Here is a 230686-nt window from a genome sequence, read left to right as displayed (position 1 = left end):
TGCGCGGCAAGGAAATTTCGATGATTTTCCAGGACCCGATGACCTCGCTTAATCCGACTATGAAAATTGGTCGGCAAATTATGGAGGGCATTCAAAAGCACGAAAAGCTGAGCAGCAAGGAAGCTCGTGCGCGTGCGATTGAAATGCTTTCAATGGTCGGCATTCCGAATCCTGAAAGCAATATGGAGCGCTATCCGCATCAGTTTAGCGGCGGTATGCGTCAGCGCGTTATGATTGCAATTGCGCTTGCCTGCAACTCGCAGGTGCTGCTGGCGGATGAGCCGACAACTGCGCTGGACGTTACGATGCAGGCGCAAATTTTGCAGCTGATGAACGAGCTGAAGCAAACGCTTGGCACGGCAATTGTGCTGATTACGCATGATATGGGTGTTGTGGCCCATATGGCTGACCGGATCGCGGTTATGTATGGAGGCTGTATCGTAGAGAGCGGCACAGCGGAGGAAATCTTTTATGACCCTAAGCATCCGTACACATGGGGGCTGCTGCAGTCCATGCCAAGCTTGACGGGCAAATCAAGCAAGCGCTTGTCGGTAATCCCAGGCTCGCCTCCGGATATGCTGATGCCGCCAAAAGGCTGCGCATTTGCTGCGCGCTGCGGCTACTGCATGCATATTTGCCAGGAGGAGGCACCTCCAAGCTTTAACATCGTTGATCAGCATCAAGCGGCATGCTGGCTGCTTGATCCGTCAGCGCCAAAGGTTGAGCGTCCTCATTTGCAGCATATCGTTATGGACGGGGGAGTTCGCTAATGAGTAAAGAGCAGGAAGTGCTGCTTCATGTCAGTGATTTGGAGAAGGTGTTCCCGATTGGCGGCGGCAAGGTGAACAAGGTGCTCGATGGCATCAGCTTTGATATAAAACGCGGTGAAACGTTAGGCCTTGTCGGCGAATCCGGCTGCGGCAAAACGACAGTAGGGCGTACCGTGCTGCGACTGTATGAGGCTGACGGTGGCAATGTCGTGTTTAAGGGCCAGGATGTTCATCGCAGCTCGCGCAAGCAGTATAAGCAGCTGACCAAGCAAATGCAAATGATTTTTCAAGATCCGTATGCTTCGCTTAATCCGAGAATGACGGTAGGCGAAATTATTGGAGAAGGCATCGATATTCACAAGATTTACAAGGGCAAGCAGCGTATGGCACGCATTCACGAGCTGCTGGAGCTGGTCGGCTTGAATCGCGAGCATGCCAGTCGTTTTCCGCATGAGTTTTCCGGAGGTCAGCGGCAACGGATCGGAATTGCCCGCGCTTTGGCGGTTGAGCCGGAATTTATTGTATGCGACGAGGCAATTTCAGCGCTGGACGTGTCGATTCAGGCGCAGGTTATTAATCTGCTTATGGATTTGCAGGAAAAGCTGGGATTGACATATCTGTTCATTTCCCATGATCTTAGCATGGTCAAGCATATTTCGAACAATATCGCTGTAATGTACCTTGGCAATATGGTAGAGAAGGCGAGCACGGATCAGCTGTTCAGCAATCCGCTGCATCCTTATACCAAGGGACTGCTGTCTGCCATTCCGACACCAGACCCGGTCTATCAGAAGCAGAAGGAGCATGTAATTATTCGCGGAGACATTATGAGTGCAGCGATGCAGGAGAAAGGCTGCAAATTCCGCAGCCGCTGCAGCTTTGCCAGCGAGCAATGCAATGTAAAGCCGCAGCTTAGGGAGATGGGGGAAGGACATTTTGTAGCATGCCATCACGTGTAGAGGTAGAGGAAGGTTCAAAAGCACGACTTTGATGACGATGATGGGCGTTGAAGCTTAGTCGGCGGCGAATATGTCACGCTACCGAAAGCTGCGGTGCTCACGTAGCTAGTGCCTACGCTGCGCTCCTCGCTTTCTAGTATCGTGCCATCTTCTTGGTCCTGAAAGCCCTGCTTTTGAACCTTTTATTGAAAAGAGGAAGGTTCAAAATTCAGGACTTTGATGACGATGCGATTGCGTTGAAGCTTAGTCGGCGGCGAATATGTCACGCTACCGAAAGCTGCGGTGCTCACGTAGCTAGTGCCTACGCTGCGCTCCTCATTTTCTACTAGCGTCCAAGCTTCTTGGTCCTGCACTCAAAAAAGCTCCAGCGGAGGAGCAAAGCATCCGAAAAACGAAGAGGGTCGCCTTTAACATCGTAATGCAACCTTAAAAAATTTAATAAAAGTATTGCGATTTAAAAAGCGACTGTAGGATGCTTTGCTCCGGAGCGCTGATTTAAAAAGCGACTGTAGGATGCTTTGTTCCGGAGCGCTGATTTGACGAAGTGTTGCATGGCAGTTAACTCGACTTACGTATTTATTAATGACATTAATTAAATTAAGGACGGTGAGGCTATGATATCTCGCAAGCTAGCGGAAGAGGTTATCGGCGCGGCGCTGTCAACAGGCGGCGACTACGCTGAAGTATTTGTTGAGCACACGCAAAAAAATAGTATGACGATGACAAATGGCATTATGGATGCAGCAGTATCTGGTCAAGACTTCGGCGCATCTGTACGACTGCTGCGCGGAACGGAATGCGTATATGCGTATACAAATGATGTTTCTGCTGCAGCTATGCTTGAGCTTGCCAAGAAGGTTGCTCATGCTATGGAAGGTGTGGCGAAGGGCAAGCAGGTGACGCTGGTTGAGCGTTACAATGTGAACTATTGTCAAACGCTTATTGTCCCATCCTCGGTCCAGACTGCAATGAAGGTGGATTATATGAAGCGAGCTTATCATGCAGCCAGAAGTTATAGCAAGGATATTGTGCAGGCTGTCATCACATATAAGGATATGGATCAGCGTATTTTTCTGGCAACAAGCGATGGGTATTGCGGAGAGGATCGCCGCATTTATACGAGCTTTGGCGTGCGCTCGGTAGCAAGTGATGGGCTTATGAACCAGACCGGTAATCACCGTGCGGAAATTCAAGGTGGGTTTGAACTGTTCGAGCGCTATAATCCTGAGGAGATGGGCAGAGCAGCCAGCGAAACAGCTGTGACGATGCTTTACGCAGAGCCGAGCCCAACTGGCGAGCTTCCTGTTGTCATCGCAAATGGTACGGGCGGCATCTTCTTCCATGAAGCATGCGGTCATTCGCTTGAGTCCAGCTCGGTTGCTCGCGGCGGCTCCGTATTTTCTGATAAAATCGGTCAGCAAATCGCCTCCAGCAAGGTAACAGCATGGGATGATGGCACAATTGCGGGAGAATGGGGCACGATCAATGTCGATGATGAGGGGCTTCCGTCTACGAAAAATCTACTAATCGAAAACGGCATTTTGAAGGGCTATATGATCGATCGCCTCGGCGCACGCAAAATGGGCATGCAGCCGACTGGCTGCGGGCGCAAGGAATCGTATCGCTTTGCTCCAACGTCGCGCATGACCAACACGTTTATCGCACCAGGCGAAGATGAGGACAAGGATATTATTGCAAGCGTTGAGTACGGTGTGTTCGCCAAGCTGTTTGGCGGAGGAACAGCGAATCCGCAAACAAGCTCTTTTAACTTCAACGTGCAGGAAGCGTATTTGATCGAAAATGGTCAAATTACAAAGCCGATTCGCGGCGCAACGATTATGGGGATGGGCGTAGAAGCGTTAATGAATGTCGAAATGGTGGGCAAGCATCTTGCCTTTGATGGCGGCTTATGTGGTGCAGCCAGCGGCAGTTTGCCGGTGTCCAATGGGCAGCCGATGATTAAGATCTCAAAACTAGTAGTAGGCGGCCAATAGTAGAGGATGTTCAAAAAGCGGGACTTTGATGACGATGCGATTGCGTTGTAGCTTATTCGACGTCGAATCTTGAACGCTAGCGAAAATTCCGGTGCTCACGTAGCTTTTGCCTACGCTGCGCTCCTCATTTTCTACTATCGTCCAAGCTTCTTGGTCCTGAAAGCCCCACTTTTTGAACCTTTATTGGAAGTTGTCGATCAAAAAGCGGGACTTTGATGACGATGATGGGCGTTGTAGCTTAATCGACATCGAATATGAAACGCTACCGAAAGCTCCGGTGCTCACGTAGGTCTGTCTACGCTGCGCTCCTCGCTTTCTAGTATCGTTTCATCTTCTTGGTCCTGAAAGCCGAGTATTAGAACTTACATTGGAAAGGGAGTTCAAAAAGTGGAACTTTGATGACGATGCAGTTGCGTTGAAGCTTAGTCGACGGCGAATCTTGAACGCTAGCGAAAATTCCGGTGCTCACGAAGCTTTTGCCTACGCTGCGCTCCTCATTTTCTACTAGCGTCCAAGCTTCTTGGTCCTGAAAGCCCCACTTTTTGAACCTCTATTGGAAGTTGTCGATCAAAAAGCGGAACTTTGATGACGATGCGATTGCGTTGAAGCTTAGTCGACGGCGAATCTTGAACGCTAGCGAAAGATTATGCTTCCGAAGTATGTTTCCCATGGAAACATTTCAGGTGCTCACGTAGCATTTTGCCGCAGCTAGCGCTCCTCATTTTCTACTAGCGTCCAAGCTTCTTGGACTTGCACTCAAAAAAGCTATAGCGGAGGAGCAAGCATCCGAAAAACGTAGTGGGTCGCCTTTAACATCGTAATGCTACCATAAATTTAAACAAAGGAAGCACTACGATTTAAAAAGCGACTGGAGGATGCTTTGCTCCGGAGCGCTGACTGGAGGATGTTTTGCTCCGCAGCGCTGAACAGATTTAAGGGAGGGAAGCGGTTTTGAAAATTCAACAATTTAGTCAGTTATTGTTCGCTGAGGCGAAGAAGAATGGGTTTACGGACTGTCAGCTTAATTTCACTACAGGCAGCGGCATTATGATGAGCATCCCACAGGGCGAGCAGCATCATGTTAAGACAGGTGTTGTGTTTACGGGCTCGATCGGCGATTGCTCAGCATCTGCTTACTCCGAGCTGCTGTCAGAGCAGGCGATTTACTATTTAATTAATGCCGTTAAGGAAAATGTCGAGGCTATCGGCGGCAAGCCTTATCACTACTATGATGGCAAGGCGGAATATCCGCAGCTGCCGTCTGTTGACAAGTCGATTGAGGATGTTGAGGCGGTAAAGCAGCTGCATGCCGAGATTTTGGATGAGCTTGCGCTCTATCCGGAGCTTGCCAAAACTACAGGCGTGTTGCACGCAAACAGTATTACCCAGCGCATTATTAATACGCGCGGCCTTGATGTAACACATACGTCGAATCAAATTTACTGCATCCTTTATGTTGTCGCTGAGCAAAACGGCAGTTTGACCAACTCACTCATTTATCGCGGCGGCACGGCGCTTGCAGATGTTAAGGTGAAGGAGATGGTGAAGTCAGCCTATGACAAAGCGGCTAACTATTTTGGAGCGCGGCAGGTTCCGACAGGCAAGTACAGCATCGTGCTGCCAAATGACACGGCATCGCTTATGGTGCAAGGCTTCTCGGTATTTTTCTCAGCCGCTTCTGTCTTGAATAAAATTTCTAATTTGGGCGGCAAGCTTAACCAAAAAATAGCAGGAAACTGTGTTACGATTGTTGATGACCCGCATGATCCTTTGGGAGTATTTGTATGGCCGTTTGATGCAAGAGGCGTGCCTTCAAGCAAGCGTGTGCTCGTTGAGCAAGGCGTGCTGAAGAGCTATTTGCACGATATCGAGACGGCACAGCAATTCGAGCAGCCGAGTGGGGAGCCAGGCAGCTTCTGGCAGCTTGATTATAACTACGCACCAAAAATTTATCCTTCTAATTTCTATGTGCAGCCAGGCGATAAAAGCTGTGACGAGCTTATTGCACAAATGGGTGACGGCTTGTACGTGACGGATGTAACTGCGTATTTTCACGGCGCAGGCATTAATGCGATTTCTGGAGATTTTTCAATTCCGGCAACGGGCTTTGTTGTGGAAAACGGGAAAATTACAAAGCCATTTGACGGCATTACGATTGCAGGCAATTTATATGACTTTATGCAAAATATCGAAGCGGTAGGCAATGATTTGCTATTTGGCTTGCCGACAAGCTTCAGGCCGGGCGCGCCGATGGCCTATGGCTGCTACGGCTCGCCTTCGATGCTCGTGAAAAATATTACGGTGTCCGGAAGCTAGCGCTGGCTCAGCTGGCAGTCAGCTAACGACACTGAAAGCTGGGGGAAGATGATGAATAAAGAACAAGCCTTTTCTTTTCTTGATCGTTTGGCCAAAGGGATTGCCGAAACCTTTGGCAAGCAATGCGAGACGCTCATTCATGACATGACGGTTAAAGGACACCCGATTGTGGCGATTTACAATGGTGAGGTGACGGGGCGTGAGGTTGGCTCTATCGTTGATGTGCTCGGCTCTACAAGAGATGTGAATGAAGTGCTGACAGAGGTGGATTTCATCAATTACTTAGTTATTCGCCCAGACGGCAGACAAATAAAAAGCTCCACCTTCCAGCTGGCAGGTGAAGATTATAAATATGCGTTGGGCATTAATTTTGATTTTACCGATCTGGTACAAGCAAATAAAATGCTCATTAATCTAATGAATGTTGGCGGGGATTTGCAAAATGCAATCTGGCAGGCAGGAGAAGGCATGATGAGCTCCTTGTTTGAGGAAAGCCTGGCGTTGATCGGCAAGCCGATTGAGGATCTCAACAAGCAGGATCGCTTAAAGCTGATTAAGCTGCTTAAGCAAAAAAATCTGTTTGAAATGCACAAGTCTGTGCCGTATGTGTCAGAAAAGCTCAATGTATCCCGCTATACGATATATAACTATTTAAAGGAGCTTGACGAAGAGGAATAAGCTCCGCACAACTAGGAGGGTACGCATGAATATTAACCGACGAATTGAAGCTTTGGGATTGCATATCCCGCCTTCCTCTCCTCCAGGAGCGCTGTATGTGCCGGTGAAGCAGCTTGGAGGGGCATTGTACGTTTCAGGGCAAGTGCCGATGGTTGATGGCAAGCCCGTTTATACTGGCAAGGTAGGTTCAGAGCGCAGCATCGAGTATGGACAGGAGGCTGCACGCTTATGCGTCATCAACATGCTCGCTGCGCTAAAAGATTTTACAGGCGATTTGAATAAGGTGAAGGGCGTCGTCAAGCTGCTCGCTTTCGTCAACAGCGAGGTTGGCTTTTGGGAGCAGCATATTGTCGTCAATGCCGCCTCGCAGCTTTTGTTTGATGTGTTTGGCGAGGATGGCCGCCATGCGCGCTCTGCTGTCGGTACGAACCAGCTTCCGATGGATGTGACAGTGGAAATTGAAGGGATATTTGAGCTGAGGGAGCAGGAAGCGGAATGAGCAGCTATTTTGACCAGCTAGCAATGCGGGAAAGCTATGGCAATATGAAATGGATGGTGACACCGCGCGAGGTCACGATGCAGGACGGCATTACCTTTTGCGGCGCAGAGATGGATTTTCGGACAGCGCCGCCTGTCATTGAAGCGCTAGTCAAGCGTGCGCAAAACGGTCTTTATGGCTATACGCTCGCCGATGAGCATTATTTGGCGGCTGTAGTGGGCTGGATGAAGCGCCGCAGAGCGTGGGATATTCGTCAGGATTGGATCATTCCGACCAACGGTACGCTGCATTCTATCGCGACAGCAATTCGGGCCTTTACGAAGCCTGGAGATGGCGTCATTATTCATAATCCTGTATATATGCTGTACGAGAGAATGATCAGCAACAACGGCCGTACAATCGTTCGCAATGAATTGCTATACCGCAACGGCAGCTATGATATGGATTTTGCTGAGTTGGAGCGACTTATGGCAGATCCGCAGAACAAGATGTTCATTTTGTGCAATCCCCATAACCCGATTGCCAAGGTGTGGAATGACAGCTACTTAAAGGAGCTGCTGCGTCTGGCGCGAAAGCATCAGGTTATGGTCATTAGCGATGAAATTTTTGCAGAAATTGTGTTTGACGGTCATCGAACGACACCGCTGCTGCAGCACGCTGATTTGGAGGATGATGTTATTGTGCTCACCTCAATTGGCAAAAGCTTTAATTTTACTGGCTTTAGTCACGCAAATGCGATTATTGCCAAGGAAGAGCTGCGCTCGAAATTCAATGAGCAGAAGCGGATCGATCATTATGGCAGCCTGAATCCATTTATTCGCGATGCAGTCATTGCCGCTTACACGGAAGGCGATACATGGTTTGATGAGATGCTGCAATATGTTGCGGGCAACATTTCGTATGTGCAGCAGTTTTTGCAGCAGCATATGCCAAGCATTCAGATGACGAGGATGGAAGGCACATATTTGGCGTGGATGGATTGGAGCGCGCTGGACTTGTCGGAGCAGGAGCTTCAGCATTTTTTGCTGGTGGAGGCCGGGCTGGACCTTGATCAAGGCGCAAGCTTTGGCAGTATGGGCAGAGGCTTTACACGCATGAACCTGGCTACGCCGCGCAAGGAGCTCGTTTTGGCGCTTGAGCGGTTGAAGCAGGCTTTGCAGGCAAGAACAATCACATACAAGGGTGAGGCGAAATGAGAGAGAAGATAGAGCAATATTTTGCAGATCATAGAGAGCTGCTGCTAAGCAGTCTGCAGGGCTTGATCGCGATCAACAGTGTCAAGGGCGAAGCGACACCGAAGCATCCTTTTGGCGAGGGGCCAGCTGATGCGCTGCAATATACGCTGCAGCTGGCGGAAAAGCTCGGCTTGCATACCGCTAATCATGAAAACTATGTGGGTACGATTGAGCTTAATGAGCTGCCGGCCAAGCTTGGTATTTTGACGCATGTAGACATTGTTGATATTGGCTCCAACTGGAGCAAGGATCCATTTGGCGGCGAAATCGAGAACGGTAAAATGTACGGCAGAGGTGCGACTGACGATAAAGGGCCGACTATCGCAGCTCTGTTTGCGCTTGCTGCTGCCAAATCAATTGGCGTCAAGCTGAATGCGAATGCCAGATTAATCGTTGGCACAGACGAGGAAAGCGGCTGTAACGATACGAAATACTATTTTAAGAAGCAATCGCCGCCGCCATATGTATTTTCGCCGGATGGTGAATTTCCGGTTATTAATATTGAAAAGGGCGGCCTGCGCACCTCATTTGGCGCTCGCTTTGAAGGAGAAGAGGCTCCATTGCCGCGTGTCGTCAGCTTAAATGGCGGATATCGCGTCAATGTGGTGCCGCCGCAGGCTGAGTGCGTGCTTGAAGGGCTTGCCAAGGCCGATATTGAACCGGTTTTGCAGGAGGTAGCTAGCGCCGCAACCGGAGCAGCGCTCACTGTTACTGAGCATGAGGACGGTACGCTTTTACTTCAAGTAGAAGGCAAAGGCGCTCATGCCTCGCTGCCGCATATGGGCATTAATGCGATTACTGTTTTGTTAACGGCATTAAATAAACTGCCGCTTGCTGATAGCAAGCTGACACGAGCATTAAACGGCGTATCAGCTGTATTTCCACATGGCGATTATTATGCCGAGCATGCCGGACTTGCGATGGAGGATGAGCTGTCAGGCAAGCTGACGATGAATCTTGCGATTTTACGTTTTGACGGAGTAGAGCTGTATGGCTTCATCGACAGCCGCGTTCCAATATGCGCAACGGAGCAAAATACGATGCATGTACTGGCTGATGCGCTAGCCGGGTACGGAGTAGAGCTTAAGCGCGCAGGATTTTCTGAAGCGCATCATACGCCTGCTGATTCGCCATTTGTACAAACGTTGCTGCAGGCATACGAAAAATATAGCGGCAACGAAGGCTATTGCCAGGCGGTTGGCGGCGGCACCTATGTGCACGGCATACCAGGCGGTGTAGCATTTGGCTGCACGATGCCAGGCGTTGACGCACGCGTGCATGGCGCTGATGAATTTGTCATCATCGACGATCTGATCACCTCGGCTAAAATATTTACTGAGGTCATTATTTCGATGTGCGGTGAGCAGCAATGAGCATAAGCAAGCCACTGCAGCTCAAGCTGGAGCGCTATATTGAGCTGCTGCTGAAGCGAGGCGTCGCCTTGCAGCCGCAGCAGCTGCTTGTCATTACCTGCAACAGCGAAAACCTGTACTTTGCCAAAATGATTGCTGCGCAGGCCTATAAGCTTGGCGCTGGCGATGTGCAGCTGCGGCTGGAGGATGAAGAGCTGGAGCATGCCAGACTGCTGCACAGTCAGCCGGAGCATTTGCGTCAGTATTACGAGCTAAAGCAGCATCAGCAGGCTAGCTATGAGCAGCGCGGAGCTTGCTTTCTGCGCTGCCTGTCGCCCAATCCTTCCAGGCAGTATGCAGTGCCGCAGCAGCGACAAAGACTGGTTGATGAGCTGCTAGCTTCATTGGCAGAGCGAACTTTAACGCAGCAGTTTTCATTCCCCGTCAGAAGGCATGCCTCGCCTGCTGCAACAGCAAGCTGGGCACGGGTACTGTTTCCTCATTTAGACGAGCAGGAGGCTTTTGAAGCGCTGTGGCAGCATATTTTCCATATCACCTATTGCGACGACGAGGCCAATGACCCGTTATTGGGCTGGGACCAGCATATTAAGCAGCTGCTTGCAACGAAGGAGCGGCTTAATGCGCTACCGATTACGCGCCTGCATTTCCGCAATAGCTTAGGGACGGATTTGACGATTGAGCTCGCTGATGGCGCGCAATGGTACGGCGGCTCGGTAACAGGCGCGGACGGGATTACCTTTTATCCGAGCATTCCGACCGAGGAGATCTTTACGGCACCGCATCGCGCTAAAGTCGAAGGCGTAGTCTACAGCTCGATGCCGCTGCTTCATGAAGGCGGTGTTATTGACCAGTTTTATTTGCGTTTCAGCAAGGGCAAGGTCTTAGAATGGGGCGCTGAGACTGGTGCTTCATTACTTGCAGCACTGCTGGAAAAGGATGAAGGAGCTTCGCGTTTAGGAGAGGTGGCGCTCGTCCATTCCCAATCAAGAATCGCCAAGTCCAACATTTTGCATTATGAAACGTTGTGCGATGAAAATCGCACCTGCCATGTGGCGCTAGGTACGGGCTATCCGGGCTGTTTGAAGCAAAGCGAGGACGGAAGATCAATGCTCGAACGGGGGCTGAACGCTTCCGGCATTCATGTTGATTTTATGTTTGGAACCGAGGATATGACTGTGACGGCGCATTTAGCGGATGGTGCACAGCTTGAACTGATGCAGCAGGGACGCTTTGTCGGACTTTAGAAAAGCATAATCTGGCAAGTCAAGCCTAAAGATATAGAGATCAGGCTCCGAAGCTGGTTGCAGCTGGGGACTGATCTCTTTTGCTTATTATTTAACGACGCTAACTATTTCTGATTGAACCTATCTCGTAGTTGCAAATTAGCCTGTCATGTCCTGACTAGGCGCTTCCCTCACCAAGGGAGCGGAGATGCGCAGCGATTTTGTCGCCGTGGAAACGTCCGGATTCGATAAAAATTTCATTAGCATCCTCTTTGCGAGACACAACAACTCCAGCTAGATAGATGCCAGCTACATTACTTTCCATCGTTTCCTCATTGTAAGTAGGGTGTCCCGCTGGCTCAAAGGTGACGCCGGCAGCCGTCAAAAATTGATGATCAGGATGGAAGCCCGTTAAGGCAAGTACAAAATCATTGGCCAGCTCAAGCTTGCCCTCCGGCGTCGCAACTTCGATACTGCGGTTGTTAATGCGCTGTACCCGAGAGGAGAACAGCATGTTGATCAAACCATTGTTAACTTTAGATTCGATGATTGGTCTAACCCATGGCTTAATGCTTGGCGAATATTGCTCACCACGATAAACGATCGTGACGCGCGCACCGATTCGTTCCAGCTCCAGCGCAGCATCAATCGAGGAATTGCTGCCGCCGATAATAGCTACATCAAGTCCAGTGTACGGATGCGCTTCACGGAAAAAGTGGCTTACCTTCGGCAGTTCCTCTCCGGGAATGCCCAGCATATTCGGATGATCAAAATAACCAGTCGACACAATCACGTATTTTGCTTCATATTGAGTTGCCTCATTGTATTGATTAACGGCATTAACAATAAAACCATTCTGTGACTTCACGATTCCTGTAACGGTAGTAAATGGCTGTATGCGCAGCTGATGGCGCTGTGCTGCCGTGCGATAATAGTTGAGCGCTTCAAGGCGAGTCGGCTTGTCATTGGCCGTTGTAAATGGTATATCGCCGATTTCCAACCGTTCAGCCGTACTGAAAAAGGTCATATATGTAGGGTATTGCGAGATCGAATGCACAATATTGCGTTTTTCAATAATAAGCGGCTTAATGCCGATTCGTTGTAGGGATATGCCTGCTGCCAGTCCGCATGGGCCAGCTCCAATAATAATGGTATGCTCTTTAATCATGCTAGAAATTTCCTCCTATTCGTGCTAGTTCTATTGTACTCTGCTGCAGGAGATGGGGCAACCGGGCCCTGAGTGTTGCCGATATCAGCTTTCCTTCTCGCGATCAATCGCTTCAGCCATCGTTTTATCGGTCAGATGCGCGTAAATTTGCGTCGTTTCAGGTGATGCGTGTCCGAGCTGCTCCTGGGTTTTATATATATCATTGCGCAAATAGTAGTCAGTGGCAAAGGAATGTCGCAGCTTATGCACCGACAAATACGGCTTGCCGAAATGTGTTGCATACTTAATAACCATCGCTTGAATCGCTCGCTTCGTCATGCGCGAGCCTTCATTTTTACCGTTGGCAATCGCTAGAAACAGTGCTTTCTCGCGCTTTGGCGCCTTGTAGTTTATGTCACGCAGCTCTAAATAGCGCTGTAAATCCTCTGTTGCTGCTTGGCGAAAATAAACTGGCGTTTTGAAGGTCTCATCATTTTTACCTTTGCGAAACACATAGCAAAGCTTTTTCTTCATATCGATATCATCGACATTCAGGTTTACGACCTCTGAGACGCGCAGTCCAGAGTGGAGGATCAAGCTAATAATGCAGCTGTCGCGCACGACATTTAGCTGGTAGGAATAGATCGCCTGCTTGTTACGGGCCATTTGCGTTCCGTAGTCGGTACGAACATAATGCAGAAACTCCTCGATTTCATGCTCCTGCAGCAGCTTGCCTTCAAGCTTGGCTGCCGTATCCTTTGCTTTATGCGTGCGTTTGATCGCGACCTTAGCCATCACATTTCGCTTTAGCAGCGGATAGAAGTTTTCATCCTCGGCAATTTGGCTAAGATAATGAAATAGCGAGCGCAGCGAGGACAGCTTGCGAGTAATCGTCGTTCTGCTGTTGCGCGTTTCCTTGTAGGTAGACAGAAACAGCTTGAAGCCGTCAATCGCTTCCATGCGCAGCTGCTCCAGCTCGAACAGACTGACATCCTTAATATGCTGAGCTTGGGAAAGCCCCTCAGCCATTAGCCAACGAAAAAAAGTCTCATAATCGCGAATATATTCAAGCAGAGAGGATGGCGATAAGTCAGGCAGCTTATATTGAATAAATTGCTCAACATACCAAGGCATCTCAGGCAGCTTGCGATCAAGCTCCTGTCTGTCTTTCACTTTAATAATATTCATGTTTCCAGCTCCCTCAATTTTGAACAGCTTATTTCAGCGCTCAGCGCTCCGGAGCAAAGCATCCTCCAGTCGCTTTTTAAATCGTAATACTCTTATTTTAATTTTTAAGGTTGTATTACGATGTTAAAGGCGACCCACTCCGTTTTTCAGCGCTCCGGAGCAAAGCAACCTCCAGTCGCTTTTTAAATCGCAATACTCTTATTAAATTTTTTAAGGTTGCATTACGATGTTAAAGGCGACCCACTTCGTTTTTCGGATGCTTTGCTCCTCCGCTGTAGCTTTCTTGAGTGTAGAACAAAGTAGCTTGGACGCTAGTAGAAAACGAGGAGCGCAGCGTAGGCAAAAAGCTACGTGAGCACCTGAAATGTTTCCATGGGAAACATACTTCGGAAGCATAATCTTTCGCTAGCGTTCAAGATTCGCCGTCGACTAAGCTACAACGCCAATCATCGTCATCAAAGTCGGATTTTTAAGCATACGCTTCCAATAAAAGTTTAAAAATTCGGCTTTCAGGACCAAGAAGATGGCACGATACTAGAAAGCGAGGAGCGCAGCGTAGATAACCGCTACGTGAGCACCGGAGCTTTCGGTAGCGTGACATATTCGCCGTCGAGTTAACTGCAGCGAACCCGCATCGTCATCAAAGTCGGATTTTTAAACAACCTCTATAAAGGAAAAAGGTTGTTTAGTCAATATTGTACCAACACTCTCATTAAGGTACAATAATTGAGAATTAAACGAATTGAAACACTATGCGTGTACATAGTCAAGCAACAGATGAAAAAAAGGGGGTAAGGCAAAGATGAAAGTAGAAATTTGGTCCGATTTTGTATGTCCTTTCTGCTACATTGGCAAAAAGAATTATGAGCAGGCGCTTGCTCAATTTTCTCAGCAGGAGCAGATTGTGACTGAATATAAGAGCTTCGAGCTTGATCCAAATGTGAACCCTGCCGATAAGCGTTTAACGGTGGATTCTTTAGCAGAAAAATACGGCATAAGCCAGGAGCAAGCGAAGGAGATGACCAAGGGAGTTGCAAGCCGTGCTGCCGAGGTTGGCTTGACCTTCCATTTTGAAAACATGCTGGACGCGAATACGTTCGATTCGCATCGGATTATGCAGTATGCAGCTTCGTTAGGAAAGGCCAAGGAGTTGGCTGAGGTGCTGTTCCATGCTCACTTTACCGATAATAAAAACCTGTCTGACCGTGCAGTACTGACAGAGCTGGCGGCTACAGTCGGTTTGGATGTGGCGGATGTATTGGCAAATGAGCAGCAGTACAAGGCGCAGGTTAAGGCAGAGGAGTTTGAAGCACAGCAGCTTGGCGTGCGCGGCGTGCCGTTCTTCGTTATCGATCGAAAATATGCGATTAGCGGTGCTCAGCCTGTCGAGGTGTTTCTTGAGACGATGAACAAAGCTTGGTCCGAGCGCTCTGGCGGTCTGCAAGCTGTTAAAGCGCAAGATTCTGATGCTGACAGCTGCGGCCCTGACGGCTGTAAAGTATAAACGGGAGAGTGACGAAAAATGTTATTGTTTGTTGGTTCTTATGCAGAGGCTAGCGAAAGCGGCGTCGAGCTGTTTCATTTCGATGAGGCGGCAGGCAGCTTAACGAAGCAGGCGGAATATGCAGGGCTTAAAAACCCTACCTTTTTGAACGTCAATCCTGATACAAAGAGCGTGTATGCAATTGCTGAGCTAGTCCATGAGGATGGCAGCAAGTCTGGAGCAGTTGCTCATTTCCGCTATACCGAGCAAAGCCTGCAGCTTGTTAATCAGCTGCCAACTGTAGCTGGCACAACATGTCATATTCAGCGTGACCAATCGAATCAATATCTCATTGTTACGAGCTATCATGGCGGCATGATTGGCTTGATCAAGCTGCTTGAAGATGGAAGCCTTGGCGAGACAATCGACGTTGTGCAGCATTCCGGTTCTAGCGTAGATCCTGAGCGCCAGGATCGTCCGCATCCGCACTCCAGCTTTTTCAGCCCTGACGGCCGTTATTTGTATGTTCAGGATCTGGGTCTGGATAAGCTTCTCGTCTATACGCTCGATCAAGAACAAGGCAAGCTGCTTGCTGCCGGAGAGGTAAAGCTGCCTGCCGGTGCAGGACCTCGTCATTTGGCTTTTCATCCGTCGCTGCCAATTGCGTATGTCATTAATGAGCTGGACTCGACGGTATCTGTATTCCGTTATGAAGCAGCGACAGGCCAGCTTGATGAGCTTCAGCATATTTCAACGCTGCCAGAAGGCTTTAACGGTGAAAATGGAACTGCTGAAATTACAGTTTCGGCAGACGGACGCTTTGTCTATGGCTCTAACCGCGGGCATGACAGCATTGTTGTGTTTGCCGTAGATGAGCAGGGCAAGCTGAGCGTGCTTCAGCATATTTCTTCTGGCGGCGGTCATCCGAGACATTTTACATTAACACCATCCAATCGCCATTTGCTTGTTGCCAATCGTGACAACAACAACATCGTCGTATTGGAGCGTGATGCAGCGAGCGGCAAGCTTACGGCAACAGGTCAAGAGGCATTTTCAACTAAGCCGGTTTGTCTCATTCCTGTACAATAACTACTTTAATTAACTACTATATCTCGATATCAAATGTAAGTGAGGGAATCATTTTAGCGTGACTACAACAAATACACCATCAGATCTAAAACCTACTAAAATTCTTAAATGTAAAAATGCTGAATGTAAGGCGTGGGTACGGGAGGAGTTTGCACAGCCTGATCAAACCTGTCCAATTTGCAAGGGGCCGATGCTTCGCAGCATGCGTCATCTTCCCGCCGTTCAAAACAAGGTTCCGCGCCAGCCTCGTAAACCTAAAAATGAACTGGAATTCTAGCTTGTTTACATAAAAGCAGCAGTCAGTAAGCAGCATTGCACCTTGAAGAGAGGTACATTCGCAGCTGGACTGGCTGCTTTTTTGCTTTTTGAACTTCATCGTTAAGATATGTGTCTGGGCTTTCAGGACCAAGAAGATGGCACGATACTAGAAGGCGAGGAGCGCTAGCTGCGACAAAAGCTACGTGAGCACCGGAGCCATCGGTAGCGTGACATATTCACCGTCGAATAACCTCCAACGCCATCACATCGTCATCAAAGTCCAGAATTTTGAACTTCCTCCCTTTAATGCTGCCGATGTCCGTTCTGGCTAATCTATGGTATGATGAAAGTAACTACGAGATAAAGAGGCGTCAGCTCCTATGCGAACATTTAAAAAATTTTATATCGAAACAACGAGCATTTGCAACCTGAGCTGCTATTTCTGTCCACCGACAGAACGGGCAAAAGGGTTTATTTCAATTGATCAATTTACCCGTACGCTTGAGCAGATCAAGCCGTATACAAGCTATATTTATTTTCATGTAAAGGGTGAGCCGCTGCTTCATCCGAAGCTCGATCAGCTGCTTGATATTGCGCATGAAAAAGGGTTTAAAGTCAATATTACGACCAATGGCACCTTGATTCGCAAAAATCGTGAAAAGCTGCTCGGCAAGCCAGCGCTAAGACAAATGAATTTTTCGCTGCACAGCTTTGACGGCGATCCGGGCAATCGTGATTTGAAGCTGTATTTGGCCGACATTCTTGCCTTTGTTAATGAAGCAAGAGTGACAACAGATATGATTACATCGTTCCGTTTGTGGAATTTGTCTGAAAATAATGAGGAAAATGTAAAGGCTCGCCGCAATCGTGAGCTGCTGGCGATGATAGAGGAAGCGTTCGGACTTGAGTATGAAATTCAGGAAGTGTACCAGCCAGGCACTGGCTCAGGCTTGAAAATAGCGGAACGGGTATACCTCAATCAGGATCCGCAATTTCGTTGGCCTGCACTCGATGAGGAGGAAGATGACGGAGTTGGTTTCTGTCATGCGCTGCGCAATCAGGCAGGCGTGCTAATCGACGGTACCGTTATCCCATGCTGTCTGGATGGCGAAGGCATTCTTAAGCTGGGCAATATTCATGAGCAAAGCTTTGAAGACATCATTCACGGTGAAAGGGCTACGGCAATATATGAAGGCTTTTCACGCAGGCAGGCGGTTGAGGAGCTATGCCGCAAATGCGGCTATCGCCAGCGCTTTGGCAAGCAATCCAAGCGCGAGCTAGCAGTCAGCTCGGCAAATGCTTAGCAAGAGAAGAGAAAAGTACGAGTTATTAACCAACCTCTTCCAATTGAGGTTTACACGCTGGACTTTCAGGACCAAGAAGGTTGGACGCTAGTAGAAAACGAGGAGCGCAGCGTAGGCAAAAGCTACGTGAGCACCTCCAATGTTTCCGCAGGAAACATACTTCGGAAGCATAATCTTTCGTTAGCGTTCAAGATTCGCTGCCGACTAAGCTCCAGAGCAGATCATCGTCATCAAAGTCCAGTTTTTTAACCAACTTCTTAAAAGGGAAGGCACTTCTGTGCATCGCGTTCAGCTACAATCGCGGTCAGCAGAGAGTGCCTTTTTGCTATGAGTTGGAATCGCGCCGATCCTGCATATAATAGCTGGGCGGCTGGCCGAAGGTGCGCTTGAATAGGCGCTGAAAGTAACTGACATCGGCATAGCCCAAATATTCGGCAATTTCTGTTATCGAGAGCAGGGAAGCGGAGAGCATATACATGGCCGTTTTCATCCGCACAGCGTGCACGTATTCGCTGATCGTCTGGCCCGTCCCTTTCTTGAATAGAGCAGCGGCGTAGCTTGGACTTCTGCGAATGTAATCAGCAAGCACGTCCTTCGTAATTTTTTGCCGATAATGCGTTTGGATGTACTCCTTCATTCGCTCAATATGAATGAGTGAGGCTGGTGCAAGCTCTCCTCTTTCCAGCTCGCGCAGCCAAAGCGCAAGGGTATCCAGCAGAAAGGAGGCAATGCGAAGCTCCTGATAGTGCTGCTGCTCCTGAACCTCCTTCCACAGCGGACGCAGCAGCTCAATGCTGCGCTCGTAAATGCCCGCGCTGCTTTGCAGCCATTGCCCCTGCCGCAGCGGCGGCAGCATATCCAGCAGCGCAGATGTGGCAGTAAAGCGTAAGCTGTATTTCTGATGCAGATTAGCTTCAGCAGAGCGCTCTATATAGCTGCAGCTCTGCGGCGCTAATACAAAATCGCCCTTGCCAGCGGTCACGGTCCCATGTTCATGCTGAAAGCTGCAGCTCCCGTATGTCACAATGTAAAAATGAAATTGCTGCTCGCCATGTGTAACCTGCTGCTGCCAGCGTGCTCCCTGGTGGTAGTCCAGTGTCAAATTTTCAAGCATTTCTCCACCTCAGTACACTATATTTCATCCATTATACTATAATTCATGTACGTGCTGCGAGAAAAGGTCTACAATGGAGACATCAATGTTTCGTTTACTTACAAAATAGAAGTTCAATAGTTAAAAGTCAGAAGGAGATTAAAAATGAGCCACACAAAAATCGTATGTACAATGGGTCCATCAAGCAATTCTATTTCCATCCTGAAAGAAATGATGCTGGCAGGCATGAATGTTGCCCGTCTTAATATGGCGCATGGCGAGCTTGCAGACCATAGCGCACGCATCAAGCTAGTTCGCGAGGCGGCAGATGCTGCTGGCAAAATCGTTGCAACGATGATGGACATTAAAGGTCCTGAAATTCGAATCGGCACACTTGAAGAAGCAAGCTATGAGCTAAAGGCTGGCGAGGAGTTCACGCTTACAACCGAGCAGATTACTGGCAACGGCAAGCGTGTAAGTGTTAACTACGCTGATATGACAAGTGTTATTAAAGCAGGGGATGTAATTCTGATTGATGATGGTCTTATTGAATTGCATGTGAAGGATGTTGAAGGCTCGAACATGCACTGCGAGGTAATGAACGGTGGTACATTAAAGCCGCGCAAAGGGGTAAACCTGCCAGGGATCAGCACAACCCTGCCTGGTGTAACGGAGCGCGATATTATGCATATTCAGTTCGGAATCCAGGAAGGCATTGATATGATCGCGATGTCGTTCGTACGCAAGGCTGAAGATGTACTAGAGGTTCGCCAAATTTTGGAGGACAACGATGCAGCGCATATTCAAATCATTTCAAAAATTGAAAACCAGGAAGGTGTCGATAATCTGGATGCGATTATCGAGGCTTCCGATGGCATCATGGTTGCCCGCGGCGATTTGGGGGTAGAAATTCCTGCCGAGGATGTGCCAATGATTCAAAAGGTCATGATCGAGAAATGTAATAAAGCAGGCAAGCCGGTTATTGTAGCAACGCAAATGCTTGATTCGATGCAGGTTAACCCGCGTCCAACGCGCGCTGAAGTTAGTGACGTTGCCAATGCGGTATTGCAGGGCGCAGATGCGATTATGCTTTCAGGCGAATCTGCTGCAGGGAAATATCCGCTTGAATCGGTTAAAATGATGGCGATGATTGCTGAGCGCACTGAATCTACAATGGATTACAGCGAAATTTATAAAAAGCTGATGAACACTGAATCGACCTCCGTAACTGAAGTAATCTCGCAAGCGGTTGTAAACAGCTCGCTGCAAATTGGCGCAAAAGCGATTTTAACACCTACGGAAAGCGGCTTTACAGCACGCATGGTATCGAAATATCGTCCAAAAGCTCCGATCATTGCGATTACGCCAAATGAGAAAACATTGCGTCGCCTGACACTTGTACGCAGCGTTATTCCTGTCAAAGGCGAATATGTTACCACAACTGACGAAATGTTCAGCTCAGCTATTCGCAACAGCGTGCGCACTAACCATGTTGAAGCTGGGGACTATGTGGTCATTTCCGCAGGGATTCCAAGCGGACGAGCTGGTGCTACGAATTTGATTAAAATTCATCAAGTCGAGTAGCTTCGTCGTCGACTAAGCTTCGAAGCACAGCCTCGTCATCACAGTCGAGCGTTTGAACTTCCTATAAAAGAAAGCCTGCCAGAACTGAGCGACTCCCATCACCATTCGGGAACCTTCATTTGGCAGGCTTTTTTAGCGATTATGCGCTTTCATGCTTAAGCTTTCATAAGCGGCAATTGTGGATTCGGATATTCAAATTCATTGCGGTAGCAATGAGTAGACTCGTCATAAATCGATTGCGAAAGCTGATGCGAGATTTCAAATATAGGTAACGATGGCTCGATATGCAGTGTCGAGCCAAAGAAAGAGCAATTAACAAATTCGAAATCCATACAAGTAATCAAAATGACGCAGTTTGTAAACACGCAGTTTTGAAAGGCAAATCCGTCGAAGCAGATCGTTTCATTTTCGAAATGCTCATTCATAATCAAGCTTAATTCCATCCAATGGTCACCTCAAGTCATATTTTCAGATTACTTCTATCGTAGCAAAGGTTATAAACAAAGTTTGTCGCTTTCTGTATGATGTAAAGCATATACTTATCGACAAATGCCGCTTTCATAGTTTCATAGACGAACGATTTTTGTATGAATTTGCTTGAAACAGTTGAGTATGGTGCCATCTTCCGCGTATAATATAGCGAGATATGAACAAAGGATAGGGTGTTTACATGAGTATATTGAATGTAGAACGTTTAAGTCATGGCTTTGGTGATCGCGCGATTTTTAGTGATGTGTCATTCCGTTTGCTTAAGGGCGAGCATATCGGGCTAATAGGCGCGAATGGTGAAGGTAAATCTACCTTTATGAATATTATTACGGGCAAGCTGCAGCCGGATGAAGGAAAAATTGAGTGGTCTCGCCGTATGCGCGTCGGCTATCTCGACCAGCATGCAGTTTTGCAAAAAGGAATGTCGATTCGCGATGTGCTGAAGGGTGCATTTCAATATTTGTTTGATTTAGAGCAGGAAATGAATGATATGTACCTGAAAATGGGTGAGGTTTCTCCAGAGGAGCTGGAAAGACTGCTTGAAGAGGTTGGCAACATTCAGGATACGCTCACTAATCAGGATTTTTATTTGATCGATGCGAAAGTCGAAGAAACGGCGCGCGGCTTGGGCTTGACGGATATAGGCTTGGAAAAGGACGTCAATGACTTGAGCGGCGGACAGCGCACGAAGGTGCTGCTGGCCAAGCTGTTGCTGGAGAAGCCGGATATTTTGCTGCTAGACGAGCCGACCAACTATTTGGACGAGCAGCATATCGAGTGGCTGAAGCGCTATTTGCAGGAGTACGAGAACGCCTTTATTTTGATTTCGCATGATATCCCGTTTTTGAACAGCGTTGTAAACTTGATCTACCATATGGAAAATCAGAAGCTGGAGCGCTACGTTGGCGATTACGATCATTTCCTGCAGGTGCATGAAATGAAAAAGCAGCAGCTTGAGGCGGCCTATAAGCGTCAGCAGCAGGAAATTGCCGAGCTGAAGGATTTTGTCGCGCGCAACAAAGCAAGCGTGGCAACGCGCAATATGGCAATGTCGCGGCAGAAGAAGCTTGATAAGATGGAAATTATCGAGCTGGCTAAGGAAAAGCCAAAGCCGCAGTTCAATTTCAAGGAAGGCCGGACAGCCGGACGCTTTATATTTGAAACGAAGCAGCTAGTAATCGGCTATCAGGAGCCGCTTTCCCGTCCGCTTGATCTGAAGATGGAGCGCGGTCAAAAAATTGCGCTGGTGGGTGCTAACGGGATCGGTAAATCTACGCTTCTGAAGTCGATTCTCGGCTTGATACCGCCAGTAAGCGGCGAGGTAGAGCGCGGCGAAAATTTGCAAATAGGCTACTTCGAACAGGAAGCGAAAGAGGAAAACTACAATACATGTATTGAAGAAATTTGGCAGGAGTTCCCTTCCTATACGCAGTTTGAGGTGCGCGCAGCGCTTGCCAAATGCGGCTTGACGACCAAGCATATTGAAAGCAAAATTCAAGTGCTGAGCGGTGGCGAAAAAGCGAAGGTGCGCTTGTGCAAAATTATTAATCACGAATCGAATGTGCTAGTGCTCGATGAGCCGACTAACCATCTTGATGTAGACGCGAAGGATGAGCTTAAACGTGCCTTGAAAGCTTATAAAGGCTCTATATTGCTTATTTCCCATGAGCCGGAATTTTATCGTGATATCGTAACAGAGACTTGGAATTGCGAATCATGGACAACGAAGGTTTTCTAATTTGCTTTTCCTATCCATATTAAGAGACGAACTTATTGTTCGTCTCTTTTTTGTTTTAAAATCAAATAGATATTAACATTTATGTAAATTATATAAATAATTATCCATAAATATTCCTAAATTATAAATCATTTCCTAATAATTAAATGATAATATCGATTATTTTTCATTTATTTTTCAAAATAAAGAGTTATAATTTCGATAGTGAATATTTGAACACAAACTTATCTGCTATACGGAAGGAGAAAACCATATGACAATATCCAAGAAACTTACTGATAAAGAAACAAAGCTAGCTGTTGTTGGTCTTGGTTATGTTGGGCTTCCATTAGCTGTTGGACTGTCTGAGCATTTTAATGTAATTGGCTATGACCGCAATGAAAAGAAAATTGCTGAATATATAAACGGGCATGATTTAACGGGTGATATCGGTAGCGAGCGACTACTGCAAGCATCTGTCCAGTTTACGGCTGATGAAAAGCTGCTGGCTGAAGCAAGCTTTTACATTGTTTCAGTGCCGACACCGATTCGTGACGGTAAAGTGCCTGATTTGAAGTTTGTCAAATCAGCTTCAACAACAATAGGAAGCTATTTGAAGAAAGACGACTACGTTGTCTATGAATCCACCGTATACCCGGGCGTAACAGAAGAAATTTGCCAGCCGATTTTGGAGCAGAACTCAGGCCTTCGCGCTGGTGTTGATTTCAAGATCGGCTATTCACCTGAACGTATTAATCCTGGTGATCGTGAGCACACGCTGGAGAACATCGTCAAAATTGTTTCAGGCATTGATAATGAGGCTCTGGAGCAAATTTCTCATGTGTATAGCAAGGTTGTAAAGGCTGGCGTATACCACGCGCCAAGCATACGGGTAGCTGAAGCGGCCAAAGTAATCGAAAATGCTCAACGTGATGTGAACATCGCATTTATGAATGAGTTAGCCATGATTTTCTCGCAAATGAAGCTGGAAACAAATGAAGTATTAAAGGCTGCCGCTACAAAATGGAACTTCCTGCCGTTTACACCTGGCTTAGTCGGAGGGCATTGCATCGGCATTGATCCGTACTATTTAACGTTTAAGGCAGAGGATGAAGGTTATCATTCCAAAATTATTTTGAATAGCAGACATGTTAATGAAGGAATGGCAAGCTTCGTTGCCAATCAAATGGTCAAGCAGCTTATGCGGGCAAAGCAGTCAGGCGGGCCGTCAAAGGTTGCGCTGCTCGGCTTAACCTATAAGGAAAACAGCAATGATGTTCGCAATTCTAAAGTTATCGACTTGTTCCGCGAGCTGGTTGATTATGGCATACAGCCGATGATCTATGATCCGGTTGCCAATGCTGAAGAAGTGCGCGAAGAGTACGGGGTTGAAGTTTGTCAGCTTGAAGATATCAAGGATGTCAGCCTGGTTGCGATTGTCGTTCCTCACAAGCATCTGCTTGGTCTTTCCCTGCAGCAGTATGCTGCCATGTATGATAAAAACGTACAGCAAAAGCTGTTCTTTGACTTAAAGGGCATGTTTAATCGCACTCAAGTCGAAGAAAATGGCTTAGTGTATTGGAGCTTGTAATGATGAAATTATTTAGAAAAAAATCAAATTCAACGCAGGAAAGGCTGACATTGCGGCGCCAGGATCGCAGAACGCTTTCTTATGTTCCTGACCCGGAAGGAATTCGCAACCAACAGGATCGTCGCGGAGATAACGAATTTAGTGTGCGCTATATTGCTGATTTTGATGTACTGGTCAAGCAGAAAAAGCAGCCGAATAAGCCGAAGCTCAAGCTTCAGGCAAAGTCAGTTGATATATCAGCAACGGGTATTTTAGTATCCTTTCCACTTAGCAAGGTCGAGCATATAGCCTTTAATGCTGGAGACGAGTTTGAGCTGCAATTCCAGATTCCGCCTGGCTCGATGCCAGAGGGATATGAAAGCTTTGTAAAGCTGAAAGCGAAGGTAGCTCGTGTTGTTACGCACAAATACCGCTTGCCTGAGGAGCAGGAGGTACAGGTTGCCTTTAATTTTGAAAAGCGTCTGCCTGAGTATTTTAAGCGTCGCAGATGGGGATATTCTGTATATATGGCTAGTGCGATGCTGCTTGCTGCATCGTTAATTGTCATGCTAATGCGTGCTGAGAGTATTATTTATTTCAAATACAACTGGCTGCTGTACCTGTACAGCCTGATCGCCGCTACTTTTTTGCTAACGCGTTACTTTTTCGGAGCACTGCATCGGGATGTGAAGGTTGATCCCAACTTTACTCCTGGCGTATCAATTATTATTCCTTGCTTTAATGAGGAAGAGTGGATTCATCGAACAATACTAAGCTGTATCAATCAGGATTACCCAGTAGACAAGCTTCAGGTTATCGTTGTCGATGACCGCTCAACAGACCGCTCGGTTGAGCGAATGGAAGAAATAATCGATCGAATTTATCGCGAGGCGGATCGCTTTGATACGCGCAGCAGATTGCGCCTGCATGTAATGCCGCAAAACGGCGGGAAGCGTGAGGCGCTTGTCGCTGGTGTGAAAATGGCCAAGCATGATTTGGTTGTATTCGTTGATTCCGACAGCTTTCTTGATCATCGTGCGATTCGCCATCTGGTGCAGCCGTTTGTCGATCCGAAAATGGGCGGAGTTGCAGGACGTACCGATGTGGAAAATAAATATACGAACAGCTTAACGAAGCTGCAAAATGTGCGCTACTATATCGCGTTCCGTATTATGAAGGCAGCTGAATCGTTCTTCGATAGTGTAACCTGTTTGTCTGGACCATTGGCCTGCTATCGCAAGGAGCTTGTGCTAAAGCATGCGGATGCATGGCTTAATCAGAGCTTTCTTGGTCAGCCGGCAACCTTTGGCGATGACCGCGCAATGACCAACCTTATTTTGCGCACGCATCGTACAGGCTATCAGGACAGCGCGGTTTGTTCAACGATCGTGCCGTCGAAAATGAATGTTTTCTTAAAGCAGCAAATGCGCTGGAAGCGTTCATGGCTGCGCGAATCGCTTATTGCTGGTTCGTTTATATGGCGCAAGGAGCCGTTTATGGCACTATTCTTCTATGTAGGACTAATCGTGCCGATTGCAGCACCTATTATCGTGTTATACAACCTTGTTTATGTGCCGCTCATGCATGGCATTTTCCCGGGCACATTTTTAATGGGCTTAATGCTGATGGCGCTGTTGATGAGCTTTGCACATCTATTTTACAAAAGAAGCTCGCTTTGGTTCTTTGGCTTCGTGTTCTGCTTATTCTACGAGCTAGTGCTGCTATGGCAAATGCCAGTCGCTTGGGTAACCTTCTGGAAATCAACCTGGGGAACGCGGGAAACGCCGCAGGATATTGAAGCGAGAGAGAAAAAGTCCAAAAGAAAAGCAAGCTGGCGCAATCGTTTTTCTAGAAATAAACAGGCTGGTGATGAGTTGAATGTCTAGAAGAACAGCAAAGGTTAACAAGTTCGTGAAGCGCAAAAATCGGCGTAAATTGATTCGTACAATTTTGCAATTTATCGTTCTCATAGCGGTAGGCTACTGGATTGTCAACGCACTGACGACAATTAATGAATATGAGGAAGGCGATCGTGCTTCCTGGAGCAATACGAAGCAATTTATTGCAGTGTCCTACTTTGGCGTAGCCCGTTCTGCTACTTCGGATCATATGGCCAAGGCAGAGCTGGGGGCGCAGCTTAAGGCGTTGAAGGATCACGGTTATGAAACGATTTCTCAGCAGGACATTATTGATTTTTATGAAAAGGGCTCGCCATTGCCTGATAAAGCTCTTTATTTGGCCTTTGAGGATGGGCGCAATGATTCAGCGTTATTCTCTACAAAGCTGCTGGAAAAGTACAATTACAAGGCGACAATGCTGAGCTATGCAAGCAAAATGGGCAGCAAGCAAGGCAAGTTTTTGCAGCCTAAGGAGCTGCTGTCGATGACAAAGAAGGGCTTCTGGGAGCTGGGCAGCAATGGCTACCGTCTCGCTTACATTAATATATTGGACAAGGATGAGCGATATTTTCCATTGCTAACGCAGGAGGAGTTTTACAATAAGCAGGATGCCTTCTATTACACGCATTATTTGATGGATTATATTCGGGATGTGTACGATATTCCACTTGAAACGAAAACAGAGATGCAAGAGCGTATCCAATTCGACTATGACGAAATGGAGCGCATCTATACGAGCAAGCTTGGCTATGTACCGGGCACCTATATGATTATGCATGCAGACACACTTTACAATGGAATGGAATCGGCAGTTGAAGAAGTAAATGATCGCAATATCCGCGAGCTGTTCAATTTGCATTTCAACCGCGAAGGAAAGCTGCTGAACACTGCAGGCGCAGACCGTTACGATTTGACTCGTGTGCAGCCAGCTCCATATTGGCGGACCAATCATTTGTTGATGAAGCTTTCGCTCGATATAGGTGAGGATGTGAGCTTTGTATTGGGCGACGAGCAGGAAGCTGAGGCTTGGGACATTGACGGCGGCGTGGCCGAGTTTCAGCCAGAGGAAATTGCTTTAACAACTCGCCCTGGCGAGGCTGCGACGATGAAGCTTAAAGATTTGAAGCATGCTGACAATTTTTCACTCAAGCTGACGATTGGCGGGCATTCCAGCGGAGTGCAGCTGGTGAAGCTTGGAGCGGCTGCTGACGGCAGCGTCAAACTGCAGCTTCGAGTAGAGAACGAGCATGTCTATGTTGAGCAGTTGTATGCGAATGGTGAAGTGGAGCGTCTGCTCGGTGTGCGTGGTAAGGATGCGGCATTGGGCGACATTCCGGTCGAGCTGCAAATGGTCAATGGTCAAATGACAGTTGCTATTGATAATGAACTGGTTATGGAGCAGGAGCAGATCGATCCTGCTATAACGAACTGGAATATGGAACTGGAGGCATATTCGCTTCAGGAGGAAAATCGCTGGGAGGACGAAGGCGACCATATTTATGATGGAGTGTTCAAGGCGATAACATTGTCTAATCTCGACAGCAATGGCCAGGTGACTGAGCAGGTATACAGCAATAAGTTGGAGGCTTGGGACAAGCTTGTATTTACAATCAAATCGACTTACAACAGCTTGATTGATTGGGCGATTGTTACGTTCTAGGCTTGCGGCCTAACTGTTGCATAAGGAGGCAATGATGAGAAAGAGATGGTTCATAATTATCGCTAATATCGTTGCGCTGCTGCTCGTACTAACGGCAGCCTGGTGGCTAATGTTCGGCAAGGATTGGTACGAAAAAAGAATTAGCAATGAAAAGCCGGTAGGGGAGCACCCTGAGCTTAATTGGTCAGCCTGGATCGCCGATTGGGATTGGCAAACTGGCGAGGAGCATGCTTTGCAGCAAATTGAGGGCATGGGCAGCCTGCAGCTGTTCGTAGGCTACTTTGATGAGCAGGGCCAAGTCATATGGGGTGATCAGCAGCAGCAGGCGGTAGCAAGCATCAAGCAGAAAATTGCTCAGCTGAATGAGCAACGGGCAAGCAAAAAGCAAAGCGCGCTTGAGCCAAAGCTATATTTGACACTGGTAAACGATATGAGGCTTGCAGATGGTAGCTCAGTTCAAAAAAGCAGCGAGCTCGTTGGGCAAATGCTCACTTCTCAGCAGGTTCAATCCGACTATATCGAGCAATTTATTGCGCTTGTTAAAGAGCATGAGCTGGACGGGCTGGAAATGGACTTCGAAAATATAGATGAACAATTGTGGCCTGAGCTGCTTGAATTTTATCGCAAGCTATATCGCCGGATTCACGAGGAGCAGCTTGAGCTTCGCATCTTGCTTGAGCCAAAGGCTAAATTTGAAAGCTTCGAGCTGCCGGAAGGGCCGCAATATGTTGTGATGGCATACAATTTGTTTGGCCCTCACAGCGGACCAGGTCCGAAAGCGAATCTGAGCTTTATCGGCAAGCTGACAGCCAGAATGGAGCATATCCCTGGCGAGCCTGCTGTAGCGATTGCAACGGGCGGCTTTCAATGGGATCAAGCTAATAAGGTTAAGAGCTTGACAGAGCAGGAAATCGACGAGCTCATTATTACGCATGGCGTAAAGGTTGCACATGATGAGGAAAGTGGAGCGAAGCACTTTACCTATAAGCAGGACGGTCAAAGCTTCGAGGTATGGTATGCTGATGGCGAGACGCTGCAGTTTTGGGCAGAAGCGATCCAGCAGCGCGGCTTTCATCAGCTTGCGCTATGGCGTTTAGGCAACATCAGTGATCTGACATTGGAGCGGCTGCGACAGCTTTAAATAAGAAGTATTGCATAGCACAAAAAAAAGAGTGGTTGTTCAGATTGTCAGATTTACTGACTTTCTGGCAACCACTTTTAATTTCAAGTCATTAGCTATTTATAAAAAATTTACTTATAACACAGAAATAAACAATTATTTTTCAACAAAGAAATACGTAATAATTATTATGTAAACTTAATGATCTTAAATATTAAATAGTAAAACGGTAGGTCGTTGTCGCCCATTATTGCATAAGTTGTGATCGTCTGCAAATATCGTCGAAAAATGCAAATTTAACATTTGTTTTCACGATATTTTATACAGTACTATGTTTTTTTCTTTCTGCAATCAGTGTTATAATATAATTGTATATTTTAAGCAGAAAGTGGGAGCAAGATGGGTCGCAAATGGAATAATATTAAAGAAAAGAAAGCATCCAAAGATGCAAATACGAGTCGTGTATATGCCAAATTCGGCATTGAGATTTATGTTGCAGCGAAAAAAGGTGAGCCAGATCCGGAATCTAATCGTGCATTGAAGGTTGTACTGGAACGTGCTAAAACGTACAATGTGCCTAGAGCGATTATTGATCGCGCCTTGGAAAAAGCAAAGGGAAGCTCGGATGAAATTTATTCAGAGCTTCGCTACGAAGGATTTGGCCCGAACGGCTCAATGGTTATTGTCGATGCGCTGACGAATAATGTTAACCGCACTGCGCCAGAGGTTCGTTCCGCATTTAATAAAAATGGCGGCAGCATGGGCGTAAGCGGCTCTGTATCGTACATGTTCACGCAAACAGCCGTTATTGGCATATCCGGTAAAACGGAAGATGAAGTAATGGAGCTGCTAATCGAAGCGGATGTAGATGTGCGTGATATCATTGTCGAGGATGAAGATGTTATTGTTTACGCGGAGCCTGACCAGTTTCAAGCTTTGCAGGACGCATTTAAAGCCGCTGGCATTACGGAGTTCAATGTAGCTGAAATTACAATGCTTCCAAATAATGAGGTGGACTTGCCGGCAGATGCGCAAGCGCAATTCGAGAAGCTGATTGATGCGCTTGAGGATTTGGAGGATGTGCAGCAGGTGTACCACAACGTTAATCTCCAAGACTGAGAGGACGTTTAAAAAGCTGGACTTTGATGACGATGTGGTGCTTCGAAGTGAATTCGACGGCGAATATGTCACGCTACCGAAAGCTCCGGTGCTCACGTAGGTCTGTCTACGCTGCGCTCCTCGCTTTCTAGTATCGTGCCATCTTCTTGGTCCTGAAAGCCCAGCTTTTTAAACCTGATTGGAATGGGGACGTTTAAAAAGCTGGACTTTGATGACGATGTGGTGCTTCGAAATGGATTCGACGGCGAATATGTCACGCTACCGAAAGGCTTATACTTTCGAAGTATGTTTTCTGCGAAAACATTTGAGGTGCTCACGTAGGTTTGTCTACGCTGCGCTCCTCGCTTTCTAGTATCGTGCTATCTTCTTGGTCCTGAAAGCCCAGCTTTTTAAACCTGATTGGAATGAGGAAGTCTAAAAAGCTGGACTTTGATGACGAGGTAAATTACTAATGAAAATGATGGAGGATTGTCATGCATATCGAAACGATTCAGCTATGGGAAGAGTTTCCGCAGGTTACTTTGACAGCTTATATTCCATATGAAGTTGCTAATCAATATCAGCCTTATGCCAAACCTGCTTTATTGATTTTCCCTGGCGGCGGCTATATTTACACCTCTGATCGAGAGGCAGAGCCTGTAGCATTGCGATTCGCTTCGCTTGGATATCGGACCTTTGTATTGCATTACAATACATATCATGGCAAAGCGCCTGTTACGAAAGAGATGGAAGAGAATCCGAATCCGCATGTCAAATTCCCTCAGCCGCTTTATGACGCGGCGAAAGCTATTTCAACGATTCGTAAACGTGCAGCTGAATGGAATATTGATCCAGATCAAATTGCGGTTGCAGGTTTTTCGGCAGGAGGGCATCTTGCTGCAAGCATCGGTGTACACTGGAATAAAGCTTATTTGGCTGAACACCTTGGCGAATCCAATGAGCAGTTTAAGCCTAATGCGCTTGTGCTTGGTTATGCGTTAATAGACAATGTGCTGGCAATCCAGATGATGACAGAGCAGGAACGTGAGAAGTTTAAAGATTTATTCGCTATGATCAACAAAGCGATGTTTGGGGATGCGGAAGCGGATGAAGAGGAGTTGAAGAAATTGAGCCCTGTTCATGAAGTAGGACCGCATACGCCACCTTCATTCTTGTGGCATACCTCAGAGGATGATCTTGTCCTGACTGCACATTCGCTAAGCTTCGCAATGGAGCTTTGCAAGCATCGCATTCCGCATGAGATGCATATTTTTGAAAAAGGCGGGCATGGCTTATCGCTAGCTGATGCAACAACGGCCACACATGCTGACCATTTGCAGCCAGCCGCTGCCAAATGGGTCGAGCTTGCACACCAATGGTTGCAGCTGCGCTTCAAGCCACAAGCATAATATCTTTTTACACTATAAGAAAGGTCAACTCGGTTTTCCAAGCTGCACAGCTGCCAATAGCGGCAAATGATTATGATGCAGTTAGGCTAAGCTGAAGTTGGCCTTTTTTATGGCTGTTCGAGATGGGACAATGATACACAGTTAATCTCTTTAATACATTCAAGTCGTTGATCATTTGTTATAAACAAATCCGCATTAGCTACTAGAGCAGTGGCGACAATTAGTGCATCTGGCGTTTTGATACTATACTTTCCTCTAAGATAAGCTGCTCGTTCTGCAACCAAGTTATCGATCGGTAGGATAGTAAGGTGAGGAAAGTGAGATAATATTAATTTGTACTGTTTTTCCAAGGATAAATTCCCTTCACGAATAGGTTTAACCAGGATTTCCGTTAAAGAAACAGAAGAGGCGACTGCGGAGACAAAACCATTTTATACCTGTTCTAATATTGCTTTTGCCTTCTCGCCAAATTCCGAATGTTGCTCAAAAACATAAATGAATAGATTTGTGTCTAGTGCAATTTTCTTACCACCTTGGAGAAAATTTGATATTACCATTCGTTTCGCTCCTTGCGAACATAATCATCTGCCGGTTCTTGTTCCCAGATTTCTTTTCCAAGTCCCCATAATTTGTCGGAGAAAGATTTTGGTTTCTGCATTACTATGATTTCTTGCCGGACTTCATCATACTGCCAAAGCAATGAGTCACCGATATTAAGTTTTGCTTTCGTTCGTATTTCTTCGGGTATAGTAATTTGATATCTTGTGCGAATTTCACTTTCCGATTTTACTACATGCCCCATATTGATCATCTCCTCAATAAATTCTTATATAATTTGAATTTTTTCCAGCTTCATGCCGATATACAATAGTATAGAAGTACGTGTAATCAACTTTTGTTCCAGGATAGCATAGGAGGGTTTTAAATGTTATGAAGCTAAGCTATAAAGTAAGCGGCATTTGCATCGTATTACTGCTTCTGGCAAATGCTCTGTTTGTTTTTCCATCCCACGCCAAAGCGGCAAAGGAGGGCTACTATTACACATCTGGCAATCGCATTTTAGATAGCGAAGGGAACGAAGCAGTGTGGAATGGCTTGAATTGGTTTGGATTTGAAACGAGCAATTTTGCGCCGCATGGCTTATGGACTCGTAAGTTGGAGGATATGCTCGATCAGGCGAAGCAGCAGGGCTATAACCTTATTCGGCTTCCCTACAGTAATCAGATGTTTGATAAAGGCTCACAAGCAAATGGTATCGACTATTATAAAAATCCAAGCTTAAAAAACCTGACGCCAATTGAAATTATGGATTATTTTATTGAGCAGGCTGGCGAGCGCGGCTTTCATATTATATTGGATCGGCATCGTCCAAGTGCAAGCGGGCAGTCCGAGCTTTGGTACACGGATCAATACTCCGAGCAGCGCTGGATAGACGACTGGGTGATGCTGGCAAAGCGTTATAAAGGCAATCAAATTGTGATTGGCGCTGATTTGCATAATGAGCCGCATGGTGCGGCAAGCTGGGGTACGAATGATCCCAAAACCGATTGGCGGCTGGCAGCGCAGAAGGCAGGCAATGCGATCCTGAAGCAGAATAGCGACTGGCTCATCATTGTCGAAGGTGTGGAATCTAATGTAAAAGGCAAGCAAGGCAGCTATTGGTGGGGCGGTAATTTGATGGGAGTGGAAAAGTACCCGGTCAAGCTTCAGGTTGACAACCGCCTCGTTTATTCCACGCATGATTATGGCCCAGGCGTGCACCATCAATCCTGGTTCAATGAGCGCAGCTTCCCTAATAATTTGCCGGCTTTATGGGACAAATATTGGGGCTACATCAGCAAGCAGAAGCTGGCGCCTGTGCTGGTAGGCGAATTTGGCGGACGTTCCGTAGATAAAAGCTCGCTAGAGGGCAAGTGGCAGCATGCGCTTGTCCAGTATATTCAAGAGAATCAATTATATTGGACCTATTGGAGTCTCAACCCGAATAGCGGTGATACCGGCGGCTTGCTGCTTGATGATTGGAACACCTGGCATAAAGACAAACAGGCGATGCTGAAGCCAATAATGAAGCAGCTTGCGGAAAGCTCACCGGGCAAGAGTGGAGAGAAGCCACCAGGCAACGGATCGTCATCCTCAGCTTCTTCCGGGAACAGTTCAAATGCTAATGATCGCTCGAGTGTAACTGGAGCAGCAAGTAAAATGGGCCAGGTAAGCTGTTTGCTGGAGCGAGCGCCATTGGATTTGCAAGAAAAGCTTAGTACAGAAAAATCCGGCTCGTCTGCAGCTCCTCCGACTGAGCTGCAAACGCTGCAGGTGCAGGCTCAGCTAAACAGCGACGAGAGCAAAGAGCAGGACAGCAGCATTCGTATCGGCGTGCAGCTGAAAAATACTGGCGCTGAAGCTTTAGCGCTTGAACATATTACGATCAGATACTGGTATACCTCCGATACTGAGCAGCAAGTGGAGCAGCAGGCATATGTAGATTATGCCGCACTGGGCAATGAAGCTGTGCAAGCAAAAATAGTCGCTTTAGAGAAAGCACGTCAGCAGGCTGACTATTATATAGAACTAAGCTTCAACGAGCTTGCTGGCCAGTTGCTGCCTAATCAGTCGACTGGCGAGATTAAGCTGCGCTGGAATAAAGCGGACTGGTCGGCATTTACGCTGAGCAATGACTATTCGTACGCGAAGGATTTCAAGGAATATCGGGAGTGGAAGCGAATGACCGTTTATAGTCAAGGTAAGCTCATTTATGGTACTGAGCCAAAGATGAAGTAGTGGCATGCTCCAGCAGCGCCAACATAGAGAACATTACAAATGAGAAGCGCGGCAAAAGCCAAGCTTTGCAAGGAGAAGCGAATTGCGAAAAAAACTAGCCAGAATTACGAAATGGACGTTATTAACGTTGGCCCTCATACTTGTACTATTTATGTTCTTTCCCACGTGGACTCCTGCGATAAAAGGAGAAAACAGCATCAGCCTCTATAAGCAGGTGATGATCAACGGAGCTGATCATCAAATTATGATTAGAGGGGAAGACAAGCGCAATCCTGTCATTATTTTTGTGCATGGCGGACCAGGCTGCTCTGAAATCCCTTATGTTCGGAAGTACCAGAAGGAATGGGAAAAGCATTATACCATCGTGCACTACGATCAGCGCGGAAGTGGAAAGTCTTATAAGTTTAATGAAGACTATTCCCAGCTAACAACGGATGTGCTAGTGGAGGATCTGCTGGCACTGACTGACTATGTGCGGGGTGAGCTGCAGCAATCCAAGGTGCTGCTGATCGGACATTCGTTTGGCACGTATATTGGGACCAAGGCTGCGGCAAAAGCCCCTGACAAATTTCATGCCTATGTAGGAATTGGTCAAGTTGCGGATTCGGTAGCTAGTGAAATGGATGGTTTGAGCTATACGCTTTCCCAGGCTGCGGCAGCAGGCAATGAGAAGGATGTGCAAAGGCTGGAGCAGCTTCGTGAAAGCATTGAGAATGGAGAAAGCTATACGCCGCGTGATTTGGTTCGCAAATATGGCGGAGCAGCAAGGCTGATCGATGATAATAAGGACTACTATGTAGGTTTTTTAACGAGTCCCGAATATAACGGGCTTGATGTGATTCGATATTTGCTGGGTGTAGGCGCAACACAGGAGCTTTTGCTGCGCGAGGAGGCTGAACACCATCTGCCAGCACTTGTAGATCAGCTGGAGCTGCCGACATATTTTGTAATGGGGCAGTATGACTATATGACCTCTGCAAAAGCTGCACAGCAGTTCTTTGATGAATTGCAGGCGCCAGTGAAGGAATTTGTTTTATTTGAGCATTCCGCACATTATCCACAGTTTGAGGAAAAGGATGCATTTTTAGATTGGCTCAATGAGACATTTAGCGAGCTTCATTAAGGTGGCTTTATGAAGGCTCCCTCTACGCCTTTTGGTGTGGGGGAGCTATTTTTGTGCAAATGAACGTTTTTAATGAGCTGGAATATCGGTCCAACAACATGCTATAATAAGTACGCAAAATCTATATTTTGCGCACTTTTGATTTTAAGCGATTTTTTTCTGAAGGATGGACACTTATGCGTCAATTTTTCGTTTGCTGATTTACCAGTATACACCATTTTTTAGCTGAATCATAACAAGGAGCTGCATCAATATGCTGAATGAGCAATACAAGGATTCTGTTACAGCCTTTCAACTGTGGATGAAGCAGGCTGGCTATTCTGATACAACGAAAAAGGAGTATTTGCGAGAGGCACAAAATTTTCTTGCTTATTTGGATGGCATAGAGCTGGATCGAATCAAGAAGCTGACGATTGTCAGCTACCTCGTGCAGGAGAAGCAGCATGTTTCCGATCATGCGCGCAATCGAAGCCTGGCAGCACTGCGTAGCTTTTTCAAGGCAATGCTCGATTTTGAGCTGATGAGCAGCAATCCCGCTCAAGAGGTTAAAAAGTCGAAAACCGAACGCAACCGCAAGCCAATTTATTTGGAGCAAGACCAGCTATCGCAAACTCTGAACTATGTTCACGGCAAATATCGTGACCGCAATATTGCGATTTTGCTGCTGATGGCTTATTCGGGCTTGCGAGTCGGCGAGGTGCATCGCTTGAATCTCTCACACTACGATGAGGAGAAAGGGCTCATAACCGTGCTGGGCAAAGGACGCAAATGGAATGACATTCCGCTCGCACCAGAGGTCAATGCCTATATGAAACGGGTAAAGGTAGAGCGGCTGCAGCCATATCGCAAGCAGGACGATGCTTTTTTCATTTCGCAAAAGGGGAGAAGGCTGTCGATACGGCAAATTCAAAAAATAATTGGTGAAATGTTTAAGCAGATGAAAGCTGAGCAAGCTGAATTACAAGGGCTAAAGCTAAGCTGCCACAAGCTGCGTCATTCCTTTGCCACATTAATGCTGCGAAACCAGATCGATATTCGAATCGTAAAAGAATTGATGGGACATACCTCAATCGAAACGACGATGCTCTATACGCATGTGCATGATGAAGAGAAAAAGCAGGCTGTCGCTTCTATTAATCTGCCGCCGGTGCTTAATCCAAATAACGGGCTCTAATCTCGGGCGTTGGCAGCAGGCACGCTTGCTGCTTGCCGAACCATTGATAGCGATGCTTGGCTACATAGCGATAAATTGGATCGCGGATAAAGGCTGGAATGAGTAGCAGCAACTGAACTAGCGGCCATGCTCGACGCAAATATTTTGCTGCTTTAATTGCGGCCGCAGAATAGACATAAGCTTTGCCGCGATCGACCAACACAAGTGAATCGATTTCGTCGGAAATGCCATATTGTTTTCTTAATGCTTGGCCAAGCTCGCCTTGCTGAGCGGCAAAATAGATATGATGATGCGGGTCCCGTGGAATAATCCATTGCACAGCACCGTTGCAAAATGAGCATTCCCCGTCATAAAGCAGAATCGTTTTATTGGCATGCTGGGCTGTATTCATGCAAATCCCTCATTTCAATAAAATGCTTGCACAAGGCTGTGCACAAACAAAATCGGCAGGAAAGGATGTTTTACAACTCGTGATATTCGCCGTTATTATGATGCTAATCGTATACGCACTATTAGTTTTTTACGTAGGCTGGAGTGGCTATCGTGGTTTAGGAATAAAAGGGAATCGTATTTTTCTTATTGCCTATAGCGCAATTCTATTGCTGCTGTCCGTATCGTTCATATTAGGACGATTTGGTGGAGGATCGGCTGTACTAACGATTATCGGCAACTATTGGCTGGCCTTGTTCAGCCTATCGCTCATGATCTTGCCTGTGATTCACCTTATTATGCTCATTTTACGCTTTACAAGGCTGGACCGCAACAAAATAAGGGTAGCTGCCACGACATTGACACTAGTTCTGTTGCTTGGAACGCTTTTGTATGGCAGCTACATGGCCTATACGCCTAAAGTGAATAGCTACTCGATTAAAATTGACAAAAGCTATAAGCAGGACCTGAACGTCGTCATGTTTTCCGATACGCATTTTGGCTATTTGTCTGGTGCTAACCATGCCAAACGTCTCGTAAAGGAAGTTAATGCGCTCCAGCCTGATTTAATCATTATTCCAGGAGATATTATTGACGATGATCTTGAAATCGTTGAGAAAAAGCAAATTTTCTCAATTCTGTCGCAGCTCGAGGCACCGCTTGGCGTATATGGCTCGCTAGGCAATCACGATAAGTTCCGTGGGAAGATGGATGAGCTGATCACCGCGATTGAAACGTCAAATATTAATATTTTATATGATGAGACGATCATCATTGACGATGGAATTGCCATTATTGGCCGCAAGGATTATTCCGAGGGCGAGCGTGCAACAACGGCTCAGTTAGCAGCCGAGCTTGACCAGCAAATGCCGATTATTTTGCTCGACCACCAGCCTTACGAGTTTGCAGAGGCGGAGCAGGCGGGAGTTGACTTGCTAGTAGCCGGTCATACACATAGAGGACAAATCATGCCGGGAAACTTGATTACACAGCGATTATTTGAAAATGATTGGGGCTATCTGCAAAAAGGCTCACTGCATACAATAGTCTCCTCCGGCTACGGCTTCTGGGGACCGCCAATTCGCATTGGCACACAATCCGAAATCGTGCAAATTCATATCGATTTCAATAATTAACGGCATTAACCAATTCGGTTTCAGCATTCTCCCAAACCAAGCATTGCTTAAAATTGTAGAATATCCCGACAAATTCGCACCAGATTAGCGAACAAGCTGGCGATTGACACTTAACCTGCTGCTTGGTACGCTATTATAGGATTGACCCAGTAATTAATGGCATTAAATAAACATCGAAGTTTAAAAAGCTGGGCTTTCAGGACCAAGAAGATGGCACGATACTAGAAGGCGAGGAGCGCAGCGTAGGTAAAATGCTACGTGAGCACCGGAGCCTTCGGTAGCGTGACATATTCGACGTCGAATAAACTCCAACGGAATCACATCGTCATCAAAGTCCAGCTTTTTAAACCACATCTAAAGGGTGAGCTTTTTTATGCATTGTAAGTCATGCCATACCCCTCTCACTGCCGGCGCAAGCCAATGTCCGCAATGCGGCATTACGAATCCTCAGTCGCTGAGCAAGACGAAGAAAAAATGGCTGTTTATCGCTGCTTTGGCGGCTGTATTGTTGATCGTCGTCATCCCGATGGTCGCGTCGCTGCTCTGGATGCAGCGCAACTAGCAGAGAAGCCTAAAAACGCGAGCTGGACTTTTTAGTCTGGCTCGCGTTTTTTAGACATCAAAGCGAATACGGTGTATTGTACAAAGCGACTGAATTAGAACTGAAAGTATATCCAAAGACAATTTGCATGATTCTGGTTCTACAGCTGCAAACCAAACTCAATCAATCTATATGAAGCACGACTTTGCCTGAGTATTTCCGTTCCAGCAAATTACGAGCTATGGTGCCAATTTGGGTCCAAGGCGCCTCTACTTCAATTCTCGGGATTAACCGCTTTTCTGTGGCCAGTTGGGCCAGCAGCCTCAGATCGTCTGCAGCTGAATGACGAGTGAGTTCCTCACCAAGAAAGAAGCTGTACAATGTTCTTCCTCCGCTGGTCACCAAATTCATCATATCGATCGTTGCCGTATTGGAAGAAGAAAATCCTACTGCAACACAAACTCCTTGGGGTGCTAACTGTGGCAGCAACGCCGCAAGTGTATTGCCGCCAACTGAATCGATGATCAGATCATACGGTCCAAATTGGCTGGCTGATGAAACAGCGGAATATCCAATGATCACTTCGTCGGCTCCAGCTTCCTTAACAAGCTTGGACTTTTCTTCCGTGCTTGCCATACCTACAACGAATGCGCCGGATTGGGCTGCAAGCTGATGGGCGAACAACCCAACCCCACCGCTAGAACCTGTAATGAAAACACGTTTGCCTAGCAGCATGCCGCCTTTGCGGAGTGCATAAAGAGCCGTGAGCCCTGCTACGGGCAGGGTAGCCGCTTCCGTAAAAGTGAGCTTGTCTGGAATTTCGACCAGCATCGATACGGGGGCGGCAACTTGCTCGCTCCAGGCTCCCATCGGCAGCAAACCAACAACTCTGGCCCCTTTTTGCGGACCTTGACCGCTTTGGGCAGGCTCGATAACGATTCCTGCAAAATCCCATCCGGGGCGGCTGGATGCTTCCTGATCCATAGCATCTTTCACTTCACCGCGATTGAGGGAGACGGTTTTAACCTGTACAAGCGCTTCCCAAGGCATGGCCTGCGGGACATCAACTTCCTTGAATGCCAAATGTGACGGGGAAAGCGGATCAGTTACAATGGTACGAATCATATGATTTCTCCTCCTTATATAATTGTGTGTCGATTGATGACTTCCAATTTCAATTAGGAGTATACTTAAAATAATGGTTTGGCCCAAGTGCAGAATTACACTTCAATAAGAGAAGGGGAGAGTAGATGGATATAGATATAGCAGAATCCAGTCTAAGAATCGTAATGGGAGAAATTGAAGCGCTTCGGGTGAAACGCCAGCAAGAGCTTGCTAACCGACCACATCCGTCCTTGAAGCGATTTACCCAACAAGAGCTAAACGACGAGGCTTTTCCTTCGTATAAAAATTTGCTGGTTGGACGAACCCGCCGCATACCGGATCGTCAGACGATTATAAATATTGCAGAATATCTTGAGTGTACATCCGATGAGCGTAATGATTTGCTTATTGCAGCCGGTTATCTTCCGATTTTAACAGAATTGGAGGGAAGATCGTTGGAGCTTGCATTGGATTGGGCTCAGCAAACAATGAGGGACATTGCTTTTCCCGCCATGATCGTCACTCATACACAGGACATCAAGGGGATTAACGAGCCGTTTCGAAGGTTGTTCGATTTCCCTTACGAACGTTCATATGAAGGTTTAATGAATAGGGTCGATCTACATTTTAATCCTGATTTACCAATCCGGTCCCGCTCTACTTTCGACAAATCTTCGTTTGAACAGTGGGAGCAGCACGCGAAAAACGGGATTCTCGCCTTTAAGAGAGCGCATATGCTCTCACGTCACGATGCGTGGTATCAAAAATTGTTTGATAGAGCTCATAAGTATAACGTGGATGAATATTTGAATGTATCGGATACGGGAGCAGTGGGCGATCATATACAAACCATACTGGCCAGAACGGAAAGCTCTGGCGAGCTTGTTCCTGTTCGCTACAGGCAGATTACGATTTCCGAAGGCAGTCGCTTATATCCGCAAATTGTAGTTTTTCTGCCGGTAGATTCTGCCGCCCGCACAGTTTTCGAGAACCTGGGTTGTCCAACTGATTGTTCAATTGTCAACGAAACTGGCAGTGTTAGTTGAATAATAGCAGCGGCAGTCTAACACTTGATTTATCAAGTCATGGCCTGCCGCTGCTTCGTTCATTTCCGCTCAGGCTTTTCATCGGTATTGCCGAAAGCCCCCCAAAAAATAAGCAGGCCAATTGAAATAACAATGACAAGCAAGGGACAGACCAGCACTAAAAACTTATCGAGGTTCATAGCCATGCCTTCCTTTCACATAATCCGTATTGAATAAAAATAATCGAAGCAGCAAATAAAGTGACGGAAGCAACAGCGCCAAGCCTAGAATAAAGGCAATGACGAGCGCCAGCGCCATATTTGGATTCGTAAAATTGTTATAAATGGTCACATACGGATATAAAATGTACGGCAAATGAGCTGCGCCATAGCCATAGAAGGCGAAGCCGAACTGTGCCATGACGAACACGAAGGACCAGCCCAAATGCTTGCTCGTATAGACGCAATAAACTGCAACTGTAAAGCAGACGAGCGACAAGGCAAACATCCACCACAGCTCCAGCATATTGTTGAAATGCTCGCGATTATGAAAATAGATCGCCATAAAGACGAGCAGGCTGCTCAGCAAGGTAGGCAAACTCCAAATAAGCGCGTAATTGCGCACCACACGATAAGCTCCGGCATCGGACGCTTTATGCGCATAATAGCTGAGAAACATCGCGGATATATAAAGCACGCTCACCAGCGCGAGCAGCACCACACTCCAGGAATAGCTGCTCGTAAACAGCTTTTTGGCAAGAAACAGCACCTGTCCCGTATCTGTTACAGTAATATAGCCGCCTTCGGAAATCGTTAACACCGTGGACAATGCCGCAGGAATGAACAAGCCGCTTGCGCCATAAAGCAAATTGTATAGTGGACTGGAGGCTTTTCCGTAAAACGTAAAGGCGTAATAGGAGCCGCGAATCGCTAGCAAAACAATCGCGATACTGCCCGGGATAAGCAGCGCAGTGCCTAAATAAAAGCCGATATCCGGAAAAAAGCCGATAATCCCGACGAAGAAGAAGACGAGAAACACATTCGTCACTTCCCATACTGGCGACAAATAGCGCTCAATCATTTGATGGATCAAATGCCTAGTGCCGCTAATGGTGCTGTAGTACATAAAAAATCCAGCTCCGAAATCAATCGAAGCAACAATCAAATAGCCAAAGAGAAAGGTCCAAAGTACGGTAATGCCCAGCAATTCATAATTCATAGCGTACACCTCTACTGTTTATATAGCGCCAGCTCATCCTCAACCTTGTTCCTCTTGAACATGCGCATGAGAACCCGTGCCGCAGAAACGCCCAATATGAGATAGAGCAGGAAGAACAGCACCAGCATGAGATCGACATGATCGGAGCGCGTTGCTCCTTCCGCCGTTTTCATAATGCCGCGCAATATCCACGGCTGGCGGCCAACCTCGGAAAAAATCCAGCCATGCTCAATTGTCAGCATTGCGATCGGCGCGGCGGCGACTACAAGCGCGAGCAGCCAGCGGCGATAAATATTGCCTCGTTTTCTTGCCAGCTCAACAATAAACGTGAAGGTAATGAGCACAAGCATTGCGACCAGTCCCATTTTCATATCAAATATGTAATGCACCCATAGCGGAGCCCAGTGCTCCTCGGGAAATTGATCAAGTCCTACAACCTCAGCCGCAGGATTGCTGAAGGCGAGAATGCTTAAGCCGTACGGAATTTCCAGCGCATATTTGACGGTATGATCCTCCTGCAGCACTCCGCCTAAAATAAGCGGTGCATGTGTGGACGTCTCAAAATGCCATTCCGTTGCCGCCAGCTTTTCCGGCTGGTAAAGCGCCAAATATTTGCCCGACAAATCGCCAATAATTGCCGTCGCAATCATAAAAACGAAGGAGCATACCATCGTAAATTTTAACGCTTTGCGATGATAGGTGTTATGTTGTCCTTTCAGCAAGGCAAAGGCTGCAATTGCCGCCAGCACGAGACCGCAAGTTAAATAGGCGGAGTCCAGCACATGAGCAACCTTGCTCGGCATCGCCGGACTTAGCATCGCATGAATCGGATTGACATCGGTAATGAGCCCATTTTCATAAGTGAAGCCAACCGGGTAGTTCATAAACGCATTTACGATCGTGATGAACAGGGCAGAGGCGCCTGAGCCAATAACGACCGGGATTAGCAGCAATAGATGAACCTTTGCATTTTTGAAACGATCCCATGTATAGATGTAAATGCCAAGGAATATCGCCTCAAAAAAGAACGCAAATGTCTCCATAAACAGCGGCAGTGCTATCGAATGTCCAGCTACCTGCATAAAGCTCGGCCAGAGCAGGCTAAGCTGAAGCCCGATGGCGGTACCGGTAACAACGCCGACCGCGACGGTGATGACATAGCCGCGCGCCCAACGCCTGGCCAGCAAGATGTAGTGGAAGTCCTTCTTGCGAATGCCGATCCATTCCGCTAGGCCAATATACAACGGAACGCCTACGCCAATGGTGGCAAAAATAATATGAAAAGCTAAAGTTAATGACGTTAACAATCTACTGAATATAACAGGATCATAGGTGTAGAGCAGGCTCATTCTTAGCGCTCCTTATAAATAATGTCGCAGCAGAGCAGTCAGCATAACGCCGCCAACTACGAAGCAGGTCATAATTAGACGCCGCTCCTGCCGCTTAATTTTTTGCTGATTTTGCTGCTCATTATGCTCTTTCATAAACATGTCACTCCTGTCAAATGATGTCGTTCTTATGATGCCAATCCGTACCAAATCTATGCATGCAGCCGCCGTTCAAGGAAATTCACTGCATTAAGCCTTGCAGCTTATGATAAGATACAACTATGCTACATAATAGAGGTGAAGGGATTGCAATCTTATGTTTGGGTAGCTCTAGGGGGAGCGGCAGGCACCGTTTTGCGCGCCATAATTAGTCAAGCCTATCCGCTGCAGCATAACTTTCATATAGTATGGATCAATATTTTAGGCAGCCTGCTGCTTGCCGTTATTTTTACCAGCTTTTCGACTGACAGTGAAGCGCATATGCGAATGAAATGGCTGCTCGGCACAGGGATGATGGGCGGCTTCACGACAATGTCCACCTTTTCGCTAGATGTCGTCAAGCTGCTCGAGGCTGGCCACTATGCAATCGCTGGGCTATATGTGCTTGGAAGCGTAGTTGGGGGAGGGGTAGCAGCTGTAATAGGGATTCTGCTAACAACACTCTTAAAGAGGTAGTTCAAGAATTCGACTTTGATGACGATGTAACTTCTCTGTAGCGTATTCGACGGCGAATATGTCACGCTACCGAAGGCTTCGGTGCTCACGTAGCTTTTGCCTACGCTGCGCTCCTCGCCTTCTAGTATCGTGCCATCTTCTTGGTCCTGAAAGCCGAATTTTTGAACTTTCATTGGAAGTGGTAGTTCAAAAAGTTCGACTTTGATGACGATGCGATCACTTCGTAGCATACTCAACAAGAAATAAGCTACAGCGGAGGAGCAAAGCATCCGAAAAACGAAAGTGGGTCGCCTTTAACATCGTAATGCTACCATAAAAAAATACATAAGGAGCATTACGATTTAAAAAGCGACTGGAGAGATGCTTTGCTCCAGAGCGCTGACTAACTTCTTGAAGCTTGATCGACAACGAAGCTTGAACATGTTAAAGGGGGAGAGGAGCTTGCTTTTGTTGGGAATAGCTGCAATGGGCGCGATCGGCGCATGCTTAAGATTTTATTTCGGCCAGCGGATTCGTTGGAACGCAGCCAAGGATTTTCCGTTTGCCACGCTTGTTATTAATGTGACAGGCTCGGCGCTGCTTGGCATGTTGTGGAGCATGTACGAGCTCAATGCTATTGGCGAGCTGCTATGGCAGCTGCTGGGGACCGGCTTATTGGGCGCCTATACGACGTTTTCTACGTTCAGCTATGAGCTCTTCTCGCTGCTGCAAAAAAAGCGGATCATCGCAGCCAGCCTGTATTTGCTTGCTACGGTTGTGCTTGGCATAGTGGCGGCTGCTAGCGCACGTGTAATCGTTCATATGGTTGCTTTGAATTAAAGCTAATCAAAATGCCCTCGTTTTGAAAAGAAGCTTGATCAAAACGAGGGCATTTCCCGGCTATCTGCCTGTGCAGCTCTCACATTATAACTCTTTTAGCATTGTATATTTTCGGTAGGCTTTATAGAAACTGTTAGCAAAGAATACGCCCATAATGATAGGAAGCAACCTCAGAAGGGCAAATGGGGTTTCAAATATAAATGCTTTCCAAAATAATGACCCTTCCATGCTCCAGAGACCTTCAGTTAAATATAAAGCTGAATCCTTGTAAATCATAAAAGAAAAAGTTAAAAATATGATAGTAAAGCCAGAAGAATAACCCATCCACCTTTTATAGTAATTTCGCTTTGATTGACGATCCGAGAAAATTTCAATTTGATCATCAGCTTCTTTTTGCCAGTATTGTATGCCACCAAGCGAGGAGCCGTTTATATAGTTCCAGCCGAAATCTTCGTATAACCCTTTGTAATCGTTAAACTTTTTCGCTGATAAATAATCCTGATAATCCAGCCGCATCACATATTTTTTGTCTGTTTTTTCGAAAGTGTATATACCTAATTTGCTTATATTCGTACAGCGATAGCCTTTTTGTAATTGCTCATTGAGCCATTGCTCCTCTTTTTCAATATCAAAAAACATCTTAAATTTCTTCATCCGTTTCACTTCCTTCGTACAGGGATAAAATATGCATTAACCTGCTTTGCTCCATTTTCAAAATCGCTTTTCCTTCCGCAGTGATCATATAAACCTTTCTTCGACCTGACTCTCCAACAGGCTCAATCCAGCCATGCTTATCCAGGTTTTCAAGCGCGCCGTATAATGTGCCCGCTGCTAAAATAACCGTGCCGTTGCTAATCTGTTCGATTTTTTGCATAGCGGCATAGCCATGGAGCGGCTCGCGCAGAGCTAATAAAATATAATGCATGGTTTCAGACAACGGTAATAATTTATGCTTCATAAAACTCACCTCTATTCAGTCCAACTATATAGTTCAACTTAATAATAAGATAATTCAGTTCAACTGAATAGTCAACCACTTCTTCAAATTATATTGTCAAACTTATTTGCCACTGATTTGCGATTATCTATTGACAACGCTACCATTTTAGGCAATAATGAACGCGTGTACATCATTAGTGCACGGTCGAATGAAAATGAATAGAGGAGAGAGTGTCATGTCCAATCAAGCAAAGCCTAACCAACCATTAGTTACTCATATTTATACAGCAGATCCTTCTGCACACGTGTTTAATGGCAAGATATACATTTACCCATCTCATGATCTCGATCATGACGGACCAGACAATGACAATGGCGATCAATATAAGATGGAGGATTATCATGTGTTCTCCATGGATGATGTCGATGGGCCAGTAGTCGACCATGGCGAGGTGCTGCATGTTCGCGATGTGAAGTGGGCAAGCAAGCAGATGTGGGCGCCGGATGCCGCTTTAAAAAATGATACGTATTACTTGTATTTCCCTGCACGCGATCATGACGGAATTTTCCGCATTGGCGTAGCAACAAGCAAAAACCCTGAAGGCCCGTTTACACCTGAGGACAACTATATTGAAGGCAGCTTCTCGATCGATCCGGCTGTTTTTGTTGACGAGGATGATCGCGCGTACATGTATTTTGGCGGCCTATGGGGCGGCCAGCTGGAAAAATGGCAAACAGGAGAATTTGTAGCCGATGCTCCAGACCCAGATGTAAACGGACCTGCGCTTGGACCAATGGTGGCGGAATTGAACGATGATATGCTTGGCTTCAAGTCAGCGCCGCAAGAAATCAGCATTGTAGACGAGGACGGAAATCCGCTGCTTGCTGGTGACGAGGAAAGACGCTACTTTGAAGGGCCTTGGATGCATAAGTATAACGGCAAATACTATTTAAGCTATTCTACAGGCTCAACACATTACCTTGTATACGCTATAAGTGATTCGCCTACAGGCCCATTCGTTTACAAAGGCAGAATTCTTGAGCCGGTCATCGGCTGGACAACGCATCATTCGATCGTGGAGTTCAAGGATAAATGGTACTTATTCTATCATGACAGCTCATTATCAGAAGGCGTTAACCATAAGCGCTGTATTAAATTTACTGAGCTTAAATACAACGAAGACGGAACGATCGTGACAATTAAGCCGTATGGCGATCAGGAATAGTCGAAGAAACAATTATCGCATATAGGGGCTTCCTAATAGAAATAAGACGGAAAATTGCTTTCCGTCTTATTTTCATTACAGGGCATAATGGACCGTTTTGATTTACTAACTATGCAAGGGGGAGCATTCTACGCCACCTGAACAAGCCTTAACGGATCGTTTTAAGCGCCTTGCTCCAGCTTAGCAATTGATCGAGCATGCCATTGAGATTTGTCAAATGCAGCTCCTGCGGCTTGAACTCTGTACCATTTACGAAATCTGTAAACAAAGAAAGGGCCGGATGAACGCGTACGTCAGCTATTTGCAGCTCGCCTAAAATGCCGCGCAAATGCTCGGCAGCGCGCGCTCCGCCAACTGAGCCGTAGCTGACAATGCCTGCAGCCTTGTTATGCCAAGCTTCACGCGCATAATCAAGCGCATTTTTCAAAGCGCCGCTAATGCTATGGTTGTACTCGGATACGATAAATACAAAGCCATCCAGCTCAGACAGCTTCGCATTCCAGCGTCCAGCCTGGTCGGATGCATCAGCCTCGCCCAGCAGAGGCAGGCGATAATCCTTAATGTCGACAATTTCATATTGCGCGTCGCCGCGTTGATCTGCAATTGATTTCACCCAGTCGCCAACCTGCGGGCTTACTCGTCCTTCACGGGTACTGCCTAAAATAATCCCTATTTTTAAATCTGACATCCTGTACCTCCAACTAAGCTGTTTTATTTTTAGTATGGTGGAAAAGGAGGGAGAATATACAAATAGAGAATGTTAAGCTTCCTAGTTTCGATATCGTGCAGCAGGGTGCTGCTCTGGCAGCCTTGTTTTTCCTTTGCCGAATAAGCGCTCGCGTAACGTTTGCTCTGCATATTCAGTACGATAAAGCCCTCTCGCCTGCAGCTCAGGCACGACCAATTCAACGAAATCAGCTACCGTACCGGGCATAATGTAGCGCTCAAGATTAAAGCCGTCAATGCCAGTTTCCAACATCCAGCTTTCCATTTCATCGGCAATCTGCTGTGCTGTTCCTGCAATTCGAATTCCGCGAAATTCCTTAGCTGCAAAATCGTCGATTACCTGCTGCACAGTAAGCACATGCTCGGCATGTCTCGTATAGCGTTCGGTATGAGACTTTCCTTTTTCTGAGTTGACAGCCTGGAAAGGCGCATTCGGATCAAGCTCCTTCAGGTCTATGCCAGTCGAAGAGTAGTAGGTGAGCAGGGCGGCATCTCTGCTGCTGTAGGCTTGATAGTGCGCCAGCTTTTCTTTGGCTGCCTGTTCAGTATCGGCCACAATAGCGGAAAGACCAGAAAAAATTTTAATATCCTCCGGCTGGCGCCCATGCTTAATAGCTCTCGCTCGAATATCATCGACCTGCTTCTTTAAAGCTACCTTTGTAGGAGCCTTCAAAAAAATTCCTTCCGCATGCTTTGCTGCAAAATCGCGGCCTCGTTCGGAGCTGCCAGCTTGGAAAATGACCGGCGTGCGCTGAACAGAGGGCTCACAAGCATGAGCAGCCGTCATTTTAAAGTACTTGCCATGATGCTGAATCTCATGAATTTTGGCTGCATCGGCATAAAAGCGCTTCGCTTTATTGACAGTTACCGCTTCATTCTCCCAGCTTGCTTCAAACAGCCTGTAGCTCACATCTAGAAACTCTTCAGCCTGCTCATAACGATCTTCATGGGATAGAGCTTCTTCTCTGCCAAATGCCTTGGCTCCGCTCGCAGCGCCTGTCGCCACAACATTCCAGCCAATTCTTCCGTTTGTCAAATGATCCAGCGTCGTAAAGCGGCGTGCATGGGCAAATGGCTGCTCGTAGGTTGGCGAAGCTGTAGATACAAATGCTAGATGCTTCGTTGCAGCAGCCAGGGCGCTAATCGCCAGCATAGGATCGTTGGAGGGCGTATAAACCGCCTCACGATAAGCAAGCTCTCGTTGCAAGTCCGGGTATCCATATGAATCGGCAAAAAAGATAAAATCGAACTTTCCTTTCTCCAGAAGCTGCACGAGTTCAATCCAATACTGCAGCTCCTTATAGCGATAGCTTTGATTATCCGGATGTGCCCATAGTCCTTGCGTCATTTGGTTAGGCGTATGAATATCGAATAAACCCAAATGCAATTGTTTTTTGTCTGGCATGATTACGTTCAATCCTTCCAAAATATATTTTTCCTATCGGAATAGACGTTTTTAATAGCATAGCGAATCATGCGCAGGCTGTACAATTGAAAAATATAAAGGACGAATTTAAAAATATTAAATGCTGCTGGCTGTTCAAGCCTCATACGTTGCTGCATACCGTTTGATTTCCTCTATCAATTCCTCAGTAATTTTATTTTTAGGAGCTTTGCGGGTCATGATGCTAAGCTGCGGACCTTCTATCAGACCGTTGATCGGTTTTGCCACTACGCCTCGCAAGCCGTCTGTCACCATGACCTTGGGAGCAAGCGAAATTCCCATGCCAGCTTGAACAAAATGCTTGAGCACTGTAATTCCGTCCACGACAATCGGACTGCGCTGCAGCTCGCCAATTTTATTGCTAATTATTTCTTCAATCTTCATTCGAAAGTAGCATGTTCCAGGCGTCAGCAAAAAGGTCTCGCCGCTGAGCTCCTTCAAGCTGACATTCTCTTGCTTGCTAAGCAAATGATCTTCAGGCAGCAGCAGTACAAACGTCTCCTTCAATAGAGGAATGTAAGTCAAATCTATATGACTATCATTATGATTGCAAACTGCGATATCGATTTCGTCCTCTAGCAGCATGCGGATCAATTCCTTCGTCGTCTGAATTCTGACCTGAACCTGCACATTCGGCTTTTTTTCGGTGAAGGACCGTAATATGGCAGGCAGTCTGCTGCTGGCAGTCGGCTCCGAGGCGCCAATTCTTACAAAGCCGGCATCTCCATTTATATAGTCATGTAGTACAACATTAAGCTCATCATATTCCTTTAGCAGCTTGCGTGTGCGCTCATGGAACAAGCGACCAGCATTCGTTAATGAAATGGTTTTGCCGCGTTCAAATAGCTTGAAGCCCAGTTCATCCTCAAGCTTTTTTATTTGAAAGGTAACCGTAGGCTGGGAATACTGCAGCACTTCTGCAGCTCGTTGAAAATTCCCATATTTTACGATGGCATCAAACGTTTTAATTAAGCGGATTTCCATGCTGTTGCTTCCTCTCTTAAAGATTATTAAATTCAGAATTTAAATTTTTCAATTATACAACTCAAAGATTTTTCATTATTATATCAAATATATCCTATTAAAACACTAGGAATACACAAGATTCAAAAGTCTATCATTCATATTGGAGGGTTATTACATGTCAAACAGTCTTTATACGAGAAAATCACCCAGCTTTTCCGCAAAGCTTGTTGAGCTGGCACCAGAATCATTCCAAGCTTTTGGCGAGTTTAACAAGCATGCCTTGGGCGCAGGAGCACTATCAGTTAAAACGAAGGAGCTGATCGCAGTTGCTGCCGCACATATCACAGGCTGCCCTTATTGCATAGAAGCGCATGTTGGCAAAGCGAAAGGAGAAAATGCGGAATTCCAGGAGCTGCTTGAAGCGATTATTGTTGCAACAGCTGTCAGCGCCCATTCTACCTTCTATAATGCAAGCAATGCTTGGAATGCTTACGCTGGAAGCGCAGGGGACGAGCTTTATCCACGCAGCAATCTGCAGCTCATTGAAAAGCTGGAGGAGACGAATGAGGAGCAATACACTTTGTTTGCAGCGTATGTCAATACTGCACTGAAGCCCAAGCTCGTTTCTGCCAAGGAAAAGCTGCTGATTGCTGTAGGCTCAGCTCATATTACAGGCAATCCATACAGCCTTGAGCTTTTTACACAGAAGGCGAAAGAGGAAGGCATTACTCTTCAAGAAATAACGGAAACGATTTTAGTTGCGACTGCACTAAAAGCAGGATCGGCATTGGCCCATCGCGTGAACGCCTTGGAGGCATATGAACGATCCTGAACGGAAACCAGATTGCAAGAAAGAAAGGAAGTGGCTTGTATGAACAAGCTGTCAGCAGCACTGACACAATTGCCGACATGGGTGAAAAGCGAGGTAGTGGCATGGAGAAGACAGCTGCACCAATACCCTGAATTAAGCTTCGAGGAGCACCGTACAGCCCAGTTTATAAGGGAAACATTAGCAAGCTTCAACGGCTTTGAAATCAGCTCGCCAACCGCTACTAGTGTGGTGGCGAAGCTTAAAGGAGCGCATCCCGGCCGGAAAATCGCCTTCCGCGCCGATATTGATGCGTTGCCAATCAAGGAGGAAACGGAGCTGCCATATGCCTCGCAGCATGAAGGCGTAATGCACGCTTGCGGCCACGATGGTCATACTGCAATACTGCTCGCGGCCGCAAAAGCATTGAGCGAAAGCAAGCATCTGCTGCATGGAGAAATTGTGTTCATATTCCAGCATGCAGAAGAGCTGCCTCCAGGCGGGGCGGAACAGCTAGTTGCAGCAAACGTGCTTGATGGGGTAGAGCTTATAATCGGGCTGCATCTGGCGAGCCAACTGCCAGTTGGGAAGATCGGCATCGTATATGGAGAAATGGCGGCTTCACCCGACAACTTTACAATAACCGTGCATGGCGCTGGCGGGCATGCTGGCTTTCCTCATACTGCGATTGACCCGATTACGACCGGGGCGCAAATTGTAACAGGCTTGCAGCATATCGTATCGCGCATGACAAATCCACTGGAGAAACTTGTCGTGTCGATTACACAATTTACGGCTGGAGCATCTCACAACGTAATCCCGGATAAAGCGACCATTAAAGGGACCGTGCGCAGCTTCAGCAGCGCGGTGCGCGAACAGGCTCCAAAGCAAATCCAAGCCTTGATTGACGGGATCGCCAGCGCACATGGCGCTAAAGCCGAGTTGCATTATGTGTACGGCTATCATCCTGTCGTAAATGATGATCAGGTAACAGCGCTAGTCGAAAGCACCGCCGGCGAGCTGCTTGGGGAGGAAGCGATCCAACACAGTCCTCCTGGCATGAGCGGCGAGGATTTTTCAGCTTACCAGCAGATCGTGCCTGGCGCTTTTTTCAATGTTGGCGCTGGCAACCTGCAGTCAGGCATTCACTATCCGCATCATCACTCCAAATTCAACATAGATGAACAAGCTTTAGAAATCGGCACGCTGCTGTTTATTGAGCTAGGACGCAAGCTACTGCACAAGCAAGAGCACTGATGCGAAGCCTTATGCAAAAGTCAAGATATACAAACGACAACAATTAGGATATATTAACTTTAATTCTTATTATTTTCATTGGAATAGTATGATTACAGGAGGGTACTAACATGAACCATCATTCCAGCAAATGGACTATTGCATTTTTAATATTCGTTCTGCTGCTGACAGGCTGCTCGAGCAATGCAGCCAACGGCACAAATAACAGCAACATCTCAAGCCCTGGTCCGACAGATGCAGCATCAGCCGATGCTAATGTGGTCGATGCCAATGAAGGGAAGGAGCTTGCAACCGAATTGAAATTCCCGTTGGATCAATCCATTCCGACACTCGATCCTCATCTATCGCTGGGAGGAAGCAATTCGACAGTGGTACTAAATGTGTTTGAAGGCTTGTTTTCATTCAATTCCAGCTACGAGCCAGTGCCAAGTCTGGCGGAAAGCTACGAAGTAAGCGAGGACGGCAAAAATTATGTTTTTCATTTGCGTCAAGGCATAACTTTCCATAATGGCAAGGAGCTGAAGGCAGAGGATGCTGCTGCTTCCTTGAACCGATGGAAGGAGCTTGCCCCGCGCGCCAAAAGCTCCTTTGGCGAATCAGAATTCGAGGCGCAAGATGATTACACCGTTGTCCTGAATCTGAACGAGCCAAAAAATGATACGCTGGCACAGCTTAGCCATGTGTTGAATTTTGCGGCGATTATGCCCAAAGAAGTTGTTGAGTCGGCAGGCCCGGACGGTGTGAAGGAATATATCGGCACAGGCCCGTTCAAGCTTGTCGAATGGAAAGCAGATCAATATATTCATGTCTCCAAATTTGAAAACTATCAATCTCCTGATGGTGAGTCTGACGGCTTTGCAGGCAAGCGCGAAGCGCTAGTGAACGATATTTACTTCACGCTGGCACTCGATAATGCAACGCGTTTCTCTTCTTTCCTCGCGGGAGACTTTGACTATGTAGATGTTAGCATTGACAACTTGCCGCTTGTAGAAAATGACGACAGCATTGAGCTGGTTAAGGATCTTTCTACTGATTTCAATTTGATTTTCAATAAAAAATCGCCGCTGTTCTCAGATATAGCCTATCGCCAGGCGGTGGCCGCGCTAGTTAATGCAGAGGAAATCCTGCTTGGTATTACTTCAACGCCTGACTTGTATCGCTTGAACCCGAGCTATATGTATGAAGAAAATGCAAAATGGTACAGTGAGGCAGGCAGTGAAGCTTACAACCAAAGCAATCCGGAGGAAGCAAAGCGTTTGCTGGCGGAAGCAGGCTATAACGGTGAGGTTGTGAGACTGCTGACAACGAAGGACACGGGGAGCTTTTATAACGCTAGCCTGATGCTGCAAGCACAGTTGGAAGCGATCGGCGTAAAAACGCAGCTGGATATTTATGATTATGCGACAATGCTGACCAAGCGTGCCGATGCAACAGCTTGGGATATCTATCTTGGTCCGTTCATCGTCCCTTCAACACCTTCACAGCTGCTTTACTTGAACCCTTCCTATGGCTTTGCGGAGGACGCTAAGCTGGCTGAGCTGCTGAAAAAAGCAACCGCTGCTCTAACAGATGAGGAGATTAAAGAAGCCAACGATGAGCTGCAAGCATATGTTTGGGAGTATTTAGGCAATGTGAAGATCGGAGATACCTATAGATACAAAGCAATCCGCAGCAATTTGCAAGGCGTCACCACGTTATATGGCATTCCGAACCTGTCCAACACAAAGGTATATAAGAAAAGCTGATCATAGCCTTAATAGTCTTATTTGATATAAAGATAAACAATTGACGAGCCAAGCGTCATAGGAAGGAGAGGAATCGATGGCCATCTATGTGTTGAAGCGGTTGCTGGCATTAGTGCCTACCCTGTTCATTATGTCAGTCATTGTCTTTATCATTATCTATCTTATTCCTGGCGATCCTGCGCGGGTCATGCTGGGAGACGGCGCAGATGAAGCGACAATTCAGCAGGTTCGCGAGCAAATGGGACTGAATCAGCCAGTCTTACCACAATACATCAACTGGATATCAGGCGCTTTGCAAGGGAATTTTGGCGAGTCCTATTTCCTTGGAAAAAGTGTGATGGCCGCAATCGGCGAGCATGCAGGGCCAACCTTTTCTCTGGCTGTTTTAGCGCTGCTGCTCAGCCTGTGCACAGCAATTCCGCTAGGCATTGCTGCGGCAAAGCACCAAGGGGGGCTGGCGGACAAGCTTCTGACAGCCTTTTCCTTGCTTGGCATGGCAATCCCTGGCTTTTTACTCAGCTTATTTCTTGTTTTGCTGTTTGCCGTCAAACTAAAGTGGCTGCCTGTATCAGGCTATGCAAGTCTGCAGGATGGAGTATGGAGTTATCTTAAGCATCTCATTTTGCCCGCCGTCTCTTTAAGCCCGCTTATGGGCGCCATCATTGCACGCATGGTGCGCTCCTCCATGCTGGAGGTCATGAATCAGTCTTATGTAAAAACAGCACGCGCAAAGGGCGTCAGCGAGCATCGCGTCATTTACAAGCATGTTTTGCGCAATGCGTTAATTCCGATCATTACCGTAACAGGCGGCGCATTTGGGACGTTGCTGGCAGGGGCAGCGGTAATCGAAACAGTGTTCAACATTCCAGGACTAGGCCAACTGCTCGTCCATTCTGTTGCGCGCAGAGATTACGCTGTTATTCAAGGCATTGTACTGTTTATTGCATTTCTATACGTGGCTGTCAATTTAATCGTCGATCTGCTGTACGTAGTCGCCGATCCAAGAGTGAGACTGGAATAAAAGGAGATGAATTCATGGTGAAACGACAACAAGCAGAAGCGATCAATTTATACAAGCTTGCACGCAGGGAGCAATTGCTCCAGCAGGCATTCACCAATACGAGACTGCTATGGGGCAGCCTTCTTGCCATTCTCCTGCTGGTCGTTGCTCTGTTCGCACCCTGGCTATCGACGTACAAGCCGCTTGAAGTAGATATTGTCAACCGTTTGGCAGGGCCAAGCACGCAGCATCTGTTCGGGACAGATAATTTTGGGCGCGATGTATTTTCAAGAGTGCTGCATGGGCTTAGAAACTCTGTACAGGTTGGATTTATTGCCTCATTGCTCGCCTCGGCCATCGGGCTGGTCGTAGGCCTGTACGCTGCTATGTATAGATGGCTGGATCAGCTGCTAATGAGAATTATGGATGCGCTGTTTGCCTTTCCTGCGATTTTGCTGGCTATCGCTATAATGGCCGCTCTGGGAGCAAGCATGCTTAATTTAATGATGTGTCTTGCAATTGTGTTTATTCCCTCTGTCGCGAGAATTGTTCGTTCTTCAGCGGTTGTTGCCAAGCAGCAAGCCTACATTGAAGCACAACGAGCAATCGGCTCAAGCGATACAAGAATGATATGGCAGCATATTATGCCTAACACGCTGCCAGCGCTTATTGTACAAGGCAGCTTCGTATTTGCCGAGTCTATCATTGTCGAGGCGGCACTCAGCTTTTTAGGGGCAGGCATTCCTGCGCCAACGCCAAGTCTGGGGAATCAGCTTTCGGAAGGCAAGATGTTCATCTTTCAGTCCTGGTGGATGACGCTATTCCCAGGCATTGCGCTCATTGTTGCCGTACTAGCTGTTTATTTGCTAGGTGACGGCTTTCGCGATCTGCTCGATCCGCATACAGCCAAAAAGGGACATGCAAAGGCTTTGTACAAGCGGCTTTCAGGTCTTAATCAGGCTGGAAAGGAGGGAACGGCGTCATGACAAAACCGATATTGGAAATTAAAGAGCTAAAAACGAGCTTTAAAGCCTACAATGGCCTGCTGCCTGCTGTTGACGGCGTGTCGCTCACAGTTAACGAAGGAGAAATCGTTGGAGTGGTGGGAGAATCCGGCTGCGGCAAAAGCGTTACAGCCCAATCAATATTGCGGCTGTTTGATGAAAGGAAAGAGGTGAAGTACGAAGGAGAAATATCGTATGGCGGAGTGAATTTACTCTCATTAAAAGCCAAGCAAATGAGCAGTATTCGCGGCAACGATATTTCAATGATCTTCCAGGATCCGCTTACTTCATTGAACCCGGTATATCCAATTGGCGAACAAATTGTCGAAGCGATGCTTGCCCACCAGCGCATCAGCAAGAAGCAAGCAATGCAGCGCGCGATTGAGCTGCTTCAATTAACCGGGATACCTTCACCGCAGGAGCGGTATCACCAATACCCGCATCAGCTTTCAGGCGGGATGCGCCAGCGAGTGATGATTGCTATCGCGCTCGCTTGCCGCCCTAAACTGCTAATTGCCGATGAGCCAACGACAGCGCTTGATGTAACGATACAAGCACAAATTATGAGTCTGCTTGCCCGGCTTAATAAGCAGCTCAATATGAGCATTTTGCTGATTACGCATGATCTTGGCATTGTTGCTGAAACTTGCCATAAGGTCGTTGTTATGTATTTGGGACAGGTTGTGGAAACAGCATCGGTGCAGGAGTTGTTCCAATCACCTCGTCATCCGTATACGCAAGCGCTGCTGCAAGCTATGCCGCGCATCGATTCCGAGCGTGGCAAACCTTTAACTGTCATCGAGGGATCTTTGCCCACGTTAAATCAGCTGCCGCAAGGCTGCCGCTTTGTTTCCCGTTGCAGCTACGCAACCGAAAAATGTCATAGCGCATCTCCTATTTTGAAGCCGGTTGAAGGGGTGCAGGCGCTTGTACGCTGCTGGAATGCCGATTTGATCAAGATCGAGAGCCGGAGCCAGGGCCAGCAAGCGAGGTCAGGAGGTGAGGACCATGTTATTCAATCCGTCCAATCGTAGAAAACCGCTGCTGCAGGTAGAAAATTTGCACAAAAGCTACTGGAGCAAAGCAAAAAACAGCTTTAAAAAAGCGAGAGTAAGAGCGATTCGCGATGTCAGCTTTACCATTTTTGCAGGAGAGACCTATGGACTTGTAGGGGAATCAGGCTGCGGCAAAAGCACGCTTGGTAAAACACTGCTGCGGCTTACAGAGCAAGACAGCGGTTCAATTTTGTACGAAGGCAACGATCTGGCAAAGCTGAGCAGCAAGCAGCTCAGGCACTATCGTAAGGAACTGCAAATGGTGTTTCAGGATCCCTATTCTTCATTGAATCCGAGAATTGTAGTTGGAGAAGCGCTTGAAGAGCCTTTGCATGTCCATCGCATTGGTACGCCACAAGAAAGAACGGAACGAGCGATGGACATGCTCGCTGCAGTTGGGCTGAAAAGAGAGCATTATTACAGCCTGCCGCATCAATTGTCGGGCGGGCAGCGTCAACGAATCGGACTAGCAAGAGCGCTGATCGTTCATCCCAAGCTTGTCGTTTGTGATGAGCCTGTATCCGCTCTGGATGTCATCATACAAGCTCAAATTATTCAATTACTTAAGCGGCTGCAGCACGACATGAATTTGACCTATCTGTTTATTTCGCATGATATTAGCGTCGTCAGACATATTTCAGACCGGATCGGTGTCATGTATTTGGGGAGGCTTGTGGAGGAGGGGGATACAGAAAGTCTGTTTCAGCAGCCTACTCATCCTTACACGAAGCTGCTCCTCTCAGCCGTGCCTGTTCCTGATCCTTTCGCAGTGAAAAAGGAATGGCAGCAAGAGGGCGAGCTTCCTTCACCTCTAGAGAAAATTGCAGGCTGCAGCTTTCATACACGCTGCCCGTATGCTACAGAACGTTGCCGCCTGGAGGAACCAGAGCCTAAGAGAGTTAACGAAGAGCACTGGGCAGCCTGCCATTATGCATAACGAATTTTAAATCGAAGTGAGGAGCAGTAATTATGAAAAAAATCCATCTTGGCGTATTTGAGGTTAATTCGATTAATCATTTAACGCAGGGCATATGGGCACATCCCGAGCAAAACCGGGTCAATTACAACAGCTTGCAGTATTGGATACAGATTGCACAGCTCTTGGAGCGAGGCAAATTCGATTTTATGTTTTTTGCCGATACGTACGGCTACCCTAAAGGAAACAAAGAGCTTGCGTTAAAAGAAGCTACCAGCATTCCCGGCAATGATCCGATGCTGCTTATTCCCGCATTGGCGGCAGCAACAGAGCATTTGTCTTTTACGATGACGACTTCGACAACTTTTGAAGCGCCATATGCCAACGCCAGACGCTTCGCGACGCTTGATCATCTGACAGCTGGTCGAATTGGCTGGAATGTAGTAACGACAAGCAACGCAACAGCGGGCGATTTGTTTGGAAAGGAGGATTTTATTCCGCATGATGAGCGGTACGATCGGGCGGATGAATATATGGAGGTAAGCTATAAATATTTAGAGGGCTGCTGGGAGCAGGATGCCATCAAGCTTGATCGCGCTAATCGCGTTTATGCGGACCCGGCCAAGGTTCACATGGTAGAGCATGAGGGCGTCTATTTCAAATCGAAAGGCTATTTGTCTTCATCGCCGTCACCGCAGCGCACACCTGTTATTTTTCAGGCCGGCAGCTCCGACAGAGGAAGAGCATTCGCTGCAAAGCATGCGGAAGGCATCTTCTTGAAGGCACCAACGCTGGAGGTGCTGCGCGAGCAAATTAAGGACATTAGGCAGCGAGCTGAAGCATATGGTCGCGATCCGCAAAGTGTTAAAATTTTTACAGGATTAAGCGTCGTCGTTGCACCAACTAAAGAGGAAGCGCTGCGCAAGCACGAAGCTTACTTGCGTTTTCAAAGCAAAGAAGCTACCTTGGCCAGCTACACCTCAGTTACCGGTATTGATTTGACTGCGCTCGATCCTGCTGCATACTTTGAAAATATTGAGACAGAAATGGGACAAACGCATCGAGATCGTTTTACAAAATATAGTAAAACGAAAAAAACAGTGCAGGAGGTTATCGATGACTTCTTGCAAAAAGGCTTTCGCGGGCTTACCGTTATTGGCACCCCAGACGAAGTGGCAGACAGCATCCAGCATTGGGTAGAGGAAACCGGGCTGGATGGCTTTAACTTAGAGCCGTATGTCCTTCCGCAATCGTATGTCGATTTTATTGAGCTAGTCGTACCAGTCCTGCAAAAACGGGGAATCTTCAAGCAGGACTACGAGCAAGGCAGCTTTAGAGAGAAGCTGTTTGGCAACGGACAAGCCCAGCTTCCGAGCCACCATCCCGGGGCAGCCTTTCGTCCAACCCTGGCTTCATATTAATAACATCATCAACGAAAGGGGACTAAACAATGGCAGAGTGTGATCATTTGCTGTACGCGGCAGAACATTACCAGTATAGTGCGGAGCAACTGGAGCTCCTGCAGCGCACAAGGGATATTGGCCAGTCAGTCGTGGTGGCTCATGCAAGCGAGGTTGATATCGAAGGACACTACCCTGCTGAAGCGATTGAGGCACTCGCCCATGCCGGATTAACGACCATCGCCGTTCCCAAGTCGTTTAACGGCTTTGGAGGCGGGTGGAATGGAGATGTTGTGATCCTGCCTCTAATTTTGATGGAGCTCGCCTCATGGTGCTCCTCTACATCGCAGGTGCTGGCTCTCCATAATACTGGCGTCCAGCTGGTTCATGCGCTAGGCTCTGCCCAGCAGCAGCAATTTTTCTTTCAGGAGGCAATTAAAGGAGAGATGTTCGCCAGCTTTGGCAGCGAGCCAGGCCGTGACCGCTTTAAGCTAACCAGCACATTGCAGCAGGTTGAAAATGGTTTTGTACTCAATGGCAGAAAAATATTTGCTACCGGCTCTCCACGCGCAAAGTGGGCAATTTGGCGGGCCGTTGCTGCCGAGGAAACTGGCGAGCAGAAGCTGCTGATGCCGCTTGTGCATTTAGCGAGTGAAGGCATTACTGTAATCGATGATTGGAACGGGATCGGTCAACGTGGTACGGGTAGCGGACAAGTGCTTGCTAATCAGGTATTTGTCCCACAAGGTCATGTATTAGGCGATGCTGGGCATTATGCGCGGTTTGATGACTTTTTCTCTGCACAATTCAATATCCATTTTGCTGCGCAATTTGTTGGTATTGGTCTTGGGGCGCTGCGGGAAGCGACGCAATATATTCGAGAAAAGGCGCGCTCCTGGTCAGCAAGCGGCGAGGGGCAAGCTTTTGACAGCATCATACAGCTGAGACTTGGAGAATGGTCGGCCCAGCTAGCCTCAGCCAAGTCGCTAGTTATGCACGCAGCGTTTCTGTTGCAGCAATTTACTATTCACAAAGAACTTAACGATGTTGTAAAGCTGGCAGCGTCTCAGGCAAAAGTGATTGCAACTAAAGCCGTTTTGGAAGCAACAAGCTCCTTGTTTCAAGTGATGGGGGCAAGCGCTGCCACACAAGCCTGCAACTTTGACCGCTATTATCGGAATGCAAGAACGTTGACGCTGCATGACCCTGTTGATCGACATGCTGCTTTAATTGGGCAATATGAGCTTGGCTTAAAGCCAGATAAAACGTTGTAAATATGACAGCTTTCCATTCAAATGCGCCAAGCCTGGCAACAAATTGCCACGGCTTGGCGCATTTTTAGGCTGCGAAGCTCTTACAATCTCGAACAAAATCTATTAAAATGATAGTTAATTATCATTTATTCCAGCTATAGGAAAAGAAATGCTGGTAATGGACTTAATGATTATGATTTTGTGGATAAGGAGAGTGGAGCGTGCAGGAGTTTATATTTTTATTAAGTATGTGGCTTATTGGGATTTCGGTATGTGCGATCATAATCTATTGGATGACATCAAGCGCAATTGAATCCTCCAAGCTTGCCAGAGAAGTGCAAGAGATGAAGCAAATGATGCAGCAACTGCTTAATGACAAACATAATCCTGTCTATATTGATGCAAGCGAAAGCGAACCTCGAGGCGTAGCGTATTGCCCTTCATGCTCTTCTGAAATTCCTTCAATGAATCGACAATGTCCAGTATGCAATTATCCGCAAAGCAATTTATTTCAAACAAAAGGAGTCTAAAGCGATGAATTCTACCATTATCCATTCCGTCGTCTTCACCTTAAAGCATGAAAAGGACTCGGAGCAAGCAAAACAATTTTTACAGGATGGCCAAGCTCTGCTCAGTTCCATCCCAAGCGTGAAAAACTTCCAAGTGTTTTACGAGGTCAGCCCGAAAAACAACTATCAATACGGCTTTTCGATGGAGTTTGACTCGCAAGCTGATTACGATGCCTACAACGAGCATCCTGTACATACTGCATTTGTGCAGCAGCGCTGGGAAGTAGAGGTCGAGCAGTTTATGGAGATCGATTACAAGCGATACCTGTAGCATAAAAGAGACTGAAGATTAGGACTGTCTTGCATAAGAAGAAGGAGTGTTCAAACCGTCAGGTTTCACTGACTTATGGGCACTTCATTTTTTTTGCTAGTAATAGCATCAAGTATTAGTATCTGGTACTAATTTGTGATATGATGAGTATGGTCTTATATGAGGGGATGCTTTCGATGCTACTTTTCGCTGCAGGGAAGCCAATTCAATGATCTTACGAAAAGCTAAGTTTATGCTTCCGATGCAGCTTTTCGTGCAAGGAAAGTAATTCAATGATCTTACGAAAAGCTTGGATTATGCTTTCGATGCTGCTTTTCGCTGCTGGGAAGCCAATTCAATGATCTTACGAAAAGCTTTAGGAGGGGTGCTTAATGATTCAATCAAGGGCAAAAATTTCGGCTATTGGCTCCTATGTACCAGACACTATCATGACGAATGAGCAGTTTACGAAAATAGTTGATACTAGTGATGAATGGATTGTATCGCGTACAGGCATTAAAGAAAGGCGCTACGCTGCCGAGCATGAATATACAAGTGATCTCGGCTGCAAGGCCGTGCAGGATCTCGTAGAGCGCTACGGCAAAAGCATTGACGATGTTGATCTCATCATTTGCTGTACCTTCAGTCCCGATGCGGCTACGCCTAGCTCAGCTGCTATTATTCAGGCAAAGCTGGGATTAGAGCATGCAGGTGCAATTGATCTTAACGCGGCATGTGCCGGCTTTACTTATGGGCTGCATATTGCCAACAGCTTGGTTACGACTGGACTTCATAAAAAAATATTAGTGATTGGCTCCGAAACATTGAGCAAGCTTACTGATTTTACAGACCGGACTACCTGCATTTTATTCGGCGATGGTGCAGGGGCCGTGCTCGTTGAGTATGATGAAGATAACCCGAGCTTTCATGCCTATCATATGGGAACAGAAGGGGAAAAGAGCAAGCATTTGTACTGCAGCGGCATTTCCTCGCAGTTGTTTAACGAGCCGATCGCAGATACGAGAAAAATTGTGCAAAATGGGCGAGAGGTATATCGCTGGGCCGTCACGACTGTTCCTGAAGGCGTGCGTACACTGCTCGATAAAGCTGGGCGTTCACTTGAGGAAATCGATTGGTTCGTGCCGCACAGCGCCAATTTGCGCATGATCGAGTCGATGTGCGAGCGGATGTCGCTCAGCTTGGATAAGACACTCTACAGCCTTGAATATTACGGCAACACTTCATCTGCTTCAATCCCCTTGGCGCTTGACTTGGCGGTTCGCGATGGACGAGTGCAAAAGGGCGATCAGCTGCTGCTGTACGGCTTTGGCGGAGGACTTACCCATGCCGGCCTGCTTATAACCTGGCAAATTTAAGTCAAATGAAGCCGGTTTGACGCGAACAAGATACTTAACGGAATCCCAAATGTTCTCCGAGTATTTTGGACAGGAGGGTATTTGGGATTGTCTTTTCATGAATTATAGCCGGGAACTTTTTTGAGGTGATGCTATGAATTGGTTAGAAGAAGTGTCTAGAGACTTTGTTATCAACAGGTTTCGATCAAATGACCATGCTGTTAGTGAGATTACTAAACTAAATATCGAGGACGTGCAATTACCTCAAGAACTATCGCCCTTAAGCCAGTTCTTTCTTGGAGCGGCCTTATTAGGCCCTGATCATATATACAGTACGATTCCGTTAGCAGATGAAAGTTCTCTTCAAGTATTAAAGAATGATGTTTGCGTTCATTATGAAGTAAATCAGAAACTACAATCCCCAAATGGAGTCGAAATAACGATGCATAAAGCAAAAACGACTTCAATCCAAAAGCTTTTAGAAATGAATACTTTGAACACAATTGACCCTGTTGTTAAGGATTTATTTTTGCGAAAACCAACAGATAAGCAAAGAGAGTATGGAACAGTGTACTATAAAATAGATAAAAATGCTATTTCTGATGTGTCTGTACCAGGATTCGATTTGGCATGGATGTTTATTTCATCGAGTTATAAATTAAACGGCGGCTTTAGTTTAAGTCCAATTGGCTGGACGCTTTCTCGTGAATTGTCTAATTCAATAGCTATAGCCTATATCAGTCACAGATGTAATGATCTTGTATTGGCAGTAGATAAAAATGAAGACGTGATTAGTTTGGAAATTTTATTTTAAGTCCAAAGTTGTCAGGCAAAACATAATATGATACAATGCACGTAACTAATTGAATGGAGTTGATCGGTGTAATGGATATTTCTTGCTAATGGTAAAGATAAAACTTTAAAACGATTCCGTGCTGTTTCGTTGACAGTTTTATTTTCCTGTGCAAGAAAGTTACATTACAGACTCCATTCCCATATCCTTATCCAGTTCTATGTTCAGCATGGAACTGGATTGCTAGTTCTATTTGGGCTGTGAGAAATGTAACTTTCTTGCGGCTCTTTTTTATTGATCGAAATGATCTGGCAAGGAGGATGTTAGCATGTCTTTAATTCAAGTGTCGAATTTAACCTTTGCCTATGAAGGCAGCTACGACAATATTTTTGAAAATGTCAGCTTCCAAATCGATTCCAACTGGAAGCTTGGCTTTACCGGCAGAAATGGACGCGGCAAAACGACATTTCTGCAGCTGCTGCTCGGAAAATATGAATACAGCGGCACAATTTCCAGCAACGTTGAATTTGAATATTTCCCTTATCCGATTAAGGATGCCAGCAAGCAGACGATTGATATCGTTGACGAGTTGTTTCCGGATTATGAATACTGGCAGCTTTCCAGAGAGCTTTCACTGCTCCAGGTAGGCGAGGAGCTGCTTTACCGGCCCTTTGCCTCTCTTTCCGGCGGCGAGCAATGCAAAATAATGCTGGCAACGTTATTTCTGAAGGAGCATCAGTTTTTGTTGATCGATGAACCGACCAACCATCTTGATGTGGAAGGAAGGGAGATCGTCAGCCAATATTTGAAGCGAAAAAAGGGATTCATTCTTGTATCGCATGACCGTGCCTTTCTCGATGAATGCGTCGATCATATTCTGTCGATCAATAAGACGAATATTGAGGTGAGACGCGGCAATTTCTCGAGTTGGTGGGAAGACAAGCAGCGACAGGACCAGTTCGAGCTGGCGGAAAATGAAAAGCTGAAAAAAGACATTAAGCGACTGGATGAAGCGTCCAAGCGTACGAGCCAATGGTCGCATGAGGTGGAGAAAACGAAGAACGCCGGCAAGCAAGCTTCCGGCTTGAAGCCCGACAAAGGCTATGTCGGCCATAAGGCAGCAAAAATGATGAAGCGCTCCAAGGTGCTGGAGCAGCGCCAGCATAGCGCGATTGAGGAAAAATCCAAGCTGCTTAAAAACATTGAGTCGAATGTGCCGATCAAAATGACGCCGCTTGATTACTATAAGGCCCAGCTTGCGGAGCTGCGCGGGCTGTCGATCTACATCGATGATCGGCAAATTTGCAGCGACGTCAGCTTCACAATTGAGCAGGGGGATCGGATCGCAATAACCGGGAAAAACGGTTCGGGTAAATCGACACTGCTGCGGCTTTTATGCGGCGAGCAGTTCAGCTATACTGGCACATTTCTGCTGGGCAGTCAGCTGGAAATTTCGTATGTATCGCAGCTAACCTCGCATTTAAGCGGAAATTTGAAGGACTACGCGAGAGAGCAGGGAATCGACGAAGCGTTGTTCAAGTCGCTGCTGCGCAAGCTCGACTTTTCGCGTGAGCAATTTGAGAAGGACATTTCCGCCTTTAGCGGCGGGCAGAAGAAAAAGGTGCTCATTGCCAAGAGCATTTGCGAGCCTGCCCATCTCTATATATGGGATGAGCCGCTTAACTTTATTGATGTAATCTCGCGCATGCAGATAGAAGAGCTGCTGCTTGAATATGAGCCGACAATCATCTTTGTCGAGCATGATCGCATGTTCGCTGAAAAAATCGCCACCAAAATGGTCAGCCTGTAACATTTAGCAAGCCAGAGTTATAACTTGCCGCTCCATTTAAGGCGAGTGCAACAACAGCAGCCGTCTAAACAAAGCCGCTTATCGGATAACGCGCCCTTTGTCACAAGGACAAGGCAGTGCGCATTTCTGATAAGCGGCTTGTTTGTATGCTATGCCTAAAATCGCGCTGGCCCGATGCAGCAATTTTGTGAGCGGCTTATAAATCGTCGCGGACTAGATGAACCGACCAAAAAAAGCTGATATAATCTGAACGATGCTGTCTAATTGTGAAAGTAATCAGGATACTTTTGCTTCAGAATCGGAATTTCACTCTCAAGCTTGCCCAAATGCTGCTTCAGCATAGTGGCAATTGCCGCTTCATCGCCAGCCTTTAAGGCCTGCAGCAGCTCAATATGCTCCTGAACTGCTGCCTTCGTCGAAGCGAAGTCATTCATCGCCAAATAACGAAAGCGGTTCAAGTAACCGCGCATATGATAGACGACCTCCAGCAATGTGTCATTGCCGGCAAGCTGCAAAATATTGCGATGAAACAGTTCATCCAGCGTAAGAAACTGCTGTACATGATGCTGCTCGGCCGCTTCCATTTGCTGCTGAAGCAGCGCCGACAGCTCCTTGTCTGCCTTCTGGAAGCGAGCGTCGCCGCTGCTCCATTGCCGGGCGACGAGCTGAAACGCGCTTTGCTCAAGGCTTAAGCGAACAAAGGCGCTTTCCTTAACCTTTATCTCGGAAATGCGGGAAACGATTTTCGTTCGCTGCGGCAGCACCTGGACAAGCTGCTCGGCGATTAGCATTTGCATCGCTTCACGCACGGGCGTACGGCTAATTTGCAGCAGCTCGGCAAGCTCGACTTCCATAACGGATTGGCCAGGCTTAAGCTGCAGGGTGATGATGGCATCGCGTATTGCCTCATAGGCTTGAAAGCCTAAGCTTCTTGAGCTTGCTTGCGGCTGTAAAAAAATCATGGATTGTTCCACCTCAATATGATATGCTAAATCTGTTTTTGAGTATACATGTATACATGTATGCAAGTCAATGAAAGAATATCGTTTTGGATATGCAGGTAAAGGAAAGGGAGAGGCATTAGATGAGAAAGAAGCTAAGCAAAGCGTTGGTTGGCAGTCTCGCCGCATTGATTATCCTCGCAGGCTGCTCCGAATCCAGGGGCAGTCTGGACAATGCTGCGCGCAGCACGACTGAAACCGCAGAGCAAAAACAGCATTTGATTCTGGCAATTGGCGGGGAGCCCGATGAAGGCTTTGATCCGACAACAGGCTGGGGACGCTACGGCTCTCCGCTATTTCAAAGCACATTGCTGACGCGAAATAGTGAGCTGGAAATCGAGGAGGATCTGGCGACAAGCTATAGTGTTAGCAAGGACGGCTTGATCTGGACCGTGACGCTGCGCGAGGATGTCAAGTTCAGTGATGGCGAGCCGCTGACAGCCAATGATGTAGTGTTTACATTTGAAACAGCTAAAGGAAGTCAATCGGTTATTGACTTGACGAATCTGCTTGCTGTAACAGCGCAAGGAGATTATACCGTGATGTTCGAGCTGCAAGCTGCACAATCTACCTTTGTTGATGTTTTAACGACGCTCGGGATTGTACCGCAGCATGCGTATTCAGCAAATTATGCCAAGCAGCCTATTGGCTCTGGTCCATATAAGCTCGTGCAGTGGGACAAGGGACAGCAGCTGCTGGTTGAACAAAATGAACTCTATTACGGCGATAAATCACCCTTTACGCAGCTAACGTTTCTGTTTCTCGCTGAGGACGCTGCATTTGCCGCTGCCAAGGCTGGGACGGTGGATGTCGCTGCTATTCCGTCCTCGTTCAGCACACAGCAGGTAAGCGGAATGCGGCTTGAGGCGCTGCAAACCGTTGACAATCGCGGCATTATGTTCCCGTATGTGCCAGCTGGCTCAACGACGGAGCAGGGATATCCAATCGGCAACGATGTGACAAGTGATCCGGCGATTCGTAAAGCTATTAACATTGCCATCGATCGCCAGCTGCTAGTGGACGGTATTCTTGAAGGCCATGGCACTCCGGCGTATTCAATCAGTGATCAGCTGCCGTGGTGGAATGAAGCTACAGTGGTTGAGGATGGCAATTCCGAGGCAGCCAAGCAGCTGCTGGCAGAGGCCGGCTGGAGCGATAGTGATGGCGACGGCATCCTTGATAAAAATGGGCTGGCAGCACAGTTCAATCTGCTATATCCGGCAGGAGACGCACTGCGCCAGTCACTGGCAATCGCTGTTGCAGATATGATCAAGCCAATCGGCATCGATATCGCAGTACTCGGCAAAAGCTGGAGCGAGATCGAGCCGCTTATGCACGCCAATGCAGTCATGCTGGGCTGGGGCAGCCTTGATCCGCTGGAAATGTACCATGTCTACGGCAGCCAATTTGCCGGGGTCGGGTATTACAATCCAGGCCATTATACGAATGAGACAGTCGATCAATATATGAAGCAGGCTTTGGCAGCTACAGACGAAGAGCAGGCTATGGAGCTATGGCAAAAAGCACAATGGGACGGCAGCACGGGACTAAGCGCCAAGGGCGATGCGCCTTGGGCATGGCTGGTCAACATCGATCATTTGTATCTTGTCAATGAAAAGCTTGATATCGGGCAGCAGCTCATTCATCCGCATGGACATGGCTGGCCCATTACGAGCAATATTGAGCAGTGGAAGTGGATGGAGTAGCAGATGCGTGCAACCCGAATGCTAATGTTTCAGCTTATACGGCTTGTGCTGCTGCTTGCTGCTGTCAGCATCATTACCTTTGCCTTAATAAGCGTTTCACCAATTGATCCCGTTCAAGCTTATATTGGAGCGGACATGCTCCGGGTTGGGGAGGAGCAGCGAGCGGCGATAGCCGCCTATTGGGGATTGGATCAACCGCCGATCGAAAGGTTTTTGCACTGGCTTAAAGCGATTGTGCAGGGCGACATGGGCACCTCAATGATCTATCGCGAGCCAGTGCTTGAGGTCATTAAGGACCGCTTCGCACATTCCTTCGTTCTGCTGCTTGCCGCGTGGCTGTTGTCTGGCGTGATCGGCTTCGCCGCTGGATCGTTGGCAGCCATGAAGCAGGGGACATGGATCGACCGCGTCATCCAATGGTACTGCTATGCGTTGTCCTCGACGCCTGCCTTTTGGGCTGGACTGCTGCTGCTCATTGTCTTTACGGTATGGCTGCCGATTTTCCCGGTTGGCCTGGCTGTTCCGGCAGGCGTAAGCGCCGAGCAGGTAACATGGCTCGATCGGCTGTACCATATGGTGCTGCCCGCGATTACTTTAAGCCTCGTTGGCATCTCCAATATTGCGCTGCATACAAGAGAGAAGCTGCTTGAGGTGCTTGGCAGCGATTATGTACGGTTTGCCAGAGCGCGAGGGGAGCAAGGCTTTTTGCTGTGGCGCCGTCACGGCGCGCGCAACATTATGCTGCCAGCAATTACGCTGCAGTTCGCCTCGTTCAGCGAGCTGTTCGGCGGGGCAGTACTGATCGAGCAGGTCTTTTCCTATCCTGGACTGGGACAGGCTACCGTTGAAGCAAGCACAAGAGGCGATGTTCCGCTATTGATGGGGATCGTCTTGTTCAGCACGCTGTTTGTTTTTGTCGGCAATGCCATCGCAGAATGGATCTATCGCCTCGTTGATCCGCGGATTAAGGAGGGATACCGACATGAGACGTAGCGTCTATATTCGCATATGCGTTGCAGCTGTGCTGCTGCTTCTGCCACTGCTGCTTGCCGCTTTGCTGAGCAGCGACAGGCTGGCAACTCAGCTTGATCAGCGCAATCTCGCACCTGGCCTTGAGCATCTGTTTGGCACCGATTGGCTCGGCCGAGATATGTTTACCCGTACAATGAAAGGTCTTGCGCTTAGCATCGGCGTCGGTTTTCTGGCTGCTGTTGCGAGCGGGCTTATTGCCGGCAGCCTCGGGCTAATGGCTGCTACGCTAGGCAAAACCGTCGATCGCATCATTACATGGCTAATTGATCTATGCCTTAGCGTGCCGCATCTTGTATTGCTGCTGCTTATTTCATTTGTACTGGGCGGCGGCGTTAAAGGGGTAGTCGTCGCGGTGGCGCTATCCCATTGGCCAAGCCTGGCGAGATTAATGCGCGCAGAAATTTTGGCGTTGAAGGCAAGCGAATATGTGCTTGTTGCCAAGCAAATGGGACGCTCCGCGTGGTGGATTGCGACACGGCATATGCTGCCTCATTTGCTGCCGCAGTTTATCGTCGGCACGCTGCTGCTGTTCCCGCATGCGATTTTGCATGAGGCCGCAATAACTTTTCTCGGGATGGGCTTGTCGCCGCATCAGCCGGCAATAGGCATCATTTTGTCGGAGTCGATGAAATATTTATCGACCGGCATGTGGTGGCTCGCTTTTTTCCCCGGACTTTGCTTGTTTGTCGTTGTCCGGGCGTTCGACATGCTGGCCAGAAGCCTGTATCAATTTGTTGATCCAGCTCGCTTCCAGCGTTAAAGGAGGTGCGTGAAGCATGACATTATTGGACATTCGCGATTTGTCCATCTCATTTGCAATGTACGATCGCTGGCTGCGCCAAACGACTCAGCCGGTGATCCAAAGCCTGTCGCTCTCACTTGAGGCTGGTGAAATCGTTGCTGTTGTGGGAGCAAGCGGCTCTGGCAAAAGCCTGCTAGCCCATGCGATACTCGGCTTGCTGCCGCAAAATGCGAGTGTTGCTGGCGAAATAATGTTTGAAGGGAAGCCGTTGACTGCTGCTGCGCTGAGCAAGCTGCGGGGCAGCAAAATCGCCCTCATTCCGCAGTCGGTGCAATATTTGGATCCATTAATGACGGTAGGCAAGCAGGTCGAGCAGGCAGCTCGCATCGGTCAGCCGAAAGCGCTACGGCAGAGCATCTTCCGCAGCTTTCGCCTGCCGGAAGGGGCAGCCAAGCTGTACCCCTTCCAGCTATCGGGCGGGATGGCAAGACGCGTGCTTGTCTCTACTGCGGCCGTAAGTGGCGCAAGGCTGATCATTGCCGACGAGCCGACGCCGGGGCTGGATGAAGCAGTTATACAGGAAACACTGCGCATCTTTCAGGACTTGTCTGCATCTGGAGCAGCTATCCTCTTTATTACGCATGACCTCGCTGCGGCAGCGCAAATTGCCGATCGGGTAGCTGTGCTGCGCGAAGGAAGGCTGGTAGATATTTCTCCAGCCTCAAGCTTCGCAGGCATGGGCGAAGCGCTGAGCCATCCTTATACACGTGCACTGTGGCAAGCGCTGCCTCAGCACCAATTTATCGAAGCGGTGGGGTGGAACGATGAGGCTTGAAGCGAAGCAAATCGGCAGGCGGCAAAATAAGCAGGAGTGGCTGTTTCGCGGAATCGATTTGACGCTGGAAAGCGGAGAAATCGTCGGTTTGCAGGGTGCGAGCGGCTGCGGCAAATCCACGCTGTGCCGAATTTTGGCCGGGATGGAGCGAGCGGAGGAAGGCGAAGTGCTGCTGGATGGGAAGCGCTATGCTGCTAAAGGCTATAAGCCTGTGCAGCTTGTATTTCAGCATCCAGAGAAGGCGGTTAATCCGCGCTGGAAGGCGAAGCGCATATTGCAGGAGGGCTGGGAGCCCGATCAAGCGCTGCTCGATGATCTGCAAATTGACGCAGCATGGCTGGAGCGCTATCCGTCCGAGCTGTCCGGCGGTCAGCTGCAGCGAATTTGCATTGCACGTGCGCTAAGCCCGCAAACGAAATTTTTGCTCGCCGATGAAATGACCACGATGCTTGATGCGATTACCCAGGCGCAAATTTGGCGAACAATGCTTAAGGTAATGGAGCAGCGGCAAATGGGCATGCTCGTTGTTAGTCATGATGGGGAGTTGCTAAGACGAATATGTCATCGCATCCTAGAGCTTCCCTAAAAGAGGTAGTTCAAAAACTCAACTTTGATGACGAGGCGATTGTGTTGTAGCGTAGTCGACGGCGAATATGGCACGCTACCAAAGGCTCCGGTGCTCACGTAGCTTGTGCCTACGCTGCGCTCCTCGCCTTCTAGTATCGTGCCATCTTCTTGGTCCTGAAAGCCGAGTTTTTGAACCTTTATTGGAATAGGTAGGTCAAAAAGCACGACTTTGATGACGATGTGATTGCGTTGTAGCGTAGTCGACGGCGAATCTTGAGCCCTAGCGAAAACTGCGGTGCTCACGTAGCTCTGCTCTACGCTGCGCTCCTCGTTTTCTACTAGCGCTCCTCGCCTTCTAGTAGTGTTCAGTATAATTTCAAAAGCCCTTTGTTCCGCGGCATTTCACTGTCGAGAGAGCAAAGGGCTTTTTGTTTAAGAATTCTGTTAAAATTGACACATGATTGCTCTTTCCATTGCCTATGCAAGCAAAGTGCTAGCTGCGTGGCGCCCAGAGCATAATGGCTACACCAGCCATACAGACAGCGGCGCCAAGCCAGTCGTATAAATCTGGCGTTTTCTTATCGACCAGCCAACCCCACAGTACGGCAAGAAAAATAAAAATGCCGCCATAGGCTGCGTAGACTCTTCCAAAGTTAGGAAAGCTTTGCAGCGTTGGCAGTATGCCATACAGCACTAGAATTGCGCCGCCTGTTATACCATACCAAAGCGGCTTCGATTCTCTTAGCCAAAGCCACATTAAATAGCCACCGCCGATTTCTGCCAAGCCAGCAGCGATAAATATTAATATTGTAAGTAACATAGGAGCCTCCTTCTTTATGCGAATGAGCATTCGCCTCACTATATAGCATTATAGCAGCAATAGATGGACAATCGTTTGGTTATAGTTTAAAACTATCAAGTAAATAGGTTTTATATATTTCTAATATAAATGATTCTGTGGCACAATGAATGCCATAAAGAGGAAAGGAGCAATGAGAATGGATAAACAGCAGCAAGTATGGAACAGTGAACGCTATGACCTTAAGCTTGGCTTTGTGTCGGAGTATGGGAAGGATGTTTTGCAGCTGCTGCAGCCAGCGAGCGGCGAACGCATTTTGGATTTGGGCTGTGGTACGGGGGATCTCACTTATTTGATCCAGCAAAGCGGTGCGCATGTAACCGGACTTGACCTGTCTGCTGAAATGATTGAGCAGGCCAAAGCGAAATACCCCGCGCTAAACCTTATTGTTGGCAACGGAGAGCATTTTCAACTGGGGGAGCAATTTGACGCTGTATTTTCCAATGCTGCACTGCACTGGATGAAGCAGCCTATCCCGGTTATCGATACAGTTTGGCGACATCTAAAGTCGCAGGGACGCTTTGTGGCAGAGTTTGGCGGCAAAGGAAATGTAGAGCGTGTTGTTCAAGCCATTCGCGAAGTATTGCAGGAGCTTTATGGATGGAATGCGGACGAGCTGAATCCGTGGTATTTTCCTAGCATTGGGCAATATAGCAGTCTGCTCGAGGAACGGGGCTTCAGAGTCGTATACGCTGCACATTTTGATCGCCCGACGCGCATGGAGGATGAAGAACGAGGCTTGCGTCTATGGCTCGACAGCTTCGCTCAACCATTTCTAAGCGGACTTTCCAAACAAGAGGCGGATAATGCCTGCGAGTGGATCGCGCAAAAGGTTAAGCCTGACTTGTTTTACGATGGTGCTTGGCATATCGACTACAAGCGGCTGCGCATCGTTGCCATTAAACACGATTAGCTGCACAGAAAGTATTTAATGTCGTTAATTAGGGCGTGTCTGAGAATTCCGAGGTCACGACCGAAATAGGAGAGGATAAGGATGTCATATTTTGTTTCGAATCAATGGCTGCTGCAGCAAATAGAGAAGGGGAGTGAGCAGCAGGGAGAGCTAGTCATCGTCGACACCCGCTATGACTTGATGGATACGGAAGCAGGAGAGCTCGCCTATCGCGAGGGGCATATACCTGGCGCGCATTATGCCAATCTTAGCCGTGATTTATCCAGTCCCAAGCGACCCGATGGCGCGGGTGGGCGACATCCGCTGCCTGAGCCGGAAGCGGTTGCTGCTTTTTTGGCCTCACTTGGCATTCGTTCAAGCTCAACCGTTGTCGCTTATGATGATCAAGGCGGCGTGATGGCTTCAAGGCTGCGCTGGCTGCTGCAATGGATCGGTTTTGACGGCGAGGCGTACGTGCTTGACGGAGGCTACAAGGGCTGGGTAAAGGAGCAGCTGCCTGTATCGGCTGACATCCCGGCGAAAATAACGGGGGCAACGATTCCCGTGAAGCTGAAGCCCGAAATGGTCGCCAGCTATGAGCAGGTAAAGCAAGCGATCGGTCAAGCCGATACCGTTATTATTGACTCGCGCGATGGAGCCCGCTATCGCGGCGAGCACGAAACCATCGATCCGATCGCAGGCCATATCCCGACTGCTATCAATCATTTTTGGCAGGAGGGAAGAGGAGCCGACGGCACATGGAAATCGCCGCAGCAGCAAGCAGAACGCTTTGCCGACATCGACAAAAACGCCACGATTATTGTGTATTGCGGCTCAGGCGTATCAGCCACGCCAAATGTATTTGCCTTGCAGGAGGCTGGTTTTAAGCATGTACGTCTGTACGCTGGCTCGTGGAGTGAATGGATAACGTACGGAAACAATCCGATTGCAACAGGAGAGGAATAAAAACCGAGCTCATGCGGCAGTCGAGCTTCAATAAAGGCTACCGAGCTATGGTAGCCTTTATTGAAATAGTAGCCTCTTGTCGAATTGTTGATTGGCAAGATTCATCATGAGCTCGGGGCATCGCAAAAGGGTGAAGTACCCAGCAGCCATCTATTAGTCATTGACCTGATAGAATTGTAGCGCGGCTGCTGTTCATCATACTTCTAACCGTAAGCGAGCACAGCGAATATAGCTACTATCAAAAATGAAATCTGCGCTTCATTTCTTGGCGGAATCCCTTGTCTGCAATGAGGCACATCCCGCCGAACGTCAGCAAGGCGTACACCGCCGCTGCAACGGCTGTCCACAATACGTTCGACATGCCAACGGCATACAACAATAAAGGGACGATACCAAGAAGGTTCAGTGTTAATAAGTAGCCTGAGAACTCCCGCCAGCCCATTTTTCGCGAACAGCATATAACGGTAATGAGCAAGGTTGCCGCCATCATCAGGAACGGAATGACATAGCCGGTTGACCAGTAAGTCGTTCCGTTCGCCACGTTGATCCACAGCAGCATAGCGGACAGACCGAGCAACTGAACGATAATTTTGCTGCCGAGATGCGCCCTTGACATCAGCGTATGCCTGACGGACAACCACGCGTACAGCACGCAGGGAATGAGCGTTAAACTCCACCATGCTTCGCGATTCCCAAGCAGGTTAATCAGGACGGCTATCCCCATGACGGATACCGCAAGAAAGGTAAGCCACTTGGATATAAGACTGCTGCTCGCAGGCTGCTCCTCCGCAGCTTCATAGACGGGGTACCATGAATGACTTGTGAGGTGCTCGCCATCTTTACCCTGCACATTTCTTCGGCATAAGGGACACGCTTTATGCGCCGGATCTACAGAAACGCCACAGCTTTCGCATCTCATGCGCCCATCCCCCAATCATTGCTAACAATCATAATGTCCAATTCGCTTAGGTTGGCAAGCTGGCGAAAAAAGCGCATAATCACATCGCTTTCGACGATATTCCGCGCAAACGTGATCGTGAGCTGATCGTTGATCGAGCTGACAGCACAGTTAATGGGACTTTTGGCTGTGGGATACATCGTGGTTTCCATAGCCTTGATATGTGATGCCATACTCGCTGGAATGTCGACGCGTCCCAGGTTGGTAAGCGTTAGCGTTTTGGCATCTTCCCCGTAATGGTCAAAGCCGAAACGGATTGCCAGATCCTTTAATTTCAGCGGCGTGAAGCGAGAAAACAAATTTTTTTCATACTTCATGCTGCCGGCCATCGTTTGACTTAAATAAGACTTGGTCGTTTTCTCTTTCATCTGCGCATGAACGATTTCAAGCACCTGCTCGAATGTCATGCCTTCCTTTAGCTGCACGCCAATGTTGATGACCGCAAAAAAATTGCGGAGGCTGCTGGAAGGAAAAATTTTTCGCAGGTTCACCGGCATACTGATCACGATCGGCCGGTTCTCATTATTGAAGGGCAGGGTAGTTTCGTAAACCGCCATAATCATAATTGCCGTCAAGTAAGCGGTAAGGGTTACTCCCTTTTGTTTGGCTACAGCATTCAGCCGCGATGCGTGAACCATCCCGTGTATGACGTTGTGTCCATAAGGCGAGAACCGGGTGCCCGGAATTTGAAGCGCATCCGGCATCCTGGCCTCGGGAGTGGTAGAAGTATAATGGGCTTGAAAGCTGTCCTGAGCTTCAGCATAACGGGCAAATGAAGCAGGCGGCAGAATCAGGCCTTCCTTATCCTCCACGTCCTCGCCGAGTAGAGATAAATATTGGAACACCAGAGTTTTGAGGAACTCCAATGCCCCGCCACCGTCCGTTAAGGCATGGAAAATTTCCACGCTGATTTTGTTGCCGTAATACAGCACCCTTACCAAGCTTCCGCTCTCGTGTGAGAAGTTGACGGGGGAGCAGGGATAGGCGGCTTCCGGCTCCACTATCAAGCGTGTCTCCTTCTCACGGAGAAATTTCCAGAACAGCCCATTTCTTAGCTCTACATTCAATAGAGGGAATCTCTTCATTACGCTATCGAGCGCATCCTGCAAAACCGATGGTTTCACCTGGCTTGTCAGCATCATCGACAACCGATAGGTGGATGAATTCTCCTTCCCCGCGACCGCAGGAAACAGCTTCCCTGCGTGGTCAAGTTTATACCATTCTTCCATATATGTGCTCTCCATTTCTTCATATTTTCCCGTTCCCAACAGCATCCCGTTTACTATAAGCAGCGTAATACCGATCAATGCGTCAATCTAGCTGAGCTCAAGACTAGCTTTTATAAGCACCGCTAATCTGCTGCATTGGTTTTGATGAAAATTACTATCATTAAATAGTCAGGAAAAACCTCGTTACTCACATCTTAATAGAGAACGGCGCAGGTTCACACCGCCTCAGGTATAAAGTTTTACTCGGTCTCAAGGCGGAGACCCTATTAAAACCGCACATGTTGAGTTCATATCTCACTCGATAAGTTAGCAATAAAATAACCGAAGGCTAGCTTCTGCTTCGCTTTTCTGCAAAGCGAGTAGAAGCTAGCCTTCAAGGAATTAAACTGTAAAAGCTCAAGCGGTGCTTATTTTTCAAGCCTTGCAATGGGATGGCCTGAAGGTAATACAGCGTCTCTAAGCGCCAATAATTGTTTCTTCATCCCAAAATTGTTGAATCTCATCCAATATTTGAGTGGCAGGTGTAATCGTTGCCTCAGCGATCGATTTGCCTGTTTTCTTCAAGTAAGTTTGAATTAAATAATAGCCGCAGGCGTAGCCAGCAGCATACGGCATGCCGACCGGGTTGAAGCGATGTAGCTTGGCTATTTCGTCACCATACAGATACGGCGCGATGTTATGAAAGCCTGTAAGCTGCAGCTGCTGCTTAAGCGCGGGTTTAATGAACGAGTTCAGCGTCTGCGCATCCGTCTTTGCAACCCAAGGTCCAAGCAACTCCTCGCCATAAAGAGAAGTGGCGAAGCTTTCTGCCAACCCTTCACTAACAATCAGTTCTCCTAACGTAACAGTATGATCCCACTGAATAAATTGGTAGCGCACATTATGATTGCACTCATGCGCTAACGCAGACTTTAGACGAGGCAGCGTAAATGCATTCGGCGCCAAAATACAAATGATATAGCCAGGAATTCCGCCATCGCCACTATAGCCTTCATTCAGCTTTAACGCTGGGCTATCAGGATTCCCTAGCCAAATTGTAAACAAATAATCAGCTTGGCGCAGCTTTATGCCATGCTCGTCAAATAGCTGGAGACTTTTTTTCACAGCGTCTTCACACTCGTTCCAAAAGGAGTCGGTAGAAATCAAGTCAAGCTCGGCTGCCAGCTCATTCGTAATCTGCTCTGGCGGGTAGCTCATCATATTACTCATCGCGATGACGTCGAAGCCGCCTGGCTGCTCAGCTTTAAATGGAATATGCTGAATTTCCCATTTTTTCATAAATGGAGCCATCATTTCTTGTCTGAATAGTTCAAGCTTTTCCTCTTGCAGTGCCTGCATCACCTTTCGATAAATGTTGTCTGAACGTAATGTTTGAATATTCATGTTTTCACCCCTTAGGTTGATATGTGCCTAGTATGGGGGATAACGTAACGTGAAGGTCAAGCGGCAGTTCATACACAATTTTTAATGTCGAAAATAATCCTAAGTGCGCATAATAGGATGCTTGCTGCTTGCTCGATAGGCGCGAGGCGTCATGCCAGTATGCTTTTTGAACACCTTGACAAAGTACGTTTCATCGTAAAAGTTCAGCTTTGTGCTTATCACCGCTATCTTATCGTTGGTATGACGCAGCAGGCGCTTCGATTCTTCAATTTTTTCGCGCTGAATATAGCTGGCAAGCGGTAGCCCGGTTTCCTTTTTGAACAGCTGCGACAAGTATGCGGCATTTAGCTGTACCAGCTCGGCCAGTTTATCCGGCGCAAGCGGCTCGTACAAATGATTGTAGATATATTCCTGACACAGCCGCACTGGCTTGGAAATGCCCTGCTTCTTAATGGTGCCAACGCGCTCGGTAAAATCGAGCAGAGCGGCAATTGTTGCGGATTCGACCGCCTTAACATCGTTTAGCTCTTCAATATGCTGAATATGCAAATCGCTAAGCGTAAACGCCAGCTCCTCATATAGTCCGCCAGACATTGCAGCGCGAGTGGCAAATGCGATGCTAATAATCGCAAAGTTTTTGCGATTGCGAAGCTGGCTCCGCTTGGACAATACGCCAACCTCCTCATAGGGCAGATCGATCATCCCTTTCATCAGCTCATCCTTGTTCCCGCTGGCGATCAGCTCGAAGAAGCGCTTTTCAGCCTCGAGCTCCATATGAAACATTGCCGATTCGCGCTGGTTCGCCACAATTACCTCCACATTTTCCTGAAGCGGTTGTTTGACACTGTATTGCATATAGCTTTGCAGCACATCGGTAATGTCCAATTGGACGCCGTTCATTAGCCTGTAAGCAAGGACGCCAGCATATAACATACGCGTCGTATGCGCATGAGGCAGCTGCTGCAAATAGCTGCTCCACTGAGCGCGTCTGCTATGAGGAATGCGATGATCATTCATTAGATTCGAGATAATTTCTGCTGAAGGCTTTTCCGAGCTGCAAGGGCCGATCACAACTGCGGAGCGCCCGCCAACAGCCTCCTTGACAGGCACGACCATAAACTGCTCGAGAAATGGCGAGGCAAGCAGTGTAGGAAGGGCAATGTCCATTTCTTGCTCAAGCAAGCTGTGCAGCTGCTCAAGCGTTGTTGAAAACAGCGGGTTAACCGTTTGTTCCTGCTGCTGACCGCCAAACGCTTCACTTTGCTTGGCGTCCGCTGCGAGATAATAGAGAGGGAGCTGCAAGCTTTCCTGCAGCAGTCTGCACAGCGCCAGCAGCTCGCTATGCTCATTTACGGTATCCATAAAAATCACCTTCGAATTATACTATTTATATATGGATTATACCATTTTCAAGCAAGGAATCATGCCATAATGAAATGGAAAAGCTCAAATGATTACAAATGGAACAAGCACCATCATAACAAATGCAGTGTAGGAGGGTATTCATGAAACGAGATCTGAAAGCATTAGTGGCGCAAATGACACTGGAAGAAAAAGCAGGCATGTGCTCCGGTCTGGATTTTTGGCGGTTAAAGGGAGTGGAGCGGCTCGGCATTCCTTCGATCATGGTAACAGACGGACCGCATGGCTTGCGCAAGCAGCAAGGAAATAGCGATCATTTAGGATTGTTTGAAAGCGTTCCCGCAACGTGCTTTCCGTCAGCAGCCGGCATGGCCAGCTCCTGGGATCGCGAGCTGCTGCAGCAGGTAGGCAAGGCGCTCGGCGAGGAATGCCAGGCTGAAGATGTAGCTGTATTGCTAGGTCCTGGGGCGAATATTAAGCGATCACCGCTATGCGGACGAAACTTTGAATACTTTTCGGAGGATCCTTACCTGTCCTCTGAAATGGCAGCAAGCCATATTCAAGGGGTGCAGAGCGAAGGTGTCGGCACTAGCTTAAAGCATTTCGCTGTAAATAACCAGGAGCATCGCCGCATGACCGTCGATGCGATTGTTGATGAGCGCACGCTGCGAGAAATCTATCTGGCAAGCTTTGAAGGCGCTGTGAAAAAGGCGCAGCCATGGACGGTTATGAGCTCTTACAACAAAATTAATGGAGCCTACGCCTCTGAAAACGAATGGCTGCTTACTAATATTTTGAAGGAAGAATGGGGGCATGAAGGGATCGTCGTCACCGATTGGGGCGCGAACAATGAGCGTGTCGCAGGACTAACTGCCGGAAATGAGCTGGAAATGCCAGGCAACGGTGGAGTTGGCGACAAGCAAATTATCGAGGCTGTACAGAGCGGCAAGCTTTCCGAGGAAGCGCTGGATCGCGCTGTTGAGCGCTTGCTGCGCATTATTTTTATGAGCGTCGATTCCAAAAAGCCGAATGCCAGCTATAATCAGGCTGAGCATCATCAGCTTGCTCGCAAGGTTGCTGCTGAAAGCATGGTGCTGCTGAAAAACGAAGCCGGGCTATTGCCGCTTGGCAAGCAGCGCAAGCTGGCGGTCATTGGCGCCTTTGCCGAGAAGCCTAGATATCAAGGCGGCGGCAGCTCGCATATTCGTCCAACTCAAATTGATCAGCCGCTCGCTGAGCTGCGCAAGCTGGCTGGCGACAGCACAGAAATTGTATATGCACAAGGCTATGCGATCGACAGCGATGAAAATGATCCAGCGTTGCTGGATGAAGCGAAGCAAGCTGCCGGCGCGGCAGAAGCGGTTATTATATTTGCCGGATTGCCGGACCGTTACGAGTCCGAAGGGTATGACCGCACACATTTGCGTATGCCAGCTAATCAGGAGCAGCTAATTGAAGCAATTGCTGAAGTGCAAAGCAATGTGATCGTCGTGCTTATGAACGGCTCTCCGATTGAAATGCCATGGATAGAACGAGCGCAAGCAGTGCTTGAAGCGTATCTCGGCGGACAAGCAGTTGGCGGAGCCATTGCTGACCTGCTGTTTGGCAAGTCGAATCCGAGCGGCAAGCTGGCGGAAACCTTCCCGCAGAAGCTGAGCGACAATCCTTCGTTCCTTAATTTCCCAGGGGAAGGGGATCGTGTTGAGTACCGTGAAGGCATTTTTGTCGGCTACCGCTACTACGATACGAAGCAGGTTGAACCGCTGTTCCCGTTTGGGCATGGTCTTAGCTACACAAGCTTTGACTATTCTGATGTGAAGCTGAGCAGCAAGCAAATTCGTGATAACGAAGAGCTGGAGGTGCAGGTTACCGTTACCAATACAGGAGAGCGTGCCGGCAAGGAAACCGTACAGCTGTATGTGCGCGATGTGGAAAGCAGCGTCAATCGTCCAAGCAAGGAACTGAAGGGATTTGCCAAGGTGGCATTGGAGCCGGGACAGTCTGAAACTGTAACGATCAAGCTCGACAAGCGCGCCTTTGCCTACTACAACGTTCAGCTTGGAGATTGGCATGTAGAAACTGGCGATTTCGAGCTATTAATCGGCCGTTCATCTGCCGATATTGTACTGACTGAAACGGTTCATGTCACTTCGACAACAGTCGTACCGCTCATCGTTCATCGCAACACTACGATCGGCGATCTGCTGAACGATCCGCGTAAGGCAGAAATCGCTCAAACACTGCTTAAACAGTTCGAGCAAGGACTCGGCATGTCTGCCGAAGCAGCTAGCTCGGAGGATGGTATGGGCGATATGTTTGCCGCAATGATGAAATTTATGCCGCTGCGCAATTTGACTGCCTTCAGTCAAGGCAAATTTTCTGAGGAGATGTTAGACTCTCTGATCACCCAACTTAACACCACAAACTGAGAGGTAGTTCAAAATATCCGACTTTGATGACGATGTAGTTTCGTTGTAGCTTAGTCGACGGCGAATATGGCACGCTACCGAAGGCTCCGGTGCTCACGTAGCTTGTGCCTACGCTGCGCTCCTCGCCTTCTAGTATCGTGCCATCTTCTTGGTCCTGAAAGCCGAACATTTGAAAGCCGAACATTTTGAACTTTCATTGGAAGGGGTAGTTCAAAACGCATGACTTTGATGACGATGTGATTGCGTTGTAGCTTAGTCGACGGCGAATATGGCACGCTACCGAAGGCTGCGGTGCTCACGTAGCTTTTGCCTACGCTGCGCTCCTCGCCTTCTAGTATCGTGCCATCTTCTTGGTCCTGAAAGCCGAACATTTTGAACTTTCATTGGAAGGGGTAATTCAAAACGCATGACTTTGATGACGATGTAGTTTCGTTGTAGCTTAGTCGATGGCGAATATGGCACGCTACCGAAGGCTCCGGTGCTCACGTAGCTTTTTGCCGCAGCTAGCGCTCCTCGTTTTCTACTAGCGTCCAAGCTTCTTGGTTCTGCACCCAAAAAAAAGCACCAGCGGAGGAGCAAAGCATCCGAAAAACGAGAGTGGGTCGCCTTTAACATCGTAATGCCTCCTTAAAAAATTTAATAAAATAGCATTACGATTTAAAAAGTGACTGGAGGATGCTTTGCTCCGGAGCGCTGAAATACAGCTAATTTCAAAAAGGTAATTGACATACTGTTTGTTCACAGATATTATAGATACATAAAGTCTTTGATTGGAGGGATAAGATGAAATATTCAAAAGCAACCAGCTACGCACTGCACACTATGATGTATTTGATTGCTTATGCATCTGAGTCTCCAGTTGGCGTGCAATTGCTTGCTGATAAGCAACATGTATCGCCAACTTATCTTTCCAAAATATTGACCAAGCTTGTCAAGGCTAATTTAATTGAGTCTGCTTCAGGTGCGGGAGGCGGCTATCGGCTCAAGCGCAACAAGGAGGACATTAGCTTTCTCGATGTCATTCATGCTGTGGAAGGAACGGCTTCTCTGTTTGAATGCTGCGGCAATGGCAATTCAGGATGCTTAATTCACGGAGTTATGCTTGAAGCAGAAGAGCAAATGGAGCAGCATTTGCGTGCAAAGAAGCTGACCGAGCTAGCGCTGCAGGTTAGAGGCCATTTGGTCGATGCATAACGCTGCGCTGCGCCGGTGCAATAACTGGCATAGAGGAATGCGAGGAGTAAAGAGGCTGCAAACAAGCCATTATAAATTGCATACACGATATTATCGAGCTATTAGTGATCTTGGCACCTGCAAGGCAGCCGATCATTAGCAGCTCATTAATATAAATGATTACGGATATAATATATCTGTAATATCTTTTGAAGTAGGAGGCGTGGAATATATGGAGAAAAATGTGATGAAATACGATTGTGCAATTGTTGGTGGAGGTCCGGCAGGGCTGAATGCAGCGCTCGTGCTTGGCAGAGCCAAAAGAACGGTCGCTCTGCTGGACAGCGGCAAGCCAAGAAACCGGATTGCCCATGAATCACACGGCTATTTAACGCGAGACAGAATTAAGCCTGGCGAATTCAGAAAAATTGCATATGAGGAGGTATTGTACTACCCATCTGTGCAGCACTGGCAGGATGAGGTCGTCGATATTGCCAGAACGGAGGATGGCTTTAGCATTCAGCTTGCTTCTGGGGAAAGTGTGCAGGCGCGCAAGCTACTGCTAGCGACAGGCTTGCGCGAGGAGCTGCCGGAAATTGAGGGGCTGGAGAAATTTTACGGAAAAACAGTGTTCAACTGCCCGTTTTGCGATGGCTGGGAAAATCGCGATCGCCCGCTGGCGGTTATATCCAGCAGTCCGCACATTTTTCACACGGTAAAGCTGCTGTATAACTGGAGCAAGGAGCTGTATGTATGCACCAATGGCAAACAAAGTCTCGATTCCGAGCAAATCGAGGAGTTTAAAGCAAGAGGAATACAAGTATTTGAAGCAGCCGTTACCAAGCTTACAGGTCAGGATGGGCAGCTGGAGCAGGTGCATTTTGCCGATGGGACGCAGATCAGCTGTCGCGGTGGTTTGATTGGGCCTGAATTAATTAACAATTCAAGCAGCTTTGCACAGTCGCTTGGCTTAGAAACGACTGAAGCCGGCGGCATCGAAACGAGTCCATTTGGTAAAACAACAGTAGAAGGCGTGTTCGCAGCTGGCGATTCCGCTTACTTTATGCCTGCTCAGCTCATTCATGCCGCTTCCTCTGGCAGCAAGGCAGCAGCTTCGATTCTCGCCGACTTGGTTGAAGAGGAATGGGAGGCAGCCGCTCGAAACTAGACGGGGCTTTCGCAAAAACATGCTGCTGAACATACCTGCCGTAAACTCCCGCTAATGGTGAATGAGATGCTTTCAAATAGGCAATCTTATGATGGAATGTTCCGATTAGAGGATGAGCAGGAGGTAGGTATAGCGATGACAGAATCAAGCTTAAAGAATAAGGTAGCGCTAATTACAGGGGCGGCTTCAGGCATTGGTCAGGCAACAGCGATCCAATTGGCAAAGGCTGGAGCTAAAATTGTACTGGTCGATCTGAACGATCGTCGTGCTGAGACGACTGAGGAGCAGATTAAGCAATTGGGCGGAGAATGCATCTTTGTGGATACCGATGTGGCCGATCCGCAGCGTGTTGAGCAAGCTGTGCAAAAGGCTGTCGAAGCCTTCAACACAATTGATATTGTATTTGCCAATGCTGGCATTAATGGAACGGTAGCGCCTATTGAGGACTTAACACCTGAACAATGGGATGAAACACTGACAACCAATCTGAAGAGCACCTTTCTCACTGTGAAATATGCGATTCCGCACATGAAGCAAAACGGCGGCAGCATTATTATTACAAGCTCGATTAACGGCAGCAGAAAATTTTCCGGATTCGGCATGTCAGCGTATAGCTCCTCCAAGGCAGGTCAGGTCGCATTTGCCAAAATGGCTGCGCTGGAGCTGGCGCAGTATAAAATTCGGGTAAATGTCATTTGCCCGGGTGCAATTGAAACTAATATTGGTGAAAATACATTTCGCCAGCCTGAAGTCGAAAAAATCCAAATCCCTGTCGTCTATCCAGAAGGGAGCCAGCCGCTGGAGCATGGGCCAGGAAAGCCGGAGCAGGTTGCTGATCTCGTCATGTTTTTAGCTTCCTCAAGCTCCAGCCATATTTCAGGGACTGAGATCTTTATAGACGGAGCAGAAACCTTGCTTTAGCTAGTCGAAAAGCTGGCCGGGACAAGCTAGATTATTTATATGATGTTGAATAAGCCTGAATGATGCGTTTTAATGACGCGTCGTTCGGGTTTTCTATTTAAAGAATCTAAGAAAAGGCATGACACCCCTCACATCAAACTTATGACATTCATCAGCTATGGTTTGAGTAGGCGGCTTGTTATAATAGTAGTAAATGATGACAGCACGTATTGCAGCAGACTGGAGGGAAAGACATGCTGAACACTAGCTTGAATATTGGTGTATTTGGAGATTCAATTGGCAAGGGCATCCTGCTCAAGCCCGAGTCCAATCGCTACAGCACACTAAAAATCGATCTACATAAGCTGATCGGCGCCAGTCAGCAGCGGCTGCGCATTGAAAACTTTTGTATGATGGGAAGCACAATTACGAAAGGGCTGTCGATTTTGGAGCGCCATATGGACAAAGTGAAGCAATATCAAAGCGTGCTTTTGGAATTTGGCGGCAATGATTGCGACTATAACTGGCAGCAAATCTCGGAACGACCAGACGCGGCACATGAATACAACACGCCGATCCCTCTGTTTCTGAAAAAGTACAGCGAAATGATAGAGAAAATACGCGCGCGCCAAGGCAATCCTATCATGCTCACACTGCCTCCTCTAGTGCCCGACAAATACTTTGACTGGGTTTCACGCAACCTCAACAAAGACCATATTCTTGCATGGCTGGACGGAGATGTGAATGCGATTTATCGCTGGCAGGAGCTGTATAATGCGAAGGTAACGTCGCTGGCCGCCAAGCTTTCTGTCCCGCTAATCGATATTCGCTCAGCCTTTCTCTCCAAGCCTCGCTACCAGCAGCTTATTTGCGAGGATGGCATTCATCCGAACGAAGCTGGCTACAAATTAATTTATAAAACAATACTAAGGCAATATCGTCAAGCTGTTTATCAATAACCAGCTCTTGACGAATGATTGTTGATCGGATAAAGTAATTGAAAATGAATATTCAAATGCGCTGAGCAAGGCCGTTGCTTCAAGCATTCTTAGTACAGAGAAGAAGTCCACAGGCTGAAAGACTTCTCGAAAGGATCGAAGCAAATTCCTACCTTGTGAGCAGTAGCGACCGCTTTGGCTGTCGCTATCGGAATGCATTCCGTTATCGTAATGAAGGATTGAAGCGCAGCTTCAATCGAATTAGGGTGGTTGCACGGTATATTCGTCCCTAGCGAATATACCGTTTTTTTTATAGGTAAAGGTAGTTCAAAAGTCCGACTTTGATGACGATGTAGTTTCGTTGGAGCATATTCGACGGCGAATCTTGAACGCTAGCGAAAACTGCGGTGCTCACGTAGCTTTTGCCTACGCTGCGCTCCTCATTTTCTACTAGCGTCCAAGCTTCTTGGTCCTGAAAGCCGAACTTTTGTACTTCGATTGAAGAGAGGTAGTTCAAAAACAAGACCTTGATGACGATGTGGGGCGTTGTAGCTTAGTTGACGGCGAATATGGCACGCTAGCGAAAGTTCCGGTGCTCACGTAGCTTTTGCCTACGCTGCGCTCCTCACTTTCTAGTAGCGAGCCATCTTCTTGGTCCTGAAAGCCGAACTTTTGTACTTCGATTGAAGTGGTAGTTCAAAAAACAGGACTTTGATGACGATGTGGTTGCGTTGTCGCGTATTCGACGGCGTATCTTGAATGCTAATTTTTTTGAATTTTCACTTAATTGTATTGGGAGGTTTTATTATGTATCAAAGCAGGTTGTTTTTGTCGACGTTGCGTGAGTCTCCTGCGGATGCTGAGATTGCCAGTCATCAATTGATGCTCAAAGCCGGTTTCATAAGGCAGCTCGCCTCTGGGGTCTATAGCTATATGCCGCTTGGCTTGCGCGTGCTGCGCAAAATCGAGCATATTGTACGCGAGGAGATGGATAGGGCGGGCGCGCAGGAAATGCTGATGCCAGTTATACAGCCTGCGGAGCTGTGGAAGGAATCGGGGCGTTACGATGTATATGGGCCAGAATTGATCCGCTTTACTGATCGGCATCAGCGGGAGTTTGCACTAGGACCAACGCATGAAGAGGTGATTACCTCCATTGCACGCCATGAAATTAACTCCTATCGCAAGCTGCCAGTTATCCTCTACCAAATTCAAACAAAGTTTCGCGATGAGCGAAGGCCTCGCTTTGGCTTATTGCGTACAAGAGAGTTTTTAATGAAGGATGCTTATTCCTTCGACCAGGATTGGGAAGGGCTGGATGTAGCCTACCGTGCAATGTATGATGCCTATCATGCGATTTTTACACGTCTCGAGCTCGATTACCGTGCAGTAGAAGCTGATGGAGGAGCTATAGGTGGAGAAGGCGGTACGCATGAATTTATGGCTTTGGCAGAAATTGGCGAGGATACGATTGCAGCGTGCAACCACTGTCAATATGCTGCTAATTTGGAGAAGGCTGAAGCTGTTACCGAGCAAGCTGGCGTCGACAGCGAGCAAGTACCGCCAAGCCCAGCCATCGAAAGGATTTATACACCGGATGTATGCACAATTGCGCAATTGCAGCAATTTCTCCATATTGAAGCCAAGCAAATCATTAAAACAATGCTGTTTATGGTTGATGGTCGCCCTGTTGCGGTGGCGGTTCGCGGGGATTATGAGCTCAATGAACTGAAGATTAAAAATTATTTAACAGCATTAAATATTGAATTGGCAGATGGTTCAGCTATTGCAGCTAACGCTTCTGCAGCCGGATATATCGGGCCAATCGGCTTAACGATCCCGCTGCTTGTCGATTACAGCGTGCTAGCCGTTACTGACGGCGTTGCCGGGGCAAACGAGCAAAATCATCACTTCAAGCATATACATGCTATGCGCGACCTCGATTTAACGCATGTCGCAGATTTCCGCAATGTGATAGAAGATGATCTTTGTCCGCGCTGCCAGACTGGCAAATTAACGTTTCATCGCGGAATAGAGCTGGGGCATATTTTTAAGCTCGGCACGAAATATAGCGAAAGCCTGTCTGCAGCATTTCTCGACCAATCAGGTAAAGCAAAAAGCATCATTATGGGCTGCTATGGCATCGGGATTTCCCGTATACTGGCCGCGATTGTCGAGCAGCGCCATAGTGAGCAGGGTGTTGTATGGCCGAAAGAAATTACGCCGTATCAGGTCCACATTATTGTCATTTCTTATGATGATGAGCTGCAAAAACAGCTTGTGCAAGGACTTCATCAGCGGCTGCTGCAGTTGGACATTGAAGTGCTTATTGATGATCGCGCTGAAAGAGCAGGCGTCAAATTCAAGGATGCTGATCTGATAGGGATCCCTTACCGCCTGATCGTTGGCAAGGATGCGGCTGACGGCAAGGTAGAATGGTTTGACCGTACAACTAACAGCAAGGAAGTGCTCGCTACAGAGGCGGTGCTGGAACAGCTTAAGCGCATCTATTGCCCGTAAAGCATAGGTGGGCCACTTAAACCGAGCCGACATACCAGTCGTTAGCTCGGTTTTTATGTTTTACAAAATTAGCGATTGCTTTTTTCAGACTACAAGTGTAATATCAATTTATAGATTACATCTGTAGTCAACCTGAAGCATTGCCGCAGCATATCGCGGTGGAAGCATATCATTGTAGTATCACTGTACAGTAAATCGCAGTGGCGCAGGCTGGCTTTACGCGAGGACACGAACATTTAGGAGGACAGAACAATGTCACAAAGCATCCCGAAAATTTCTGAGGCTGAATGGGAGGTTATGAAGATTGTTTGGGGAAGCTCCAAGCTAACTGCGAACGAGATCATTGAAGCCTTGGAGCATAAGCAATGGAGTCCGAAAACGATACGTACCCTTATTAAAAGATTAGTTGAGAAGCAGGCGCTTGACTATGAACAGGATGGAAAGCTGTACACCTATTTTGCACTCGTTAATGAGGAGGAATGTGTGAAATCGGAAACGCAAAGCTTTATGAAGCGCATCTACGGCGGTGCGCTGCAGCCGATGCTGGTCCATTTTCTAAAAACTGAACAGCTCTCCAAGAAAGAGATCGAGGAATTAAAAAGCATTCTGGAGCAAAGAGAGGAATAGCCCATGAACTTCATGCTTGCAAGTTTATTCGAGTGGGTGTTCACGGCTTCTATTATGGGAAGTGTGCTTGTACTAATCATATTCGCGACAAAAAAGGTGCTGCAGAATAGGCTAAGTCCGAAGTGGACATATCTGCTGTGGATGCTGCTAGTTCTCCGCCTGCTTTTGCCGTGGACACCGGAAAGCTCGGTTAGTGTGTTCAATCTGATTTCGGTTGATCGTCTTCCAGCCTTTGAAGCGGAGCAGCAGCAGGAAGCGAAGCAAGCAAGCTCGAGTGCATCTCCAGTACTCACTATGCCGGCTGCTCCAAGCAACGAGCCGACCTTACAGGTGGCACCGCAGCCAACTGAAGCAAGCAGGCTCACATCAGCCGACTATACAGGCAGCCAGCAGGGCGGCATTAGCAGCATATCACTAATGGACGTTCTACCTTACATCTGGTTGGCTGGAATGGCAGCTGTGCTGGCGATTGTCGCCTATGTCAATCTTCGTTTTTCCTTCAGCATAAGAAAGGAGCACGCCTCAACAGACCAGCGTCTGCAGCTATTGCTCCAGACATGCAAGGAAAAGCTCGAAATTAAGCGGCCTGTTGCTTTAGTTTGCACCAATCGAGTAACCATTGCCACCTTAAGCGGCATCATCTCGCCAAAGCTATTGCTGCCTCCTGCGCTTGTCGACAAGCTTACGGACGATGAACTGGAGCATTTGTTTCTGCATGAATTGTCCCATATTAAACGCGGCGACATTGCTCTCAACGGCCTAATGAATGTGCTGCTTGCCGTACATTGGTTCAATCCATTGCTTTGGTACGCCTATCACAGCATGCGGGAGGATCAGGAATTGGCATGTGATGCGATGGCCTTAACGCGCATTCCTGCGGAAAAAACGGAAGCCTATGGCTACACGCTGATCAAGCTGCTGGAAATCGCACCCAGAAGAGCTGCTCTATCAAGTACAGTAAATATGACAGGCAGTAAAAAGGCGATTTATAAGCGAATCGTTATGATAAAAGCCTTTAAAAGGCAAACCTATAAATCAACACTGCTCGGCCTTGCAGTCATCCTCGTGCTAAGCGGCTGCGCGCTGACAAGCTCGAAGGTAAATGTGCTCGAATCGCCAGAGCCTGTTGAAGCCAACCAGAATGAACAGGATGACAATCAGGAACAGCATGAACAAGTAGGGCAGGAGGAAGCGGAGCAGGAGCTTGCTGAACAAATCAAGCAGCTCGCAACCGTATGGGCCGAGGCGTTAAAAACACGTGACGGCAAGCCTCGCTATGAGATGATGTCAGAGCAGGCGAAGCAAAAATTTGAAGCAGAGCAAATTGCCAGAAGCGGTGAGGACTGGAATTTCAACATCGGTTCTTCAAGCCCGTGGGTAGTCGATTATGATATTGTGCTTGACGGGATGACGGTCACGATCACCTACTTGACGCAAACGAGCCAACCAGCCACTTACAATTCACAGGAAACGGTCAGCTTCAAGCTGGAACATGATGAGCTCGTCGTCGACGATTACACAACCGCATTTGAAGGCCGAGCAGTAGAGCAGGTGCCAGAGCAAAATGAACCGGATGAAACAGGAAAAATCAGTATATTTGGCACTACTCCAATAGCTGCCTATAATGAAGCTGATGTAGTTACGCTTTCATTGAACAATCAAAGCTATGAAACAGCATTTCATAAGGCCAAATTTGAGCCATTTGGCTTCTATCTGCCTGCCAATATGGAGGAGCGATCATTAGAAGATGGCAATGAGTGGGGCTATGATTTAAGCCGCCATCATGTCACGATTGGCTTGTATGACACTGTTGTCGAAGATGCGGAGCTAATCAACGAGCAGCTTGCGATTTATAAGGAGTATGCAGGTTCAGAACAACGAGATCAGACGATCATGGACTATTTTGTATTTCAGCATAAAGGTACAAACTACTTAATTCGCTTCCTTTACTGGGAAGAGGAGCAAGCCAATGCGCTTCCTCTATTTCTAAAATTCGTTGAAACGATGAGATACGTTGAGCAGTAAACATGCCAAGAAATACGACAGTGTACGTTCGAAAAAGTAAGTAAACTTTAATTATAAGAGTCTGTAAAATAAACTGTGTAGAGTGACCTTGCCTGGCCGCTCTACACAAAATTATTGACAGCCTCATTAGTCAAAATGGCTGCCCAGTTCCTTCGGCAGCCATTTTTGTGCTTGCTGGCAGCCGCTCTTAAAACCCTTCTACAACAATTTTTCCAATTGCTTTGCCGGTCTCAAGCAGTGAATGCGCCTTGCGCAACGTCTCGGCATTGATAGGGGCCAGACGTTGATTCAAGGTCGTTTTAATGCTTCCATCATCCAACCACTCCGCTACCTCGTTTAGAAGCTTATGCTGTTCGATCATATCCTCGGTCTGAAACATAGAACGTGTAAACATAAACTCCCAAACAAAGGTGGCGCTTTTATTTTTCAATCGTGTTAATGGGAGCGGTACCTCCGTTTCAACTATGGAGCAAATTTTACCTTGAGGAGCAATCGCTTGCGCCATATTTTCCCAATGCTTTTCCGTTGCATTAAGGCATAGAATGTAATCCACGCTTTCGAAGCCTAGCTGCTGTAATTGTGGAACGAATTCCTCATAATGATTAAGCGTATGATCTGCTCCCAGCTCTTTGGCCCACTCGATCGATTCAGGTCTGGAGGCGGTGCCGATAACGGTTAAGCCGACTTTTTTTGCTAATTGAATCGCAATCGAGCCAACCCCGCCAGCCGCTCCAATGATCAATAGCGTTCTATTTTCATTAACCTCATGCTCACGGCTAATACCCATACGATCAAATAGCGCTTCATAGGCTGTGATCGTCGTTAAGGGCAGTGCAGCAGCTTGAGCGAAATTCAGGCTTGCAGGCTTTTTGCCAACGATTCTTTCGTCTACAAGGTGAAATTCGCTATTGCCGCCTGAACGCGTAATGTCGCCAGCGTAATAGACCTCATCTCCCGGTTGGAACAGCGTGCAATCCGCTCCAACTTGTTCAACAACGCCTGCCACATCCCAGCCTAAAATTTTTGGTGCATGCTCAACCTTTTCCTTAGGCGACCGAACCTTATAATCGACTGGATTGACGCCGACAGCCTTTACGCGAACTAGCAAGTCCCGACCCGTCACACGCGGCTTTTCCAGCTGTAGATCCAACAGGCTTTCAGGATGGTCAATCGGTAAATAACGATACAAGCCTACTGCTTTCATTGTTGACATATTTTTCCATCCTCTCGCAAAGTGCTTAAATTACAAATTTGATTGAACGTGCTCGTTGTTTATGCCGTTACATTTGATATAATAATCCAAACAATATATTTTCGTAAGTACGCACAATTTTGTTGTGTAGTATCAATTTTTATACTATTGCAGGTGGAGGCATAGGAATGAACAACGATCACAATCGATACTCGGCTTGTCCGAATCCTTACGGATGCCCTGTGGAAGCAACGCTGGAGGTTATCGGCGGAAAGTGGAAGGGCGTTATTTTATATCACCTATTGAACGGAACAAAGCGCTTTAATGAATTTCGCAGGCTAATGCCTGACATTACCCAAAGGATGCTGACTCTTCAGCTGCGCGAATTAGAAAAGGATGGAGTCGTGCATAGAGAAATTTACAGAGAGGTTCCCCCCAAAGTGGAGTATTCGCTAACCGAGTTCGGTTTTACGTTACAACCCATCATTATGCTGATGAGAGACTGGGGGGAAAAATATAACGAAGAAATCGCCGCAAAAAGATCGTGAGCACCATTAAGCAGCGAACAGAGCAAACAGAGCGAATAGAGCGAACAGAGCGAACAGAGCGAACAGAAAAGCGTGTCCAAAGGGCAGCAATCAAACTGCCAGAGGACACGCTTTGTTCATTCAAAAGCCGTCTTGATTAACATATAACAGGGTAAGCTGGACGTGAACCTTATCATTAACCTGGACGTTAAACTAGTCGAAACCTAGTGATGGGCTTGCTTTGACAAGTCAAATGATTTTGGTATTAACAGAAATACAACGATTGAGACAGCAACCAGTATGACGCCGCCGATAAGTCCAGTTGATACGAGCGAATTGCTAAAGGCAGCAGTAGCTCGCTCTGCCAGGCCTGCAATTCCAGTTTGAGCGGACACCTCTAGTGCGCCAACGACCGACTCATTGGCGAATTCCGCTAACGCATCGGTGACACCTTCCCCTGAAAATGAGCCAATGTTCAAGTAATGACGGTAGAACAGAGCCGAGATGCTTCCTAAAATTGAAATGCCGAGCACATTGCCAAGATCGTACATCGATTCTTCAATCGCAGCGGCATTGCCAGCTTTGTCGCTTGACGTGCTGGACATAATGATTGCAGAAGCGATTGCCAGAGAGCCTGTCCCGGCGCCGATCATCACTAAGGCCAGCACAATGCGGCTGTACGTTAACGGGTCTCCTAGCATATACATGCTGAGAAAGCCTAGCCCTGCAACAGCAAGCCCGCCTGCCACTACAATTCGTGCGCCTAAGCGATGGGCGATAGATGGAGCCATTAACGAAATGATCAAGGAGCCAAAGGCCATCGGCAGCATATAGATGCCTGCCTGCAGCGGCGACAGCTTTTGCACAACCTGCAGCCACTGCGTAATTAACAAAATTAAAGCGGCCATAGCAAACATGGAAATAAGCGCCGCAATGGTTCCACCTGTAAACGATCTGTTTTTGAACAGCCTTAAATCCAGCAACGGCTGCTCGCTCTTTAGGCAGCGCATAATAAATGCGGCAAGCAATATAATTGCGGCTGCAAGAATAAGCCATGCTTGCACATCGCCCAAACCGTGCTTGGCGAAGCTTTTTATGCTCCATACTAGTGCAACCATGCCCGGCACTGACAGTATAGCGGCAACATTATCCCAGCGCGCCGGATTTTTGTCGCGCGACTCAGGCAATAAGAAAATCCCTGCTGCAATAGACAGTGCCGCAAACGGCACATTTACTAAAAATGTCGATTGCCAAGGGAAATACTCCAGCAACGCACCCCCGACAATCGGCCCAATAATCGCTCCGACGGCAGATACAGCCGACCATACCGCAAGCGCGGTTGCACGCTGCTTCGCATCAACAAAGATCGTGCGAATCATCGACAGCGTGGTTGGCATAATCATTGCGCCCGCCGCTCCTAAAATCGCGCGCAGAAGGATGACATAGTTGGCACTCTCGGCAAAAACAACGAGCAGTGAAATAATGCCGAAGATCGCAAAGCCTGTTAGCAACGTTCGCTTGCGCCCCCAGCGATCAGCAACAGCGCTCATTGTAATAATTAGCCCCGCCAAAATAAGCGAGTAAATATCGACGATCCAAAGCTGCTGCGTTGAAGTGGCTCCCAGATCCTTTACAAGCTCCGGCAGAGCCATGATGAGAATCGTCATGTCCATCATAATGACAAACAAGCTGACAGACAGAACGATCAGTGCCGTCCACCGCTGCTTATTAGTCATTGTTTTTTCTGTAAATGTTTGTGCCATAATTTCCTCCTGAAGATGTACATCGAATGAATTTAGTATTACTATAGGGTATATGGTAACCATATAGTCAAGAGGTGTGAAAGATGGAAAATGATAAGTTTTTGTCAACAGGAGATTTCGCCAAAATATGCAATGTGACGAAGCAAACACTGTTCCACTATGACCAGATCGGCTTGCTGGAGCCGCACCATAAAGCGGAGAATGGCTACCGTTATTATTCCTATCAACAATTTGACATCATGTATATGATTGAGTCATTAAAGGAAATTGGCATGTCGCTTGCAGAAATCAAGCAATTTATGAGCATCACTACACCCGAAATTATGGTAGAAACGTTTAAGGAGAAGTCTAACAGGCTGGCAGAAAAAATTGAAAGCCTGCAGCGCGTGCAGAAGGCGATTGCGAAAAAAATTGCGATTACGGAGCAAGCCATCCAGGAGGATTTCTCCAGCATTTATCTCGAACAAGTAGAGGAGCACTATTTATACTTAAGCGATCTTGTATTAAATTGCAGTAATCAGCAATATACACAGGCTGTCAGCAAGCTGTATAGTACATGCGTGGACCATAAACTTAATGAAGGCGATCCGATTGGCGTTATGATCCATAAGGAGCAGCTATTGCAAGGGGATGCGACGAATCTCTCCTATTTGTTCGTCAAGGTTCCTTATACGGACAAAGTGCCGCTGTACAAAATAGCGAAGGGAAAGCAGGTAGTCGGCTATCATATTGGGCATTATGAGCAGGCTGGAGAAACCTATAATAAGCTGCTCGGCTTTATACAGCAGCATGGACTCAGCATAATTGATTTCAGCTTCGAGGAATATATTTTGGATGGAATGGCTGTGCAAGGAATCGAGCAATTTGTAACGAAAATTATGATCCCCGTAGCCTAGGGCGTGTATATTGCTGATAAGATAATATACAAGGAGGCATTCTCGCAAGTATGACGCTGATTGAGAGGGAGGAAAAATAATGGAAATGGAATATGTAAAACTCGGAAATACCGGCCTCGATGTATCCCGCATTTGTCTTGGCTGCATGAGCTTTGGTGAAGCTGGAAAATGGACACACCCTTGGGTACTCAATGAACAGGACAGTCGGCCGATCATTAAAAAAGCGCTGGAGCTGGGAATTAACTTTTTCGACACCGCCAACATATATTCGCATGGAACAAGCGAGGAGTTTGTTGGACGTGCCTTAAAGGATTATGCCAAGCGCGATGAAGTAGTCATCGCAACCAAAGTATTTTTCCGCATGCATGAGGGACCGAATGGAGCCGGCCTTTCCCGCAAGGCGATTATGAGTGAAATCGATAATAGTCTGCTGCGGCTTGGCACGGACTACGTCGATCTGTATCAAATTCACCGCTGGGATTACCATACACCGATAGAAGAGACTATGGAAGCCTTGCATGATGTAGTGAAGGCCGGGAAGGCAAGATATATCGGCGCCTCTGCGATGTATGCCTGGCAGTTTCTTAAAGCGCTGCATACAGCGGACAAGCATGGCTGGACGCGATTCGTATCAATGCAAAACCATTTGAATCTAATCTATCGTGAGGAAGAACGGGAAATGATGCCGCTTTGCAAGGAGGAAAAAATCGGTGTCATTCCATATAGCCCGCTTGCCTCAGGCAGATTGGCGCGAGCTTGGTCGGAAACAACCTATCGCTCACAAACCGATCAGGCGCAAAAAATGAAATACGATGCCACAGCAGAAGCGGACCGATTAATCGCAGACCGTGTTACAGCAATAGCGGAAAGCCGTGGCGTGCCTCGTGCGCAAATCTCCCTTGCCTGGCTGCTGCAGAAGGAGGCTGTAACAGCTCCAATTATCGGCGCAACCAACATCAAGCAGTTGGAGGAAGCGGCAGGCTCTGTTGCCATTAAGCTGAGCGAGGAAGAGATCGCTTCGCTGGAGGAGCTGTACGTTCCGCATAAAGTAGTTGGAGCACTGTAAGACTAGAGGAGAGGAGCATTAAGCCGCTCTTTGCTTCTCGTTAATAAAAATAACCATCGAGTTAACAGGCTGCCGCCTCGTTCGGTGGCCTGTTGTTTATTTAATCGAACATTTATAAAACCAAATGACGCCTCAATCGTATGTAGTATAGAGATTTTCCAGAGGAAGATTCTATTGCGGATAAAAATTGGCTACGCTAATAAAGAAGCCTATAATAAGAATCAGGAGGGGAGGATTCAAATTCGTAATGCGTGTACATGCTGATCATATGAAACGGATAAAGGAGTCTAAGGCACTTGATTAAATTAAATCGCGCTATTCAAATCGCTTTACTGGTAACATTGCTGTTTGTTATTGTATTTCTTTACTCTAAAGTGAGTCATTTATTCACTTCATTTTTCTCTTTAATTCAAATTATTTTTGTGCCAATTTTGCTAGCGGCATTTTTCTTCTATTTGCTGCGGCCAGTAATCGGCTTTATGATGAAGTATAGAATAAAGCGAATCGTTTCCATTTTGCTTGTATTTTTAGTGTTTTCCGCGATTGTCGTATGGTTCGTGCTAGCGATGCTGCCTATGCTGCAAAGACAGTTTATTAGCTTAATTGAAAATGCGCCGCACTTTTTTGACACGATTGGCAAGCAAATTAACGAGCTGCTGGAAAATGAAACGATTAAATCAATCTTCCCTGCAGCCGATTTTGACTGGTCCACAGTCTCGAACTACATAAATAAAGGACTTTCCAGTGTAAATGCATACATCGGAAGTCTGGTAAGCTTCGTCTCCAATTTCACGATTGTGCTGTTCATTACCCCGATTATCCTGTTCTTCCTGCTTAAAGAAGGGGAAAAGCTGCCAGCACGGATCGTAAATGGTACGCCCAACCGCTTCAAAGATGATGTAAAAGAGATGCTGGGCGATTTTGACAAGGTGCTTAGCAATTTCATTGTCGGCAGAGTGCTGGTCAATCTGGCATTAGGCGTGCTGATGTATATTGGCTTTGTCATCATTGACTTGCCATATGCGTTATTGCTGACAACGATCGCGGTATTTGCGAATTTTATTCCGTTTGTCGGGGCGATATTATCCTCGGTGCCGATTGTAATCGTCGCACTAGTCGATTCACCATCCAAAGCGATATGGTCGCTCGTTATTATATTAGCAGCGCAGCAAATTCAGGATAATTTAATTGCACCGTACATTTTCGGCAAACAGCTTAATATTCATCCGCTGACAACGATTATCCTTGTACTTGGCGCAGGAAAAATGGGCGGGATTATCGCGATGATCATCGTGATTCCGGCGTACCTGATTCTTAAGGTGATTGCGATTAAAGTGTATCAGCTCTTTATGAAGGAAAAGTGGGAAAAGCTGTAGCATATCTCCATTATAATTGGCTTCGATCAAAGGCCTGCTTGCGGGCTCTGATCGAAGCCATTTTTTTGAACTCTTACCACTATCTCAGCTTGATCTCCATTGGCGAGGCGTCATACCGGTCTCCTTCTTAAACAGATGCGAAAAATAAGAAGTATCCTCGAAGCCGCACTGCCCTGCAATATGCTCGATAGGATCTGAGCTTTCCTTCAAAAGCCGCTTTGCTTCCTTCAAACGCAGCTCCTGCAAAAATTGGCTTAATGTTTTGCCCGTTTCTTTTTTGAACTGACGCGAAAGATGAACAGGATGAACGTCCAATTCGTTTGCCAGTTCAGCAAGCTCAAACGATTCTGTAAAATGCACATGCAAAAATCGAATAGCCTTTTTAATGAGCATCGAGTAAGGTTTAAGCTGATTATCAAGCACAGCTTGGCAGTATTCAACTCCCATCGATTCATTTAATTTTTCAAGCGCTTGAAGCGTAGTAAGCTGCTCAATCGCAAGCGCAAATTTTTCTGAAATCCGGTGCAGCAAAACAGGAGGCACGCCGCCGCGCTCAGCCGCCAGTCGAAGTATTGTGTTGAGAATGATTAAGTTGTTTTTTAATGCCCGCAGCGGTTTATTGGGAAACCGGCTGGCAGAATCAAACACTCCGCCTGCTTGCTGCCGGTTTTTTTTCAGAGCGGCCATATTGCCAGTTTCCACCGCATGCATCATCTCATTACTTAATCGGTAGCGCAAATTAATAATGGAGGCATCCGTTTCCTCATCACGATAGATTTTAGCAGCTGCTGCAGGCCCTGATGCATGGAGAGAGACAGTTTCAACCTGAGCTATATTGGATAAATGGATTAATAAATTTGCTGCGCTTAGCTGGACCGATTTGCTGAAGATCGGGATATTTTGCAAAATATGCACGTCAAGGGAGGGAGCATGCTTCTGGGAAAATGAGGATTGATTGATAAATGGACCTGCGATAATAATCGTCGATTGATCAAACATTCCACCCATATAGGAGAGAGCACCGTCATGCCAAAAAACGCATTTCTTAGGCTCATTCGCTGCTGCCGATATGATTGCGGAAAAAGCCCCTTCATTCAAGCCATCGGGGATCTGCAAAGGAGCATGCATCGTCAGGATTGCTCCAGATAAATTCAAAGCAAATACATTTAGCCGAGTTAACTGATAAAAGTTCATAACGGCATTGGACAACTCGAACGAGCCGCTCATAATTTTCCCCTCTCCATGTTAAATGACTTATAGAAATGCTAATAGTTTTATTTTTAATTCGTAGTATACGGATTATAATTGCGAATGTAAACACTTACATCGTAAAAGAGGTGCTAATCAATGCTTTATCCAATTGTAACCGATACACGCGCAGTTATTGATTTGAACGGAATATGGAAATTCAAGCTTGATCAAGGGGAAGGGTTTGCGAACAACTGGCAGCTAGGGCTGAGCGATACGGTCAGCATGTCTGTTCCAGCTTCTTATAATGATATTGGCATTACCGCGGAAATTCGCAACCACGTGGGCTGGGTATGGTATGAGCGTGAATTTTCCATGCCGGCGGCTTTGGCTTCCGAACGGGTTGTTCTGCGCTTTGGCTCGGCAACACATGCAGCAAAGGTTTATGTAAACGGCGAGCTGGCAGTCGAGCATAAAGGTGGCTTTACTCCATTTGAAGCGGAAATTAATCACTTGCTGCGAAAGGGAAGCAACCGCTTGACGGTTGCTGTTAACAACATCGTTGATGGAACGACGCTTCCAGTAGGAACCTATCTGGAAACCGAGGTGGAAGGCATTGGAAAAGTCGCCAAAAACGGCGCCAATTTTGATTTCTTCAATTATGCAGGACTGCATCGGCCTGTTAAGCTATATACGACACCGAAAACGTTTATTCGCGATATTACGGTCGTAACTGCGCTTGATGGCTCCGTTCAATATCAAGTAGAGACAGCAGCAGCAGATGTAGCTGTCTCCGTTATCGATGAAGCCGGCGCTATAGTCGCTCAATCAACAGGCGTACAAGGAACGGTCGTCATACCAAATGTTTCGTTATGGGAGCCGCTGCATGCTTACTTATATACGCTGCGCGTAGAGCTGTCAGCTGAAGGCGAAGCAATAGATAGATATGACCAGCCGTTCGGCGTACGTACAGTAGAAGTAAAGGACGGCAAGTTCCTCATTAACAATAAGCCGTTTTATTTCAAAGGCTTTGGCAAGCATGAGGATACGTATATTCATGGCCGCGGCTTTAATGAAGCTGCCAATGTACTGGATTTCAATCTGATGAAATGGATTGGCGCCAATTCCTTCCGCACCGCACATTACCCGTATTCGGAGGAAATGATGCGCCTTGCTGATCGTGAAGGCATTGTCGTTATTGATGAGACACCGGCTGTAGGCCTGCACTTAAACTTCGGCGCAACTCTTTCCGGCCTGGGTGGCGGCGTACGCAATACTTGGGAAAATACGGATACGAAGCAAGCGCATGAGCAGGTGCTTCGCGAGCTGATTGCCCGCGATAAAAACCACCCATCTGTAGTAATGTGGTCTGTTGCCAACGAGCCAGCATCAGAAGAGGAAGGGGCACTTGAATATTTTGCGCCACTCGTCAACCTGACAAGAGAGCTAGATCCGCAAAAACGTCCTGTCACCATTGTTACGCATATGCGTTCCTTGCCTGAAAACGACAAGATCGCAGAGATCATTGACGTGCTGGCGTTAAACCGCTATTACGGCTGGTATATAAATGGGGGAGATTGGGAAGCCGCTCGCCGCAATATTCGCAAGGAGCTTGACAGCTGGAGAGAGCGCTGCCCAGGCAAACCAATTATGTTCACGGAATATGGAGCAGACACGATTGCCGGCCTGCACGATATTGATCCGGTCATGTTTACGGAGGAATATCAAGTGGAATTTTACCGTGCAAACCATGAAGTATTTGATGAATATGAGGAATTTATTGGCGAGCAGGTTTGGAACTTTGCAGATTTTGCTACAAGTCAAAGCCTGATGCGTATTCAAGGCAATAAAAAAGGGATCTTTACACGCGAGCGAAAACCTAAAGCGATTGCGCACGAATTGCGCAAACGGTGGAGTGCTATTCCGGATTTTGGTTATAAGCACAGCTAATACGCGCGAATTCATTTGAAGGGAAGGAAAAGGCTGTCCGGATCAGTCACACAACGAACAGATGCTACGCATACAGACATGGCCTTCCGGACAGCCTCTTTGCCACGCGTCATCTTTCCTTTACCAGATATGAAAGCGTTTTAACGACAAGGAGGAACGAAAATGTCAAACACAGCAACGCTAAACGGACAACACTACCATTCAGCAAAAATGTGGGAAATTGCTTTATTCACTTTAAATAATACATCTACCAATCTTCATATGTTAATTTTAGGCCTCGTCACATATTATGCGACTGGAATTGCCGGATTGGCCGTAATGGTCATCAGCACCATCTTAATGGCTGCGAGAATATTTGATGGGGTGATCGATCCCGCGATTGGATACGTCATTGATAAGACAGAGTCAAGGTTTGGCAAATTTTCGCCGCTTATTTTATTAGGCAATCTTATTTCAGGCATATCCATTGCTTGCATTTTTAGCATGACGCATTTGCTGCCGCAATCGATGCAGTTTATATTTTTTGTAGCCATGCTGATCATTAACAAGATCGGCTACTCCTTTCAAACAAGTGTAACGAAAGCGGCTCAAACCGTTTTAACAAATAATCCAAAGCAGCGTCCGCTATATGCCATATTCGATGGTGTGTTTAACGCTTTTTTCTTAACCGGCGGCGGCTTCGTCATTTCTAACTTCCTGGTTCCAAAGCACGGCGGCTTCACACTTTCCTTTTTTAACGAGCTCAATATTTACGGACTAATGGTTTCTGCATTGTTTGCAATTATGGCCATTATAGGCATTCGCTCAAAAGATAAAAAAGAGTACTATGGATTGGCAGAGGAGACTGTATCAACGAGCTTGCGCGAATATTGGGGCGTCGTTAAAAGCAACAGGCCGCTGCAAATGCTTTCCTTGTCCGCATCCTTCGATAAGCTGGCAACAAGCATAGCCAGCTACTCGGTCGTTACTGTTATGCTGTACGGTATTTTGCTAGGAAATTATGCGCTGAGCGGGCAAATCGGGCTCATTACGCTAATTCCATCACTAGCTATTACAGTTCTAGCTGTCGGTATTGCCAGAAAAACAGGCTTGAAAAAAGCGTATGTCGTTTCAGCATGGGTTGGCATGCTGTCCTTCCTAGCGTTGATTGCACTATTTTTAATCGTTGAACCATCAGCGGTTTCGCTTCAAAGCATCGGGCTGCCGACTATTCTATTCCTGTTGCTGCTTGCTATAGCCAACGGTTTCTCAAGAATACCGACAACGCTTGTTGTACCTATGATCGCAGATGTTTCCGACTATGAAACCCATAAATCCGGCCGTTTCGTTCCCGGGATGATGGGCACTATCTTTTCCTTTATCGACCAGCTGTTTTCATCATTAGCACCTACGATCGTTGGGGCGGTGGTCGGCATAATCGGCTATACCTCAACTTTTCCAGAGATTGGAGAAGCATTAACAACACCACTATTTATCGTAACCTTAGTGTTGGCCTTTGGCTTGCCGGCACTTTGCCTGCTGCTGTCCATCACGTTCATGAAGTTTTACAAGCTCGACAAGCAGAAAATGGAGAGCATTCAACAGACAATCTCTGAAATGAAGGAGAAAGGCTATAAGGACGTGGCTGCAACGCAAAAATAAAATGCTTCTCGTTCCTTGATGGGTGGGTTTGGCTTATAAAGCGCTTCAGTGCTTGAAGCAGAGCATTTCTCCGGGTCGCTTTTAAAATTCTGATGCTTCTACTTATTAGGAGCTGGATCAGAATTTAAATGCGACCATCTTTTTTCAGAGCTGCTTTACTAATTGCTTGAAAAATGAGCGAATTCGCTTTAATATATAAGCATATTCTTATATAGTGATATAGGAGGGGCAATGGATATAAAATTTATAGAGAAGCAGCTAAAAGCGGTAGCTGACGTTAACCGTTTGTCGTTGTTAAGCTGTCTTAAATCTGGCGAGGTATGCGTCTGTGACCTTGTAGATGCGCTGGGCATTTCTCAGCCAGCTGTAAGCCAGCAGCTGAAAAAGCTGGAGGATGCAGGCATCGTTACATCCCGGAAGGTTGGTACCTGGAAGCACTACAGGCTGTGTGACGAGCAGACGCCAATTGTACAGACGCTATTGACTCAAATTCCACAAAGCAATTCGTGCAATTGCTCAACGGATTGCAGGGGGTAATATGAAAAAGCTAACGAAGCAGCTTTCATTATTGGATCGATACTTGACTCTTTGGATTTTTGCCGCAATGGGAGCAGGCGTTGGCATCAGCCTTCTTTTTCCAAACTTTAAGGAGCTGTTGGATGCTGCTAGTGTCGGCTCAACGAGCATTCCAATCGCAATTGGCTTAATTGTGATGATGTACCCGCCATTAGCTAAAGTAAAGTACGAGAAAATGGGGCATGTGTTCAAGAATGTCAAGCTATTAATGCTGTCGCTCATACAAAATTGGGTGCTTGGACCGCTGCTTATGTTCGTCCTCGCGTTGTTGTTTTTGCGCGACTACCCAGAGTACATGGCAGGCTTGATTATGATCGGACTAGCTAGATGCATAGCGATGGTTATCGTCTGGAATGATCTAGCCAAAGGAGATCGTGAATATGCTGCCGGGCTGGTAGCCTTTAATTCGCTATTCCAAGTTTTCGCGTATCCGTTGTTTGCTTGGCTATTTCTCCACGTTATGCCAGGCTGGTTCGGCCAGGAAACCTTCAATGTGACGATTTCGATCAACGAGGTTGCAGCGAGCGTGTTCATTTATCTTGGAATTCCTTTTATCCTCGGCATTTTAACTCGCTTAATAGGCGTTAAGCTTATGGGGGAGGAGGCATATACTGAAAAACTGCTGCCCAAGTTATCTCCTTTAACGTTAATCGCTTTATTGTTTACAATTATTATGATGTTTTCACTCAAAGGAGATAAAATCGTCGAGCTGCCGCTTGATGCTTTGCGGATCGCCGTTCCATTGTTTATTTATTTTGTCATTATGTTCGTGCTGTCGTTCTTTAGCGCCAAAAAAGCAGGAGCGAGTTACCCGGTTACTACAGCTTTATCCTTTACCGCCGCCAGCAACAATTTTGAACTGGCTATTGCTGTGGCGATAAGTGTGTTCGGACTGCATTCCGGAGCAGCGTTTGCCGCAATTATTGGTCCCTTAGTTGAGGTTCCCGTGTTAATTTCCCTTGTAGGAGTTGCGTTGTTCTGGAAGAAAAAATACTTTAAACCATCTGCTTAAGGAGCTTGGATATGGAGAAAATCATCTATTTTTTATGCACTGGAAACTCATGTCGTTCACAAATGGCAGAAGGCTGGGCCAAGCGCCTGCTGCCCGGCAATTGGAAGGTGTACAGTGCAGGCATAGAAGTGCATGGCTTAAATCCTAACGCTGTTAAAGCAATGCACGAGATAGGGATCGATATATCGAAACAAACCTCGGATATTATAAATGAGCAGCTATTAAATCGTGCAACGCTTGTCGTTACGCTATGCGGCGATGCTGCAGATAAATGTCCTGTTACGCCTCCACATGTGCGGCGCGAGCATTGGGGCTTCGATGACCCTGCCAAAGCTGAAGGGACGGAGCAAGAAAAATGGAAGGTGTTTCAAGAGGTTAGAGATTTAATCGGCAAACGAATCGAGCAATTTGTAGAGGAAGATTTAAGCAAAGCCGATTAAGACAGTTACTCATTGCTTATATCATGCAACAAAAACAGGCAAAAGCCAGGAAATATCCTTATGCTTTTGCCTATTTTTGTGCCTCCTTTTGCGGTCTACATTACTGACCGGCTATTCCTTAGGACTGTTTTCACTAAATATTTTTCTTTGCTGTTCAAATTCGGCAATTTCCTCGCCGCCGTTAAAAATAAAGTTCGTATCGTTATCGCTAATGTTGAACTCTTCCTTGCCTTCTTTATGAAGCGGCGCCAATTGGCCCTTCTGCTCGTTTTCGTTATGCTGATCTTGATGCGTCATATGCTTTACCTCCTTGGCAAATAAGTCATTTCAGCTTTATTCTTTGAAATATCTGTCTCAAATATGTACCATGTGATAAAAATGGAAGCAATCGGGCAAGCTAGGTTTAAATTACTTCTGTGAGGTGAACAGATATGGAAAACAACAAGCAAAATCAAACAGAGCAGCAATTGCCTGTAAATAAAGTGGAAGATGTAGAGTTTGCTATGGAAAATGCGGATCAGGAGGACTTGGAGGCTCTTGCACGAGCTGAGCAAGCTGACCAAAGGCAGGAATCATAAGAAGAAGGAAGGCTGAGCAACTTGGAGAAAAATATATTGGCATTTTTCAAAAGTCCGGAGGAAGCGCAAAAAGCAGCGGATCAATTGGAAGCTCTTGGCACAATTGATATGAGCATTGATCGTTTCTCCAAATATCCAGGCGGCAGTCTGAATAGCATAGGCAATCCTGTGACCGGAGAGATTTCGAGCCTGGCAAGCCTGTCGCTCAACGCTGATATTTCTGGCAGGGACGATGGCATTTTGCTGGCTGCTGGCACAGATGCGAGCGGCTATAGCGATGGAGGCCAAGGCGGCCCAACAGGACGCGATATTTTATTAACCGTAGTCGTCGATGAAAGTGTGCATCAGCAAGCCTTGCAAATTTGCGAGCAGGCAGGCGGCCTGGTGTAGCGATTAAATCAAGTTAATCAGAGTTGTAAAAGAAGAAATGCACCCATTAGAAAAGACGTTAACCAGTCAAATTCTAACGGGTGCATTTTTGCGTCTCCGCATTGCTTGCTGTAAATACAAACGATTTAGCTACATATAGCCTCACTCCATTTGTTTCGTCGCAGTTTGAAACTAGCGATTGAATAAGTATGAATGAAAATGTATAATTATTCATATATGTGAATGAATATACAATGTGAGGAGTAAGAGAATGACGTACAGCGTATTTATCGACGGACAGGAAGGCACAACCGGCTTAAGAATTTATGAGGACTTGTCAAAGCACGCGGACATTAACCTTCTGCAGATCGACTCCGATAAACGAAAGCATACTGAAGAACGCAGCAAATTTCTTAATGAAGCTGATCTTGTCTTTCTTTGCCTGCCTGATGCGGCTGCTACAGAAGCGGTTGCACTAATTAAAAATGAAAAGACGCGAATCATTAACGCCAGCACTGCATTTAGAACAGATCCAGATTGGGTATACGGCTTGCCGGAGCTGAAGCAGCAGAGGGAGCAGATCCGTTCTGCTGCAAAAGTTTCCGTTCCTGGCTGTCATGCGACGGGATTGATCCTTGCAATACGGCCGCTGATCGAGGCAGGCATTGTGCAACAGGATTACCCTGTTACGTGCTACTCTATAACAGGCTACTCCGGGGCCGGAAAAAGTGGGATAGCGGAATATGAAAATCCAGCGATATTCGCGGCGAAAAATCTGAACGCGCCAAGGCATTATGCGCTGCAGCTCAATCATAAGCATTTGCCTGAAATGATGATGTTCGCGGGCCTGCAATACGCGCCACTATTTACACCGATTAAAGCCAGCTTCGCACAAGGCATCGCCATGTCAGTGCCTTTAGTTAACAGAATGCTGCCTAAGCGCGCCTCGGCTAAGGATGTGCATGTAGCATTAGCTGCATATTATGAAGGCGAACGATTTGTTCATGTTATGCCGTATGATTCAGAAGCCTATCTCGATGAAGGGGAATTTCTAATTACCGCCTGCAATCACACAAATAGGCTGGAGATTTTCGTATTCGGTAATGACGATCAAATCAATATTATTGCAAGGTACGATAATTTAGGCAAAGGCGCGTCAGGCGCCGCGATTCAAAATATGAACCTGATGCTTGGTTTTGAAGAAGGCAATAGTTTGGTTGGGTGAGTATTGGTTTATTCTTGTTATTTATTAAATTCTTAAATATTATAATAAATGGGTCACTTCCATTTAATAAATAGGGGGATTATTGTGAGAATATTTATTATTGGGCTATCTATTACTTTTTTGTTGCTAGCTGGTTGCAGTAACGGACAACGTAATGAAGCTCCAAATGTAAGCGAATCAGTAAATTCAAGCCATGAAGAAGTAGAGAAAGAAGAAGTAGGCTTGTCTGAAAATGAAGAAGTAGACTTGCCTGCGAACGAAGAAGTTCAGAATGAGGAAACTAGTGAAGCGTTGCAAGACAAAACTATGGATAAAGAATTCATTAGTCAGTTTTTTGGCGAGTGGAGAAATAAGGATGAACGAGACATTTTGCTTACTCTTGAAGAGGGTTCAGAGCTGCTTGGTGTTGAAGATGGCCAACTATTATCAAGCTCTGAATTTTCAGTAACTGAAGTGAATAAGGATGAACAGTATATAATTATTCAAGGGTTGCGAGAGGATATTGAATACGATGAAGAGAACCCAAAAGTAGATTTTTCAAGTAAACTTATACTAAATCATGATGGAAAAGAATTGACCTACATTTATGATTACTTAAATGAAAAACAAGAAAGTCGCTGGGTAAAATAATATTTTGTACTATATTTTGAAATTCTGCTATTTGCCCAGAAAACAATACGCCCATGAGCTGATCACGGGCGTATTGTTACTCTTGTACCGACTGAAACGATTGAAGAGAGCTGTAAAACATCCTCATTATACATTCGGATACATCCATGAGATACTTCATGGCCAATCGAGGCAGGATTGTTTGTACCATGAATACCATAGTGCGGCTTCGATAATCCCATCCAGAATGCACCAAAGGGTCCGCCTGGATTGCGCTGCTTGTTTATAATCGTATATTCACCAACCGGTGTTTGAGTAACCATTTTGCCAATACCTACTGGATAGCCTCGTACAACAACCTCTGAATCCAATAGATAGAGCATTTTATCAGAAAGATCGACAATAATTCTGTAATTTGGCATCCGCATCAGCCTCCTTATTTCCTAATTAGCGTATGAGATCATAGGGCGGATTGACTGGGCTATCCAACTATTAGCCTAAAAATCTAACAACAGCCCATAACCTTTCACAGCTATTTAAGGGAACGATCAATAGCTTCACCCAATTTTTGTGAGCTTTGTACCTTTCGCCCACGGTCTGTTCCGTTATATTCTAAAGTGATAGCAGCTTATGATGTAGACTCTATGTTTTACTTTAGAAGGAGAAGGTGAACGATGGACTGGTTGGATAAAGAAATTGCAGAGCAGTGGCGGGCTGAAGGTAAGCGTTACGCCTCTGAAATTAATGAATATGTTCGTATTGGCACAGAAACAGACTGGTCAGAGGACATTCACGAACCCGAGGAGGACCAGCGCCGAACTATTGCCTCTCAGGTTGTTGCCATGATTCGCGCAGCCAACTCGGCAGGCGAGTATGCAAAGCTGAGGGAACAGCTGCCGCCTGCATCATGGCCGATTACGTCTGAGTTTAAGGAGCAGCTTCAAGGTGTTAAGCCGCTAGCTTATTTGACAGATGGCAGCCTGCTCGTGCAGGCAGGCGGTTTGCATGGCAAAAGCACCGTATACATACTGCATGACGACACATTGACTGTTGTTTCCGATGCATCATACGCAGGCGGCTCAGCTGACGGCAGCTATGTCGCTCTTGTAGATGAGCAGGGAATACGCGTTGTTAAAGGAAAGACCGCTACTGCAGCAGGTGAACAGACCGCTGCTTACCGATGGAAGGATGTGCAAATGACGCTTAAAGCAGCCCTTACGGACGTGGCATCGCTAGCCGATGAGGAGCATCCTGATCGTATTATCGAGGAAGTTATCCCTTTTGAAGGCGGTAAAAGAGTTCTGCTCGTCAGCAGCTACGGCATTTATTTGCTCAGCGATGAAGGTGAAGCAGAGCTGCTCCATCCCGAGCTGTCAGACCTGCAGGAATATGAGGCAGAAGACACATACATCGATATGGCTCATGGCGATGTATCTCCGGATGGAAGATGGCTGGCATATGGTGCGCAGAGCAGTACACATATGCTGCGGGATATGCAGTGCGGGAAGGTTTATGAATTTGAGCCGATTTCCAGCTATCCGCATTTCGCGCGCTTTTCCAAGGACGGGGAAGAGGTGTGGTACAACTCCTGTCATTTTTATAATGGGGGAACGTTCAAGGTGCTGCTTGAGCAAGCGGAGCAAGGAAAGCTTGACAGCAGTTCCGAGGATGGTCCAACGATGAATGAAGAGATGCGCGTTTATGCAGCTGCTGCACTAGAGAACGGGCATATTTTAGGTGATGCATACGGCTATTTGAAGCTGATTGACAAGGAAGGTCGAGAAATTTGGCGTTACTTTGTAGGCAGCACCATTTCCGGGATGAAGGCTGCAGCAGACGGCTCGATGCTGGCTGTCGGAACATATGGAGGCATGCTTCATCTGCTGAAGCTGGATAGCGGCGAAAAGAGCGAATATAGCATCGGCACAGCCGACATTTTGGAAATTGACCGCTGGATTCTGTGGCAAAAGCAAGAGCCGCTGCGCTGGTAGCACGACTTGCGGGCAAATCATAATCATGAACATGATGGAGGGATCATATGAACGAAGACAATATTACAACTGGCTGGGACGCTATCGAGGCGCAAATGGTCAGGCTTTATGGTACACAGGAGCCGAAGCATTACGGAACGATGATTCCTTATATGCTGGGCGGTAATGATCCGTTGGATGGCCTTAGTGCCTACAAGGCAGATAAACCGCTGCCGCACTGGCATATCGTAACCTTCGGTTTTTCTGAGCTGTATGAAAAGGAATCTAAAAACGCCGATTACAGTGGCTTCGGTTTCGAGCTTACCTTTCGGCTTGCGCGTGAGGAGCATGAAGAGGAGCCGCCTATGTGGGCGCTGAATCTGCTGCAAAATATGGCGCGCTACGTGTTCAACAGCGGCAACGTCTTTGTTTCAGGCGATCATTTGGATGCCAACGGTCCGATCTGTCTTGGAGCAGATACGAAAATAACCGCGCTTGCCTTTATCGAGGATGCGGAGCTGCCTGCTGTGGACACAGAGAATGGGCGAGTCGAATTTATCCAAATGGTTGGCATTACCGAGGATGAGCTGGAGGCAATGAAAACATGGAGTACACTCAACATGCTGGAAGCGTGCCAAAAGCAAATGCCAGGCTATATTACCAGCTTGTCGAGAGAATCTGTGCTGCAGGATCCCGCAGTTTACGATGCTGTACAGAAAGGCATCGAGCGAGACGGCTCGAGTACCGGCTTCCTGTTTGTCGATCAGTTATTATGGGAGTCTGGCCAAAGCAGCCAATCTGGAAAAAATTCTGCCGTGCTTACCTTGGGAGCCAAGCAAGCCGCTGCGGTTAGTACACTGCTGCGCGGGCGACTCCTGAAGCAAAGAGATTTGATATTATCAGGTCAAAATTTGCAGGTCGTGCTGCTCCTCGGCGATAAATCCGAGTATGAAATAACGGAAAACAACGTTCTCTTGATTTTGGACACAGCGACAATTACCGAACTTTCACAAGTTCTGGGACCGAAGGAAGCGGAGATACGGCTGTCTGCTTTTGATGATCTGATCATTCGGGTCGTGAAAACCAATATTAAGGATCAGGACGGAAATATTGTATCCACTATAGGGTAACCATCACAGCGCTAAATTGAAGAACAGGAGAACCTGTATGGATAAGCAATCTTATGCCAAGTATTTGTTTCAGCTTATGGGTGAGGAAGTTGAAGATGATGAGCTCATAGAAGAAATGCTGTATGGGTATTTTCAGATGTATATGCCTAGCGGCAAAGGGGTGGAGGCTACCTTTAAACCGCTGGAGGATGGCGATGCCTATTTGCAGCGCATTAATAGAATCTATGAAATACTCGATCATTCGGATTTTGCTGGTGAAACCGTGCCGGGTTATTTCAATAGTAAAGCTAAAGATGTTCCTCCGACGGTGCTGAAGCAGCATGGCGAGCAGTTTATTCTGGCATTAAAGCAATTGTTGGTTGAGTACGTTACAGACGAACGGGATAGCGTAAATGAGGCGGTCGCATATTTGTCGGGAATCGAAGAGATCCTTATTGTTCCGCATGGGCAACTGGACAGCATCCGCCAATCCCATGATTCAGCGCTGTATGAGACAATTTTTGATGTTGTAAGCGAGCATAAAAATTACGACGAGCCGATTGAAGTTTTAAATGAAGCGTATTATTCAATTGCCTGTGATTATTGGCTTTCCTATTATTTGCAGTGGCATCGCTACAAGCTAAAGGGCGATCCGTTTGCACCTTATTTCGAGCTGTTTGCGCTTGGATATTCGGCAGTTTTCTCAGACAATAAGCTATATATCGGCTCGTGACCTATTCGACGTCGAATCCACTACGAAGCAACACCTCGCCATCAAAGTCGGGCTAGTTGAACTTCCCCTTATAGTACGTGTTTCAAATAGCTCGGCTTTCAGGACCAAGAAGATGGCTCGATACTAGAAAGCGAGGAGCGCAGCGTAGGCAAAAAGCTACGTGAGCACCGCAGCTTTCGGTAGCGTGACATATTCGCCGTCGACTACGCTACAACGCAATCACATCGTCATCAAAGTCGGGCTAGTTGAACTTCCCTTCCAATAAAGGTTCAAATAGCTCGGCTTTCAGGACCAAGAAGATGGCTCGATACTAGAAAGCGAGGAGCGCAGCGTAGGCCAATAGCTACGTGAGCACCGGAGCTTTCGGTAGCGTGACATATTCGACGTCGAATACGCTAAAAAGAAACTGCATCGTCATCAAAGTCGGGCTATTTGAACTTCCTCTCATAGTGGCTTAAGGCTAGTAGCGAATAAATATACCGATAACTATGATAATGAACATAAAAATTGCCTGGCAGGCCTGCTCCAGTAGGATATACGGTCTGCCAGCTTTGTTCAGCATGAAACGCGATTAAACGTTCTATTCCTTTGTTAATCGCACTAGTCGGTTTATCATTTACGGCGATTAACGCATCCAAAGCCCAAGCGGTTTGCGACGGTGTGCTGCTATGCAGCGGAGTATACCGCATTAGTCGGTCGCTGTCGCAGGACTCGCCCCAGCCGCCATCTTCATTCTGGATTGACAGCAGCCAATGCGCTGCTTTTTGCACCGCCTTATCATTTGCAGGCAGGCCCACAGCCATTAAGCCTGTCAACGCGGCCCATGTGCCATATAGATAGCAAATTCCCCACTTGCCATACCATGAACCATCCGCCTCCTGATTGTTCAACAGCCATTTTACGCCGCGCCGAATATGTGGACTTTGCCGATCAAGCGTGGTGTAGTTCCCCAAATATTCCAATGTCCTACCCGTTAAGTCCGCAGTAGATGGGTCAATCGCGGCCGCTTTGGCGCCATCAAGTGCAAGCCAGGTAAGCATTTTATTATCTACACTTTTCTCGAAGGCTGGCCAGCCGCCATCCTTATTTTGCATCGACAGTACCCAATCAAGCCCCAAATTTGTTGACACCCGATAGGCATTATCCAGCTGAGAGGCTGGATAGATGGCGCGAAGCGCTGCTGTCGTATCATCGAGATCAGGGTTAATTGTATTCGTCTCGGAAAATCCCCAGCCGCCAGGAGCTGCATGTGCGTTATGGATGCTCCAGTCTCCTTTTTTATGCTGCTGTTGTGTTAGCAGGTATGCATTCGCTCGCCGAATGGCAGGGTGATCCATTGGCACATTTGCTTGCTGCAGGGCATAGCTGATCAGTGCTGTGTCCCAAATCGTAGAAGGCGAGTTTTGTATCGTAATGTCGCCGTTCGAGCTGCGGCCGCGCATTGCAAGCAGACCTTCAACCGCCTTGACAATTCGCGGATGCTGTGCATCGTAGCCTAAAGCGAGCAGCGAGAAGACCATCAAGATCGTACAGCTGGCATAACTGTAAAGCGTTCCGTCCTCCTCAATTCTATCCAGCATAAACTGCTCTGCCTTTTCTTGAGCTATTTCGTGCAGTGCGGACCCAATCAATCGGCTGCGTCCCGCTTCAATGCTGTCCAGCATCTGGTGAAATTCAGCAGTCCAATGGTCGTCAATATGACGATTGGCGCTTTCTACGATCAGATCATGCAGTTGGACTGGCGATTGAATATGAAAGCTGTGTTTAGCCATAATCAGCATCGGAATAAGATGAACTCTGGAGTAGCCGGAAAAGTCAAAGAGATTGATAGGGGAGAAGGAAGGGAGCAGCATAAATTGTAGCGGAATGGAAGAGATCGAGTCAGGCCATGGAATTTGTCCAGTAATTGCCAGTATGGTTTTACTTAACAGCCCTTTCGTATTTGTAATTCCGCCATGTGTGAGGATATACTGCTTGGACCTTTGGATATGCTCATCCTCTGCTTGACTATAGCCGGAGAAGAGCAGAGCAAGCACATTGTCAATCGTCGCTGCAAGATTGCCATTTTCCTCATCTTGATATAATGCCCAGTACCCGTCCTGATGCTGTTCATTTACGATTCGTTGGTGCAGCTGCCGAATAATCGATTCATCTGGATAGCGGACGGCCCGCAGAAGAATAATCATATAGGCATCAATAATTGTCCCATTTTCAAAGCAAAAGCGCCACGTTCCGTCCGATTGCTGCTGTTCAATAAGAAATTCGCTTAGCTGATTTATTGCAGCTTGAACTTGAAGCTGATCTACTCGCGTTTCCATGAATGACTGCGACCTCCTGTTTGCCGTTTTTTACATATATATTGAGATAGCAGCGCAATCATGTTAAATAGATGGACTCAACAGCAAACATAGACAGCTTCGCCTGAAGCAGTTTTCATAGAGGATAGAAAGAGTGAATACAATAACAATTTAATCTTAATTGATAATTATTTATTGTAAAACGATAAATTCTATGATACATTCTAGTTACAATAATTCAGTGAGGTGTATGTATGACACGAGGAACAACCCTTTTTCTAAAGTCGGCGTTAATTCTGATTGGACTTCCAGTTCTTGCGCTATGCATCTTTTTCGTACCATGGATCGCGAACTATGCCGTAAAGCTGTACCCTGATATGGCCTATCTAAAATATCTCGTCCTACTCGATTTGTATGCAGCGGCAATTCCTTTCTACGCTGCACTTTATCAAGCGTTTAAGCTTTTAGGCTACATTGACAAAAATCAAGCCTTTTCCGAGCTGTCTGTTGCTGCTTTGAAAAAGATTAAACTGTGCGCGATCTCAATTAGTGCGCTGTATGCGGTTGGCTTGCCGCTTTTATACCTTATCGCAGAGGCGGATGACGCTCCAGGACTTATTTTAATCGGCCTGGTTATCATCTTTGCTTCTCTTGTCATTGCCGTGTTTGCCGCTGTACTTCAAAGGCTGTTAAAAGAGGCGATCGATATAAAATCAGAAAATGACTTGACGGTCTGAGGTGAATGAGATGGCGATTATAATCAATATTGATGTCATGCTGGCTAAACGTAAAATGAGCGTCACAGAGCTGTCGGAGAAGGTTGGAATTACAATGGCCAACCTCTCCATACTGAAAAATGGAAAGGCTAAAGCGATACGCATTTCCACGCTGGAAGCGATTTGCAAGGCATTGGATTGTCAGCCGGGCGATATTTTGGAGTACCGAAGCGATGAAGAGACTTCAGACTAGCGAAGGGGTGGGGAGGAGCAGCCTATGAATCTAACAATTGAAAACCGTTCCGAGAAGAAAACATGGCAGGCAAAGGCGTTGCACGCATGGCTGCAGCTCGTTCGTTTTGGCTGGGAGCAAGCGCTGTCCTGCCTGTTTCCTGTCGTTATTTTTGCCTCGTTGGCATTAACGCAAATTATTCCGCTTCCTTTGCTGCCGCGCTATGACTGGCTGCTTATCATCTGTCTGCTGATGCAGTGGTGGATGGTGCGATCAGGGCTTGAAACACGCGATGAGCTAAAAGTTATTACCGTGTTCCATCTGATCGGGCTTGCTTTGGAGCTGTTCAAGGTACATATGGGCTCATGGTCGTACCCGGGAGAAGGGTATTCCAAATTATTCGGAGTACCGTTGTACAGCGGCTTTATGTATGCAAGTGTAGCCAGCTATCTTTGCCAGGCGTGGCGCAGACTGAAGGTCGAGCTCATTAGATGGCCATCGTTTTGGCTCGTCGTATGCTTGGCTGCCGCGATCTATTTAAACTTTTTCACCCATCATTACTGGATTGACGTTCGCTGGTGGTTATCCGGCCTTGTCATTATTGTTTTTTGGCGCACATGGGTCATCTATGAGGTGAATGGAACACGCTACCGCATGCCGCTTGCGCTATCCTTTGTGCTTATCGGATTTTTCATCTGGGTTGCTGAAAATATCGCCACCTTCTTCGGCGCATGGCAATATCCTAACCAGACAGAAGCATGGAACCTCGTTCACCTAAGTAAAGTGAGCTCATGGCTCCTGCTAGTGATTGTTAGTTTTTTGATTGTGGCATCTTTAAAGCTAGTAAAAGAAAAGCAAACTTTAGAGGATGTTTAAAAAGTCCGAAGTTGATTACGAAGCACAGCGTTGCAGCTAATTCAGCATCGAATATGACAGGCTACCGGAAGCTGTGGTGCTCACGCAGCTTGTGCTTACGCTGTGTGCTTCTCGCTTTCTAGTATCCAGCCATCTTCTTTTCACTGGGAGCATTATTCCAAGCTCAAAGCATTTGGCGCTAAGCATGATCAGGAGCATCCCGCAGCAGGAGATGGTTGCTGTTGCCGAGCTTGGCTCGGGTACAGGCGCGATTACGCGGTACATCGCTCAAGTCGATGCGAAGCAGGTATTATTGTTCGAGCAGAATTCGCGCATGCGACAGCGGCTTGAACAAGCTTATCCGGCATTTCAATGTCATCATAATGCACTGCAATTGCGAGAGGTGCTCGATCAATCGGGAATTAGTCAGTTGGATTGCATTTGGAGCGGCCTGCCTTTTTTCAACTTTGCTCAATCAGTTCGCACCGCGCTGCTGGAGCAAATCCTGCTAAGCTTAAAGCCTGGCGGCTGGTTCAAGGAAGCGGAGGGCTATGGACTAGCCCTGCCATTAAAAATTCATATCAATCATTGACAGGACACCATTTGGTGTCCTATTATTTATATGTCACCAAATGGTGTCCTTTAGCAAGCCTTTCTTGTGGACGCAACGTCCAGACTGTATAGTAAAAGGTGGAGAGAAGAGCGGCTGTCCCTTGGCAATAATAGTAAGGAGATGGTGCTGTGAGTGAGAATAATCAATCGCGGGATGTTTTTGCTGCGATTGCAGATCCAACAAGGCGCCGGCTGATTCAGCTGTTGGCGGAGGCCGACGAGCTGCCCCTTCACGAGCTAACCGTGCATTTTGATATGGGGCGAACAGCTGTTTCCAAGCATTTAACAATTCTTAAAGAAGCCGGGCTGGTATTAGACCGAAAAGTTGGCAGAGAGACACGATTCAGGCTAAATGCCTCTCCCCTAAAAGAAATACAGGATTGGGTGGCTTTCTATAGCAAATTTTGGAGAACAAATATGCTGCGCTTAAACCAGCTATTAGAGGAGGAAAATGAATGAGTTTAAAGCTGGAATTGGATTTTCAGTACACGACCACAATCGAGAAGCTTTGGAAGGCGCTAACGGATGCTGACAAGCTGGCCCAATGGGTTCTGCCAAATGATTTTAAGCCAATCGTAGGACATCGTTTTCAGTTTCGTTCTGAACCAAACGAATGGTGGGACGGCATTATTGAAGGAGAAGTACTAGTCATAGAAGAGCCTACTCGTTTGTCCTATTCCTGGGGCACTGGCGATGAAACGCATACTGTCGTTTGGACGCTGCAGGATTTAGGAGACGGAAAGGTGAATCTTCATCTGGAACAAACGGGCTTCTCCAATATTCACGGACTAAACGGAGCCAAGCATGGCTGGAGCGCATGGTGCAGCGAATTGGATAAGGTGCTGGGCTAATCAACTCGATCGGAAGGATGTTAGTCATGAACGAAGCGAATCAGGAATATATCGTCATCTCAGCCGCAAGAGAAAACAATCTAAAAAACGTATCGCTGCGTATCCCGAAACGGAAGATCACCATTTTTACCGGAGTATCCGGATCAGGCAAGTCATCCATCGTATTCGATACGATTGCTGCGGAATCGTCGCGCTTGCTGAATGAAAACTTCAGCATGTTTGTACGCACCTTTTTGCCGCGCTATCCGCAGCCGGATGCCGACGCGATTGAAAATTTGAGCATGGCCGTAATTGTTGATCAGAAGCGGCTGGGCGGGGGCTCCCATTCTACGATGGGGACGATTACCGATATTTCTCCGATTCTCCGCTTGCTCTTTTCTCGCATAGGCCAGCCCTATGTAGGCGAAGCGCATATGTTCTCATTTAACGATCCGCATGGCATGTGTCCCGAATGCAATGGAATTGGCCGCAAGCTTGGCGTTATGATGAGCAAGGCGATCGATATGTCCAAGTCGTTGAACGAAGGGGCCATTATGCTGCCGGATTATGCGGTGGACGGCTGGGAATGGAACATGATTATGCAGTCTGGCAGCTTTGATCCCGATAAAAAGCTGAGCGATTATTCGGCTGAGGAGCTGGAGCTGCTGCTATATGGCAAGGCACGCAAGGTAAAGATGGATTTCGCTGGAAAGGCAACAAATATTACAGTGGAAGGCGTCATTGAGAAGTTTACGAACAAATATATTAAGCAGGATGTTAAGACGAAATCCGAGCGTACGCAGAAAGCGGTCGCGCCGTTCATCTCCGAAGGACCATGCCCTGGCTGCCACGGTGCACGACTAAATCAAGCGGCGCTAGGCTGCAAAATCAATGGACTGAACATAGCGGAGATGTCAGCGATGGAGGTTGGCCAGTTGATTCGTGTAATCCGCGAAATTGACGATGCGATGGCTGCACCTGTCGTTAAATCACTAATCGAGCGGCTGCAGCATTTGGTCGATATTGGGCTGGATTACTTGACACTGGATCGCGAGACGGACACGCTGTCAGGCGGCGAGTCGCAGCGCGTCAAAATGGTCAAGCATTTAAGCGGCAGCCTGGTGGACGTTACCTATATATTCGACGAGCCAAGCGTTGGCTTGCATCCACGCGATGTACACCGCTTGAATGAACTGCTGCAAAAGCTGCGCGACAAGGGCAATACCGTTATCGTTGTCGAGCATGATCCGGATGTTATCAAGGTAGCCGATCATATCGTCGATGTTGGCCCACACGCTGGCAGCCGCGGCGGTACAATTGTTTATGAGGGCAGCTACCAGGGGCTGCTTGAGTCTAATACATTAACTGGCACTCATATGAAGCGGCCGCTCCAGCTAAAGCAAGCATGCAGACAGCCGTCCGGCAAGCTGTCGATCAAGGATGCCACCCTGCATAATTTGCAAAACGTAAGCGTCGATATCCCTGCTGGCGTACTGACAGTCGTTACTGGTGTCGCCGGCTCTGGCAAAAGCACCTTAATTAACGAAGTATTTCTAAGCCAGCATCCCGATGCGATCGTCATTGACCAATCGGCGATTGGCGTCTCAACGCGCTCGAACCCTGCCACCTATACCGGCATTATGGATGATGTGCGCAAAGCATTTGCCACTGCGAACAAGGTTAACCAAGGCTTGTTCAGCTTCAACTCGAAGGGTGCATGCGAGAACTGCCAGGGTTTGGGCGTTGTATATGTTGATCTATCCTTCTTCGAAAGCGTTAAGCTGCCTTGCGAAGTATGCGGCGGCAAACGGTTTAAACAAGAAGTGCTCGACTACAAGCTGAACGGCAAATCGATTGCGGATGTGCTGGAAATGACGGTAGAACAAGCTTTGGAGTTCTTCCAGCTGAAGGAGGTTGTACGCAAGCTGCAGGCAATGAGTGATGTCGGCTTGAACTATATTACGCTCGGTCAGCCGCTCAGCACGCTGTCGGGCGGGGAATGCCAGCGCATCAAGCTGGCAAGCGAGCTGCATAAGCAAGGCAGCATTTATGTAATGGATGAACCAACGACTGGCTTGCACATGTCAGATATTGGCCACCTGCTGGCGATTATGAATCGTCTGGTCGATGCCGGCAATACCGTAATCGTAATCGAGCATAATATCGACGTCATCAGCCAGGCAGACTGGATCATCGACATGGGGCCGGACGGAGGCAGCAGAGGCGGCCAGGTCGTATTCGAGGGAACGCCTGCGCAGATTGTCAAGGCGGCGCAATCGATTACGGGAAAATATTTGCAGGGGTAAATGACGGTAAGGGAGCTGATAAAATGGGTTTCTTTCAAGATATGATCGCGGTATTCAAAAAGAAGGAGCTATTATTTCTGGAAAGCTTCAAAGAATCAGACGATGTGTACAGCTTTCTATTTGAAAAACCGCAGCATTTGACATGGAACGCCGGACAATACGGCTTGTTCAGCATTGCGCATAAGACGATAAAAAATAATACGCGCCCTTTCAGCATCGCTTCTGCTCCTGCAGAAAATGTTGTTCGAATTACGACGCGCATCAGCAGCAATCCGAGCGATTTTAAAAAGGCGCTGCTGGAATTGAAGCAGGGCATGAGCATCAAAATGGGGGGGCCTGTAGGAGCGTTTGCTTTGGATGACAACAGTCCGTCTCTGCTAGTCGCAGGCGGTATTGGCATCACACCAATTCGATCAATCCTGAAGCAATTGGAAGCAGAAAAAAGAGGAGACGAGCGCCCAATCCATCTGCTCTATATGGATAGCAATCAATCCTATCTATTTAAGGATGAGCTTGATCGAATTGCTGCTCATACATTAGTTGAGGTCACTTATTTGAATCGAAGAGAGGACGTACAACAAGAGATTGATAAGTTTATCGCCTTGCATAAGGACAATGGCAACTACTTTGTTGCAGGATCGAAGTCAATGGTCGACTCTGTTGCTGCCCATGTGCAAAGCCGTAATATTCCAAAGCGAAATATTAAAAAGGATGTCTTCTTCGGCTATTAGCAAATCGCTATCCGCATCTTGGCTTAAGCGTTGAACATAGGATAGAGCTTATGGTATTATTATCCTTGGATTTGAAAAACAATATCTATTTTTGATTGAATATATTATTTCACACTATAAGGAAGGGGAGTATTCAGAGCATGAAGAAGAACAAACTTCAATTTTTACCTGTCGGCTATGGATACTCTACTGCTGTTTTCTTCTAAAATATTCAGAAATTGGTGAAGTCTGTCTATTTGCCGAGAAAATAAGCAGAAACTATTATAGTGAGTGAGGTAATATTATGCAAAACATTATTAGAAAAAATCCTGAGTTTATGCCAAAGCCAGTAGGCAACTACAGCCATATCACTAGAGTGCCAAAGGGTGCGGGCTTGATTGTTACATCCGGCCAAGTTGGAACCGATATGAATGGTCATATTCCTTCAAGCTTAAATGAGCAAATCACAAATACTTTCGCAAACATGAAAAGGGTCCTAGAATCAGAAGGGCTGAATGAGGATAATGTTATTAAGGTAAATATATGGGCAACAGAGGAGATAGATTGGGAGCATTTCTACGCGCTATGGGATGAGTTGTTTAGAACCGCATACCCGTCTATGACTGTTGCGTATATTTCTGCATTAGGCTGGCCAGAATTGAAAATTGAAATTGAGCTTTGGTGTGCTGAAGTTTAATGAATTAGCAGGGGTGTCTAGAAAAGTCAGTGGAAACTGACACTAGCCGCCCCTTTTTATTGAATGCTGGAAAACAATAATTTGAGGCGAGGACGATATATGAGAAGTCGTTAACAAAGCTTGCTGGATACAGCGCTTACATTATTTATCGAGCTTGGCTATGAAAACACATCGATTCAAATGATTCTCGATCAGTCAGGCGTATCGAAAGGGACTTTCTAGGATGGAAATCGCGGAATAACGCCTATCGAAGAAGACGAATGGCCCGCGTTGAAGGCGATGTTGCGTTTACGACACTGTTAAATCGATTGCTTGAGCTTAAGCTGGCCATCCCTGAGGAAGAAGTAAACTGGCATTTTTCATTATTTTCACAAGGCTAATCGGCGCTGCCAGTAAAATTCTAACCGCATATACAGACTTCTCGCAGTAAAAAAGGCTTGTTCGGAAAGTCAGTGACGCTGACAATCCGAACAAGCCTTCTTCATGCAGGTGTCATTAACTGGCGGTTCACTTTCTCTGTGCTTAACCACATAAAGAGCAAACATACGAGCACAACATAAGGGAATAATTGCACGCTGATCTGTGCGGCCGCAAACCCGAACAAAGGAGGAAGCAGCGTTGTTCCTGTATAGGCAACCGCCATTTGGTAGCCCATAAGCTTCGCGGAATGTGCTTTGCCGAATCTGGCTGGAGTTTCATGCAGCAATCCTGGATAAATAGGCGCAAGACCAAGGCCAACCAATACAAAACCAACGAGCGACAACGATGCCGGCAGCGGAAGCAGCAGTACAATTCCGCCGACAATTGCAATGAGCTGGCCGAAGCGAATTAACAGGCGATTGGAAATCTTCATCGTAATAAATCCAGTAATCATCCGTCCGACTGTAATTCCGCCATAATAAAAGGAGACCCACATCGCCGCTGTACCCGCTGCAATGTTCTTCGCTCCAACCAAATAGCTGGCTCCCCACAGCCCTACTGTCGACTCAACTCCACAGTAGAACAAAAAGGCTATTAGCGTCGGTTTTACCCCTTTTATCCTTAAAATACCGGACTTAGCTGCTGGCTGATGCTGCAGCTTGTCGGCAGTATCATTTTCTTCTTCAAGTTGTGGTGGCTGCTCCGGTACGCGTAAAGCAGAGACACGCTTCCACATAGGAAGTGTAACCAATAAAATAAGGACAAGCGCAAACTGAATGATCGCAACTGTTGTATAGCCGCTTCTCCAGGAGTGCTGATCGGCAACATAATAGGACATAATAATCGGCCCCATTGTTGCGCCCACGCCCCAAAAGCAGTGCAACCAGTTCATATGATGCGCTTTATAATTTTCCGCAACATAATGATTCAAAGCCGCATCAACTGCACCTGCACCCAGCCCAAGCGGGATCGCCAGCATGACAAGCCAGACCATCGAAGGTGCGATCGAGAAACCGAGCAAAGCTCCTGCAGTAAGAAGGCAGCTAAGCAGCGTAATTTTACCTGTGCCCAAGCGTTGGATCAAAGAGCCGCTGACCAAGCTTGAAACGATCGTGCCTCCCGCAATAATCATTGAAATCAGTCCCGCAGAGCCGATCGATGCTCCAATTTCAGGCCACATGACTGGCCATGCTGATCCTAGCAAGGAGTCGGGAAGTCCCAAGCTAATAAACGCCAAATAAATGATAAGACTGCTTAATGTGAAAAAAGTAGGGCAGGCTCTAGCTCCTTTAAGGTTAGCGAGCGCATGCCCGCTTCAAAGTCCTGTTGAAAGGTTTGCTTTAGTACAACCTCCGGATCGGATGGCATTGGATGATGACGGCGATAAGCTTCCCACGCCGCCATCAAGCTGTCAGCATCAAGCCGATACTGATAGATGACGATTTTGTCTGGAGCGAGCACGACATTCACGGTATGGATAATTTGACAGACAGCTTGCACGAACCTTTCCTTCGTCATTTCTAGCGTCCAATCGAGGCTGAGAGGGAGAAATTTAATTTCTCCAGACATGCCATTTTTCCCCTTAATAATCTCTCCATTAAGATAAATGCCCATGCCAGGTGGGTATTTCATCGGGAAGTAAATGCCAAGGATACATTGCTCTGCTTCCAGTTCGTGTTTCATTGCATAGCCGAAGATGGCAGCATTTACATCGTTTTCGATCATAACAGGCAACCCAAAACGTGATTCGATCTCTTCAATCATACGAAAACCGGTCAGCTCATGATGGCTGCTTACTGTAATTTCACCATTAACAGCCTGACCGGGAATACCAATGCCGATCACCTTGATTGAGGGATATAGCGTTATAAAGTGTTCAATTATTGCAAAGAGTCGCTGCCGATCGAAAGTAGGCATCACGAATTGTTCATTTGCCAACAAATCATTTTTCAAGTTGATGATGGCTGCTGAAATCAGCTCCTGACCGTCGTTTTCCTTTAAATAGAGGATAAGCCCGAGGCTGAAATTATAATTGTATTTGTAGGTTAATGCAGGCCTTCCTCCGTTGGAAGGCACCGTTTCGTCTTCAAACAGTTCACCAAGCATATACAGCTCCTTGATCAAGGAATTTACCGTAACTACGCTTAACTTGGTTAAAGAGGCGAGCTGAGGCTTGGTAGCTGTTTCTACACGCTTCATAACTTGACGTACATTATTTAAATTAATTTCCTTCATTAAATTAGCACTTGCTTTTTTCATAAGTCCCACCTTAAATGCGACAATGATAAAATAAAAAAACTTGGCTGGATCAGCCAAGATGTATAAAAAAACATTGAACACAAAAAGAACGCTATGATATAATGGGTAGCGCATTGCGAAAAATCAATATTTAACTGGATGATACATTTTAATTTCTTTTCCTAAATTAATTGTACACCAGTGACCTTTGATTTGTCAATGCTCTTTTATCCAAATTTTAAATGGCGAAGGAGTGTTCACTATTATGGAAGAGAAGGAATGGCGCAAGGAACAAGAGCGGCTGGACTACGTTAGTGAAAAACTGAAGGCGAGAATTGCCGAATTGGAACCGCTCGTTTCCGAGCTGCACAATCAGGCGTCTGACATTCGCAGAAGATTTTGGGAGGACGTTACTGTTAATACGAGCTCAGAGGAAGAATTTGAAGAAACCTTTTATGCGATCAAGCAGCAAGCGGCGTTGCTATCCGAGCGTGAGCGCGGCCACAAGCTGCTTAAGCAGCAATGGAAGAGCCTGAATCGGCTGCTGCCTTCTCCTTATTTCGGACGAATTGATTTTGTTGAAGATGGACAAACCGCAATCGAGCAAATTTATATTGGGGTTTCCTCCTTCGTCGACGAGGATGAATTAAGCTTCCTCATTTATGATTGGCGTACGCCGATAGCAAGTCTGTACTATGACCATTCCCTCGGAGCTGCCTATTACGACACGCCGATTGGTCGCATTACAGGCACAATGGAGCTGAAGCGGCAATATCAAATTCACAATGGACAGCTGCGCAATATGTTCGATGCAAGCGTCACAATCGGCGATGAATTGCTTCAGCAAGCGCTGGCTAAAGGTGCAGATTCGCAAATGAAAAGTATTGTTTCGACGATCCAGAAGGAGCAAAACGCGATTATCCGAGATGATCATAGCCGGCTGCTTATTGTGCAAGGGGCGGCTGGCAGCGGAAAGACATCGGCAGCTCTGCAGCGCGTAGCGTATTTGCTGTACAAAAACCGTGATACGCTCAAGGCTGACCAAATCGTGCTGTTCTCGCCCAATCCGATTTTCAACAGCTATGTATCTACCGTCCTTCCCGAGCTGGGCGAGGAAAACATGCAGCAGACTACGCTGCAGGAATTTCTCGAATACTGGCTTGGCTCGTCGCTGTCTCTGGAGGACCCATTTGATCAAATCGAATATGTGTTGACGGCGCAATCGACTGCCAATTATGAGGCGCGGCTGCAAGGGATCAAGTACAAGGCGTCCGAAGCTTTTTTGCAAGCTCTGCAAAACTATGCACAGTGGCTGGAACGAGAAGGCATGCTTTTCAAGGGCATTACGTTTCGCGATCGCGAGCTGATTAGCGGCGAGCAAATAAGAACGCAATTTTACAGCTACGACTCCTCATTGCGCGTGTCCAATCGGATTGAGCTGCTGCAGCGTTGGCTGATGCAGGAGCTGAAGCAGCTGGAACGCAAGGAATGCAACGCGTCTTGGGTGGAAGAGGAGATCAATTATCTCGACAACGAGCAGTATGCAGAGGTGTTCAGCAAGCTGCATAAAGAAAGGGAAGTTCTTGATCTGGCTGAGCATTACGCGATTGGCAGCGAGATCATATTCAATAAGCGCCGGGAGGATGAAGGCGACTTTAACTTCGCCGAGCGCGAGGAAGAATTGCTCAAGCAAATGATCGTCAAAAGCAGCTTTAAGCCGTTAAGGCAAGGCGTGAAGAAATTAGCATTTATCGATATCCATGCTCTGTACACGCAATTGTTTGACGATACAGCAGCCTATCGTGAGAAGACGGGCGAGAGCGAGCTCCCGGAGCTATGGCCGGAAATTTGCCAGCAGACGAAGCAAAAGCTGGATCGGCACGAGCTTTATTATGAGGATGCGACACCGTATTTATATTTAAAGGAACTGATTGAGGGGGTGCGAACGAATAAGGAAATTCGCCATGTCTTTGTTGATGAAGGGCAGGATTACTCGCCGTTTCAATATGAGTACCTCAAAAAGCTGTTTCCTCGTGCCCGCATGACCGTGCTTGGTGATTTTGGCCAGGCGATTTATATGCAGTCTACCAACTTGCAGCACGCCAATTCGCCGCTGCTGCGGCTTTATGGCGAAGCGGAAACAAGCTTGATCCGGCTAACGCGCAGCTACCGCTCCACGCGAGAAATTGTGGAATTTACGAAAATGCTGCTTACGGATGCGTCAGATATCGTACCCTTCGACAGAAGCGGAGCAAAGCCGCTGCTTGTCAAGTTGGCAGGGGAAGAGCAGCGGGAGCAGCGGATGCTAAGCGATATCGCAGCTCTTCAAGCAGATGGCTTCGAATCTATTGCGATCATTACGAAAACGGCTGCCGAAAGTCGCGCTGCCTATGAAGCATTGCAGCAGCAGGGAAGCGAGGCTGTGCAGCTTATTACGAAGGAAACGGCCACCTTCCAGAAAGGCGTCATGGTTATTCCTGTTTATCTCGCCAAAGGAGTGGAGTTTGATGCCGTTCTTATCTATGAAGCATCGGCTCAAGCCTACAACCATGAAAATGAGCGCAAGCTTCTCTACACGGCCTGTACGCGGGCAATGCACCAGCTGCTGCTTTACTCAACTGGAGAATGGTCGCCGTTGCTGCAAGGCATCCATCCAGACCTGTACGAGCTTACAAGCTAGAAATGTGTCTGATACGCTGAGGAGAACAGCCTAATTATGGGCAATATAAATTTAATCGCTGCTGTAAATGATCCAGCAGCTGCTCAGGCATTTCTCTGACCTTCACATCTTCACCCAGGAATAGCAGCCAGTTTGCCATTTCGCTTAATTCCTCAGGTAGATGAACATGAATAAAGGCTCTCAGGATGGCGGTCGTTTGAAACGGATTCGTATAGGAGACGGAAAACTTCACAGGATGATATTTTTTAAACTGGGCAACCGCCTTTGGACCAAGCTCCAGAACGAGGTTGTAGGCTTCCTCCTGCTTGTTGGCCATTTCGATAATCTTTTTCCTGCTTACTCTTTTTTTCACCGGATATGGTTGAACATCAGTAAGATTGTCGACAGGAAAAATCCGTCTTCTTTGCTGCTCCAACTCAAAGCCTTCAATAAGCCAGACGCTTTTTTCGCGATAGATATGGAGAAGATAAATAGGATACGACTTTATTTGCTTTTCTTCCGCTATGGACAACATTAAATAACTGTCCTGCAAAAGAATTTGAATCAGCTTTTCCAGCATCGGATGGGGCAGGTCTGATAGATCCAGCAAGTCGGGATTGTTAGGATTGGTCCCTTCGAAGAGCAAAATTTGGTTCAACAGCACAAGGTCATCCTGCTGGTTTTCCGAGATTAGGCCCAGTAATTTTTCAGCTAAAGATTGGCGGCTCTGCAAATAAGGAAGCTGCAGGTTTCTTGTAGCCATAAAGGCAATAAACAGCGCTTTAATTTCGTTGTCAGTGAAGCGAACTGTGGGCAGAACAGAATTGTTCATGACAAAATAGCCGCCGTCGCGCCCGGTTTCTGCGACCAGCGGCATTCCCATCGCTTCAATTTCTCTTATATCTCGAATTGCAGTCGAGCGTGAAATGTTAAATTCCTGCATAATTTCTGAAATGGTAAAGTGGGCACGGTTGTTTATATACCGCATGATGATATTAATCCGTTCTACTTTTTTCATCGGGCCCTCCTAAACAGTATCATTTTTTGACATGATTTAACGCTATTATATACCTATCAAGTGAAAAGACAAATCATTTGAAAAAAAATTAAACAAAGGATGGATTTGAACATGGCAAATTATACGCTTGCGGAAAAAGACAGCTTTACTGTATTGGGGATTGGCATTGAGCTTAAGAGCGACTATACAGATTATGCGGGCATTAACAAAGAGAAGGCTGATTTCTGGACGACTATTCAACAAGATGGAACGCTTGACACTTTAAAGAAGATTGCCGCTAACGAATATATTTTTGCAGTTAATGAAGCCGTCAACAACAAGATGATGTACTACGCTGGTGTGTTGACAGAGGACACGCTGCCTGAAGCAACGAGAATGATCCAATTTCCGAAAGGGGAATACTTAGTTGTTCAAGGGGAAGCGGAAACTGCTGAGCAGCTTGGCAATATGCTGACAGGCATTGCCTTCGGTCAAGTTTTGCCGGAAGCGAAAGATTTCGCTTATGTCGGCGGGCCAAATACAACAGTCGAAATGGGGCAGCGCAACGGCTTAGTATTTGGCGAGGTGTGGATTCCGGTTATTAGAAAATAAGAGGTGGATTGAACATGTCCTATATCGTTGACTTTAAAAACGTGTCTACACTTGGCTTGGAATCATCGCCGGTAGCAGAAGCACTTGCCGGCTTGCGAGCAAACGAGGCTCGTTACTTTATGACCAAATATAAGCATCCATTTACGGTTGTGCCAGCTAGCGAAAGCCAGGAGACGATTGATTATGTGAAACGGATTTTGAAGCAAGAGCGCAATATTGAATTTGCAGCCAAGCCGTTAGAAACATCGAGCTTGCAAGTGGAAAATATTAAATGGACCCACGTTTTTTATGAGGATGGTCTCGCGGTTAACGTCTTATATACGCTTGATGATCCTAAGAAGCGGGCTGTAGGCTTTAAGCTTGCTGAAGGAATGGAAGTGCCAAAGGAGCTGGAGGGTAAATTCAAGTTTGCCAGACAGAAATCCAAACTGGCTGGAACGATTCGCGGCTCTTTCTTTGTCATCAAAGGGGAATACTAAGGTAATGGTAGGTTGGATTGTCGTTGGTTTTTTAATTTTGCACCTTGTCATGGCAGCTATTATGGCGGTTTTCCCTAGAGATGAGAGCATGAGGAACACGATCGGACTGCAGGCTTACACTCCTAAGCCACAGTCAGCAGGGGACTATATTTTTAACGGGCTCGTTTTTCTAATTGCAGGCGGGGCGTTTTATATGGAGCGCATAAATGAGCGGATTGCGCCTAAAAAATGGTTTGTTCGTATTGGCATAAGAATAGCGGTGCTAGCCAGCGCTGTGCTTGTAGTATTCATACTCGCCATTATAATGGAGCTTATTGATGAGGCTGTGTAAATTAAATAATCCAAGAAAAAAACGAGCTGCTGCTTTTATGCAGAGCTCGTTTTTTCTTGGAAAAATTTTATATTGCATAGAAACAGACAGAGTGATACAATCGAATCACTACTGATCCCATCATATTTGGACATAGTTAGTTCATCTTACAATTTAATTGTAGCATGCAGCTAAAGCTCTTGTCAACTGTTTTTTCAATTTACTGGTTAGGGGAGATTTGAATGAGTTCTTTCGTATTAGGTTTGCATGAAATGGAAAGCAGACAGCTTTCGCTAGTTGGCGGGAAAGGATTGAATTTAGGGGTATTAGCAAAGCTCGAAGGAATCCAAGTACCTGAAGGCTTCTGTGTTACAACCGAGGCCTATCAAACTGTGATCGGGCAAAACACGATCTTCAATGCGCTGCTGGATCAGCTAGCCGAGCTAAAAGCAGAAGATCTAGCTCAAATTAGTGAAGTTAGTAGCAGAATCAGACAAATTATTGTCGAAGCAGAAATCCCCGCCGATGTTGTGAACGCTGTAACTCATTATCTCTCTCAATTAGGCAATGAGCACGCATATGCCGTACGTTCCAGCGCAACGGCTGAGGATTTGCCTTATGCCTCCTTTGCCGGGCAGCAGGACACCTATTTAAATATTATCGGTATCGAAGCCATCTTGCAGCATATAAGCAAATGCTGGGCTTCTCTATTTACAGATCGCGCGGTCATTTATCGCATGCAAAACGGGTTTGACCATCGCCAGGTTTATTTATCTGTAATCGTTCAAAGGATGGTGTTTCCACAAGCGTCAGGAATTTTATTTACTGCTGATCCAGTGACGTCCAACCGAAAGCTGCTATCCATCGATGCCAGCTATGGACTTGGAGAAGCGCTCGTTTCCGGTTTAGTCTCAGCGGATTGCTATAAAGTGCTGGAGGAAAAAATCGTTGACAAGCGGATCGGCACAAAAAAATTGGCGATCTTCGGGCGAACAGAAGGCGGTACTGAGACCAGGCAGCTTGATCCTGAACAGCAAACGGCCCAAACCTTGACGGACCAGCAAATTTTGCAGCTGGCACGCCTCGGCAGACGACTCGAGGCTCATTTCGGCCAGCCCCAAGATATCGAATGGTGCTTGGAGAGCGATACCTTTTATGTTGTACAAAGCAGGCCAATTACAACATTATATCCAATCCCTGAAGCTAATGATCAGGAAAATCGCGTTTATATCTCCGTCGGTCACCAGCAAATGATGACTGCCCCGATAAAGCCGCTCGGACTGTCTTTTTATTTGTTAACGACTCCCGCACCTATGCGCAGAGCTGGGGGAAGATTATATGTTGATGTTACGGCCATGCTCGCTTCTCCTGCAGGCAGAGCTGCTTTGTTAAATACGATAGGGCAATCCGAGCCGCTCGTGAAAGACGCGCTTATGACTATAATAAAGCGGGACGATTTTATTAAGCCGCTGCCGATGAACAATAACGAGCAAGCGAACGAGCAAGCGAATGAGCAAGCTAGCGCCAAGAGCAATAAAGCTAAGGCGCCTGCTGGCATTGAAGCTCCATTCGAGCATGATCCGAGCATCGTTTCCGCTTTGATAAAGCGCAGTGAAGCATCGATAGAAGAGCTGAAGCAGCGGATTCAGACCAAGTCAGGCTCGGCTTTGCTGGACTTCATATTGGAGGATATGCAGCAATTAAAGAGCATTTTATTCGACCCGCAAAGCTCCGCAGCAATTAAAGCAGCGATGGATGCTTCTGCTTGGATTAATGAAAACATGTACAACTGGTTAGGCGAGAAAAGCGCCGCAGATACGCTTTCTCAGTCTGTACCAAACAATATTACGTCAGAAATGGGGCGGGAGCTGCTCGAGGTCGCAGATATAATCCGTCCATATCCGCAGGTGATCGAATATTTGCAGCATGTTGCCGATGACAATTTTGGCGATGGACTGGTCAAGCTGGAGGGTGGAAAGCAAGCCCGTGACGCGATCAATGCTTATTTGAACAAATACGGCATGCGCTGCACTGGCGAAATCGATATTACAAGGCCGCGATGGAGCGAAAAACCAGCTACTCTAATCCCACTGCTGCTAGGGAACATCAAAAGCTTTGAGCATAACGCCAGCAAGCGAATGTTTGAGCAAGGCCGATTGGAAGCATTGCTTAAGGAACAAGAGCTATTGCAACGATTGCAGCAGCTGCCGGATGGCGAACAAAAAGCAACTGAAACGAAACGAATGATCGACATCATTCGCAACTTAAGTGGATATCGAGAATATCCCAAATACAGCATGATTAGCCGCTACTTCATCTACAAGCAAGCCCTGCTAAAAGAAGCCGAGCAGCTCGTGCAAGCCGGCGTCATCGCTAATAAGGAAGACATCTATTATCTTACCTTTGCAGAGCTTCATGAGGTCGTGCGTACCAATAAACTGGATGAGCAGCTCATCAGCAAACGCAAGGACGACTATAGATGGTACGACAAATTAACCCCGCCGCGTGTTATTACATCCGACGGAGAAATCATTACAGGGGCGCACAAGCGAGAAAACCTTCCTGCCGGAGCAATTGCAGGCTTGCCGGTTTCTTCGGGCGTAATAGAAGGGAGAGCGCGTGTCATTTTGAACATGGAGGATGCCGAGCTGGAGGAAGGCGATATATTAGTTACCGCCTTTACTGATCCAAGCTGGACGCCGCTGTTCGTATCGATAAAAGGGCTGGTCACCGAAGCGGGCGGACTCATGACCCATGGAGCCGTAATTGCGCGTGAGTATGGCTTGCCGGCCGTTGTCTGTGTAGAAAATGCCACCACCTTAATTAAAGATGGGCAGCGAATTCGTGTGCACGGAACAGAAGGGTATATCGAAATCTTGCAGTAAACGATAATGAGAAAGGGCGATCGATTCGGTCGCCCTTTTTTTGTCATAAGAAGTAGCTGCGGACGGATCGGAAATGAATAAAACGACCAAGCAATTATTACACGAGCTCCATATGATACATATAAGCCTGCAAAATGGAAAGGAGGAACGGCAGCATGTTTCACTCCAAAAAGTCTGTCATCCGCTACAGCGGAGAAAAAGAAGGGCTTTCTGCTGTCTCGTCCATGTTAATTCAAAACAAGATTGATTTTATTTATCATAAAGAGAATGGAGGGTATATAAGAACGATAGATATGGTGGATAATAAGCAGATGATAGCCATGAACAAGGAGCTTGCTGAGCAGCATCCATCCTTAGAAATTAAAATATGGTGAGGGAAAGGCAAAGCAGCCAGCATATGAGCCGGCTGCTTTTTTGTTGTGTCAAAAAAGCCGGGCTGTAAGAATTTCGTAAGAAAATCCGCATAGAAAAATTAGATTACTGTGATAAGCAGCGAATAAATCGTAGCGTTGGTCTCGGTAAGATGGTATTAGCGAACAAGCTGAAATGAATCCAGAACAACTTACATGGACATGCACGGGAGGAATTACGATGAGCCAGTCGCGCTTCAAAATATACAGCCATACAGCGATAGAACCTGACACCTGGGCCGAAATTGATTTGATGCAAATTCGCGAGAACCTTCTGGCTATCCGCAATTATTTGCCCGCTTCGACCAAGCTGATGGCGGTTGTAAAAGCAAATGCGTACGGTCATGGCGATGTGCAAACGGCAAAGGAGGCAGCTCTGGCTGGAGCAGATTATTTGGCGGTTGCCTTTATCGAGGAAGCGATCCGGTTAAGACATGCCGGCTTGACGCTGCCCATTCTTATATTAACGCCGATTCGCCCGGAGCTCACTCCACTGGCACTGGAGTACGATTTAATGCTTACCGTCACACAAGCCTCCTGGTTTCAGGAAATGCGAGCCTACAAGCCCGTTCACACCAAGCATAAACTGCAGGTTCATCTCAAAATGGATACGGGCCTTGGGCGCATCGGAATTCGCACCAGACAGGATTGGCAAGAGCTCGTTCCGTGGCTGCTTGCGCCAGATATCGTTGTGGACGGATTTTATACACATTTTGCCACGGCCGGTCATGCAGATACCAGCTATCTAGAGCAGCAAATTCAACGTTTTCAGGACATGAAACGATGGAGCAGCGAGCTCCCTATGCCGATCAACCATTATCATTGTGCGGGAAGCGTAGCAGCACTTCGTTTCCCTGAGCTGTCTATGGACATGGTGCGCATCGGAGCTGCGATGCATGGCTTTTATCCGAAGCAGCATATACAAAGTCTCGAGCTAAAGCCGGCAATGAGTCTGCATAGTCGGTTGCTCCAGACGAAAAGGGTAAACAAAGGGGACTATATTGGCTACGACAACGCCTATCAGGCGCAAACAGAGCAATGGATTGGTACGGTGCCGATCGGTTACGCCGATGGCTGGACACAAAGAATGCAGCTTACCGACGTGCTCGTTGGGGGCTGCCGCGCCAAGGTGATCGGGAAAATTTCGATGGATCAGTTAATGGTGCAGCTGCCGGCATATGTGCCGCCAGGGGAGAAGGTTACGCTAATTGGCGGTGCGGGAGAGGAAAGCATCTCCATACAAGAATTGGCCGAACATATCGGCAGCGTGCCGCAGGAAATCTCGAGCTCCATTACTAACCGCGTTACAAGAACATATAAAAGAAGTGGAGGAAAAACAAATGAACGCATCCCAAGTAAAGCAAGCGCATTATAGCATTCAAGTAAGCAATGATGAACAATTCAACGGGCATTTAGTGTTGGTCAACCAACAGCATCCTGTTAGAAAAAAAGCGAAGCAGCTTATCGCTGTTGACACCTTTCCTTCCATAAAGCAAATCGATAAAGGCATGAAGCTGGAAAAAACATGTCTTGAGCAATTGCATTTGCTGCTGCAGGCTTGCGGAGGGATCGACGACATTGTTGCCGTCAGCGGCTATCGCACCAAGAAGGAGCAAACGCAAATTTATAATGATTCGCTTATTGAACGAGGGGCAGCCTATACGTCCAAATATGTCGCGTGGCCCGGTCACAGTGAGCATCAAACGGGTCTTGCGATCGACGTTGGCAGATTGAAAGCAACGCTCGATTTTATCGCACCAGCATTTCCGGATACGGGAATATACAAGTCCTTCAGGCAGCATGCCGCAGATTACGGCTTTATTCTCCGCTATAAGCGGGAAAAACAGTCGATTACTCGTATTGCCTATGAACCATGGCATTTTCGTTACGTAGGCTATCCTCATGCAAAATTGATGGAGCAGCATGATCTTTGTCTGGAGGAGTATATCGACTTTGTGCAACATTATCGCTATGACGGAGAGCAGCTTGTGGTGCAAGAAAAGCATGCTACAACGAGCATTTATTATGTGCCGGCAGAGGAAGGGAGTCATACCGAGATTCCTATCCTGCAAAGCGACGTTTACCGCGTCTCCGGAAACAATCGTGACGGCTTTATCGTAACTGTGATGACCAAGCATCAGGAAAAACTGCCAGGCGTAAGGGGGAATATGTGATGAATAAACAAACCATTGCCATTTTGTTCGGCGGCCGCTCTGGTGAGTACGACGTATCTTTAAACTCTGCTGCTGCGGTAATCGAGCATTTGGACACAGCTAAGTATGAGCTTGTTTTAATTGGAATTACCCGGGAAGGAAATTGGCTGCGCTATGGCGGAAGCATCGAGGACATTCGTCTTGATCGCTGGCATGAGCATCCGAGCTGTACACCGTCCTTTTTCTCGCCAAGCAGGGACGTTAAGGGCTTGGTGGAGCTTGCAGGAACAGAGTTTCGCATTACGCCGGTCGATGTTGTATTCCCGGTGCTGCATGGCAAATATGGTGAGGATGGAACCTTGCAGGGGCTGCTTGAGCTTGCAGGAATCCCGTTCGTAGGCTGCGGCATGCTGTGCTCTGCGCTGTGCATGGACAAGGAGCTGGCGCATAAGCTGGTGCAGACAGCGGGCATTGAAACGCCGCGCTCACTTACCCTTTATAAGGGCGAGAGCATGGAGGAGAGCCTGTCAGTCGCACAGCAGCTGGGCTTTCCGCTGTTCGTCAAGCCGGCAAGATCCGGTTCATCGCTCGGCATTGCCAAGGTGTACAGCATGGAGCAGCTCGCTGCCGGCATCGAAAACGCCTTTGCTCATGACAGCAAGGTCGTTGTTGAGCAAAATATCGAAGGATTTGAGGTAGGGTGCGCAGTGCTCGGCAATTCCGATCCGATGATCGGCGTAATTGACGAAATCGAGCTGCAGGCAGATTTTTTCGATTACGCTGAAAAGTATACGTTGGCCCATTCCACGATCCACCTGCCAGCTCGCATTGACGACCATACAGCAAGCAAAGTAAAAGAGACGGCGCGAGCGATTTATGAAGTATTGGGCTGCAAAGGCTTTGCACGTGTCGATATGTTTATCACTGCTGATGGACGTATTGTATTCAACGAAGTAAATACGATACCGGGCTTCACCGCAAGCTCCCGCTATCCTAACATGCTGCGGGCAAGCGGGCTTGCCTATGGACAAATTCTCGACAGGCTGATTGAGCTCGCCGCCGAGGAGTGGGCTGGCGCATGACCATTATGCATATTTGCGAAGGGGAAGGGCGGCTGCCTGAATGACATCGAAAACAAGCTACGGGGCGGTTGATTACTTCAGAATCATTGCGGCGGTCCTCGTTATTATGATCCATACGCGTCCCTTGGCAACCTATACCGAATATGGAGACTTTCTGCTTACCGGCATCATTGCGCGGCTGGCTGTACCGTTCTTTTTCATGGCCGCTGGCTTCTTTCTGTTTTGCAAGTCGGATGAAGCTGGTCGTTTGAGCTGGTCCGTGGTCAATCGGTATGTGTCCCGAATTGCACTTCTTTATCTGCTGTCGATCATTTTATATGTGCCGATCAACGTGTACGCCGGTGATTTTAAAGAGCTTGGCTTGCTCGGGCTGCTGCAAGATATTGTGTTCGACGGCACGTTGTATCATCTATGGTATTTTCCGGCGTTGATTTTGGGCATTTATATTACGGTATTTTTGTACAAGAAGCTTTCCTTTTCGCTGCTGCTAATGATCAGCAGCTTGCTGTACATGATTGGGCTGCTTGGCGACAGCTACTTCGGATTAGCTCAGATGAGCTCTCCGCTGCATGCGCTCTATGAGCAAATGTTTTTGCTGTTCGACTATACGAGAAATGGGCTGTTTTTTGCGCCGATCTTTCTCGCACTAGGCGCGAGTCTTGCGCTGCGATCGAAGGCACTGGAAGCAAAGAAAGTGAAACTCTCGCAGCAGAGCCAAAGCGCGATCGGCTTTGCCGTCTGTCTGGGCTTGATGCTTACCGAAGGCATGCTGCTTGAGCATTTAGGTTGGCCGAGACATGACAGCATGTATATCTTCCTAGTTCCAGCTGTTTATTGCCTGTTCCAATGGCTGCTGGCACTGCAGGGCAAGAGCAATCGGCATTTACGACAAATCAGCACATGGCTTTATATCATTCATCCGCTCATGATCGTGCTTGTGCGCGGCATCGGCAAGGCTACTGATCTTAGCTGGCTGCTGCAAACGAACAGCATCGGTCACTTTATATCCGTTCTGCTGCTGTCCACTATTGCCTCGGTCATCATAGTCAGGCTCGATACCAGAAGGCGAGGAGCACAGCGTAGATAGACCTACGTGAGCACCGCAGCCTTCGATAGCGTGACATATTCGCCGTCGAACCCACTACAACGCCACACATCGTCATCAAAGCCGTGCTTTTTGAACTTCCGCTTTCAATGTAGGTTCAAAAAGCAGGGCTTTCAGGACCAAGAAGATGGCTCGATACCAGAAGGCGAGGAGCACAGCGTAGATACACCTACGTGAGCACCGGAGCCTTCGGTAGCGTGACATATTCGCCGTCGAATCCACTACAGCGCCAACACATCGTCATCAAAGTCGTGCTTTTTGAACTTCTGCTTAAAGAAGATGGCATGAGCCATTCCCTTGGTGTATAATGATCGCATCAACGGTAGATCATTAGAAATACTGTGCAAATAGAGGATGAAGGATTGTGACAGCGCAAGTGAATGTTAACATTTTAGTGGTCGAGGATGAGCAAAATATAGCGGATCTATTAGAGGTCTATTTGAAAAATGACGGATATACCGTGCATAAATTCGATAATGGAACTGAGGCATTGAAGAAAATCGAGCAAATGGAATTCGACTTGGCGATTCTTGATGTGATGCTTCCCGATATCGACGGCTTCAAGCTATGCGGTAAAATTCGCGAGCGATATTTTTACCCGATTATTATGCTAACCGCAAAAATCGAGGATATGGATAAAATAACTGGACTAACGATCGGGGCCGACGATTATATTACGAAGCCGTTCAACCCTATGGAGGTAATGGCGAGAGTAAAAACGCAGCTGCGCAGGTATAAAAATTATAACGAGAAAAGTCAGACGACCGCCAAAGAACGCACCGAGCACGATATTCGCGGGCTTGTCATTAATAAGGAGACGCATACCTGCACCTTATACGGTGAAGAACTGACGCTCACACCTATCGAATTTTCGATTCTATGGTATTTATGTGAAAATCAGGGCAAGGTCGTATCGTCGGAGCAGCTGTTTGAGGAAGTGTGGGGCGAGAAATTTTTAGATAATAACAATACGGTTATGGCGCATATCGCAAGATTGCGGGAAAAGCTGAAGGAACCCGTAAGAAAGCCGAAATTCGTCAAAACGGTATGGGGAGTCGGGTACAAAATTGAATGAGAGACGGATTAAACAACATATTCTGAAGCAAATGCTGCTCCGATTTTTAATAATGATATCGATCGGGGTTGCGCTCATTGTAGGCGGTACTTTCGCCTTGCTGCTGATCAACAGCTACTTGCCGCTCGATCGATTTTATATTCTTTACAGAGGCGTAGCTTGGCTGAGCAACCGAATCGAGTCTGTAGCTGTCTTCGCGATCGTCGCGTTTCCTGTTCTAATTCTGATCGTGCAATGGAGACAGCTGATCTCTTATTTGTCTGCGCTTGCCGCCAGAGTAGAAACCATCGAGCTTTCGAGCAACGAAAAGGTCGCGCTGCCCGCCATTTTAAAGGATACGGAAGTTCATATTGACCTGATGAAATCGAGGCTGAAGGAAAAAGAGCTGCTAGCTAAACAAGCCGAGCAGCGAAAAAATGATTTGGTCGTTTATCTGGCCCATGACCTGAAAACACCGATTTCCTCGATTATAGGCTATTTGACGCTGCTGCGCGATGAAAAGCAAATTTCGCAGGAGCTGCATGATCGTTATGTACAGGTGGCGCTAAATAATGCTGAGCGTCTTGATGATTTGATCAACGAATTTTTCGAAATTACGCGCTTTAATTTGGCGCATGTCTCGCTGCAATATAGCACGGTTCCGTTGAATCGAATGCTGGAGCAAATGCTGTTTGAGCTGCATCCGCTGCTTGCCGACAAGCAGCTCAGCTATCGCCTGGAGCTGCCGGATGAGCTGGAATTGACATGCGACGTTGATAAGATGCAGCGCGTATTCGATAACCTGCTGCGCAATGCGGTCTATTACAGCTTTGAAGCTAGTGAAATTACGATTACTGCGGAAGCCTCAGATTCAACGCTGAAGCTTCATTTTCAAAATAGCGGGTTTACGATCCCCCCTGAAAAGCTGGAACGTATATTCGAGCAGTTTTATCGTCTGGACTCTTCGCGCTCAACGCAATATGGAGGAGCAGGGCTGGGCCTTGCGATCGCCAAGCAAATCGTAGAATTGCATCATGGCCGCATAACGGCTGTCAGCTCCGACAATCAAATTCGCTTTACGATTGAGCTGCCGCGCTTGCGCAAGGAGAAAGTCGCTGCTCAATAGGCACCAGGCAAGGCGCAAGATGAAGCAAGAGCAGGAAGTAGCAAGTAGCGAAAGCAGAAGTCGGAGCGGGAAGTCAAAGCTCGCGCAATCTGCGCAGGCGATAAGCATTCATCGCAAATTCGCGCAAGTCCTCAAGAATGGTGTAGTTCGCCCATGCTCCTGCTACAGCGCCGATCCCGGGCACCATTTGCAGCATTTTCCGGAAGTCAATGGCGTCGCGATATTCGATTTGAAATTTCTCCCAGTTCATATTGCGCGAGTAATCAGCATCGGAGTGCCAACGCTCCTTTTCAATATGCCAATTCTTGATGGAATCCAGCAGCATGGCGCGGCTTTCTGACCCGGCAAATGTCATCTGGAATACTTTTAGGATGAAAACCCGCTCGGAAAAATGCTTCGTGTCATAGCCGTAAACATGCGCCAGCTCAAACAAAAATTTCATCTTAATGCCAATTAACGCCGGAAAGTCTACCATGCTAAGCATAATGCCGCCAGCTCCCGTACCAGCGCCTTCAGCAACCGCGATCTTTTGGTACAGGGCAAACAACTCCTGCGCTTCCTGATCGGCTGATTCCAGCTTCAACGTATGCTGTACCGGGCGGCTAGGCGTATATTCCGCGCCGAACAGCGCCGTCCGTACAATCGAACGAATGGTAGTCGTAATGATATTATGCACCTTCGGGGGAATCAACTGATTAATTCGGCTGCCAATTGTTTTCGAGGTTTTTTCCAGAAATCCAGGCTGCTTGAACATTTTTTGCTCCCAATTGAAAAGCTCCGCTTGAATCTTCTGCTCATATATCATGTTCAATCGCTCCTTATAAAGACTTAGCTTTAATTATAATGAATATCTCCACGTTTTCATACAGACCTCGGCAGGTAACGAGCCTCGACTAAAGTAGGTGTTTTCTTTCTGCGAAAAACTGGTAGAATAAAATCATCTTAGAGGAGTGGTGACTTTTATGCAAATAAGGGAGTTTTGCAGCGGAATCCAGCTAGCAGACGAAGCTAGCCGGATCGTTATTGATTACCAAATGAAAGAGAGCGAATACATAGCGTTAAAACGGCAGTTTAAAGCGGATCGCCAAGCATTTTTTCAGCTTATTACGGGTGCTGAGCGATACAGACAAAAGCTGCTCTACCTTTTCACGAGATTTGCCATTGACGCTTATGAGGAGTACCAGGTCAGGAACATCCCCGATCATGTTTATTTTGATACATTTTCGGATATTCGAATTTGGAGCGAGGTTTGTTACCGGGATTATGGCGAGTATGGTATTGAGGAATACAACTGGCTGCAGGAGCATGTCCAGCTCCGTTTGTTTCGGCTTGGAAGGCTGCAATTTCAGCCGATCGCTGTTGAAGACGAGCTAAAGGCAGGAGATTGGACAGTGATGAAGCATCAGCTTGTGCTGAATGTTCATATTCCAGAAGGGGAAGCGCTCACTCCGCAAGCGGCAGCTTATTCTTTTTCGCTAGCGCGCGCATTTTTCAGAGGCATCCCGCCGATTTTTGTTTGTCACTCCTGGCTGCTGTACCCTGGTCTTAAACAAATTTTAAAGCCTGATTCAAACATTTTGCATTTTCAGCAGCTGTTCCATATTTACGAAATTGATGAAGCATCTAAGGAAGCTGAACAGCGGATTTTCAATCGAGTTGCAGCAGATCCATCCGAATATGGAGAGGAAACAAGCTTGCGACGTGCTGCTAAAGCGCACTTGCAAGCGGGAGGCAGGCTTGGTAGAGGCAGTGGTATTTATGTGCCAGAAAGCTACCTATAATAGCGCCGTATGTCTGGACAAGAGGTAAAGGGACACCCTTTGCCTCTTTTTTATATGGCCAAGGGGCACATAGACGATCATTTAGAAGCCTGGCGAAAATTTTGCATAGCGCCTGATAGAAATTGGCTCAGTCAAACGAATTAAAGAGTAGTACGACTTAGTCATGAGGGGGTGAGAGAAGCTTGGAAGAATTAGATCTGGCCACTGAATTGCGAAAACGCAACGAAAAGGCACTGTACCAGCTGATTGATCTATATGGAGGGCTTATAAAAAGCATCATTCGAAAGCATGCTCAGCCGCCTGACGCCTATGACGAATGCATGGATGACATATTGCTCTCTATTTGGAATAATATCGACCAATTCAATGGTGAGAAAAATTCCTTCAAAAATTGGGTGGCGGCTACTGCCAAGTACAAAGCCATTGATTATCAGCGAAAGCATTACCGTGCGCTCAAGCGATATGCATTTGAGGGTAGCAGCACCCTGGAGCTTATAGAGACACCGAGCGGCAACGATCAAGACATCAGCTACGAGATGGAACAATTGCTGGCACATTTAAGTCAAAACGATCAGCAGCTGCTCGTCAAGCATTATGTCAAGGAATGCACTGTTCATGAAATCGCCCATGACATGGGTGTAAAGCCTTCCAGAATATATAACCGCTTGTCAAGGGCACGACGAAAGCTAAGAGCGATTTTGAATGAGTTCAAGCTCGACTGATACGAGGTGAGGTGATGAAATGCAAAGTGAATTTGAACGATTAAATGATGTAGTCATTGATCTATCCGACTATGAGAACAGCGAGCAGTTGAATTATTTTGAACGAGCTCGCATTAAGAAAAGGATAAAATCGAAGCTGGGCAACAAAAAATCGTTTCCGGTAAAAAGTGCAGTGGTCGTTGCTGTAACTGCTTCTGTTCTGCTTTACACAGGAACACAGACAAATATTAAAGCTGCCTTTAATGATTTTGCTTCCAACATCCCGATCGTCCGCGGCTTGCTCGACTTATTTGTCGGTCAGCCGGATCAGCAAATAGCCGAGTATAAAACCGCGATCGGACAAACGACGACGAGCAACGGAGTTGATGTTCGTCTCGATGAGGTGCTTATCGACACTGGTCGATTAATTATTAGCAGCACCTTTCATTCGAATACAGTAGATCTGGGCAATATCTCACGACCGTTTCCTTCAGTCTTCATCAATGACAGGGATGTGTTCGAACATGGTGGTGGCGGAAGTACAAGCGTCAACAAAATTGACGAGCAGACGTATTCCTTTATTTCCGCGGTTGATTTAAGAGATACCTCAATTGAAGGCGAGCTGCAAATAAAAATCATATATGACAATTTGCGCGATCTTCAGGATGATGAGATTTATAAGGGCAACTGGGGCTTCTCCTTCGAAACCTCTGCAGAACAGCTGTTGGGCGACATGCGAACCATTTCAATTAATAGATCGTTAATTTTAGACAATGGACAGGAAATACAAATTGAAAATTTGGAGCTAAGCCCTATTTCTACAAGGTTAAATTACAAAATGATTAATGGAACGGAGTTTGACGTTCATTTTGAAGTGCATGACTCTGACGGTACAATATTAAAGCCTGTATCGGCAACCACTGCCTCCGAGAACAGTCATATTCGCTTCCCTAAATTGGATGAAGGAACTCGCACACTGACCATAATCCCTTATCTACTCTCAGGAAAAGAGGGAGGAAGCGCTGCGGAAAGATCAAAGGAAAAGACATATCTCTATGAAGAGCGTTTTGAAATTGATATTAATCACTAGCTCTTGATTAATATCACTCAGATGCAACACGTGGAGCAAAGTTAACGAACAGAACGTACGTTCTTATACGCTTTGCTCCAGGCGCTGCAGAATCTTAACTAGAAGAAGGGGAGGTGAATCGGATGTTGCTGTACGCAATTCCGCTTAATATAATAATCACCCCTAACCACTGAGGCCAGCCTATCGCTTCTCCCAGCACGAAAGCAGACATAATCACAACAACCGGCAGTTCGGATGATGTAAGAATCGTGCCCAAGCCCGAACCGACATGCGGCATGCCAATGGAATACAGAAGTGGGGGAAGCAGACTGCCGAATATGCCCAAAGCTAATCCATAAGGAAGAATCCCTGTTAATACGTCCAGGTCGAATAAAAACGTTGGCGGAAATACGATAAATACAGTCAAGGCGCCTCCTGTGGAAAGTAGTGCGCTTTTTAATATTGAAGGGATTTCCTTTCCAACCGAGCTGCTCAAAAAAATGAAGGTGGAGAAGGAGGTTGCAGCAAGCATGCCCCACAGACTTCCCTGCCACGATAACGTAATCGATTGTTGGTACAAAATATCTGCTGCTAGCACGGAACCAAGCAAAAGCAACGCAATGGAAACGAGCTTCTTTCCGGACGGTTTTTTCTTATGGAATGCCCACTCCAGCAAAGCCCCGATCCATACAAATTGGAACAAAAATACGATCGCAAGAGATGCGTTTAACGTTTGCAGCGCTTGATAATAAAATATTCCCGTTAACCCGAAGAAAGGAATGCCAGACAGCACAAGCTTCACGCCTTGAATTCGAGTCAGCCTTTTCTTTTGCGTAAATAATACTGCAAGCCAGGCAAGCACAACGCCAAAGAGATACTGCCCTCCGGTTACCGCTGACACGGTGAAGCCTGCTGCATAAGCTAATTTAACAAAAGTAGACAACACCCCGTAGCTGCAGCCGCCTAGAAAAACGATCAGTGCATAATGCCATAATTTCATCTAGTCATTTCCTCCTTTATTAAACGCAAAAAACCACACAAATGACCAAACGGCCTTTGTGTGGCGAAAATAGAGATTACTCTCTAGAAAAGTCCACAGCTTTCCCAAACAGGTTTTAGGTAAGTGATTCAATTCCATTAACAGTATATGAGCAATCTTTACATAATGTCAATGACTAAATAAGTTTTCGCGCCTATTTGCACAGCATCATTCAAATATATATTTGAATATTCATAATGTTATATTACAATAATCAAAATGCGTATTTGAATGAGGTGATAAGGATGGCGCAGGATACTTGCGAGGTTTACTGTAATAACGAAGAAAAGGTGAAGCGGGTCAAGGAACAGCTAGCTGCAGCCTCTACTGAGCCAGCAGCAAGCATTTTCAAGGCTTTGGCTGATGACACCCGGGTAAAAGTGGCATTTGCACTATGCCAAGAAGACGAATTATGTGTATGTGATGTGGCGAATATCGTTGGATCGACGATTGCAACGGTATCGCACCATCTTCGTCTCCTCCGTAATATGGGACTTGCAAGGAGTCGCAAGGAAGGGAAACTGGTTTTTTATTCAATTGACGACACTCATGTGAAGCAGCTCATTTTGCTTGCTTTGGAGCGTGGGAAGGAGCAAAAAGTAAGGCATAAGTAAATCATGTTAAAGTGAAGGTGAGCTTATGATATACGATGTAATTGTGATAGGGGGCGGCCAAGCAGGATTGGCCGCTGGTTACTATCTAAAGCAAAAGAAGAAAAATTTTTTGATTCTGGATGAAAGGCAAAAAACAGGGGATTCATGGTACCACCGCTACGATTCACTAGTGTTGTTTACACCCAAGTCATACAGTTCACTGCCTGGACTTGATTTAACCGGGAATCTGCAGGAATACCCAACAAAAAATGAAATTGCCCAATATCTTCATAATTATGCCGTACATTTTGCACTTCCAATCTTGCACAACCTGAAAGTAAAGCAGTTATCTAAAGATAAAGAAGATAAAGGCTTTATTATTCAAACGCAAATAGGCGAAACGTACCGAGCCAATCAAGTAATAGTCGCCACTGGAGGATTTCATAACCCTTATACGCCGCCAATTACCGATGCGATCAGCAATGACGTATTTCAAATACATGCAGTGGATTATCGAAGACCGTCACAAATTCCGTCCGGAAAAGTATTAGTAGTTGGAGCCGGCAATACCGGGGTTCAAATTGCTTCCGAATTGATCGAAACACACCACGTAATACTGTCTAGCGGCAAAAAAATTAAGGCTCTACCTCAAACCATTTTAGGAAATGATTTGTTTTGGTGGCTCGATCGGTTTGGTGTATTGGATGTAAAAATTACATCTAAGCTAGGGCAATGGATCAAACAACGTGATCCAATTATTGGGGGAGACATTCAAAAAGTAAGGAAAAAAGCGTCAATCAGGGGAAGGCTTAAATCCGTCAATCAAAGGACTGCCCAGTTTGAGAATGGGACTGAAGCAGAAGTACAGTCTATTATATGGGCGACCGGATATCGCAATCATTATAGTTGGATCACCATCAATGGAGTACTCGACCGCAATGGTCAGCCTATTCACCAAAGGGGGATAACGAACGCTCAGGGGCTATTCTTCGTTGGGCTAAGCTGGCAATATAAACGAGGCTCGGCACTCATTTATGGCGTTGGAGAGGACGCCAGGTTTGTCGTTGACAGCATTGGCAAATAAGGGATAAAAAATGCCCCTTTGGCAGAGGGGCTAACTACTCATGCAGCATAAGGCCAACCCCTCTGCCAAAGGGGGAAATTCCATCACTAGAACGATAGCTTGTTCATTTCAGGGAGTTATTTGATACGGAAGGTACGTGTACCATGCTTTCTAACGAGAGCAAGAGCAAGCAATAAATAAATCGGTACAGCAACAAGTACGATAGAAGTAAAAATATCTGCAGGCGCTCTTACAATAAGACATACTCCGCTAATCGCCGAAATGATCATGTTTATCACATGATACATCGGGTTTTTCATATTAAATTCCGTCGAATAAGGCTGGAAAATATAATACATAAATAAATGATGAACGGAAAAAAAGACTGACAGCAAGAGAATCGATCCCCATAGCATTAGCAGTTCTATAGTCCACCAACTGTGTCCAGCAACGAGCAGTATAGCCGTTAATCCTGCGGCTAATGCAATTGCGATGATTAGATTGAGCCCGATTATTTTAATTAATCGGTTGCGAAAATGCTCGAAGGCCGAAGCGCGATAAAAACTGTACCGCAGCAGACTCAAATCACAATTATAAAACATAGCTCTACTTATTTTTTCTCCTACGGACAAGAAGTACATGACTGCAAATAAAATCGGATAAATCGTGCCGAGCGCGGTTGTCATTAAATTTCTCTGCTCAGGAACGATCAAAGCTATAGCTAACCCTACTGCAGTGAGTGCACCAATGATCGCAATTCTTGTAAATATTGGTTTTCGTATTAAGCTGCTATGCCGCGAGAAGAAAAGACTGTTCAAATAATTGTAGCCTTGCCTGGAGCTGAACATTTGCTGCTTTTCATTTATTTCATAATCACTTGCCTTTGACTCAACGCTTGTTTTTTGCGCTTCAGACATCATGCGGCCAATATCTAATAAAGGATCATCCTTCTTGGTTGCTGCATCAACTATCGCTCTGTAATCAGAATAGCGTACAAGCTTAACAGCAGCGAAAATACCGACTGCGATAAAAAGGATGTAGGCAGGCACGCTTAGAATGAAAGAAGCGGTAAAAGGCTGCCAATCAAGCAGGAGCGGTAAATAAGCTGCTGCAAAGCCAATTCCGATGGTCATCCATACGATCACCGTTTTTTTGATTAAAATTGCACCCGTCCTAACAAAAAGCTTTAGATGGAGATACTCTGTTACAATCCGCCAAAGCGTTAGAGCCAAGGTCAGAATGAAGGCCTCTATAATAGAAACCTCTAACATTGACGTGAATACGATCATTGCTGGCAATAAGAAAATGAAAAACGTAATATAACGGTACCCTAATGTAGCCAGCATATATGTTTTGGAGGATAATCTCATCAGCTTTATTGCTACATATTTCTCACGCTTCGGCTCCAATATGGTGGCATTGCCAACACCCGCGATAATAAAGCTAAGCAAGAAAAAAATATGAATAAAATGTTGAAGCTGATCTGCCGCCGAGAGTGTCTTGCCTAATATAATGACAGGCAGGAAGAGGATTAATCCTACATAGGCAAATCTAAGTAAAAAGCTCCACAGCACACTTACAATAAATGCGATTACCGCAACAATCTTCTTCATATCTAAATTCGAGTAAACCCGATCCGATACATGTTTACCTACGAGTGGCAGCTTCTGTATGTAATATATAAACAGATTAGCCAAGGTTGAAGTACGAATGGCAAACAGCGTTTTAAGAGTGGTCAACATGATTCTCATCCTTCAACAAATTAATGATGCTTTGCTCGAACTCAGCACTATGCAGCAAATCAATCGGAACAGAGGATAATTTGCCATTGTTCAATACGACTAACTCGTCACATAAATCTGAGGCAAGCTGCAAAATGTGAGTAGAGAAAATTAAAATATGCTCGCTTTTCATCTCTCTCAGCATATTTTTCATTTCGAGAGCAACGATCACATCAAAGGAAGTAAGCGGCTCATCCAGTAAAATGATCGGCGGCTTTGTTATTAAAAACAGCAGCATTTGAATTTTATTCTTCATGCCATGCGAATACCCTTTTATGAGCCGATGTCTATCCTCACCTGTTATCGTCATCAGGTCAAAGTAATCATCAATATTTCGATCCATCTGCACTTTATCTTTATTAATATCGATAAAAAACTTAATAAACTCATAGCCCGTCAAAAACTCAGGCAAAATCGGAAGGGAGTATACATAACCGATATCCTCGTGCTTTAATTCTCTCACCACACCATTCTCATCAAGCAGCGCCCGTCCTCCATCCAAAGACATTTCCCCGCTCAGGCAGTTAAACAGTGTCGTTTTACCAACACCATTACGCCCAAGCAGTCCGTAAATTTTCCCTTTTTCAAATGTAAAGCTGGCCCCCTGGAGAACCTTTTTTTCGTCAAATTGTTTGACGATATCTTCTACAACTAAACGCAACTACAACTCCTCCGTTCATTGAAAATACTAGTTGCTGTTGTTTACGTAATGAGTAAACAAACGTTTCATTTTTGTTTTCCATAAAGTAGATCCGTGCAAATCAGCTTGTCTACTGAAAGCTCATATCCTAACCAGATTGGCGTTAATTTGTTATAATAGGATTGCGTCGACTAACTAAACACCACTAATGGAGTGCAAAATGAAAAAATGGATCGCTATATTAATAGGCTTCCTTCTGCTATTTTCAACAGGTTGCAGCACTACGCACCGTGTAGCGACCGATTCTACGAAACAATTAACTCAAGACTTGGAGGACCTTTCTCCGTCGATTGAAAGCGTCCACTTTACGTTTACTCGGCCCAATCTTTTATGCAGAATAGAGATGAACAAGGAGCCGGATAAAGAAGAATTGGAGTCGATTCTTACGGAAATTGAGAATTTTGCAACAATTGATAACATCAATGAAATTGCTCGCAGTGTTAAATGGGGATTAGAAATATCAGCTATTTATCTTCATATTAATACCGACAGCGATAAAAAAACAATTGAACATTCGTACTATGCAAGGTATTTCAAAACATTCGACGCCAGTGACCATTCTGAGGAAAACATTGAAGGCTACAAAATTTGGAGGGATAATAATGTCCAATAAGTTAGTAGGAGCAGCCGCAGTAATATTAGATTCTGAAGGAAAAATTCTTTTAGTGAAACATAACTACGGAAAGTACAATTGGGAGCTTCCAGGCGGGCTTTCAGAGCAAAAAGAATCCGCAGAGGAGACTGCGAAGAGAGAAGTATTCGAGGAAACAGGACTTGAGGTTACGGTGGGACGACTAACTGGTGTTTACTATGAACTTGAACATGATATGCATCACTTCGCCTTCATATGTACTATTAATGAAACCCAACAGCCACAGCCAGACTCTAAAGAAGTAACTGAGTGTAAATATTTCAGTGTAGAAAACTTGCCTCGACCAATTAGTGATTTTACGATCAAGAGAATACAGGAAGCTTTAGACTATAATAACAATCAATTATTCCATTACATAGGACCTAGACAGTGGTTAGATTAATTAAGAAGCATGCGTAGCATGGCCTTTTTATTTAACTATAGGCTTACGTTTGATGAATATAAACTCGTTTGATGCAGTTACGGCAGCGGGACAGCAATACATTTCGCTCTGTATCACTATTGTTATATACAAATTAAAACCCTGTTTTGCGACAGTTTTCCTGTAAAAGCAAAGAATATCAGTTGTAATTACCATTCTGTTATATACATATTATTATCTGTATCATATCATATAGTTAAGGAGAGAATTGAAATCAAAAGGGATTGATAAACCTGCCGTTGCGGAAAGGGTGATGTAAACTGACCTTATTAAAACTGGATAATGTTTTTATTGAAAAAACAATTGTATCTCTTGGCGAGCTGCTGCTCGATCATTACACCTTCCCAGAAACTGCTGAAATCATAAACTCCTCGCTGCTTGAAAGGGTATCTGCAGGCGATTATTACAAAAATGAAACCGGCTTTTCTTTAGCAGAGAAGATTACGAAGGAGCTACAAAAAATAAGCAGCGATAAACATCTAGCCGTTTTTTATAGTGAATCCATTGTACCGCTTCAACAATACGATCCGATCAACGATGAAAATGCATTAGCACGCCTAAAGCTAAATAATTATGGCTTTGAACGAGTAGAGAGACTGCCGGGCAATATAGGATACCTTATCATTAACGAGTTCGCCTATCCAGAACATGCAGGCAAAACAGCAGCTCATGCGTTGAGTTTTATTGCGGAAACTGACGGGTTAATCATTGATCTCAGAAAAAACTACGGTGGTTCCTCATTAATGAGTGCATTTATAGCAAGTTACTTGTTAAATGGCTCCCCGCCAGTACTTTTAAATGATATTTATTGGCGGCAATACAACATGATTCAGTCAATTTGGAGTTTGCCTTTTGTGCCTGGAGAACGATTTGGTGCAAATAAGCCTGTTTATATTCTAACGAGTCAAAATACCGGATCCTGTGCTGAAGAGTTCTCATATAGCTTACAGGCCATTCAAAGAGTAAAAATTGTCGGCGAAAAGACGGCTGGCAAAGCTAATGCTGGCAGTGTTCATCGCATAAATGATCATTTTCAAGCTTTTATTCCGAATGCTTATCCGATTAACCCAGTAACAAAAGTTAGTTGGAATGAGACAGGGGTTTTACCCGATATTGAGTGTAATAGTAGTGAATCCTTTGAAAAGGCCTATCATTTACTTCTCAAACAGCTGCTAGAGCAGTTTAGTGAGTCTATGGAGCCTGGACGAGATCATTTAATGACTGAGATAAAAAATATTATTGATATTTGAAATTGAGAGGATGATTATATGAATCAACAGCCGGTTAAGCTCCAGCTTGACCATGTATCTTTTGAGCTTCAGGAGCAGCACGATTTCACATGGCTGCAATCTATAGGTACCGTTTTTTGCGTGTTTGATCAGCAAGATTCTGGCAACATCAGCTTCGGAATCGAAAAGAACGGAAAAAAGCTTTTTGTTAAATATGCGGGCTGCAGACCGATGGAGTTTTCCGGCAACGCTAGAGATGCCATTTCCAGATTAAAGGCTGCCGTACCGCTGTACAAGATGTTAGAGCATCCCAATCTCATTCGTCTTATTGATCATTTTGCAACGAAAGAGGGGTATGCTGCTATATTTGAATGGTTTAATGGCGAATGTCTGCATTCCCATTGGTTGTTTGCCGTTCAACCAAAGCATAGCCATCCAGACTCGCCTTTTTACAGATTCAAACAGTTATCCATAGAGAAGAGATTGCAGTCCCTTAATGCCATATATGAATTCCATAAATATGTGGAGTCCAGAGGGTACGTTGCGGTTGATTTTTATGATGGCAGCATCCTGTATGATTTTTCAAAGGATATAACGATGATCTGTGACATCGACTTTTACAGGTTGGCTCCTTCCATCAATGACATGGGAGAGAGCTTCTGGGGAGCAACGCGTTCGAAATCTCCGGAAGAGTTTATATTAGGTGCGCCTATTGATGCAAGAACGAATGTTTTCACGATGGGAGCTATCGCTTTTGGATTGCTTGGCGGTGAAATGGATCATTCGTTTTCAAAGTGGGAAGCAAGCAAATCGCTTTACGAAGTCGCTTTACGGGCAGTTAGCGAGCAGCGTGAAGATCGATTTGAAACTGTTAATGATTTTGTGAATGCTTGGAATTCGGCTAAATATTAAACTTATAAGCGTACTCTGTTATAATTGCAGATAGCAGCCATCTATTTTTATGGAGGTGAGACTATTGAAAACAATAGGGGTAGGATTCTTACATGCATGGCTCTATGCAAAGCCGGTGAAGGATAAGGCAATGCTTTGCATAGAGATTAGGAACAATCACGTTGCCAGCAACGAATCGTAATATTCTTCAAACTGGCTTTGCACCTTATTGATTTATTAAATAAGGAGTGAGGCTCGTGAAATATTCAAATGCTGAGTTTATTTTTCCGGAAGAACTGCTTCGCATCATTCAAGAATACGTTCAAGGCGAACTGGTATATATCCCTAAACCTAAAGAGGCACACTTAAAGTGGGGCGAGAAAACACGCAGCAAAAGTATGGTCTCTGCTCGAAACGCCGAGATCCAATCCCTATTCCGCAATGGAGTCAGCATTGGGGAGTTGGCGGATCGATATTTCTTGTCCTGCGAAAGCATAAAGAAAATTGTTTATAAAAAGAACTAGTGAAATCCGCTAAATCGTCATGTCGATGGTTTAGCGGATTTTGTGCAAAGATGAATTAAATCAACTTATACATAGCAACCGCACCTCTAAATCGATAGACTCTAGTTGAGGCTGTTGGAGGAAGAACGGCCAACTCATATGAAGGGGTGTACCGAATGAATGAAATCATAAAGAAGAAGCTGCTGGACAAAAATGAACTGCTGATTAACATGGTGATCGAACGTGCAAGAAGAGACTTTCTAGACGATATCGCAATTATTGGGCTTACTGGTTCGTTTAGCACCGGAGACTTTCACGATAAGAGCGATCTTGATTTAATTATTATAAATAATACAGAAAGGGGCTGGGGTATATCCGATTGCTTCATCTTAGATGATGTTGGCTATGACATCTATTGCACACCATGGGATACAAGAATATACGAACAATCCATCTTAGAAAGACCCGACGTAGCGTGCCTAATCGACCTCAAAGTTCTCTATTATGCAAAGCCTGAGGATTTGGAGAAATTAAACGACTTTAGGCAAAAAGCTCTTGATGCGCTTGCGGAGCCGATAGGAGAAGCATGTCTTAATCGAGCAAAAAAATGGATCGACCTAGCTAAGCAAGCATACTGTGATACGATGCTAGGCGATAATATCGGTTCAGTGAGATATGCATCTGCCGATGTTCTGTACCATCTGGTCAATGCCTTGGTCAGCATGAATAACACGTACATCAAACGAGGAATCAAGCGATATTTAGAAGAAATATGCTCGTATCGCTATGTTCCAGACGATCTCGAATCCTTATACATGTCAATTATCGAAGCTCATACCATTGAAGATATTCGCAGCGCTTCTTTTAATATGTTGAACAGCGTTACGAGGCTGCATAGCAAGATGTGTGATAACTTCATTGTTAAACCTGCTCCGACCTTTAATAATCTGAGGGGAACTTACGAAGAATTGTGGTGCAACTACCGCAATAAAATCTTAAACAGTGTTACAACGAACGATGCCTCCTATGCCTTTCTTTCGGCCTTTGGAGCGCAAGGATATCTTGATGAAATGACTGCGCAGAAAGGAACCAGAAAATTTGATCTCATGCAGTACTTTGATGCAAGTGATTTACCAGTAGTGAAAGAGAAGTTCCTTGAAATGATGGAGGAATATGTAGACGAATATAATAAGGTCGGCAGAGAAGTCGAACATTTTAAAACCTTCGAGCAATTATATGCCCATTATATCAATCCATTAAAATAGGATTTTTCCAGAACCGTGTAGAATTAGTTTCTACACGGTCTAGTCCGTTTGGGGGATCTATTAGTTACACTTACAGCATGTAATACCCAAAATAGTAGCTATACAGCACCCGACGGAAACGTATATAAATATAAATTAGAATTAACAGGTACATTGCCTAACGCTTCAAAAGAATCAACATATATTATTTTGACAATTTAAGCGTATATGATAAATAAATGGTGGGTTCGGGTTATTAACATTAGTACACATCTGCAAAAAATACTGGACTTATCGTTCCGGAAAAGTATATACTGTACCTACAGAAACGGAGGGAGAAACATGGGGCGCAACAAAGAATTTGATAAAGAAGCGGTGCTTCATAAAGCGATGCTCGTTTTTTGGAAGAAGGGCTATGAAGCGGCAAGCATTCCCGATTTGCTGGAAGCTATGGATCTAAGCAGATCAAGTCTGTATGAAACGTTCGGGGATAAACAAACGCTTTATATCGAGGCGATCAACTGGTACAAGAAATGGAAGCAAGCCAAAAGGGACATCCTCGTCAATGCGACATCTGCAAAAGCAGGAATCCGGAAGTACTTCGAGGTACACATCGATTCCGCCCTGGACAGCGAGTCACCGAAGGGCTGTCTCATTACTAATGCAGCAGTCGGAATGGATTCGCCAGATGAGCAACTGAATGCGTTGATCAGAGAGCGGTTTGAGGAGTTAGAGAAATCCTTCTACGAGCTGCTGTGCAAAGGTCAGGAGACGGGAGAAATCATGCCCGAGAAAGATATCAAGACTTTATCTCATCTGCTCTTAAACCTGAACCATGGTATAAATATCGTTGCGAAGGTGCAGGGTGACCGCAGCAAGATGCAGCAGATGATAGACACAGTGATGGAAATGCTATAACATATTTTTTTTACACATTCCGGAACGATTGTTCCAAAAAAACTTGTAAGCAAAGGAGACTTTCTATGCATGCAGCTTCCGTTCCAACAGAAAAATCGGTTTCGCCAGCGCTGATTTTTATCCTGGCAGCCGCTTGTGGTATTATAGCGGCAAATCTTTATTATGCTCAACCATTGATAGGCTCGATCGGTTCGACCATCGGGCTCTCCTCCGGGGCTACCGCACTTATCGTGACGTTGACTCAAATCGGCTATGGGATTGGCTTATTATTTATCGTACCGCTCGGAGACATCCTGGAAAATCGTAAGCTGATCCTTTCATTATTGCTCATTACAGCTGTTGTTTTGACAATTGCTGCTGTAATCAAAAGCGCAATCCTGTTCCTCACTGCTTCGCTCGTAATCGGAGTAGGTTCCGTAGCAGCACAAATCCTTGTACCGTATGCGGCTCATCTTTCACCTGAAGCCGTGCGCGGTCGCAATGTAGGCAACGTCATGAGCGGGCTGCTTCTCGGGATTATGCTTGCCCGTCCTATTTCAAGCTTGGTGGCGGAGTATATGGGCTGGCGCGCCATATATTTTATCTCTGCAGCATTGATGTTCGTGCTGGCTCTAGTATTGGCAAAGGCACTACCTTCAAGGAAGCCTTCGATCGCTACAGCTTACCCGGCGCTGCTGCACTCCATGCTGCATCTACTGAAGACGACAGCGGCATTGCGCCGGAGGGCAATTTATCATGCTTGTGTATTCGGAACGTTCAGTTTGTTTTGGACTACAGTTCCGTTGGTATTGACAAGTACGCCGTTCCATTTCACTCAGAAGGAGGTCGCTCTGTTCGCATTAGTCGGGGTAATGGGAGCAATAGTGGCGCCAGCTGCTGGCCGTATGGCAGACCGTGGATGGGTTCGTCCGGCTACGGGATGGGCATTGGCCATCGTCATCTTTTCCATGCTGCTTCCTTTACTGGTTCCATCAAGTTCTGTACTCGCAGTCCCCATCCTCGTAGCTGCGGCGATTTTACTTGACATGGGAGTTTCCGCCAACATGGTTCTCGGGCAGCGAGTGATTTTCTCTTTAGGAGCGGAATTTCGCAGCAGGCTTAACGGTTTATATATGGCGATTTTCTTTTTAGGAGGCGCTATCGGCTCTGCGGCAGGGGGCTGGGCTTACGCAATAGGCGGCTGGGAGGCGGCACTTCTGATCGGAATCGCTTTACCGGCTATCGCCATGGCGTATTATGCGACAGAGTTATCGAGAAAGAAAAGGGCAGATTAATGAATTTCTGTCCATTTCAGAATTACTTAAATACAATTAGAAGATCAAGAAATCTTATAATGAATCGAGTAATATGTAATGCGGAGAAAATACCTGCGACCTGATGATGTCATGAAAGCATTTATAATTCACTAAAGTAGGGTAGGGGCTAACCACAAAGCCGGCTCATAGGGGCCGGCTTTGTGGTCAGCCCCTATCAATATGCACGAGCACGATCTACTAAGGAAAATGATAACCATCTACTGGTTCCTCAATGTGCACCATAACCCGAACAAGATAATCCTCTGCATGTTGCAATACGATCTCATCCTGCATGTAATCCTCGTAAGCATCGCCCTTAATGACGTACTGTTTCTTCTTGATATATTCAAAGATTTGTGTATAGATCTTCTCGGTATCCCCGTAATCTGCTCTGGCATAAGACACAAGATAGAAACCCTCCGGCATATAGGCCTGTTTGTGATGCGTTGTCGTCATAAAGCTGTACATATGGGAGATCATGTCGCCATCCGCCTTCAGCAGATCATCCTTGGGAATGATGACCCCACTAGGGTATCCAAGTGGCGCATGCTCCTTGTTCAGCCGCGCCCGAAAATCCTCCCAGAGCTCCTCTGAGAACTCCTTTTTGGATGAGTAGATGCGGCGGCTCAGAAGCAAGGGGGTTTTAGGCTGCCAGATGACATGCATTTGGTTGGTGTCCAGATGCATGGATTGCTCTATATTTTCCGCACGCTGTATAATCATTTGTTTCGCCCGAGTCAGTTTAGTGATCTGCAGCTGCAGATTTTCCTCCTGTTTACGCAGCAAATTAAGGGTAGTTTCCGGAGAACGCTCACCGAGATGCTGCTGAATTTCCTCCAGGGACATGCCCAGCTCTTTGAAAATATGAATAACGCTGATCGTTTCAAACTGGCTGTGGCTATAATAGCGATAACCATTATCCGCCACAAAGGCAGGTTTGAACAGACCGATGCGGTCGTAGTAAATGAGGGTTTTACGCGAAACCTCGGACAGCTTGGAAAAAGCACTAATGGATAACATTTCATTTGGATGCATAAGTACCCCCAAATCAAAAAAAGTAGATTGACTGTATAGTTACTATACAGTTTATAATACATCTGTTCTGATAGCCAGTCTACTTTTAGATCGCAGATCAGTGTGTTTATTTCTTGATGAGGAGAATGCTTATGGTAAGGAAAATACTGCAAAGTGTACGGGAATATAAGAAAGATACGTGGCTGACGCCTTTGTTTTTACTTGGTGAAGTGGCCATGGAAGTCATAATCCCGCTGTTTATGGCAGAATTAATTGATCAGGGGATCACGGGGGGGCAGATGAATCAGGTGGTGAAGTACGGCTTGATTCTGGTGTTGTTTGCTCTTGTGTCCCTGGTATTTGGGGCGCTGGCGGGCAAGCATTCTGCGATTGCCATGTCTGGGTTTGGTAAAAATTTGCGTTACGACCTGTTCCGTCATGTGCAGCAGTTGTCGTATTCCAATATGGATAAATTCTCGACCTCAGGTATCGTCACCAGACTGACTACGGATATTACGCATGTGCAAAATGCATTTCTGATGATTATCCGGATTGCCTTTCGCAGTCCGGTAATGATGATCTTTGCGACGATTATGACGTATCGCATCAGTCCGTCTATTGCTTCTTGGTTCATGATTGTTATCCCTGTGCTGGCCATTGGCATGATCATCATCATGAAGTATTCTTTCCCGATTTTTGAGCGTGCTTTTGGCAGTTATGATGATCTGAATAAAGTTGTCCAGGAAAATGTACGCGGCATTCGAGTCGTAAAATCTTATGTGCGAGAAGAGCGTGAGATATCCAAGTTTCAGGCCGTATCCCAGCGGATATTGGCACAGATGGTTAAGGCAGAACGCATTCTGTCGTACGAACTTCCACTGATGCAAATTGTGCTGTATGCCGTGATGCTGATCATCTCATGGATTGGAGCCAAACTGGTTGTGGGTGGAAGCATGACTACCGGCGAGCTTACGAGTGTATTCGCGTATTCCATGCAAATTCTAATGAGCTTGATGACCCTGGGCATCGTAGTTATTATGGTTGCTATTGCTCGCGCTTCGGCGGGACGGATTAATGACCTGTTAAGTGAACAGTCCGACATTACCAGTCCCGATTCGCCAGTTACAGAGCTGCACAGTGGAGAGATTGAATTCCGTAAGGTGTCCTTCCGTTACTCCGACAAAGCCGAGAATTATGCCCTGTCTGGTATTAATCTGCGAATTGCTTCGGGACAGACGATCGGTATTATTGGAGCTGCGGGCAGTGCAAAGTCCACCTTGGTGCAACTGATTCCGCGTCTATATGATGCCAGCGAGGGTGAAGTCCTTGTTAGTGGAGTCAATGTGAAGGAATATGATCTAAGTGTGCTTCGCAGCCAGGTCGCGATGGTATTGCAAAAAAATGTCCTGTTTGAAGGCACGATTAAGGAGAACCTGCGTTGGGGCAATGAAAATGCGACCGATGAAGAGCTGATTGAAGCATGCAAAGCGGCGCAGGCACATGAGTTTATTTCCATGTTCCCGGATGGATATGACACTCACTTGGCACAAGGCGGTACTAACGTTTCGGGAGGTCAGAAGCAGAGACTGTGTATTGCCAGAGCTTTGCTCAAAAAACCGAAGATTCTGATTCTGGATGATTCCACCAGCGCTGTAGATACACGGACAGACGCGTTAATCCGCAACGTTTTCAAGGAAAGCATACCGGATACAACCAAAATTATTATTGCCCAGCGTATTGCATCTGTTGAAGATGCTGATCAGATTGTCGTAATGGATGAAGGCAAGATGGTGGATATCGGAACCCATGAGGAACTGCTGGGCAGAAACACAATATATCAAGAGGCTTATTATACACAGAAGAAAGGCGGGGAAGCACTGGATGGATAACATGAATTACGGTCAGACGATAAAACGTTTGCTATCCTATTTTAAATATTACAAATTCAGAACGGCATTGGCGCTGATTCTGGTTCTGGTTAGTTCCGCCGTCTCTGTCGCTTCAGCGGCCTTTCTGCGATTGCTGATCGACGACTTTATTACGCCGTTGCTCGGAAATCACAATCCAGTGTTTGACGCCTTATTACAGGCTTTAATCATCCTGGCTGTAATCTACGCTGCTGGAGTCATTAGTACGTTTGTCTCGAAACGGCTGATGATTACCGTCTCACAGCAGATTATGAAAAGGATTCGTGACCGCTTATTCGAACACATGCAGAAGCTGCCTATTAAATATTTTGACCGTAAAGCCCACGGGGATATTATGAGTCATTACACGAACGATGTGGACACGCTGAACATGATGCTGACGGATGGATTGCCCCAGCTGTTGTCCACTGCGGTGACAGTGTTGGTCGTTCTCGGTACGATGTTATATCTGGATGTGCCGTTAACGATCGTGGTTGTGCTAGGTGCACTTGCCATGCTCTGGATTACCAAAACCGTGGGTACTAAGGCAACCCAGCACTTTTTCCGGCAGCAGGAATCGATCGGTGTGGTGGATGGATATATTGAGGAGATCATTCATGGGCAAAAAGTGGTGCAGGTGTTCGGTCGCGAACAAAAAGCGATGGAACAATTTGCCCGCCTGAATGACGAATTATTTGACAACTCGGTAACAGCTAACAAATATTCGAATATCCTCATGCCAATCAATGCAAATCTTGCCACATTAATCTACGTGCTTGTGGCTATTGCGGGCGGAGCTATGGCGATATCGGGCTGGAATGCCGGGCTGACTCTTGGAAGTATCGCAGCTTTTCTGAGCTTGTCCCGTAATTTTACGATGCCGATTGCCGAAATCTCCTCGCAGGTCAACATGTTTGTCGTGGCTCTTGCAGGGGCACAGCGGATCTTTAACTTGATGGATGAACAGCCTGAAGCAGATGAAGGCCGTGTAACCTTGGAGAAAAATCAGGATCAGACCGGATGGGTCTGGAAACTGGAGGATGGAACAAGCGTTGTTCTGAAAGGCAAAGTGGAGTTTAAAGACGTCAGCTTTACGTATGATGGAAAGAAACAAGTGCTTCAGAATATTACGTTATATGCCATGCCTGGACAGAAACTCGCGTTCGTAGGTGCAACGGGTGCGGGCAAGACTACCGTAGCCAATCTGTTGAATCGTTTTTACGATATAACAGAAGGCGAGATCATCTACGATGGCATTAATATTCAGCGTATTCGAAAAGCAGATTTGCGGCATTCTCTGGGAATTGTACTGCAGGATACCCATCTGTTCTCCGGTACGATAGCTGAGAACATTCGATACGGAAGACTGGAGGCCAGTGACGATGAGGTGATCCATGCTGCGAAGCTGTCGTATGCGGCGAGTTTTATTGAACGTTTGCCTGACGGGTATGAGACACGGCTTGATGGCAGCGGCAATGGACTGTCACAGGGACAGTGTCAACTGCTGGCGATTGCCAGAGCGGCGATTGCTAATCCGCCCGTCATGATTCTGGATGAAGCAACATCATCCATCGATACTCGAACAGAAGCGCTGATCCAGAAGGGTATGGATAATCTGATGAAGGGTCGAACCGTGTTTGTGATCGCCCACCGGTTATCTACCGTACGAAATTCCGATGCCATTATGGTTCTTGAAAAAGGCCAAATCAAGGAACGCGGGGATCACGAGCAGCTGCTGGCGGCTAAAGGAAACTATTATCAATTGTACACAGGTGCCTTTGAGTGGGATTAACGGAAACATTCAAGCAGCAACTAATGTATCAATTCATCAACGCATCAATGCAACGATAAAGAGATTGGTAAAAAGTTTAAAGTTAGAATTTTAGTTTACAAAAAAGGGAATGATTTGATATTATTAAGCCATAATCAAACGCGATGACGAGAAGAGTAAGGGAAAATGTCCTTGCACAGAGAGCTCCGGTAGCTGAAAAGGAGTCAAGAACTTTTCCAAGAAGCAAGCCTCTGAGCAGCATGTCGGAACCGTATCTGGGGATGGCATGACGGGAGCTCCCGTTACAGAGCTAGAGTATAAGCATTGGATGCAATGCCGTACTTGAAGAGGTTAATATGGCGACATATTAATGAAGCTGGGGTGGCACCACGAAAATTTCGTCCCCAAGACATAAGGTCTTGGAGGTGAAATTTTTTTTATTTTTCCATATCCAGTTCATTAGGAGGAGTCGACATGGTTAACGATAAGGAACACCATACTGAAAATTTTATGTTTAGATGGATTAAGGAAGAGCTTGACCAGAATCCTTTTGGCAGAAATATGTGCACGCGCTTTCCACCCGAGCCTAATGGTTACCTTCACATTGGAAGCGCCTATGCCATACACACGAACTATTCGGTAGCTCAAACATTTAATGGGACATTTCATTTGCGTTTTGATGATACCAACCCCCTTAAAGAGGATATCGAGTACGTTAACGCGATCGTTGAGGACATAAAGTGGTTAGGATACGATCCGGGTAAACATATCTACTTTGGATCGGACTACTCACACGAAATCTATCATGCCGCGGTTAAATTGATCAAGAAGGGGAAGGCATACGTCTGTGATTTGTCACCGAACGAAGTGACAGAGTATCGAGGAACTTTGACTGAGCCAGGTAAAAACAGCCCTTATAGATATCGTTCAGTTGAGGAAAATCTGGAGCTGTTTGAAAAAATGAAAGATGGAAAATTCTCGGCTGCTTCTAAGGTTGTTCGCGCCAAAATTGATATGGCTTCGCCCAATATAAATATGCGAGATCCTATTATTTATCGAATTATTTTTTCTGAGCATTACAGAACAGGAAGTGAATGGTGCATCTATCCTATGTACGATTTTGCTCATCCGATCCAGGACGCAATTGAAGGAATCACTTACTCCTTATGCTCAGTTGAATTTAAAGATCACCGTCCCTTGTACGAATGGGTATTAAAAGAGCTTGATATCTCTGATCCTCCGCGGCAAAGGGAGTTTGGGCGGCTAAATTTAACAGGCGTTGTCACAAGCAAACGTTTTTTAAGGCAAATGGTAGAAGGCGGTTACGTTGACGGGTGGGATGATCCAAGACTTCCAACGATTCAAGGGCTTAGAAGAAGAGGTTTCACGCCGGAAAGCATCCGTAGCTTCATCGAGACAATTGGCGGAATTCGAACGGAAAGTATGGTGGACATATCGCTCTTAGATCATTGCCTCAGACAGGAGTTAAAAGGAAAATCGATTAACGTAATGGCGGTATTGCACCCTTTGAAAGTCGTCCTTACAAACTATCCTGAAGATGACGTAGAGATGCTAATGATTGAAAACAATAGTGAAAACGAGGCGATGGGGAAGAGAGAAGTTCCTTTTTCCAAAACGATTTATATCGAGCGTAATGATTTTTTGGAGCAGCCGCCAAAGGGTTTTCACAGGCTAAGTCCAAATGCAGAAGTCAGGCTGAAAGGAGCTTATTTCATCAGGTGTGAAGAAGTGATCAAGGACCGTGAAACAGGAGAAATCACAGAACTTCACTGCACCTATGACCCGCTTACGAAGAGTGGCACTGGGTTTACAGGACGAAAGGTGAAGGGGACAATTCATTGGGTTCCAGCGGACCAGGCTGTTAAGATTGATGTTAATCTCTATGAAAAAATGCTGCTTGATGAAGAAACTTCGATGGAAGGTGGCAAGGAGTGGACTGAAAAGATAAATCCTAACTCATTGGTTACCATACAGGACGTACTTATTGAGCCTTCTATTAAAGATTTCCCTCTGGAAGAGAAATTCCAATTCATCCGACATGGCTACTTTTGCGTTGATAGTAAGTATAGAACCCATGATCAGCTGATATTTAACCGAATAGTTCCGCTAAAGGATAGTTGGAGCAATAAATAGTGTACTACGATGGCCCACATAGAAATCCATCGGGGATAGTAGCTCTATGACATGACGGCAGTTGGCCAACGGCTGCCGTTTTTCAACTAACGTTTGAAGCATGATCGCCAACCACAAGCAAACCTTACACTAAGGTATAATCCAAGTCTCTAGGATAAAAGAAGCTATCGAGGAAGCCTTAAACACGGTTATAAACAATAAACTTGCTCTTCCTTGGCGTAAACGTGGAGTACCACGAGGGAGCACATATTTGTATAGCCGTACGCCTGGGCAGAGGTAAGGGGTTCTAATCCCTTACCTCTTTATGTTTAGAAAGGGCTGGTTAAAAAGAATATGGAAAAATTAATTCTAGACGGGAATCGAGTGGCAGACAGCATCAAGGGAAATTTGATTGATCGAATAACGGAGCTTTCTAAGAAGGGAATAGTACCTTGCCTAGCAACGATATTAGTTGGTGATAATCCTTCATCGAAGACATATGTACGTATGAAGGGGAATGCATGCAAAAGGCTAGGGATGCAATCGATCCGAATAGATCTCCCTGCGGACATTACTACGGACGAATTAATATCGCAAATTAATAAGCTAAACCATGATCCAGATGTGCATGGGATATTGTTGCAACATCCAGTGCCACATCATATAGACGAGCGGGCAGCGTTTGATGCTATTAGCATCGAGAAGGATGTCGACGGAGTAACTACTCTTGGATATGCACTCAATGCTTTTGGTGCTGCTACATTTCCATCTTGCACCCCAGCTGCTATCATGGCTATTCTTGAATATTACAACTTACAAGTTGAGGGCAAACACGCAGTAGTTATCGGCAGAAGCCCAATCCTCGGAAAGCCAGTATCTGCAATGCTTTTAAATAAAAACGCGACCGTTACAACATGCCACTCCAGAACAATAAATTTAGAAGATATTGTTCGACTCGGGGATGTAGTAGTTGCGGCTGTAGGAAAACCGAATTTTGTTCGAGGGGATTGGATAAAGCCGGGGGCCATTGTCCTGGACGCTGGTTACAACGAAGGAAATGTCGGAGATGTAGACTTTAATGAATGTCTGGAAAATGCCTATGCAATTACTCCAGTTCCTGCTGGAGTCGGACCAGTGACAATTGCCACCTTGTTGAAGCACACTGTGGACGCAGCCGAAAAGTCGTTGTTGCGCTAACGGAAACGTTAGTTCAACAACACAGCGGTAGCCTATAACTTTATTTTCTCATTCATTACAGTGCGAAGATAAATGATCGTTAAAAACAAAACCCTTCACATACACAAAGTGGAGGGTTTTTACTAGATAATCTAACAAATAAAAATAGAAGTATATAGTTCAGTGAACCATAGAAAATATCAGTATCAAGGGATCTAACGATATTTATACATATGTACAAAATACTACGTAATATTAATATATAAGTTTTGTTGACGAGGCTTTGATACTGCTGTATTTTCATATAGTGTTACACATCATATGTGGACATCCATTTCATAGGAACGGAAATGTCCTTTTTTGTGTAAAAGATAGGTGGAGGTAATGGAGGTAATGGCTTCATTTTTTCATGCATATTGTCCTGAAGGAGTGAACAGCAAATACCGTCTCATTGTTTTTGACGATAAGAAGGAGGCGTTCATTCCTCTTACAGAGTTTTATCATGATCAGTTCAACAGGATCAGTGAGAGTTCCGTAATCGCATATTTAAACACCTTAGAGCCATTCTTTTATTGGTTAAAGTACAAAAGCTACTACAAAGCCAGAAAGGTTTCTTGGGATGATGATCCAGAGGCTGTTAAGGAAGCTGTAAGGCAATATTTAATAGAACAGATGAATTGTAAGATTCGTGGCAGAGACGGACATGAAGGCGTGTACTTAACGAGTAAAAGCTCCAAAACTGTTCAACTGTATCTGTCCGCTATTAAAGGTTTTTATAAGACCATGATTCGCTTAAAGAAGTATACACAGGCCAATCCACTTATCGATTTAGAATATAAAGATAGTGTTTCTGAACAACCAGGGGAAAGGGGGAACAGACCAAGGATGCCCAAAGCGGCAGGTACCGAGGAACCGCTATCTTTCAGAAAACAAACAGATTCTTATTTTAAGATCATCAATGAAGAATGGGTACCTGAGATCATTGGAGATTGGGATCTGCCATACCGCATTTACCAGGCTGGGGATACTCAGGGTTGGCGACTAAGGGATGAAGTAATAACCAGATTTATGTTTGAAACAGGGGCGAGAATATCTGAGATATTAGAGCTTACTGTTGGGGATTACAGAAAACGTTCGGATATCCATGAACTAGCTGCTACGAATAAAGGCAGCTTTAAGCGACGAATCAAGTTCATTCGGATATCCCCTGAAACATTAAAGTTATTAATAAAATACGTGAACTCAGAGCGACGTCATTTCGCAAGCACACAAGTAAAATTCAACGACTTGCCTGATGGCGAACCATTATTTTTATCAACCAGGGGTACTCCATACACATACTCAGCTTTTTATTCAAATTGGTCTACCATCACCAAAAATGCCGGGATCAAACTAAATCCACATAAAGCAAGGCATTGGTTTGTGACTTCCATGTTGCGCGGCATTTATGAGCAATCTGAAACAGCTGCCCAAATCGAAGACAAGAAGAAGCAGCTTATTGAATATATGAAATGGCGAGACCCAGAGACATTAAGCGTGTATGAGCATTATTACGATGAACAGAAATTCCGAGATTTACATGAGAAGCTTCAGGAGAGCTACATGCAACGCGAGAAAGAGTACTTCAAATCAGCTAAGAAGCGCTCAGTGGTCAAATCACCTGAAATACTTATGGCTTTTGAGCTTAAGAGCTCCGATGAGAAACAAGACTGGTTAAATGAATTTTTTGAAGGGATGGAACCGTAGTGTCTACAGCAGTGCAATTACAAGAGGAAATCCAAGACAAAACCTGGGGAGCCCTTCTTAGCGGTAAAATATCGGAGGAACTGTTACTTTTGTCTGATCCAAACGGAGATTACTACTGGGATAAAGTTGAGGAGAAAAATATCAAATATTTTGTTCGGCAATGTGCAGCTCATCCGTGGGCAAACCATTTTGCATTAGCGCTTATATGTTTGTCCGATCGAAATTTAACACCACAATCGATTATGAATATCACGAGTTCTCTGAATGCTCGATTTCGGGATTTGTTCAATCATTTTAAGCTGTCGGCCATGGAGGAGTTTTTGCCAACACACATAGAGCAGTACGTAACAGGTCAAATTCTGCCTGGTCATTCTGATCGACAGCGGCAATCGATTTTGACAGGCTACAACACCTTTATGTTTAATCTGAAAAAATGGTTGGGTACGAAGTTTAACGATGAAAAGCAGACTGCTCTTTCCGCGTATCTGCTTCCTAATCTTCCTTATGATAATAGAGATTTTAGCGTTCGTACAAAGGCCATTACTAATGCAAAAACCAAGCGAAAAGAAGACACTTCGGCTGTAACACCTTTATTGCCTGAAATAAGGGCAGAGGGGCATCTTAGATGGAATCAAGTGAGCCGGCTGCGTGAAGCCTACCGTAAGGCCATTATGAACGTTAGAGAGCAGCGATTGGCACTTCCAATAGAATTTCATTACGATGAATCAGAATATGTAGGTGAACGATGGCATTTTATTCTTAGAGATCTTAAAGGCTTTGGCCAGTCCCAAGGTGAGAATAAGCGTTACAGAGATTTTAAAGACGAGGACTGTATTCTTGAATTTGTTAAAGCGGAAAAGTTAGAGGACGGGTCTGAAGGTGAGGGGCTGTGGTTTTTAGAGCTTCTAAGGCTAAGGCTGTTGGGTAACTGGGCCCCTGAGCAAGTCTCGGATGAACGAAGAGAAAAAATAGTTGATTATCTTAATCATTGGGGGTACGAGATAGAAGATGGTGGGAAAATACCCTCCCCATTTTCTACCAGGAACCCAGGCCTGCTGGTTCAAGGATTTGACGTAACACGAACTGCCAAGATTACGAATAAACTCCTAATTAACATCGAGCCAATCTATGTGGCATGTACGTTCGCAAGATTTGCACTCGATATTATAACATCATCTGGTGCCAGAATTAATGAACTGCTGCAAATTAGTTATGATAAAGACTGCTGTGTGGTGACGGTAGATAAAAGTGTTAGTCCGCCAAGAAAAAACTACATTTTCCGGTTGATCCCTAAAGGAAGGGAAGAGCCAGAGAATTATTATTTGCCAGAAGAAGTCTTTAAGTTTATGTCAGAAATTCTGAAAATGCTTAAGGAATCCTATAAGTCCGATTCCATTCCAGAGGTCGAGTATGATGTTGATAGCAGGAAACATCTATTGCCGCCGAAAAGATATATTTTTCAGTACCAGTCGAGACACGTTAACGTTATAACACTTAATGCGATCCTTCGTTTTCTTTTACACGGTATTGTGATTCAATCAGCAGAAGGCAATCAAGTTGTTTTGAAAGCTCATCTGTTGAGACATGCATTTGCGACACATGCGGTTCAAACGGAAAAAATACCGGTCGACATTGTGAAAACGTTGCTCCATCAAAAGGATATTGAGGTGACTTCATACTATTCTGCACCTACAGCTCAACAGGTTTCCGAATCAATAAACTCGCTTCACGAAAACTGGATTTCATATGTCGATATCCAAAAGGGTATTCTTAGGGGACCGGAAGAGCTTAAAGAGCTTTATGAAGATTATCGAGAAAAGGTAGGAACCATGTCAAAGGTAGTTGGAGGCATCTGTACCATTGACTCGGTATGCCCGACTAAAATGGCTTGTGTCGGATGTGGAGCGAAAGTTCCACGACCGGAGTTTAAAGAAGAAATAGCTGCCTTTTATAATTGGGCGGACGAGAGTGAAAAACGATTTGAACAGTTGGGGTTACTCCTTGAAGCAAAGAAGATGAAAATAGCTAAAAATAGAGCTAAAAATGAACTTAAGGAGATCCAACTGATAGAGAAATCTCAAAAGGATGAGACATATGCACCGGAAATTCGTATCTCCTCAAACAAATGAACTGGAATGGCTTCAAGCATCTTACGACAAGAGGAAGAACCGTTCACTTGAACTTGGTGTAAAAGCGATCGATACACTTATCAAAGAGGGTAAAACGGTTTCATACAGAACTGTATCGGACAAATCTAAAGAAATAGATCCAGACGGATTAGGAATACATCAAAATACAATCCGAAAGAATCAAGAGCTTCATAATCATTTTCTTCAGCACAGTACTACTAAGGCTTATAGGCCTCGCAAAAGGTCACACAAGACCTTAGACAATGATTTAGATGCATTCAAGCACATTAAACAGGATCGTGACATAGATCGAGTTCGACAGCGCTATATGCAGCTCACTAAGCCGGAGTTGGTCGAATTACTGATACGGATGGAACAGTATATTGCGTATCAGAATCAGTATTGGCTGAAAAGTGAATTTGAAAAGTATATAAATGAGTAAACCTAACTTTGGTTTGTTAAATCGAACGGTACTGCCCGGCAATCAATCGGCAGCCTTGTTGTGCGGCGCCACAAAACAGCTTAAATAAAATGATCGAAAACAGTATATCTTTAAATGTAATTAAGCAGACTTATGTCGTTTTTGTGAGACACATGTCTGCTTAATTAATGACCACGCCGAAACAACTATGCTTGAATAAAGGTCATAGGCTGGGTGGGGCGTTAGGCTATAGGGCAGATTACGTCAACAAAAAAATAAAACCGGCACAATTATATGCCGATTAACCATTAGCCAATATGCAAAAAGGGTAGCCTAAAAAAGTCATGGATACATAATAGTATATAAAAAAATTCAACATAAGTCTATTATTTTTTTGGTGTAAATTGTATGTTATTTATGCGACCGCGGCGCAAAACGATAAGGGATGAAGGGAGAAGTCCCGCATAATTACGCTCAGAAAAATTACATTGGAAAACCGACGCTCTATATTTAACTTGGAAGAACCAAAAGAACAACGGCGCTTCGTTGCGTCCCAGAAGCGAAAGGAAGGGTAACTATGATAATGACACAAAAAGAAATGCTGTTCATTGTGCAATCACAACTTGCTATTGACCTGAATTGCTCTGTCGATGACCTGAACGGCGAAAAGGATAGCATTATTTTTGTTGAAGCTAAAGAAAATCCTGGATGCAGACCATTTCCGAGGAAGGCACGTTATTTCGAAATCTTGTCTATGGGAAAATCAATTGTAGTATCGGCTACACCCGAACGGTTGTTAATTGCCAAAACACAGATGCAGGGTAAAAACAGGGATACCGTATTCTCCTTACCATTTATCAGAGGTCTTTACTTGCATTTTCTGCCTGATGTAAAAAGAATTAAGCCAATGTCACCGCCGAAATTTTTTTCATTTGATCTGATTCAGCGAGAAGAAGTGGTCAGTTTATTTGATGTTACAAAATTCAATGAAGCTATTATATATGATACGAATCTTCCCTGGCAGACTGATCTAGCTGTGCTTGCAAAGCAAGATGGGGAAATTGTTGGTGTGGCAGGAGCAAGCAAAACCTGTACAAAACTGTGGCAAATTGGCATAGAAGTATTACCCAAATATCGTAATTTGGGATTGGCTAGTTATCTTGTAAGCAGGTTAACTTTTGAAATATTGGAACGTGGAGAGATACCGAGTTATGACGTAATCGCAAGTAACATTGCTTCACAAAGAGTAGCTCACCGATTAGGGTATTTTCCCGCGTGGGTGTCTGATTGGCGATGCAATTTTGAAGGACTTGAACAGTAGTAAATTTGTAAAAACACGAGACAAATCTTCAAGTTTTGTCTCGTGTTTTAGTTGTACAGTTTTGTGTTAAAACTTGTTTTAGTTGTACAGTTTTGTGTTAAAACACAACTTATTATTTTGCATCTGAAAAAACGGGGAATATAATGTATGACACTAAATAAGGATCTATATAAAACAAGGCATTTAATCGATTTACATACATATGTACAAAATACGAGTTTTATGAAGTAGTAATAGGAAGATTTATAAAGGGCTTTGCGACTTCATTTTTTTCTGTCCGTTCACCCGTTGCATTAATTGATTTTCTTGTAGGTAAGACTTTTAGGAAGTCTTCTTTGACTAAACTCTTTTGCTGCTAAAAGCTTCAGTCTCATCTCCGCTTGCCAATCCATACTTAGTGCAAACATTAGTAAAAACAACCGGAATGTCGTATGCCTTTTCCTCAGTAGCACTTGCACTATGCCATCGTTGAAGCGATATCTTTTTTCAGTAATATCATGATGATAGATATTAATCTCTCAATCCTATCCATCAGATCCATAAGTTCCCCCTCTTTTTTTCTTCAGCATGAAACAGTGACATACATCTGTCACCTCTTATAAATTATACTACATACAGATCAGTTACTTGATAACGCAATATCCAACAAACAGTAACTCATTCTGAAAAGTGGTCTTCCAACTGAAGGCCACTTTTTAATATAACGATGGAGGCTCGCTTTATGAAAAATAGCTATTCTACTCTTATCTTTTTTCTGGCTTTAGGTATATTTGGCATTATAACGACTGAAATGGGGATGATCGGAGTTCTTCCCCTAGTCACTCAAAAGTTTCACATAGCGCCCTCGGAGGCCGGGTATCTGGTGAGTGCATTTGCTTTAATCGTTGCCATTTCAGGCCCATTCCTAACATTACTCGCTTCGGGCATGAATCGAAAAGCGATCTTACTATCCGCTATCCTGATGTTCGCCATCTCTAATTGGGTGTATGCTTATACTACCAGTTTCGAAGTTATGCTGGCATTCCGGATTGTTCCTGCATTTTTTCATCCTGTCTTTTTTTCGATTGCGCTTGCGACCGCTGTCAGTCTTGTTCCTCCGGAAAAGAGCGGCAAAGCGGTCACCCAGGTTATGGCCGGAGTAACCGTTGGATTCGCTTTTGGCGTACCTATTACATCCTATCTCTCTACAAAAATTTCGTTGGAAGCTGCTTTTCTGTTTGGAGCTATTGTGAGCGTCATTGCATTTATAGGCATACTGGTCTGGTTGCCTTCAACGCCTGTCAAGGGAAGAATGTCTTTCGGCAAGCAGCTTGGCATATTGCGCAAACCTCAATTGTGGTTAACGATCTTGATCGTGGTGATGATCTTTTCAGGAATGAGTTCAGTTTATAGCTACTTTGCAGAATATCTCGGAGAAATCACCCATATGAACGGTACCTGGATCAGCGTGATGTTGATGATCTTTGGCGTCACCATGATTGCAGGGAACTTCTTGTTCGGGTTCTTTCTGAACAAAAGCATGACAAAAACGGTTATCCTGTTTCCTCTCGTATATGCGGTTATTTACTTATTTACTTATTATTGGGGCTCTCATTTTTGGCCAATGGCGGTCATCGTATTTGTGTGGGGTGCTGTGCATTCAGGGGGGCTTATTCTAAGTCAAGTCTTGTTGATGACTGATGCCAAGGAAGCACCCGAATTCGGCAACAGCTTATTTGTTTCCTTTTCTAATGTTGGCATCACTGTAGGGACATGGATCGGCGGCTTGTTTATTTCCCGGTTGGGCGCGCATCAGCTTATGTGGAGCGGTATTGTGCTTTTGTCACTTGCTTTCATATTGATCATAATAAAGATAGCCATTTCCAATGAAAAAAGCTTCGTTTACCACTGATTTTATCCAGCGTTAAATCGTGTAAGCGAACTGAACAGAATTCGAAAGGCGGAACATCCATGAAATTAAACCGTTCAAATACTCAAAAGGGAGTTAAAAGAAGGTTATTACCTAAGCTTTCTCTTCCAAGAGTCCCTCCCCTTGACTCAAGTTGGAAGGGAGCTGTAATCACTTTATCTCTCGTCACGTTATCCATTGTATTCGTGCAAGCGTACTATTATCTTGGATCTCGGGGCATTACGGACTACTTCTTAGGTACATTACTATCCCTGGCTGCAATCCTGCTTGTTGCGGGCATCATTGCCGGGCTGTTACATTGGGCGAAAAAAATACCTTCCCGTTATATATGGTTTATGACTGCTTCGTTTTGTTTGCTGCTGATCAGCTTTTTAGGGCCCATGCCTCTAACGTTGCTTGTTCTTTTTTCCATCATCCTTTCCTCTTCCCTGCTTGGCGCCTTGCTTTATCGCTTAATGAAGGGAGCATATCGCGATGCCGCAAGATGGGTGAAAGTAACGGCAGGCGGGGGCGCAGCTGCGGTCTTTGTTTTGATCTGCGTGCTGGGATACTGGCTCACGAGCGATGGCTACGCTAAGCTTCAAGTTCCCTACCCACTGCAAACCGTCAAAACATCAGAGCAATACCAGACAACAATGGCTGATCCGGCGGAACCCGGAGCATTTCGCGTAAAATCCATAACCTATACTAGTGATCCAACGTACCGCAAGGATCTTGACGTCGAAGGGCGACTGACGACTGAATCCGTCGACGGTTCGGCCTTTGTGGGCAACTGGAGTTCCCGGCGCACCAACACTTTTGGCTTTGGTCCGGAAGCCATGCCGTTAAACGGAACGGTCTGGTATCCTGATGGCGATGGCCCCTTCCCACTAGTGTTAATTGTTCACGGGAACCATCTAGCGACCGACTTTTCCGATCCGGGCTATGCCTATTTGGGCAATTTGCTAGCAAGTCGTGGATATATTTTGGCTTCGATTGATGAGAACTTTCTGAATATTTCCCCGTACGACGATCTGTTTATTCTTGATGGACTGAAGGACGAAAATCGCGCTAGAGGTTGGTTGTTACTGGAGCATTTGAAGACATGGGATGAGTGGAACTCCGTTGAAGGTAATCCGTTCTATGGCAAAGTCGACATGCAACATATCGCGCTGATGGGACATTCTCGGGGAGGCGAAGCCATCGCAATAGCTGCAGCTTATAATGACTTGACGACATATCCCGAGGACGCAAGCATCAAGTTCGACTACCATTTCAACATTCGTTCCCTTATTTCAATTGCTGGTACCGACATGCAATACAAACCGAGCGGTCAACCCATTGAACTCCAGGACGTTAACTATTTAGCCCTGCACGGCTCCAACGATATGGACGTTAACTCTTTTGTTGGAGCGAATCAATATTACCGTACTCAATTCTCAGATAACAACGAATTCTTCAAAGCTTATGTTTACATTTATGGCGCGAATCATGGACAGTTCAACACTGCATGGGGAAGACACGATGCTGTAGGCGTTGGAAACATGCTGTTTAACAACGCCGAACTTCTCCCTGGCGAACAACAGTTTCGCGCGGCGGAAGTGCTGATCTCATCCTTTTTAGAGGCCACACTCAAGGAAAATGAGCAATACCGAACGGTGTTTAAAGATCTGGGATACGCCAGGGAATGGCTCCCCGAAACGATGTATATTAGCAATTATTGGGATGGGAACACCACTATGATCAGCAGCTTTGAAGAGGATTATGATCCTGGGACAACGACGTTGCCCGGTGGACGCTTGGAGGGAGAGTCACTTAAAGCCTGGAAGGAAGACAAAGTGAAAATGGAACTTACGGATGACCAATACAGCGCGGTTTCCTTGGAGTGGGATAACAAGGCTGCACGATCCACTCCTGCCTATACAGTCATTCTGCCCGATTCTGGTATCGAAATGTCTGATGAAAGCACCATTGTATTTTCGATAGCAAACAATGATGCAGATCGTAAGACCGGTGAACCGGACGCGTTAGTCGATTTGACGGTATCTGTGGAAGATAAAAATGGCAACGTCAGCCGCTTGCTGTTAAGCCACGTGTCTCCCCTACTTCCCATGTTTGAAGGAGTTCTCGCAAAACGGCCGCTTGGATTCCTTCAGACAATCAAGGAGCCGATCTTTCAAAACTTTTCCTTTGATGTATCTGACTTGATCGAAGCCAACTCCAACTTGATGCCGCAGGACATCAGAAAAATCAGCTTTGTTTTTGACCAAACCGCGAAAGGTAACATTTTGATTAAGGACATCGGCATTAGAAACAACAAACACTAGCAGAAAATGACCTAATTAATGATAGCGCGCATATATTATAAATATCCCATCTTGAACTGCGTACATTACGTCAGTTTCAAGATGGTTTTTATTTTCAACACTCGCCGTGTCCCATATGATTTAAGGACACGACGTTTAATAACAACACAACACGCTGGCAATGCTTAGATCAATTCCCCACGCTTTTTTAAATACCAATACAAAATGCAGCCGCAAACGGCACATAGAAGAGCGCATAACCCAATAAAGCCATAGCCTGCCTGTAGTCCGCGCAGCAAGCCAACGGAGTCTCCTTCACCGTAAAGCTTTTTAACCATTTCTATAATAAAACCGATCACATAGTTGCCGATAACGCTGCCAAGTCCCATTAGTGTAACAGTAAAGGTGATCGCCGTATCGCTTCCACGCGGATACCGTTTGGCAATAAAGGCCATAACAGTTGGATAAATCATTGCAATCCCAATACCTGCTGCTGCAAAAAGAAAAGACCACTGCTCCCCTCCAACAATAGCAACAAACGTACATATTGCTGAAAAGCCCGAAAAAATAATGAGAGAAAAAGTAAATCCAATTCGATCTGTCACAGGACCCAACAGTAGTCTAGCAATCGCAAATAGAAGAAAAAATATAGACAACATGCCGGAAGCTTTAACTGTGCTCCAGTGGTAAGCTTTTTCCAGAAAATTTACTAGCCAGCCTCCTACAGCCAATTCAGATACAACTCCGAATGAGAGAATCAGCACCATCCACCATAAAGCAGGGTCTCGCACCAATTCTTTAAAAGGAAGCCTGCTTTCACTCGGAAGATCATCCCCAGGAAATGAACTGCGCAAGGCAGTCAAAATCGGTAACAAGGCTAAAGCAAGCATGACTAGGTACATGCCGCGCCAATCAAGCGTTAGTCCAAACAGCTGAACAGACATGACTCCCGTTGCAACTAGAGGTGCGACCGTTGAACTTAAGCCGTAAAAAGCATGGGATAAATTCATCATTGTTCCCGTATTTTTGACAAAGATTCTGGCTCCCAATATCGCCAGTGCAATCTCCAGCATCCCATTTCCGATATACATCAAAAAATAAGAAGCAGCAAAGAGCGAATAAGTATGCGATACAAATATAAACACACCAGAAATCAACATGGAGGCAAAAGCTAAAATACTCGCTGCTTTAATCCCCCATTTTCGTACTAGAACAGCAGTAAACGAGCAAGCAATTAAATATCCTAAGGCATTCAAGGATAACAAACTGCCCAATTGTTCTTCATTTAAATTAAAATCAAACTGAATCCTTGGAATCGCAGGGCCTTTAATATTCTCTGAGATGCCGAAAACAATAAAACCTAAAAAGATAGTAGCAAGCTGCCAGGCATATACCTTGTTAAATTTGTTAGTTCGCTGCATTAATTCTGAATGCCTCCTAAATCAATTCACCCTATAATTTACAGTCATCTTGCAATAGCTTTACAGTACAGGTAGTATTATATCATCGAACAAACACCGTTCAAGCCACTTTATTCTCATAAAGTATAACTATTTTCCCAGAAAGGATGATTTCGATGAGGATCGATGCCATGCCGCTAGATAAAACGTTTTTTGAAAATACTCAGCATGGTCAGCTCGACTTCCCCATTCAGTTTTATGTGGATGAATTGCATAAATTCCTTAATCGTAGAGTGCCTCTCCATTGGCACTTTGAGCCGGAGTTCTTTGTTGCCCGCGGAGGGACAGTATTGGTTCAAGTGGGTCATCACCGTATTGAATTAGAAGCTAATGATGGCATCTTCATCAGTAGTAATACCTTGCACTGCTTTGAACAAAAAAGCGAATATGATGTTTGTGAATGCCCTAACATCGTATTTTCTGCCGAGTTGATCGCTCCGCATACCAGTATCCTATATAAAAAATATATAATGCCAATTCTTGGCGATAAAAATTTGCCTTATGTCGTTTTACATGCCCAAGAAGCTTGGCATAACGAAATTCTAAAAAAGCTGGAAAAGATTTTTGCTTTGCTTCAGCAATACGGCGCTGAGAGCAGCTATGGTTCATTTCCTTTTCTCGATTTTAGTGTTGATTCGATCTCAGAAGTTGGCTTCGAAATGCAGGTACAATGCCTGCTCAATCAGATATGGTTATCATTTGTTGAACACCGGGATCAGCTTCCTCCCGTTACTACTGATAAACGAGAACTGCAATATCAGGTGAGGCTTCAGAACATGCTTTCATATATTCAAAAAAATTACATGAGCGCTGTGACTCTCCAGAATATTTCGAACGCTGCAAATATTAGTAAAAGTGAGGCGTCACGGTGCTTTCATTCCTATATGAAATGTTCGCCTGGAGAATATTTATTGCAATACCGGATTGAAGCTGCGAAACGTCTTTTACACAGCACTACCCGTTCTATCCAGGAAATCTGTTCGGAGTGTGGTTTTAATTCTCCCAGCTACTTTATTAGAATGTTTAGAAAAAAAGTCGGAATAACACCTGGAGCGTATAGAAAGGAAAACTCCATTTAATTGATTGCTCTGTCCAACAAAAAAAGCCGCTATTAGCGGCTAAAATGGATTTCCTTTAATTAAATTCTGTTTAATGCGTCCCCCTGCTCGCCCCTATGGTACATATCTGTTCCGTGATAACCGATCTCGTCCACAATTAGCTCTTTATCCGTCTCGCTATAGGGTCTGTAGCTTGAGGCGGATTAGATTCATAAATCGGCGTTACACTAAAATATTGTGGGAATCATCCCTCCGTCCATACGAATCGGCGAGCCTCTAAACGCAGCGGCATATGGACTACTTACAAATGCAGCCAGTCTTCCGATCTCAGCAGGCCTAATAAATCGCTGAATTTCGGATTGAGGCAAATTTGTATCCATAAAGAGCTTCTCTTTTTGCGCAAATGTTAATGTCTCATCCTGGTATACACTGTCAATAATTTGATGCACATTCTCGGAAAGTGTAGGTCCTGGCATGATCGTATTTACGGTTATTTCTGTACCAGCAGTTAACTTCGATAAGCTCTTTGCTAAAGACAATAGCATCGTTTTAGTCATGCAATACTGCGGCATCTGTCCTGATGGCATCAATGCTTCTTCGCTCGCTATAAAAAGAATGCGGCCAAAGCCGCTTTCCAGCATCTTAGGCATATAAAATTTACACAATCCATTGGCGGCAAGCACATTGGTGCGGAAATAGGTTTCCCATATCTCATCGTCGATATCTTCGTATTGCATAATTTCATAAATTCCTATATTGTTTATTAAAATATCTATACTAGGAAATTTTTCAAACAAAGCTTCCCTTTGTTGAAGATTTACAAGATCTGCCGCAGCATTTTGCGGATTAGTTTCAGGAAATTTGGACTTGATTTCCTCAACCGTTCGTTCTACTTCCTCTTTGCTTCGCCCATTAACGAGTACATGAACCCCTTCTCTCGCCAATTCAAGTGCGATGGCTTTGCCAATCCCTTTCGTCGATCCTGTAACTAGTGCTGTTTTATTGCGTAATCCCATATCCATTATCCATATCTCCTTAACATTGTAATTTTCGTAACGGGTTATGGTTATAGTACAGGATTGAGCGAGTTCATAAACTAGCACATAACGCCAACCTTCATGCTTCACGCGCCATATGTTTAATGATCTCATGTTATATCATATGTTCAGCACGCCATGTTAACGGAGTCTCGCCTTCCCATTGGCGAAAGGCGCGATAGAACGAGTTCTGGTCCCTATAGCCTAATAAATAGGCTACTTCTTTTATAGGAAGTGAAGGATTTGTCAAATATGCTCGAGCCTGCTCCTGCTTCCCTTCAGTCATCAGCTGCTTAAAGCTTGTATTTTCGTCGGCAAGGCGCCGCTGCAAGGAACGCTCACTCATTCCAAGCTCCTTCGCAATAACATGAATGCTTGCCTTCCCTTCGGCGAGGCTCTGTTTTACTAGCTGTTTAACCGTTTCGGCGAAGGAGCTGCTGCTTAGTTGTTCCTCCAAAGTCTTATCCAGAACAGGAGTCAGAATTTCCATCAATTCTTCGTTATTTGAAACAAAGATGCGATCCAAATCTCTTCGATGCAGCACCATCCGATTCGTGGAACTACTCGTCCGAACACGGCAACCGAAATATTCTTCCAGCACCTGTACATCTCCCATGGATTGAGTAAACTCAATGGAACGAGCCGACAATGGTCTCCCTGTTCCTCGACGTCCAAGCTCAAGAAGAAATGCCAGCGTGATGCCGGTCAAAATCGCCGGACCAACTTGCTCTGGCTGACCCCACCCCAAATCAATGGTGCACAGCTCGCCTTCTTCTGCTATTCGCATCGAAGCGGGAGGACACATTTGCTTATAACGAGCCATGAAGCTTAGCGCTTCCCGGTAGCTGCCTGCATGGTAGGTCGCCAGGACAGGCGGCGGGAATTTCGCGGTTTCAAAGGCCGACGCAAGGCTCACGATGCCTTTAGCTATGTCGCCAACCAGATCAGAATATGCCTGCCAAATTGCAAAATATTGGGCAACCGTAACTGCTTGTTGTGTCATAAGCGTGTTAGGAAGCCGACCTTTTCGAATGATATCTTGAGCATCTATCCCCAAATGACCTAAACTAGTCCAAAAACCAGCCGGGAACGGAATAAGCGTGTTATACATTTCAACTGTGGCCTCCTTGTGTCAAATTTCTTATAGCTAGCTTCAAGCCACTTTCTCATTATAATGAACTTTGGGGTAATTGACCACCAAACGGTTTTCTATCGCTCCTTTTATCAGTATGTTGCCGATGATCAGCTTTGTTCCAATCATAATGATAAAGCACTTGATCCTCAAACGACTCGCCATTCAGCGCATCGTAATACGAATAATCACCAGCGATAATATTTTATCCATACAAAAAGCCTCCTTCCGAGTTAACAGACAGGAGGCAGCACAAAGATATAAGATAGACTGCTGCTTAGAGGCAGCAGCACCTCATGACAATCTATAAAAGCAGCACATTACTTGAATCACTTTTCCACATTTAGACACTATAGCTTTGCCGTAAATATTGCGCAGTCGAGGTTTGGCTGCCCGCCATCATCTCAGCCGGCGTTCCTTCAAACACGATTTGGCCGCCTTGGTTGCCTCCTTCAGGACCAAGATCAATAATCCAGTCCGCTGCTGCGATCACCTGTTGGTTGTGCTCGACGATGATCACGGTGTTGCCTTCATCGACAATGCGGTTGAGCAAGACGATAAAGTTGTCGACATCAACAGGATGCAGGCCAGTCGTTGGCTCATCCATCAAGTACAGGCTGCGTTTGCCCTTGTTGCTGATCAGCTCCTTGGCCAGCTTCAAGCGCTGTCCTTCCCCGCCAGACAAGGTCGTTAACGTTTGACCAAGCTGAACATAATCCAGCCCAACCTCGTGCAGCAGCTGTAAAATGCGTTGGATTTTACTGTGCTTGCAAAACACCTGCAGCGCATCCTCGACCGATAATTGCAGCACATCTCTAATCGACAAGTCTTCATATTTGACCGAAAGCACCTCTTCATTGAATTGATGCCCTTGGCAAACCGGACATTTCACCTCAATGTCCTTAAAGAACAGCATATTGCTCGTAACAAAGCCGAGCCCCTGACAGTTTTCACAGCGTCCGCCTGGTGTGTTGAAGGAAAAATGCTTAGCCGTGAGCCCCTTTTCCTTAGCTTCCCCCACCCCTGCAAACAGCTTTCTTATTTCGGTGTACACCTCAGAATAGGTCGCAACATTGGAGCGCTTCATTTTGCTAATCGCCGCTTGCTCGATTGTAATCTGCTGGTCGAATAGCTCTTTGCCCAGTACAACGTTCTCTTGCTGCCTGGAGCTTGATTGTGCGGCAGCCTCTGCCAGGACATCGAACACAAGTGTTGATTTTCCTGATCCCGACACGCCCGTAACCGCAATAAGGCTGTCAAGCGGAAAGCGCACATGGACATTTTGCAAATTATGAGCCGTTGCATGCTTGATTTCGAGATATTCGCCTGAGCCTTTGCGGTTGCTGCTCTTAGGAGAGTCATTTCGCTGCAAATACGCTCCTGTTACCGAGCCTTCCTGCTCCATAAGCTGCTGCAGCGTGCCCTCGCCAATAATTTGACCGCCATGCTTGCCTGAGCCCGGCCCAATATCGATAATATAGTCCGCCTGCTGCATTACATCCGGATCATGCTCAATGACGAGCACAGAGTTGCCTTTGTCTCTCAGCCTTTTTAGCTCCTCGATAATGCCCTGCGTATCCTTGGCATGCAGCCCAATCGTCGGTTCATCCAAAATATAAATGAGCCCTGTCAAATCCGAGTCGAGCGCTGCCGCCAGCTTAATGCGCTGCAGCTCGCCGCCAGATAGCGTAATCGTTGCACGATCGAGCGAAAGATAGCCCAAGCCGACATTGAGCAAGCGCTGCACCTTCGTTTTAATATCGAGTAAATACACCTGCACCAGCTCATCGCTGTCGGCGCTCAAGCTTTGCTCAAGCGCTACAATCCATTCCAGCAGCTGCTCCAGCGATTTGACCGTAAGTTCAGGCAGTCGCACATCTGCAACCGTTGCATGGCGGCTTAAATGTGCCAGTCGTTCGCCGTTGCAGTCCGGGCAAACCGCCGATTCAAAAAATACGCTTAGCCGATTGTCCTCTCCGCCTTTTTCAGACAGCCGCCTCCAAAGCGTTGTATAAATGCCTTCAAATTTGCCTCCGCTCACCGTTTTCGGCGGCGCAATGTCTGGGAAACGCTTTTTAACCTCGTCAGCGTCTACACCATAATACAGCAGTTCTTTTTGCGCTTCGCTATAGGCCGCTACTGGAGTTCCTGGAGCAACGGGAACGCCGTAATGCTCGAATGCGCTGTACAGTACAGCAATCTGGTAATCCTTGTAGGCGCCATGATCCCAGTAGTGAACGGCTCCATCCTCCAGCGACAATTGCTCCTGAATGATGGCCGGCTTGTTCAAGGTCATAACTTTACCGAGCCCTTCACATTTTGAGCATGCACCTTCCATCGTATTATAGGAAAAATGCGATCGCGTCAGCTTGTCCATTTTATAGCCGCAGGCGCTGCAAGCCATATATACTTTAAAATCGCCTTCTACCTTCTCGGTTTCCTCCTTGCAGGCAGCGGCTGAAATAAGGGTGTGGCAGCTTGGACAAGCTCTAACGGCCAGCTTTTCATAAACCATGCGCAAATCTGTGTAAATATTGGTGAGCGTGCCAACAGTGGAACGTGGATTTTTATTCGTTTGGTGCTGGGAGATCATAATAGCGGGGGACACATTCGTAATCGAGTCAATTTGCGGTTTTTGTATCCCCTGCAGCCCGATCGCCTCCAAATATTGCCGCTGACACTCCTGAAAAATAACATCGACAGCCAACGTAGACTTGCCCGAACCAGATAACCCGGTTAATACAACTAGCTGATCGCGCGGAATATCCAAACTAATGTTTTTCAAATTCCCTTCCTTCGCTCCTCTAACCTTAATACTAGACATACGCATTGCCTCCATTCGATTCAAAGTTTGTAGAAAGTGATTACGCAACTATCATATAACATTGATGCAATCTTTCGGATTGCAAAAATAATCGCTATGAATTACAATAAACTTCCCCTTCAAATGTTAACGTAGCAGTTTAAGGTTAAACTTTAAGGATTGGAGATGTAGGATTGATGAGCTCACTCTATACACCGAAGCAAATCGCCAGCATGCTTCTCGTTAGTACAACAACATTGCGAAAGTACGAAGAGCTGGATTTGATCCCTGATGTACCAAGAACGAAAAGCAATCGCAGAAGCTATACCTCCATCCATTTGCAGGCCTTCACTACGATTCGCGCATTATTGCAGGCATATAGCGTTAACGTTGCCTATGACATTATGAGAAAGGTGAAGCAAGGGCATAAGGATGAAGCGCTCTGGCTAATCAATAAGCAGCAGTACAACATACAGCTGGAGAAAATGAGAGTAGAAAGCATTGTCAGCATGCTGCAAGCGTCCGACTTCTCTTCATTAAAAGGGCGACAGCTAAAGGAACAGATGAGCATCGGCGAGGCGGCTGCCGCAGCCGGAGTTAATGCTTCTGCGATCAGGCACTGGGAAAAGGAAGGGTTAATTCAGTCTGAACGAAATCCAGACAATGGATATCGCGTATTCTCGCCGTATGAAATACGGAAAATTTTGATCATTAGCAGCTTGAGGAAAACCATTTATTTTATTGGTCAGATGAAGCAGCTCCTAAATGATCTCGACAACCAGCAGATCGAAAGCGTTGAAAAGTCCTTTCAGTCCGCATTTCAAAATATGCATAAAAAATTAAACGAACAGTATCAGGCTGCCGCGCAGCTGGTGGCCTACCTCAATGCATTAGAGCTTGAAGCAAGCGAGCAGTAGCTTGCTTGCTGGAGTGGTTGAATGAAACTGGATAACGTTAAATGATCAGACTCGATCCTTATGGCGCTCTGATGATTATTTATTAACTGTAAATAGCGTTATCCAGTTTCATGAATAGCTGCGCAATTATCATTAACAGTTCTTAATCAGTCTGTGTCAGCCTCCGCTTTTTACCATAATAAGCTTTTCACCAAAATTTGTTTACATAATTATTTTTATGTATGATTGGGCGTGAAATCCTTCACCCAACCTTCAAATTTTATTTTTCCTCTGAATTTAATTGTGAAAGCGATATTTTGTACAGCTTGTCATCGCCCTGCTGTGGCGTACCACGGCCATCGGTATTATTCGTAATCATATACATATCATCGCCGTCAATCCATATATCGCGCACTCTGCCCACATCTGTAATGACTTCATGGTAGCTGTTGGCAGCAAGATCAAACTCCAGCACTGCAGTGCCTCGTAACGCCGCGACATATAATTTATTCTCATACACATCCATGCCTGACGGCGCCCAGGTCGTCCCGTCACCAGAGGTGAATATTGGCGAAATCAAGCCCTCCTGCCGCTCCTTGCCTTCAATAATCGGCCAGCCATAGTTTTGCCCAGCCTCAATGAGATTGATTTCATCATTTGCGCGATTGCCATGCTCACTTGCATAGAGCTTGCCATCAGATGTCCAGGCCAAGCCTTGCGGGTTGCGATGCCCAGCGCTGTAAACGTAGGAGTCAGGCACGGGATTATCGTCAGGTATAGAACCATCAAGATTAAGGCGCAAAATTTTGCCGCCCAATGAGCCGGGCTCCTGCGCTATATCCGCAGCAGAAGCATCGCCTGCTGTTGCATACAGCTTCCCATCGGGTCCGATTTTTATTCTACCGCCATGGTGAAATGAACCACTTGGAATTTGATCGAGCAGCAATTGCTCCTCTCGCCAAAGGCCATCCTCCAATCGCATTGTTACGATGCGATTATATTGTCCTGATCCGTCTTCGTACGTATAGTAAGCATACGCGATGCCTGTTTCCGCAAAATCGGGAGCCAGTACAAAACCAAGCAAGCCAGCCTCTGAAGCTGTCGCCAGCTCCTTTTCCAGCTGTACCTGCTGTCGTTCCATCTCTCCGTCTTCGATTTTCACAATGCTGCCTCCCCTTTCAGTCACGTAAAAGGTTTGTTCCGCCTTTGCAATAGACCAGGGAGACGCAAGATTTTCTGCAATTACCTCTCGCAGCGTGTTTTCCTGCACATTAGTCGTTTCTGGCTGCTCTATAACCGGGTCTGTTTGTTGATTTTCGGAGCAGCCTGCGACTAACAACACGCTCACCAATCCGCATACGAGTAAAGCTTTTTTCACACTCCTTCACCTCCACCATTTCTAACCATTATTTTACCACGCTTCAAGCGCATATAAAAAACAGCTGGTTGAGACTCGCTCAACCAGCTGATCTATATCATCCTCATTGATTGGATTACCGCCAACATTTTAGCGAAAAGCTGGAAACTTATTTCCGTAAAATGCGTATACAAATCAAGCTGAAAACAATTTATAAGAGGTATGCTGTATGAAAAATGAAGCCCCAGCTTTAAAAATGCTAGAAAAGAAAAAAACAATGAGCCGATATGGCATCGGCTTTCTATTGGCCCTAAGCATAAGTATTATTATATTGTTTGCTTATATGCTGGACAATAGCAACGCAGCTCTGTATTATCAAGCGTTGCTCTATCTCACAGGCATTCTGTCGATCCCGATTATTTTATTAATGTTGTTACTTTATCCTCACGCAAAGGAACCTTTAATTTTTAATGAACAGACGATTAACGAAATGAATCAAACTCTATTTAAAAACTGCCTGTGCTATGGGAATGGCTTTCTCTTATACAAAAAATTTAAGATAAGTAAAATAAACTGCAGCCACATTAACAGCATCAGGTTTTATGAGAAAAAGGTCGGGGTACACACCATATACTACCTTATCTTTTGTTTGCCGCAAAAAGAAATTTCATTTTCATTCTCTAGCAATACCTTCATATTTGATGATCTTAATCGTCTAAAAAAGCTAGTTCAAACGATCCAGTACAATCATCCTCATATTATTGTAACGCAGCTCAGCTCTAGCCGAAGAAATAGCTAATGTAGATCATCACAAGCAGTCCAATAATAAAGGAATAGGTGGCTGGACGCTCAAAGCCGTGCCCATGCGTCTCAGGAATCAATTCCTTATATACGATAAACAGCATAGCGCCGGCGGCAAAGGCCAAGCCAAAGCCAATCAGCATCGAAATATAAGAAGCTGCAAAAAAGCCGATAACCGCCGACACAACCTCAACCAAACCAGTTACAGCAACAATCAACAGCGAACGCAGCTTGCTTACCTGGGACTGGATAAGAAAAACAGCCAGTATTAAGCCTTCAGGAATATTTTGCGCCCCGATCGCAATCGCGATCATCGGGCCCAGACCTTCATTGGCACTGGCATAGCTGAAGCCGGTGCTAAGACCTTCAGGAATGTTATGAATAAACAAGGCAATAATGACAAGTAGCGACTTTGTATCGAACTGTTTGATTCCTTTATAGCGCTCAACATCAATATGCGGCACATTTTTCTCAATCAAATCCAATACAAGAATGCCGATAAGCAAGCCAACCGTTAAAATCCAAAGCTTCGACTCCTCCAATGCCTGCGGAATCAAGCCAAAGGTAGTCGCACTAACCATAATCCCCGCCGTAAATGCGACGAGCACGTCCTTCCATTTCTCAGAAAGCTTCTTAACAAACAGCAGCGGCAAAGCTCCGAGAACCGTTGCCATAGCAGATATAAAACTTCCGATCATTGCACTTACCATATGTTAGCTCCTTCGTTCTGGTTTTCCCTGATGTTTCTATACTTGCATATAGCAGAGATTAAGCTGCGCAAGTACCTGCTTTCATAACTATGCCCAATGCCATAGCCAATATGTGCTGTGTGGCAGACGAATATATCGGTTTTGCAAGCTTTTCCAGTTTCGCACACCCTTATTCATTTTACTATGGTTCCTACCAATGACCAAGACTTAATTTTAGCTTACATGCACAATTGCCGAACATAAATATCGTATGAAGATTGCCTATTTCGTGTTACCAAATAAAAACTCAAGCGCTGCAAAGGAAATGAATGCTGACTGGCAGCGATCACCCTTCTACAAGAGCTTGAGTTTTTTTGAATATAGTTTACATAATTATTTTTATGGTATTCGGTTAATGTGATCGCTGCTAGGTTTCCTAGTCCAGTCTATGCCAGCTGTGTCGGATTCGGAAATGTATCATTAAACTGACTCCAGTCCAGCGACATCTCTTCATCAGTCAACAAGCATTCATCTAACTCGGCTGTAATCGCCTGCTTATCCATTTCAATGCCAATCAGAACGAGCTTGTTCAGCCTGTCTCCAAATTGCGGATGCCAGCCTTGCGCCAGCTCTGGCTCATCGTCGAGTATCCTTTTCTGGATAGCTTGCGGCAATGCTGCGACCCATTGCCCTGCTGGACCAAATGAAATTGACGGCCCCGCCTGGCTTAAGCTCTGCGCCATATCATTACGGGAAGCGAGCCAGACAATGCCTTTGGCTCGTACGATTTGCTCATGCCATTCGCCCATCCAGTTCATTAAGCGCTCTGGATGGAATGGCCGCTTGCGCTCAAAGACAAAGGAAGAGATGCCATACTCCTCAGTTTCTGGCGTATGCTCATTGTTCAATTCGTACAGCCAGCCCGCCGATTGGCTTGCCTCCTCAAAATTAAAGCGCCCGGTATTCAATATCTCCTGCGGAGCCACCTTGCCGTGCGAAGACCTAATGATTTTCGCTCTTGGCTGCAGCTTGGCGATAATGCCTTCAAGCTTATTCAGCTCTTCCTCTGAAACCAGGTCGCATTTATTCAATATGAGTACATCACAAAATTCAATTTGATCAATAAGCAGATCCACAACCTCACGCTCGTCCTGTTCATCGATCGCCTGCTTGCGATCCAGCAGCGATTCGCCCGAGGAGAAATTATGCCAGAAAGAATAAGCATCAACTACAGTAACCATCGTATCAAGACGGCAAAGCTGAGACAGATCAATGCCTAAATCCTCATCCACATAAGTAAAGGTTTGCGCCACAGGAATAGGCTCGCCTATGCCAGTTGACTCGATCAATATGTAATCGAGCTCATAATCACTCGCCAGCCGCTGCACCTCCTGCAGCAAATCCTCACGCAGCGTGCAGCATATGCAGCCATTAGACATTTCGACCAGCTTCTCTTCAGTGCGCGACAATCCGCCTCCCTGCTTAATAATTCCACCGTCAATATTAACCTCACTCAAATCATTAACAATAACAGCAACCTTTAACCCTTCGCGATTATGCAGCACATGGTTTAAAATCGTCGTTTTGCCTGCTCCTAAATATCCACTCAATACCGTAACGGGAATGCGTTTGTTCATAGCTCTCTCCTTAATCGTAATTATTACTTTTTAATAATTGTAATTGTTACGATTAATATCGTCAAGCTTTTTAAATATAAAAAGCCGCAAGCAAGAAAAGTCGCCCTTTCCTGCCTGCAGCCTTATCTATTGGAACTAGCTTACGCCTTGCGAAATGCTTCCAGCACCATTTCATAGTCAAGCGCGCCGCCAAATATTGAAAGCGCACTGCCGATTGTCAGGCCGAGCTTGCCGCCGCTTAGCTGGCGGAACAGTTCTATGTCGTCCAGGGAGCGAGCGCCGCCTGCATAGGTTGTCGGGATCGACGTCCACTCCGCCAAATCCCGTACCAAATCCTGCTGAATGCCGGACTGCTTCCCTTCTACATCAACTGCGTGCACCAGCAGCTCATCGCAATACTGCTCCAGCTCCGCAATGTTCGCAGCATTCACTTCAAAATCGCTGAACTGCTTCCATTGGTTCGTTACGACGTACCAGCGGCCGTCACGCGATTTGCAGCTTAAATCAATGACCAGCCGCTGCTTGCCAACCTGCTCGACGATCGCATGCAAATTGTCCCAGTTCAATTTGCCATCCTTAAATATATAGGAGGTGACGATCACATGCGAGGCGCCTTCATCAAGATACTGCTGGGCGTTTTGCGCATGAATGCCTCCGCCAACCTGCAGACCGCCTGGATAAGCGCTTAGCGCTCGCTTGGCTGCCTCCTCGTTGTTCGGTCCCAGCATGATGACATGACCGCCGCGCAGCCCGTCACGCTTGAACAGCTCGGCATAATAGGTTGAATCATGCTGCGAGACAAAATTTTCAACCAGCTCTGTGTTTAACGTTTCCCCAACAATTTGCTTCACTTTTCCATCATGCAAATCAATACAAGGTCTGAACTCCACCGAACATTCTCCTATCCATCAACATTTATTCACTTCTTGCAATTTACTCCAGCCTCTATCTCACATCATACCTGCGGCAAGTCGATCGTTCAACCGACTATGCTCGATTATTTTTGCTTGGCCGCAATCGCTGCCTTGCCGTCAAAGACTGAGCTGTACTCGCCCTTCTCGGTCCAGGCAATCCACACCATATAAATGCTTAAAAGTATCGAAAGCACCCCAATCATCATAAATATGGTGTGCAAGCTTTCATGCAGATGCAATGAATACTGCGTATTTTCCGTATCGCTGTAAAGGAATAAGCCGAAAATAACGAGCCCGACCGCTTGTCCCAATGTACGGAATAGCTGCACTGCCGACATGCTGGCACCGCGAATTTTTTGCGAGGCAACCATAGTCGACAGGATCATTAATGCCGTTAACAATATTCCAAATGAAAAGCCGGAGCAAGCAATATACAGCATCACAAGCACATAGGAGGTGCTCATTGAAATGCTCGCCATTCCGATACTGCCTGCGCACAAAAAGATACAGCCGAGCACAATCATTCGCTTAATGCCCAGCTTAACCGTCACATTTCCCGCTACAATAGAGCCGATCGGCCATAAAATCGACAGCGGAATCATAATACTGCCCGACATCGTCGCTGAGGCATGGTTAACATGCTGCATCCACAATGGAATATAAAAAATAATGGCTACATTAATAATACTGACGACAAGACCGCTTATTAAAATAAATAGAAACTGGCGGCTGCGGAAAATTTCCATCGGCATAAACGCTTCCTGCTTTCTATTCTCCACATTGCGGAACAGAACGAGCAGTCCCGCTCCCACCACCATCACCACTAAATAAAGAATTCGAATCGGCATGCTCGCTTCACTTTCGGCAAATTGATTAAGCCCGAACAGCAGCAGCAAAATACCGCTGGAAAACGTAAATATGCCCGCGTAATCGATCGTCGTTTGCTTGCGCTCCGCCTGACCAGGCAAAAATTTGTACAATAGCGCCAAGGCGACAAAGGCAAACGGAACATTCAAATAAAAAACCGAGCGCCAGGACACATAGTCTACAAGCATCCCGCCGACCAACGGACCGAGAATACCCGCTACTCCCCAAATGCTCGACAGCCAGCCTTGAATTTTCGAGCGCTGCTCAAGCTCGTATAAATCCGTTATAATAATCATCGGCAAGGTCATCAGCGAGGCTGCGCCCAAGCCTTGAATGGCGCGGAAGAAAATGAGCGAATACATGCTCCATGCTATGCCGGACAGCGCCGAACCTAGCAAAAAGATAATCGTGCCCAGCATGATTAGCCGCTTTCTGCCATATATATCAGACAGCTTGCCAAATAGCGGTGTGGCTACGACCATCGCGAGCAAATAAATCGTATTTACCCAGCTGTATAAATGCGCGCCCTTCAGCTCTGATGTAATAATCGGCATCGCCGTGGAAACGATCGTTCCTTCTATGGCTGCGAGAAACGTCGCCAAATATAAGGCAATGACAACATTTCTTTTTGGATCTTTAAACAATGACGACACCCTTTCTTCACGATTGAAACCTTTTCTATCGTTTTTTCGTATAATAGCTAGAGTCTGCCAAAAACAGGATACATATTTTAAAATTAGGAGAATGTACGTGGGCTACGATTTGCTTTTGGAAATTATTGAATATATCGGTCCATTTGCTTTATTTTTAGTGCTGTGCCTTGGACTGATTGGTCTGCCGATTCCTAATGAAGCTGTTGCACTTACTGGCGGTGCACTGGCTGAAAACGACATTCTGCACGGATCATTCGCGTACATTATGCTCTCCTTGGGCATGTGCTCGGCGATGTCCTTTAACTACAGCTTAGGCAGATTTACAAGCAGCAAGCTTGGAAAGTGGTTTACAGACAAGCAAAAGCTGGGGGCAATTTACGATAAGTCGCAGCGGCTTGTCGAGAAGCATGGCATCTATGCAATCCCGATTAGCGTATTCTTTCCATTTTTGCGCCATGCCACCCCTTATATTATGGGCGTAAATCGCTTGCGTTTTTTCCGCTTTGCGATGATTGGCTTCCCTGCAGCGATGGCTTGGTCGGCAATCTACTATTTAATCGGACATTATGTAGGCGACAACATTCCGGAAATTATAGCAGCGATCAGTCGCTATGAATCCATATTTTATATTATTCTTGTAGCTGCGGTGCTCATTCTGGCCTTCATCGTTTGGCGCAAGCTGCGCAGCAAGCGCTCAAATTCATCCGCTCTTGAACAGGACGGAAAATAAGCAGCCGTATCAATGCCAGCTTTGATACGGCTATTTTTATGCATATAAATAAGCTTGCGAGCGGCAAGCAAGCAGCCTGCCTCTTACCAGCCACCAGCCTTGCTAACATATGAGCTGCCCCCAGGCTATTTGTCCAGTGCAGCCATTCCTGCCTCAATCAATGACTCAAAAAGCTCGTCATTCTCCTCGATTTCATCCTCAACCTGAAGCAATTGCTCCTCGTTGCCAGAGCCCGCCAGGAAAAACAAGCCGTAGCCCCAATCCGCGCCCTTTTTGCTTTGCAATGCCATTTCGTAGGCCTGCTGATGTCCTTCTACTTCAAAGTGCACGCTGCCGACATAGCCATCCTGCTTGGTGTATGTCATTTGAGCATGTATGATCGTTACGTTCATGTTCCTTCCTCCCGTTATCCCATATCAGACATCATATGTAACATAGCATGTCTACTTTATGAATGCAAGCTGCAATCGTATTAACGCATAGCCGAGCGTCTGCATACACTATGCATACACCTAGCTTCCGGTGCAAACTATGCGAAAGAAGGTCGAAATCTATGGTCTTCGAATTAACCGCAATTCATTTTGTTTATTTGTTTTTCGTGATTGCTATTATTGCATTTATGATATTCCGCAAAGATACTACCTTGATCTGTATTGCCGCTATCGTCGCGCTTGGAGCGCTGGCAACGCTTACGATGCAGGGCTCGATCAGCGGTGTATTCAACAGCTTCATTTATGCGATCAAGGAGCTGCTTGGCACGATTCTCATTATTTCGATCATTGTGGCACTTAGCCGGATTTTAATGAAAACAGGCATTAATGAACTCATGATCAAGCCATTTACCCCGCTTATGAAAACTCCTGCGCTAGCCTTCTGGGGAATCGGCATTATAATGATGGTCGTTTCCTGGTTTTTCTGGCCTTCTCCTGCTGTCGCGCTTATTGGCGCCGTCCTGCTTCCGGTTGCAACACGAGTTGGTCTGCCAGCGCTCGGGGCTGCTGTCGCCATGAATTTGTTCGGGCATGGTATAGCGCTATCCAGCGATTATATTATTCAGGGCGCACCCAAGCTGACTGCTGATGCGGCAGGCATTCCAGTCCATGAGGTAATGCAGGCCAGCATCCCGCTTGTCATTACAATGGGATTGGTTACGACGATTAGCGCCTATTGGATGATGAAACGGGATATGCGCAGAGGGACTTGGCGTGACGGAATCGTAGAATCGACCTCCAGGCTGAGCTCAGAGCTTGATGATTCCAAGGATCATTTAAGCCAGACAGCGAAGCGCTGGCTAGCTATAATCGTACCCGTCTGCTTTGCGCTTGATGTTGCAGCCATGTTTATGCTTGATTTGCAGGGCGGAGATGCAACCGCGCTCGTTGGCGGAACGGCGATTTTGCTCATGGTTATCATTACAATGCTCTCGCACCGGGGAGAAGGCTTGGATAAAGCAACGGCCTATTTAATTGACGGCTTTCTATTCGGCTTTAAAGTGTTTGGACCCGTCATTCCGATAGCGGCCTTCTTCTATTTGGGAGATAGTGGATTTTTTGCGATGTTTGGCGAGAAGCTGCCCGAAGCATCAATGGGCATTGTCAATGACTTGGGCTTGGCGCTCGCACACTATGTCCCCGTTAATGAGACGGTGTCAGGCATTACCCTTGCCGTAGTTGGCGCCATTACGGGGCTGGACGGCTCGGGCTTTTCCGGCATATCGCTGGTCGGCTCAATTGCGCTGCTGTTTGGCAATGCGCTGGGCTCAGGCATAGCCACCTTAACCGCCTTGGGACAAATTGCCGGCATATGGGTGGGTGGCGGCACGATTATACCGTGGGCGCTCATCCCTGCCGCTGCGATTTGCGGCGTCAGCCCCTTCGAGCTGGCCCGCCGCAACATTAAGCCCGTGCTGCTTGGCTTAGCAGTAACGACCATTGTCGCTATTATTATCATTATGGTCTTTTAAACGCTTAACGTCTTCTGCGCATCAACAGCATGACGACAGCAGCAACGAGCAGCAAGCCACCAACAGCGGCGAACACAAGCAGCAGCTGTGATTTGCGAGTATCCAGCTGCTGCTGCAGCTCCTCTTCGGATACATTCAGCTTGATTTGCTCCGGACTGAGCGGGTCGCTCTCCTCTGGCGGCGAAGACAGCAGCTCGCCATTCATATGATCACGGTCAACAGCAAGCTCCTTGGGCTGGCCCAGCTCCTCGAAAATAGGCGAGTCATCGAACAGCTCGCTTGTCGCACTGCAGAGCGATACATGCAGCTCACCATCGTACGCATTGGCAAATACCGCGTATCGCTTGCCCGCTTCAAAATGATAGCCGCAGGATGCCGAATTCGAGGCGGTGACGACTTGCATCTCATGCTCTGCCTCCCCCTTCCATACGGCCGCAACGGATAAGGTAACATCAAGCTCCTGCTGATTTTTCTCCTTAACCGCGACAACCGTTGCATCCAGTACATGGCTGCTCGTTTCAAGCGCATCTGCATAGCCTTCAAACATCGCGCATGAGCAGGCATACGCTTTTTCAGAGCCAAATGCACCAAGCGCGCCAAGCCCGATTACTGTCAGAAGCGCAGCGATTAGCACAAGCGGCATGCTTTTATTATTTCTCAAACGGCAATCCCCCTTTCTAGTCTCTACCATTACAACGCGAAAAGGGGACGAAAGGTTCCAGACACCTGCTACATCTGCTTAAACGACTCCTGCTTTCGCTCTGCCTGCGTCTGTTGCTTGCTTGGCCAGAACGCCCATTTGCCGCAAACCTGTGTAATCGCAGGCACGAGGAATGGTCGCACAATAAATGTGTCGAGCAGCACGCCAATTCCGGTAATGACCCCAAACTGCACGAGGATGGTAAGCGGCATTTGGCAGAGAACAAAGAAGGTTCCTGCAAGAATAAGTCCTGCACTGCTAATGACCTCGCCGGTTTGCCCTACTCCTTCCTTGATCGCCTGCTTCAACGGCATCGTTTTCGCTTTTTTCCAAATGCTTGAGATCATAAAAATATTATAGTCCTCGCCAAGCGCAATCAGGAATACGAAGGCATACAGAGGAATCGCAGCCTGAATCGCGTCATAGCCCAACAAGTTATGCAGAATGATCCAGCCCAGCCCCAGTGAAGCAGCAAAGGATAGAAGCACCGTGACAACGAGGTAGAACGTTGCAATAATCGAGCGCAAATAAGCGAGCAGCAGCAATACGATAAGCGCTATGACGACCGGCATAATGACCATGTTGTCTCGCGTCTGCACCTGCTGCGCATCGTATTGCTGAGCAGTTTGGCCTGCGATCCAGTAATTGCCCGCTCCAGCCTCCTGCTCTAATTGCTTATCCAGCACAGCGATAACGTCCATCGCTTCATTCGAGTAAGGATCAATGTTCAATATTAGCTCAAAGCTGCTGTAACGAGCATCCACCTCGCTTGCAGTAATATCCGAGGCATGATGAATCAGCTCATGCTCGCTTAGCATCTCTCTTATAGTAGCTGCATCGGCTGTAGTTGCCACCGTAATAGGCGCCAGCTCGCCCTCGCTGAATTTCTCGCCAATGATCGCAAAGCCTTGACGCGATTCCAGGTCATCCGGGAACGATGACAGCAAATCGTACTTGTACTCGGTCTGCAGCGCCGCCAAGCCTAAAGCGAATAAAATAACGATGCTGCTTACGATAACGGTCCATGGCTTCTCCGTTACAAATGCGCCAATTCTTTTCCAGCGGCGATGCTGCTCCTTGCGCGGCTGCACAGGCTTGCTGCGCTTGGCAGCACGCTCCTGCTCCATCTCGTCAGTGCGCGGCACAAATGGATAGAAGGAAGCGCGCCCGAAAATAGCAAGGATAGCTGGCACAAGCGTCAGGCTGGCCAAGCCCATAATGAGAATAGACAATGAAAATGGTATCGCAAAGCGATGACTTGAGCCATATTGCGCAAGCAGCAACACCAGCAGTGCAATTACAACAGTGAAGCCGCTCATCGCAATTGCTCCGGATGCGCCTTTAAAGGCTTGCATAAGCGCGGCTGTTGTGCTCCGCTCGTGCATCAGCTCATCGCGATAGCGAGTAATAAGGAACAGGCAATAATCGGTTCCCGCTCCGAATAGCAGCACGGTCATAATACTGATCGACTGGGAATCAATCGCAATCATGCCCTGGCTGGCCATCCAGCCAAGAATCGGGCTCGTGACCAAATAAGCGAAGCCCACACCGATTAATGGTATAATAGCTAACAGCGGTGAGCGATAAATGAAAAGCAGCAGTACGAGCACAAGCAGCACAGTCGCAATAAGCAGCGCGATGTCCGCATCCAAAAACAAATCCGCTGCGTCCACCGAGATGCCAACCGGCCCTGTAAAGCGAGCAATGAGCCCTTGATCGACTTGAGCGGCAAAAACATCTGTCTGCGCCAGCTCATTTACATTTTGCTTGATGGCGAGCAGATTTTCCTTCAATATTTCCGTCTCTGTTTCCTGGGTAAAGCTGATCGGCAGAATGAGCGTGCTGCCATCCTCTGAGGTCATTGCCTGCAAGGCAGCTGGTGGCAGCATATGCAAAGGAAGGATTGCTTCCAGCGCTGGCAGCGGCTCATTGGTCAACTGCTCAGCCAAGCTTTGCATCACTCGGAAATCGTCCTCCTCAAGTCCGCCCTCTCGCTGCCAGACAAGCAGCGCGGGAACGCCCGAGGAGTTCGGGAAATACTGCTCAAGCACAGCAGCGGCAGCGATCGACTGTGCGGAATCAGCAAGATTGTCGGCGTTATTTTGTACCTTGTCGCTTGCAGCTGGTAATGTTAAGGTTAATAGAACAGCAGCAGCGATCCAGACAGCAAGCGTGACCCACCTGCTTATTTTGCCAGTAAAGCAGGCAGCTATTTTTTGAAGCATGAATACTCCTCCATTTGCAATAATATTTTTATATACCATTCAGTTAATTAATTATATGTATGCAGTGTTGGAATAATCAATCTTTAAATCAAGCAAATAGATGAAATTTATGTGAAAGGACAGCTCGTTATGAACAGTCAACAGCCCGCGAAGCGAAAACCAGGCAGACCAAAGCTGCAGCATTCTGAGACGAAGGAGAATATATTGCGCACAGCCGCTTTTCTATTTATGGAAATCGGCTATGATAGCGTATCGCTTGAGCTGGCAGCCAAGCGCTGCGGTGTGACGAAGGCCAGCGTCTATTATTACTATAGCAATAAAGCGACATTGTTTACGGAATGCCTGAGCTATGTGCTCGATATCGCCTATCAATCGACAAAAACGATTTTGCAGGAGCCGCTGCCATTAAAGGCTCAGCTCAAAAAAATCGCATTTAAGCAAATGAGCAACGCTCATCTCGATTTTGAGTCGTTAATGCGTGACGCCTCCAAGGAGCTGAGTGAGCAGCAAAGCAAGCAAATCCGCGATGCCGAAGCAAGGCTGCAGGAGGTGCTGACTGATGCCTTTCAGCAAGCGATCGAGCGCGGCGAAGTATCTGCAGCTCATCGTCCGCTAATTTTGGCACATCTTTTTATCTCATTATTGACGATGAAAAACCATCTGAATTTGCAAACTATGCCGCTTGAGGAAATCGTCGAGCAGGCGATCGAGCTATTTTGGCAGGGTGCCAGGCATTCAGCCGCTAAAGATTAAAAAAACAGCAGCTTGAATTAATCAAGCTGCTGCCTTCATTTTAATCGACATTATTAAAATAAAATAAAGAAAAAGACTGCCGCAAGCGCAAAGCGATAATAAGCGAACCAGGAAAGCTTCAGTTTTTTCATCAGGTTAACGAAGGTAACGACTGCGAGCATGCCGACGACAAAGGAAGCGCACAAGCCGATAAGGAATAGCGGCAAATCCGAGCCTGTCAGCCCAGCTCGATTTTCGATAAGATCCAGCAGGCTGGCAGCTCCCATAATCGGCACCGATACGATAAAGGTGAATTCCGCAGCGGCCTTTTGGCTAGTTCCTGTCAGCATGCCGCCTGAAATCGTCGAGCCGGAGCGCGAGAAGCCAGGCCAGAGCGCTAAAATTTGAAAGCAGCCGATATAAAAGGCCTGCTTGTACGATATGTCGTCAATCGTCTCCGCCGTAACCGTTCGCTTGCTGCGATCAGCAACGATCATTAAAATCGCGCCAAGCACAAGTCCAATCAGCACCGTCTGCGGACCAAACAAATACTGCTTAATAAAGGAATGAGCAAGCAATCCAACTACACTTGCCGGCATCATCGCCAGCAATATATGCAGGAAATTGACGCCATTGCCAAGCTTGAAGGTAAGTATTTTCGTAAACGTCTTAAAGTAAAGCACCAGCACAGCAAGCACGGCGCCGAATTGAATGACAACCTCAAAGGTTTTGGCTCGTTCCCCTTCAAAGCCTAATAAATGTGCCGTAAGAATAAGATGTCCTGTTGATGAAACCGGCAAAAACTCCGTTAATCCTTCAACGACCCCCATAATAATCGCAGAAATAATATCAAACACAACGGTCTCCCCCAACCTTTTCCAAAGTGAAAGCGACAAGCAGCAGATACCGCTTGTACCCTTTCTATTCTATGCATGACCCAGGCCAGACATATCCTCTTCATTCGATTCAACGATAATTTCAATACTGCGAATCCGATTTTCATCCCGTTCGCGAATAATAAAGGTTGCTGAATCGTATTGCCATTCCTTATCCTCCTGCAAATCCGGCTGCAGCTGATACAGCCAGCCGCCAATCGTATGAGTTTCTCCTCCTTCAAGCTCGAGCCCGGTCATATCATTGACATCCTCGATTAAAGCACGGCCCTCCACCAGAAAGCGCCACTCATTAATGCGATCGATTTCCATCTTTTCATCCGTATCGAATTCATCGCGAATTTCACCGACAATTTCCTCTAAAATATCCTCGATCGTAATAAGACCCGAAGTGCCGCCATATTCGTCAAGCAAGATAACCATATGGATTCGCTCTCTTTGCATAATCGTAAGCAGCTTGCGAATCGGGATTGTATCCGGCACTGACATGGCAGTCTGCATCATGCTGCGCACATCTCTTTCCTCCAGCTCATTGCTCATCGCATGGAACAAAAAGACCTTTGTATTCAGAATCCCGATAATATTGTCCTTATCGCCCTGTGCGACCGGGAAACGGGTGTAGCGCTCATTCATAATCGTTGCAATGTTTTCATCCTTCGTATTTTCCACATAAATGCATATCATATCGGTGCGCGGCACCATAATATCGCGTGCCAGCCTTGTATCAAACTCGAAAATGCGGCTCATAAAGTCAAATTCACTTTCGTTGATTTTGCCGCTTTCGTAGCTGTCGTTAAGGATAAGCTTGATTTCCTCCTCGCTGTGCGACTCAGATTCGCTGACATTGCGATAGCCCATTGCCCGCACAAGCGCATTGGCCGAGCCGTTAAGCAGCCAAATAAACGGGAATGCGATTTTATGAAACCATATAATCGGCGGTGAAAGCTTGAGCGCCACAGCTTCAGCCTTAACAATCGCAACTGTTTTAGGGGCGAGCTCGCCAAGCACGACATGCAAATAAGTGACAAATATAAAGGCAATCAAAAACGATACAAGATGACTAATTTCATTCGTTAAAGGTAGCAGCTCAATGACTGGCTGAAGCAGCTTGGCCACCGTTGGCTCGCCTAGCCAGCCGAGACCAAGCGCGGTGATTGTAATTCCAAGCTGGCAAGCCGACAGATAGCCGTCGAGATTGGTCGTTACAATTTTTAGCGCCTTGGCGTTCTTGACGCCTTCATCCTGCAATTGCTGCACGCGGCTTGGCCGCACGCGAATGATCGAAAACTCGGTCGCAACAAAAAATGCCGTCATGATGAGCAGCAGTATAAAGAGCAGAATATTCACGTACATATGAAGACCACCTCTTTTGTCAATATACCGACTTAGCGTTCCTCATCGCTGGTGAATTATTCATTCGTTATGCACGTCCAAAAGAGATGCTACCATGGCGGAGCATCATCATCTCCACCCTGCTCAGCTGCATTTTGCGTATAAGCGCTGCGATCATGGCCTGCAGCAGCAGAACCGCTTTCGTATATACGATCATGGTCATGCTCCGCTGCAGCAGCTGCTTCAGCAGCAGTCCCGATAATCGGTATAATATCCTCCAGCTCCGGCGGTGCAAGCAGCTCGATCGGGGACATCCCTTTTTCGAATTGAATGCCGTCTCCCTCAATAACGACTACATACTTTCCGTTATGCTTGGCGAGATGGACGGTGCCGCCGAAATCAGACAGCAGCCCTTTTACGGTGACATTTCCGAGCTTAAAGCTCATTGTCAAATCTTCCTTTTGCTGAATCAGGCTGGCATTTGCTTCGATCACCTGCTCCGGACTCCACCACTCCTGCAGCTCGCGCTTTTCGCTGGCAGCCCAAAGCTCGACAGCCTGCTCCTCCTGCGCCCGTTCGACGCTTTCCGTATCCTGCCATTTCGTATCAATAAATTGATGCACCATTTCCACTACCTGCTCGCTCATCACTTCAGGAATCGGCTTCTCGTAGCTGACATATTTGAGAAAATCCTCAAAATAACGAGCATGCGAGGCTTGATGAATTTTCAGCTCCCAGCGCTCCAACAATCCATCCTGCTCCATATGCGGATACTGAATGCTTTTAATGCTGCGCGCGCTAATCGCCATTTCCACTTCGGAAATCAACTGGCGCTCGTCGGCAATGCGCGCGATTTTAGGCTCAAAATCACATTTTAATATAAACAAAAACGGCTCGTCAAAAAATGTATTAAGTGTAGACAGTGCGACAATAAAAGCACCGCCGCGCACTGCGGAGGTGTCCATATAAATGCGGATCAGCTCATCGCTCAAGCTATGAAAGCGTTCCTTCGAGTCAGCCTCGCGGATGCGCTGAAACAAATTATAATTGGGATTGCTGCCAAGCTCATAGCCAGGCTCAACGATAAACATGCCAACTTTGGTTGGCGGATTGGGCGCGTTCGGATGGCGCTCCGCTTTGCGCTTCACAATTTTAATAAATTCCTCGTCTAAAAATTGCTTGAGCGCACTATCCTCATATTCATCGCCGTCCATCGTCTGATAATGCTTAAAAGCTTTAAAGCTGCCTGAAGTGCCTTTTTCAGATTCCGATTGAATGACGAAAAAGGATAAAAATTGCATGCGCAAATCCATTACATTAGCACTCCTACGATTAAAATAACGATTGCAATATGTACAGCAATCATAATCGGCAAGCCGATTTTAAAGCTGCGATGCTGTGTTTTGTGACGGTGCGCCTGCATGCCAAGATATGCGCCTGTCGCTCCGCCCAGCGCGCTGAACAGAAAAAAATGCCGCTCTGGAATACGCGGCTGATTCTTTTTGGCTGCAGCCTTATCCTTGCCCATTAGCCAGTATAAGTACACATTAAGAAATAGCACATAACCAGCGACCCACATTAACGTTTCCAACTCAATTTCCTCCTAATCCGTTTACGACACTATCAATCTAAATCGCGCCTGTCACCTATTTAATATAAGAGGATGTTCAAAAAGCCCAACTTTGATGACGATGTAGTCACAAGTCGCTTTTTCGGCGTCCTGAAAACCGTGCTTTTTGAACTCTCACTATAAGGTAAATATATTTTACTACAAGCTTCGGTCAAAGAGTAGTCCAGTTGTGCAGGTTGACAGCAGGCCTGACATGCAAAAAAGCCGGCAGGCGCCAGCTTTCTGCAATATTTCTATCGGTTCTTTTATTTTGTTTGTTTACGACTAGTCCAGCCAAGCTGCTCGTTTATCCAATGGGTACAGTACAAGCATAATCGGCAGTGAGGAGCCGGCAGGCGGCATAAACTGAAGGGTGAGCTGCTTATCATCCGGCTTGGTAGTGGCAAGCGTGACAAAGCCTTCAAATGCATTCAGCATGCCTGAGGAGGGCACGCGTACGAATTGTTCGTTCACCTTGAATGCGCCTTTGAATGAGCCGCCTCGCGCCATAAGCAGAATCGCCATTCTGCCGGGCTTATGAATCGTAATATTGTAGACAGCTCCGTAGTTGCCGTACAATGGTGCAACGCTGTCCCGCTGCGGATCAAAGCCTTGAATAAACGGATCGCTGCTGCCATCCGCGATCATCAGCCGTTGAACCCGCTTCCTGCCTTGCTTGCTCGGATACACATCCCATACAATTTCGGAGCGATTAAAGCTGCCTCGCACATGCCCATTGTAAGAAAGCTTGGGCAAATCAAGCAGCTCGCTGACAGGCCCGGTAGCGATTGCGTCTAACGGAGCATTGTCATGCAGGTAGGCGTGATCCGCTTGATTTACTGTTTCTGTTTCTGCTTCTGTTTGCCCTGCTGGATCAGCGCCCATTTGCCCCATAACCGAGCGATCTGAGCTCGATTTTTCATCCTCATCCATACGATCCTCAATCGCGACAAAGGAGATAAGCAGCTCGCCAGATGCCTCTACATCATAAATGGCATTCACGCCATACTTTGGCGCTAAAGCTGGAAAGTGCCGATAAACGGCGGTCTCGCCAGGCGCGATCGTCAGCAGTTCGTCGCCAGAATTGCCACTCGCTCGATCACTCTCCACATCGCTAGATTCATCGCTTAAAAAGTCAATTGCCGCTTCGCTGCCAACGATCATTGCGAACTGCGATGGTTGTGACGCACCCTGCCGCGTCGTTTTGAGCGTCACAGGATGTTCCGTATCGTTCGTCGCGAGAATCGCCAATGTAACTCCGCGGTCCATCTCATTAACATGGTTGGCATACAGTCTCGCTTTTCCTTCAATATGGTCCTGGTACAGAATACCAGCCTCTTTTATATTTTCAGGACTGTCGCTGACAAGCAGCTTGCGCGCTTCAACAGAGCGTACCTTTTTGCTTGCTTCCGGCAGCGTCAGCAGCTGATCGTTAAATCGCTGATCGTTTGCTTCAATGTAGCTGCCCGGCTTGCCGCTATATACGCCATACTCAAACGCTGAAAACATAAATTGCTCGGTCACGGTGATCTTTTTCGTATAAGGCTCGCTGCGATTGCCGTTTTGATCAATCGCTACCAGCGTCACCTCATGCTCACCGGCGGTAAAGAAGGCATCTTCCCTGCCAGTCCATGACAGTGACACAGCATCCGCATCGGGATCATAACTCAAATTGGTATATGTAATCGTTTCTCCAATCGCATAAGCCTGCTTGTCTACGGCGAATTTGGCAACAGGCTTGGCGTTGGCTGGTTTTTGCGCCAGGCTTGAATGCTCGTAGCGAACGACGATCTTACTCTCCTGCGGCACATACAGATAATCTGCTCCAAGCTGCTCGCTAAGCCAGGCAAGCTGCACCATAATGCGATCATTTTGTACAATGGCGATATGCTGACTCTCCAGCTGGCTGCCATTGACCGTAACAAGACCTTTGCCGGGATCAAACTGGAAAGAGCGTTGCTGATCTGCAAGTCGCGCTGTTTTCGACGCTGCATCGTAGCTGACGCTCAGCTCAAAGAAATTTCCAAGAAATTTGACCGGCAAATACACGTTGTCGTCAATAACTGCTGCAGGCGGGTCGAGATCAATACGTTCGCCATTGCGATAGGCTTCTGCTTCAGTTAAATGATAGACGAGCTCATCTGTTATAGGCGCAGCTGCTTCCGCTTTTGCTTGCGGCTGCAAGGGCAGCAGCAAGATCAGTGCTGTAATGATGCCGCCAGCACTAACTGCAAAGATTTTCATCCATTGCTTCATATGACATGATCTCCTTGCTAACCTCCAATTTTAACCATGGTTTAAAATAGTGTTGACTAATACTGCCTGACTCATTCTCCCACCACCCATATAAAAATATTTATTCGTATTAAATTTCGTTGGCTGCCTCCACTTGCTGCTGCGCCAATACATGCTTCAGCTCCTGCAGCAGCCTTTCATTGCTGGCGCGCTCCTTGATTGCCAGACGAATATATGAAGCATCCAGGCCGCGAAATTTGCCTGCATCGCGAATCAGGATGCCGCGCTGCCCCATTAGCTGCTGCAACTGCCCGCTAGTCAGCTTGCATTCCATCGGCAGCCTTGCCAGCATATAGTTCGTTACTGACGGATATACTTGCAGTTTAAGCTGCCGCAGCTGAGCCGACAACCAGGCATTTTCCTCTGCCAGCCACCGCTTTGTTTGCTCGGCAAAGCTATCCTGCTGCAGCGCAGCCACTCCAAGCTGCTGCGCCAAGGAATTGACGCTCCAGGGCACCTGCAGCTGCTTTAAGGCGGTAATATGCTTTGCTGCTGCAAGCATATAGCCAAGCCGGATGCCAGGCATCGAGTAAAACTTCGTCATCGAGCGAATGACAAACAGCTTTTCATAACGCGGCAGCTTGCTAATTGCCGTAAGCCGCTCCTCCTCGAGATGAAAATCTAGAAATGCTTCATCCACAACAACATAGATGCCAGAGTCCAGCAAATAGTCGAGCTGCTCACTTGGCATAAGCGCTCCAGTCGGGTTGTTGGGATAGCCCAGCATCACAAGCTGCGGCCGCTCCTTTTCGATTAAATGCTGAAGCTGAACCATTGTCGGATTAAACTGCTGCTGCTCCTCTGTTGCAATGTAGACACATTCACATTTTGCCTTGGCAATTGCCTGCTCATATTCAACGAACGAAGGCAAAAATACTGCTGCTTTCACGGGATTGATATAGCGTACAACGAGGTCAATCAGCTCTGCAGCGCCATTACCGGCAATAATCGAGGCAGGCTCAACCTGATGCCTGTGTGCAATCGCTTCCAGCAAATCTCGTTGCGCCGGGTCAGGATACGCGGCAATAAACTGCCAATATTGTTCAATAATCGCCTGAAATGCAGGCGGTGGTCCAAGCGGATTCATGTTTGAGCTGTAATCGAGCAGCTCCTCTTCCTTTCTGCCGTAAAGCTCAGCAGCCGAACGCAAATCACCGCCATGCCCATAGCGCTCAAGCATCTTCAACTCACTCCTTTATCGCCTTACTGCTAATTTTGTGCACAAAAAATGTGCCGGGCTTCCCCCCGCACATTTAACTAGTTTCTAGCCATGCAAGACTCGATAAATAAAAATAACGACCAGCATAATATTCAGTGCCTCTACAACTTCATTCATAGCGCCATATGTATCGCCGGTCAAGCCGCCCAGCTTTCGCTTCAGCCATTTGGCGATCAACCAGCCAACTATTGCGGTACAGATCGGAATAAGCAAAGAAAGCCATACATAGTACAAATTGCCGCCCGTCGTAATTACATACAGCATAAGTGCAATCAAGTAAATGAATAAAGCAATTGCGGTCATGCTACTCACATATTGAAGCTTAATGCCATTAAATAATTCCGCCAAACCGCCAGCTCGCGCAGGCTTCCAGCTGGAAATGCTGATCACCATCCACCAACGGCTCCACATCATCGCCGCTGTAATCGCCAGCAGCAGCCAGGATATGCTCAAGCCATTTGCTGCTTGCTGCTCGAACAAAAAGTACAATCCGGCAAATTTAAGCAGCATGATGAAAACTGCCGCCAGCACACCAAATGAGCCAACCCGGCTATCCTTCATAATGTCGAGCATTTGCTCTCTGCTTCGTCCACTGAATACGCCGTCTGCGGTATCCATTAAGCCGTCCAGATGCAAGCCACCTGTTGCTGCAATCCATAAGCCAAGCACAAGCACCGCAGAGATAACCGGAGGGGCGATCAAGCTTAACAAAGCTGCCGCGCCGCTTATGAGCAATCCGAGTATGACGCCAACAATCGGGAAAAAAATAACACTGCGATGCAAGGTTTTCTTGTCAAATGGTACCTCCATCGGTATCGGAATACGGGTTAGAAATTGAAAGGCCGCAACACATGCGTATACGTATTGCTTTACTTGATCACGCTCGATGTCAGCCATGCCAGCATCACTCCCAACCATATCAAAATAGAAACACTATAAAGTATTATAACACTTTTTTTAATATGCTTGGCAGTCAGCTTTTCACGCTCCCAGCCCATCACTGCCCTAGTTTCCCATTTTCCGAAATAACGATTGCGACCACCCAATTGCACACCTAGCGTGCCGGCGACGGCCGCTTCCGGTATGCCGCTGTTGGGACTCGGATGCTTGGAGGCAAATCTGGCGATTGCTGCTGCCGCTTGCCTGGCGCTGCAAAACGGCAAAACAAAGGCAACTGCAACAATAAGCCAGCCTGTCACACGAGCTGGGATATAATTCAACACATCATCCAGTCGCGCCGCGCATTTGCCGAAATACTCATAGCGCTCATTGCGGTAGCCAACCATAGAGTCGAGCGTATTAGCCGCGCGATAACCCATCGCCATAGGCGCTCCGCCGATTAAAGCCCAAAACAACGGGGAAATAAAGGCGTCCACTATATTTTCCGAAACCGTCTCTACCGCTGCTCTCGTAATTTCCGGCTCTCCCATAACCTCCTGATCGCGACTGACAATATAGCCGATATAGGTTCGAGCTTGAGCAAGGTCTCCTTCAAGCAGCGGATAGTAAACAAGCATTGCCGCATCCTTTAGCCCTTTTACAGCAATTGTCGTAGAAATAAACCATGTGCTGACCGCATAGCCGAGCCATGGATGCAGCCAGTCGCTAAAGCAGACGATTGCCAGCATAAGCGCTCCGCTCAGCAGCAATACGGCTGCCGTAAGCAGCGCGCCTCTTGCCAGCAAACTGCGCTCGCTGTATGTACGGCTCTTATTATAAAGTCGAGCTTCAAGCGCTTTAGTAAGACGCCCGATATAGATAACGGGATGGGTCGGGTATTTCGGATCGCCAATTATCCAATCGATTACGATAGCTGCCGCGATCATTAAACATATTTCCTGCAAGCTGTAGAGAATCATTGCTCCTCCCAGCGATAAGCGATTCGTTTTAGATCGACAGGAATGCCCGCCGTCACTAAAAACACCTGCTCGCAATGCTCGGCAATCGCTTGGTTCAAGCGACCTGCTTCGTCGCGATAGCTGCGGCTTAAAGCATCTGCCGGCACGATTCCGTCACCAAGCTCATTGCTGACGATAATGAGCGGATATGGATAGTTCCGAACCTGCTCGGCAAGCGCTAGTACGACCGCATGCAGCTTGCTGCTGCCTTGATGCTCAACATCCAGCATGAAAAACCAATTGCTCAGCCAAAGCGTCAGGCAATCTACGAGCACCACCGTCTGCTCCATGTCAGTCTGCTGTCCGGTGGCGAGCTTGTGCAGCGCTTCAGACAAATGCAACGGCTCCTCAAGCGTTTGCCAGCTAAACCCGGATTGTGCTCGTTCCGCTTGATGCTTCGCTATTCGATCAGCCATCTCTTGATCAAGCGCTTCCGAGGTTGCGATATAAATGCCGCGTTTATAGCGATGCGCTGCAAGCTGCTCGGCAAAGCGGCTCTTGCCGCTGCGTGCTCCACCCGTAATTAAAACTGCCACGACGTCCATCCCTTTCTGTACTTGTAAATGTTGCAAGCAGCAGCTTTAAACGATAGGCTGCTATTGATCGGCATGCTTGCCATCGACGCCGGCACTGGCGAAGGTAGCCATCTCCTGCATCAGCTTTAAAGCCGCATCGATAAAGTGAAAGCATAGTACCGCGCCAGTTCCTTCTCCAACTCGCAAATCAAGCTGAATGCATGGGGCCAGCCCCAGAGCAGCGAGCGCATGTACGTGACCTTGCTCTTGCGATTGATGAGAGGCAATGATATAAGGCTTGCAGCTTGGCGCAAGCGCTGCTGCGATCAAAGCAGCAGCGGTGGAAATATAGCCATCGATCACGACCGGGCAGTGCAGCTTGGCAGCTGCAATAATAACCCCGACAAGCCCGGCGATTTCCAGACCGCCCAGCTTGCCCAGCACATCAAGCGGATCATCCACTCGCGGTGCATTGACCGCAATAGCCCGCTTAATGACGGCTGCCTTATGCTCCAGCATCGTATCGCTAATCCCTGTACCGCGCCCGGCAGCCTGCTGCGCTGAAATGCCTGTCATAACTGATACAATAGCTGCACTGGCTGTCGTATTGCCGATCCCCATTTCTCCCGTAGCAAACATGCGGCTGCCTTGAGCAAAAAGCGATTCAACGACCTCGATGCCAACAGCAATCGCTTGTACCGCCTGCATGCGCGACATTGCTGCGCCTTTGGCCATATTATGCGTGCCATGCATAATTTTGCGGCTAATAAGCCGTTCATGCTCCAGCTCGGCAGCAACACCGACGTCAACACAGGCAACATTGGCGCCTGCGGCTCTGGCAAGTACATTGACCGCAGCGCCGCCCTGCAGGAAATTGTACACCATTTGCGGCGTTACCGACTGGGGAAACGCACTTATCCCTTCCTCGCATACGCCATGATCGCCAGCCATAATGACCACCGTGCGCTGCGATAGATCAGGCCACAGCCTTCCCGTTATACCGGCAAGCTGGGCTGCTACTGCCTCCAGCTTGCCAAGACTGCCCGGAGGCTTGGTCAATTGATCGCTGTGAGCTTGCGCCACCTGCGCCAGCTTCGCGTCTGGCAGCTCGATTTGGCCAATATATTCGAGCAATCGAGTTTCCGTCCATTGTTCATTCATCATCAATTCTCCTTATCCAGATCAAGCCGCAATAAAAGCTGCGGCACATTTTGCTGCGGATGGTTGACCATTAATGCTTCAACCTCGTACAGACTGGCGATATGCTCTGGTATTAACACTTGCTCCGCAGTACCGGCAGCTATAATAGAGCCGCCCCGCAAGGCAAGAAGCTGATCGCAATACAGCGCTGCAATGTTAAGGTCGTGCATGACGGCAATGACGAGCAGCTGCTGCTTGCGCTGCCACTGCTTGACCAGCTCCATAATCATTTGCTGATAGCCGATGTCGAGATAGGTAGTCGGCTCATCCAGCAACAGGATATCGGGCTGCTGGACAAATACTTTGGCCAGCGCTGCGCGCTGCCGCTCGCCGCCGCTCAGTTGCTCAAGCGTACGGTTCGCCAAATGTGTCAGCCCCGTCGCTTCAATAGCCTCATCAATGAGCGCCGTTGCATCAGCTCTTTCCGAGCCGAGCCAATTTTGATAAGGAAACCGTCCCATTGCCACAACTTCCTTGACCGTAAAGCCCAGCGTCGGCAAGCCCCCCTGCTGCAGCACCGCTATACGCTGCGCAAGCTGTCTGCGCGGAAGCTCGCCAATTGGTCTCTGCTCGAGCAGCACTTGACCAGAGCTTGGCTTGCGAACGCCGGCAATTAACTGCAGCAGCGTTGACTTGCCCGCGCCATTCGGCCCGATAATGCCATAAATCGCATTACCGGCAAAGGTGTAGTCTAATCGATCGACTATGCTGCGCGCTCCATATTGAAAGGTTAGCTGCTGTAATTGAATCATAACGATCCTACCCCGCCTTCCTGCCGATTGCGCTTCACCAGCAAATAAGTAAAGATCGGCGCGCCAATAAGAGCGGTTACTACGCCAAGCGGCAGCTCCTTCGGACTAAGCGCAAGTCTGGCAACGGTATCAGCCGCAATCATATAGATTGCTCCGCCAAACGCTGACAGCGGCACGAGCAGACGATAATCCGGCCCTACAATTAAGCGCAGCAGATGCGGCACAACGAGCCCGACAAAGCCGATGACTCCGGAAACCGAAACGGCTGCCGCAGTCAGCAGCGTGCAGACAATTAATACGATCAGCTTGCTGCGCTCTACCTCTACGCCGAGATAAGCCGCTTCCCGCTCGCCCAGCGCCAACAGGTTAAGCACGCGGCCATAAAAGATTAAAATCGGCAGCGCGACAAGAACGAACGGCACCAGCAAATAAACATGCTCCCAGCTTTTCATCGCAATCGAGCCCATAATCCAAAACAAAATTTCATTTACAACGCCTTCAGACATAGAAACCATTAATGAGACAAACGAGCCAAGGAAGGATTGAATAATGACACCAGCGAGCACTAATGTCTGAATTTGCATCGAGCCCTTATAATGCGCCAGCCCAATAACACCAAGCAGCGTAATGATCCCTGTTGCGAATGCAACAATCGGAATCGTCCACAGGCCTAGCAGCAGCTGATAGCCCATCAAAATAATAAAAGCAGCGCCCACAGAGCTGCCGGACGCTACGCCAAGTGTATACGGGTCTGCGAGCGGGTTGCGCAGCACGCCTTGAAAGCCAACGCCAGCCAGCGCAAGGCAGGCGCCTACCAGTGCGCCAAGCAGCACGCGCGACAAGCGAATTTGCAATACAATCGCCACCTGCCCCGTACTGTATTGAGAGGCCGCTCCTTCATTAAACGGCAGGCTTAGCCATAAAATATGCCATACATCGCCAAACGACAAGCCAGACGAGCCGAGAGAAAGCGCCGTTACAATCGTTAATAAAAGAAGGAGCATCGCTGCTCCTCCATACATTAGCATCAATCTGTTCATCTCTTACTGAAACAGCTCAGGGTGAATTGCTGCAGCGATATCCTGCAAGCCCTCTACCAATCTTGGGCCTACGCGAACAAGCGGATCATTGGCTACCATGACCAGTCTGTCATTTTTCACTGCATCAATCGCATCCCAGCCAGGACGACTCATAATCCCGGCCAAAATTGAGCTTTGCTCCTCTCCAAAATCAGGATAAATAATTACTTCTGGATTTTGCTCGACAACCGCTTCGCTGTCCACCTCATACCAGCCCGGCTGACCAGCTGCAATATTAATACCGCCGGCAGTTGTTACAAGATCATCCAGGAAGGTACCGCTGCCAACTGTATAGCCTGGAGAAAACTCTAGATATGCTTTGCGCTTTTCGACACCTTCCAGCTTAGTAACAATATCCTGCTTCACCTGCTTCATGTTATCGATCACGTCTTGCGCTTCAGCCTTCGTATTTAATAATACTGCGACTTGCTCAATATGAGCAACTGTATCATCGTAAGTAAGCGGATCGGAAGCATAAACAGTAAGTCCAAGCTCGCGCAGCTTCGTGATCGCTTCTCCGTTCATCGAGGAGCTTGCCAGTACCAAATCCGGCTCCAAAGCAGTGACTGCCTCAATATTCGTCGTCATATCGCCAACCTTTGCAATCGAAGCCACTTGCTCAGGATAGTTGCTGTAGTCATCAACTCCAACTACGCGCTCGCCGCCGCCAACTGCAAAGGCAATTTCCGTTTCACTTGGCACTAGCGTAACAATCGCTTCCGGCTGCTGCTCAAGCATAACCTCCGTGCCTGTAGCATCAGTTACCGTTAGTGGATAGGTCGTAGCAGCTGCACTTGAATCAGCATCTCCCTCTGCTTGCTCGTTGCCTTGATTAGTAGCCTGTCCATTCGTTTCGCCTTGCTGGGCAGCATTGTTCCCACCGCTGCTGCTGTTATTGGTGTTGCCAGTTGCATTGCCGCATGCTGCCAATGTCAGCATCATCGCAGCCAGCATCACAACTACAAGTTGTTTCATCCATTGCTTGCTTGAAAGTTTCATTTTCTTTTCTCTTCCCCTTATCCTTTTATCTTATAACCATGCTTGCCAGTTTGCTTGAGCGTCGAGCAAACAAACAGACAAAAAAAGCGCCTGCCAATGTTGGAGACGCGACAAAGAATCATGCCGTTCATGATCCTGCTTCCAACACCTCCTAAATCCACGTAGGATATGTTTGCATAAGCCCAGGCAGGTCTCCTGACTTCGATGATCAGCGCTGCCGTCTTCCCGGTAAATTGCTTTTACCAGTGACGCTTGGCAGCACCTTGATGCTTTCGCATCCATCGTTACAGTGGCGGGTCCGTGCTGGAATTGCACCAGCTTCCCTTTTCATCTATGCCATGCATGCTGACGCTTGCCAGCTTGTCCACGCATAGAACCTAAGCTCCACAATATGCAGTTGTACAGTAATACTATACACATTTCAAGATTGGCTGTCTATATAAGTCCTGTTCCTTGCTCCATGTCATGCACTCTCTTCTTCTCTCACCTTATGACCTATCGTCGCTGCACTCTCTGCCCGAGATCCTGCAGGCTCTGATGCGGCAGACGCCGTTCCCCGCTCAGCAGAACGCATATTGCTCGGAAGCCGGCCAAACAGAACCGATGTCCACCCTCCCGTACGGCTGATGCCATAGACGAGCAAGCTTGAGATTCCGATAGCACACACTAACCCTCCCGCATACCAAGCGAGCTGAATCCATGAGTGATCTGACATAGCAGGAAACTTCCGATATACAAACAGCACAAGCGGATGCACGAGATAAATCCCAAACGAATAAGCACCAAGCCAGCGAAGCCCTTTTAGCAGCGGGTTATGGACGCCGCTAAGCCACAGGGCTGACTGTACGATCACTAGCGCGGTAGCCAAAGTGTGGACATTCCAGAACGCATCAAGCAGCAGCGGATGATAATCTACTCCATGCAGACGTTCCTGATAACGGAACGCTGCATGTGTTGCTCCGGCTCCAATCCATACGATCCAAAGCGCACCCCAGCCGAGCCTTTGCAGCCAGGGACGGGACGCATGCCGTGCACGCATAAGCCACTGTTTAACGCTGTCAAAGTAAATTCCCAGCCATGCGCCGAGGAAATAGTATGACAGAAATGATAGCGACCAGCTGTTGCGATACGTTACATCCCACCACGCATCATTGCCTGTGTAGAACAGCCACTGCAGCGTTATGCCGATCAGCGGGCTCCATGCCGCAGCCCACCGATAGCGCCTTAGCAAGACGAGCACGAGCGGAAAGAGCAGATAGAACTGACAATTGATGAAAATGAAATACAAATGGGTATATGCTTTGCCAATCAGCAGTTTAGGCCAAAACTCCTGAAACATAACGGCAAGCTCCCATTCCCGCCCCTTGTCCGCCCACGATAAAGTGAAGAACAACACTGAAAACAACAAATACGGCAGTAAAATGTACGTTAATCTATTCCGATAAAACCGGATAAAAAGCTCTTTGCCAAGCGGACGACGGAAATAGTTATAAAACAGCACAAAACTGCTGAGAAAAATAAACGTAGTAGTGCCAAACTTTGAAAAAATGTTTATAAAGTTATACAGAGCAAAAAAACGGTCTTCTCGCAAATAAACCGTGGCAAAAGAGGTGGCATGCACCAGCATGACCCCCATAATGGCCAGGCCGCGAACTAAATCAAGCTCATCCATTTTCGCGGGTTTCTCCATGATGTCTCCTCAGCTATATTGATTATGAAATACGTATTGTAGTACGGAAGAATATCGAACATGCTGCTGCTCATATACCAGTAAGAAGAGAACTTGTGAAAGAGGAGGCATGCACACCCTATGGACAGACGACGCTCGTCCCTGCTGCTCATCCTGCTCGCTTTGCTGCTGGCAGCTGCCTGCCTGATCGTAATGCTGACTTCCCGCTCCTCCCTGCAAAGCCTGGAGCTGCCGAGCAGTATTGAAACAGAGCATTATACAATAGAACTAAGCTCTCCAAGCAAAACGCATCAAGCGCTGGCATACAGTGAATTCGAGCTGAACATAACCGGCAGCGACGAACAGCAGATTGAGCTGCTCAAGCCCGTCATTACGCTGGAAATGCTGCATATGGACTGCGGCACAGTGTCTGCCGAGCTATTGTCCAGCTCCACTACGCGCTACAGCGCACAAGCTGCTCCATTAATGAAAGGCGTCTGGGTTGCAACAGCTACCTTTCAGCTTGCCAATACCGACAGCGATACGATTACATTGCATTATCAGTTTGAAGTAATATAATCGCTTAGCGAGATTGAATTTTAGCAGCTTGCACTTCTGTTAACAACCCGGCATTCAGCTAACGCGTTCCGCGATCAATCATCCACTCGAACCATTTCCAGGGCAGCAGCGCCTTGCCCAATATAGCAATGCGTGCGCCGCGGCCGAGCAGATAGCGTAGCTTGGGAGCGCGTGATTCGACCAGCATGCCGATCGTATCTGCAACCTGCTGCGGATCAGGTGCAGCCTCTGCCGTTTTACGCGAATAGCGTACAATCGCATTAAGCCGTTCCGCATAGGGCGAATGAGCCGAGCTCGTTAATTGCGCCAGCCCCTTGTCCCAAATCGGCGTGCGATACGCCCCTGGCTCCACCAGCACCACCTTCACACCGAACGGAGCCAGCTCATGCCGCAAACTTTCACTGAAGCCTTCAACGGCAAATTTGGAGGAGGCATACGGTGCATAGCCAGGAAAACCGACTCTGCCGCTAACGCTGCTAATGTTTATGATCATGCCGCTGCGCTGGGTTCTCATAATCGGAATGACGCTTTTGCTCACCGCGATTAGCCCGAAAAAATTCGTTTCCATCTGCTGCCGCCACTCTTCCATCGGCACTTCCTCCACGAAGCCGCCCATTGCAAAGCCCGCATTGTTAACTAGTACATCAATTTGCCGGTGCACGCGAACAATTTCAGCCACAACCTGTTTAATTGCTGCATGATCCGTAACATCCAGCTGGTGAAGCTCAATCCGACTCATTAATCCTTCGCGCTCGGCACGCTGCTGCAGCTCAATCGCAGCCTCCAAATTGCGCATTGTAGCGATTACACGAAACCGCTTTCGCGCAAGCTCCAGCACTGTCAGCATGCCAAAGCCGCTCGACGTGCCTGTTACGAGGGCAACACGCTCCGGTGCTGCTGCACCCGCTTGCTCATTCGGTAATGGTGACATAGCAAAACTCCCTTCCCACCATGCTTGTTCGTTCCTATACCATTACATATTAAAAGTGAAGAACAACGATTACACAAAAAAAGAGCTGTCAGATTGTCTGTTTTCACTGACTTTCTGGACAGCCCTGGTAAGATTCTTTAGGTTTTAATGATGATCGTAATGCTTATGCTATTGCGCTAAGGTAACGGTTTTGGTAGCTGAATCCCAGCCTATAAACAGACCAAGCGCATTGCTTACCTCACGCAGCGGATAAAGCGCAGGCTGATCTCCTTTTGCTTCAATAATTTTGCTGAATGATACAAGCTTGCCATTCAACAGCATTGCATTGTCATTCAATTCAACAGGCTCAGGCTTAAGTCCTGCAAGCAGCTCTTCGGCTGTTTTGTCGGAGCGTCCGCCATTGATGCGGAAACCAAGCGCATCCTCAGACGTATTAATTCCCGGCTTTACGGTAAAGGATGTTTTAATATCCAGTTCGTCAAGAATACCAAGCAGACGTTCATTATAGGCGCCATACGGGAAGGCAATTGCACGAATCGTATTGCCCAGCTCCTCCTCCAGGCGCTGCTCTGCCTTGCTCAAATCTTCTGTTACACGCGCAATATACTCCTCGTCTGTCTCAACTCTTTTCTCGTCAGGCAAATAAAGATTGCTGATCGCAGCTGGCTGCTCGATTCCTTCAGCATTCACAGCACCATAAACATGCATATCGAACGTATGATTATGGAAAGCTATATTATGCTCCTTCATTTCGCGCATCTGATCCCAGGAAAGCTTTTTGATGCCAGGGATAGATGGATCGTCAACGCCCGATACGATAACAAAGTTGACCGCTGGATAGTTGAATTCCTTCAGTGCAGGATAAGCATAGGTATAGAAGTTTTCATAGCCATCATCAAATGTAATTAGCACCGCGTTATCCGGTACTTCGCCGCCTTCATGAATAAACGCAACATACTGCTCCATGCTGATCGGATTAAAGCCTTCATCCTTTAGCCACTGCAAATGATCTCTGAATTGCTCAGGAGCAATAATGCTTCCATCGGTAGGGTCCTCCATAACAGCGTGGTACATCAGCACCCCGACTTTATTCGTATAATAAACGCCCTCTGCTAGCTCCTCGCTGCCAGCTTCTACATCGCCTTCTTCAGGAGTTTCAAAGGTCGCGCCAAGCGTATCGGTAATAAATGATGCCGGGATGTACATCGCATCGTCCTTTTGTACGAGTCCCGAATTCTCAATCTTCTCGCCATTGAGCGTAATGGAAGGTGCAGCCGATTTAGAACCTAAATCGGTCGAACAAGCCATAATTAGAGAAAGCATAGTAATTAGTGTCAATAATTTCAGTACATAATGTTGTGATTTCAAATATAACGCCTCCATACTTGTGTTGTTTACCCGTTCATTATATCGGCAAAAGCTTAATAATAGAGTATTCTAATTCTTAACAAACTCTTAAAAATTTTAATAGACTTTCTTTCTAATCTCTCATCATTATACTAGAGGGCAGGCAGATTGCGACTGGTAATAGAAGTCAGCCTGCAATCTATTAAGCTAGCAAATTTTGCAGCGAGCTAGCAAATTTCAGCAACGGTCATGCCAAAAAAGCTAGCTTCATAGCCTTTGCATCTGCACGCTAAAAAGATGGCTTCGATTCGTACAGAAGCCATCCTTCGCAGCTCTTGCAAAATCACCTATTGCGTCGTTTTCTGCTTATGTTCATGCAGCAGTGGCAGGCTCAGTATAAAAGCGGTTCGCTGCGTGTCGCTTTCCGCTCGGATCGTGCCTCGATGCTTCTCAATAATGCTTCGGGAAATTGCCAGACCAAGCCCTGTGCCGCCCGTTTCCAATGAACGCGACTTATCGATCCGATAAAACCGATCAAAGATAAACGGCAGGTCGCTCGCCGGAATCGGATTTCCGTAATTGGCAATCGATACAACGGCATGCTCTTTTTCCTGCTGCAGCGTTACATCGATATATTTCCCTTCCTTGCCATATTGCATCGCATTTTGAATAATGTTGGCGAAGGCCCGCACCAGCAGCTCTCCGTCTGCAGAAATGAACACCCGATGCTGCTCCAGCGTCAAACGTCCCGTAATGCCCGCTTCATGCATAATCGGCACATATTCATCCATCAGCTGCTGCAAAAAGTCATCTAGCGCCATCAGCTTGCTGTCGAGCGGCATACCGTTGTTCATGCGCGTATATTCAAACAAATCATCAATGAGCAATTTAAGACGCTCGGCTTTGCTATAAGCAATGTCGACATAATGCCTCAACTCTACCTCATCGCGATAGCGATCTTGCTTGATAACCCCCAAAAACCCGAGTATCGATGTTAATGGCGTTCGCAAATCATGAGAAACACCTGTTATGAGGTCATTTTTACTTTGCTCTGCCTTCCTTTCCTCCTGCATCAAGTGATTCAGTTGGCGGGCCATTTGGTTAATGCTGTCGGCTACCTCGCCCAGCTTATGATTTTCTTTGACCGGGATGGAATGCTGCAGCTGTCCTTCGGCAATCAGCTTTAAGCCTTGAATCATTTCGTCCAGATATCGATTCAAATCTGCCGCCAAATCATGCACATAGCGCGAGGTGGCTTCAATCTCATCATAAGATTGGACGAGCACATCGGGCTGAAAGTTGCCTTCTCCGATCTGTTTTAACGCTTCCTGCACGCGCAGCAAATTGCGAATAACCGGGCGGCTTAGCAAAATATAGCTAATTATAAATAAAGGAACGCCAACCAAAATGAGAATACGGATAGATCCAAGATTGTTAATTCCCCATTTGATCAAAACGCTGAATGGCTCCGTTTCGATGAGAAATGTTGCCAGAGAATGCATGACGAACAATATAATAGCGGTAATGGCTGCGCTCAGCAGCATAGCAAGCAGCAGCTTCCAGCGGATCGACACTACCCAGAGCCTATTCATTGGCGTTCACCTGTCCGTGGTTTTCCAGCTTGTAGCCAATTCCCCACACTGTTTTAATAAAATATGGCTTTTGCGGATCATCCTCCAGCTTTTCCCTCAGCTTGCGAATGTGAACCATCACCGTATTTTTCGACTCCATAAATGGCTCCTGCCACACATGCTCATAAATTTGATCCATACTAAGCACCTTTCCGGCATGATTGGCAAGCAGCAGCAAAATCGCAAATTCGCGCGGAGTCAGCTTGACGATCTTATCATCAAGCGTCACAACATGGGATGCGCTGTTGATCACCAGATTATCAATCCGAATTTCATGGTCATTCGCTTTTCTGACCGAATGAAATTGGTTGACGCGCCGCAGCTGCGCCTTAATTCTGGCGATCAGCTCCAACGGGCTGAACGGCTTGGTTACATAATCATCTGCTCCAACGCTCAATCCAGAAATTTTGTCCATGTCCTGGCTCTTCGCCGACAGCATAATGATCGGGATATGATTTTTTTCTCTAATTTTCATACAAGCCTCAATCCCGTCCATCGAAGGCATCATCACATCGAGCACAATCAGATCCACCTGATGCTTTTCCAGCAGCTCCAGCGCCTCGATGCCATTGCCAGCCTTAAGCATCGTATAGTTTTCATTCTTAAAATAAATTTCCATAAGCTTAATAATTTCGTATTCATCATCCACCATCAATATTGTGGCGACACTCATTGCAAATTACCCCGTTTCTTCACTAATAGTAATAGTGTATATTTTTTGCGACTGTCTGGCAAATCCTGTACGCTTTTGCAGCGCTGCACCAGCAATTTCGCCTTGTTAAATCAAGCAAGCATCGACTTCGATTACATAGCAAAGCCTTGGCTGAGCTGTTCAGCCAAGGCTTTGCATTGCCTAACATTAAGCAGACGGATGCTGCAAGACAGGCATTTTTCTTGTTGCAATCGCGATCCGATTCCACGCATTAATTGTTACGATCGCCATTATAATTTCTGCGGTTGCAGCCTCGTCAAAATGGCTGCGCACTTCCTCATACACCTCATCCGGCACATGCCCTTCTGTAACGAGTGTTACCGCCTCAGTCAATGCCAGTACAGCTCGTTCGCTTGGCGTAAAGAACGGCGTTTCTCGCCATGCGTTTAAAGCATAAATGCGCTGCTCGGTCTCCCCATACTTGCGGGCGTCCTTTGTATGCATGTCAATGCAGAATGCACAGCCATTTACTTGCGAAGCGCGAATTTTAATTAATTCCTTCAGCCTTGGATCGAGGCTAGAGTTAGCCACGCTCTTCTCCAAACCAGCCATCGCGGCATAGCCTTGCGGATTTACCTTCTCCATTAAAAATCTTGTTTTCATAGTATTGCCTCCTCAATGATTTTTCAGCTTACATGGATATAACAAGATACATTCCGCTTTTGTGACAGCTCTACCTTGAATTAATCATTTATAGTTGGATATGCGCGAGCTTTTCTGGATTAGACAGCATAAAAACACGGTTAATGCGCTGCTGCTGATCCCAGCCAAAGCAAACAACGAGCACCGGCTTATTTTCCCGAACAAGCAGCATGCCGATACGGCCATTGGCTTGAATGGCACGCAAATGACCTGCAAAATATCCTTTTGGCGCAATTCCTTGCAGCAGCGCCTCGATTCGCTGCTGACCGATAATAGGACGCAGCGCAGCGCGAACAATTCCACCGCCATCCATAACGAGTACGGCATCCTCCGCCAGCATTTGAATAAAGCGGTCGAAGCTGCCTGTTTGCGAGGCTTGTACAAAAATTTGAGCCAGCTCATTCTCTTGAGCACGATCGATTGAAGCACTGGGCAACTCAGACTGCAGCTTTTTTTGCGCGCGACTATAAATTTTACGGCAATTTGCTACTGATTTATGCACCGTTTCAGCAATTTCTTCATAGCTGTAGCCCAGCACTTCGCGCAGGACATATACGGCTCTTTCTACTGCGCTTAACCGCTCTAGCAGCACGAGAATCGCATAAGACAGCGTCTCCTGCTTTACAATCAGCTCCAGCGGATTGTCTTCGGAAGAAGTGATCTGAGGCTCCGGCAGCCAAGGTCCGACATAAACCTCTCTTCTTTTATGAGCGGCCTTCAGCAGGTTAATGCAGCGATTCGTTACCGCTCGCGCCAAATATGCCTTTATATTTTCTATATGCTTGATGTCATGCTGCTGCAATTCCAGAAATAGCTGCTGCACAATATCCTCCGCATCAACAATAGCTCCAAGCATTTGATAGGCAATCGAGATTAGATAAGCAGAATATTCTCTATACAGCTCTTCCAAATCTATATGCATATGTGCTACTCCTCTCTCCATCCATTTATTTAAAATACATAGCCGTGTTCATAAAGTCAAAGCTGTCTCAGTACGCAATCACGATAGCTGCCTGCTACCACCGACCATCGTGCTTTCCCCTCCCCCACCCTTCCCTTTTCTTGCGGAAATGGTAAAATGATAGGAGGGAAGGGGGCAATTATGACGACAGACGTGAATGAAAACAAGGATAAAAAACGGGAAGAGGAAACGAAAAAGCTGATTGCAGCGCTTTATTCCCGTTCTTTACAAATGCTGCAGGCGGAATTTGACCATTACGAGATCAAGGGACAAATTATTAATCATTCCAGCTTTGGTCCTTTGTTCGCCTATCAACTGCAGGAAAATAACAGTGAAAACAAATATGCATGCGGCTTTTTTATTAATGAGCTGCTTGAAAAGCATAAGGATGCTGCGAGGGCACAGCAATGGCTCGCTTCCTTCTTTATCGATATGCTCGATGAGCAAGTAAGCAAGCCGCTGCCGAAGCCGCCTCAATCCCAGGATGAAAGCAAAAAGCTGATCGACGAGCACGTTATCCCTCACTGCATCCAATCGGTTCGTGCAGAATTCGCTTTGGAGAAGGTTTATGTTAATCTTGCCATGCATGAAAAAGCGGGACCCGTGCTGGAAGCAGGCTTTCCTGCGATTAAAGAAGGCAATAATGTATGCGCAATGCCGATTCCGTATTTACTGACGCTTTATTTATTAAATCGCGATCCGGCAGAGCCGCTAGTGAATGGGCTATACAACATTCGTGAGCAGCATGGACTCGCCTAGCGGGACAAGCTGTTAAAAGCAGGCGCGCGATTGGGCAGGCTGCTAGTTGCAATAGCAGCTCCAGCCTCAACATCATGATCAAAAAAACGCAAGCTTCAGCAACGCTCTGGATTAACCAGGCTGCTAAAGCTTGCGTTTTTATTCGTCATTTTGCAGTTAGTTATTGATACTTCGGCAGCCAGCTTCCGTGCGCTTCAATTAAATCGTCGCACAGCGCCACAATATCATCCATCGACAGCTCCGCTGCGGTATGCGGATCGAGCAGCGCTGCGTGATAAATATGCTCCTTTTTCAGCGTCATTGCCGCTTCAATAGTTAGCAGCTGCGTATTAATGTTCGTACGGTTCAACGCTGCCAGCTGCGGTGGCAAGTCGCCTACATAGGTTGGGTGAATGCCGTTCGCATCAACGAGACATGGCACCTCGACACAGGCTTCCTTCGGCAAATTTGTAATTAATCCACTGTTCATCACGTTGCCGCCAATTTTAAATGGCGCATCATTTTCGATTGCATCAAAAATATAGGAAGCGTATTCATGAGTACGCGCATGCTCCAGGCTGGCGGATGCCATTATTTCATCGCGCTTGCGCTGCCAATCCTCAATTTGCGCGACGCAGCGGCGAGGGTACTCATCAAGCGGAATGTTAAAGCGATCGATCAGCTCCGGATAGGCGGATTTAATAAAGTATGGATGGTATTCCGCATTATGCTCGCTCGATTCCGTCACATAGTAGCCAAACTTGTCCATCAGCTCGAAGCGCACCATATCATAATGCTTTTCCTGCTGCTTCTCCTTCGCCAGCCGTTTGATCGTTGGATATAAATCCTCGCCATCCTTCGTAATTTCCAGCAGCCATGCCATATGATTGATCCCAGCAATTTTGGATTTAACGCCTTTATTTTCAATGCCCAGATGGTTTAGCAAATCTTTTACGCATACTTGAACGCTATGGCAAAGCCCTACCGTATTGACGCCGCCATACGTATTCATAACATTCGTAAGCACAGCCATCGGATTGGTATAGTTGAGGAACAGCGCATCCGGGCAAACCTCTTGAATATCTTTAGCGAACTCGAGCATAACAGGAATCGTTCGCAAATTGCGAAAAATACCGCCAATTCCTACCGTATCCGCAATCGTTTGACGCAGGCCGTATTTTTTCGGCACTTCAAAATCGGTTATCGTACAAGGATCGTAGCCGCCAACCTGAATTGCATTAACAATATATTTTGCCCCTCGCAGCGCCTGCTTGCGATCGGAATAAGCAACAATTTGGCAGCTGCTTCCAACCGTTTGCTTGACACTATTAAGAATAAGCTCAGACTCCTTTAACCGTATCGGATCAATATCATATAATGCGAGCTCGAAGTGTTGCAGCGATGGAACAAGCATGCAGTCACCCAGTACATTTTTTGCAAATATTGTGCTGCCTGCACCTAGAAAAGTGATTTTGGACATTCGTCATCTCTCCTTCTTCAATCCTTGAAATGCTTGAATTCATTAAGACCGAACACTTATAATATACCTGCTGCCTATTCGTTCGCCTATAGATTTTTCCATCCAAGTTCATGGACAAATGTTGCAATTTGAAGGAGAGTCATCATGACTGAAAAATTAGAGCAGTTCGCCTTTCACCCTTCCTTTGACCCGCAGGTGGATGAGCTGTTATTTGCAGGACAATCGCAAACGGATCCGCTGCATTATATGGGACCGCTCATTCATGCTCATTACATTGTGCATTATGTCATTTCCGGCAAGGGCAGTGTGACAATGCGAGGCGCAACCTATCAGCTCGCCGCAGGAGACAGCTTTTTTATTTTTCCTGAGGAATCTGTTCGCTATGAGGCGAATCAGCATGAGCCTTGGCGCTACTGCTGGATCGGCTTTAAGGGCAATCGCTTTAAGCATTTGTTGCAGGCCAGTCGCATTACACCCGAGCAGCCGATTGTACGCAGCATTCCACAGGAGGATGTCATCGATCACTATCAAGCGGTGCGGGATCAGCTGGCAAAGGGCAGCCTTCCAGCTTCAATGCTGGCTGTTGGCTATTTTCAGCTCATTCTGGCCCGCTACAGCGCGGAGCGAGAGCTGCAGCAGCCTCGCAGAACGTACAAAACTCCCGCACAGCTGGCAATTGACGAGGTGATCGCCTATATTGACTTTAATTATCCGCTGCCTATTACGATTGCTGAGCTGGCGGATCGGGCAGGTTATCATCGCAGCCATCTTACGAAGCTTTTTAAGCAGATGCATGGCATGTCGCCGCTTGCCTACCTGATTAAAGTAAGACTGGAGCAAGCGCAGCTGCTGCTGGCCCAGCACATTCCTGTACATCAAGCGGCGCAAGCAGTCGGCTTTCATGACGCCTTATATTTCTCCAAATTGTTCAAGCGCCATGTCGGGATGACGCCATCCCATTATCAAGCGGCGTATGGGCATCAGACACTTGATGTTACCATAACCAATGATGAAGTGAAGGAATAAGCCCATTGGCAGCCAGCCCTCTCATAATCGACAGCAGTCCAATCAAGATCGCTGCAGCATTGCCCAGCTTATACATGAGTCTTCGCCAGCGCTTGGAGGCAATCGCGGAGATGCTTGCCGTCAGTGCCAGCGCCGGCAGTGTGCCGAGCGAGAAGACAAGCATTGTAAGACCGCCCGCATACCAGGAGCCGGTAGCAGCCGCCTGCATGCCCATCGCATAGGTTAAGCCGCACGGAATAAAGCCGAAGGCGATGCCCGTCATAAGCAAATAAAAGCGGTCTCCGCCACGAAAATATTTAACGACCTTAATTAATCGCGCATGTAAATGAGCCGATACATGCTCCATATGCGGAATTTGAATTTTTCTCCACACCCATAGCAGCAGCAGGCAGCCGCCGACAATCGAGGCGGTGCCCTTCATCCCGCTCCACGCCGCGGCGACATCGACAAAGCTGCCAACGAGACCAAGCGCAATGCCAAACACCGTATAGGAGCAGCCGCGGCCGATATGATACAGCAAATTGCTGAGCAAGGCCGAGCGCTTCGACTGCAGCGTTACAGCAGTTATAATTCCGCCGCACATGCCCATGCAATGCGCCGCACTCATCAAGCCGGTCGTAAACACGAGCAAAAGGCTACTGAGCATCGTTCATGCTCACCTCCACCTTGTTCAAGCGAACATGCAGCAGCAATGCATTCATAACGACGCAAAGCGAGCTTAGCGACATCGCAATGCCAGCCATCCACGGCTTCAGCATGCCTAATGCGGCAAACGGCAGCATCAGGCAATTGTACACGAGCGCGAAGCCAAGATTTTGCTTAATATTTGCTACCGTCAGCTTGCTCATCGCAATAGACAGCGGAATGCTTGTCAGCTGCGAGTAAAGCAACGTCATATGCCCGGCATGCAGCGCGGCCTCGGTGCTGTTGCTCATCGCAATCCCGACAGGTGCGCTTGCCAAAGCAGGCGCATCATTCCAGCCATCGCCAACCATCGCCACCACCTTCTTGCCTGCAAGCTTCTGCTTGACTAGCTCCAGCTTTTGCTGCGGCAGCAAATCCGCATGCATGCTGGCAATTCCAACCTGCCGTCCAACCCGATTAGCAGTACCAACATGATCGCCTGTAGCCATACTGACTGCAATGTTCATGCGCTGCAAAGCCGATATGGCAGGAGCACTAGAGCTTTTAATGCGATCATGCAGGCTGACCAGACCGATGCAGCGATCATCCATATATATGTAAACGAGCGTTTCACCTTGCTGCTTGCGCTGCTCAGCGAGCAGCTGCACATATGGCGGCAGCAGCTTGTGCTCGGCCATCAGCATTCGGTCATTGCCAACAATAAAGCGATGCCTGCCAATGGTGCCGATTACGCCATAGCCCAATCTATGCTCGGCATGCTCTACCGCATGCGCTTCTACGGCCAGCTCCTCGCTATAGCTGCGAATCGCTTGGGCAATCGGATGCTGCGCATATTGCTCCAGCGCGGCTGCATAGGCGATCATTTTCTGCTTGGCGACGAAGAAGCTGTGCACGAAGCTGACGCTTAGCTTTCCTTCCGTCAACGTGCCTGTTTTGTCAAACATAATTTCATCCACATGATGCAAGCGCTCGATCACCGCGGCATCCTTGACGATTACGCCATGCTTGACCAAGCGGCTGCTTGTAATCGCAAGCGAGATTGGCGCAGCAAGGCCAAGCGCACATGGACATGCAACGAGCATAACCGCCAAAGCGCTAAGCACGGCATGCGAGCGTTCTCCACCCAGCAGCAGCCAGGCTGCTCCGGTAGCAAGTGCCAATAGGACAATGAGCGGCACAAACCAGCGAACGACTGCATCCACTTGACGCTGGATGCTCGTCTTGGAGCGCTGCCCCTGCTTGACCAGCTCGCGAATCCGATTAAGCATCGTTTCCTTGCCCGCTGCTGTTGTCTCGATTAACAGCGTGCCTTGCGTCAAATGAGTGCCAGCCCATACACGATCGCCTTTCGTCTTGTAAATAAACTGCTGCTCGCCCGTTAGCAGCGCTTCATCGACATAAGCTCCGCCTTGCTTGACTACACCATCGACGCCGATCAGCTCCCCTTCATGCTGATGGACAAGGTCGCCAGCCTTGACAAATTCAACGCGCAGCGGAAAGCGAATACCGTCTCGCTCAACCAGCACCTCCTGAATATTGAGCTCGGCAAACGGCTCATGCTGCTCCTGCAAGCGCAGCGATGCGGTCAGCTCAATATATTTGCCTAGCAGCACTACCGTAATGACAACCGCCGATGTCTCAAAATATAAGCGCGGCTGATCAAAGCTCCCATAGCGCAGCAAACCGTCGAGCCCATTGGCAAACACCTCATAATGGCTATATAAGTAAGCGGCCGTCGTCCCGATCACAACGAGTACGTCCATATTGGCCAGCTTCTCGCGAACCGCATGATAGGCGCTAATATAGAACGGGATGCCGACAAAAAATTGCACGCATGTCGCCAAAATCAACTGCAGCCACGGCGCAAATATCCATTGCGGCAAAAGTGACAGCAGCGGATGGAGCAGCGGAATATGCTCAGCCATCGAGCATAGCAGCGGCACTGTAAATGCAATAGCCCACAGCAGCCGTTTGCGAAGCTGACGCTTCTCCTGCTTCATATCCTCCAGCGTTGAAGAGTAAGGATGGGCTTTAAACCCTAGCGCATTAATTTTGGCAATGATGCTGGCAATGTCCAGCTTGCTTGCTTCTCCCTTAATCCAGGCAGTGCGCATCGGATAGCTGACCGCCACATGCTCGACCTGCTCCAGCTTCGACAGGCTCCGTTCAATTCTTGTCGCGCATGCGGAACAGCTCATGCCCAGCACGGACAGCACGAGCTCATCATCATTCTCAGCATCTTGCTTCTGCTTCTGCATCATCGCTCCCCCTCTCAACCGATTGATAACCTACCTTATCTCTTTACCTATATGCTTTGTCCATCACTTCCATGCTTGCACGTTTGGCGGACTGTGAAAAGATCGCTTCCTCGGATGATTTTCATGAGTTGGCAGAGATGCTCTACGGCTGCAGCTATAATAAATTTCTATACAGCTGTGATAAATTTCTGGTCAGTTAAGAAAAACGGTTGTCCAGAGATGCTCTAAACGTATACTGAGAGTAGGCTAAGAACGGAACAGGAAGAGGAGAATGAAATGAAAAATGCAATGAACATCGTCATTGTTATTCTGTCATTGCTATGTCTATTGCTTGTAATACTAGTCGATCTTTTTACGTTTGAATTAAAGCCAGATAAGGGCATCTCAGGCAATGGAAATCCTGGCGTAATTTTTTTCGTTCTGTTCATCCTGCTCTATGCAGCTCTTATCATGTCCATTTATATGAAATTTCTAAAGGCGTCTGGCCGTCGCTACGCATATGCATTTGCTGGTTTTGGAGGTGCCGGTACAATATTGTTTTCAATTTTATTAATAAAATATGTCGTTTCCCAATATGAGGAGTTTGCAGGTCGATTAGAAGGCTTCGGGGTGTTAAATCAATATACGAACACGGTATTTGTAAACTTTTACTCCTTTGTGCTTGGCCTTTCCGTTGTGTTCACAACTATTGGCTTGGTTCATATCGTGCGAAGGCGCATAAAAAAATCGACCCGCTAAGCTGGTCGATTTTTGCTGTTTGTATAGAACTAATCCCGTTCATATATGGAGCCGCTGCGGCTGGCAAACAGCTCTGTATATACCTTTTCCGCATAATGGTCGGTCATCCCTGCTATGTAGTCGGCAATCAAGCGGTACCACGGATAGTGCTGCTTATGCTGATCATAGGCCTCAATCCAGTCCGACGGCAAAATTAGCCGGCCAGCCGCTTCATCCTCCATGCTTTCCCACAGCTTGCGCAGCATATTTTCACTGCGCGTCTGCAGCCGCTGCACGCGAAAGTCCTTGATCATCGTTACCCATGCCAGCTTCTTCAAAATTTCCATCGTTCTGAGCGTATCATCATCCTCTACGCCATCCTTGACAAAGGTGATTTTTTTCCAGGATGGCAGATGCGGATCGTCGATTATCCCGATCCGAGTAGCAAAATGATTGACCCATTGCGCCTTCATTTCACGGCGCGAGCGGGAAATATCGCGGCCAAACGTATCGAATATTGTTTTCCACTGCTTATAGTAGTTTTCCAGCACCTCTGTCACCAGCTGCTTAATATTGAGGTTCGCCCAATGCAAGGCGCTCATGCTGGCCGGGTCCTCTGTAATTTCTTTAACAACATTATCAATCAGTCGTGATTCCAGCAAAAAGTCTTCGGTCAGCTGAATTTTCCCGGCACGAATGCCATCCTCGATATCATGCGTGGAATAGGCGATATCATCACATAAATCCATCAATTGCGCCTCCAGCGTGCGGCAGCCTGCAGGCATATTCCACAAATCTCTTAAAAATGCGATCGCTTCCCATTCCGTCTCATATACCCCTTTCTGCTGTCCGTCCTTGCCTAGCAGAAAAGGATATTTATTTACTGCCAATAGCGAAGCAGCAGTCAGGTCCAAGCCGCGATCACTGCCGGCGCGCTTCTCTAGAAACATTAAAATGCGATAGTTTTGCGCATTTCCTTCATAATGCGCGCCATACTTGGTCTGCAAAATTTGATTGAGCACCTCTTCGCCGCGATGCCCGTAAGGCGGATGACCAAGATCATGGGCCAGCGCCGCGATTTCCACTACCTCAGGAACAAGCTTGAGCCCAGGGTGTACGTCCTGATTGAGAAAAGCATACTGCTTGCCAAGCTTGCGCGCCATTTCTCTGGCGATTTGCGACACTTCAATCGAATGCGTCAATCGTGTGCGGTAATAGTCGCCGGAGCCAGCGCCAAACACCTGCGACTTTCCTTGCAGCCTGCGAAACGCTGGCGATTGAATTAGCCGCGCATAGTCCTTCTCATATTCCTCGCGATCCTCGCTCGATTTTATATGATCAATATCATTAAGTCGGTATTTTCGAATGCTCTTCATCATGCTTACTCCTCTCTACCTTGCTGCTTGCTGCCTATAGCATGTTGTGCTGCACCCACTGCAGCAGCTTGGCCTCATAATCGCTCATAAATTGAGCCTTGGCGGGCTGCTCCAGAAAAATAGCGCTCGCTGCATTCCGTTGCAGCTGAACAATCGCTTGATCTGACAAGCCGCATCGCTCCTGCAGCGTCATCAGCTCCTTCGTCAACGAGGTTTGCGATACTGTCAAATTATCGGTATTCACCGTTATATGAATGCCCTGCTCCATATAGGAAACGATCGGATAGAGCGACCATTCGGCTACAGCCTTTGTTTGTAAATTGCTGATCGGGCAAAACTCCAGCGGGATGTGCTTGTCTGCAATTTCCTGCAAAATTTGCGGATTCTCCTGCAGCCTCACCCCATGTCCAATACGCTGAGCGCCTAATTGGCTAACAGCAATCGCAATGTTCTCCGCGCCTCCCGCTTCTCCCGCATGAATTGTAACGGGAATGCCAAGCTGCTGGGCACGCTTGAACATCGCTGCATACAGCTCTGGCGGATAAAGCGCCTCCGCGCCCGCCAAATCAACTGCAACTAGTCCGCGCTGAAGAAACGGCGCTGCTGCTTCGACAACCTCCATATTTTGCTCATCCTGATGACCGCGCAAACATATGCCGATGCAGCGCGCCATGACGCCGAACTGCTGCTCGGCGCGGCGCAAGCCGCTAATGACCGCCTCATAGGTCTCCGCCACGGTAAGCCCCTGCTGACGATGGAGCTGAGGAGCGAAGCGCACCTCTACGTATTGCACCTGATCATCCGCGCATTGCTGAACAAGCTCATAGGCTACTCGTTCCAGCGCCTCATAGCTTTGCAAATAAGGCAGCACAAAATCAAAGGTGCGCAAATACTCATTCAAGCTCTGGCACGATTCTGGCGCGCTCATATAAGCCGACAGCTCGTCTGGATCAGCAACAGGCAGCTCTCCGCCTTGCTGCTGCGCCAGCTCGATTAGCGTTTGCGGCAAAACACTTCCATCCAAATGAACATGCAATTCTATTTTAGGCAAAGCCGATATTTGTTCGATTGTTAATGCCATTAACGATCACTCGCTTTCCAGGGCGTGTCGCCCTAATTTTTTCACTTTTATTCCGTCAACCACAGATTTTGTTAGCTAATATAACATGAAATTAAAAAGAACGCCAGCGACATACAAAAAAAGACTGCTTATCTCAAGCAGTCTGCGTCACCTTTATTTCGGGTAATAGGAAAATACGGGAAATTTGACAACTGGTGATTTTTCCTTCCTTAACGCATGGAGCAGCTCTTCGCCAATATGTAAATTGCCTTGAAGCAGCTCTGCTGGCGTTAAAGCCATCCATTGATTAAGCGACACATCCTGGAAGCGGTCGCTTTTAAATATTTCAAGGTACCATAACGAATTTGTACCTGTGTTCTGAATATAATGCCCGTACGCAAATGGAACATATCCAACATCGCCAGCCTGATAATCAAAGGTTCTTGCCGTGCCGTTCCCGGCGAAAACGGTCATACGCCCTTGCCCCGTCAAGTAATACTGCCATTCGTCCTGGTTGGGATGCCAGTGCAGCTCGCGCATCGCCCCCGGCTCAATCTCAACAAGTGCTGCAGCGATCGTTTTGGAAATCGGGAAATTTGTTGAATCAACAATCCGAACACTGCCGCCAGCTGTTTTAATTGGAGGCTGAGCCAGCAGGCTATGCTTGAAAATTTGCGGCACAGTCCCGTAAGGGGAATGAACCTTTTGCGTATCAATCGGCCCTGGCACATCATCTTGATAAATATAAACTTGCTCGCTCGGGATCTGTTGAAACGCCTCCATCGGTACACCAAAGTTCGCTGAAAGCACATCTTTAGGCGTATGGGCAAACCAGTCTGATATAGACAATGTATTGAGGTCAGAAAAATGTCCATCGTCAAAAACGAGCAAAAATTCACAGCCATCCTCCAGCCCTTGAATGGAATGAGGGATGCCTGGAGGGAAGTACCATAAATCACCTGGGCCAACATCAGCAATAAAATTTCTTCCAAGCTGATCGACAGCCGTAATTCTCGCTTGCCCGAGCAGCATATATGACCATTCAGCTTGCTGATGCCAATGCAGCTCGCGCACGCCTCCGGGCGTCAAGCTCATATTCACGCCTGCTAAAGTGGTTGCGATCGGCAGCTCGCGCACAGTAACCTCTCTTGACCATCCCCCCTTCTTCAAAACCATATGTGTATCTGAAAAGGAAAACCGGCAATTAGGGATTAGCCCTGCATCTGTAACAGGAGGAACTAGCAGGTCTGGATTTTCAAGGTCGCGCATTATATTTCTCGGACCTCTATCCACATTGCCGGCTCCATCGCTGCGAATCGGCTGCGGGATATGCTGCGGCGGGACTGTTCCATTATAAGTTGACTCGTCCATACGTTCACCTCGCTTTATAAAATGAACCTACAGCAAATGTATATGTGTCAGCAAAGCATTTATATGAACGAAAAAACCATCTGAAAGAGAAGGCTGCGGCTTATGATCGATAAGCCTTAGCCTGTTTCCAACAGATGGTCGATTACTGCAACTTATTTACCGGATACAACTGGCCCGTGCCAGCCAAGATTGCCATCGCTGACATTGGTTACTTCAAAGCCTTGTCTTGCCAAATATTCGCATACTCGCCCACTGCGTGCGCCGCTGCGGCAAATAAAAACAACGTCTCCGTCAACATCATGCACCTCGTGCTGGCGTGCGTCAAATTCAGAAAGCGGGATCAATCTTGCTTGAGCGATATGCCCTTGCTCCCATTCATCCGGCTCGCGCACATCAATCAGGTTAATCGCTTCGCCCGCCTCAAGACGCTGCTGCAGCTCGTCGGCAGTAATTTCTTTATACATCGCTTAACATCCTCTCTTCTCAAGCATCCTCGTTCAAATTTTACAAAAACTATTGGAGAATGTCTAGTTGAGCTTTTTGAATGCCCATTTAGAGCGTCACTGCTTTCTGCGGTTTTTGGCAGCCAGCAGACGATTCATCGTATCATTCGCAGCCTGGTCTTTGCCGCCCGCTTCCTGCTTGTTAGCTCCACTTAATGGCTTTTGCAAATGCGCTTGCTGCTGCTCGCTGCTGTTGTGCTGCTGTTCGCTACCGCTGTGCTGCTGTTCGCTACCGCTGTGCTGCCGCTCGCTGCCTTTGTGCTTCTGCTCACTGCCGCTGTACTGCTGGCTCGTAGAAGCTCTGCCTGCCGCTCTCGAGGCCTCAGTGGCACGATCATTGGCAGTTCGTGCATCTGCACCGGATCGCGCATGTTCTTCTGCTTTCAAAGGCTGCGACCAGCTTTCTTCCTGCCGCAGGCGCTGTACGCGCTCTGCCATATGCTGCTTGCGCTGCTTTAACCGCTGCAAAGCTTCGCCGCTTGTTGCCGCAGGCGAAGCGACCGTCTGCTGCGCCTTGCTTGCTGGCGACAGCTTGGCAAGCCAGCTGCGCCAAGGCAGCGATAAGCGTCGATTGGCAATATCGAGCAGCCATAGCGCCAATAGCAGCATCAGCAGCCATCTTGACCAATCATAGCTTTTCTTCTGCATAGCAGGAGCAAATTGATAGACTGAATCAACAGCCTCCGTAGTCAGCACGCTTCCTCCAGTCAGCTCAGCAAGCGCTGCAAGCTTTTGAATTGCCTGCTGCTGATCAGCATTAAGCTGATATTCGGCCGAGTAAGGCACAATAAAGCCTGTTGTGATGCCGTTCTGCACGCCTGTACCGGCGCCTGCAGCACCGTTTCCTTCGTCATTGCCTGCACTAGCGCCTGCATTGCCACCCGCTTCCGCTGAGCTCTGCTCGCCAATTTGCGTAAAGTAAACACCGCTTTCAAGCTGACTGGCATCCGCTTCATACTGCCCATTGCCAGTCGGTACAAGCGGAAGCACTTCAGTCTGTCCGCCAGCTTCAACCGTCATCGCTAAATTAGAATAGGTTGCCGAATCATTGCTGGAAACGATTAGCTTGCCTTCACTATTCTGCTCGATGCTGTAAGGCGTCTGCACAAACTGCGGATAGGTCCATCTTACCCACTCCGTAAACACCTCCGGGAATTTGGCCCACGCGATCCAGTCCGAGCTCCATTTGCCGTTTACATCCGACGTAAAGGCGACGCTTTTTCCTGCACCAACATTCCAGCGCGCCAGCAGCGGGTCTTCTTGCGGCGACCAGAGTGCGATTTCAGCCGTCGATTTTGGACTTGTCGCTACATAAGCATCTAAATGGGGCAGTCCGTCCCGCCACAGCTGGGACCAGGAGCCGGCATAGCCCTCCTGCGGCACAATTCGTTCCTCAACGATATAAGCGCGTGACATTAGAGTCGCTTCGCGTGAAAAGATTGCTGGCAGCGTCGACTCATCCTCGGTATAGTAGGACCTTCCTCCGCCGTTCTCGGCTAGCGAGCTTAAAAAGTTAATATCCGAATCCTGCCCTACAGCGACAGTGGAAAGCGTAATATTGTTGCTTTTCATATCAGCCAGCAAGGTTTCGTAGGCTGGCGTATAGGGCGATATGCCGTCCGTCAGCAATATAACATGCTTTCTTGCCGGAGCATCAAGCTCAAAGCCATCATAAGCCCTGGCAAGTGCTGGATAAATATCAGTTCCGCCGTCAGGCTGGATCGACATAATGCTGCTAATCACGGACTCCTTGTCCGTCAGCTTGACTGGCGAGACGATCCATTTCGCCATTGTATCGAAAGCAATGACGCCTACGGTATCGACTGGACGCATCAGCTCGACAGTTCGAGCCGCCGCTTCCTTGGCAAGCTCCATTTTATTGCCCATCATACTGCCTGAATGATCTATTACAAGCATAAGCTGCAGGTCTGGAATTTTCTTTTTGCCTGACAGCTGCATATTTACTGGCAAAATCCGTTCAACCGGCGTATCAAAATATCCGCCAACACCATAGCTGTCACTGCCCCCCAGCATAACAAAGCCAACACCGTAGTTGCGCACAGCCGATTCAATATGCTCCATTTTAATTTGCGGCAAATCGACCGCGCTGACATTGTTGAATATGATCGCGTCATACTGAACATATTGCGCCAGTTCATAGCTCAGCTCGACTGGAGAGATGGTGCGATAAGCGATATAAGAGGAAGCGAGCGCAGCCTCAATATTTTGCGAGCTGCCCTTTTCACCCTCTACGATAAGCACGCCGGCAGGACCATCAACGCGGCTGAAGGCATAGCCCGTATTGTTTTTCGTCTCGGAATCGTCTGCCATCTGAATGACGGCACGATACTGTCTCATGCCCGGACTTGTCGCCACCGCATCAAGCAAATACGTATTGGAGCCTTCGATCAGCTCTACCGCTTGCTTGGCAATTAACGCATCATCCTCATAAACAAGCAGCTCCGCTGTCGCTTGATTGGTGCTTTCTACGGTAACGCTAAGCTGATATTTTTCCCCTTCCTTCAGCTGTGCCGGCACTTTAAATCTTGAAATCGCGGCATCCTTGCTCACCTTGCCTGGAAGCTGCACCACATCAACGATAACGTTCATTGCTTCAAGCAGCTGCGCTTCCTTTACAAGGCTGCCCGCTGTTTCATGCCCGTCTGTCAGCAGCACAATTTTGCCGCCGCCGGACTGATTGAGCAAACCGCCTGCTTGCCGCAATGCAGCAGCAATATTGGTAGCCTCCTCATTGACCACCGTATGGAACGCTTGAAGCGGCTGCCAATCCTTTAGCGGCTGCAGTGCGCGATCAATCATAATGTTCTTGGCAAAAGACATAATTGCCAATTGATTTTTCTCATCCTGCTCGTCAAATGCCTCAATAAAAGACAGCGCCTGCTGCAATCCGCCAGCAGATGCCGAGCGGTCCACAACTGCAACGACATTGCGCTGCTCGCTGCTCGTGTAAGGCTGAAGCCCTGCAATTAAGCATATAATGAGCAGCAAAATAACGGAGCGCAGCGCAATCGCGATATGCTTGCGCGTGCCGGTTATACGTGACGTGAAGCGATATTGATACCAAATATAGCAAGGTATAAGCAGCAGCAACAGCAATGCCCAAGGTAAAGCAGCATTAAAGCCCACGACGATACACCTCCCATTCACCAAGCAACAGCAGCAGCAATAGGGCTGCTAGCCATGGTGTCAGCAGGCTAAGCCCGCTCGTCGCCGGCTGCGCCTGCTCTCCAGCTGGCGCGCTCTGGGCTTGCTCAAGCGCCGTTGCAATTCTGCCTGCTGTAAATTCAGTCGTATCCGCAGTGACGATGGCCGTGCGCTGCTGAATCGCTTTGCCTTGCTCATCCTGCTCTACCAGCTCATATACGCCCGGCAGAGACGGCGCAATAATGCGATCAGCATGCGGAATTGCAATCGGCTCCGACTGCTGCTTAGGTTGCTGTCCATCTAGCAGCTGCCAATAGCTGCTGCTTGTGCCTGCAAGCAGCGACAAGGTCGGCTCCGATTGCACCAGCATATAGCCAAGCTGCTGACTTGAGCCTGCTGCCATATATTCAATGCTCTGCATCATTAATATCGGGAAAGGAGCCCGCAGCGGCAAGTCGCTGTCCTGCAGTGCAAATCCATAACGCAGGAATGGCTTTTGCTGTTTCACTCCCGCAATAATTGCAGGTGCTCCTCCATATTCCACAAGAACATCATAGTCTGACAGCTCGCTCATATCCAGCTGCTTGATAGCGGCTATATACGTATCCTCCATTGAAAAATATTGCGTAACCGGATGCTCATGCACCACTGCTTCCTTCTGTACAAGCTTGACTGCTTCCTGTTCAGTCGGGTGATCGATAATCCACAGCGGATAGCTGTCCAGCACCGCCTTCCACTCCTCCTGCTCAGCAAGACGTTCATAGTTTCCATCTACGATGATGAACTGAATCGCTTCAAGCGCTTCGCGGCTCGGCACTCCAGACGCAGACGTATTGTCAAGCTTGGTCACAGCGACATTAAGCAGCTGCAGCGCTTTTTCCAAAAACAAATTGCCTTCAGTGATTAGCAGTGCCTGATAGGAGGCTTGCTCAGAAAGCAGCCCGTATTGCTTATTGTTGTAGCTGTTCGGATCTCCTTGCCGCTGCTTGAGCTCTACCATATAATAGTGAGCCTTTGGCAAGCCCTCTATCTGAAAAGTCGTTATTCCTTCGGGCTGGGCGCGTCTTTTAGCTGTTTCCCGATGCTGCTCCTGCCCCTTTTCATTATAGGCGACAAGGTTGATTTCCAGTTCCTCCTCCTGGGCAGCATGCAGTACTGTAACGAAGGCGCGCGCTGTCTGATCAGTCGCTGTCAGCGTAAAGCTGCGAATTCGATCGTCATGCTGCGCTGCGGTTGCGGCGTACATATGCCATTGCTCCTGCCACGCCGCAGCTTGCTGCAGCGACTGCGGCGCCGTTTTAAAGCGCTCATCAATAAAGTAATGAATGACCGCTGCCTCATTTTGATCCACTAGCGCTCTTGCCAAGCTTAGCGCGGTTTCATCATCCGATATGCCATAGT

At 46.9% G+C, this 230686-nt stretch carries 207 protein-coding genes, 2 pseudogenes, 1 riboswitch and 1 other annotated feature (2 of these 211 cut by a window edge); of the genes and pseudogenes, 130 read left to right on the top strand and 79 right to left on the bottom strand.

Translation table 11 applies throughout. The features are described from left to right. The 9 genes from KJS52_RS02460 to KJS52_RS02420 all read left to right on the top strand — a co-directional run. Positions 1 to 770, top strand: partial view of an ABC transporter ATP-binding protein gene (locus KJS52_RS02460; protein ID WP_213513041.1) — the 3' portion only. Its footprint begins 262 nt before the window's first position; only the last 770 of its 1032 coding nucleotides appear in the window; the start codon falls outside the window, past its left edge; its stop codon occupies positions 768 to 770. After that, positions 770 to 1729 (top strand): ABC transporter ATP-binding protein, encoded by a 960-nt coding sequence (locus KJS52_RS02455; RefSeq protein ID WP_213513040.1) that lies wholly within the window; start codon positions 770 to 772, stop codon positions 1727 to 1729. Before KJS52_RS02460 ends, KJS52_RS02455 begins: the two co-directional genes overlap by 1 nt. Before the next feature lie 614 nt (positions 1730 to 2343). Next, complete coding sequence (locus KJS52_RS02450) at positions 2344 to 3723, top strand: TldD/PmbA family protein (protein ID WP_213513039.1); 1380 nt, start codon at positions 2344 to 2346, stop codon at positions 3721 to 3723. A gap of 951 nt (positions 3724 to 4674) precedes the next feature. Beyond that, positions 4675 to 6039, top strand: coding sequence for a TldD/PmbA family protein (locus tag KJS52_RS02445; protein ID WP_213513038.1), 1365 nt, complete (start codon positions 4675 to 4677; stop codon positions 6037 to 6039). Between the two features lie 51 nt (positions 6040 to 6090). Then, positions 6091 to 6717: a helix-turn-helix transcriptional regulator gene (locus tag KJS52_RS02440; RefSeq protein WP_213513037.1), complete on the top strand. Its 627-nt coding sequence runs from the start codon at positions 6091 to 6093 to the stop codon at positions 6715 to 6717. A 25-nt stretch (positions 6718 to 6742) separates the two neighbouring features. Further along, positions 6743 to 7216 carry a RidA family protein gene (locus KJS52_RS02435; protein ID WP_213513036.1) on the top strand — a complete coding sequence of 158 codons (474 nt, stop codon included), beginning with the start codon at positions 6743 to 6745 and terminating at the stop codon, positions 7214 to 7216. Then, a complete protein-coding gene (locus tag KJS52_RS02430) occupies positions 7213 to 8412 on the top strand; it encodes a MalY/PatB family protein (protein ID WP_213513035.1) in 1200 nt (399 codons plus the stop codon). Before KJS52_RS02435 ends, KJS52_RS02430 begins: the two co-directional genes overlap by 4 nt. Beyond that, positions 8409 to 9824, top strand: a complete 1416-nt coding sequence (locus KJS52_RS02425; RefSeq protein ID WP_213513034.1) for a Sapep family Mn(2+)-dependent dipeptidase — start codon at positions 8409 to 8411, stop codon at positions 9822 to 9824. Before KJS52_RS02430 ends, KJS52_RS02425 begins: the two co-directional genes overlap by 4 nt. Next, positions 9821 to 11068 carry an aminopeptidase gene (locus tag KJS52_RS02420; protein ID WP_213513033.1) on the top strand — a complete coding sequence of 416 codons (1248 nt, stop codon included), beginning with the start codon at positions 9821 to 9823 and terminating at the stop codon, positions 11066 to 11068. Before KJS52_RS02425 ends, KJS52_RS02420 begins: the two co-directional genes overlap by 4 nt. 157 nt (positions 11069 to 11225) lie before the next feature. Here KJS52_RS02420 and KJS52_RS02415 read toward each other — a convergent pair whose 3' ends face one another. Both KJS52_RS02415 and xerS read right to left on the bottom strand, forming a co-directional pair. Then, positions 11226 to 12215, bottom strand: a complete 990-nt coding sequence (locus tag KJS52_RS02415) for a YpdA family putative bacillithiol disulfide reductase (RefSeq protein WP_213513032.1) — start codon at positions 12213 to 12215, stop codon at positions 11226 to 11228. A gap of 84 nt (positions 12216 to 12299) precedes the next feature. After that, complete coding sequence (gene xerS, locus KJS52_RS02410; RefSeq protein WP_213513031.1) at positions 12300 to 13382, bottom strand: tyrosine recombinase XerS; 1083 nt, start codon at positions 13380 to 13382, stop codon at positions 12300 to 12302. Positions 13383 to 14184: 802 nt separating this feature from the next. Here xerS and KJS52_RS02405 point away from each other — a divergent pair. The 4 genes from KJS52_RS02405 (at position 14185) to KJS52_RS02390 (ending at position 17516) form a co-directional block, all read left to right on the top strand. Beyond that, positions 14185 to 14886, top strand: a complete 702-nt coding sequence (locus KJS52_RS02405; RefSeq protein ID WP_213513030.1) for a DsbA family oxidoreductase — start codon at positions 14185 to 14187, stop codon at positions 14884 to 14886. Positions 14887 to 14904: 18 nt separating this feature from the next. Next, positions 14905 to 15954, top strand: coding sequence for a lactonase family protein (locus tag KJS52_RS02400; RefSeq protein ID WP_213513029.1), 1050 nt, complete (start codon positions 14905 to 14907; stop codon positions 15952 to 15954). A 58-nt stretch (positions 15955 to 16012) separates the two neighbouring features. After that, complete coding sequence (locus tag KJS52_RS02395) at positions 16013 to 16231, top strand: cold-inducible protein YdjO-related protein (protein ID WP_213513028.1); 219 nt, start codon at positions 16013 to 16015, stop codon at positions 16229 to 16231. Between the two features lie 361 nt (positions 16232 to 16592). Then, positions 16593 to 17516 (top strand): radical SAM/SPASM domain-containing protein, encoded by a 924-nt coding sequence (locus KJS52_RS02390; protein WP_213513027.1) that lies wholly within the window; start codon positions 16593 to 16595, stop codon positions 17514 to 17516. Positions 17517 to 17841: 325 nt separating this feature from the next. Here the strand turns inward: KJS52_RS02390 and KJS52_RS02385 are convergent, their stop codons facing one another. Further along, positions 17842 to 18630 carry a helix-turn-helix domain-containing protein gene (locus tag KJS52_RS02385; RefSeq protein ID WP_213513026.1) on the bottom strand — a complete coding sequence of 263 codons (789 nt, stop codon included), beginning with the start codon at positions 18628 to 18630 and terminating at the stop codon, positions 17842 to 17844. Between the two features lie 144 nt (positions 18631 to 18774). Between KJS52_RS02385 and pyk the strand changes: the two genes are divergently transcribed. Further along, entirely contained in the window at positions 18775 to 20193 is a 1419-nt protein-coding gene (pyk, locus tag KJS52_RS02380; protein ID WP_213513025.1) for a pyruvate kinase, read from the top strand. 155 nt (positions 20194 to 20348) lie between these two features. Here pyk and KJS52_RS02375 read toward each other — a convergent pair whose 3' ends face one another. Further along, the gene (locus KJS52_RS02375) at positions 20349 to 20636 is read right to left on the bottom strand and encodes a hypothetical protein (RefSeq protein WP_213513024.1); all 288 of its coding nucleotides are present in this window, start codon (positions 20634 to 20636) and stop codon (positions 20349 to 20351) included. A gap of 227 nt (positions 20637 to 20863) precedes the next feature. Between KJS52_RS02375 and KJS52_RS02370 the strand changes: the two genes are divergently transcribed. The 7 genes from KJS52_RS02370 to KJS52_RS02340 all read left to right on the top strand — a co-directional run bounded on the left by KJS52_RS02370 (position 20864) and on the right by KJS52_RS02340 (position 31154). Next, positions 20864 to 22420 carry an ABC-F family ATP-binding cassette domain-containing protein gene (locus tag KJS52_RS02370; protein WP_213513023.1) on the top strand — a complete coding sequence of 519 codons (1557 nt, stop codon included), beginning with the start codon at positions 20864 to 20866 and terminating at the stop codon, positions 22418 to 22420. Between the two features lie 253 nt (positions 22421 to 22673). Next, positions 22674 to 23990, top strand: a complete 1317-nt coding sequence (locus KJS52_RS02365) for a nucleotide sugar dehydrogenase (RefSeq protein WP_213513022.1) — start codon at positions 22674 to 22676, stop codon at positions 23988 to 23990. 2 nt (positions 23991 to 23992) lie between these two features. Continuing rightward, positions 23993 to 25855, top strand: coding sequence for a glycosyltransferase family 2 protein (locus KJS52_RS02360; RefSeq protein ID WP_373871323.1), 1863 nt, complete (start codon positions 23993 to 23995; stop codon positions 25853 to 25855). After that, the gene (locus KJS52_RS02355; RefSeq protein ID WP_213513020.1) at positions 25848 to 27527 is read left to right on the top strand and encodes a polysaccharide deacetylase family protein; all 1680 of its coding nucleotides are present in this window, start codon (positions 25848 to 25850) and stop codon (positions 27525 to 27527) included. The genes KJS52_RS02360 and KJS52_RS02355 overlap by 8 nt, the downstream gene beginning before the upstream one ends. Before the next feature lie 34 nt (positions 27528 to 27561). After that, a complete protein-coding gene (locus KJS52_RS02350) occupies positions 27562 to 28668 on the top strand; it encodes a glycosyl hydrolase family 18 protein (RefSeq protein WP_213513019.1) in 1107 nt (368 codons plus the stop codon). A 378-nt stretch (positions 28669 to 29046) separates the two neighbouring features. Beyond that, positions 29047 to 29766, top strand: a complete 720-nt coding sequence (locus KJS52_RS02345; RefSeq protein ID WP_213513018.1) for a YebC/PmpR family DNA-binding transcriptional regulator — start codon at positions 29047 to 29049, stop codon at positions 29764 to 29766. A gap of 473 nt (positions 29767 to 30239) precedes the next feature. Continuing rightward, on the top strand, positions 30240 to 31154 hold the full coding sequence (locus tag KJS52_RS02340; protein ID WP_213513017.1) for an alpha/beta hydrolase: 915 nt from the start codon (positions 30240 to 30242) through the stop codon (positions 31152 to 31154). Positions 31155 to 31261: 107 nt separating this feature from the next. Here the strand turns inward: KJS52_RS02340 and KJS52_RS27865 are convergent. Together KJS52_RS27865 and KJS52_RS02330 are read right to left on the bottom strand one after the other, a co-directional pair. Continuing rightward, positions 31262 to 31555: pseudogene (locus tag KJS52_RS27865) on the bottom strand (type II toxin-antitoxin system VapC family toxin); the annotation flags it as partial. Positions 31556 to 31704: 149 nt separating this feature from the next. Beyond that, on the bottom strand, positions 31705 to 31956 hold the full coding sequence (locus KJS52_RS02330) for an AbrB/MazE/SpoVT family DNA-binding domain-containing protein (protein ID WP_213513016.1): 252 nt from the start codon (positions 31954 to 31956) through the stop codon (positions 31705 to 31707). Positions 31957 to 32084: 128 nt separating this feature from the next. Here KJS52_RS02330 and KJS52_RS02325 point away from each other — a divergent pair, with 128 nt between their 5' ends. The 3 genes from KJS52_RS02325 to KJS52_RS02315 all read left to right on the top strand — a co-directional run bounded on the left by KJS52_RS02325 (position 32085) and on the right by KJS52_RS02315 (position 36229). Next, positions 32085 to 33932: a cellulase family glycosylhydrolase gene (locus tag KJS52_RS02325; RefSeq protein ID WP_213513015.1), complete on the top strand. Its 1848-nt coding sequence runs from the start codon at positions 32085 to 32087 to the stop codon at positions 33930 to 33932. 82 nt (positions 33933 to 34014) lie between these two features. Continuing rightward, positions 34015 to 35055 (top strand): alpha/beta fold hydrolase, encoded by a 1041-nt coding sequence (locus KJS52_RS02320; RefSeq protein ID WP_246563065.1) that lies wholly within the window; start codon positions 34015 to 34017, stop codon positions 35053 to 35055. A 253-nt stretch (positions 35056 to 35308) separates the two neighbouring features. After that, complete coding sequence (locus KJS52_RS02315; RefSeq protein ID WP_213513014.1) at positions 35309 to 36229, top strand: tyrosine-type recombinase/integrase; 921 nt, start codon at positions 35309 to 35311, stop codon at positions 36227 to 36229. Here the strand turns inward: KJS52_RS02315 and KJS52_RS02310 are convergent. Further along, a complete protein-coding gene (locus KJS52_RS02310) occupies positions 36207 to 36620 on the bottom strand; it encodes a thiol-disulfide oxidoreductase DCC family protein (RefSeq protein WP_213513013.1) in 414 nt (137 codons plus the stop codon). The genes KJS52_RS02315 and KJS52_RS02310 overlap by 23 nt on opposite strands. A gap of 79 nt (positions 36621 to 36699) precedes the next feature. On the opposite strand from KJS52_RS02310, the gene KJS52_RS02305 reads away from it, so the two are divergent. Both KJS52_RS02305 and KJS52_RS02300 read left to right on the top strand, forming a co-directional pair. Beyond that, a complete protein-coding gene (locus KJS52_RS02305) occupies positions 36700 to 37794 on the top strand; it encodes a metallophosphoesterase (protein ID WP_246563063.1) in 1095 nt (364 codons plus the stop codon). A gap of 373 nt (positions 37795 to 38167) precedes the next feature. Then, positions 38168 to 38356 carry a hypothetical protein gene (locus KJS52_RS02300; protein ID WP_213513012.1) on the top strand — a complete coding sequence of 63 codons (189 nt, stop codon included), beginning with the start codon at positions 38168 to 38170 and terminating at the stop codon, positions 38354 to 38356. A 162-nt stretch (positions 38357 to 38518) separates the two neighbouring features. Here the strand turns inward: KJS52_RS02300 and KJS52_RS02295 are convergent, their stop codons facing one another. Then, on the bottom strand, positions 38519 to 39460 hold the full coding sequence (locus tag KJS52_RS02295) for a zinc-binding dehydrogenase (RefSeq protein ID WP_213513011.1): 942 nt from the start codon (positions 39458 to 39460) through the stop codon (positions 38519 to 38521). A 125-nt stretch (positions 39461 to 39585) separates the two neighbouring features. Here KJS52_RS02295 and KJS52_RS02290 point away from each other — a divergent pair, with 125 nt between their 5' ends. Further along, the gene (locus KJS52_RS02290; protein WP_213513010.1) at positions 39586 to 40485 is read left to right on the top strand and encodes a hypothetical protein; all 900 of its coding nucleotides are present in this window, start codon (positions 39586 to 39588) and stop codon (positions 40483 to 40485) included. A 59-nt stretch (positions 40486 to 40544) separates the two neighbouring features. Here the strand turns inward: KJS52_RS02290 and cydS are convergent, their stop codons facing one another. From cydS to KJS52_RS27615, 4 genes are read right to left on the bottom strand one after another with little or no spacing between them, the layout of a single operon-like run. After that, positions 40545 to 40664: a cytochrome bd oxidase small subunit CydS family protein gene (cydS, locus tag KJS52_RS27960; protein WP_444980910.1), complete on the bottom strand. Its 120-nt coding sequence runs from the start codon at positions 40662 to 40664 to the stop codon at positions 40545 to 40547. Further along, a complete protein-coding gene (locus KJS52_RS02285) occupies positions 40651 to 41682 on the bottom strand; it encodes a cytochrome d ubiquinol oxidase subunit II (RefSeq protein ID WP_213513009.1) in 1032 nt (343 codons plus the stop codon). The genes cydS and KJS52_RS02285 overlap by 14 nt, the downstream gene beginning before the upstream one ends. Before the next feature lie 11 nt (positions 41683 to 41693). Next, on the bottom strand, positions 41694 to 43031 hold the full coding sequence (locus KJS52_RS02280; protein WP_213513008.1) for a cytochrome ubiquinol oxidase subunit I: 1338 nt from the start codon (positions 43029 to 43031) through the stop codon (positions 41694 to 41696). Between the two features lie 12 nt (positions 43032 to 43043). Continuing rightward, positions 43044 to 43166: a hypothetical protein gene (locus tag KJS52_RS27615; RefSeq protein ID WP_281425536.1), complete on the bottom strand. Its 123-nt coding sequence runs from the start codon at positions 43164 to 43166 to the stop codon at positions 43044 to 43046. A 141-nt stretch (positions 43167 to 43307) separates the two neighbouring features. On the opposite strand from KJS52_RS27615, the gene KJS52_RS02275 reads away from it, so the two are divergent. Further along, positions 43308 to 43685 carry a fluoride efflux transporter FluC gene (locus tag KJS52_RS02275; protein WP_213513007.1) on the top strand — a complete coding sequence of 126 codons (378 nt, stop codon included), beginning with the start codon at positions 43308 to 43310 and terminating at the stop codon, positions 43683 to 43685. Between the two features lie 441 nt (positions 43686 to 44126). Continuing rightward, entirely contained in the window at positions 44127 to 44504 is a 378-nt protein-coding gene (gene crcB, locus KJS52_RS02270; RefSeq protein ID WP_213513006.1) for a fluoride efflux transporter CrcB, read from the top strand. A gap of 84 nt (positions 44505 to 44588) precedes the next feature. On the opposite strand, the gene KJS52_RS02265 is transcribed toward crcB, so the two are convergent. Further along, a complete protein-coding gene (locus tag KJS52_RS02265; protein WP_213513005.1) occupies positions 44589 to 45158 on the bottom strand; it encodes a DUF2812 domain-containing protein in 570 nt (189 codons plus the stop codon). Further along, positions 45145 to 45462 carry a PadR family transcriptional regulator gene (locus tag KJS52_RS02260; RefSeq protein ID WP_213513004.1) on the bottom strand — a complete coding sequence of 106 codons (318 nt, stop codon included), beginning with the start codon at positions 45460 to 45462 and terminating at the stop codon, positions 45145 to 45147. The genes KJS52_RS02265 and KJS52_RS02260 overlap by 14 nt, the downstream gene beginning before the upstream one ends. 217 nt (positions 45463 to 45679) lie before the next feature. On the opposite strand from KJS52_RS02260, the gene KJS52_RS02255 reads away from it, so the two are divergent. After that, positions 45680 to 46669 carry a glycoside hydrolase family 43 protein gene (locus KJS52_RS02255; RefSeq protein ID WP_213513003.1) on the top strand — a complete coding sequence of 330 codons (990 nt, stop codon included), beginning with the start codon at positions 45680 to 45682 and terminating at the stop codon, positions 46667 to 46669. A 148-nt stretch (positions 46670 to 46817) separates the two neighbouring features. Here the strand turns inward: KJS52_RS02255 and KJS52_RS02250 are convergent, their stop codons facing one another. From KJS52_RS02250 to KJS52_RS02240, 3 genes are all read right to left on the bottom strand, one after another. Next, complete coding sequence (locus KJS52_RS02250; RefSeq protein ID WP_213513002.1) at positions 46818 to 47357, bottom strand: NADPH-dependent FMN reductase; 540 nt, start codon at positions 47355 to 47357, stop codon at positions 46818 to 46820. 81 nt (positions 47358 to 47438) lie between these two features. Beyond that, positions 47439 to 48800 carry an LLM class flavin-dependent oxidoreductase gene (locus tag KJS52_RS02245; protein WP_213513001.1) on the bottom strand — a complete coding sequence of 454 codons (1362 nt, stop codon included), beginning with the start codon at positions 48798 to 48800 and terminating at the stop codon, positions 47439 to 47441. A gap of 135 nt (positions 48801 to 48935) precedes the next feature. Next, positions 48936 to 49823: a LysR family transcriptional regulator gene (locus KJS52_RS02240; RefSeq protein WP_213513000.1), complete on the bottom strand. Its 888-nt coding sequence runs from the start codon at positions 49821 to 49823 to the stop codon at positions 48936 to 48938. A gap of 157 nt (positions 49824 to 49980) precedes the next feature. Between KJS52_RS02240 and KJS52_RS02235 the strand changes: the two genes are divergently transcribed. From KJS52_RS02235 to KJS52_RS02175, 14 genes are all read left to right on the top strand, one after another. Then, positions 49981 to 50637, top strand: a complete 657-nt coding sequence (locus tag KJS52_RS02235; protein ID WP_213512999.1) for a carboxymuconolactone decarboxylase family protein — start codon at positions 49981 to 49983, stop codon at positions 50635 to 50637. A 39-nt stretch (positions 50638 to 50676) separates the two neighbouring features. Beyond that, positions 50677 to 51870 (top strand): amidohydrolase, encoded by a 1194-nt coding sequence (locus KJS52_RS02230; protein ID WP_213512998.1) that lies wholly within the window; start codon positions 50677 to 50679, stop codon positions 51868 to 51870. 110 nt (positions 51871 to 51980) lie between these two features. Next, positions 51981 to 53615, top strand: a complete 1635-nt coding sequence (locus KJS52_RS02225; RefSeq protein WP_213512997.1) for an ABC transporter substrate-binding protein — start codon at positions 51981 to 51983, stop codon at positions 53613 to 53615. A gap of 76 nt (positions 53616 to 53691) precedes the next feature. Then, on the top strand, positions 53692 to 54636 hold the full coding sequence (locus KJS52_RS02220) for an ABC transporter permease (protein WP_213512996.1): 945 nt from the start codon (positions 53692 to 53694) through the stop codon (positions 54634 to 54636). 14 nt (positions 54637 to 54650) lie between these two features. Next, positions 54651 to 55601: an ABC transporter permease gene (locus KJS52_RS02215; RefSeq protein ID WP_213512995.1), complete on the top strand. Its 951-nt coding sequence runs from the start codon at positions 54651 to 54653 to the stop codon at positions 55599 to 55601. After that, positions 55598 to 56653, top strand: a complete 1056-nt coding sequence (locus KJS52_RS02210; protein ID WP_213512994.1) for an ABC transporter ATP-binding protein — start codon at positions 55598 to 55600, stop codon at positions 56651 to 56653. The genes KJS52_RS02215 and KJS52_RS02210 overlap by 4 nt, the downstream gene beginning before the upstream one ends. Then, positions 56628 to 57611, top strand: coding sequence for an ABC transporter ATP-binding protein (locus KJS52_RS02205; RefSeq protein ID WP_213512993.1), 984 nt, complete (start codon positions 56628 to 56630; stop codon positions 57609 to 57611). Before KJS52_RS02210 ends, KJS52_RS02205 begins: the two co-directional genes overlap by 26 nt. Before the next feature lie 32 nt (positions 57612 to 57643). Next, entirely contained in the window at positions 57644 to 59011 is a 1368-nt protein-coding gene (locus KJS52_RS02200; RefSeq protein ID WP_246563060.1) for an LLM class flavin-dependent oxidoreductase, read from the top strand. 29 nt (positions 59012 to 59040) lie between these two features. Further along, positions 59041 to 60264: an acyl-CoA dehydrogenase family protein gene (locus KJS52_RS02195; RefSeq protein ID WP_213512992.1), complete on the top strand. Its 1224-nt coding sequence runs from the start codon at positions 59041 to 59043 to the stop codon at positions 60262 to 60264. Between the two features lie 157 nt (positions 60265 to 60421). Then, the gene (locus tag KJS52_RS27610; protein WP_281425535.1) at positions 60422 to 60556 is read left to right on the top strand and encodes a hypothetical protein; all 135 of its coding nucleotides are present in this window, start codon (positions 60422 to 60424) and stop codon (positions 60554 to 60556) included. A gap of 221 nt (positions 60557 to 60777) precedes the next feature. Continuing rightward, the gene (locus tag KJS52_RS02190; protein ID WP_213512991.1) at positions 60778 to 61083 is read left to right on the top strand and encodes a Dabb family protein; all 306 of its coding nucleotides are present in this window, start codon (positions 60778 to 60780) and stop codon (positions 61081 to 61083) included. Positions 61084 to 61454: 371 nt separating this feature from the next. Next, positions 61455 to 62438 (top strand): ketoacyl-ACP synthase III, encoded by a 984-nt coding sequence (locus KJS52_RS02185; protein WP_213512990.1) that lies wholly within the window; start codon positions 61455 to 61457, stop codon positions 62436 to 62438. 133 nt (positions 62439 to 62571) lie between these two features. After that, on the top strand, positions 62572 to 63231 hold the full coding sequence (locus KJS52_RS02180; protein WP_213512989.1) for a hypothetical protein: 660 nt from the start codon (positions 62572 to 62574) through the stop codon (positions 63229 to 63231). A 307-nt stretch (positions 63232 to 63538) separates the two neighbouring features. Then, on the top strand, positions 63539 to 65020 hold the full coding sequence (locus KJS52_RS02175) for an Lsa family ABC-F type ribosomal protection protein (RefSeq protein WP_213512988.1): 1482 nt from the start codon (positions 63539 to 63541) through the stop codon (positions 65018 to 65020). Positions 65021 to 65280: 260 nt separating this feature from the next. On the opposite strand, the gene KJS52_RS02170 is transcribed toward KJS52_RS02175, so the two are convergent. Continuing rightward, positions 65281 to 65982, bottom strand: a complete 702-nt coding sequence (locus KJS52_RS02170; RefSeq protein WP_213512987.1) for a GntR family transcriptional regulator — start codon at positions 65980 to 65982, stop codon at positions 65281 to 65283. Between the two features lie 122 nt (positions 65983 to 66104). On the opposite strand from KJS52_RS02170, the gene KJS52_RS02165 reads away from it, so the two are divergent. The 5 genes from KJS52_RS02165 to KJS52_RS02145 are packed head-to-tail and all read left to right on the top strand — an operon-like array spanning position 66105 to position 70922. Further along, a complete protein-coding gene (locus KJS52_RS02165; protein ID WP_213512986.1) occupies positions 66105 to 67727 on the top strand; it encodes an ABC transporter substrate-binding protein in 1623 nt (540 codons plus the stop codon). Positions 67728 to 67751: 24 nt separating this feature from the next. Further along, a complete protein-coding gene (locus KJS52_RS02160; protein WP_246563058.1) occupies positions 67752 to 68720 on the top strand; it encodes an ABC transporter permease in 969 nt (322 codons plus the stop codon). Continuing rightward, a complete protein-coding gene (locus tag KJS52_RS02155; RefSeq protein ID WP_246563056.1) occupies positions 68710 to 69519 on the top strand; it encodes an ABC transporter permease in 810 nt (269 codons plus the stop codon). Before KJS52_RS02160 ends, KJS52_RS02155 begins: the two co-directional genes overlap by 11 nt. 16 nt (positions 69520 to 69535) lie before the next feature. Next, positions 69536 to 70336: an ATP-binding cassette domain-containing protein gene (locus KJS52_RS02150; RefSeq protein ID WP_213512983.1), complete on the top strand. Its 801-nt coding sequence runs from the start codon at positions 69536 to 69538 to the stop codon at positions 70334 to 70336. Beyond that, on the top strand, positions 70326 to 70922 hold the full coding sequence (locus KJS52_RS02145) for an ABC transporter ATP-binding protein (protein WP_213512982.1): 597 nt from the start codon (positions 70326 to 70328) through the stop codon (positions 70920 to 70922). The genes KJS52_RS02150 and KJS52_RS02145 overlap by 11 nt, the downstream gene beginning before the upstream one ends. A 474-nt stretch (positions 70923 to 71396) precedes the next feature. Here KJS52_RS02145 and KJS52_RS02140 read toward each other — a convergent pair whose 3' ends face one another. Continuing rightward, positions 71397 to 71723 carry a YnfA family protein gene (locus tag KJS52_RS02140; RefSeq protein ID WP_213512981.1) on the bottom strand — a complete coding sequence of 109 codons (327 nt, stop codon included), beginning with the start codon at positions 71721 to 71723 and terminating at the stop codon, positions 71397 to 71399. A 178-nt stretch (positions 71724 to 71901) separates the two neighbouring features. On the opposite strand from KJS52_RS02140, the gene KJS52_RS02135 reads away from it, so the two are divergent. Then, positions 71902 to 72675: a class I SAM-dependent methyltransferase gene (locus KJS52_RS02135; protein ID WP_213512980.1), complete on the top strand. Its 774-nt coding sequence runs from the start codon at positions 71902 to 71904 to the stop codon at positions 72673 to 72675. A gap of 81 nt (positions 72676 to 72756) precedes the next feature. Then, entirely contained in the window at positions 72757 to 73620 is an 864-nt protein-coding gene (locus tag KJS52_RS02130; RefSeq protein WP_213512979.1) for a sulfurtransferase, read from the top strand. Between the two features lie 238 nt (positions 73621 to 73858). Here the strand turns inward: KJS52_RS02130 and KJS52_RS02125 are convergent, their stop codons facing one another. The 4 genes from KJS52_RS02125 to KJS52_RS02110 all read right to left on the bottom strand — a co-directional run bounded on the left by KJS52_RS02125 (position 73859) and on the right by KJS52_RS02110 (position 78552). Beyond that, a complete protein-coding gene (locus KJS52_RS02125) occupies positions 73859 to 74470 on the bottom strand; it encodes a DUF6320 domain-containing protein (RefSeq protein ID WP_246563054.1) in 612 nt (203 codons plus the stop codon). Positions 74471 to 74535: 65 nt separating this feature from the next. Next, positions 74536 to 75885, bottom strand: coding sequence for an alcohol acetyltransferase (locus KJS52_RS02120; RefSeq protein ID WP_246563052.1), 1350 nt, complete (start codon positions 75883 to 75885; stop codon positions 74536 to 74538). Between the two features lie 378 nt (positions 75886 to 76263). Beyond that, a complete protein-coding gene (locus tag KJS52_RS02115; RefSeq protein ID WP_213512977.1) occupies positions 76264 to 77190 on the bottom strand; it encodes a DUF2268 domain-containing putative Zn-dependent protease in 927 nt (308 codons plus the stop codon). A gap of 99 nt (positions 77191 to 77289) precedes the next feature. Next, positions 77290 to 78552: a helix-turn-helix domain-containing protein gene (locus KJS52_RS02110; RefSeq protein ID WP_213512976.1), complete on the bottom strand. Its 1263-nt coding sequence runs from the start codon at positions 78550 to 78552 to the stop codon at positions 77290 to 77292. A gap of 143 nt (positions 78553 to 78695) precedes the next feature. Here KJS52_RS02110 and KJS52_RS02105 point away from each other — a divergent pair, with 143 nt between their 5' ends. The 8 genes from KJS52_RS02105 to KJS52_RS02070 all read left to right on the top strand — a co-directional run bounded on the left by KJS52_RS02105 (position 78696) and on the right by KJS52_RS02070 (position 90332). Beyond that, on the top strand, positions 78696 to 80981 hold the full coding sequence (locus KJS52_RS02105) for a beta-glucosidase (RefSeq protein WP_213512975.1): 2286 nt from the start codon (positions 78696 to 78698) through the stop codon (positions 80979 to 80981). 783 nt (positions 80982 to 81764) lie between these two features. After that, entirely contained in the window at positions 81765 to 82175 is a 411-nt protein-coding gene (locus KJS52_RS02100) for an RrF2 family transcriptional regulator (RefSeq protein WP_213512974.1), read from the top strand. Positions 82176 to 82401: 226 nt separating this feature from the next. Then, on the top strand, positions 82402 to 83322 hold the full coding sequence (locus KJS52_RS02095; protein WP_213513773.1) for an NAD(P)/FAD-dependent oxidoreductase: 921 nt from the start codon (positions 82402 to 82404) through the stop codon (positions 83320 to 83322). A gap of 96 nt (positions 83323 to 83418) precedes the next feature. Beyond that, a complete protein-coding gene (locus tag KJS52_RS02090; RefSeq protein ID WP_246563050.1) occupies positions 83419 to 84243 on the top strand; it encodes an SDR family oxidoreductase in 825 nt (274 codons plus the stop codon). Between the two features lie 233 nt (positions 84244 to 84476). After that, on the top strand, positions 84477 to 85181 hold the full coding sequence (locus KJS52_RS02085) for an SGNH/GDSL hydrolase family protein (RefSeq protein ID WP_213512973.1): 705 nt from the start codon (positions 84477 to 84479) through the stop codon (positions 85179 to 85181). A gap of 786 nt (positions 85182 to 85967) precedes the next feature. Further along, positions 85968 to 87680 (top strand): proline--tRNA ligase, encoded by a 1713-nt coding sequence (locus KJS52_RS02080; protein WP_213512972.1) that lies wholly within the window; start codon positions 85968 to 85970, stop codon positions 87678 to 87680. Between the two features lie 252 nt (positions 87681 to 87932). After that, complete coding sequence (locus KJS52_RS02075) at positions 87933 to 88307, top strand: BlaI/MecI/CopY family transcriptional regulator (protein WP_213512971.1); 375 nt, start codon at positions 87933 to 87935, stop codon at positions 88305 to 88307. Positions 88308 to 88310: 3 nt separating this feature from the next. Then, positions 88311 to 90332, top strand: a complete 2022-nt coding sequence (locus KJS52_RS02070) for a M56 family metallopeptidase (RefSeq protein WP_213512970.1) — start codon at positions 88311 to 88313, stop codon at positions 90330 to 90332. A gap of 187 nt (positions 90333 to 90519) precedes the next feature. On the opposite strand, the gene KJS52_RS02065 is transcribed toward KJS52_RS02070, so the two are convergent. Continuing rightward, the gene (locus tag KJS52_RS02065) at positions 90520 to 91545 is read right to left on the bottom strand and encodes a zinc-binding alcohol dehydrogenase family protein (protein ID WP_246563047.1); all 1026 of its coding nucleotides are present in this window, start codon (positions 91543 to 91545) and stop codon (positions 90520 to 90522) included. 167 nt (positions 91546 to 91712) lie between these two features. Between KJS52_RS02065 and KJS52_RS02060 the strand changes: the two genes are divergently transcribed. Then, a complete protein-coding gene (locus KJS52_RS02060) occupies positions 91713 to 92072 on the top strand; it encodes a winged helix-turn-helix transcriptional regulator (RefSeq protein WP_213512969.1) in 360 nt (119 codons plus the stop codon). Between the two features lie 203 nt (positions 92073 to 92275). Here KJS52_RS02060 and KJS52_RS02055 read toward each other — a convergent pair whose 3' ends face one another. Then, the gene (locus KJS52_RS02055; RefSeq protein WP_213512968.1) at positions 92276 to 93814 is read right to left on the bottom strand and encodes an MFS transporter; all 1539 of its coding nucleotides are present in this window, start codon (positions 93812 to 93814) and stop codon (positions 92276 to 92278) included. Between the two features lie 83 nt (positions 93815 to 93897). On the opposite strand from KJS52_RS02055, the gene KJS52_RS02050 reads away from it, so the two are divergent. The 3 genes from KJS52_RS02050 to KJS52_RS02040 all read left to right on the top strand — a co-directional run bounded on the left by KJS52_RS02050 (position 93898) and on the right by KJS52_RS02040 (position 97152). Then, a complete protein-coding gene (locus KJS52_RS02050) occupies positions 93898 to 94710 on the top strand; it encodes a MerR family transcriptional regulator (RefSeq protein WP_213512967.1) in 813 nt (270 codons plus the stop codon). 85 nt (positions 94711 to 94795) lie between these two features. Further along, on the top strand, positions 94796 to 95776 hold the full coding sequence (locus tag KJS52_RS02045; protein WP_213513770.1) for an aldo/keto reductase: 981 nt from the start codon (positions 94796 to 94798) through the stop codon (positions 95774 to 95776). 296 nt (positions 95777 to 96072) lie between these two features. Beyond that, on the top strand, positions 96073 to 97152 hold the full coding sequence (locus tag KJS52_RS02040) for an AI-2E family transporter (protein WP_213512966.1): 1080 nt from the start codon (positions 96073 to 96075) through the stop codon (positions 97150 to 97152). An 84-nt stretch (positions 97153 to 97236) separates the two neighbouring features. Here the strand turns inward: KJS52_RS02040 and KJS52_RS02035 are convergent, their stop codons facing one another. Continuing rightward, positions 97237 to 98379 carry an AraC family transcriptional regulator gene (locus tag KJS52_RS02035; RefSeq protein WP_213512965.1) on the bottom strand — a complete coding sequence of 381 codons (1143 nt, stop codon included), beginning with the start codon at positions 98377 to 98379 and terminating at the stop codon, positions 97237 to 97239. 120 nt (positions 98380 to 98499) lie between these two features. Between KJS52_RS02035 and uidA the strand changes: the two genes are divergently transcribed. The 5 genes from uidA (at position 98500) to arsC (ending at position 103959) form a co-directional block, all read left to right on the top strand. Beyond that, a complete protein-coding gene (uidA, locus tag KJS52_RS02030) occupies positions 98500 to 100290 on the top strand; it encodes a beta-glucuronidase (RefSeq protein ID WP_213512964.1) in 1791 nt (596 codons plus the stop codon). Positions 100291 to 100452: 162 nt separating this feature from the next. Then, a complete protein-coding gene (locus KJS52_RS02025; protein ID WP_213512963.1) occupies positions 100453 to 101931 on the top strand; it encodes an MFS transporter in 1479 nt (492 codons plus the stop codon). Between the two features lie 231 nt (positions 101932 to 102162). After that, the gene (locus KJS52_RS02020) at positions 102163 to 102468 is read left to right on the top strand and encodes an ArsR/SmtB family transcription factor (RefSeq protein ID WP_213512962.1); all 306 of its coding nucleotides are present in this window, start codon (positions 102163 to 102165) and stop codon (positions 102466 to 102468) included. Position 102469: 1 nt separating this feature from the next. Next, positions 102470 to 103519, top strand: a complete 1050-nt coding sequence (gene arsB, locus KJS52_RS02015) for an ACR3 family arsenite efflux transporter (protein ID WP_213512961.1) — start codon at positions 102470 to 102472, stop codon at positions 103517 to 103519. Between the two features lie 11 nt (positions 103520 to 103530). Further along, entirely contained in the window at positions 103531 to 103959 is a 429-nt protein-coding gene (gene arsC, locus KJS52_RS02010; protein WP_213512960.1) for an arsenate reductase (thioredoxin), read from the top strand. A gap of 111 nt (positions 103960 to 104070) precedes the next feature. Here the strand turns inward: arsC and KJS52_RS02005 are convergent, their stop codons facing one another. Then, positions 104071 to 104256: a hypothetical protein gene (locus tag KJS52_RS02005; protein ID WP_213512959.1), complete on the bottom strand. Its 186-nt coding sequence runs from the start codon at positions 104254 to 104256 to the stop codon at positions 104071 to 104073. A gap of 134 nt (positions 104257 to 104390) precedes the next feature. Here KJS52_RS02005 and KJS52_RS02000 point away from each other — a divergent pair, with 134 nt between their 5' ends. The 4 genes from KJS52_RS02000 to KJS52_RS01985 all read left to right on the top strand — a co-directional run bounded on the left by KJS52_RS02000 (position 104391) and on the right by KJS52_RS01985 (position 106761). Further along, entirely contained in the window at positions 104391 to 104537 is a 147-nt protein-coding gene (locus tag KJS52_RS02000; protein WP_213512958.1) for a YfhD family protein, read from the top strand. Between the two features lie 21 nt (positions 104538 to 104558). Continuing rightward, on the top strand, positions 104559 to 104927 hold the full coding sequence (locus KJS52_RS01995; RefSeq protein WP_373871320.1) for a hypothetical protein: 369 nt from the start codon (positions 104559 to 104561) through the stop codon (positions 104925 to 104927). Positions 104928 to 105177: 250 nt separating this feature from the next. After that, complete coding sequence (argC, locus tag KJS52_RS01990) at positions 105178 to 106131, top strand: N-acetyl-gamma-glutamyl-phosphate reductase (RefSeq protein WP_213512957.1); 954 nt, start codon at positions 105178 to 105180, stop codon at positions 106129 to 106131. Positions 106132 to 106215: 84 nt separating this feature from the next. Continuing rightward, positions 106216 to 106761, top strand: coding sequence for a hypothetical protein (locus KJS52_RS01985; RefSeq protein ID WP_213512956.1), 546 nt, complete (start codon positions 106216 to 106218; stop codon positions 106759 to 106761). Positions 106762 to 106823: 62 nt separating this feature from the next. On the opposite strand, the gene KJS52_RS01980 is transcribed toward KJS52_RS01985, so the two are convergent. Then, positions 106824 to 107162, bottom strand: coding sequence for a L,D-transpeptidase (locus KJS52_RS01980; RefSeq protein ID WP_213512955.1), 339 nt, complete (start codon positions 107160 to 107162; stop codon positions 106824 to 106826). Between the two features lie 252 nt (positions 107163 to 107414). On the opposite strand from KJS52_RS01980, the gene KJS52_RS01975 reads away from it, so the two are divergent. The 3 genes from KJS52_RS01975 to KJS52_RS01965 are packed head-to-tail and all read left to right on the top strand — an operon-like array spanning position 107415 to position 110552. Further along, complete coding sequence (locus KJS52_RS01975; protein ID WP_213512954.1) at positions 107415 to 108731, top strand: WD40 repeat domain-containing protein; 1317 nt, start codon at positions 107415 to 107417, stop codon at positions 108729 to 108731. Positions 108732 to 108778: 47 nt separating this feature from the next. Then, on the top strand, positions 108779 to 109840 hold the full coding sequence (locus tag KJS52_RS01970) for a suppressor of fused domain protein (protein WP_213512953.1): 1062 nt from the start codon (positions 108779 to 108781) through the stop codon (positions 109838 to 109840). Between the two features lie 37 nt (positions 109841 to 109877). After that, positions 109878 to 110552: a hypothetical protein gene (locus tag KJS52_RS01965; RefSeq protein ID WP_213512952.1), complete on the top strand. Its 675-nt coding sequence runs from the start codon at positions 109878 to 109880 to the stop codon at positions 110550 to 110552. Between the two features lie 428 nt (positions 110553 to 110980). On the opposite strand, the gene shc is transcribed toward KJS52_RS01965, so the two are convergent. Further along, positions 110981 to 112870 (bottom strand): squalene--hopene cyclase, encoded by a 1890-nt coding sequence (shc, locus tag KJS52_RS01960; RefSeq protein ID WP_213512951.1) that lies wholly within the window; start codon positions 112868 to 112870, stop codon positions 110981 to 110983. A gap of 233 nt (positions 112871 to 113103) precedes the next feature. Here shc and KJS52_RS01955 point away from each other — a divergent pair, with 233 nt between their 5' ends. The 10 genes from KJS52_RS01955 (at position 113104) to KJS52_RS27605 (ending at position 120029) form a co-directional block, all read left to right on the top strand. Next, positions 113104 to 113586, top strand: a complete 483-nt coding sequence (locus KJS52_RS01955; RefSeq protein ID WP_213512950.1) for a DUF2975 domain-containing protein — start codon at positions 113104 to 113106, stop codon at positions 113584 to 113586. Positions 113587 to 113596: 10 nt separating this feature from the next. Further along, positions 113597 to 113818: a helix-turn-helix domain-containing protein gene (locus KJS52_RS01950; RefSeq protein WP_213512949.1), complete on the top strand. Its 222-nt coding sequence runs from the start codon at positions 113597 to 113599 to the stop codon at positions 113816 to 113818. A 78-nt stretch (positions 113819 to 113896) separates the two neighbouring features. Then, complete coding sequence (locus KJS52_RS01945; protein ID WP_213513768.1) at positions 113897 to 114673, top strand: DUF817 domain-containing protein; 777 nt, start codon at positions 113897 to 113899, stop codon at positions 114671 to 114673. 184 nt (positions 114674 to 114857) lie between these two features. Further along, positions 114858 to 115244, top strand: a complete 387-nt coding sequence (locus KJS52_RS01940; RefSeq protein ID WP_213512948.1) for a methyltransferase domain-containing protein — start codon at positions 114858 to 114860, stop codon at positions 115242 to 115244. Positions 115245 to 115393: 149 nt separating this feature from the next. Next, positions 115394 to 115723 carry an ArsR/SmtB family transcription factor gene (locus KJS52_RS01935; protein WP_213512947.1) on the top strand — a complete coding sequence of 110 codons (330 nt, stop codon included), beginning with the start codon at positions 115394 to 115396 and terminating at the stop codon, positions 115721 to 115723. Next, entirely contained in the window at positions 115720 to 116115 is a 396-nt protein-coding gene (locus KJS52_RS01930; protein WP_213512946.1) for an SRPBCC family protein, read from the top strand. Before KJS52_RS01935 ends, KJS52_RS01930 begins: the two co-directional genes overlap by 4 nt. 26 nt (positions 116116 to 116141) lie before the next feature. Next, positions 116142 to 118400 carry an ATP-binding cassette domain-containing protein gene (locus KJS52_RS01925; RefSeq protein WP_213512945.1) on the top strand — a complete coding sequence of 753 codons (2259 nt, stop codon included), beginning with the start codon at positions 116142 to 116144 and terminating at the stop codon, positions 118398 to 118400. A 23-nt stretch (positions 118401 to 118423) separates the two neighbouring features. Then, the gene (locus KJS52_RS01920; protein WP_213512944.1) at positions 118424 to 119131 is read left to right on the top strand and encodes an FAD-dependent oxidoreductase; all 708 of its coding nucleotides are present in this window, start codon (positions 118424 to 118426) and stop codon (positions 119129 to 119131) included. 283 nt (positions 119132 to 119414) lie between these two features. Further along, on the top strand, positions 119415 to 119807 hold the full coding sequence (locus tag KJS52_RS01915; protein ID WP_213512943.1) for a RidA family protein: 393 nt from the start codon (positions 119415 to 119417) through the stop codon (positions 119805 to 119807). Positions 119808 to 119927: 120 nt separating this feature from the next. Next, positions 119928 to 120029 carry a TetR/AcrR family transcriptional regulator gene (locus KJS52_RS27605; RefSeq protein WP_281425534.1) on the top strand — a complete coding sequence of 34 codons (102 nt, stop codon included), beginning with the start codon at positions 119928 to 119930 and terminating at the stop codon, positions 120027 to 120029. Positions 120030 to 120288: 259 nt separating this feature from the next. On the opposite strand, the gene KJS52_RS01905 is transcribed toward KJS52_RS27605, so the two are convergent. Together KJS52_RS01905 and KJS52_RS01900 are read right to left on the bottom strand one after the other, a co-directional pair. Further along, positions 120289 to 121473 carry an MFS transporter gene (locus tag KJS52_RS01905; RefSeq protein ID WP_213513767.1) on the bottom strand — a complete coding sequence of 395 codons (1185 nt, stop codon included), beginning with the start codon at positions 121471 to 121473 and terminating at the stop codon, positions 120289 to 120291. 8 nt (positions 121474 to 121481) lie between these two features. Continuing rightward, positions 121482 to 122486, bottom strand: coding sequence for an ROK family protein (locus tag KJS52_RS01900; protein ID WP_213512942.1), 1005 nt, complete (start codon positions 122484 to 122486; stop codon positions 121482 to 121484). A gap of 244 nt (positions 122487 to 122730) precedes the next feature. Here KJS52_RS01900 and helD point away from each other — a divergent pair, with 244 nt between their 5' ends. Then, the gene (gene helD / locus KJS52_RS01895) at positions 122731 to 125145 is read left to right on the top strand and encodes an RNA polymerase recycling motor HelD (RefSeq protein WP_213512941.1); all 2415 of its coding nucleotides are present in this window, start codon (positions 122731 to 122733) and stop codon (positions 125143 to 125145) included. Positions 125146 to 125179: 34 nt separating this feature from the next. Here helD and KJS52_RS01890 read toward each other — a convergent pair whose 3' ends face one another. Beyond that, complete coding sequence (locus KJS52_RS01890) at positions 125180 to 126142, bottom strand: helix-turn-helix transcriptional regulator (RefSeq protein WP_213512940.1); 963 nt, start codon at positions 126140 to 126142, stop codon at positions 125180 to 125182. Positions 126143 to 126253: 111 nt separating this feature from the next. Here KJS52_RS01890 and KJS52_RS01885 point away from each other — a divergent pair, with 111 nt between their 5' ends. The 11 genes from KJS52_RS01885 to KJS52_RS01835 all read left to right on the top strand — a co-directional run bounded on the left by KJS52_RS01885 (position 126254) and on the right by KJS52_RS01835 (position 137337). Further along, a complete protein-coding gene (locus tag KJS52_RS01885) occupies positions 126254 to 126733 on the top strand; it encodes a GyrI-like domain-containing protein (protein WP_213512939.1) in 480 nt (159 codons plus the stop codon). Positions 126734 to 126747: 14 nt separating this feature from the next. Continuing rightward, positions 126748 to 127212, top strand: a complete 465-nt coding sequence (locus KJS52_RS01880) for a DUF8821 family protein (protein ID WP_213512938.1) — start codon at positions 126748 to 126750, stop codon at positions 127210 to 127212. A 4-nt stretch (positions 127213 to 127216) separates the two neighbouring features. Further along, positions 127217 to 127543: a hypothetical protein gene (locus KJS52_RS01875; RefSeq protein WP_213512937.1), complete on the top strand. Its 327-nt coding sequence runs from the start codon at positions 127217 to 127219 to the stop codon at positions 127541 to 127543. Between the two features lie 221 nt (positions 127544 to 127764). Further along, complete coding sequence (ppsA, locus tag KJS52_RS01870) at positions 127765 to 130407, top strand: phosphoenolpyruvate synthase (RefSeq protein WP_213512936.1); 2643 nt, start codon at positions 127765 to 127767, stop codon at positions 130405 to 130407. 155 nt (positions 130408 to 130562) lie between these two features. Continuing rightward, complete coding sequence (locus KJS52_RS01865; RefSeq protein WP_213512935.1) at positions 130563 to 130781, top strand: hypothetical protein; 219 nt, start codon at positions 130563 to 130565, stop codon at positions 130779 to 130781. A 217-nt stretch (positions 130782 to 130998) separates the two neighbouring features. Continuing rightward, on the top strand, positions 130999 to 132192 hold the full coding sequence (alr, locus tag KJS52_RS01860) for an alanine racemase (RefSeq protein WP_246563043.1): 1194 nt from the start codon (positions 130999 to 131001) through the stop codon (positions 132190 to 132192). Then, a complete protein-coding gene (locus KJS52_RS01855) occupies positions 132158 to 132991 on the top strand; it encodes a D-alanyl-D-alanine carboxypeptidase family protein (protein ID WP_213512934.1) in 834 nt (277 codons plus the stop codon). The genes alr and KJS52_RS01855 overlap by 35 nt, the downstream gene beginning before the upstream one ends. Further along, entirely contained in the window at positions 132991 to 134052 is a 1062-nt protein-coding gene (gene vanG / locus KJS52_RS01850; protein WP_213512933.1) for a D-alanine--D-serine ligase VanG, read from the top strand. Before KJS52_RS01855 ends, vanG begins: the two co-directional genes overlap by 1 nt. Before the next feature lie 40 nt (positions 134053 to 134092). Beyond that, on the top strand, positions 134093 to 135139 hold the full coding sequence (locus tag KJS52_RS01845; RefSeq protein WP_213512932.1) for an acyltransferase family protein: 1047 nt from the start codon (positions 134093 to 134095) through the stop codon (positions 135137 to 135139). Positions 135140 to 135533: 394 nt separating this feature from the next. Continuing rightward, positions 135534 to 136232, top strand: coding sequence for a VanR-ABDEGLN family response regulator transcription factor (gene vanR, locus KJS52_RS01840; RefSeq protein WP_213513765.1), 699 nt, complete (start codon positions 135534 to 135536; stop codon positions 136230 to 136232). Positions 136233 to 136284: 52 nt separating this feature from the next. Next, on the top strand, positions 136285 to 137337 hold the full coding sequence (locus KJS52_RS01835) for a sensor histidine kinase (protein WP_213512931.1): 1053 nt from the start codon (positions 136285 to 136287) through the stop codon (positions 137335 to 137337). Positions 137338 to 137410: 73 nt separating this feature from the next. Here KJS52_RS01835 and KJS52_RS01830 read toward each other — a convergent pair whose 3' ends face one another. Beyond that, complete coding sequence (locus tag KJS52_RS01830; protein WP_213512930.1) at positions 137411 to 138142, bottom strand: EcsC family protein; 732 nt, start codon at positions 138140 to 138142, stop codon at positions 137411 to 137413. 157 nt (positions 138143 to 138299) lie between these two features. On the opposite strand from KJS52_RS01830, the gene KJS52_RS01825 reads away from it, so the two are divergent. The 3 genes from KJS52_RS01825 to KJS52_RS01815 all read left to right on the top strand — a co-directional run bounded on the left by KJS52_RS01825 (position 138300) and on the right by KJS52_RS01815 (position 140909). Continuing rightward, a complete protein-coding gene (locus KJS52_RS01825; protein ID WP_246563041.1) occupies positions 138300 to 139118 on the top strand; it encodes an acyltransferase domain-containing protein in 819 nt (272 codons plus the stop codon). A 182-nt stretch (positions 139119 to 139300) separates the two neighbouring features. Continuing rightward, on the top strand, positions 139301 to 139840 hold the full coding sequence (locus KJS52_RS01820) for a sigma-70 family RNA polymerase sigma factor (RefSeq protein ID WP_213512928.1): 540 nt from the start codon (positions 139301 to 139303) through the stop codon (positions 139838 to 139840). A 19-nt stretch (positions 139841 to 139859) separates the two neighbouring features. Next, complete coding sequence (locus KJS52_RS01815) at positions 139860 to 140909, top strand: DUF4179 domain-containing protein (protein ID WP_213512927.1); 1050 nt, start codon at positions 139860 to 139862, stop codon at positions 140907 to 140909. Positions 140910 to 141003: 94 nt separating this feature from the next. Here KJS52_RS01815 and KJS52_RS01810 read toward each other — a convergent pair whose 3' ends face one another. After that, positions 141004 to 141888 (bottom strand): EamA family transporter, encoded by an 885-nt coding sequence (locus KJS52_RS01810; RefSeq protein ID WP_213512926.1) that lies wholly within the window; start codon positions 141886 to 141888, stop codon positions 141004 to 141006. A 236-nt stretch (positions 141889 to 142124) separates the two neighbouring features. Here KJS52_RS01810 and KJS52_RS01805 point away from each other — a divergent pair, with 236 nt between their 5' ends. Both KJS52_RS01805 and KJS52_RS01800 read left to right on the top strand, forming a co-directional pair. Continuing rightward, the gene (locus KJS52_RS01805) at positions 142125 to 142541 is read left to right on the top strand and encodes an ArsR/SmtB family transcription factor (protein ID WP_373871319.1); all 417 of its coding nucleotides are present in this window, start codon (positions 142125 to 142127) and stop codon (positions 142539 to 142541) included. 25 nt (positions 142542 to 142566) lie between these two features. Further along, positions 142567 to 143604, top strand: a complete 1038-nt coding sequence (locus tag KJS52_RS01800; RefSeq protein WP_213512925.1) for a flavin-containing monooxygenase — start codon at positions 142567 to 142569, stop codon at positions 143602 to 143604. Positions 143605 to 143720: 116 nt separating this feature from the next. Here the strand turns inward: KJS52_RS01800 and KJS52_RS01795 are convergent, their stop codons facing one another. Together KJS52_RS01795 and KJS52_RS01790 are read right to left on the bottom strand one after the other, a co-directional pair. Continuing rightward, entirely contained in the window at positions 143721 to 145325 is a 1605-nt protein-coding gene (locus KJS52_RS01795; RefSeq protein ID WP_213512924.1) for a hypothetical protein, read from the bottom strand. Further along, positions 145309 to 146025: an ABC transporter ATP-binding protein gene (locus KJS52_RS01790; RefSeq protein WP_213512923.1), complete on the bottom strand. Its 717-nt coding sequence runs from the start codon at positions 146023 to 146025 to the stop codon at positions 145309 to 145311. The genes KJS52_RS01795 and KJS52_RS01790 overlap by 17 nt, the downstream gene beginning before the upstream one ends. Positions 146026 to 146224: 199 nt before the next feature. On the opposite strand from KJS52_RS01790, the gene KJS52_RS01785 reads away from it, so the two are divergent. The 8 genes from KJS52_RS01785 (at position 146225) to KJS52_RS01745 (ending at position 153196) form a co-directional block, all read left to right on the top strand. After that, positions 146225 to 146677: a hypothetical protein gene (locus KJS52_RS01785; protein WP_213512922.1), complete on the top strand. Its 453-nt coding sequence runs from the start codon at positions 146225 to 146227 to the stop codon at positions 146675 to 146677. Beyond that, on the top strand, positions 146667 to 147098 hold the full coding sequence (locus KJS52_RS01780) for an NUDIX hydrolase (RefSeq protein ID WP_213512921.1): 432 nt from the start codon (positions 146667 to 146669) through the stop codon (positions 147096 to 147098). The genes KJS52_RS01785 and KJS52_RS01780 overlap by 11 nt, the downstream gene beginning before the upstream one ends. Before the next feature lie 299 nt (positions 147099 to 147397). Then, complete coding sequence (locus KJS52_RS27825) at positions 147398 to 148387, top strand: S41 family peptidase (RefSeq protein ID WP_306433570.1); 990 nt, start codon at positions 147398 to 147400, stop codon at positions 148385 to 148387. Between the two features lie 18 nt (positions 148388 to 148405). Continuing rightward, positions 148406 to 149278 carry a protein kinase family protein gene (locus KJS52_RS01765; protein ID WP_213512919.1) on the top strand — a complete coding sequence of 291 codons (873 nt, stop codon included), beginning with the start codon at positions 148406 to 148408 and terminating at the stop codon, positions 149276 to 149278. Between the two features lie 236 nt (positions 149279 to 149514). After that, on the top strand, positions 149515 to 149781 hold the full coding sequence (locus tag KJS52_RS01760) for a CD3324 family protein (RefSeq protein ID WP_213512918.1): 267 nt from the start codon (positions 149515 to 149517) through the stop codon (positions 149779 to 149781). Positions 149782 to 149936: 155 nt separating this feature from the next. Continuing rightward, complete coding sequence (locus KJS52_RS01755) at positions 149937 to 151025, top strand: nucleotidyltransferase domain-containing protein (RefSeq protein ID WP_213512917.1); 1089 nt, start codon at positions 149937 to 149939, stop codon at positions 151023 to 151025. Between the two features lie 321 nt (positions 151026 to 151346). Then, positions 151347 to 151922 (top strand): TetR/AcrR family transcriptional regulator, encoded by a 576-nt coding sequence (locus KJS52_RS01750; RefSeq protein ID WP_213512916.1) that lies wholly within the window; start codon positions 151347 to 151349, stop codon positions 151920 to 151922. 65 nt (positions 151923 to 151987) lie between these two features. Then, complete coding sequence (locus KJS52_RS01745) at positions 151988 to 153196, top strand: MFS transporter (RefSeq protein WP_213512915.1); 1209 nt, start codon at positions 151988 to 151990, stop codon at positions 153194 to 153196. Positions 153197 to 153415: 219 nt separating this feature from the next. On the opposite strand, the gene KJS52_RS01740 is transcribed toward KJS52_RS01745, so the two are convergent. Then, positions 153416 to 154252, bottom strand: coding sequence for a MerR family transcriptional regulator (locus KJS52_RS01740; RefSeq protein WP_213512914.1), 837 nt, complete (start codon positions 154250 to 154252; stop codon positions 153416 to 153418). Between the two features lie 131 nt (positions 154253 to 154383). Between KJS52_RS01740 and KJS52_RS01735 the strand changes: the two genes are divergently transcribed. From KJS52_RS01735 to KJS52_RS01690, 10 genes are all read left to right on the top strand, one after another. After that, a complete protein-coding gene (locus KJS52_RS01735) occupies positions 154384 to 156120 on the top strand; it encodes an ABC transporter ATP-binding protein (protein WP_213512913.1) in 1737 nt (578 codons plus the stop codon). Further along, positions 156113 to 157930: an ABC transporter ATP-binding protein gene (locus KJS52_RS01730; protein WP_213512912.1), complete on the top strand. Its 1818-nt coding sequence runs from the start codon at positions 156113 to 156115 to the stop codon at positions 157928 to 157930. The genes KJS52_RS01735 and KJS52_RS01730 overlap by 8 nt, the downstream gene beginning before the upstream one ends. A gap of 134 nt (positions 157931 to 158064) precedes the next feature. Beyond that, positions 158065 to 158318 (top strand) — a binding site (T-box leader). Positions 158319 to 158383: 65 nt separating this feature from the next. Beyond that, positions 158384 to 160063 carry a glutamine--tRNA ligase/YqeY domain fusion protein gene (locus KJS52_RS01725; protein ID WP_213512911.1) on the top strand — a complete coding sequence of 560 codons (1680 nt, stop codon included), beginning with the start codon at positions 158384 to 158386 and terminating at the stop codon, positions 160061 to 160063. A 333-nt stretch (positions 160064 to 160396) separates the two neighbouring features. Further along, positions 160397 to 161239 carry a bifunctional 5,10-methylenetetrahydrofolate dehydrogenase/5,10-methenyltetrahydrofolate cyclohydrolase gene (locus KJS52_RS01720; protein ID WP_213512910.1) on the top strand — a complete coding sequence of 281 codons (843 nt, stop codon included), beginning with the start codon at positions 160397 to 160399 and terminating at the stop codon, positions 161237 to 161239. Between the two features lie 363 nt (positions 161240 to 161602). Continuing rightward, the gene (locus tag KJS52_RS01715) at positions 161603 to 162964 is read left to right on the top strand and encodes a tyrosine-type recombinase/integrase (protein WP_246563039.1); all 1362 of its coding nucleotides are present in this window, start codon (positions 161603 to 161605) and stop codon (positions 162962 to 162964) included. After that, on the top strand, positions 162964 to 165093 hold the full coding sequence (locus KJS52_RS01710; protein ID WP_213512909.1) for a site-specific integrase: 2130 nt from the start codon (positions 162964 to 162966) through the stop codon (positions 165091 to 165093). Before KJS52_RS01715 ends, KJS52_RS01710 begins: the two co-directional genes overlap by 1 nt. Continuing rightward, positions 165059 to 165535, top strand: coding sequence for a hypothetical protein (locus tag KJS52_RS01705; RefSeq protein ID WP_213512908.1), 477 nt, complete (start codon positions 165059 to 165061; stop codon positions 165533 to 165535). The genes KJS52_RS01710 and KJS52_RS01705 overlap by 35 nt, the downstream gene beginning before the upstream one ends. A gap of 556 nt (positions 165536 to 166091) precedes the next feature. Beyond that, positions 166092 to 166835, top strand: a complete 744-nt coding sequence (locus KJS52_RS01700) for a GNAT family N-acetyltransferase (RefSeq protein WP_246563037.1) — start codon at positions 166092 to 166094, stop codon at positions 166833 to 166835. A gap of 721 nt (positions 166836 to 167556) precedes the next feature. Then, positions 167557 to 168726, top strand: coding sequence for an MFS transporter (locus KJS52_RS01695; RefSeq protein WP_213512907.1), 1170 nt, complete (start codon positions 167557 to 167559; stop codon positions 168724 to 168726). A gap of 59 nt (positions 168727 to 168785) precedes the next feature. Continuing rightward, a complete protein-coding gene (locus KJS52_RS01690; protein ID WP_213512906.1) occupies positions 168786 to 171050 on the top strand; it encodes an alpha/beta hydrolase family protein in 2265 nt (754 codons plus the stop codon). Positions 171051 to 171214: 164 nt separating this feature from the next. On the opposite strand, the gene KJS52_RS01685 is transcribed toward KJS52_RS01690, so the two are convergent. After that, positions 171215 to 172450: an MFS transporter gene (locus KJS52_RS01685; protein WP_213512905.1), complete on the bottom strand. Its 1236-nt coding sequence runs from the start codon at positions 172448 to 172450 to the stop codon at positions 171215 to 171217. A gap of 155 nt (positions 172451 to 172605) precedes the next feature. Here KJS52_RS01685 and KJS52_RS01680 point away from each other — a divergent pair, with 155 nt between their 5' ends. Next, the gene (locus KJS52_RS01680) at positions 172606 to 173568 is read left to right on the top strand and encodes a helix-turn-helix domain-containing protein (RefSeq protein ID WP_213512904.1); all 963 of its coding nucleotides are present in this window, start codon (positions 172606 to 172608) and stop codon (positions 173566 to 173568) included. Between the two features lie 206 nt (positions 173569 to 173774). Here KJS52_RS01680 and KJS52_RS01675 read toward each other — a convergent pair whose 3' ends face one another. From KJS52_RS01675 to KJS52_RS01660, 4 genes and pseudogenes are all read right to left on the bottom strand, one after another. Then, on the bottom strand, positions 173775 to 174569 hold the full coding sequence (locus tag KJS52_RS01675) for an SDR family NAD(P)-dependent oxidoreductase (RefSeq protein WP_213513761.1): 795 nt from the start codon (positions 174567 to 174569) through the stop codon (positions 173775 to 173777). 130 nt (positions 174570 to 174699) lie between these two features. Beyond that, positions 174700 to 175695 (bottom strand): AraC family transcriptional regulator, encoded by a 996-nt coding sequence (locus KJS52_RS01670; RefSeq protein ID WP_213512903.1) that lies wholly within the window; start codon positions 175693 to 175695, stop codon positions 174700 to 174702. Positions 175696 to 175840: 145 nt separating this feature from the next. Beyond that, positions 175841 to 175921 (bottom strand): annotated as a pseudogene (locus KJS52_RS01665) (acetyltransferase); the annotation flags it as partial. Positions 175922 to 176059: 138 nt separating this feature from the next. Further along, positions 176060 to 178540, bottom strand: a complete 2481-nt coding sequence (locus KJS52_RS01660) for an ATP-binding cassette domain-containing protein (protein WP_246563035.1) — start codon at positions 178538 to 178540, stop codon at positions 176060 to 176062. Between the two features lie 176 nt (positions 178541 to 178716). Between KJS52_RS01660 and KJS52_RS01655 the strand changes: the two genes are divergently transcribed. Further along, entirely contained in the window at positions 178717 to 179436 is a 720-nt protein-coding gene (locus KJS52_RS01655; protein WP_213512901.1) for a MerR family transcriptional regulator, read from the top strand. Positions 179437 to 179695: 259 nt separating this feature from the next. Here KJS52_RS01655 and KJS52_RS01650 read toward each other — a convergent pair whose 3' ends face one another. Further along, complete coding sequence (locus KJS52_RS01650; protein ID WP_213512900.1) at positions 179696 to 180793, bottom strand: PQQ-dependent sugar dehydrogenase; 1098 nt, start codon at positions 180791 to 180793, stop codon at positions 179696 to 179698. Positions 180794 to 181001: 208 nt separating this feature from the next. Between KJS52_RS01650 and KJS52_RS01645 the strand changes: the two genes are divergently transcribed. Next, positions 181002 to 181571: a hypothetical protein gene (locus KJS52_RS01645; RefSeq protein ID WP_213512899.1), complete on the top strand. Its 570-nt coding sequence runs from the start codon at positions 181002 to 181004 to the stop codon at positions 181569 to 181571. On the opposite strand, the gene KJS52_RS01640 is transcribed toward KJS52_RS01645, so the two are convergent. From KJS52_RS01640 to KJS52_RS01625, 4 genes are all read right to left on the bottom strand, one after another. After that, positions 181552 to 182283, bottom strand: coding sequence for a ZIP family metal transporter (locus KJS52_RS01640; RefSeq protein WP_213512898.1), 732 nt, complete (start codon positions 182281 to 182283; stop codon positions 181552 to 181554). The genes KJS52_RS01645 and KJS52_RS01640 overlap by 20 nt on opposite strands. Before the next feature lie 425 nt (positions 182284 to 182708). Beyond that, positions 182709 to 183899: a GTP-binding protein gene (locus tag KJS52_RS01635; RefSeq protein WP_213512897.1), complete on the bottom strand. Its 1191-nt coding sequence runs from the start codon at positions 183897 to 183899 to the stop codon at positions 182709 to 182711. Between the two features lie 140 nt (positions 183900 to 184039). Further along, a complete protein-coding gene (gene hisA, locus KJS52_RS01630) occupies positions 184040 to 184789 on the bottom strand; it encodes a phosphoribosylformimino-5-aminoimidazole carboxamide ribotide isomerase (RefSeq protein WP_213512896.1) in 750 nt (249 codons plus the stop codon). Between the two features lie 107 nt (positions 184790 to 184896). Beyond that, positions 184897 to 186417, bottom strand: a complete 1521-nt coding sequence (locus KJS52_RS01625) for an MDR family MFS transporter (protein WP_281425555.1) — start codon at positions 186415 to 186417, stop codon at positions 184897 to 184899. Between the two features lie 13 nt (positions 186418 to 186430). On the opposite strand from KJS52_RS01625, the gene KJS52_RS01620 reads away from it, so the two are divergent. Then, entirely contained in the window at positions 186431 to 187063 is a 633-nt protein-coding gene (locus KJS52_RS01620; RefSeq protein WP_213512894.1) for a DedA family protein, read from the top strand. 125 nt (positions 187064 to 187188) lie between these two features. On the opposite strand, the gene KJS52_RS01615 is transcribed toward KJS52_RS01620, so the two are convergent. Next, positions 187189 to 187455, bottom strand: a complete 267-nt coding sequence (locus tag KJS52_RS01615) for a hypothetical protein (RefSeq protein ID WP_213512893.1) — start codon at positions 187453 to 187455, stop codon at positions 187189 to 187191. A 161-nt stretch (positions 187456 to 187616) separates the two neighbouring features. Here KJS52_RS01615 and KJS52_RS01610 point away from each other — a divergent pair, with 161 nt between their 5' ends. Further along, entirely contained in the window at positions 187617 to 189026 is a 1410-nt protein-coding gene (locus KJS52_RS01610; RefSeq protein WP_213512892.1) for a hypothetical protein, read from the top strand. Between the two features lie 4 nt (positions 189027 to 189030). On the opposite strand, the gene KJS52_RS01605 is transcribed toward KJS52_RS01610, so the two are convergent. Continuing rightward, a complete protein-coding gene (locus KJS52_RS01605) occupies positions 189031 to 189687 on the bottom strand; it encodes a hypothetical protein (RefSeq protein WP_213512891.1) in 657 nt (218 codons plus the stop codon). Positions 189688 to 189755: 68 nt separating this feature from the next. Continuing rightward, positions 189756 to 191951 carry an MMPL family transporter gene (locus tag KJS52_RS01600; protein ID WP_213512890.1) on the bottom strand — a complete coding sequence of 732 codons (2196 nt, stop codon included), beginning with the start codon at positions 191949 to 191951 and terminating at the stop codon, positions 189756 to 189758. Positions 191952 to 192080: 129 nt separating this feature from the next. On the opposite strand from KJS52_RS01600, the gene KJS52_RS01595 reads away from it, so the two are divergent. Further along, the gene (locus tag KJS52_RS01595) at positions 192081 to 192704 is read left to right on the top strand and encodes a TetR/AcrR family transcriptional regulator (RefSeq protein ID WP_213512889.1); all 624 of its coding nucleotides are present in this window, start codon (positions 192081 to 192083) and stop codon (positions 192702 to 192704) included. Positions 192705 to 192757: 53 nt separating this feature from the next. Here the strand turns inward: KJS52_RS01595 and KJS52_RS01590 are convergent, their stop codons facing one another. The 14 genes from KJS52_RS01590 to KJS52_RS01525 form a co-directional block, all read right to left on the bottom strand. Further along, positions 192758 to 193540 carry an undecaprenyl-diphosphate phosphatase gene (locus KJS52_RS01590; protein WP_213512888.1) on the bottom strand — a complete coding sequence of 261 codons (783 nt, stop codon included), beginning with the start codon at positions 193538 to 193540 and terminating at the stop codon, positions 192758 to 192760. A gap of 69 nt (positions 193541 to 193609) precedes the next feature. Continuing rightward, positions 193610 to 194929 (bottom strand): hemolysin family protein, encoded by a 1320-nt coding sequence (locus KJS52_RS01585; RefSeq protein WP_213512887.1) that lies wholly within the window; start codon positions 194927 to 194929, stop codon positions 193610 to 193612. Positions 194930 to 195018: 89 nt separating this feature from the next. Then, positions 195019 to 196221, bottom strand: coding sequence for a DUF3900 domain-containing protein (locus tag KJS52_RS01580; RefSeq protein ID WP_213512886.1), 1203 nt, complete (start codon positions 196219 to 196221; stop codon positions 195019 to 195021). Then, the gene (locus tag KJS52_RS01575; protein WP_246563032.1) at positions 196221 to 196499 is read right to left on the bottom strand and encodes a DUF1294 domain-containing protein; all 279 of its coding nucleotides are present in this window, start codon (positions 196497 to 196499) and stop codon (positions 196221 to 196223) included. Before KJS52_RS01575 ends, KJS52_RS01580 begins: the two co-directional genes overlap by 1 nt. A 303-nt stretch (positions 196500 to 196802) precedes the next feature. After that, positions 196803 to 198773 carry a stalk domain-containing protein gene (locus tag KJS52_RS01570; protein ID WP_213512885.1) on the bottom strand — a complete coding sequence of 657 codons (1971 nt, stop codon included), beginning with the start codon at positions 198771 to 198773 and terminating at the stop codon, positions 196803 to 196805. Between the two features lie 109 nt (positions 198774 to 198882). Continuing rightward, complete coding sequence (gene cobD / locus KJS52_RS01565; protein ID WP_213512884.1) at positions 198883 to 199992, bottom strand: threonine-phosphate decarboxylase CobD; 1110 nt, start codon at positions 199990 to 199992, stop codon at positions 198883 to 198885. A gap of 84 nt (positions 199993 to 200076) precedes the next feature. Continuing rightward, the gene (gene cobS / locus KJS52_RS01560; protein WP_213512883.1) at positions 200077 to 200928 is read right to left on the bottom strand and encodes an adenosylcobinamide-GDP ribazoletransferase; all 852 of its coding nucleotides are present in this window, start codon (positions 200926 to 200928) and stop codon (positions 200077 to 200079) included. Beyond that, positions 200901 to 201890, bottom strand: a complete 990-nt coding sequence (gene cbiB, locus KJS52_RS01555; protein ID WP_213512882.1) for an adenosylcobinamide-phosphate synthase CbiB — start codon at positions 201888 to 201890, stop codon at positions 200901 to 200903. The genes cobS and cbiB overlap by 28 nt, the downstream gene beginning before the upstream one ends. Next, positions 201887 to 202474 (bottom strand): bifunctional adenosylcobinamide kinase/adenosylcobinamide-phosphate guanylyltransferase, encoded by a 588-nt coding sequence (gene cobU, locus KJS52_RS01550; protein WP_306433560.1) that lies wholly within the window; start codon positions 202472 to 202474, stop codon positions 201887 to 201889. Before cobU ends, cbiB begins: the two co-directional genes overlap by 4 nt. A 51-nt stretch (positions 202475 to 202525) precedes the next feature. Next, positions 202526 to 203605, bottom strand: coding sequence for a nicotinate-nucleotide--dimethylbenzimidazole phosphoribosyltransferase (gene cobT / locus KJS52_RS01545; RefSeq protein ID WP_213512881.1), 1080 nt, complete (start codon positions 203603 to 203605; stop codon positions 202526 to 202528). A gap of 2 nt (positions 203606 to 203607) precedes the next feature. After that, complete coding sequence (locus KJS52_RS01540; protein ID WP_213512880.1) at positions 203608 to 204396, bottom strand: ABC transporter ATP-binding protein; 789 nt, start codon at positions 204394 to 204396, stop codon at positions 203608 to 203610. Continuing rightward, positions 204393 to 205436 carry a FecCD family ABC transporter permease gene (locus KJS52_RS01535; protein ID WP_213512879.1) on the bottom strand — a complete coding sequence of 348 codons (1044 nt, stop codon included), beginning with the start codon at positions 205434 to 205436 and terminating at the stop codon, positions 204393 to 204395. Before KJS52_RS01535 ends, KJS52_RS01540 begins: the two co-directional genes overlap by 4 nt. Positions 205437 to 205439: 3 nt before the next feature. Further along, on the bottom strand, positions 205440 to 206450 hold the full coding sequence (locus KJS52_RS01530; protein WP_246563029.1) for an ABC transporter substrate-binding protein: 1011 nt from the start codon (positions 206448 to 206450) through the stop codon (positions 205440 to 205442). A gap of 192 nt (positions 206451 to 206642) precedes the next feature. Continuing rightward, positions 206643 to 206870, bottom strand: a riboswitch (cobalamin riboswitch). 67 nt (positions 206871 to 206937) lie between these two features. Next, positions 206938 to 208164, bottom strand: a complete 1227-nt coding sequence (locus KJS52_RS01525) for an acyltransferase (RefSeq protein WP_213512877.1) — start codon at positions 208162 to 208164, stop codon at positions 206938 to 206940. Between the two features lie 120 nt (positions 208165 to 208284). Between KJS52_RS01525 and KJS52_RS01520 the strand changes: the two genes are divergently transcribed. Continuing rightward, positions 208285 to 208722 (top strand): hypothetical protein, encoded by a 438-nt coding sequence (locus KJS52_RS01520; RefSeq protein ID WP_213512876.1) that lies wholly within the window; start codon positions 208285 to 208287, stop codon positions 208720 to 208722. Between the two features lie 58 nt (positions 208723 to 208780). On the opposite strand, the gene KJS52_RS01515 is transcribed toward KJS52_RS01520, so the two are convergent. The 6 genes from KJS52_RS01515 to KJS52_RS01490 all read right to left on the bottom strand — a co-directional run bounded on the left by KJS52_RS01515 (position 208781) and on the right by KJS52_RS01490 (position 214907). After that, a complete protein-coding gene (locus KJS52_RS01515; RefSeq protein WP_213512875.1) occupies positions 208781 to 209653 on the bottom strand; it encodes an SDR family oxidoreductase in 873 nt (290 codons plus the stop codon). A 168-nt stretch (positions 209654 to 209821) separates the two neighbouring features. Next, positions 209822 to 211021, bottom strand: coding sequence for a polysaccharide deacetylase family protein (locus KJS52_RS01510; RefSeq protein ID WP_213512874.1), 1200 nt, complete (start codon positions 211019 to 211021; stop codon positions 209822 to 209824). 326 nt (positions 211022 to 211347) lie between these two features. Next, positions 211348 to 212592, bottom strand: a complete 1245-nt coding sequence (locus KJS52_RS01505; RefSeq protein WP_213512873.1) for a sensor histidine kinase — start codon at positions 212590 to 212592, stop codon at positions 211348 to 211350. Next, positions 212585 to 213304, bottom strand: a complete 720-nt coding sequence (locus KJS52_RS01500) for a response regulator transcription factor (protein ID WP_213512872.1) — start codon at positions 213302 to 213304, stop codon at positions 212585 to 212587. The genes KJS52_RS01505 and KJS52_RS01500 overlap by 8 nt, the downstream gene beginning before the upstream one ends. A 186-nt stretch (positions 213305 to 213490) precedes the next feature. Next, the gene (locus KJS52_RS01495; protein WP_213512871.1) at positions 213491 to 213946 is read right to left on the bottom strand and encodes a carboxymuconolactone decarboxylase family protein; all 456 of its coding nucleotides are present in this window, start codon (positions 213944 to 213946) and stop codon (positions 213491 to 213493) included. Positions 213947 to 214034: 88 nt separating this feature from the next. Continuing rightward, on the bottom strand, positions 214035 to 214907 hold the full coding sequence (locus KJS52_RS01490) for an RNA polymerase sigma-70 factor (RefSeq protein ID WP_213512870.1): 873 nt from the start codon (positions 214905 to 214907) through the stop codon (positions 214035 to 214037). A 180-nt stretch (positions 214908 to 215087) separates the two neighbouring features. On the opposite strand from KJS52_RS01490, the gene KJS52_RS01485 reads away from it, so the two are divergent. Beyond that, a complete protein-coding gene (locus KJS52_RS01485) occupies positions 215088 to 215705 on the top strand; it encodes a hypothetical protein (RefSeq protein ID WP_213512869.1) in 618 nt (205 codons plus the stop codon). A 160-nt stretch (positions 215706 to 215865) separates the two neighbouring features. Here the strand turns inward: KJS52_RS01485 and KJS52_RS01480 are convergent, their stop codons facing one another. Then, complete coding sequence (locus tag KJS52_RS01480) at positions 215866 to 217164, bottom strand: alpha-glucosidase/alpha-galactosidase (protein WP_213512868.1); 1299 nt, start codon at positions 217162 to 217164, stop codon at positions 215866 to 215868. Between the two features lie 144 nt (positions 217165 to 217308). Here KJS52_RS01480 and KJS52_RS01475 point away from each other — a divergent pair, with 144 nt between their 5' ends. Next, complete coding sequence (locus KJS52_RS01475) at positions 217309 to 218190, top strand: AraC family transcriptional regulator (RefSeq protein WP_213512867.1); 882 nt, start codon at positions 217309 to 217311, stop codon at positions 218188 to 218190. Here the strand turns inward: KJS52_RS01475 and KJS52_RS01470 are convergent. Both KJS52_RS01470 and KJS52_RS01465 read right to left on the bottom strand, forming a co-directional pair. Next, positions 218159 to 218836, bottom strand: a complete 678-nt coding sequence (locus tag KJS52_RS01470) for a sulfite exporter TauE/SafE family protein (protein WP_213512866.1) — start codon at positions 218834 to 218836, stop codon at positions 218159 to 218161. The genes KJS52_RS01475 and KJS52_RS01470 overlap by 32 nt on opposite strands. Further along, the gene (locus KJS52_RS01465; RefSeq protein WP_213512865.1) at positions 218826 to 221093 is read right to left on the bottom strand and encodes a heavy metal translocating P-type ATPase; all 2268 of its coding nucleotides are present in this window, start codon (positions 221091 to 221093) and stop codon (positions 218826 to 218828) included. The genes KJS52_RS01470 and KJS52_RS01465 overlap by 11 nt, the downstream gene beginning before the upstream one ends. Positions 221094 to 221369: 276 nt before the next feature. Between KJS52_RS01465 and KJS52_RS01460 the strand changes: the two genes are divergently transcribed. Next, positions 221370 to 221831, top strand: coding sequence for a hypothetical protein (locus tag KJS52_RS01460; RefSeq protein ID WP_213512864.1), 462 nt, complete (start codon positions 221370 to 221372; stop codon positions 221829 to 221831). A gap of 29 nt (positions 221832 to 221860) precedes the next feature. Here KJS52_RS01460 and KJS52_RS01455 read toward each other — a convergent pair whose 3' ends face one another. The 6 genes from KJS52_RS01455 to KJS52_RS01430 form a co-directional block, all read right to left on the bottom strand. Beyond that, positions 221861 to 223186, bottom strand: a complete 1326-nt coding sequence (locus KJS52_RS01455) for a deoxyguanosinetriphosphate triphosphohydrolase family protein (protein WP_213512863.1) — start codon at positions 223184 to 223186, stop codon at positions 221861 to 221863. A 34-nt stretch (positions 223187 to 223220) separates the two neighbouring features. Further along, positions 223221 to 224267 (bottom strand): adenosine deaminase, encoded by a 1047-nt coding sequence (add, locus tag KJS52_RS01450; protein ID WP_213512862.1) that lies wholly within the window; start codon positions 224265 to 224267, stop codon positions 223221 to 223223. A 153-nt stretch (positions 224268 to 224420) separates the two neighbouring features. Beyond that, entirely contained in the window at positions 224421 to 225617 is a 1197-nt protein-coding gene (locus KJS52_RS01445; RefSeq protein ID WP_213512861.1) for an oxalate decarboxylase family bicupin, read from the bottom strand. A gap of 152 nt (positions 225618 to 225769) precedes the next feature. Further along, positions 225770 to 226081 carry a rhodanese-like domain-containing protein gene (locus KJS52_RS01440; RefSeq protein WP_213512860.1) on the bottom strand — a complete coding sequence of 104 codons (312 nt, stop codon included), beginning with the start codon at positions 226079 to 226081 and terminating at the stop codon, positions 225770 to 225772. A 96-nt stretch (positions 226082 to 226177) separates the two neighbouring features. Continuing rightward, complete coding sequence (locus tag KJS52_RS01435; RefSeq protein WP_213512859.1) at positions 226178 to 229267, bottom strand: vWA domain-containing protein; 3090 nt, start codon at positions 229265 to 229267, stop codon at positions 226178 to 226180. Continuing rightward, positions 229257 to 230686, bottom strand: partial view of a vWA domain-containing protein gene (locus tag KJS52_RS01430; RefSeq protein ID WP_213512858.1) — the 3' portion only. 490 nt of this gene lie beyond the right edge of the window; 1430 of the gene's 1920 nt are visible here — the last part of the coding sequence; its start codon lies beyond the right edge, outside the window — the gene reads right to left on this strand; it ends in the stop codon at positions 229257 to 229259. The genes KJS52_RS01435 and KJS52_RS01430 overlap by 11 nt, the downstream gene beginning before the upstream one ends.

This window comes from Paenibacillus montaniterrae (assembly GCF_018403185.1).
In the GTDB taxonomy this organism is placed as follows: domain Bacteria; phylum Bacillota; class Bacilli; order Paenibacillales; family Paenibacillaceae; genus Pristimantibacillus; species Pristimantibacillus montaniterrae.
This window is presented reverse-complemented; position numbering and strand designations above follow the sequence as displayed.

Coding starts and splice junctions, on each gene's coding strand:
- KJS52_RS02455 (WP_213513040.1), top strand. CDS start 770: ATGAGTAAAGAGCAGGAAGTGCTGCTTCATGTCAGTGATTTGGAGAAG.
- KJS52_RS02450 (WP_213513039.1), top strand. CDS start 2,344: ATGATATCTCGCAAGCTAGCGGAAGAGGTTATCGGCGCGGCGCTGTCA.
- KJS52_RS02440 (WP_213513037.1), top strand. CDS start 6,091: ATGAATAAAGAACAAGCCTTTTCTTTTCTTGATCGTTTGGCCAAAGGG.
- KJS52_RS02435 (WP_213513036.1), top strand. CDS start 6,743: ATGAATATTAACCGACGAATTGAAGCTTTGGGATTGCATATCCCGCCT.
- KJS52_RS02430 (WP_213513035.1), top strand. CDS start 7,213: ATGAGCAGCTATTTTGACCAGCTAGCAATGCGGGAAAGCTATGGCAAT.
- KJS52_RS02425 (WP_213513034.1), top strand. CDS start 8,409: ATGAGAGAGAAGATAGAGCAATATTTTGCAGATCATAGAGAGCTGCTG.
- KJS52_RS02420 (WP_213513033.1), top strand. CDS start 9,821: ATGAGCATAAGCAAGCCACTGCAGCTCAAGCTGGAGCGCTATATTGAG.
- KJS52_RS02415 (WP_213513032.1), bottom strand. CDS start 12,215: ATGATTAAAGAGCATACCATTATTATTGGAGCTGGCCCATGCGGACTG.
- xerS (WP_213513031.1), bottom strand. CDS start 13,382: ATGAATATTATTAAAGTGAAAGACAGACAGGAGCTTGATCGCAAGCTG.
- KJS52_RS02405 (WP_213513030.1), top strand. CDS start 14,185: ATGAAAGTAGAAATTTGGTCCGATTTTGTATGTCCTTTCTGCTACATT.
- KJS52_RS02400 (WP_213513029.1), top strand. CDS start 14,905: ATGTTATTGTTTGTTGGTTCTTATGCAGAGGCTAGCGAAAGCGGCGTC.
- KJS52_RS02390 (WP_213513027.1), top strand. CDS start 16,593: ATGCGAACATTTAAAAAATTTTATATCGAAACAACGAGCATTTGCAAC.
- KJS52_RS02385 (WP_213513026.1), bottom strand. CDS start 18,630: ATGCTTGAAAATTTGACACTGGACTACCACCAGGGAGCACGCTGGCAG.
- pyk (WP_213513025.1), top strand. CDS start 18,775: ATGAGCCACACAAAAATCGTATGTACAATGGGTCCATCAAGCAATTCT.
- KJS52_RS02375 (WP_213513024.1), bottom strand. CDS start 20,636: ATGGAATTAAGCTTGATTATGAATGAGCATTTCGAAAATGAAACGATC.
- KJS52_RS02370 (WP_213513023.1), top strand. CDS start 20,864: ATGAGTATATTGAATGTAGAACGTTTAAGTCATGGCTTTGGTGATCGC.
- KJS52_RS02365 (WP_213513022.1), top strand. CDS start 22,674: ATGACAATATCCAAGAAACTTACTGATAAAGAAACAAAGCTAGCTGTT.
- KJS52_RS02360 (WP_373871323.1), top strand. CDS start 23,993: ATGAAATTATTTAGAAAAAAATCAAATTCAACGCAGGAAAGGCTGACA.
- KJS52_RS02355 (WP_213513020.1), top strand. CDS start 25,848: ATGTCTAGAAGAACAGCAAAGGTTAACAAGTTCGTGAAGCGCAAAAAT.
- KJS52_RS02350 (WP_213513019.1), top strand. CDS start 27,562: ATGAGAAAGAGATGGTTCATAATTATCGCTAATATCGTTGCGCTGCTG.
- KJS52_RS02345 (WP_213513018.1), top strand. CDS start 29,047: ATGGGTCGCAAATGGAATAATATTAAAGAAAAGAAAGCATCCAAAGAT.
- KJS52_RS02340 (WP_213513017.1), top strand. CDS start 30,240: ATGCATATCGAAACGATTCAGCTATGGGAAGAGTTTCCGCAGGTTACT.
- KJS52_RS02330 (WP_213513016.1), bottom strand. CDS start 31,956: ATGGGGCATGTAGTAAAATCGGAAAGTGAAATTCGCACAAGATATCAA.
- KJS52_RS02325 (WP_213513015.1), top strand. CDS start 32,085: ATGAAGCTAAGCTATAAAGTAAGCGGCATTTGCATCGTATTACTGCTT.
- KJS52_RS02315 (WP_213513014.1), top strand. CDS start 35,309: ATGCTGAATGAGCAATACAAGGATTCTGTTACAGCCTTTCAACTGTGG.
- KJS52_RS02310 (WP_213513013.1), bottom strand. CDS start 36,620: ATGAATACAGCCCAGCATGCCAATAAAACGATTCTGCTTTATGACGGG.
- KJS52_RS02300 (WP_213513012.1), top strand. CDS start 38,168: ATGCATTGTAAGTCATGCCATACCCCTCTCACTGCCGGCGCAAGCCAA.
- KJS52_RS02295 (WP_213513011.1), bottom strand. CDS start 39,460: ATGATTCGTACCATTGTAACTGATCCGCTTTCCCCGTCACATTTGGCA.
- KJS52_RS02290 (WP_213513010.1), top strand. CDS start 39,586: ATGGATATAGATATAGCAGAATCCAGTCTAAGAATCGTAATGGGAGAA.
- cydS (WP_444980910.1), bottom strand. CDS start 40,664: ATGAACCTCGATAAGTTTTTAGTGCTGGTCTGTCCCTTGCTTGTCATT.
- KJS52_RS02285 (WP_213513009.1), bottom strand. CDS start 41,682: ATGAATTATGAATTGCTGGGCATTACCGTACTTTGGACCTTTCTCTTT.
- KJS52_RS02280 (WP_213513008.1), bottom strand. CDS start 43,031: ATGAGCCTGCTCTACACCTATGATCCTGTTATATTCAGTAGATTGTTA.
- KJS52_RS27615 (WP_281425536.1), bottom strand. CDS start 43,166: ATGAAAGAGCATAATGAGCAGCAAAATCAGCAAAAAATTAAGCGGCAG.
- KJS52_RS02265 (WP_213513005.1), bottom strand. CDS start 45,158: ATGAAGAAATTTAAGATGTTTTTTGATATTGAAAAAGAGGAGCAATGG.
- KJS52_RS02260 (WP_213513004.1), bottom strand. CDS start 45,462: ATGAAGCATAAATTATTACCGTTGTCTGAAACCATGCATTATATTTTA.
- KJS52_RS02255 (WP_213513003.1), top strand. CDS start 45,680: ATGTCCAATCAAGCAAAGCCTAACCAACCATTAGTTACTCATATTTAT.
- KJS52_RS02250 (WP_213513002.1), bottom strand. CDS start 47,357: ATGTCAGATTTAAAAATAGGGATTATTTTAGGCAGTACCCGTGAAGGA.
- KJS52_RS02245 (WP_213513001.1), bottom strand. CDS start 48,800: ATGCCAGACAAAAAACAATTGCATTTGGGTTTATTCGATATTCATACG.
- KJS52_RS02240 (WP_213513000.1), bottom strand. CDS start 49,823: ATGGAAATCCGCTTAATTAAAACGTTTGATGCCATCGTAAAATATGGG.
- KJS52_RS02235 (WP_213512999.1), top strand. CDS start 49,981: ATGTCAAACAGTCTTTATACGAGAAAATCACCCAGCTTTTCCGCAAAG.
- KJS52_RS02230 (WP_213512998.1), top strand. CDS start 50,677: ATGAACAAGCTGTCAGCAGCACTGACACAATTGCCGACATGGGTGAAA.
- KJS52_RS02225 (WP_213512997.1), top strand. CDS start 51,981: ATGAACCATCATTCCAGCAAATGGACTATTGCATTTTTAATATTCGTT.
- KJS52_RS02220 (WP_213512996.1), top strand. CDS start 53,692: ATGGCCATCTATGTGTTGAAGCGGTTGCTGGCATTAGTGCCTACCCTG.
- KJS52_RS02215 (WP_213512995.1), top strand. CDS start 54,651: ATGGTGAAACGACAACAAGCAGAAGCGATCAATTTATACAAGCTTGCA.
- KJS52_RS02210 (WP_213512994.1), top strand. CDS start 55,598: ATGACAAAACCGATATTGGAAATTAAAGAGCTAAAAACGAGCTTTAAA.
- KJS52_RS02205 (WP_213512993.1), top strand. CDS start 56,628: ATGTTATTCAATCCGTCCAATCGTAGAAAACCGCTGCTGCAGGTAGAA.
- KJS52_RS02200 (WP_246563060.1), top strand. CDS start 57,644: ATGAAAAAAATCCATCTTGGCGTATTTGAGGTTAATTCGATTAATCAT.
- KJS52_RS02195 (WP_213512992.1), top strand. CDS start 59,041: ATGGCAGAGTGTGATCATTTGCTGTACGCGGCAGAACATTACCAGTAT.
- KJS52_RS27610 (WP_281425535.1), top strand. CDS start 60,422: ATGGACTTAATGATTATGATTTTGTGGATAAGGAGAGTGGAGCGTGCA.
- KJS52_RS02190 (WP_213512991.1), top strand. CDS start 60,778: ATGAATTCTACCATTATCCATTCCGTCGTCTTCACCTTAAAGCATGAA.
- KJS52_RS02185 (WP_213512990.1), top strand. CDS start 61,455: ATGATTCAATCAAGGGCAAAAATTTCGGCTATTGGCTCCTATGTACCA.
- KJS52_RS02180 (WP_213512989.1), top strand. CDS start 62,572: ATGAATTGGTTAGAAGAAGTGTCTAGAGACTTTGTTATCAACAGGTTT.
- KJS52_RS02175 (WP_213512988.1), top strand. CDS start 63,539: ATGTCTTTAATTCAAGTGTCGAATTTAACCTTTGCCTATGAAGGCAGC.
- KJS52_RS02170 (WP_213512987.1), bottom strand. CDS start 65,982: ATGATTTTTTTACAGCCGCAAGCAAGCTCAAGAAGCTTAGGCTTTCAA.
- KJS52_RS02165 (WP_213512986.1), top strand. CDS start 66,105: ATGAGAAAGAAGCTAAGCAAAGCGTTGGTTGGCAGTCTCGCCGCATTG.
- KJS52_RS02160 (WP_246563058.1), top strand. CDS start 67,752: ATGTTTCAGCTTATACGGCTTGTGCTGCTGCTTGCTGCTGTCAGCATC.
- KJS52_RS02155 (WP_246563056.1), top strand. CDS start 68,710: ATGAGACGTAGCGTCTATATTCGCATATGCGTTGCAGCTGTGCTGCTG.
- KJS52_RS02150 (WP_213512983.1), top strand. CDS start 69,536: ATGACATTATTGGACATTCGCGATTTGTCCATCTCATTTGCAATGTAC.
- KJS52_RS02145 (WP_213512982.1), top strand. CDS start 70,326: ATGAGGCTTGAAGCGAAGCAAATCGGCAGGCGGCAAAATAAGCAGGAG.
- KJS52_RS02140 (WP_213512981.1), bottom strand. CDS start 71,723: ATGTTACTTACAATATTAATATTTATCGCTGCTGGCTTGGCAGAAATC.
- KJS52_RS02135 (WP_213512980.1), top strand. CDS start 71,902: ATGGATAAACAGCAGCAAGTATGGAACAGTGAACGCTATGACCTTAAG.
- KJS52_RS02130 (WP_213512979.1), top strand. CDS start 72,757: ATGTCATATTTTGTTTCGAATCAATGGCTGCTGCAGCAAATAGAGAAG.
- KJS52_RS02115 (WP_213512977.1), bottom strand. CDS start 77,190: ATGAATATTCAAACATTACGTTCAGACAACATTTATCGAAAGGTGATG.
- KJS52_RS02110 (WP_213512976.1), bottom strand. CDS start 78,552: ATGGATACCGTAAATGAGCATAGCGAGCTGCTGGCGCTGTGCAGACTG.
- KJS52_RS02105 (WP_213512975.1), top strand. CDS start 78,696: ATGAAACGAGATCTGAAAGCATTAGTGGCGCAAATGACACTGGAAGAA.
- KJS52_RS02100 (WP_213512974.1), top strand. CDS start 81,765: ATGAAATATTCAAAAGCAACCAGCTACGCACTGCACACTATGATGTAT.
- KJS52_RS02095 (WP_213513773.1), top strand. CDS start 82,402: ATGAAATACGATTGTGCAATTGTTGGTGGAGGTCCGGCAGGGCTGAAT.
- KJS52_RS02090 (WP_246563050.1), top strand. CDS start 83,419: ATGTTCCGATTAGAGGATGAGCAGGAGGTAGGTATAGCGATGACAGAA.
- KJS52_RS02085 (WP_213512973.1), top strand. CDS start 84,477: ATGCTGAACACTAGCTTGAATATTGGTGTATTTGGAGATTCAATTGGC.
- KJS52_RS02080 (WP_213512972.1), top strand. CDS start 85,968: ATGTATCAAAGCAGGTTGTTTTTGTCGACGTTGCGTGAGTCTCCTGCG.
- KJS52_RS02075 (WP_213512971.1), top strand. CDS start 87,933: ATGTCACAAAGCATCCCGAAAATTTCTGAGGCTGAATGGGAGGTTATG.
- KJS52_RS02070 (WP_213512970.1), top strand. CDS start 88,311: ATGAACTTCATGCTTGCAAGTTTATTCGAGTGGGTGTTCACGGCTTCT.
- KJS52_RS02065 (WP_246563047.1), bottom strand. CDS start 91,545: ATGTCAACAATGAAAGCAGTAGGCTTGTATCGTTATTTACCGATTGAC.
- KJS52_RS02060 (WP_213512969.1), top strand. CDS start 91,713: ATGAACAACGATCACAATCGATACTCGGCTTGTCCGAATCCTTACGGA.
- KJS52_RS02055 (WP_213512968.1), bottom strand. CDS start 93,814: ATGGCACAAACATTTACAGAAAAAACAATGACTAATAAGCAGCGGTGG.
- KJS52_RS02050 (WP_213512967.1), top strand. CDS start 93,898: ATGGAAAATGATAAGTTTTTGTCAACAGGAGATTTCGCCAAAATATGC.
- KJS52_RS02045 (WP_213513770.1), top strand. CDS start 94,796: ATGGAATATGTAAAACTCGGAAATACCGGCCTCGATGTATCCCGCATT.
- KJS52_RS02035 (WP_213512965.1), bottom strand. CDS start 98,379: ATGAGCGGCTCGTTCGAGTTGTCCAATGCCGTTATGAACTTTTATCAG.
- uidA (WP_213512964.1), top strand. CDS start 98,500: ATGCTTTATCCAATTGTAACCGATACACGCGCAGTTATTGATTTGAAC.
- KJS52_RS02025 (WP_213512963.1), top strand. CDS start 100,453: ATGTCAAACACAGCAACGCTAAACGGACAACACTACCATTCAGCAAAA.
- KJS52_RS02020 (WP_213512962.1), top strand. CDS start 102,163: ATGGATATAAAATTTATAGAGAAGCAGCTAAAAGCGGTAGCTGACGTT.
- arsB (WP_213512961.1), top strand. CDS start 102,470: ATGAAAAAGCTAACGAAGCAGCTTTCATTATTGGATCGATACTTGACT.
- arsC (WP_213512960.1), top strand. CDS start 103,531: ATGGAGAAAATCATCTATTTTTTATGCACTGGAAACTCATGTCGTTCA.
- KJS52_RS02005 (WP_213512959.1), bottom strand. CDS start 104,256: ATGACGCATCAAGATCAGCATAACGAAAACGAGCAGAAGGGCCAATTG.
- KJS52_RS02000 (WP_213512958.1), top strand. CDS start 104,391: ATGGAAAACAACAAGCAAAATCAAACAGAGCAGCAATTGCCTGTAAAT.
- argC (WP_213512957.1), top strand. CDS start 105,178: ATGACGTACAGCGTATTTATCGACGGACAGGAAGGCACAACCGGCTTA.
- KJS52_RS01980 (WP_213512955.1), bottom strand. CDS start 107,162: ATGCCAAATTACAGAATTATTGTCGATCTTTCTGATAAAATGCTCTAT.
- KJS52_RS01975 (WP_213512954.1), top strand. CDS start 107,415: ATGGACTGGTTGGATAAAGAAATTGCAGAGCAGTGGCGGGCTGAAGGT.
- KJS52_RS01970 (WP_213512953.1), top strand. CDS start 108,779: ATGAACGAAGACAATATTACAACTGGCTGGGACGCTATCGAGGCGCAA.
- KJS52_RS01965 (WP_213512952.1), top strand. CDS start 109,878: ATGGATAAGCAATCTTATGCCAAGTATTTGTTTCAGCTTATGGGTGAG.
- shc (WP_213512951.1), bottom strand. CDS start 112,870: ATGGAAACGCGAGTAGATCAGCTTCAAGTTCAAGCTGCAATAAATCAG.
- KJS52_RS01955 (WP_213512950.1), top strand. CDS start 113,104: ATGACACGAGGAACAACCCTTTTTCTAAAGTCGGCGTTAATTCTGATT.
- KJS52_RS01950 (WP_213512949.1), top strand. CDS start 113,597: ATGGCGATTATAATCAATATTGATGTCATGCTGGCTAAACGTAAAATG.
- KJS52_RS01940 (WP_213512948.1), top strand. CDS start 114,858: ATGATCAGGAGCATCCCGCAGCAGGAGATGGTTGCTGTTGCCGAGCTT.
- KJS52_RS01930 (WP_213512946.1), top strand. CDS start 115,720: ATGAGTTTAAAGCTGGAATTGGATTTTCAGTACACGACCACAATCGAG.
- KJS52_RS01925 (WP_213512945.1), top strand. CDS start 116,142: ATGAACGAAGCGAATCAGGAATATATCGTCATCTCAGCCGCAAGAGAA.
- KJS52_RS01920 (WP_213512944.1), top strand. CDS start 118,424: ATGGGTTTCTTTCAAGATATGATCGCGGTATTCAAAAAGAAGGAGCTA.
- KJS52_RS01915 (WP_213512943.1), top strand. CDS start 119,415: ATGCAAAACATTATTAGAAAAAATCCTGAGTTTATGCCAAAGCCAGTA.
- KJS52_RS01900 (WP_213512942.1), bottom strand. CDS start 122,486: ATGAAAAAAGCAAGTGCTAATTTAATGAAGGAAATTAATTTAAATAAT.
- helD (WP_213512941.1), top strand. CDS start 122,731: ATGGAAGAGAAGGAATGGCGCAAGGAACAAGAGCGGCTGGACTACGTT.
- KJS52_RS01890 (WP_213512940.1), bottom strand. CDS start 126,142: ATGAAAAAAGTAGAACGGATTAATATCATCATGCGGTATATAAACAAC.
- KJS52_RS01885 (WP_213512939.1), top strand. CDS start 126,254: ATGGCAAATTATACGCTTGCGGAAAAAGACAGCTTTACTGTATTGGGG.
- KJS52_RS01880 (WP_213512938.1), top strand. CDS start 126,748: ATGTCCTATATCGTTGACTTTAAAAACGTGTCTACACTTGGCTTGGAA.
- KJS52_RS01875 (WP_213512937.1), top strand. CDS start 127,217: ATGGTAGGTTGGATTGTCGTTGGTTTTTTAATTTTGCACCTTGTCATG.
- ppsA (WP_213512936.1), top strand. CDS start 127,765: ATGAGTTCTTTCGTATTAGGTTTGCATGAAATGGAAAGCAGACAGCTT.
- KJS52_RS01865 (WP_213512935.1), top strand. CDS start 130,563: ATGTTTCACTCCAAAAAGTCTGTCATCCGCTACAGCGGAGAAAAAGAA.
- alr (WP_246563043.1), top strand. CDS start 130,999: ATGAGCCAGTCGCGCTTCAAAATATACAGCCATACAGCGATAGAACCT.
- KJS52_RS01855 (WP_213512934.1), top strand. CDS start 132,158: ATGAACGCATCCCAAGTAAAGCAAGCGCATTATAGCATTCAAGTAAGC.
- vanG (WP_213512933.1), top strand. CDS start 132,991: ATGAATAAACAAACCATTGCCATTTTGTTCGGCGGCCGCTCTGGTGAG.
- KJS52_RS01845 (WP_213512932.1), top strand. CDS start 134,093: ATGACATCGAAAACAAGCTACGGGGCGGTTGATTACTTCAGAATCATT.
- KJS52_RS01835 (WP_213512931.1), top strand. CDS start 136,285: ATGATATCGATCGGGGTTGCGCTCATTGTAGGCGGTACTTTCGCCTTG.
- KJS52_RS01830 (WP_213512930.1), bottom strand. CDS start 138,142: ATGATATATGAGCAGAAGATTCAAGCGGAGCTTTTCAATTGGGAGCAA.
- KJS52_RS01825 (WP_246563041.1), top strand. CDS start 138,300: ATGCAAATAAGGGAGTTTTGCAGCGGAATCCAGCTAGCAGACGAAGCT.
- KJS52_RS01815 (WP_213512927.1), top strand. CDS start 139,860: ATGCAAAGTGAATTTGAACGATTAAATGATGTAGTCATTGATCTATCC.
- KJS52_RS01810 (WP_213512926.1), bottom strand. CDS start 141,888: ATGAAATTATGGCATTATGCACTGATCGTTTTTCTAGGCGGCTGCAGC.
- KJS52_RS01805 (WP_373871319.1), top strand. CDS start 142,125: ATGTTATATTACAATAATCAAAATGCGTATTTGAATGAGGTGATAAGG.
- KJS52_RS01800 (WP_213512925.1), top strand. CDS start 142,567: ATGATATACGATGTAATTGTGATAGGGGGCGGCCAAGCAGGATTGGCC.
- KJS52_RS01795 (WP_213512924.1), bottom strand. CDS start 145,325: ATGTTGACCACTCTTAAAACGCTGTTTGCCATTCGTACTTCAACCTTG.
- KJS52_RS01785 (WP_213512922.1), top strand. CDS start 146,225: ATGAAAAAATGGATCGCTATATTAATAGGCTTCCTTCTGCTATTTTCA.
- KJS52_RS01780 (WP_213512921.1), top strand. CDS start 146,667: ATGTCCAATAAGTTAGTAGGAGCAGCCGCAGTAATATTAGATTCTGAA.
- KJS52_RS01765 (WP_213512919.1), top strand. CDS start 148,406: ATGAATCAACAGCCGGTTAAGCTCCAGCTTGACCATGTATCTTTTGAG.
- KJS52_RS01755 (WP_213512917.1), top strand. CDS start 149,937: ATGAATGAAATCATAAAGAAGAAGCTGCTGGACAAAAATGAACTGCTG.
- KJS52_RS01750 (WP_213512916.1), top strand. CDS start 151,347: ATGGGGCGCAACAAAGAATTTGATAAAGAAGCGGTGCTTCATAAAGCG.
- KJS52_RS01745 (WP_213512915.1), top strand. CDS start 151,988: ATGCATGCAGCTTCCGTTCCAACAGAAAAATCGGTTTCGCCAGCGCTG.
- KJS52_RS01740 (WP_213512914.1), bottom strand. CDS start 154,252: ATGCATCCAAATGAAATGTTATCCATTAGTGCTTTTTCCAAGCTGTCC.
- KJS52_RS01735 (WP_213512913.1), top strand. CDS start 154,384: ATGGTAAGGAAAATACTGCAAAGTGTACGGGAATATAAGAAAGATACG.
- KJS52_RS01730 (WP_213512912.1), top strand. CDS start 156,113: ATGGATAACATGAATTACGGTCAGACGATAAAACGTTTGCTATCCTAT.
- KJS52_RS01725 (WP_213512911.1), top strand. CDS start 158,384: ATGGTTAACGATAAGGAACACCATACTGAAAATTTTATGTTTAGATGG.
- KJS52_RS01720 (WP_213512910.1), top strand. CDS start 160,397: ATGGAAAAATTAATTCTAGACGGGAATCGAGTGGCAGACAGCATCAAG.
- KJS52_RS01715 (WP_246563039.1), top strand. CDS start 161,603: ATGGAGGTAATGGCTTCATTTTTTCATGCATATTGTCCTGAAGGAGTG.
- KJS52_RS01705 (WP_213512908.1), top strand. CDS start 165,059: ATGCACCGGAAATTCGTATCTCCTCAAACAAATGAACTGGAATGGCTT.
- KJS52_RS01700 (WP_246563037.1), top strand. CDS start 166,092: ATGATAATGACACAAAAAGAAATGCTGTTCATTGTGCAATCACAACTT.
- KJS52_RS01695 (WP_213512907.1), top strand. CDS start 167,557: ATGAAAAATAGCTATTCTACTCTTATCTTTTTTCTGGCTTTAGGTATA.
- KJS52_RS01690 (WP_213512906.1), top strand. CDS start 168,786: ATGAAATTAAACCGTTCAAATACTCAAAAGGGAGTTAAAAGAAGGTTA.
- KJS52_RS01685 (WP_213512905.1), bottom strand. CDS start 172,450: ATGCAGCGAACTAACAAATTTAACAAGGTATATGCCTGGCAGCTTGCT.
- KJS52_RS01680 (WP_213512904.1), top strand. CDS start 172,606: ATGAGGATCGATGCCATGCCGCTAGATAAAACGTTTTTTGAAAATACT.
- KJS52_RS01675 (WP_213513761.1), bottom strand. CDS start 174,569: ATGGATATGGGATTACGCAATAAAACAGCACTAGTTACAGGATCGACG.
- KJS52_RS01670 (WP_213512903.1), bottom strand. CDS start 175,695: ATGTATAACACGCTTATTCCGTTCCCGGCTGGTTTTTGGACTAGTTTA.
- KJS52_RS01660 (WP_246563035.1), bottom strand. CDS start 178,540: ATGTCTAGTATTAAGGTTAGAGGAGCGAAGGAAGGGAATTTGAAAAAC.
- KJS52_RS01655 (WP_213512901.1), top strand. CDS start 178,717: ATGAGCTCACTCTATACACCGAAGCAAATCGCCAGCATGCTTCTCGTT.
- KJS52_RS01645 (WP_213512899.1), top strand. CDS start 181,002: ATGAAAAATGAAGCCCCAGCTTTAAAAATGCTAGAAAAGAAAAAAACA.
- KJS52_RS01640 (WP_213512898.1), bottom strand. CDS start 182,283: ATGGTAAGTGCAATGATCGGAAGTTTTATATCTGCTATGGCAACGGTT.
- KJS52_RS01635 (WP_213512897.1), bottom strand. CDS start 183,899: ATGAACAAACGCATTCCCGTTACGGTATTGAGTGGATATTTAGGAGCA.
- KJS52_RS01615 (WP_213512893.1), bottom strand. CDS start 187,455: ATGAACGTAACGATCATACATGCTCAAATGACATACACCAAGCAGGAT.
- KJS52_RS01610 (WP_213512892.1), top strand. CDS start 187,617: ATGGTCTTCGAATTAACCGCAATTCATTTTGTTTATTTGTTTTTCGTG.
- KJS52_RS01600 (WP_213512890.1), bottom strand. CDS start 191,951: ATGCTTCAAAAAATAGCTGCCTGCTTTACTGGCAAAATAAGCAGGTGG.
- KJS52_RS01595 (WP_213512889.1), top strand. CDS start 192,081: ATGAACAGTCAACAGCCCGCGAAGCGAAAACCAGGCAGACCAAAGCTG.
- KJS52_RS01585 (WP_213512887.1), bottom strand. CDS start 194,929: ATGTACGTGAATATTCTGCTCTTTATACTGCTGCTCATCATGACGGCA.
- KJS52_RS01580 (WP_213512886.1), bottom strand. CDS start 196,221: ATGGATTTGCGCATGCAATTTTTATCCTTTTTCGTCATTCAATCGGAA.
- KJS52_RS01570 (WP_213512885.1), bottom strand. CDS start 198,773: ATGAAGCAATGGATGAAAATCTTTGCAGTTAGTGCTGGCGGCATCATT.
- cobD (WP_213512884.1), bottom strand. CDS start 199,992: ATGCTTGAGCGCTATGGGCATGGCGGTGATTTGCGTTCGGCTGCTGAG.
- cobS (WP_213512883.1), bottom strand. CDS start 200,928: ATGGCTGACATCGAGCGTGATCAAGTAAAGCAATACGTATACGCATGT.
- cbiB (WP_213512882.1), bottom strand. CDS start 201,890: ATGATTCTCTACAGCTTGCAGGAAATATGTTTAATGATCGCGGCAGCT.
- cobU (WP_306433560.1), bottom strand. CDS start 202,474: ATGGACGTCGTGGCAGTTTTAATTACGGGTGGAGCACGCAGCGGCAAG.
- cobT (WP_213512881.1), bottom strand. CDS start 203,605: ATGAATGAACAATGGACGGAAACTCGATTGCTCGAATATATTGGCCAA.
- KJS52_RS01540 (WP_213512880.1), bottom strand. CDS start 204,396: ATGATTCAATTACAGCAGCTAACCTTTCAATATGGAGCGCGCAGCATA.
- KJS52_RS01535 (WP_213512879.1), bottom strand. CDS start 205,436: ATGAACAGATTGATGCTAATGTATGGAGGAGCAGCGATGCTCCTTCTT.
- KJS52_RS01530 (WP_246563029.1), bottom strand. CDS start 206,450: ATGAAACAACTTGTAGTTGTGATGCTGGCTGCGATGATGCTGACATTG.
- KJS52_RS01525 (WP_213512877.1), bottom strand. CDS start 208,164: ATGGAGAAACCCGCGAAAATGGATGAGCTTGATTTAGTTCGCGGCCTG.
- KJS52_RS01520 (WP_213512876.1), top strand. CDS start 208,285: ATGGACAGACGACGCTCGTCCCTGCTGCTCATCCTGCTCGCTTTGCTG.
- KJS52_RS01515 (WP_213512875.1), bottom strand. CDS start 209,653: ATGTCACCATTACCGAATGAGCAAGCGGGTGCAGCAGCACCGGAGCGT.
- KJS52_RS01505 (WP_213512873.1), bottom strand. CDS start 212,592: ATGAATAGGCTCTGGGTAGTGTCGATCCGCTGGAAGCTGCTGCTTGCT.
- KJS52_RS01500 (WP_213512872.1), bottom strand. CDS start 213,304: ATGAGTGTCGCCACAATATTGATGGTGGATGATGAATACGAAATTATT.
- KJS52_RS01495 (WP_213512871.1), bottom strand. CDS start 213,946: ATGAAAACAAGATTTTTAATGGAGAAGGTAAATCCGCAAGGCTATGCC.
- KJS52_RS01490 (WP_213512870.1), bottom strand. CDS start 214,907: ATGCATATAGATTTGGAAGAGCTGTATAGAGAATATTCTGCTTATCTA.
- KJS52_RS01485 (WP_213512869.1), top strand. CDS start 215,088: ATGACGACAGACGTGAATGAAAACAAGGATAAAAAACGGGAAGAGGAA.
- KJS52_RS01480 (WP_213512868.1), bottom strand. CDS start 217,164: ATGTCCAAAATCACTTTTCTAGGTGCAGGCAGCACAATATTTGCAAAA.
- KJS52_RS01475 (WP_213512867.1), top strand. CDS start 217,309: ATGACTGAAAAATTAGAGCAGTTCGCCTTTCACCCTTCCTTTGACCCG.
- KJS52_RS01470 (WP_213512866.1), bottom strand. CDS start 218,836: ATGCTCAGTAGCCTTTTGCTCGTGTTTACGACCGGCTTGATGAGTGCG.
- KJS52_RS01465 (WP_213512865.1), bottom strand. CDS start 221,093: ATGCAGAAGCAGAAGCAAGATGCTGAGAATGATGATGAGCTCGTGCTG.
- KJS52_RS01460 (WP_213512864.1), top strand. CDS start 221,370: ATGAAAAATGCAATGAACATCGTCATTGTTATTCTGTCATTGCTATGT.
- KJS52_RS01455 (WP_213512863.1), bottom strand. CDS start 223,186: ATGAAGAGCATTCGAAAATACCGACTTAATGATATTGATCATATAAAA.
- add (WP_213512862.1), bottom strand. CDS start 224,267: ATGGCATTAACAATCGAACAAATATCGGCTTTGCCTAAAATAGAATTG.
- KJS52_RS01445 (WP_213512861.1), bottom strand. CDS start 225,617: ATGGACGAGTCAACTTATAATGGAACAGTCCCGCCGCAGCATATCCCG.
- KJS52_RS01440 (WP_213512860.1), bottom strand. CDS start 226,081: ATGTATAAAGAAATTACTGCCGACGAGCTGCAGCAGCGTCTTGAGGCG.